Here is a 228,224-nt window from a genome sequence, read left to right on the forward strand (position 1 = left end):
CGAGAACCCCACCACCAAGGACGAGATCAACGAGTACCTGCGCGAGGTGTCCCTGCACTCCACCATGCGCAAGCAGATCGACTACATCGACAGCCCCGAGGTGGTGTCCACCGACTTCGTCGGCTCACGCCGCGCCGGCATCGTCGACGCCCTGGCCACCATCGCCGACGGGCACCACGCCGTCCTCTACGTCTGGTACGACAACGAGTTCGGCTACAGCTGTCAGGTCGTCCGCGTCCTCGAGGAGATGGCCGCCGTCCACCCACCGACCTACCCCGCCGCGGATGCCGGGGCCGAGGTGGCCGCCCGCGTGTGAAGGTCGTCCACCGACGGGAAGGGCCCGACCATACGGTCGGGCCCTTCCCGTCGGTGTGGCCGGTCAGGCCGACTTGTTGCGGCGCTTGGCGACCACTTCGTGCGAGATGAGGGTGGGCTCCGCGCGCCGGCCGACGACGTCGTCGGTGATGACCACGGTGGCGATGTCCTCCCGGCTGGGCAGGTCGAACATGACCGGCAGGAGCACCTCCTCCATGATCGCCCGAAGGCCGCGGGCCCCCGTGCCCCGGTCGAGGGCGAGGTCGGCGATCGCCTCGAGGGCCTTGGGCTCGAAGACGAGATCGACGCCGTCGAGCAGGAACATCTTCTGGTACTGCTTCATGAGGGCGTTCTTGGGCTCGGTGAGGATCTGCATGAGCGCCGGACGGTCCAGGTGCGTGACCGTGGTGATGACCGGCAGGCGGCCGATGAACTCGGGGATCAGCCCGAACTTCAGCAGGTCCTCCGGCATGACGTCCCCGTAGCTGACTTCCTCGTTCTTCAGCGAGCTCAGCGGCGCACCGAAGCCGATCCCCTTGCGGCCGGCCCGCGACCCGATGATCTCCTCGAGGCCGGCGAAGGCGCCCGCGACGATGAACAGCACGTTCGTGGTGTCGATCTGGATGAATTCCTGATGGGGGTGCTTGCGTCCGCCCTGCGGAGGCACGGAGGCGACAGTGCCCTCGAGGATCTTCAGGAGTGCCTGCTGCACGCCCTCACCGGACACGTCGCGGGTGATCGAGGGGTTCTCGCTCTTGCGGGAGATCTTGTCGATCTCGTCGATGTAGATGATGCCCTGCTCGGCCTTCTTGACGTCGTAGTCGGCGGCCTGAATGAGCTTGAGGAGGATGTTCTCGACGTCCTCGCCGACGTAGCCCGCCTCGGTGAGGGCCGTGGCGTCCGCGACGGCGAACGGCACGTTCAGCCGTCGGGCCAGGGTCTGCGCGAGGTAGGTCTTGCCGCACCCCGTAGGGCCGATGAGCAGGATGTTCGACTTCGCGATCTCCACGTCCTCGGCCTCGGCGGCGTCGGCGAGGGTCCCGGCGGCGCGGGGGCCGTTGCCGGACTGGATGCGCTTGTAGTGGTTGTACACGGCGACCGCGAGCGAACGCTTGGCCGGCTCCTGGCCCACCACGTACTCCTGGAGGAAGTCGAAGATCTCGCGGGGCTTGGGCAGCTCGAACGAGCCGAGATCCGCCACCTCGGAGAGCTCCTCCTCGATGATCTCGTTGCACAGGTCGATGCACTCGTCGCAGATGTACACGCCGGGGCCGGCTATGAGCTTCCGGACCTGCTTCTGGCTCTTTCCGCAGAAGGAGCACTTGAGCAGATCGGTGCTCTCACCAATGCGAGCCATGGTTCAATCCCCTTAGGTATTACACGATTGCTATGACCACTCTAGGCCACATGGTCCCGGGAGCCAGTATCAAAATGCCCGTGGTGCCTTGCGGCGCCACGGGCGGTGACCGGGCCGGGCGGCGCATCCGATGGTCGGTGGAACCGCGGATGCGCCTGCCCCGGCTTACGGGGTGTTGATCTTCGGAGGGGTGATCTTGCGGGAGTTCAGGACCTCGTCCACCAGGCCGTACTCGACGGCGTCGGCGGCGGTGAGGATCTTGTCGCGCTCGATGTCGAGGTTGACCTGCTCCGTGGTGCGGCCCGAGTGCAGGGCCAGCGTGTCCTCGAGCCAGGTGCGCATGCGCATGACCTCGTTGGCCTGGATCTCGAGGTCGGACGCCTGTCCGCCCTGTCCGCCGGAGAGGGCCGGCTGGTGGATCAGCACCCGTGCGTTGGGCAGTGCGAGGCGCTTGCCGGGCGCCCCGGCGGCGAGCAGGACGGCGGCGGCACTGGCGGCCTGGCCGAGGCACACGGTCTGCACCTCGGGCCGGATGAACTGCATGGTGTCGTAGATCGCCGTCATGGCGGTGAAGGACCCGCCCGGCGAGTTGATGTACAGCGTGATGTCGCGCTCGGGGTCCGTGGACTCGAGGACGAGCAGCTGGGCCATGACGTCATCCGCGGAGGCGTCGTCGACCTGCGTGCCGAGGAAGATGATGCGGTCCTCGAACAGCTTCGTGTAGGGGTCCTGGCGCTTGAAGCCGTAGGGCGTGCGCTCTTCGAACTGGGGCAGGATGTAGCGGCTGGTCGGAAGGTTCCGCGCCGTGGATCCCGCTGCTGCCTGGAAATCGTGGTTCATGGTATCTCCTGTAGGACGACTGGTGAGGAGTGGACTGCTGCGCGGACTACGCGGTCTGCTCGGTGCCGCCGCCGCCTGCGACGGAACCGGAGTTCGCGGAGATGTGGTCGAAGAACCCGTACTCGAGGGCTTCCTGGGCGGTGAACCACTTGTCGCGGTCGTTGTCCTTCAGGATCGTCTCGACGGACTGGCCCGTCTGCTCCGCCGTCAGTTCGGCCATGACGCGCTTCATGTGGAGGATGAGCTCCGCCTGGATACGGATGTCGGTGGCCGTACCGCCGATGCCGCCCGAGGGCTGGTGCATCAGGATGCGGGCGTGGGGCGTCGCGTAGCGCTTGCCCTTCGTGCCCGAGGACAGCAGGAACTGGCCCATCGACGCGGCGAGGCCCGTGGCCACCGTGACGACGTCATTCGGGATGAACTGCATGGTGTCGTAGATGGCCATGCCCGCGGTCACCGAGCCGCCGGGAGAGTTGATGTAGAGGTAGATGTCGCGCTCGGGGTCCTCGGCCGACAGCAGGAGCAGCTGGGAGCAGATGATGTTCGCGTTGTCGTCGCGGACCTCGGAACCGAGCCAGATGATGCGCTCCTTGAGGAGCCGGTTGTAGATGTACTCGTCACGACCGCCCGCATCGGGGCCTGCCATGCTCGGGGTGCGTGGTTCGGTTGCCATTGACGTTGACCTCTCACTCTGGCGGGTGGATGCCTCTTCGGCCTACCCGTCCTTTTGTCTCTTCTTGGACACTAACCCGCTGGCTCGCCGAATTGCTCCCGCGCGCGGAACTGTTCGCTGACGGCGCACGGTCGCGGGCCAGCCCATCACGGGTCCGTGCGGGCCCCCCGATCGGGGGAGGACACCGCTTAACGCGGCAGCGGTGCCGCCGCCCGAAGGCTGCGGCACCGCTGGTCGCACTGGTGGGGGCTACTCGGCCGCCGGCTTCTTCCGCGGCGCGCGCTTCTTCTTGGGCGCCTCGGCGGCCTCCAGCTCCTCGGGAGCACCGGCCTCCGTCTCGGCGGCCTCGGACTCGGCGGCATCCGCCGTGACCTCGGACTCCGTGGCCTCGCTCTCGGTGGCCTCGGTCTCGGTGGCCTCGATGTCCTGCTCGACCTCGGCGTCGTCGACCTGGAAGGTCTCGCCCTCGTCACCGGCAGGACGGACGAACTCGCTCAGGTCGATCGAGGTGCCCGTGGTGTCGGTGACCGTCGCGTACTCGAGGACCTTGGCGAGGGCCTTGCGGCGGCGCACCTCACCGACGATCATCGGGACCTGGCCGCTCGAATCGAGCATCTGGGCGAACTGGTTCGGCTCCATGCCGTACTGGCCGGCGGTGGAGACGATGTAGTCGATCAGCTCGCTCTGGCTGACGCCCACCTCCTCCTTCTCGGCGACGGCGTCGAGGATGACCTCGTTCTGGAAGGCGCGCTCGGTGTTGGTGCGGATCTCGGCGCGGTGTTCCTCGGTGTCGTGGTCCTCACCGGCACTGTGGGCGTTCTCGCCGTTGAAGTGCTGCTCGAGCTGCTCCTCGATGACGCTCTCGGGGACCGGGACGGCGACGAGCTCGACGAGCTTGTCCAGCACCTTGTCCCGCGCCTCGACGCCCTGATCCATGAGCTTGGACTCGGAGGCCTGCTTCGCGAGATCGGCGCGCAGCTCCTCGGCGGTGTCGAACTCGCTGGCGAGCTGGGCGAACTCGTCGTCGACCTCGGGGAGCTCGCGCTCCTTGACGGCCTTCACGGAGACCTTGACCTGGGCGGCAGCACCGGCGTGCTCGCCGCCGGCCAGCGTGGTCTCGAAGGTGGCGTCCTCATCCGTGGAGAGACCGGTGACTGCCTCGTCCATGCCCTCGAGCATGGTGCCGGAGCCGATCTGGTAGGACAGGTCCTGGGCCGCATCGACCTCTTCACCGTCCACCGACGCGGTGAGGTCGATCGTGAGGAAGTCGCCGTCCTTGGCGGGGCGGTCGACGGTGGTGAGGGTGCCGAAGCGCCCGCGCAGCTCGTCCATGGCCTTCTGGACGTCCTCGTCCGACGCCTCGACGGGCTCGACGGTGACCTCGAGGCCCTTGTAGTCGGGCAGCTCGATCTCGGGACGGATGTCCAGTTCGACGCTGAAGGTGAGCTGGCCGTCCTTCTTCGCGGGGTCGGGGACCTCGGTGATCTCGACCTCGGGGCGGCTGAGGGGACGGATCCCGGTCTCCTGCACGGCGCTCTGGTAGAAACCGTTCAGGCCGTCGTTGATGGCCGTCTCGATCACGTAGCCGCGGCCCACGCGCTGGTCGATGAGCTGCTGGGGAACCTTGCCCTTGCGGAACCCGGGAACCTGCACCTGGGTGGCGATGGTCTTGTAGGCCTCGTCGATGCTGGGCTTCAGTTCCTCGAAGGGGACCTCGACGTTCAGCTTCACCCGGGTGGGGGAAAGGGTTTCAACAGCGCTCTTCACAGCGTAGGACTCCTGAGATGATTGGGATTGGTTCTGCAGCGGAGGCAATTTCCTCATCACACGACAGAGTCGGGGTGACAGGAGTTGAACCTGCGACTTCCTGCTCCCAAAGCAGGCGCTCTACCAAGCTGAGCTACACCCCGTAAGTGCGAGTGTCAGTCTACGCACCTTTGCGCGCACCTCGCACATTTGGCGATCACGCGGCTGCTGTGGTGTAGTTGTAGGCGTTCCACGGGGCCCTAATAGTGTTCCCGCGGGGCTGTAGCTTAGTGGTAAAGCCTCTGTCTTCCAAACAGATGATGCGAGTTCGATTCTCGTCAGCCCCTCTCCTCCCGGCTTCGGCAGGGACCCCACCCGGACCGACGCGTCCGGGTGTTCTGCTTTAAGCGGCCGGGTCAGTCCGCCTGGCACTGCGGGCACCAGTAGACGTTCCGCGCGGCCATCTCCGCGGTCAGGATGGGCGTGCCGCAGCGGCGGCACGGCTCCCCCGTCCGCTTGTACACGTAGTTCGGCGCCGAGCGCTTGGGCCGACCGTTCCGGGCCTCGGGCGTGGTCGTGATGATGCGTCCTTCGCGCACACCGTCCTTCATCAGCCGCACGGTGTCGGCCCAGATGCCGCCGGCCTCGTCGTCACGCAGCTGCTTCCCCGGCCGCCAGGGGTTGATCCCCTGCAGGAACAGCACCTCGGCGCGGTAGATGTTCCCGATCCCGGCGATCACGGCCTGGTTCATGAGCTGGACGCCGACCGGGGTGATGCTGGAGGTCACCTTGCTGACGAAGACGGTGGCGTCGGAGTCCGGCTGCAGCGGATCGGGGCCGAGCCTCGCCCGCGCTGCCTGCTCCTCGGCGGCCGTGATGACCTCGCAGGCCGTCGGTCCCCGCAGGTCGGCCCAGCCGTGGGGTGACACGAGCCGTACCCGGACCGCTCCGACGGGCTCGGGCGGGCCTGCGTAGGTCGAAGCGCCGGCGTCGCCGGTCGGCTGCTCCGACTCCCCCACCCGGCGTGGCGCCCCGATGCTCGAGGCGCCGCGGAACGTGGCGTCGCCCCCGAAGCTCCATGCCCCGTAGAGCCCGAGGTGCACGCGCAGTACACGGTCGCCGTCGAACCGCAGGAACATCTGCTTGCCGTGGGCGAGGGCGCTCAGCAGGGTACCGCCGTCGAGCAGGGCGGCACCCGCCGCGAAGCGGCCCTGGGGGCTGGACACGGCCAGCTGCTCGCCGGCGAAGACGGAGCCGAACTGCTTCGCCAGCCGGTGAACCGAGTGGCCCTCAGGCAAGAGTCCCGGTCTCCTCGAAGCGTGCTATCTGCGCGATGCGGCGGCTGTGCCGCTCGGCGCCGCTGAACGGCTCGGCGAGGAACGCCTCGATCAGGGCCGTGGCCTCCTCCACGGAGTGCTGGCGGCCGCCGACGGCCACCACGTTCGCATCGTTGTGCTGCCGCGCGAGCCGGGCCGTGTCCAGGTTCCAGGCGAGGGCCGCGCGCACCCCCGGCACCTTGTTCGCCGCGATCTGCTCGCCGTTGCCGGACCCGCCGAGCACGATGCCGAGCGCCTCCGTGCCGGCCGCCTGGTCCGCCACGACGGCCTGCGCCGCGTGGATGCAGAAGGAGGGGTAGTCGTCCTCGGGGTCGTACGCCGTCGGACCGTGGTCGACGACGTCGTGCCCGGCCGCCGTGAGGTGCGCGAGCAGGTGGGCGCTCAGCTCCATGCCGGCGTGGTCTGTGGCGAGGTGGACGCGCATGGACATCTGTTCCTTTCAAGGATGCCGGGAGGAGCCGGCGACGACTGGGATGATGCAGGGTTTGTCCGGCCCGGGGCAGGACGGGTTCCAGCCTAGTGCGCCCGACGGCCGGCGGCCGATCGCCCGGCGACGCCGGACGGAGTGAGAGAATACGAAGCGCGCGTAACCCCCATCACACGCGCGGAACCCGATTCCCACCCTGGAGGCGATCCTTGCCCGGTCTGAACCTGACGCGCGATGAAGCACGCACGCGCGCCGATCTGCTCACCGTCCACTCCTACGAGGTCACCCTGGACCTGACGCGGGGTGAGCGCGTCTTCCGGTCCACGACGGTGGTGTCCTTCGACGCCGAGCCGGGTGCCTCCACGTTCATCGACGCCGTGACGGACACCGTCCACCGCGTCGAGCTGAACGGCGTCGGGCTGGACGCCTCCGAGGTCGCCGACGGCGTGCGCATCCAGCTGCCGTCGCTGGCCGCGAGCAACACCCTCGTGGTCGAGGCGGACATGCCCTACATGAACACGGGTGAGGGCCTGCACCGCTTCACCGATCCTGTGGACGGCGAGGTGTACCTCTATACACAGTTCGAGGTCCCCGACTCCCGCCGTGTCTTCGCGGTCTTCGAACAGCCGGACCTGAAGGCCACGTTCCGTTTCCGCGTCACGGCGCCGTCGCACTGGGACGTCATCTCCAACAGCCCCACGCCCGCACCGGTGCCGGCGGACTCCGCCGCCGACGGCGGGGAGAGCTCCACCTGGTACTTCGAGCCGACGCCGGTCATGTCCTCCTACGTCACGGCGCTCATCGCGGGCCCGTACCAGTCCGTGCGCAGCGAGCTCACGAGCTCCGACGGGCGGACCATCCCGCTCGGCGTCTTCGCCCGGAAGTCGCTCATGAAGTACATGGACGCCGAGAACATCTTCGCGCTCACCCGGCAGGGTTTCGCCTTCTACGAGGAGCAGTTCGGCGCGCCCTACCCGTTCGAGAAGTACGACCAGCTGTTCGTTCCCGAGTTCAACGCCGGCGCGATGGAGAACGCCGGCGCGGTCACCTTCGTGGAGACCTACGTCTTCCGCTCCCGCGTGCCCGATGCCACCGTGGAGCGGCGCGCCATCACGATCCTCCACGAACTCGCCCACATGTGGTTCGGCGACCTCGTGACCATGCGCTGGTGGAACGACCTCTGGCTGAACGAGTCCTTCGCCGAGTTCATGTCCACCCTCGCCGCCGCCGAGGCCACGGAGTTCGAGCAGGCCTGGACGACGTTCGCGATCCTGGAGAAGGGCTGGGCCTACCGCCAGGACCAGCTGCCGTCCACGCACCCCATCGTGGCGGAGATCAACGACCTCGAGGACGTCCAGGTCAACTTCGACGGCATCACCTATGCCAAGGGTGCCTCGGTGCTCAAGCAGCTCGTGGCCTGGGTGGGGCAGGACCAGTTCATGGCGGGCGTGCGCCAGTACTTCGCCAAGCACTCCTGGAAGAACACCGAGCTCGTGGACCTCCTGTCCGAACTCGAGGCTGCCAGCGGCCGCGACCTCAAGCAGTGGTCGGCGCTGTGGCTCGAGACGGCCGGCGTCAACACGCTCCGTCCCGAGATCGGCACGGACGATGACGGCACCATCGCCTCCTTCACGATCCTGCAGACGGCGATCGAGGCGTTCCCCACCATCCGCCCGCACCGCCTGGCGGTGGGCTTCTACGACCACGACGACGACGGCGCGCTGGTCCGCGTGCACCGCCTCGAGCTCGACGTCGACGGCGAGCGCACGGACGTACCGGACCTCGTGGGACGGAAGCGGCCCGCGCTGGTGCTGCTCAACGACGACGACCTCGCCTACGCGAAGATCCGCCTCGACCCGGCGTCCCTGCGGACCTCGGTGCGGCACGTCAAGGACTTCCGCGACTCGCTCCCCCGCACGCTCGTCCTCGCCTCCGCGTGGGACGCCGCCCGTGACGGCGAGACGCCCGCCCGCGACTACGTGGAACTCGTGCTGCGGAACATCGGCGCGGAGTCGGACTCGTCGGTGGTGCTGGTCCTGCTCCGGCAGCTCGCCTCCACCCTCGCGTTCTACGTCGATCCCGCGGACCGGGAGACCATGGGCGATGCCGCCGCGGACAGCCTGCTGGAACTCGCCCTCGCCGCGGACCCCGCATCGGACGCCCAGCTCCAGTTCACGAAGGCGTTCTCGGCACACGCGCGCACCGCAGCACAGCTGGACGTCGTCGAGGCGATGCTGACGGGCCGGAACGTCCCCGAGGGCCTCTCGGTGGACCAGGACCTGCGGTGGGAGCTGCTGACCAGCCTCGTGGTGGGCGGCCGTGCCGGCGCCGCCGAGATCGACGCCGAACTGCTGCAGGACTCGACGGCGACGGGCGAGCTCGCCGCAGCCGCCGCGAGGGCGGCACTGCCGACGGCGGACGCGAAGGAAGCGGCCTGGGCGGCGCTCGTGGATGCCACGGACCTCCCCAACGCCACGCAGCGCTCGATGATCGCGGGCTTCACCAGGGTGCACGACCGCGCGCTGCTGGAGCCGTTCGTCGAGCGCTACTTCGCGTCCCTGCGCGAGGTCTGGTCGACCCGCACGCACGAGATCGCCCAGCAGATCGTCGTGGGCCTGTACCCCTCGCTCCTGACGACGCAGGACACCCTGGACCGGACCGATGCGTTCCTCGCCGAACTCGGCGCCGACGCGCCGTCGCTTCGCCGGCTCGTGCTCGAGAGCCGCGACGGGATCGTGCGCGCGCTGAAGGCGCAGGCCGCCGACAGGTAGGCGGAAGCGAGCGGGGAGGACTCCGCGGGTCCTCCCCGCTCCCCGCCCGTACCGCACTAGGGTCGGAGCATGAACCTGCAGGAGCACTCCTACGCGGCGCGGATCCGCTGGACGGGCAATCTCGGCACGGGCACCTCGGGCTACCGGTCCTACAGCCGGGACCACGAGGTGGACGTGGAGGGCCCGGGCCGCCTCCTCGGCACCGCGGACCCCACGTTCCACGGCTCGAAGGACCGGTGGAACCCGGAACAGCTGCTGCTGACAGCCGTCGCGCAGTGCCACATGCTGTCCTACCTGCACGTCGCCGTGAGGGCAGGAGTGGTCGTCACCGGATACAGCGACGCGGCGACCGGAACCCTGCACCTCAACCCTGACGGCAGCGGCGAGTTCACCGGCATGGTGCTGCGCCCCGTCGTCGAGCTGGCCGACGCCGGCCAGTCCGCCCTGGCGGACTCCCTGCACGCGGAGGCCAACCGGCTCTGCTTCATCGCCCGGTCGCTGGCCTTCCCCGTCCGTCATGAACCCACCTCGGCCGGTCCCGCCGACTGAGCAGGAACCCCCGGAGGTCCAGGGGCGTGTACGCCGCTGTAGCCTATTAAGGCATCCCCGCGCGCCCCTGCGCCCTCGTGGGTGGACTCCCCCGGATGCCTGCATGAAAGTGACGACATGGAATTCCTTACCCCTCTCGGCTACGGCGGCCAGGTCATCGCCGCCCTGATCATCCTGATCGGCGCGCTCCTGCTGTGGCTCGTGGTCCGCTACCTGATCGCGCGGTCCGTCACGCGCGTCCAGAACGGCTACAGCGTGTTCAAGAAGCCGCACTTCAAGTGGGCCCAGCCCGCCCTCCGGCCGTTCGACAGCGCACGGCGCGTCCAGCGCGCCGAGACGATCGGGGGCCTGCTCTCCAGCGTCGCCGCCGGGACGATCGCCGTCATCGCGATCCTCATGGTCATCGAGACACTCGGGTTCAACATCGGCCCCATCCTCGCCAGCGTCGGGATCGTCGGGATCGCCATCGGCTTCGGCGCCCGCGAGGTGATCCGCGATGCGTTCCTCGGGTTCTTCATCACCATCGAGGACCAGTACGGCATCGGGGACACGATCGAGATCGGCGAGACCGTGGGGGTGGTGCAGTCGCTGGGCCTGAGGATCACGCGCATGGTCGACGAGCACGGGGCCGTCTGGTACGTCCGCAACGGGGACATCACGAAGGTGGGCAACCGCTCACAGGGCGACTACATCGCCCCTCCCCCCGAGCCCTCCTCCGCCGCTGCGGAGAGCCAGGCATGAGCGAGCAGGATCGCGCCGGCATGGAGCACCCCGGAACCGACCAGGAGCCGGCGGCGGGAGCCCCGACGGCCCGGCCGGACCAATCCTCCACGCAGCTGTCCCCGCCGTCGGCCGGAGCGCGGTCGGCGCTGCCCGTCGAGCGGCTCGTCGCCGCCGGCCAGGGTTTCAGCCAGCCCCAGTACACGGAGAACTTCTACGAAACCGTGGGCGGTCACGAGACGTTCGTGAAGCTCGTGGACGCGTTCTACGACGGCGTCGCGGACGACGACGTCCTGCGCCCCATGTACCCGGAGCAGGACCTCGGGCCCGCCAAGGAGCGCCTGCTCCTCTTCCTCGAGCAGTACTGGGGCGGGCCCAGGACCTACGGCGAACAGCGCGGGCATCCGCGGCTGCGGATGAGGCACATGCCGTTCCGCGTCGGGCCGCAGGCGCGCGACCACTGGCTGCAGCACATGCGCGCCGCCGTGGACACCCTCCAGCTCGCGCCCCTGCACGAGGCGACACTGTGGGACTACCTCGAGCGCGCCGCGCACTCGATGGTCAACGCCGCGGACTAGGCCGGCCGGTCCCGCGCCGGGTCAGAGCAGGGCCGCCGCCCGTACGAGGACATGCCCGCGGCCCGTGCTCACACGGGACCAGCGCCCGTTGACGTGGACGGTCGCCGTACCGTCCGGCACGAGGAACCCCAGACTGTAGGCGCCGAAGGCGGCTCCCGCCGGCACCGGCCCCGCGACGCCGTCGAGGGGCTGGCCCCACACCGCCGCCCGCGTGCTGCTCACGAGCGGCGCGCCGGGACGCTCGGGCAGGATCCGCGCCACCTCCCCGATACCGTCCTTCGCCGCGCGGTCGAGGACGTCGCAGGGCACCTCGCCGGCGCGGGTCCAGCCGGAGCGTGGCGGAAGGATCCCCGCCCAGGTCCCGGTGACCGTCACGGCGGGCACCGGGAAGACCACGGCATCGGAGGGCATGCGCGCGAGTCTGTCGAGGACGGACCCGAGGGAGACCGTGACGTCGACGTGCGCCTCCTCCTCGAGCGCCATCGTCCTGAGTCCGAGCACGGTCGGGAGCGGCTCGCCGAGCACCGTGGGGCCGAGGACGCGGACGTACGCCGCTGCGACGGCGCCGACTGCCACGACCCGCATCCCGCCGTCGTCGTTCGCCCGCGCCCGGGCGGTGAAGGTCCTGAAATCTGCGACCGTCCGCGTGTCCGAGAACCGCAGCTCCGCTGATGACACGGCGCCTACCTGGCCCGGGACCGGCGGAACGGGACGGCCGGACCCTGCCATGACAGGAGGACGGCCCGCTGGCTGTCCGAGAGGCGGACGGGCCGCCCCGTGCTCCGGCTGACCAGGACCATGGTGGTAGCCGCGATCGCCGTCGTGGTGCTTCCCTCGGCCTCCATCCGGTCGCGGACGGCGTAGCCGAGGTCGAAGCTGGACGCGCCGACCGCGGTGACCCAGATCTCGACGGCGGCGGGCCGCGTGCTGAAGTTCAGCGGCGCCCGGTACTCGATCTCCTGCCGTCCCACGAGGGCGTAGTGATCGGGATCGACCAGTTCGAGGAAGGAGCCGCCCGGGTGCGCCTCGCTCATCAGCTGGACGCGAGCGTCCTCGAGGAACTGCAGGAAGCGGACGTTGTTGACGTGGCCGTACGAATCCTCGTCGCCGAAGCGCAGGTGGAGGGGGAAGGTGTTCACGGGGGGCATGGTGCAATCCTCTCAACAATTCGAGCGACCCTTCACCGCGGCTCCTGTCGGCGCGCTGTGGGTCCCCGCGGTGGCCGCGGGGCGGTGGTTTTGAGCAGGACGGACGCGTCCGTCTAGTGTCGGGGGTAGCCGTTTCCGCCCGACGCTCCGCCGACACCACCGCGAGGACCCCATGACCGACCAGCCGCACGCGGCCCCTGCCGCTGCCGCCGAGCCCGCCACCGATCCGACGCAGACGCTCCTCGGACTGCTCGATCTCAGCAGCGCGGAAGGGGCGCAGACGGACGAGGAGATCTTCGTGGGTTCCTCGGCCCGCCAGCCGGGCCGGCGCGTGTTCGGCGGGCAGGTCCTCGCCCAGTCACTGATCGCGGCGATGCGCACCGTCGACTCCTCCCGCGACGTCCACTCGATGCACGCCTACTTCCTGCGCGCCGGTGACGCCGAGCAGCCGATCACCTTCGGTGTGCAGCGGCTGCGGGACGGTCGATCCTTCTCCGCGCGCCGGACGCATGCCTACCAGAACGGCGTCCCCATCCTGTCGATGATCGCGTCCTTCCAGGCACCCGATGAGGGCGTCGTCCACCAGGACAGCATCCCGGAGGGCATGCCGGACCCGGAGAGCCTCCCGACGACCGCGGACCTGCTCGGCTCGCTCGACCACCCGGTTGCCAGGGCATGGGCCTTCGAGCGCCCTTTCGACATCCGCCATGTGGATGCGCCGATCTACCTCACCAACGAGGGCCCGCGCGAACCCCGCAACGCCGTCTGGATGCGCAGCCTCGGACCCCTGCCCGACGACCCCGACCTCCATCGGGCGGCCCTGGCCTACGCGAGCGACTACACCCTCCTCGAATCGATCCTGCGGCCGCACGGGCTCAGCTGGGTCCAGCCGGGCATGAGCGTCGCGAGCCTCGACCACGCCATGTGGTGGCATCGTCCCGTGCGCGTGGACGAGTGGCTCCTGTACGTCCAGAGCTCGCCGAGCGCCTCCGGCGCACGCGGCCTGGCCGCCGGGCGCATCTACAACCGGGCGGGCGAACTCGTGGCCAGCGTCGCGCAGGAGGGCATGATCCGCATCCCGTCGACCTGATCCGCCCGGCACGTTCCCTGCGCTTCCACGCAAGAGTGACGCGGTCGGGCTACGACCGCACTGCGGGGCACGACACAGCAGAGGGACACGGCATCCGCCGTGTCCCTCTGCTGTGTCGCGCGCCGGCCGGGATACCTCCGGGGCCGGTCTCCTGCCGCTAGTCGCGGGTGAGGCGGCGGTGCGTGACGCGGTGCGGTTTGGCGGCGTCGGGGCCCAGGCGCTCCACCTTGTTCTGCTCGTACGCGTCGAAGTTGCCCTCGAACCAGTACCAGTTGTCCGGGTCCTCCTCGGTGCCCTCGTAGGACAGGATGTGCGTGGCCACCCGGTCGAGGAACCACCGGTCGTGCGAGACGACGACGGCGCAGCCCGGGAATTCCAGCAGGGCGTTCTCCAGGCTCGACAGCGTCTCCACGTCGAGGTCGTTGGTCGGTTCGTCGAGGAGCAGCAGGTTGCCGCCCTGCTTCAGGGTCATCGCGAGGTTCAGGCGGTTGCGCTCACCGCCGGAGAGCACCCCCGCCTTCTTCTGCTGGTCCGGTCCCTTGAAGCCGAACGCCGAGACATAGGCGCGCGACGGCATCTCGACCTGGCCCACCTGGATGAAATCGAGGCCGTCGGACACGACCTCCCAGAGGCTCTTGTTGGGGTCGATGCCGCCTCGGGACTGGTCGACGTAGGAGATCTTCACCGAGTCGCCGATGCGCAGCTCTCCCCCGTCGAGGGGCTCGAGGCCCACGATGGTCTTGAACAGCGTGGTCTTGCCGACGCCGTTCGGGCCGATGACGCCCACGATGCCGTTGCGCGGGAGTGAGAAGGACAACCCGTCGATGAGGATGCGCTCGTCGTAGCCCTTGCGCAGGTCGCGGGCCTCGATGACCTGGCTGCCGAGCCTGGGGCCCGGCGGGATCTGGATCTCCTCGAAGTCGAGCTTCCTGGTGCGCTCCGCCTCCGCAGCCATCTCCTCGTAGCGGTTCAGGCGTGCCTTGGACTTCGTCTGGCGTCCCTTGGCGTTGGAGCGGACCCACTCCAGTTCCTCGGTGAGGCGCTTGGAGAGCTTCTGGTCCTTCTTGCCCTGGACCTCGAGGCGCGCGCGCTTCTTCTCCAGGTAGGTGGAGTAGTTGCCCTCGTAGGGGTACAGGTTGCCGCGGTCCACCTCGGCGATCCACTCGGCCACGTGGTCGAGGAAGTAGCGGTCGTGGGTCACGGCGAGGACTGCGCCGGCGTACGACGAGAGATGCTGCTCGAGCCAGAGCACGCTCTCGGCGTCCAGGTGGTTGGTGGGCTCGTCGAGGAGCAGCAGGTCGGGCTTCTGCAGCAGCAGCTTGCAGAGCGCCACCCGGCGTCGCTCTCCACCGGAGAGGACGGTGACATCGGCATCCGGCGGCGGGCATCTCAGGGCGTCCATGGCCTGCTCGAGCTGGGAGTCCAGGTCCCAGGCGTCCGCGGCATCGATCGCTTCCTGCAGCTTGCCCATCTCGTCGAGCAGCGTGTCGAAGTCGGCGTCCGGGCTGGCCATCTCCTCGGAGATCTCGTTGAAGCGCTGGATTTTGGCGTAGATCTCCCCGACGCCCTCCTGGACGTTGCCGAGGACGGTCTTCTCCTCGTTCAGGGGCGGTTCCTGCAGGAGGATACCGACGCTGTAGCCGGCACTCAGACGGGCCTCACCGTTCGAGGGCGTATCCAGGCCCGCCATGATCTTCAGGATGGTGGACTTGCCGGACCCGTTCGGGCCGACGACGCCGATCTTCGCTCCCGGGAAGAACGACATGCTGACATCGTTGAGGATGACTTTGTCGCCGACGGCCTTGCGGGCCTTGGTCATTGTGTAGATAAATTCCGCCATACCCTCAAGGCTAGTGGCTGCCCGCCGCGTTTCCACACTCGGCGGAGCGTCCTCCCCCGAGGGACCAGCTCAGCCGATCGTCACCGGCACGTCACAGCGCTAGCGCTGGTCGCCGACGAAACACCGCCCGGATGCCAGGACCGGCAGCACGGACGCCGAGACCGTCCCCTCGCGTACTTCGACGAACACGCAGCTCCCCTGCAGGAGACCGGCACCCTGGATCGCATCGACGTCCAGGCCTGTCGGGGTGCGGTCGATCGACACCTCGAGCGACTCCGGTACCGCAGCCGCATCGGTGAACCCCTGCGCCACGGCACCCCGGACCTGGTCGCTGGTGACCGACTCCTGGCCGCCTGCGAGCGCCCGTACGGCGGCCTCGACGGAAGCGGCGACCCTCGCGATGTCCGTCCCCGGCGCTGCCGGGTCGGCTGTCGAGGCGGGCGGTGCCGGAACGGCCGTGCCCTGGTCGGGCGGAAGGGACTCCGCGGCCTGGTCAGCCGTCGCGCTCGAGGACGTCCCGCGGCCCGCGTCCGTCGAGGGGGCGGAGCAGGACCCGAGGGCGAGGACGGCCACCGCGGCCGTCGCCAGGATCGAAGCGGTGGCGGCAGGACGCCGGCCGTGGATCCGGCGGTGCGGGGTTGCCGGGGCTGCTGTCATCACGAGCCCATCCTGCCATGCGCCCGAGTGCCCTCCCGGTCATCACGCCGCTCGTCGGTTGCGGCCCGCCGCTCGATCTCCCCGGAAGTGCTGGACGCCCTGAACTCCCCCGGAACTCCTCGGACCCACCGGACTCGAAGGACGTACCGTACGCACCGGAACTACACCCTCGCGGACGCATCAGCAACCAGCCTGCATCCGCTCAGAAGGGAACGGCTTCCGCCTCCGGGACGTGGTCGCGTCCGGTCCCGTGTCCGTTCGAGGCACCGTCCATCGAGGCACCATCGTCCACACCATCGACCTCGCCGTGTACTTCGCCGAGGACCTCGCTGTCGACCGAGCCGAAGTCCGACGCCGTGTCGTAGACCTCGCCCGTTGCGGCGTCCACACCCTCGGGCATGTCGTCGGCCGGGACACCCACCCCGTGCCCGTCGAAGCCGGACACGGGGTGGGCGTCGGATCGGTCGGCTGTCGTCCTTCTGTAGTTCGCCGTACCCCACATCAGGTCGTGGCCCACCGTGTCGGCGTCGATCTCCACGGAGGTGCCGGTCCGGCCGTCCGCAGTGCTCCAGGGTCGGATCTTCAGCCGCCCCGTGACGATCACGCGATCGCCCTTCTTGAGGCTGGCTCCGGCGTTGGTCGCGAGCTGGCGGAACAGCGATACCGAATACCAGTTGGTGTGCCCGTCCACCCACGTGTTGGTCTCCCGGTCGAGGCGACGCTCCGTGGTGCACATGCGGAAGCCGGCGATCGCGAGCCCGCTCTGCGCCGAGGTCAGCCGTACCTCCGTGGCGACGTAGCCCCGCACGGTGATGCTGTCAGTCATGATTCGTCCTTCCCTAGGTCACCAGGACGGCGGTGGGTGCCGGCCTCCAGCCAGTCTCGGCGGAATACGGCGGCGGCATCGCGGGAGGGGACGCTATGTTGACAACCGCTGGGCCGACAGGCGGAGGTGGCCCCGGCTCTGCATGACGGCGGCGGCCCGCAGCTGCAGGGCCGGTTCGAGGCCGCCGCGGACGCCGAAGGGCCGGACGCCCGGCGTCCGGCCCTTCGTGTGGTGCCCCCGGCAGGATTCGAACCTGCGACCAGAGGATTAGAAGGCCCCTGCTCTATCCCCTGAGCTACGGAGGCAGTTCCCCCAGTTTACTATGGGCACCTGCCACCGATCGGTACCGCCCGCCGGCGGCCTACTCCTCGGCGAAGCTCACCCGCAGTTCCAGGCGGTGCTGCCCGTCGGGGTCCTGCGAGTAGACCGCCTTGCCCGAGATGTTGCGCAGTCCCCCGGTGCCGGAGCCGGGGATAATGTGGCCCGAACTCGCGGCCTCGGCTCCCTCGGCGACCCCCCAGTGCTGGACGGTCATCGACCCGGTGCGATCCCCGACCGTCCCGACGAACTGTTCGGACGCCACGTAGCCGGCACCGATGTCGTTGCCGGCCATGAGGAGCTCGGCCGTGCTCGTCCCGCTGATCTCGCCCTCGAAGACCTTCTCGGCGCGCACCCGGGAGAGCTCACCCGTACTCCCGGGCTCGGTGTAGGGTTCGGCGTCCCAGCCGGTGATCTCGAACTCGCCGGTGTACGTCGTCGTTCCTGTTTCAATCATCTGCTCAGTATCGCCGCTCGGCGCCCGTCCCGCATGTCCGGTTTCGCTGACGAGTGCCCCGTTCGCACCCTCGCGGGGCCGGTCAGTGCAGCTGCCCCGGCTCCAGTGGACGGTATCGCCTGCGGAACAGGACCTTGGTCCGCGGGTCCACGAACACGAGATAGAGCGCGAATCCGAGGGCGACGACGGCGGCCACCTGACGCGCCATCATGAGGCTGAAGTCGAAGTACGGGAAGATGTCCAGCTGGTCGGTGATCGCGTAGACCATGAAGAAGGCGACCGTGAAGTAGAGAAACTTCACCTGCCAGTCGTCCCGGATACCGGTGACGGCGAAGAGCGGGATGAGCCACACCACGTACCAGGACTGGATCATGGGCGAGAGCAGCACGATCGCCGCGAAGGCGATCGCGAGCCGGCGCACGAGGCGGCTGTGGTCGCCGCGGAAGACCTGCAGCGCGATGATGGCCAGGGACGCCAGGCGCGCGAGGGTGTGGAAGCCGTTGGCGATGTCCCAGCCGCTCAGCCCGACGGCGTCGCCGAGCGTCGCGATGACGAGGCCGAGGAACCCGACCGGTGCGTACCAGATCCACACGCTGCCCGGCGTGCTGAGTGCCCCCACCCAGCCGAAGCCGAAGGTGTTGATGTACCCCATGACCGCCAGGACCCCGAGGCACAGGGCGGCGGTGAGGAACCAGTACAGGAAGCGCCGCGGCCAGGAGGCGCCCTTGCCCGCCCACATCAGTCCGATGAACGGCAGGAAGATGAGGGTGATCGGCTTGATGCCCACCGACAGGGTGATGAGCAGGATCCCGAGGACGGGTCGCCTGGTCGCGGCGAGGTACAGCCCGGCGAGTGCGAGGCCGATCATCAGGGAGTCGTTGTGGATGGCTGCCACGAAGTTGACGAGGAACAGCGGGTTGGCGACGGACAGCCACAGGGCGCGGTTCGGGTTGATGGAGTGCAGCTCCGCCAGCTTGGGGACGTAGTACACGCACAGGGCCACCCCGATGAGCGCGACGACCCTGAAGAGGATGATCGAGGTGTCGGGGTGCCCGCCCGTGATCCTGACGATGGCCTCCTCGATCCACAGGAACACCGGCCCGTAGGGCGTGGGGCTCTGCGCCCAGAGGTCGTCGGCCCCGATCTGCAGGTAGTTGGAGATCTGCGAGTAGCCGTCGACGTACGGATTGAGCTTGGCGACCATGACCTGGCCCTGCGCGATGTACGCGAAGACATCACGGCTGAACAGCGGCAGCGCGGCAGCGAGCGGGATGGTCCAGGCGATGATCGCCTTCATCAGGTAGGGCCTGGTGTCGTCCGACCACCCGTTCAGTCTCTGGCCCAGGCGGAGCCACGCCCGGATCAGGAGCATGCCGCCCAGCGCCAGGAGCAGCACCGACAGCACGGCCCCGGCAGGCTCGAAGCGGAGCCAGATGATGACGGGATTGCGCCTCAGCTCGGCGGAGGCGAGCGACAGCCAGCCGACGCCGAGGGACCCCATCCACATCAGCAGGGAACCGATGAACCCCTGCACGACCGCGACGTCGGGGCGGTGTGGGCCCGGCTGCGTCTCGACCTTCGTGAGCGGGACCTGGGCGGGCATCGGGGCGATTCCAATCGTCGGCAAGCAGGGGGTCGGCGTCGCACGCCCGTCGTCGCGGGCCGCCGGGGCGGCCTGACGGCGGACTCCGCGGTGCCCGTGCCGGAAGCGGCGGGGTCACCCAGATCTCCCCGCAGCCGTGAGCGAACTGTTCGAATATTAGCACCGGGCCCCTTCGCGGGTAGTGCACGCGCCGGTCCGCGCAGGCGCGCCGACAGGGTGCCGGGCTCACGCAGGGCGCCGTCGGTGACGGACGGTACATTGGTCGAATGCCGATATCGAATGACCCCATCGTCTGGATCGACTGCGAGATGACGGGGCTGGACCTCGTCAACGACGCCCTGATCGAAGTGGCCGTCCTCGTGACGGATTCCGAGCTCAATGTCCTGGGCGACGGCGTGGACGTGGTGATCAAGCCTCCCGCCGACGCGCTCGCGCACATGGGCGACTTCGTGCGGCAGATGCACACCACCTCGGGACTGCTCGAGGAGCTCGACGGCGGTATCACCATGGGCGAGGCGGAGCAGCAGGTCCTGGAGTACATCAGGACCTGGGTCCCGGAGCCGCGGAAGGCGCAGCTGGCGGGCAACTCCGTCGGCACCGACCGGAACTTCCTCGTCCGCGACATGCCGCTCGTCGTCGACCATCTGCACTACCGGGTCATCGACGTGTCCACCATCAAGGAACTCGCACGCCGCTGGTACACCCGCGCCTACTTCCAGTCACCGGCGAAGACGGGCGGGCACCGGGCCCTGGGCGACATCGAGGATTCGATCACGGAGCTGCGCTACTACCGCGCCGCGGTCTTCGTGCCCTCGCCGGGGCCGGACTCCGCCACCAGCAAGGCCATCGCGGGCACCGTCGCGGGTACCGTCGCGACCTGAGGCACGCCCTGTCGGGAGCACACCGAAATGTGTGTAAACTTGTATCCGCTGCCTGTCGCAGGCGGCCCGGATCGAGTTCGACCCGGGTTGTCCGGCCGAGGCACATGGTGGGTATAGCTCAGTTGGCAGAGCGCCTGGTTGTGGTCCAGGAGGTCGCGGGTTCAACCCCCGTTACTCACCCTCAGTTGCCGGGAGACATCCCGGCCGCAGATGCCGTCCCGGAGATCATCCGGGGCGGCATACGCATTTGCGGCCCCATCAAGCCCAGCCCCGGACGCCAGCCCTCGGTCTGCGCCCGCCGGCTGACAGCACCGAAGGACCAGACCATGGAACGCACAGTGTTCGACGAGGATCACGAGCTCTTCCGCGACGTCGCCCGCGAGTTCAACGAGCGCGCCGTCGCCCCCCACTACGCCGGGTGGGACCAACAGCACATGATGGACCGGTCGGTGTGGACCGCCGCCGGCGAACAGGGACTGCTGGGACTGGCGGTCCCCGAGGAGTTCGGTGGAGCCGGGATGCCCGACTACCGCTTCCGCGCCGTCCTGGACGAGGAGTTCGCACGCAGCAACCACCTCGCCGTCGGGCTCGCGTTCCACCTGCACGACGACCTCGTGCTCCCGCACCTGCTGGCCCACGGGTCGGAGGACCTGAAGCAGCGGTGGCTGCCCGGCATGGTCTCCGGCGAGATCGTGACCTCCTGCGCCTGGACCGAGCCCGGAGCCGGCAGCGACCTGCGGGGTATCCGCACCCGCGCCGTGCGCGACGGCGACGACTGGCTGATCACGGGCCAGAAGGTGTTCATCGGCAACGGCATCAGCGGTGACGCCTCGCTGGTGCTCGCCCGCACGGACGGCAGCACGGGCCGCGGGGCCAGTGACTCCTTCTCCCTGTTCATGGTGCGACGCGGCGAGGGCTACACCCCCGGCCGCCAGCTCGACAAGATGGGGCTGCGGGCCTCGGACACGGCCGAGCTGTTCTTCGACAACGTGCGGGTACCCGGGGCCGACCTCGTGGGCGAGGTGGGCCAGGGCCTGCGCTACAGCCTCGAGCAGATCCCCCAGGGCCGCCTCGGCATCGCCGTCGCCGCTGCGGCCCTCGCGCGGGCCACCTACCAGCAGACCCTGCGGTACGTGACCGAGCGCAGCGCCTTCGGGGAGCGCGTGCTCGACTTCCAGACCACCCGGCACGTGCTCGCCGATCTCCTGACCGAGATCGAGGTGACCGAGGCCTTCGTCGATCAGGCGGTCCTCGCCTTCAACGCCGGGACGCTGACCCCTACCGCCGCCGCGCAGGCCAAGTTGTGGGCGAGCGAACGCGCGAAGGCCGTCACGGACCGGTGCCTGCAGCTGCACGGCGGCTACGGCTACATCCTCGAATACCCGGTCTCGCAGGCCTTCCTGGCCGCGCGTCTGCTGACCATCTTCGGCGGGACCAGCGAGATCATGCGCGAATCCATCGGCCGGTCGATCGCCGACAGCCCCACGCAGAACAGGTAGGTCCCATGACAGTGCATCCCATCGTGATCTCGGGGGAACCCGTCCTCCACCGGCGGGCCCTGCCGGTCGAGTCCTTCGACGACGGACTGCGCACGCTCATCGCCGACATGTTCGAGACCATGGACGCCGCGAACGGCGTGGGGCTCGCGGCGCCCCAGATCGGCGTCGGACTGCGGGTCTTCGTGTACGGCATGGAGAACGACGACGACGTGGCGCCGCGTGGCGTGCTCGTCAATCCCACCCTCGTCACCTCCAAGGTCCCCGGATCCGCTCCCGACCCGGACGACGAGTCGGAGGGCTGCCTGTCCGTCCCCGGGGAGGCGTTCCCCCTCAAGCGTGCCGAGTGGGCGAGGATCACGGGCTTCGACGGCGACGGCGCTGCCGTCGAGTTCGAGGCCACGGGGTGGTTCGCCCGCTGCCTTCAGCACGAGTACGACCACCTGGACGGGAAGCTGTACGTCGACCGGCTCGACGCGCGCCAGTCGCGGAAAGCCCGCAAGAGCGTGAAGAACCACGGCTGGGGTGTTCCGGGCCTGACGTGGATGCCCGGCGTCGATCCGGATCCCTTCGGCCACTAGGGCCCGGGAGCACCGGACGCGCCTGGTACGCGCGACCGCGGTACACGTGCGCGACCGCTGCCGCGAAGGCTTCGGCCGGCAGCGATCAGAGGTTCTCGGCGACATCCAGCCGGCCGGGCGCGGGGACCTCGACGAGGTCCTCGAGGCGCCGGATGCCGCGCAGCGGCCCGAGCAGGGCGACGAGCGGCGCCAGGCAGGCGATGACAACGCCGACGAGCACCGCCTCGCGGATGCCGATCGTCTCCGCGAGGACGCCCGCCAGCAGGCTCGCGAGCGCGAGCATGCCCCAGCTCACCATGCGCGACGCCGCTCCGAGGCGCCCCATCATGTCGGGCGGGCACACCCGCTGGCGGAAACTCGTGCCCACCACGATGTTCCACGCGACGCTCGCGCCCATGACGAACAGGCCGATGACTCCCCAGAGCATCCCCCAGCCGGGGGCGAGGACCAGCAGTGAGGCGTAGCCGAAGACCCCGGGCACCATGGACCAGCGCCAGAGCGGCCCGGACCCGAAGTGCTTCCCCATCCAATGCGCCGTCGTGCCGCCGATCGCGCCACCCACCGAGGCTGCCGCCAGCAGCAACCCGAGCCACACCTCCGATTCCCCCAGCGTCCTCAGGACCAGCACCACCAGGAGCGACGCCGCGATGTTGCCGCCCAGGTTCCAGAGTGCCGCATTGAGCAGGATCGCGCGCAGTGGAGCTGTGCTGAAGGTGTAGCGCAGCCCGTCCCGCATCTCGCGGAGGATGTGCGGCCTGCTCTGCGGCTGCACGATCTCCTTCACGTCGAGCCGCTGGAGGGCCAGGAGGGACACCACCGAGGCCACCAGCTGCACGATCAGCGCATTGGATCCGCCCGCAGCTCCCGCGAGCCATCCGGCGACGGAACGGCCGGCGGCGTCCGCCGCGGCCCCGGCTCCGGTGATTAGGCCGTTGCCTTCCATCAACTCGTCGGGCGTCACCGCCTGCTGCACCATTGCGGCATCCGCGAGCTGGAAGAACACGGAGGCCAGCCCCGCGGTGAAGGCCGCCCCGAACAGGAGCGGTGTCGAGAGGAAGCCCAGCCAGAAGCCGAGCGGCAGGAGGGCGAGGGTGGCGATGCGGACGGCCAACGCCCACAGCATCACGGGGCGGCGGGGCAACCGGTCCACCCAGGTGCCGATCACCAGACCGAAGAGGAGCCAGGGCAGGAAGGTCATACCGGCCAGCGTGGCGACCGCGAAGTTGCTCGCCTCGAGTTCCACGGCGGCGATGACGGGAAGCGCCACCGCGGCGACGGCATTCCCCAGGACGCCGACCGTGCTCGAGATCATCAGGGAGCGGAAATTGGAGTTGCGCGCCAGCAGGTGCCCCTCCCCCGTACTCCCAGCGCTCATCCGATCACCCTAGCCGAGCGTGCGGACGAGCCCGGGGCGCCTCGAGGGGAAGACCCGAACGACTTCACTGCGTCTTGACGGACCCGGCGTGCCGTCCGATAATTCGTTGCCTACGGCACCGTCTGTGAAAGTTCCCGCGTTCTCCGTTGGCTTAGAGGCACCCCCGCAGATTGCCGACCCCACCGGAGAAGCGGAGAATGGATATCGGGAGTGGGTCCCGCGATCGTTCCCCCAGCAGTATCGCGGTCGACCGGCTCCCGAGGCGGCTATAGACGCCGGGCGGTCCCCCTACCTCTTGAGACCGGGTACGGGGGACCGCTTAAACCTGCCGGCCGGGCGTGCTTCCTCGCGGCGCGAGGGGAAGGTGAACGGGTCAGCCCCAAGCCCCAGCAGTAGGCCGACCCGTCCGTACCGTCGTGCTCATCGAGGAGACCCACGACGGTGATCACAGACTATTCGGGCGGGCACCGTTCGATGACGAACGACGCGCCGACGGCTTCGGGCCTGGGTCGAGGGATGGGTCGACCGATACGCCGGGTTCTGTCATCGTGCGCCGTTGCCGGCGCGCGAGTGGCGGCCATCCATCTACGAACGCCGTTGCCGACGCCCTCCAGCGGCCTACCCGTGCACTCGGGCGGGCAGCCCTGATGACGCGCACTGTCTGGCCTTGCTCCGGGTGGGGTTTACCGAGCCATGCCGGTCACCCGGCATGCTGGTGGTCTCTTACACCGCCTTTTCACCCTTACTGCCCGTCGCGGGCCGAAGCCTGCAGCGGGAAGCGGTCTCTTTTCTGTGGCACTGGCCTGCGGGTTACCCCGAGTGGGCGTTACCCACCACCCTGCCCTGCGGAGCCCGGACGTTCCTCGGTGGACCGGGTTGCTGCCCCGTCCAACGCGGCCGCCTGGTCGACCCATCCGTCGTCCATTCTAGTCGGGAGAAAGCGCCCGCCCGGACGGCGACGGGAGCGCCGCGCACATTGGGTAGGGTTGATCGGTGCTGATCCTGCTCCCCCCGTCCGAAGGCAAGTCCGTAGCCCGTCGCGGTAGCCCCGTCCACCTCGAGGACCTCCACTTCCCCGCACTCAACCCGGCCCGCAGGGCCGTGCTCGCAGCGCTGAAGGACGCCAGCGGCGCCGACGACGCGCACGCGGTCCTCGGCGTCGGCGCGTCCCTCGTGGAGGACGTGCAGCGGAACCTGGTGCTCGACGTCGCGCCCGCCGCTCCGGCGCACGACGTCTACTCGGGGGTCCTGTACGACGCCCTCGGCTACGCCTCGCTGACGCCCGGACAGAAGCGCCGCGCGCGGGAGCAGTGCGTCGTGGTGTCGGGCCTCTGGGGCGCGATCGCCTTCGGTGACCGGATCCCCGCCTACCGCCTGTCGATGTCGGTGGACCTGCCGGGCACGGGCCGCCTGGCCTCCTACTGGAAGGAACACCTCACCCAGCCCCTCGCGGATCGTGCGGGCGCCGGCCTGGTGGTCGACTGCCGCTCGAGCACCTATGCGGCCGCCTGGACCCCGCCGACGCGGCAGAGCGCCGCCGTCAACGTGTTCCAGGTGCGCGACGGCAGGCGGACGGTGGTGTCCCACTTCGCCAAGCACACGCGCGGGGAGTTCGCGCGCCACCTGCTCACCCGGCGGGGTACGGCCCCGGCGACCCCGGAGGCCCTGCTGGGAGCGGCCCGTGAGAAGTGGTCGGCCGACCTCCGACCTGCGACGGCGAGGAAGCCGGCCCAGCTCGACATCGTGCTCGACTGACGGTCGTCAGTCGGCGACCAACTCCACCTCGAACCCCTCGGCGTTCTCGAGGTATGCGGCGTAGTGCTCCGGTCCCCCCGCGAAGGGATGCCTGTCCGCGAAGAGCAGGGACCAGCCGTGACTCGCGGCGCGCCGCGCCAGCAGGTCCACGGCCGAGCGCGAGCCGGCGCGGAAGGCGAGATGGTTCACGCCGGGACGACGGCGTTCGTGACCCCCGTCCGCAACGTCCGGGCCGCTCTCCAGCACGAGGTAGAACTCGTCGGACCCGTAGCTGACGCCGTCCTTCCAGGACTCCTTGCGCGGGAAGCCGAGCCGCTCGAGCAGCCAGCCCAGGCTCGCCTCCGCCGCCGGGAGGTCCGTGGTCCACACCTCGAGGTGGTGGAGCCTGCCCGCCGGCCGCGGCGCCTCCGCCGGGGATCCGGCGGCCGCACCGGCGGGGGAACCGGCACCTGTCCCGGAACCTTGACCGGGTGCCGGGGCTGCAGGGGTGCGGGGCTTCCACGGGACGCCGGCCATGCCGGCGTCCATCGCCTCGTTGGACAGCCGGTCGGCGTCCTTGTTGCGCTCGCGCGGGATCCACTCGTAGGTGACGCGCCGAGGGTCGAGGACCTTGCGGGCCTTCGCTGCGAGCACCTTCATGTCGGCGTGCTTGATCTGCCACCGGCCCGACATCTGCTCCACGACGAGCTTCGAGTCCATCTTCACGTGGACGGTCGCCCGGGGGTTGATCTCGCGGGCGAGCTCCAGCCCGGACACGAGGCCGGAATACTCGGCCACGTTGTTGGAAGCCTTTCCGATGTACGCGGCCTTCTCGACGAGGATCCGCCCGGTCGAGGGATCGCGGACGAGGGCGCCGTACCCGGCGTGCCCAGGATTGCCGCGGGAGCCGCCGTCGGCCTCGACGACGAGGCGGGACGGCCCGTCCGCCGGATCCTCGTGCTCGGGGGTGTCGTTCTCATGGGGATCGAACAGTTGCTGGTGGTTCACGGCTACGCAGTGCCCCAGTCGCTCGAGCGGACGAGGATGCACCCCGAGTCGGGGCACAGCACGACGTCGTCGGGAGCCGCGTCGGCGATGTCGCGGAGGTCACCCGGGCTCAGCTGCATGCCCGAGCCCTCCGATTTGCCGTGGAAGAGCCGCGCAGCACCGACACCGCGCTTCACGAGGATCCGCTCGTAGAGGGCGAGGAGTCCGGCGTCGAAGGTGGACGCCAGCTCGTTGCGGCGGGCCTGGACGTCGGCGCGCTGCACCTCGATGTCGGCGAGTTCGAGATCGCGTGCCTCCTCGAGTCCGCGGAGTTCGGCCCGGACGGCGTCCGTGCGCTCCTCGACCTCGGCGCGGGCGGCGCGGGCGGCCTCGACGCGTTCCATGACGTCCAGTTCGATGTCCTCGAGGTCGGACCGCCGCTTGGTCAGCGTGCCCACCTCGTGCTGCAGCGCCGTGAGGTCCTTGGACGTCCCGGTCCCGCTGTTAAGGCGCTTCTCGTCACGCTCGAGGCGGGTCACCACGGACTGCACCTCGTCCTCGGCGCGTGTCAGTTCACGCTCGAGGTCCCCCAGCGCGGTGCCGGCCCGCACGAGCTCGGCGTCCACCTCGGCCACGCGCGCGGCGACGGCGGCGAGCGCGGGGTTCCCGCGGGCGGCGACGGCTTGGCGGGAGAGCTTGTTGAGGGTCGAGTCGAGGGCCTGCAGGTCGAGCAGGCGACGTTGTTCCTCGGGTGCAGCCTTGGCCACGGATTAACCTCCAGGGTCGGACGGATGGGGCTCGACGGGCGGGCAGGGGCGTCGTCCAAGCCTAGGCCACCAGGACCACCCGGACGGTCAGCCGCGGCTCGGGGGGCAGGTCAGTGGCCGGGGGTCAGGACGAAGTCCCAGGGGTCCGTATTGACCCCGCTGACGCGGATGTCGGTGGTGAAGCCCCGGTCGGCGAGCACTGTCCCCAGGGCGTCCGCCGCCGGAGTGAGCCACAGCCACTCGCTGCCGAAGTGCGAGACGTCGATCAGGTAGGGCGTTCCTCCGGCCGCCGCCTCCCGCACCTCCGAGGCCGGGTGGTGACGGAGGTCCGCGGTCACGTAGACGTCCGCGTCGCTCGAGCGGACGCGGTCGAACAGGGAGTCACCCGCCCCGCCGCACACGGCGACCCGGCGCACCAGGGCGTCCTTGTCGCCCGCGACGCGCACTCCCCCGGCGACGGCGGGCATGATCGAGAAGACGGCCTCGGCGAAGTCCCCGAGGGCCACCGGCGTCGCCAGGTCGCCGACCCGCCCGATCCCCTCCTCGGGCAGCCCGTTCGCGGCAGGGGCGAGGGGCTTCACGTCCTGCAGACCCAGGGCGTCGGCGAGGACGTCGGACACACCGCCGACGGCGCTGTCACCGTTGGTGTGGACCGTGACGAGGGCGCAGCCCGCCTCGATCAGCCGGTGGACGACGTCACCCTTGAAACCCGACGCCGCGACGGTGGAGACGGGCTTCAGGAGCAGAGGGTGATGGGAGACGATCATCGTCGCACCCCACTCCAGCGCCTCGTCGAGGACGGCACCGGAGGGATCGACCGTGAAGAGGATCTTCCCCACCGGGTTCCCGGACCGGCCCGCGACGAGTCCGACGGCGTCCCAGCCCTCGGCGAGGCTTTCCGGCCACAACTCCTCGATCGCCACCAGGACGTCGCCCACGGTCGGGACCCGGACGGCCTGCCCGGATCCTCCACCCTCCAGGGTGGCCACCGCGAGACCCGACAGGCCGGCAACGGCCCTCTGCTCGTTCTGTTCCATGACACCAGTAATACCCGCCGCCGACCGCCCCTCCAAGCCTCCGAGGTTCGCCCGGGGCGGATTCCGGACGGGAATCATCGGGGCGCACCGTGCATTGACACAGACATGAAGACTTTTGTGCTCGGAGGTGGCTGTTTCTGGTGCCTCGATGCCCTTTACCAGAAGACCCGCGGCGTGACCGAGGTGGTGTCCGGTTACACCGGCGGCCACACGAGGCACCCCGACTACGATTCCGTCTGCTCCGGGATGACCGGGCATGCCGAGGTGGTCGCGGTGACGTTCGAGGAGTCCGTCATCCCCGAGGACGTGATCCTGGACATGTTCTTCGTGTCCCACGACCCCACCACCCTGAACCGGCAGGGCTACGACGTCGGCACGCAGTACCGCAGCGTCATGTACTACCAGGACGCCGAGCAGAAGACACTGTTCGAGGACGCGATCCGCCGCAACCAGGAGAACTGGAAGAACCCGATCGTCACCGAGGTCAGCAGGCTCCCGCTGTTCCACGTCGCGGAGGACTGGCACCAGGACTACTACGCCAAGCACCCCGAGCAGGGCTACTGCCAGGTGATCATCAATCCGAAGCTGTCCAAGGCCCGCAAATATTACGCCCAGTGGCTCGCCGCCTAGGTCGGCAGGTGCCCACCCGTTAAGCTGACCGCCGTCGGTCCGGGGGCGGTCATCCGCCCTGCCACGACCGACCCCGATCCCTCCCACCTCTTGCGAACAGGCAGGCTCCCCATGGCAAAGATCTACGACGACGTCACCCAGCTGGTGGGCAGGACGCCCCTCGTCCGCCTCAACCGCCTCACCGAGGGCCTCGACGCGCAGGTCGCCGTCAAGCTCGAGTTCTACAACCCCGCCAACAGCGTGAAGGACCGCATCGGCGTGGCCATCATCGACGCGGCGGAGAAGGCCGGGGCGCTCCGCCCGGGCGGGACGATCGTCGAGGGCACCTCCGGGAACACCGGGATCGCCCTGGCCATGGTGGGTGCGGCACGCGGGTACCGGGTCCTCCTGACCATGCCGGAGACCATGTCCACCGAACGTCGGGTCATGCTGCGGGCCTACGGCGCCGAGATCGTCCTGACGCCGGGTTCCGAGGGCATGCGCGGCGCCGTCGAGCGTGCCAAGGACATCGTCGCGACGACGGAGAACGCCATCTGGGCGCAGCAATTCGCGAACGCCGCGAACCCGGCCATCCACCGGGCCACCACGGCCGAGGAGGTCTGGGAGGACACGGACGGCGAGGTGGACATCTTCGTGGCCGGCGTCGGCACGGGTGGCACCATCACCGGCGTCGGGCAGGTGCTGAAGGAGCGCAAGCCCGGTGTGCGGATCGTCGCCGTCGAACCGGCCGACTCCCCCATCCTCAACGGCGGCGCACCCGGTCCGCACAAGATCCAGGGACTCGGCGCCAACTTCATCCCCGAGAACCTCGACCGCGACGCCTACGACGAGGTCATCGACGCCACCGTCGAGGACTCCGTGCGCGTGGCCCGCGCCCTCGGCACCCAGGAGGGCATCCTGGGCGGCATCTCGTCGGGTGCCATCGTGTGGGCCGCGCTCGAACTCGCGAAGCGACCCGAGAACGCCGGTAAGCTCATCGTGGCGGTCGTCTGCGACTTCGGCGAGCGCTACATCTCCACGGTGCTCTTCGACGACATCCGCGGCTGACGCCGCCCCGTCCCTGACCCGTCCCTGACCATCCCCCCGAGAGGGTACAGCCGGTGAGCTTCCTAGAACGACTGCGCGAGGACCTCGACACCGCGCGCACCCACGATCCGGCTGCCCGTGGGTCCCTGGAGAACACGCTCGTGTACTCGGGGCTGCACGCCATCTGGGTCCACCGGCTCACCCACCGCATGTGGCGCGACGAGAGGCTGCGTTTCCCCGCGCGGGTCCTGTCGCAGCTGGCCCGGGCGCTGACCGGGATCGAGATCCACCCGGCGGCGACCATCGGGCGCAGGTTCTTCATCGACCACGGCATGGGGATCGTGATCGGCAGCACGGCGGAGATCGGCGACGACGTCATGCTCTACCAGGGGGTGACCCTCGGCGGCAGGTCGCTCGAGAAGGTCAAGCGTCATCCGACGATCGGTGACCGCGTGACCATCGGCGCGGGAGCGAAAGTGCTTGGTCCGATCACCATCGGCGCCGGGAGCGCGGTGGGCGCGAATGCCGTCGTCGTCAAGGACACGCCGCCGGACTCGATCGTGACCGGCATCCCTGCGACCTTCCGTCACCGCGACTCCCGCCGCGAGACGCAGCCGGCCGTGGACCCGGCCGAGTACGTGGATCCCGCCCTCTACATCTAGGACGGGACAGGCGACACACACAGAGAAGCCCCGGACCTCGGTCCGAAGCTTCCTGTGTGTCCGGCGTCCGTCAGTGGGTGTCGACGGCTTCGATCTCGGACTTGTCCTCGCCCCACAGCGTGTGGAACGTGCCGTCGGTGTCGACGCGGTTGTAGGTGTGGGCGCCGAACAGGTCGCGCAGGCCTTGCGTGAGGGCGGCCGGGAGGCGCTTGCGGCGCAGCCCGTCGTAGTAGGCCAGCGAGGCCGAGAAGACCGGGACCGGGATGCCCAGCTGCACGGCTGTGGCCACCACGCGGCGCCACGCCGGGATCGCGCCCGCGATAGCCTCGGTGAACGCCGGGGCCAGCAGGAGATTCGCCGGGCGCTCGTCGGCCACGGCGTAGGCCTTCATGATGTCGTCGAGCAGCTCCGCGCGGATGATGCACCCGGCACGCCAGAGCGATGCGATCTCCTCGAGATTGAGGTCCCAGCCGTACTCCTTCGCCGCCGCCGTGAGCATGTCGATGCCCTGGGCGTAGCTGACGAGCTTGGACGCGTAGAGGGCGAGCCGTACGTCCTCCACGAACGTCTCCGGCACCTCCACGGTGGCCTCGTGGCCCTGCAGGGCGTCCTGCGCCTTCAGGCGCTGCTCGAGCTGCGAGGACAGTGCACGGGCGAAGACCGACTCCGCGATGCCCGAGGTCGGGCTGCCCAACTCCAGCGCGGAGACCACCGTCCAGCGGCCTGTCCCCTTCTGCCCGGCGGCATCGACGACGACGTCGACGAACGGCTTGCCGGTGCGTGCGTCGGTGTGCCCGAGCACCTCCGCGGTGATCTCGATGAGGAACGAGGACAGCGTGCCCGCGTTCCAGTCCGTGAAGATCTTCGCCTGGTCCGCCGGCTCGATCCCCGCACCCGAGCGCAGCAGATCGAAGGCCTCGCCGATGACCTGCATGTCCGCGTACTCGATGCCGTTGTGCACCATCTTCACGAAGTGGCCGGCGCCGTCGGTGCCGATCCAGCGGCAGCACGGCTCGCCGTCGTACTTCGCGGAGATCTTCTCCAGCATCGGACCCAGCGAATCGTAGGACTCCCGGGAACCCCCGGGCATGATCGACGGGCCCAGCAGTGCGCCCTCCTCACCTCCCGAGACGCCCACCCCGACGAAGTGCAGGTCGTGCTCGGACAGGGCCGCCTCACGCCGCCGCGTGTCCTCGTAGTGCGAGTTGCCGCCGTCGATCACGATGTCACCCGGCTCCAGCAGCGGGGTGAGCTGGTCGATCACCGAATCCACGGGCTTGCCGGCCTTCACCATGATCAGGACCCGGCGGGGCTTCTCGAGGGAGTCGACGAGCTCCTGCAGGGTCTCGGTCCGGATGAAGTCGCCGTCCCCGCCGTGCTTGTGCAGCAGTGCGTCGGTCTTCTCCACCGACCTGTTGTGCAGGGCCACCGTGTAGCCGTTACGGGCCAGGTTCCGGGCGAGATTCGCCCCCATCACTGCCAGGCCTGTGACACCGATCTGTGCGCTCAATGTGTTCTCCGTCGTTCGTCAGCGGGTGGGGGTGGCGCTGCAGATGCCGGTGCTCCGGTGGTTCTCTGCGCGGGCCATGCGGTTTCACACTATTACCGTCGCGGCGCCCGCCGCCAGAGAGTGTGCCGCGGCGACCCAATGTGTCACGGGGCGTCGCATGAGACGTGTCGGACGCGACAGCTCTCCGGCTGGGTCGTTGGCACCATCCGTGAAAGAATGATAAGGATGTCCGACGTTACGGTTACCCCCGCCCTCGCCCCCTCCTCGTCGCGCCCGCAGGTGCGTCCCGAAGTGGAGGGCTCGCAGCCGATCGTCTCCAGCGACGGCAGGCCCCTGCTGCAGTTCAAGTCGCCGCGGGTCAGCCAGCCGCCGGTCCACCTGGCCGACCTCACGCTCGCCGAGCGCCAGGAGCGGCTGAAGGAGCTGGGGCACGCGGGCTTCCGCGCCAAGCAGCTGTCCACGCACTACTTCACGCACTACACCACGGATCCGGCCGCCATGAGCGACCTCCCGAAGGCCGGACGCGAGGAGCTGGTCGCGGCGATGTTCCCGCCGCTCCTCACCGAGGTCAAGCGCCTGACCACGGACAACGGTGACACCATCAAGTTCCTGTGGCGCCTCTTCGACGGTGCCCTCGTGGAGTCCGTGCTGATGCGCTACCCCGGCCGGGTGACGCTGTGCGTGTCGTCGCAGGCCGGCTGCGGCATGAACTGCCCGTTCTGCGCCACCGGCCAGGCCGGACTGACCCGCAACATGTCGACGGCGGAGATCGTCGACCAGGTCGTCGCCGCCAACCGCGTCCTCGCCGAGGGAGCGCTGGGCGCTCTCCGCACCGATGGCGGGCACGACGCCGACCGCGTCACCAACATCGTCTTCATGGGGATGGGCGAGCCGCTGGCCAACTACAAGCGCGTGATGGCCGCCCTGCACCGCTTCGTCGACGACTCCCCCGAGGGCCTGGGCATGTCGGCGCGCAACATCACCGTCTCGACGGTGGGCCTGGTGCCCGCGATCAACAAGCTCGCGGCCGAGTCCCTGCCGGTCACCTTCGCGCTCTCGCTCCACGCGCCCGACGACGAGCTCCGCGACGAGCTGATCCCCGTGAACACACGGTGGAAGGTGGACGAGGCCCTCGACGCCGCGTACAACTACTACCGGACCACGGGCCGCCGCGTGAGCATCGAGTACGCGCTCATCAAGGACATGAACGATCACGCCTGGCGTGCGGACCTGCTGGCGAAGAAGCTCAACCAGCGCGGCCGCGGCTGGGTGCATGTCAACCCCATCCCGCTCAACCCGACGCCCGGCTCCATCTGGACCGCGTCGGAGAAGAACGTGACGGCCGAGTTCATCGGCCGCCTCCAGGCCGCCGGCATCCCGACGACGCTGCGGGACACCCGAGGCAAGGAGATCGACGGCGCCTGCGGACAGCTCGCCGCCGGCGAGTAGCACGTCCACCGGATTGGCGGAACTCCGCGCCGAGCCGGTATAGTCGACCCTCGTGATGCAGCCTCCCGGCAGTTGCCGGAACGGAGCGTCACAGGGTGAGGGTCTTTAGCTCAGCTGGTAGAGCGCCACGTTTACACCGTGGATGTCATCGGTTCGATCCCGGTAGGACCCACCACGAAGAACCCCGTCATTCCCCGGCCCGCAGGCCCGGATGGCGGGGTTCTCTGCTGTCCCGGGCGACTCCACCTCCCACAGGCGCGGGGAGGCAGGAGCCAGCCTCACCATGGTGCGCGCAGCGTCCCGATGAACATCCGGGAGCGCGGCGTCCGGTTGAGGACCATTGCGGTGATCCACGAAAGGAACGTCCCACGGTGAGCGGTCACGCCACCTGTGGCGCTCGCGATGACGGACTTCCGACCTCCACTGCCGGCGGTGCGCCTCCCTCGCCGGCGTGGTCGACCGGCGCGGACAGCTCCCCGCCGGACCGGGAGGGTCTAGTCCTGGACCTCCAGGACGCCGACCGGCTTGCCGTCCGCGAAGGTCACCACGTAGTCCTGCCCCATGATCGTGACGGTGCATCGCAGCGCCCCGGCGGTGCGGCAGTCGTCCCCGGCGCCGGGTGCGATCTCCGGCTCCTCGAAGATCGGTTCGAGGAGCTCCGGGTCGATCCCCGGCGGCGTGGGTTCGTGGAAGGGGATGGATCCGGGCGGGATGCAGGTGTAGGGGTCCGCCGGGTCCGTCCACCAGGCGCCGTCCTCGGTGATCGGGCACTGCGGGTAGGGCGGGTCGGGCAGGAGCCCGGGCGGCAGGTCGCCGCCCATCCCGCTGCCGGGCGGTCGGGTGATCGGGGGCGCCGGCTCGGACACGGGGTCCGACACAGGATCCGCGTCCGTCGCCGGTGGGTCGACGACGGGCGACACTGCAGCCTCTACCGCGACGGGCGGGGCCGGGTCCGCTGCGGGAGGCTGGGCGACGGCCGGGGCGTCGGCCGCCTGCCGCGTGGGCTCCATCGCCAGAGGGGTGACGACGAGAGCCGCCGCCGTGCCGAAAGCTAGAAGAAGAGACCTGGTTGAAGAACGCATTTTCACCCCGTGTGAGAGACCGATGGGATGAACGTATGCCGAACCGGGAGGGCGCGTAACCAGTAAGCCCTACTTGCTTTCCGCGTGGACTACCTGCACGCGCGACGGATGAGTACCTACGCCGGCGCCAGATCGGGCAATTGCCGGGCGAGGTAGGTGAGCGCCTCCGAGACGCCGGCCTCGATCTTGAGCGAGGCGAACTCGTCACCACGCGTCCACCCGCGGTTGATGATCACCACCGGCTTGTCCGCCTTGAACGCGTGACGGACGAACCGCAGGCCGCTCATGACGGTGAGGGAGGATCCCGCGACGAGCAGCGCACCGGCGGCGTCCACCATCGCGTAGGCGTCCGCCACCCGGCCCTTGGGGACGTTCTCGCCGAAGTAGACGAAGTCCGGCTTGAGCATCCCGCCGCAGACGGGGCAGGGCGCCGTCACGAAGTCGGCCGTATCGTCGACGTCGGCGTCCGCGTCGGGCGCGACGTCCCCGGCGTCGGACTCCCGCTCCAGGTATCCCGGGTTCAGTTCCTCGAGGATCTCGGCGATGCGGGAGCGCGGGAAGGTCGATGCGCACTGCAGGCACACCACGCGGTCGAACGTACCGTGCAGGTCGATCACGTTCATGCTGCCGGCCGAGGAGTGGAGCTTGTCCACGTTCTGGGTGATCAGGCCGGACAGCAGGTGGCGTTGCTCGAGCAGCGCCACGGCGGCGTGGCCCGCGTTCGGGTCGGCGCGGCGCAGGTGCCGCCAGCCCACATGGTTGCGCGCCCAATAGCGGCGCCGGAGCGCCTCGTCGCCCACGAACTGCTGGTAGGTCATCGGGTTGCGCGGCGCGGAGTCCGGCCCGCGGTAGTCCGGGATACCCGAGTCCGTGCTGAGTCCGGCGCCCGTGAGCACGGCGAGCCGAAGACCGCCGAGCAGTGCGACCGCCTCGTCGAGCAGGCGCCGCTCGTCCTGCTTCAGCGGGGCGAGGCCCTCCGCGGGGGTGGCACTCACGAACCCGGTCAGGCCGAGCCTCGGGTTCGATCCGGGACCGGCCACGTCCGGTGTCCCGGGCGCCGGCCCGTCGCTCACAGGGCCGCTTCGACCGAGCTCAGCGCGCGGGCGTAGCCGGTCATGGGCCGGCCCTGCCCATGGGACGAGGAGACGACGGCGCGTACCGTCCCGGATCCGTCCAGCACGTAGCTGACCCTGTCGGCGTAACCGTGCTCGCTGTCGAAGGCGTCGTACGCGCCGGTCACGGCGCCGTGCGGCCAGAAGTCGGCGAGAAGGTCGAAGGAGATGTCGTTGGCGTCGGCGAACGCGCGCAGCGTGTACTTGTGGTCGACGGACACCGCCACGAGGGTCACTCCCGCGGCGTCGAACAGATCGAGGTTGTCCCGCAGCTGGCCGAGCTCGTCGGTGCACACGCGTGAGAACGCGAACGGGAAGAAGACCACCACGGACCCGCCCACCAGGGATCCGCTCTCGACGGTCTCACCGAACTGGTTGGCCAGGCTGAATCCCGGCGCGACGGACCCTACCTCCAGCGCCACCGGCTACTGCTTCCGGCGGCTGACGAGCCGCGTCGCCGACCATTCCCGGGAGACGCCGGCCGACGACGTCGAGTGGAGACCGGCGGTGGGAGCCGCTTCCTGCACATCGGCCGGGGAGACATAACCCGGACGTCCGGACTTGGGAGTGAGCAGCCAGACCACGCCGGTCGCCCCGAGCGAGGTCAGGGCGTCCACGAGCGCGTCCACGAGGTCACCGTCACCGCTGCGCCACCAGAGGATGACGCCGTCCACCACATCCTGGTCGTCCTCCGTGAGCAGTTCGGATCCGATGCCGTCCTCGAGGTTGTCGCGGAAGTCGAAGTCGACGTCGTCGTCGTAGCCGAGTTCCTGGACAAGGTCGCCATCTTTGAAACCCAACTTGCCTGCCACGTTGACCGCAGTGGCGGCTTCAGCCTCGCTCACTTAACTCCTCCTGGAAACACGGGACTGTCGCGTGACCGGCCCTCGTATGGATGTACATGCCTACCAGCCAACACCCTTATGCGCCAAGCATCAAGCCGGTCGGCCGTTTTCGGTGGTGGAGGCGCCACCCGGCGGTCGGGTCCGGGAACGCGGTGTGGGCAAGCCCTCGGCGTAATCTGCCCCCAGAGCCTGATCCTGCTACGCATGGACCCCGCGGCGGCGATAGAGTGAAGTGATATATGGCCGCGGTGATAGCGCCGGGCCGGCATCTCTGCGCGGGCGCAACGAGCCGTGCGCAGGCACTAAGCGACACAGACAAGATCTGTGGAAGTGGAGAGATATCGCGTGGCTGTAGAACAAGGTACGGCGGATATTCTGAGCGGCCTGACCGTCGGCAAGCCCGACGGCGATCCCGAGGAGACCGCGGAGTGGATCGAATCCCTCGACCAGCTCATCCGCACCCAGGGCACCGAGCGCGCGCAGTACATCATGCGTTCGCTCCTCCAGCGTGCCGGTGCGCAGTCCGTGGGCGTGCCCATGGTCACGACGACGGACTACGTCAACACCATCCCCGCGGACCAGGAACCCGAGTTCCCCGGTGACGAGGAGATCGAGCGGAAGTACCGCGCATGGATGCGCTGGAACGCCGCCGTCATGGTGCACCGCGCACAGCGCCCCGAGATCGGCGTCGGTGGGCACATCTCGACCTACGCCGGTGCGGCGACGCTGTACGAAGTGGGCTTCAACCACTTCTTCAAGGGCAAGGACCACCCCAGCGGTGGTGACCAGGTCTTCTTCCAGGGACACGCCTCCCCCGGCATGTACGCGCGGGCCTACCTCGAAGGGCGCCTCACCGAGGAGGACCTCGACGGGTTCCGCCAGGAGAAGTCGAAGGAGGGCCACGCGCTCTCCTCCTATCCGCACCCCCGCCTGATGCCCGATTTCTGGGAGTTCCCCACGGTCTCCATGGGCATCGGCCCCATGAACGCCATCTACCAGGCGCAGTCCAACCGCTACCTGCACAACCGCGGCTTCAAGGACACGTCGGAGCAGCAGGTCTGGGCCTTCCTCGGCGACGGCGAGATGGACGAACCGGAATCGCGCGGCCTGCTCCAGCTCGCGGCCAACGAGAAGCTGGACAACCTGAACTTCGTCATCAACTGCAACCTGCAGCGGCTCGACGGACCCGTCCGCGGCAACGGCAAGATCATGCAGGAGCTCGAGGCGTTCTTCCGCGGTGCCGGCTGGAACGTCATCAAGGTCGTCTGGGGACGCGAGTGGGACTCGCTGCTCGCCAAGGACACCGACGGTGCGCTGGTCGACATCATGAACCAGACGCCCGACGGCGACTACCAGACCTACAAGGCCGAGTCGGGCGGATTCGTCCGTGACCACTTCTTCGGCAAGTCCCCCGAGACCAAGGCGATGGTCGAGGACCTCTCGGACGACGAGATCTGGAAGCTCAAGCGCGGCGGCCACGACTACCGCAAGGTCTACGCGGCCTACAAGGCGGCCACGGAGTTCAAGGGCAAGCCGACCGTCATCCTCGCGAAGACCGTCAAGGGCTACGGCCTCGGGCCGCACTTCGAGGGGCGCAACGCGACCCACCAGATGAAGAAGCTGACGAACGCCGACCTCAAGGCGTTCCGCGACCACCTGCGCATCCCCGTCACCGACGAGCAGATCGACGACGACCTCTACAACGCGCCGTACTACCACCCCGGCGCCGACGCGCCCGAGATCAAGTACCTCATGGAGCGGCGCCGCGAGCTCGGCGGCTTCGTGCCCGAACGGCGTACCAAGCACACCGATGTCGTCCTGCCGGGCGACAAGGCGTACGAGATGGCCAAGCGCGGGTCCGGCAAGCAGATGGCCGCGACCACCATGGCGTTCGTGCGCATCCTGAAGGACCTCATGCGGGACAAGGAGTTCGGCAAGCGCATCGCGCCGATCATCCCCGACGAGGCGCGCACCTTCGGTATGGACTCGTTCTTCCCCACGGCGAAGATCTACAACCCGAACGGCCAGAACTACCTGTCCGTGGACCGCGACCTGGTCCTCGCCTACAAGGAGTCCATCGAGGGCCAGATCCTGCATGCGGGCATCAACGAGGCCGGATCCATGGCGGCGTTCACCGCCGCCGGTACTGCCTATGCGACGCAGGGCGAGCCCCTGATCCCGATCTACGTGTTCTACTCGATGTTCGGATTCCAGCGCACGGGTGATTCCATCTGGGCCGCAGCGGACCAGATGGCCCGCGGGTTCATCATCGGGGCCACGGCCGGGCGCACCACCCTGACCGGGGAGGGCCTGCAGCACGCCGACGGGCACTCGCCGATCCTCGCGTCGACGAACCCCGCCGTCATCACCTATGACCCCGCCTTCGGGTACGAGATCGGGCACATCATGCGCGACGGTCTCAACCGGATGTACGGGGACATCGGTGACAAGCCGGAGTCCTTCCGCAACGTCATGTACTACGTCACCGTGTACAACGAGCCGTTCGTGCAGCCGGCGGAGCCGGAGGACCTGGACGTCGAGGGCGTGCTCAAGGGCATCTACCTGCTGAAGCCCGCCAAGGTGGACGGCCCCCGCACGCAGCTGCTTGCCTCCGGCGTGGCGGTGCCGTGGGCGCTCGAGGCACAGAAGATCCTGGCGAAGGACTGGGGCGTCTCGGCCGACGTCTGGTCCGTGACCTCGTGGAACGAACTGCGCCGTGACGGCCTCGCCGCCGAGGAGGAGGCCTTCCTCAGCCCCGGCGCCGACGCGCGCAAGCCGTTCATCACACAGCAGCTCGAGGGTGCCACGGGTCCGATCGTGGCGGTCTCGGACTTCATGAAGGCCGTGCCGGACCAGATCCGCCAGTTCCTGCCGAACGAGTTCGCGACGCTCGGTGCGGACGGGTTCGGTTTCTCCGACACCCGTGCGGCGGCGCGCCGGTTCTTCAAGATCGACAGCCACTCCGTGGTGGTGCGTGCGCTGGAGATGCTCGCACGCCGCGGTGAGGTCGACGCCAACGCGCCGAAGGAGGCGATCGAGAAGTACCGCCTGCTCGACGTGAACGCCGGGACCACCGGCAACGCGGGCGGCGACTCCTAGCGGTCCGCGGTCCCTGAGGGCGACGGCGGGAACAGCTTCACGGCTGCTCCCGCCGTCGCCTTTTTTGTAGCTCCTCCACAAATGGAAGCCGGTGGCGCCGAGACCGTATGCTCGGAGGATGCCGCACCCAGAAGCTGCCCCCGGCGGCGCCCCGAGCGCGCCCGGAGCCACGAACGCCGGTGCCGCTCCCCCGGATCCGGCCACCGTCGAGAAACTGCGGGCCACGATCGGTTCCCTCTCGACGGCCACCCTCCGTCAGCTCGATGCGGACCTGCCGTGGTACCGCGGGCTGCGCCCCGATGAGCGTTCCGCCCTCGGCATGGTGGCGCAGAAGGGCATCGCCTCCTTCGTCAACTGGTACCAGAAGCCCGTGTCCCCGGCCTGGGTGCTGAGCGACGTCTTCGGCACCGCGCCCACCGAGCTCACCCGGTCCATCAGTCTCCAGAAGGCCCTGCAGCTCATTCGCGTGGTGGTGCAGGTGGTCGAGGACCACGTGCCGTTCCTGGCTCCGGCGGCCGACCAGGCGCCCCTGCGCGAGGCCGTGCTGCGGTACTCGCGGGAGGTGGCGTTCGCCGCGGCGGACGTGTATGCGCGGGCCGCAGAGACCCGTGGTTCGTGGGACACGCGCCTCGAGGCGCTGGTGGTCGACGCGATCCTGCGAGGTGAGAGCTCCGATGCGCTCCGCTCACGGATCGCCGCCGTCGGCTGGAAGTCCCAGGCCCGCATCACGGTCATGGTCGGCAGCGCGCCGCAGGAGCCCAATGCCGGCTTCCTCAACGAACTGCGTCGGGTCACGGGCCGCCTCGCCGAGGACGTCCTCGTGGGCATCCAGGGCGAGCGGCTCATCCTCGTGCTCGGAGGCGTCCGGGACGCGGCCAAGGCGTATCTGAGGATCAGCGAACTCTTCGGCGACGGCGCCGTGGTGTTCGGCCCGGAGGCGGAGTCGCTGGTGGACGCGAGCACGTCGGCACAGGCGGCGTTCGCCGGGCTGACGGCCGCCCGCGCCTGGCCCGGCGCCCCGCGTCCCGTCTCCTCCGAGGACCTCTGGCCGGAGCGCGTGATGTCCGGCGACGACACCGCACGGCGGGCGCTGGTGCGGAACATCTACCGGCCGCTCCTGGCGGCGTCCAACGGCCTGGAGCAGACGGTGTCCGCCTACCTCGCCCTCGGCCACTCCCTGGAAGCCACGTCGCGGTCACTCTTCGTCCACGCCAACACGGTCCGCTACCGCCTCCGGCGTGTCTGCGACGTGACCGGCTGGGACCCGCTGATAGCCCGCGAGGCGTTCGTGCTCCAGACCGCGTTGGTGGTCGGTCGCCTCTCCGCAACGCCGGGGGCCGGGGCGGCCGCGCATGGAGGAACGGGGCCGGGCACCGGTCGTGCCACCCGGACGAACAGCACCGAGCAGGCGTCGTCGGGGTCTGCCGGGCGGGCCAGAGACTTGTAGAGTTCCTACAAAGAGCTCCAACCAGCTTGGTTCAGCCGAACACCCGATATTGCCTCCCCGATTTGGAAAGCTGGAACAGTGCTTGCAATCGCCTGCCCCGGACAGGGCTCACAGACCCCGGGCTTCCTGACCCCCTGGCTCGACCTGCCCGGCGTACGGGAGCACCTCGAGCAGCTCAGCGACCGCGCGGGCACCGACCTGATCCGGCACGGGACCGTCTCGGACGAGGAGACGATCAAGGACACCGCCGTCGCCCAGCCGCTCATCGTCGCGGCCGGGCTCGTGACCGCGCGACTGCTCCTCGAGGGCACCACGCTCACCGCCGCGACCGTCGTCGCGGGCCATTCGGTGGGCGAGCTGACCGCGTCTGCAATCGCAGGGGCGCTCAGCGAGGACGACGCCGTCGCCTTCGTCCGTGTCCGCGCCGGGGCGATGGCCCAGGCGGCCGCGGCCGAGGCGACCGGCATGAGCGCCGTGCTCGGCGGGGATCCCGACGACGTCGCGGCACGGCTCACGGACCTGGGGCTGACAGCTGCCAACGCGAACGGCGGCGGGCAGGTCGTCGCGGCAGGGACGCTGGAGCAGCTCGCGGCCCTTGCGCAGGATCCGCCGGTGAAGGCCCGTGTGATCGCCCTGAAGGTCGCCGGCGCGTTCCACACACACCACATGTCCCCTGCCGTCACGGCGCTCGAGGCGCTGCGGCCCGCGCTCGCACCCACCGACCCGGTGGCCACGCTGATGTCCAACTACGACGGCCTGCCCGTCGCCACCGGCGACGGCAATCTCGACAGCCTCATCGCGCAAGTGTCACGCCCGGTCCGCTGGGACCTCTGCATGGAGTCGATGCAGTCGATGGGCGTCACCGGGATGATAGAACTCTCCCCTGCCGGTACGCTCACGGGTCTGGCGAAGCGCGGAATGCGCGGTATGGCGACCCTCGCCGTAAAATCACCGGAGGACATGGACGCCGCCCGCACCTTCCTCGAGGAGCACGCGCGCACCACGGACCTCGATCCGTCCCTTACCTCCGAAGGACCCCAGTGAGCATCACCGCCATCAAGCAAGCCCCTCTCCGCGAGCACACACGCATCCTCGGCGTCGGCGCCTACCGCCCCGAGATCATCGTCACCAATGACGACGTCTGCCAGTGGATCGACTCCTCGGACGAGTGGATCCGCCAGCGTACCGGGATCGTCACCCGGCACCGTGCGCCCCGTGAGGTCAGCGTCATCGACATGGCGGAGGCCGCGTCCCGGGAGGCGCTGGCGTCCGCCGGCATCGACGCGTCGCAACTCGGCGCCGTCCTGGTGTCCACCGTGACCCACCCCTACGCGACGCCGTCCGCGGCCGCGCAGCTCGCGGACCGCCTCGGGGCCACCCCTGCGCCCGCCTACGACATCTCTGCGGCCTGTGCCGGATACTGCTACGGGATCGCCCAGGGCGACGCCCTCGTGCACGCCGGCACGGCGGAGTACGTGCTGGTGGTCGGCGTGGAGAAGTTGTCGGACTTCATCGACAACTCCGAGCGCACCATCTCCTTCCTCCTGGGTGACGGCGCCGGCGCTGTCGTCATCGGTCCCGGCGACACGGCGGGCATCGGTCCGTCGGTGTGGGGCTCCGACGGCAGCAAGCACGAGGCCATCCGCATGACGCGGTCCCTGCTCGACGTCCGCGACTACTCGATGGGCGTCGGCCCCGATGCGGAATCGGGAGAATCAACGGACGCCGGCAGTGAGAGCCTGTGGCCGACCATGCGCCAGGACGGACCGACGGTGTTCCGCTGGGCCGTCTGGGAGATGGCGAAGGTCGCCCAGCAGGCGCTCGACGCGGCGGGGATCACCGCCGAGGACCTCGCCGTGTTCCTCCCCCATCAGGCCAACATCCGTATCATCGATGAGATGGTGAAGCAGCTGAAGCTCCCGGACCACGTCCACGTGGCACGGGACATCGTGGACGCCGGCAACACCTCTGCCGCCTCGATCCCCCTGGCCATGCACCGGGTCCTGCAGGAACAGCCCGCGCTCAGCGGAAAGCTCGCCCTGCAGATCGGCTTCGGCGCCGGTCTCGTCTTCGGGGCGCAGGTCGTGGTCCTTCCCTAGTTTTCAAGCCCAGACCGCGACAGCGCGGTTTGACCATCCCCGCCGGCGCACCGGCAAGAACAGAAAAGGAGCCACCATGGCTAGCAACGAAGAGATCCTGACCGGCCTGGCCGAGATCGTCAACGAGGAGACGGGTCTCGCCCCCGAGTCCGTCGAGATGGACAAGTCCTTCACCGACGACCTCGACATCGACTCCATCTCGATGATGACCATCGTGGTCAACGCCGAGGAGAAATTCGGTGTCCGCATCCCCGACGAAGAGGTCAAGAACCTGAAGACCGTCGGCGACGCCGTCAACTTCATCTCGGGCGCGCAGGCGTAGGTTCCTGCACTTCCCGGCGCTACGGCCGCCCCCGGTGTCACCGCCGTGGGCGGCCGTAACAGTCTCCCCTCCCGCTCCGGTGCCTCCGGCGCAGACCTCGCTTCGAAAGAGTGACCATGCCACGCAAAGTCGTCATCACCGGACTCGGTGCAACCACCCCCATCGGCGGGGACGTCCCCACCATGTGGGCCAACTCCCTCAAGGGAGTCTCAGGGGCGCGGACCATCGAGGCCGACTGGGTGGAGAAGTTCGAGCTGCCCGTGACGTTCGCGGCGCAGATCGCCACCCCCGCCTCGGAGGTACTCTCCCGGGTGGAGGCCAAGCGCATGGATCCCTCGACCCAGTTCGCGGTCGTCGCATCCCGTGAGGCATGGCGCGACTCCGGGATCGAGGAGGTGGACAAGGACCGCCTCGCCGTCGCTTTCGCGACCGGGATCGGCGGTGTCTGGACGCTGCTCGATGCCTGGGACACCCTGCGTGACAAGGGGCCTCGAAGGGTCCTGCCCATGACCGTCCCCATGCTCATGCCCAACGGCCCCGCAGCCGCCGTCAGCCTCGACCTCGGTGCCCGGGCCGGTGCCCACACGCCCGTCTCCGCCTGCGCCTCCGGCACCGAGGCACTGCACCAGGGGCTGGAACTCATCCGATCCGGCAAGGCAGACGTCGTCGTGTGCGGCGGCGCCGAGGCCGCCATTCATCCGATGCCCATCGCCGCTTTCGCCTCCATGCAGGCACTGTCCCGGCGCAACGACGCCCCGGAACTCGCCTCGCGGCCGTACGACACGGGCCGTGACGGCTTCGTCATGGGCGAGGGTGCCGGTGCCCTGGTCCTCGAGGCCGAGGAGCACGCCCTCGCGCGTGGCGCCCGGATCTACGCCGAGCTCGGTGGGACCTCGGTCACCGCTGACGCCTACCACATCACTGCGCCCGACCCCGAGGGGCTGGGTGCCACCCGTGCGCTGAAGGCCGCACTGTTCGATGCCCGCGCCCAGGCGTCGGATGTGGTGCACGTCAACGCCCACGCGACGTCCACCCCCGTCGGTGACAAGCCCGAGTACACCGCCCTGAGGGCGGCTTTCGGTGCGCACCTGGACTCCGTCGCGGTCTCGGCGACGAAGTCGCAGACCGGCCACCTCCTCGGAGCATCCGGTGCTGTCGAGGCCGTCATGACGGTGCTGGCGATCCACGACCGGAAGGCCCCCGTCACGATCAACCTCGACAACCAGGACCCCGACATCCCGCTCGATGTCGTCACGGAGGCGCGTGACCTGCCCTCGGGAGACATCGTGGCTCTCAGCAACTCGTTCGGGTTCGGCGGTCACAACGCCGTCATCGTGCTCCGCAGCATCTGACCGCTGACACGAGGAAGGCGCCACCCGCGGGTGGCGCCTTCCTCGTCGTGGCCGACCTTGTGCCCGGTCGGGCCGTTGCCGTCCAGCGGCTCGCCGGCCAGGACGGCAAGCGCGGTGTGGGAGAAGGGACGTTCAGCCGACCTGGTGGAGCCAGCGCACCGGGGCGCCCTCGGCGGCGTGGCGGAACGGTTCGAGCTCCTCGTCCCAGGACTCCCCGAGCGCGAGCGAGAGTTCGTGGTAGACCGCTGCCGGGTCCCCTGCCCCCGCCTCGTACGCGTAGCGGATACGGTCCTCGGTCACCATGATGTTGCCGTGGACGTCCGTCGTGGCGTGGAAGATCCCGAGCTCGGGCGTGTGCGACCACCGGCCGCCGTCGGCTCCGGCGCTCTGCTCCTCGGTGACCTCGTACCGGAGATGGGCCCAGCCGCGGAGGGCCGAGGCGAGCTGCGCCCCCGAGCCCTGCGGACCGACCCAGGACAGCTCGGCCCGGAGCAATCCGGGCGCGGCAGGCTGCGCCGTCCACTCCATGTCGATGCGCTTGTCCAGCACGGACCCGATAGCCCACTCGACATGAGGGCACAACGCAGTAGGGGCTGAGTGCACGTACAGGACACCGCGGGCCATCACAACAGACATTCCATCCTCCATAGCTGTAGGTACGTCTTCCCCAACGACCTTCAACGGATGATGGAACTGCAGATGAGCGGGTACTTCACGAGACCCACCCGCACGTGGTGTGCAGGTTCGATGTAACTCCTGCTCATTGTGCCCGACGAACGTGAATTTCGCCACTAGGACGGCCCGGGTGCCAGGTGCCCGGTCGTGGCGAGTCGACGGGCGGAGAAGGAACGCCCCTGCCGGTCGATCAGGCGCGCGGGTGGGCCTGTTCGTAGCTGCGCCGCAGGCGGTCGACGGACACGTGCGTGTAGAGCTGCGTGGTGGCGAGGCTCGAGTGGCCGAGGAGCTCCTGGACCGCACGGAGATCGGCGCCGCCGTCGAGCAGGTGCGTCGCGGCGCTGTGCCGCAGCGCGTGCGGACCCTGGGCGGCCGTGTCCCCGAGGGCGTCGAGTGCGTCCTTCACCTGGGCGCGCACGGCGCGCTGGTCGATGCGGCTGCCGCGTCGACCGAGGAACAGGGCCGGTCCGCTCTTCTCCGTCGCCCAGCGTGGTCGGCCTCGTCGGAGCCAGTCGTCGATCGCGTGCGCAGCCGGGACGCCGTAGGGGACGGTCCGCTCCTTCGACCCCTTGCCGAGCACCACGAGGGTGCGCCGCTCGGTGTCGAGGTCGTCGATGTCCAGCCCCACGAGTTCTCCGACGCGGACGCCCGTTCCGTACAGCACCTCGATCATCGCTCGCCGCTGGAGTTCGTGCGGTTCCCCCTGCTGCGTCCGTTCGTCGAGGTCCTCGAACAGCGTGCCCGCCTGCGATTGGCTGAGGACGGCCGGCAGCGCACCGGTCCGCTTCGGGGAGCGCAGGCGCAGTGCGGGGTTGACCGGGATCAGTTCCTCACGCACCGCCCAGTCCATGAAGGCCCGGACCGACGCCGCGCGCCGCGCGATCGTGGCGCGGGACAGGCCGGCTGCATCGAGGGCTCCGAGCCATGCCCGGAAGTGCCGCAGTTCGAGCTGTCCCAGCTCCGACACCCCGGACTGCGCGGCATGTCGGAGGAACAGTTCCAGGTCCTTCCGGTAGGCCCGGACCGTGTGCACCGACCGGTTGCGCTGCAGCGTCAGGTAATCCTCGAAGCCGCGTACTGCCATCGCCAGGGCCGGGGTCGTTCCTGCGCTCTCGTTCGTCATCGTGCCTCCGGTACCAGTATCCACGCCAGGTGACGGCTTGGCAGGGAGCCGGGCCGGAGTGCGCCGGTCCGTGCGCCCGGATCGACCCGCTGGCGCGCTGGTTCCCGTGGTGATCGGCCTGGTGGTCGGCCTGGTGGTCGGCCTGCCGATCCCATGATGGGCGGCTTGATGGGCGCTCCGGCCGTCGGCTTCGTCGCCGTGCCCGACGCATCATTGCCGCCCGGACTCGGGGCCGCGCTGTCGACCGGACTCGAGGTCGAGGAGCGCTGTCTTGATCCCGGTGCCCGCGGAGTACCCGAGGACCGCGCCCGCACTGCTGAGCACCCGGTGGCCGGGAACGATGATCGAGACCGGATTGGCCCGCACGGCGGCCCCGACAGCGCGCCCCATGCGCGGGTTGTCGAGTTCCTCCGCAATGTCCCGGTAGCTGCGTCGCTGTCCGTAGGGGATCCGGGTCAACGCCTCCCACACCCCCACCTGGAAGGAGGTCCCCTGCAACCCGACCGGCACCTCGAAGGCCCGGCGGGTACCTGCGAAGTACTCGGCGAGTTCCGCAGCCGCCCTCCGAAGGACGGCCATGGTCCTGTCCGGAGTGACAGGGCCGGCCACCCGCCCGGGTGCCGGCGCCTCCTCCCGTGGAGAAGTATCCGGACCAGTCGCCGGACGCCCCAGTCGACCCTGCGAGGGCGCCGGGCTGTGGTCGCCGTGGTACGGGCCGACGATCATGCCGCCCTCGGCGACGACCCGGAGCGGTCCGACCGGCGAGGAGACCTCGACATACCACCGCTCATCACCGTGCTCTGCAGCGGGGCCTGTGCTGGTACCCGTGCTGGTACCCGTGCTGGAACTGCTGTCCATGGAAGTCCTCCTGACGTTGGGAGCCGGCGGGTCCGGCAGGGCGGTGCGGGAAAGCAGGGTGGATTCCGGTGCCTGTGCTGCGGTCCGGACCAGCCTCAGTCCTTCTGGCGGCGCCACCCGCCGTCGGCACGCACTGCGAGGCCGGCGAGTTCGAGACGTGCCAGTCCGCTGATGACGTCCCGCGTGGAGAGGCCCGCGACGGTGGACAGCTTGTCGACCGTCGTCGAGGCTCGCACGGGCAGTCCGTCGAGCAGCAGCAGGTCCGGGAGCGCCAGGCCGTCCTGCTCCCGTCCCGGGGCAGCGGATGCCCGGGCGCGATCACCCGAGGCGTCACCGCCCAGCGGCCCGGCGAGCTCGACCACGTCGGCGGCATCCGCGACGCACACAGCACTGCCGTCGCGCAGAAGCCTGTGACAGCCCGCGGAGTTGGCGGAGTACACGGAGCCGGGCACGGCACCGACGGAGCGGCCGAGCCCGGCCGCGTGGTGCGCGGTATTGAGGGCACCCGAGCGCCAGCGTGCCTCGATGACCACCGTGACCACGCTCAACGCCGCGATCAGCCTGTTCCGCTGGAGGAACCTCCACCTCGTGGGTGAGCTGCCGGGCGGGACCTCGGAGATCAGGAGTCCCCTCGCCGCCACGGTCCGCAGCAGGTCCTCGTTGCCCGCCGGGTAGTACCGGTCCACGCCGCAGGCCAGCAGGGCGATGGTCGGCGGGCGGTCCCCGTCCCCCGCCGAGGCGAGGGCCGCCCTATGAGCCTGGGCGTCGATACCGTAGGCGCCTCCCGACACCACGGTGTATCCGCGCGTGGCGAGGCCGGTCGCGAGATCCGTCGTCACGGCTGCACCGTAGGCGGTGCTGTCCCTCGACCCGACGAGCGCGGCCGTGCGGGCGAGCTCCGGGATCCTTGCTCCTCCACGTACCCACAGGCAGAGGGGCCTGGCGGATTGCAGGTCATCCAGCGCCTCGGGCCATTCCTCGCTCTCGGGCGTGACGAGCCTTCCTCCGAGCCTCTTCAGGGTTGCGAGGTCCCGCTCGGGAGCGAGGTCGCGAAGCCTCGGAGCCCACCGGGACAGCCCGTCCTTCAAAGGATCGCGGGGGCCATCGGGCACGTCGAGGGCCTCGCGCAGGGAACGCCGCACCTGCGATCCCGCATCGACCTCACGGCGGATGATGCGCAGGGCGTCCACGGGACCGGTCACCGACACCAGAGCCAGGCCGACCGCGTCGGAGGGTTCGAACAACCGCGAGAGGGAGGCCCTCGCCAGGTGGTCGACCTCGATCCCGGTCATGCGGCACGCTCCTGGAGCCGGAACCCCAGCGCCGTGACGACGTCGTCAGCATCCGGCCGCACGCGACCGGCGAGGTCCGAGATGGTCCAGGCGACTCGGAGCACCCTGTCCCAGCCGCGGGCACTGACGAGGTTCCTGTCCAGGGCCTTGTCGAGCGACGCCGTCACGCTCCGCGGCAGGCCGAGGTCACCGCGCAGGATGCGCCCCTGCACCTCGGCGTTCGTCGCGTGGTTCCAGGGGCGCAGTCGCTCCCGCTGGGCTGCCCGCGCCTCCGCGACCCTACCCGCCACCACGTCGGACGTCTCCGCAGGCCGGCCGTCCGCGTAGTCCGCGAGACTCACCCTCTGCACTGCCAGCTGCAGGTCGACCCGGTCCAGGAGCGGACCGGAGAGCCGGTTGAAGTACCGCCGGCGCTGCTGGGCCGTGCAGGTGCAGTCGATGCCCTTGCCGTTGGCGAGTCCGCAGGGGCAGGGGTTGAGCGCGAGGACGAGCTGGAACCGCGCCGGGTAGGAGGCGGTCCCGGATGCGCGGTGCAGTACGAGGCGACCGCTCTCCAGCGGCTCGCGCAGCGCCTCGAGTACCCGGCGCTCGTACTCCGGAGCCTCGTCGAGGAACAGGATGCCCCGGTGCGCCCGGGACGCGGCGCCCGGCCGCGGGATCCCGCTTCCCCCTCCGATGATCGAGGCGGGAGTGGCGGTGTGGTGGGGGCTCTCGAAGGGCGGTGTGCGGACGAGCGCCGTGCAGTGCCTCTCGCCGCTCAGGCTGTGGATCGCCGTGACCTCCATCGCGTGGTCGTCCTCGAGGTCCGGCAGGATCCCCGGGAGTCGTTCCGCAAGCATGGTCTTCCCCGCCCCCGGCGGCCCGGCCATCAGCAGGTGGTGGGACCCTGCAGCCGCGATCTCGAGCGCGAACCTCGCCTCCTGCTGGCCTGCGATGTCCGAGAGGTCCTTCAGCGGTGCGGGTTGGACGGGAGAGGTTCCGGGTTCCTGGTGATGCAGGGGTGCGGGCAGTGTCACCTGCGCCCCGTCGGCGCCGAAGGCCAGAGCCACCTCGGCGAGGGTGCCGAAGGACCGCACCGCGGCCGCCGGCACCAGGGCGGCCTCGGCGGCGTTCTCCTCGGCGACGACGATGTGACAGTGCCCCGCCTGCACTGCGGCCATCACCGCGGGCAACACCCCGCGCACCGGCCGGAGCCGACCGTCCAGGCTCAGCTCGGCGATGAACACGGTGGTGCCACACCCTCGGACGTCCCCGGCTGCGGCCAGCGCGGACATCACGATGGCGAGGTCGAAGCCGGAGCCGCGCTTGGGCAGCGACGCCGGAATGAGATTGACCGTGATCTTGCGTCGGCTCAGGGGAACGCCCGCGTTCCGCGCGGCCGCCCGTATGCGGTCCTTCGCCTCGTTGAGCGATGCGTCGGGCAGGCCCAGCAGCACGAAGGCCGGGAGCGTCTGGCCGATGTCCGCCTCGACCTCGACGACGTGCCCGTTCATGCCCACGAGGGACACCGCGTAGGTCCGCCCGAGCGTCATCAGATCACGCCCTGCAGGTGCTCGATCCGCGGTGCGCCCGTGCCGTCGTCGAGCACGCCCACGGCGTCGATGCGGAAGCCGCTGAACCGCAGGTTGTGCGACCGCGCCCACTTCGATGCCAGCAGGTACAGGCGCTCGAGCTTGGCCGCGGTGATGGCCTCCAGCGGTTGCCCGAAGTCCTCCGAGCTCCGTGTCTTGACCTCGACGATCACGAGCGTCGACCCGTCCACGGCCACGAGGTCGATCTCCCCCGCCGGGCACCGCCAGTTGCGGTCGACGATCGTCAGTCCCGCCTCTTCCAGGTACACAGCGGCTGTCGCTTCACCGCGACGCCCCAGCCGATCCTTCGCCAGCATGGCACTCACCTCCTCCACCAGAGTCCGGGAGGCGGCACGCCGACACCGTGCGGAGGGCGCCTATGTGGACAACCCGACCGACGGGTCGGGCACCGATGTCCGAAAGGGCACGATCGGGAAGATTTCGGTGGCACCGATTCGGCCTCACCTCGTAGCGTGGTGGAGCGACGTCACGGTGACGCCGCCACGAGCCGAAGGAGGACACAGTGTCCGAGACCAGCGATTTCCTGCCCGGCGGCAGTGAGGCCGACCTGCAGGAGCAGGGCATCCCGGACGGGGCGGGCGACACCGCGTCCGGCGGAGGGACCATCCCTGGCGGGAACGGCGGATCCGAGGCCGATCTGCAGGAACAGGGTGCACCGGCGGGGTCCGGCGACGTCGTCAGCGGAGGGATCGCCGGCGAAGGGACCGGCGGATCCGAGGCGGACCGCCTCGAGCAGGCGGCGGACGTGCCGATCGACGGCGAGGATGCCTTCCCCTACGGAGGTACGGACGACGACCCCATGGTGTGACACCGGCGGAGAGTCACCCCCCGGACCCGCCGGGTGTCAGTTGCCCAGCGTGCCGTCCTTGGGCAGTGCGATGTCGTCCGACTTGGAGAGCTCTTCCACGTTCACGTCCTTGAACGTGATCACGCGGACGTTCTTCACGAACCGCGCCGAGCGGTACACGTCCCAGACCCACGCGTCCTGCAGGGTCAGGTCGAAGTACACCTCGCCGTCGGCCGAGCGCGCCTGCAGGTCCACGGTGTTCGCCAGGTAGAAGCGACGCTCCGTCTCGACGACGTAGCTGAAGAGCCCCACGACGTCCCGGTACTCGCGGTAGAGCTGCAACTCCATGTCGGTTTCGTAGTTCTCAAGATCCTCGGCACTCATCAGTTCATCATCCTCCACTTTCCAGGTGCGCCGCACAGGGCCGGTCGGTACTCCCCAGGCGCCAGGTCTTCCGGTGGTACGCACTGGGACCGACGGCGTCGATCGCGGCACGATGACCCTCGGTCGCGTATCCCTTGTTCCCGTCCCAGCCGAAGGCGGGATGGTCGGCGGCGAGCGACACCATCAGGGCGTCGCGCTCCACCTTGGCCAGCACGCTCGCGGCCGCGACGCTCAGGCACTTCAGGTCGGCCTTGATCCGGGTGTGCACCGGGGCCGTGCAGCCTGCCGGCTCGACCGGCGCGGCCTCGCCGTCGCCCGTCGCGAAGAGCAGTCCCTGGGATCGCGCGGACAGCCAGTCGTGGTTGCCGTCCAGGAGCACGGCATCCGGGGTGACGGTCTCCAGCACCGAGGCCCACGCCCTGCTGCCGGCGGCGCGCAGGGCGGCCATGAGCCCGAGCGCGTCGATCTCGGCAGCGGAGGCATGCCCGACGGCGGACGCGACGGACCAGCGGCGGATCCGCGGCACCAGCGCCTCCCTGTCGGCCGGCGGGAGCAGCTTGCTGTCCCGCACTCCCCGGATACCCTTCGCCGCATCGAGGTCGACGACGACGATCCCCACCGAGACAGGCCCTGCCAGCGCTCCCCTGCCGACCTCGTCGCAGCCGGCGATGTACCGGTGTCCGTCGGCGGCGAGGGACTTCTCCACCGTCAGGGTCGGCGCGGCGGATCGCTTCCTGCCCGGGGCCGTCATGGTCCCGAGGGACCAGGTCCTGCCGCGGCTGCGGGCTCGGGCACGCCGTCGAAGACGTCGGGGTGGTTGCCGAGGAAGCCGATGCGGTTCAGGGGCCAGGCGATGACGGCGGCCTTGCCCTCGATGTCGTCGACGCTGACGAACCCCTGGCCATCCTTGTCCTGATTGGCGCGGGAATCCGCCGAGGCGTTGCGGTGGTCGCCCATGACCCACACCTTGCCCGCGGGCACCACGACGTCGAACGGCAGGTCCGACGGCGTGGCTCCGGGGTAGAGGTAGGGCTCGACGAGCGGCTCGCCGTTGACGGTGATCCGGCCCTCGGCGTCGCAGCAGATGACGTGGTCGCCCGGCAGCCCGATGACGCGCTTCACGAGGTGCTGCTGCGACTCGTCGGGGGCGAGCCCGATGAAGATGAGTGCTTCCTTCAGCCAGCTGACCTGCGCTTCGGGCTGGGGCGGCAGCCACTCCTCGGTGTCGCGGAAGACGACGACGTCTCCGCGCTCAAGGTCGAAGGGCTCGGGCACGAGCTGGTTGACGAAGATCCGGTCGTCGATCTCGAGGGTCTCCTCCATCGAGCCCGACGGGATGAAGAATGCCCTGAACAGGAAGGTCTTGATGAGGAAGGACAGCACGAGGGCGATCACGACGATCGTCGCGATCTCCTTCAGCCACGCCCCGAACCCGCGGTCGGCCTCTTTCCTCCCGCGCGGCGAGCCGGTCGGGGCGCCCGCCCGGGTACTGCCGTCGGAGTCCGGATCGAAGGACTGTGCTGCGGGGGCCTCGGTCCCTGTGGGCGACTTCCTGCGGAAGCTCCGTGCCATGTGAAGGTTTCCTCTGTGGTCGTGGCTCCCGGCGGCCGTCCACCGGGTGCGGTCCTGCTGATCCGGCGTGCCGCCGGGGGTGTCGTGTCAGCCGAGGGGCCGGTCGATCGGGGCGAACCGCTCCAGGGGCCAGACTAGCTGAAACGCCCGCCCGATGATCCGATCCTCCGCGACGAGCCCTCCGCCCGGCGCGCCCAGCAGCGAGCGGGAATCCATGGACGCCGAGCGGTGGTCGCCGAGGAGCCACAGGCGGCCCTCGGGGACGACGACGTCGAAGGCGTCCTCGCTCGGCGCGTCCCCCGGGTGGAGGTACGGCTCCTCGAGAGCGTGCCCGTTCACCGTCAGGCGCCCGTCCTCCGAGCAGCACGTCACATGGTCCCCGCCGACGCCGATGACACGCTTCACGTATACGGTGTCGCTGCCGGTCAGCCCCAGCCACTGGCCGGCGGCGGCCACCGTGCGCTGAGGCAGGCTGCGGGGGTCGGTGATGGGGTCGAACGAGCCGCGACCGTCGAAGACCACGACGTCGCCGCGCCGGACATCGCCCCGCGTGTCCTCCGCCTTGGCGACGAGCACCCGGTCACCCTCGGTGAGCAGCGGCTCCATGGAGGCCGAGGGGATGAAGTACACGTCGACGAGGAAACCGCGCACGAGTCCTGTGATGAGGACCGCGACGACGACGGCGGAGAACACGAAACGCCAGCCCACGAAGGACCGGCGTTCCGGGTGCTCTCCGGCCGGTGACCGGGAAGCGGAGGTGAACTGCACCAGAGGGGTTACTTGACCGTCTTGGGGTCGCGCTTCTCCTTGATCTTGGCTGCCTTGCCGCGCAGTTCGCGCATGTAGTACAGCTTGGCGCGGCGGACGTCGCCCTTGGAGACGACCTCGATCTTGTCGAGCACCGGGCTGTGGACGGGGAACGTACGCTCCACGCCGACGCCGAAGCTCACCTTGCGGACCGTGAAGGTCTCGCGGATGCCGTCGCCCTGGCGGCCGACGACGAAGCCCTTGAAGATCTGAACACGGGTGTTCTTGCCTTCGATGATGTTGACGTGGACGTTGACGGTGTCGCCGGCGCGGAAGTCGGGGACGTTGTCGCGGAAGGATCCGGCGTCTACGGAATCGAGGATGTGCATGCTGATTCTCCTGGTGAACGCCACAGGTCATTCACGTTGGTCACGGCGGGCAAGGACGGGACCGAGGGTCCTGACGATGCCGCCGAAGTAGGGTTCCCGGCCGATCCGGAAGGTCGGCGGCCGGTGTGTGCGAACTGTTGGCCGGACGCCCCCTGTGGCAGGGTCCGGCCCAGTGGACACGATCTCCGATTATTCCACAGCAGCGTCGCCAACCGCTAATGCGGGGGGCGCGTGAGCATGCCGTCGACGACGTCGAACCCCGCCGCGCGCAGCGCCGTGAGGTCGGCCTTCGTCAGGGTGGCCGTGTCGACGGCGGCCAGCAGGTCGGGACGCCGGTCGGCGGTGCGGTGGAACTGCTCCAGGCGCCGCCACTGCGCGATCCTCGCATGGTTGCCGCTCAGCAGCACCTCGGGGATGTCCCGGCCGCGCCAGGAGGACGGCTTGGTGTACACCGGGTATTCGAGCAGGCCGTCCGCGTGGGATTCCTCGAGGAGGGACTCGGGGTTGCCGACGACGCCGGGGATGAGCCTGCCGACGGCCTCGACCATGGCGAGGACCGCCACTTCCCCGCCGTTGAGCACGTAGTCGCCGAGGGAGACCGGGCGGACGTCGAACGGCCCGCGCGCCCAGTCGATCGCGCGTTCGTCGATCCCCTCGTAGCGGCCGCAGGCGAAGACGAGGTGGTCGAGCTCGGCGAACTCGTAGGCCATCGCCTGGTCGAAGACCGCTCCGGCGGGCGAGGGCACCACGAGCGTCGGCCGGCGCCGAGCCGAAGGAGTGCCGGCGGACGAAGCGCTGTCCGTCGAGCCGACAGTCGCGGATCCGTCGCCCGGCAGGGCATCGGCCGTCCCGTCGTGGGCCGCAGGAGCACCACCGGCAGCGTCGGCAGCGCCGGCCGGAGACGCGTCGGCGAGGACGGCCTCCAGGGCCAGCGCCCAGGGTTCCGCCTTCATCACCATGCCCGCGCCGCCCCCGTAGGGCGTGTCATCGACGGTCCGGTGCCGGTCCGTGGTGAAGGAGCGCAGGTCGTGGACGCGGACGTCGAGCACGCCGTCCTGCCGCGCCTTGCCGATCAGGGACAGGTCCAGGGCGGCGAGGTACTCCGGGAAGATGGAGACGACGTCGATGCGCACTAGTCTCGCGCCCCACCGGGCGTGTCGCCGGCTGCCTCCGGAGCGTCGGAGCCGTCGGCGGCAACGCCGTCGCCGTCGTCGGGTGCCTGGTTGGAGCCGGGGGTGTTGAGGTCGAAGAGTCCTGCCGGCGGGACGATGGTGACGAAGCCTCCCTCGGGATCCACCTCGGGCACGATCGCCCCGACGAACGGCACGAGCGCCTCGTGCCCGTCGGCGAGCCCGACCACCAGGAGGTCCTGGACCGCCATGGTGCGCAGCCCGGTCACCGTGCCGACGGATTCACCGTCCACGCGGGCATCCAGTCCCACGAGCTCGTGCTCGTACCAGGCGTCGTCCTCGTCGTCGTCCGCGCCCTCGCTGTCGATGAAGAGCTGCGCGCCGCGCAGCGTCTCGGCCTGGTTGCGGTCGGGGACCTGCTCGAAGCCGACGATCAGGATGTCCTTGTTCCATCGCGCCTTCACGACGGTCAGCTCGGCCACGGCGGCCCCTTCGACGCGGAAGGTCTCGCCGGGTTCGAACCGGTCCTCCGGTGCGTCGGTGAAGAGCTGGACCGTCACCTCGCCCTTGATGCCGTGGGGCTTGCCGATCCTCGCTACGAGTACATCCATGGTGGTGCTCCTGCTGTCCGTGCCGATGGTGTGGTGCTGGCCGTGGTGCCAGTGATACATGAAATCGGCCCCACCACCATGTCCTGGTGGTGGGGCCGATCGGGTTCGTGCCTGGCTCTGGAGGTTCAGCCCCGGCGGCGGTCGGTGTCGACGACGTCGACCCGCACGGGCTCGCCGTCCGCGAGGGCGGCCACCACGGTGCGCAGTGCACGGGCGGTCCGGCCCTGGCGGCCGATCACGCGGCCGAGGTCCTCCTGGTGCACGCGCACCTCGAGCGTCTCGCCGCGGCGGTTGTTCTTCGCGGCGACCCGGACGTCGTCAGGGTTGTCGACGATGCCGCGGACGAGGTGCTCCAGAGCTTCGGCCAGCAAGTTACTCTGCCTCGGTTGCTTCCGCGGCGGCGTCGTCGTTCTTCTTCGCCTTCGGCGTGATGGCCTCGGGGACGATCACGGAGCCCTTCTCGGGTGCGACGAACGACTCCTTCGGTGCCTTGGTCCGCAGGGTGCCTTCCTGGCCCTTGAGTCCCTTGAACTTCTGCCAGTCGCCGGTGATCTTCAGCAGGACGGAGACCTGCTCGGTCGGCTGGGCGCCGACTCCCAGCCAGTACTGGGCACGCTCGGAGTTGATCTCGATGAACGAGGGCTCCTCGGTGGGGTTGTACTTACCGATCTCTTCGAGGGCACGGCCATCACGCTTGGAGCGTGCATCCATGACGACGACACGGTAGAAGGGTGCGCGGATCTTGCCCATGCGCTTGAGGCGAATCTTTACGGCCACTTGTGTGGTCACTCCTTGTAGATGAAAAGGGCGAACCCGTCATCCTGCTCCCGTGGGGCGGGCCATCCAGATGGGTTCAGAGGACACAATGCACGCGCAGAGAGAGGGGCTGCACGGATCGAGTACGTGTCCATTGTGCCAGACGGCGGGAAATTAGGCGATTCCGGCCCGTCCGGCGCGGCCTCACGCGGCGCTGCCGGACGGGTCACCGACCGCGACCCTCAGGCGGTTCAGCCACGGGTCCTCGAAGCGCAGCTCCGCCCCGGTGTGGTGGCTTCCGATCCCTGCATGGGTGAGGCGATCGGCGAGGGCCGACACCTCGTCCGCAGCCGGTACGCGGATGAGGACCTCACCGAGGCCGAGGGTGTCCTTGCGCGGGCCGGCGCCCCTGCTGTTCCAGACATTCATGGCCATGTGGTGGTGGTACCCGCCGGCGGAGACGAAGAGGGCCTGGTCGTGCCAGCCGGCGGTGCGCTCGAAGCCGAGCACGTCCACGTAGAAGCGGCGGGCGGTGTCCACGTCACCCACCTGGAGGTGCACGTGGCCCACGGTGGCGCTCCCCGACTCCGGGGATGATGCCGCGGCCTCTGTCAGATACTTCCCGATGTACTCCTGCGCCGGCAGGGGCAGGCTGTCCATGGTCACCTCCCGGTTGCCGCGCCCGTCCTCCGTCCACGCCCAGGTCTCGCGGGGCCGGTCCACGTACAACTCGATGCCGTTGCCCTCGGGGTCGCTGAAGTAGAAGGCCTCGCTGACGAGGTGGTCCGCGCTTCCCACGTAGGCGCTGAGGGGATGGCGGGCGGCGGAGGCCACGGCGGCGGCCAGGTCCGCGCGATCGGCGAAGAGGAGCGCGGTGTGGAACAGGCCGGCCTCCCCGCGGTCGGGGAGGCGCAGGTGACGCGCCTCCTCGAGGCGGAGCACCGCACTCCCCCGCCGGCCGAGGACGACGGCGTCCGCGCCGTCGGCGAGCACCTCGAGGCCGAGCGCGGTCGCGTAGTAGGTGGACATGGACGCCAGGTCTCCGACCTTCAGTGTCAGCGGCCCCATGGCGGTGTCGGCGGGAAGCAGATCGTGGGCGGACATGGAGCTCCTCGGGGTGTGGACGTGCATGTCCTGCACAACTTGTTGAAGCTTCAACTTATTCCCGGACCGTGCGGCGTCCGCTCCGAGCTGTCGATTCGGGATCGGCGGATCCCGCGCGGTGAGAAGCAGCCTGCACTGCGTGAACCACCCTCGCGGTCAGATCCGGGCGCCGAACCGGGTGTCGCCCAGGAACGCGCGGATCAGCGCGGCACCGTCCGGGCTGTCGTGCGGCCGGTGCCCGCCCGGGGCCACGCGGTGCACGGCTCCGGTGGCCGCCAGGTAGTCGGCCACCTCCTCGTACAGCGGCTCCCACCCTCCCGTGAGGACGAGGGTCGGCACGCCGGGCACGATCGACAGCGGCGCCTCCCAGGGAGGACTCTGCAGCCGGAGGCGGGTGGCGGCGCGCCGTTCGTCCTCCGTGGCCGGGGCGGGGGCGTCGGCGGCGAAGGCCCGTCGGACGAACAGCCGCAGGAACTCCTCGTCCGCCATCGTGGAGCGCTCCGCGAACAGCGGTGCCATGAGCGCGATGTGCGCCCTCGTGGCGGGCAGGTCCGCGGTGAGGGACAGGCACGCGGGCTCGACGAGGGTGAGCGAGCGGACGAGGTCCGGCCGTTCGACGGCGAGCATCATCGCGGACACCGCGCCCTGCGAATGCGCGACGACGTGCCCGCCGCCCGCCAGGGCGCCGGCGATGATCTCCTGGTCGCGCACATGGTCGGTGGGCAGCGGATCGGCATCGGTGGCGAAGCCGTGCCGCCGCACGTAGAGGCAGTCGAAGTCGAGCGACAGCCCGTGCTGCCTCGGCCAGGCAGCGGCACCGAAGGAACCGCTGCCGTGCACGAAGACGACACGCTCGAGGGTCAGCACGGCCTCGGCGCCGGACGGGGGTCGGCCACCGCCTGCGCTACTTCCCGAGGAACTTCTCGAAGCCCTTGGGGAGGTTCATCGCCGACGGGTCGAAGTCCTGCTGACCGCCGAAGGCCGCTCCGGTGGGTGCGGCGGTACGGGCAGCGGCCCGCCGGGCCTCCGCCTCCTGCAGCTCCTGCGCGGCCTTCGCCGGGTTGCCCGAGCGGGGCTTCTTCTTGCCCTTCGCCGCGGCCGCCTTCTTGCGCGGACCACCGAACCCGCCGGGTCCGGCCATCCCGGGCATGCCCGGGATGCCGCCGCCCGAGGCCATCTTCCGCATCATCTTCTGGGCCTGGCCGAAGCGTTCCAGCAGACCGTTCACCTCGGACACGTGCACGCCCGAACCGCGGGCGATCCTCGCGCGGCGTGATCCGTTGATGATCTTCGGCGCGAGCCGCTCGTGCGGGGTCATCGAGCGGACGATCGCCTCGACCCGGTCGATCTCCCGCTCGTCGAAGTTCTCCAGCTGCTCCCGCATGTTCGCCGCGCCGGGCATCATCATGAGCATCTTCTTCATGGAGCCCATGTTGCGGATCTGCTGCATCTGCGCGAGGAAGTCGTCGAGTGTGAAGTCCTCCTGGTCGGCGAACTTCTTCGCCATCCGGGCGGCCTCGTCCTTGTCCCAGGACTGCTCCGCCTGCTCGATCAGGGTCAGGATGTCGCCCATGTCGAGGATGCGGGAGGCCATCCGGTCCGGGTGGAACAGCTCGAAGTCGCCGAGCCCCTCGCCCGTGGAGGCGAACATGACCGGCTTGCCGGTGACCGAGGCGACCGAGAGGGCCGCACCGCCGCGGGCGTCGCCGTCGAGCTTGGTCAGGACCACGCCCGTGAAGTCGACGCCCTCGTTGAAGGCGAGTGCGGTGTTGACGGCGTCCTGGCCGATCATCGCGTCGATGACGAACAGGACCTCGTCGGGGCTGATCGCGGCGCGGATGTCCGCGGCCTGCTGCATCAGCTCGGCGTCCACGCCGAGGCGGCCGGCGGTGTCGACGATCACGACGTCGTGCAGGCGCGCCCGCGCCTCGGCGACGCCCTGGCGGGCGACGGCCACCGGGTCGCCGGTGGCGGCCTCGAACTCGGAGCTGACGCCGGGGTGCGGCGCGTAGACCGGGACACCGGCGCGTTCGCCGTTGACCTGGAGCTGCCGCACGGCGTTCGGGCGCTGGAGGTCGCAGGCGACGAGCAGGGGGCTGTGGCCCTGTCCCTTGAGCCACTTCGACAGCTTGCCCGCGAGGGTGGTCTTGCCGGCGCCCTGCAGGCCGGCGAGCATGATGACGGTCGGCGGGGTCTTCGCGAGCCGGATACGGCGGGTCTCCCCGCCGAGGATGCCCACGAGTTCCTCGTTGACGATCTTGACGACCTGCTGGCCGGGGTTCAGCGCCTGGGAGACCTCGAGGCCGAGGGCGCGTTCCTTGACGGCGGCCGTGAAGGCGCGCACCACGGGCACGGCGACGTCGGCGTCGAGCAGGGCGCGCCGGATCTCGCGGACCGTCGCGTCGATGTCCGCCTCGGTGAGGCGGCCCTTGCCGCGGAGGTTCTTGAAGGTTGCAGTCAGCCGGTCGGAGAGTGAATTGAACACGTGCTGTGCACTACTTTCGATGGGAAGTATGGAGACTCAACTCCCTAGGGTACCAACTGGGGGTACCCGGAGGTCGACCCCCGGTAGCCCCGCACGGTGCTCCGGCGGCCGGGCGGCGCGACCGTCGACGCATCACCGCGGAGCGGGACACCCGCGGGGATAAGTGGCAAGGTGAACACGTGGATACTTCCTCGCTCGCAGAACACGACATGATTCCCGCCGACGCCGAGACGCGCGTGAAGACGCTGCTGATCCTGGGGGCCTCCGGCGACCTCACGGGCCGCCTGCTGCTCCCCGGACTCGCCCGGCTGATCCGCCTCGGCCGCGCCGACGGCCTCCACCTCGTGGGCGCGGGGTCCGATCACTGGACCGACGAGCAGTGGCGCGAGCGCCTGGACGGCGCTTTCGCCGACGCGCTGGACAAGGCAGACGACCGCGGGCGCGCCGCGCTGCAGCAGGTACGCGATGCCAGTTCCTACCGCTTCATCGACGTCACGCAGGACGGCCTCGGCGACCTCGTGGCGACGCTCGAGGGTCCGGTGGCCATCTACTTCGCGCTGCCGCCGGCCATCAGCCAGATGGCCTGCAGCGCCCTGGGCCCGGACTCCCTGCCCAAGAGCACCCGCCTCGTGATGGAGAAGCCCTTCGGGACGGACCAGGCCAGTGCGCACACCCTCAACGAGAAACTCTCCGGCCTCGTCCCCGAGCAGAACATCCACCGGGTGGACCACTTCCTCGGCAAGGCGACGGTGTTCAACATCCTCGGCCTGCGCTTCGCGAACCGCATCCTCGAGCCTGTATGGAACAACCTCCACATCGAGAAGGTGGAGGTGATCTTCGACGAGGACCTCGCGCTCGAGAACCGTGCGCGCTACTACGACGGCGCCGGCGCCCTGCGTGACATGATCCAGAGCCACCTGCTCCACGTGATGGCGCTCCTGGCGCTGAACGCGCCGTCGACCCTCCACGAGCGGGACCTGCGCGACCACATCGGCTCCATCCTGAGAGCCAGCTCGGTGGATCTCGACAGTCCGGGCAGCAGCCGCCGCGCCCGCTACACCGCGGGCGCGATCGGCGACCGGGAGATCCCCGACTACATCGCGGAACCCGGCGTCGACGCCGCGAGGGGTACCGAGACCCTCGCCGAGGTCACCGTGTCCATCAACAACGAGCGCTGGTCCGGCGTCCCGTTCGTCCTCCGCTCGGGCAAGGCGCTCGGCGCCAAGCGCAAGGAGGCGGTCATCACGTTCCGCCCCGTCAGCCACCTGCCCGTCGGCTTCACGGGCCAGGACGCGCCGACGAAGCTGCGCATCGGGTTCGGGCCCGACACCCTGCAGCTCGAACTCGACGTCAACGGGCCCGGCGACATCTTCTCGCTGGACCGTGCCACGCTCAGCGCCGATCTCAACGAGACGGACCTGCTCCCCTACGGCGAGGTGCTCGACGGCGTCCTCGCGGGTGATCCGACGCTCTCCGTCCGTGGCGACACGGCAGAGGACTGCTGGCGCATCGTGGAGCCGGTCCTGGCGGCATGGTCGCAGGACCGCGTCCCCCTCGAGGAGTACCGGGCGGGATCGGACGGTCCGGAGTCCTGGCCGTCGTCGCACGGCAGGAAGGCCTGACAGCGCACACGCCCGGCCGGGAGGACCCGGCCGGGCGTGTGCGGAGCAGTACGGGCCGCTACAGGGCGGCTTCGCCCCGCTCGCCCGTGCGGACGCGGACGGCCTCCTCGACGGGGATGACCCATACCTTGCCGTCACCGGCACGGCCGGTGTTCGCGGTGGAGACCAGGACGTCGACGATGTCCGTGACCCATGCGTCCGCGACGAGCACCTCGACGCGGGCCTTCTGCAGCAGGTCCACGGTGTACTCCGCGCCCCGGTAGACCTCGGTGTGGCCGCGCTGGCGCCCGTAGCCGCTGGCCTGGCTGACGGTGAGCCCCTGGACGCCGTAGTTCTCGAGGGCCCCCCGGACGCCGTCGAGCTTGTCGGGACGGACGATGGCTGTGACGAGTTTCATGAATGGACGCCCTCCGTGACGCTCTGCTGGGTGGTCTGTGGCTTGGCTGACTTCTGCTGCCCGAACATCTGCTCGGCAAAGGGGTGGAAGGATCCGCCCACACCCAGTCCGCCGAATTCGTACGCGGTCTCGGCGTGCTCCGACAGGTCGACGCCGGACACCTCGTTGTCCGGGCTGATGCGGAAGCCGACGGTCTTGTGGATGGCCAGGCCGATGATGGCGGTCATGACCGCCGACAGGGCGATGGCGATGGCTGCCGCCACGATCTGGGCGACGAGCTGGCCCGGGCCGGCGCCGTAGAACAGTCCGCCGCCCTCACCCTCGACGGGCATCATGATGAAACCGATGGACAGCGTGCCGATGATGCCGGCGACCAGGTGCACGGCGACGACGTCGAGCGAGTCGTCGAAGCCCAGGCGGTACTTGATGCCGACGGCGAGCGCGCAGAGCGCTCCGGAGACGAGGCCGAGTCCGACGGCGCCCACGGGGCTGACGTTGGCGCAGGCCGGGGTGATGGCCACGAGGCCCGCCACGATGCCCGAAGCGGCTCCGAGGGACGTGGGCCGGCCGTCGCGGATGCGTTCGGTGACGAGCCAGCCGACCATCGCGGCCGCAGGGGCGGCCATGGTGTTGACCCAGATGAGGCCGGCCTCCTCGGCCGAGCCCGCAGCGCCGCCGTTGAAACCGAACCAGCCGAACCACAGGAGTGCGGCGCCGAGCATCACGAACGGGATGTTGTGGGGACGCTGCGCGGGGTCCTTGCCGAAGCCCTGGCGCTTGCCGAGGATCAGGGCGAGGACGAGCGCGGCGACGCCGGCGCTGATGTGCACCACGGTGCCGCCGGCGAAGTCGACGGCCTCGCCGACCGCGGCACCGACAGCACCGTCAGCGCTCAGGAGGCCGCCGCCCCACACCATGAAGGCCAGCGGGCAGTACACGGCGGTCACCCAGATGGGGACGAAGAGCGTCCAGGCGCCGAACTTGGCGCGGTCGGCGATCGCCCCGCTGATGAGGGCCACGGTGATGATGGCGAAGGTGGCGCCGTAGCCGGCCGAGATGAGGTCCTCGGTGCCGATCAGGCTCTGGAGGCCGGAGGAGGCGAACGGGTTCCCGAAGAGCTGCGCGACGCCGTCGCCGCTGGTCATCGAGTAGCCCCAGAGGACCCAGACGATGCCCACGAGTCCGACGGCGACGAAGCTCATCATCATCATGTTCAGGGCGGCCTTGGCGCGGGTCATGCCGCCGTAGAAGAAGGCGAGGCCGGGGGTCATGAGAAGTACGAGGGCCGCTGAGATCATCACCCAGACGTGGCCGGCTGTCAGGTCCATCACACACAGTCCTTCCAAAGGGGCGGGGAAATCCCGCCCCTCCAGAATGGGACGCCTGTGTTTCCGGTTTCTGGGTGGGACGTTGCGCGCAGGTTACATCGATCGGACTGCGGTAAAAGACGCGTGACACCCGTGTTTCCGGGAGGTTTCCCCGCAGCCTGTCCCTTGCCTGACGGGGCGGGCGGGAGTAAGGGGGACCGGCCCTAGTCGAGCAGGGCGTCGACGAAGCCCTCGGCGTCGAACGGGGCGAGGTCGTCCGGGCCCTCCCCCAGCCCGATCAGCTTCACGGGGACGCCGAGGCTTCGCTGGATGGCCACGACGATGCCACCCTTGGCGGTGCCGTCCAGCTTGGTCAGCACGATGCCGCTGATGTTCACGACCTCGGCGAACACACGGGCCTGCGTCAGGCCGTTCTGGCCGGTGGTGGCATCCAGGACCAGGAGGACCTCGTCCACCGTGCCCTGCTTCTCGACGACGCGCTTGACCTTGCCGAGTTCGTCCATGAGGCCCACCTTGTTCTGCAGGCGGCCCGCGGTGTCGATCAGGACGACGTCGACCTCCTGCTCGATGCCTGCCTTGACGGCCTCGAAGGCGACCGACGCGGGGTCCGCGCCGTCGACGTCGGACTTCACGGTGGGGACGCCGACGCGCGCCCCCCAGGTGGCCAGCTGCTCGGCGGCGGCCGCACGGAAGGTGTCCGCCGCTCCGAGGATGACGTCCTTGTCGTCGGCGACCAGCACGCGGGCCAGCTTGCCCACGGTGGTGGTCTTGCCGACCCCGTTCACGCCGACCACCATGACGATGGCCGGCCTGTCGGCGTGGCGCTGCGTGGCGAGCGAGCGGTCCATCGAGGGATCCACGAGCCTGACCAGCTCCTCCCGGAGCATGTCCTTGACCTCGGCGGGGTTGCGGCTGCCGGCCACCTTGACGCGTTCGCGGAGCGCGTCGACGAGTTCCATCGTGGGTTCGGTTCCGAGGTCGGCCAGAAGGAGGGTCTCCTCCACCTCGTCCCAGACGTCCTCGTCGATCCTGTCGCGGGACAGCAGGGCCAGGAGCCCCTTGCCGAGGGCGTTGTTCGAGCGGACCAGGCGGGCGCGCAGCCGGGCGAGCCTGCCCTGCACCGCGTCGACGGTGTCCAGCCCGGGGACCGTGGGGGCCTCGTCGAGTCCGCTGAGGTCGTCCGGGATGAGCTCGGCGGTGGGAACCCCGTCCGGGCGTTCGAGGACGTCCGTCGAGGTGGCCCCGTGGGCGGCATCGACCACCTGGTCGTCGGCATCGCGGGGCGAGGTGTAGAGCCCCGGGGGTGTGCGCCTGCCGCGCACGAGGAGCATGGCGACCGAGCCGATCACGGCGATCGCGAGGATGACGAAGATGACGGGCAGCAGGAGTTCGTTCACTGATCCACCTTCTCATACGGGCCGATTGAGCATCCGGTCGGCCGGGTGACAGAATGCGGGGAATGGCCGGACTTCCTCGCGTGCGCTCCACCCCACCCCGAAGCCTCTTCCGGCGGAAGCACGCGGGAGGGAGCCCGGCATCGGAGCGTGAGCGCATCCCTCGCGAGATCAGGGTGCTCATCGCCGCTGCGTTCGTCATCGCGATCGGGTTCGGGCTCGTGGCCCCGATCCTCCCGCAGTTCGCGCAGAGCTTCGACGTGGGGGTGACGGCGGCCTCGGTGATCGTCAGCGCGTTCGCGCTCACCCGGCTGCTGTTCGCCCCGGCCGGGGGGTGGCTCGTGGAGAAGCTCGGCGAGCGTCCCGTCTACATCGTCGGCCTGCTCATCGTCGCGCTGTCCACCGCCGCCTGCGCGTTCGCCGGGGACTACTGGCAGCTGCTGGTGTTCCGCGGCCTCGGCGGCATCGGGTCCACGATGTTCACCGTCTCGGCCATGGGTCTGATCGTCCGCCTCGCGCCGCCGTCGATCCGCGGTCGCGTGTCCGGCGCCTACGCCACGGCCTTCCTGCTCGGCAGCATCGGCGGCCCCATCATCGGCGGGCTGCTCGCCGGGCTCGGGCTGCGCATACCGTTCCTCGTCTACGCGGCCGCGCTCCTCGTGGCCTCCGCGGTGGTCTTCTTCCAGCTCAAGGGGACCTCCCTCGCCGACCGGCAGGCGGGGCTGGGCGCCGCTCCCCTGACGGTCGGCCAGGCGGTGCGGGACTCCGCCTACCGGGCGGCGCTCGTGTCCAGCTTCGCCAACGGCTGGTCCTCCTTCGGCATCCGCATGGCCCTTGTCCCCCTGTTCGCCACCGCGGTGTTGAGCGCCGGACCGCAGATCGCGGGCATCTCGCTCGCGTTCTTCGCGGCGGGCACGGCCCTCGCCCTCACGGTCTCCGGCCGGCTGGCCGATACCGTCGGCAGGAAGCCGCTGGTGATCACCGGGCTGCTGGTCAACGGCGCCGCCATGGCCGCGCTCGGGTTCTCGGGCGACGTCTACGTGTTCCTCGCGATCTGCGTCGTCGGAGGCATTGGCACGGGTCTGCTCAATCCGGCGCAGCAGGCCGCTGTCGCCGACGTCATCGGCAACGGCCGCAGTGGCGGCAAGGTGCTGGCGGCCTTCCAGATGAGCTCCGACCTCGGGGCGATCTTCGGTCCGATCGTGGCCGGGGTCATCATCGACCGGCTCTTCGTCGGTTCCTACGACCTCGCCTTCGTGGTCACGGGAGCCCTCGCGGTCGTCTCCGCGGCGGTCTGGATCGGCTCGCGGGAGACCCTGCCCCGGCAGGCGCCGGCGGCTCCGCCCGCCTAGCCGAGGACCGGCTCCGCCTCCGGTGCGAGGCGCTGGCTGATCACGGTGGACACACCGTCGCCCTGCATGGTCACGCCGTACAGGGCGTCGGCGACCTCCATCGTGCGCTTCTGGTGCGTGATGATGATCAGCTGGCTCGATGCCCGGAGCTCCTGGAAGATCGTGATGAGCCGGCCCAAGTTCGTGTCGTCCAGGGCGGCCTCCACCTCGTCCATGACGTAGAACGGCGAGGGCCGGGCCTTGAAGATCGCGACCAGCAGCGCCACGGCCGTCAGCGAGCGCTCGCCGCCGGAGAGCAGTGACAGGCGCTTGATCTTCTTGCCCGCGGGACGTGCCTCCACCTCGATCCCGGTGCCCAGCATGTCCGACGGGTCGGTGAGAACGAGCCGGCCCTCGCCGCCGGGGAACAGCGTGGCGAAGACCCGCTCGAACTGCTCGGCGGTGTCGCGGTAGGCGGCCGTGAACACCTGCTCCACGCGCTCGTCGACCTCCCGGATGATGTCCAGGAGATCCTTCCGCGTGGCCTTGAGGTCGGCCAGCTGCGTGCTGAGGAACTGGTGCCGTTCCTCCAGGGCGGCGAACTCCTCGAGCGCGAGCGGGTTCACCTTGCCGAGCGCCGCGAGGTCACGCTCGGCGCGCCTCAGCCGCTTCTCCTGCTGCGCGCGCACGAACGGGACGCCCTGAGGCACCGGGGTGCCGTCCTCGTCGACGGGCGCACGCAGTGCGGCCCACTTGTCCTCCGACGCCGACTCCTCGGGCACGGGGAGGTGGGGGCCGAACTCGTCGACGAGGTGGTCGGGGGTCAGGCCGAGCTCCTCGATGGCCCGGTTCTCCAGCGCCTCGATCCTGAGCGCCTGCTGCGCGCGGGCGAGCTCGTCGCGGTGCACCGAGTCGGTCAGCCGCGCGAGGTCCGCAGCGAGGTCGGCGGTGGCCCTCCGCACCTCCTGCAGTTCCCCCTCCTGCTGCTCGCGCCGTCGTTCGGCGGCGTCACGGTGGTCCGCGGCGGCGGCCACCGACTGCGCTGCCAGGCGCTCCGCGGTACGCGCCGCTCGGGCGACGGCGGTGGCCTTCCGTGCCTGCAGCGCGCGGACCCGCGCCTTCTCGGCCGCCTGCTCGCGGGCCACGCGCTCGGACCGGGCCGCCCGCTCGAGCGACGCAGCCCGGTTCTCCAGCGCCGCGAGCTGCTCCTCCCGGCTGCGCAGCGCCAGCCGCGCCTCGAGTTCGACCTGCCGCGCGCCGGCGGCGGCGCGCTGCAGGGCGTCGCGCTGCTCGGCGGACGGCTCGGGCTCGACGGGCTGGTCCTGCAGGTCCTTCAGGCGCAGGGCCGCCTCCTGCAGCCTGGACTCCTCCCGGGCGAGGTTCGCCTCGGCGGCCCGCACCAGGGCGGCCAGGCGCTCGGCCTCGCCGGACGCCGAGCGGAGGCCGGCGTTCAGCTGGCCCAGCTTCTCGGCGACGGCGGCCATGCGCGCATCGGACTCGTGGAGGCGCTCCAGCGCCTCGTCCACGCGCTGCTGGGCCTCCTGCCGGCGCGCCGTCGTCGCGGACAGGCGGAAGCGCAGGCGTTCGGTCGCGGCGACGGCCGCGGCGAGCTTCCCCTCGGTCTCCTCGACGGCGGCGCGCAGCTCGAGGGAGCCCGCGGCCCCCGGGGTCCCGCCGCGCGCCGTGTGCCGTGACAGGACGTCGCCCTCGCACGTGACGACGACCTCGGCCGTGCCGTCCTGAAGGAGGCCCGCGGCCTGTGCGAGATCGGCTGCCACGACGACGCCGTCCAGGAGGTGGTCCAGGGCGGGCCGGAGCGCGATCGGCACGCTCACCACGGCGAGCGCGGGGACCACCCCTCCCTCGAGGGGCACCTGTGGCGGGGCGTCGGGTCGCGCGGGATGCTCGTCCCCCTGCCCGCCGGGCGCGACGACGAGGGACACCTGCCCGGCGTCGTCGTGCTTCAGCAGCTCCAGCGCCTGCACGGCGGCGGTGACACTGTCGACGGTCACGGCGTCGGCGCACTGCGCGAGCGCGGCGGAGACGGCCTTCTCGAAGCCGGGCGTCACCCGGAGGAGCTGCGCGAGCGGCGAGGACACGCCGCCCAGTCCTGCCGCCAGCAGGGCGCCCGAGCCGTCGCGGTGCTGCAGGCCCTCACGCTGCGCCTCGAGCCGGGCGGCGAGCGCGCCGCGTGCGCGTTCGGCCGCACGCTCCTCCTCCGCGAGCACGGCGCGTTCCTCGGCGACGGCCGCCAGGACGGCGGAGGCTTCCTCGTGCTCGGCGTCGAGCCCTTCCTCCCCCTCCTCGTCCCCGGCGACCCGGCCCTCGAGCGCCGCGAAGTCGCGCTCGGCGATACGGCGGCGTTCCTCCGCCGCGATGACGGACGCGCGGAGCCTGCCCAGTTCGGCGACGGCGGACTCGACACGCGACCGGGCCGCCCCCACCGTCCCCGCGAGGCGGGCGTCCCCCTCGCGCCGGTCCGCGGCGGCCCTGAGGAGGCGCGCGAGGCGGGCGTCCTCCGCCGCCGACGCCTCCTCGGCGGCACGGCGAGCCGCCAGGCTCGCCTCGAGGGCCCGACCGAGCGAGGCGACCTCCTTCCGCAGTCCGGTGACCTCGGCGCGCACGCGCGCGGCCTGCCGGTCCAGATGATCGGGGTCGCGGCCGCTGTCGGGTTCGGGGCCGCCCTGTCCGAGGAGGTGTCCTCGGTCCTCGGCGCGGGCGGCGAGGGCTGCGAGCTTCTCGCGCACGCTGGACAGCGCGTACCAGGACTCGCGGGCGCGGTTCAGCGCCGGGACGGACACCGCGGCCGCCTGCTCGAGGTCCGTCTGACGGGCCTGCGCGGCGGCGAGCGCCGTCCCGACCTCGTCGCGGCGGGCCTGGAGGGCGGCCTCCGCCGCGACGTCGCGCTCGAACCCCGTGCGCAGGGTGACCAGCTCATCGGCGAGCAGGCGGGACCGCGCGTCGCGGACGGTGGACTGCACCTGCTGGGCACGGCGGGCCACCTCGGCCTGCTTGCCGAGGGGCGTGAGCTGGCGGCGCAGCTCGGCGGTGAGGTCGGACAGGCGTGCGAGGTTGGCCTGCATGGCGTCGAGTTTCCGGACGGTCTTCTCGCGCCGGCGCCGGTGCTTGAGGATCCCGGCGGCCTCCTCGATGAAGCCACGCCGTTCCTCGGGTGTGGCGTGCAGCACCTTGTCGAGCTGCCCCTGCCCGACGATCACATGCATCTCGCGTCCCAGCCCGGAGTCGGAGAGCAGTTCCTGGATGTCCAGGAGCCTGCAGTTCCTGCCGTTGATCGCGTACTCCGAGCCGCCGGCCCGGAAGAGCGTGCGGGAGATGGTGACCTCGGTGTATTCGATCGGGAGCGCGCCGTCGGCGTTGTCGATGGTCAGGGACACCTGGGCCCGGCCCAGAGGGGCACGGCCCGAGGTGCCGGCGAAGATGACGTCCTCCATCTTGCCGCCGCGCAGCGTCTTGGCGCCCTGCTCGCCCATCACCCAGGCCAGGGCGTCCACCACGTTGGACTTGCCGGAGCCGTTGGGTCCGACGACGGCGGTGACGCCGGGCTCGAAGTCGAAGGTGGTCGCCGAGGCGAAAGACTTGAACCCTCGCACGGTTAGACTCTTCAGATGCACGGTGTTCGGATCTCCAGGTGATGTGGGACCTCCCCAATCTACTGGAACGCACCGACGGAATCGGCTACCGGTCCGGGGACCGGGGCGGTGCCGGCCCCAGTACCGGGCGGGGCACCGGGCGGGCAAGGCTGCAGGCGCCGGGGAATTTCGAAGTGACCCGCCGTCTTACTACGAAGTAGGCTTGCAAAAGTTTCAGCAGAATTCAGAAGCGTCCAGGCCGATCCATCCGTGGGTACCTTGCGGCCACGCACCGGCGCTGACACATTGACGAGGCAGGAAATTTGACCGGTAACGCGACGTTTCGACATGACAACACGGCTTTGCTCGCCGTCACGAGTGTGGAGGCGCCGGTCGTCGTCAGTTCCGCAGAGTTCGACGAACGGCTCGCCCCCAGCCTGAAGAGGCTCCGCCTCTCCAAGCGACTCCTCGAACGCGTGGCCGGCGTCACCGAGCGGCGCTGGTGGTCCCCCGGGTCCGACTTCGACGACGCCGCCATCGAGGCCGGCGCGAAGGCCATGGCCGAGGCCGGCATCGAGCCGGGTGACGTGGGGCTGCTCATCAACACCTCGGTGACGCGCCGCAACCTGGAACCGTCGGTGGCCGTGAAGATCCACCACACCCTGGGCCTGCCCTCCTCCGCCATGAACTTCGACCTCGCGAATGCGTGCCTCGGCTTCGTCAACGGAATGACCCTCGCGGCGAACATGATCGACTCCGGGCAGATCAAGTACGCCCTGATCGTGGCCGGCGAGGACGCGCAGCGGACGCAGGAGGCCACCTTCCGCCGCCTGAACCGCGAGGACTCGACGCGCGCGGACTTCCTCGCCGAATTCGCGACGCTGACCCTCGGCTCCGGCGCGGCCGCCGCGGTCCTCGGCCGCGCCGATCTCCACCCGGGCTCGCACCGCATCCTCGGCGGCGTGTCCCGCGCCGGGACCCAGCACCACGAACTGTGCGTCGGCGGGATCGACGGCATGTACACCGACACCAAGGGCCTGCTCGACGGCGGCCTGGAGCTCGTGGTCACCGCGTGGCACGAGGCGCAGGCCGACGGCTGGTCGTGGGACGCCATGGACCGCTACGTCACGCACCAGGTGTCCAACTCGTACACGAACGCCATCATCAAGGCCGTGGACCTCGAGCGGGAGCGCGTGCCGATCACCTTCCCGCACTGGGGCAACGTGGGGCCGGCGTCGTTGCCCATGACGCTCGCCCAGGAGTCGCAGTCCCTGTCCCCGGGAGACCGCGTGCTGTGCCTCGGCGTGGGCTCGGGCCTGAACACCTCGATGATGGAGATTGCGTGGTAGCACTCCCCGGCGTCGATCCCTCGTGGTCGGCGTTCATCGACGTGCCCTCGACCAGCGGGGCGGACGCCCCCGGGACCAGTCATCGCTGGCACTACCTCGACAACGGGCGGGACCTCGGGGACGGCTCCGTGAAGGGCACGCTCCTGTGCGTCCACGGCAACCCCACCTGGTCCTACCTGTGGCGGAGCTTCCTCGCGGCGGGGTCCGCCGCCGGCTGGCGCGTGATCGCCGTGGACCAGCTCGACATGGGCTACTCCGCCAGGACCGGGGTCTTCCGCCGCCTCGCCCACCGCATCACCGACCTCGAGGACTTCGTCGCCGCCGTGGGGATCTCCGGTCCCGTGGTGACAGTGGGTCACGACTGGGGAGGCGTCGTCAGTCTCGGCTACGCGCACCGCAACCGCGAGGACCTCGCCGGCGTCGTCCTGACCAACACGGCGATCCACCAGGACCCCGACCGCCGCATCCCCGCCCCGCTCCGCCTCGCGCTGGCCCCCGGCGTCCACGGACTCGGCACCCGCACCACCAGTGCCTTCCTCGACGTCACGCTCGCGCTCGCGCGGCCGGCCCTGGACCCGGCCGTGCGCCGTGCCTTCCGCGATCCCTACCGCTCCGCCGCGGACCGCCAGGGCATCGCGAACTTCGTCTCGGACATCCCCGCCGGGCCGTCGCACCCGAGCTACGCGGCACTGACGGAGACGGCGGAGGGCATCCGCAGCCTGGAGGTGCCCGTGCTGATCATGTGGGGGCCTCACGACCCCGTCTTCTCGGACACCTACCTCGAGGACCTCGCCGGACGCCTCCCGCACGCGGACATCCACCGCTTCGAGCGGGCGAGCCACCTCGTGCAGGAGGACGCCGACACCGCCGCGACCGCCATGGACTGGCTCGCGGAGCGCGGCATCGGCGCGGCCGCGCCGCCCGCCGGCACTGCGCCGCCCCTCGACCCGGGCGACTACGTACCGCTGGGCCGGAGGATCGGTGACCTGGCGTCCGGCCCGGAGGGGCCCTCGACGGCTGTCGCCGAGATGACGCCCGCGGGTCCGCCGCGCACGCTGACCTGGCGCGAGCTCGACGACGACGTCGCCGCCGTCGCGGCCGGGCTGACGGCGCTCGGGTACGGCACCGGGACCCGGGTGAGCCTGCTCGTGCCGCCCGGCGTGGACCTCACCGTGCTGATCTACGCGTGCCTGCGGATCGGCGCGGTGATCGTCGTCGCGGACGCCGGCCTCGGCACCCGTGGCCTCAGCCGTGCCGTGCGGGGCGCGGCCCCCGACGTCGTGATCGGTATCGAGCGGGCCCTGCTGGCGGCCCGTGCCCTCGGCTGGCCCGGGCGCCGCATCAGCGCGGGCTCCCTCTCGCGCGCGAAGCGGACGGCCCTGCGCGTGGAGGCGTCCCTGGGCGACCTCCGCGCCGCCCGGCCCGTGTCCGCACCGCCGGAACCGCCCGCCGATGCCGACGCGGCCATCCTCTTCACCTCCGGCTCCACGGGCCCGGCCAAGGGCGTGGTCTACACCCACCGGCAGCTCTCCGCGATGCGCGACGCCGTCCAGCGAACCCTGGGACTCGGGCCGGGCACCGCGCTCGTCGCGGGGTTCGCGCCCTTCGCCCTGCTCGGACCCGCGCTCGGGGCGACGTCGGTGACCCCGGACATGGACGTGACCGCTCCCCGGACCCTGACCGCGCGGGCACTGGCGGACGCCGCCGACGCCATCGACGCGACGGTCGTGTTCGCCTCGCCCGCGGCGCTGCGGAACGTGCTGGCGACCTCCGGGGACCTCGACCCGGAGGCGAGGACCGCCCTCGGCCGGATCACCCTCCTGCTCTCGGCCGGCGCCCCGATCCCCCTGCCGCTCCTCGAGTCCGTGCAGGATCTCGTGCCCGCGGCTGCACTCCACACGCCCTACGGCATGACGGAGTCGCTCCTCGTCGCCGACATCGACCTCTCCGGGCTCCGGGCTGCGGCCGCCGCGGCGGCCGCGGGCCTCGACGGTGCAGGGAACGGTGTCTGCGTGGGCCTCCCCGTCCGGGGTGCCCACGTGGCGGTCGCACCGCTGGACGGTGACGGGGCGGCCACCGGCGAGCCCACGACGGGCCACGGCGTGACCGGCGAGATCCTCGTCGACGCCCCGCACGTCAAGGACCGCTACTTCCGCCTCTGGAAGACCCAGCAGGACGCCGCCCGCATGCGTCCCTGGCACCGCACGGGCGACGTCGGCCACTTCGACGCCGAAGGACGCCTGTGGGTCGAGGGCAGGCTGGGCCACGTTCTCGTCTCCGCCGCAGGGGTGGTGACGCCCGTCGGCCTCGAGCAGGACCTGGAGACGCTCGACGGCGTCCGCCTCGCCGCCGTCGTGGGGGTGGGGCCCTCGGGTACGCAGGCCGTCGTCGCCGTCGTCGAGGGCGGGACCGCGCGCCGCCGTCCGCACCTCGCCGATGCTCACCTCGCCGCCGCCGCCCGGGCCGCTGCGGCGCGGCGCGGGGTGGACCTCGCGGCCGTCGTCGTCGTGCCCGCCCTCCCCGTGGACATCCGGCACAACGCCAAGATCGACCGTGCCCGCGTGGCCGCCTGGAGCGGCCGGTTCCTGGCCGGCGGGCGGGCCGGAACACTGTGACCGTCCTGGTGACCGGGGCCAGCGGAATGCTGGGCGGCGCGGTCGCCCGGCACCTCGTCGGCGAGGGGCACGAGGTGCGGTGCTTCCAGCGGCGGCCCTCCGGGGTCGCGGGAGCGCAGGACGTCCTCGGGTCGATCGAGGACAGGGACGCCGTCACGGCGGCTGTCCGGGGATGCACGGCCGTCGTCCATCTCGTGGCCAAGGTATCCTTCACCGGTGCGTCCGCCGACTTCGACCGCGTCAACATCGAAGGGACGGGGTTCCTCCTCGACGCGGCGCGGGACGCCGGGACCACCGACGTCGTCCACGTGTCCTCCCCCTCGGTGGCCCACGCCGGGACCTCGCTCGTCGGCGCCGCTGCCTGCCCCGCCGATCCCGGCCGGGCACGTGGCGACTACGCGCGCTCGAAGGCCGCGGCGGAACTGCTGGCCCTGGCGCGATCCACGCCGGCGTTCCGGGTCGCGGCCGTACGGCCGCACATCGTCTGGGGACCGGGCGACACGCAGCTCGTGGAGCGCGTGATCGACCGCGCCCGCCGCGGCCGCCTGCCGCTGCTCGACGGCGGCGTCGCGCTGATCGACACCACCTACGTGGACAACGCCGCGTCGGCGATCGCGGCGTGCCTGCGGCGCATCGACGCGGCGCAGGGCCAGGCCTTCGTGGTCACCAACGGCGAGCCCCGTCCCATCGCCGAACTGATCGCCGGGATCTGCCGGGCCGGCGGCGTGGCACCGCCGTCGTGGTCGGTCCCCGGCGCCCTCGCGCGCGGCGCCGGAGCTGCGATCGAGCGCGCGTGGCTCGCCCTCGGACGCACCGAGGAGCCGCCCATGACGCGCTTCCTCGCCGAGCAGCTCTCTACGGCGCACTGGTTCGACCAGCGGCGCACCCGTACCGTGCTCCAGTGGGAGCCGACCGTAGGCATCGACGAGGGCTTCGAGCGCCTGGCGCGCCACTACCGGCGCTGAGGGCGTACCGCGACCGCGGCACGCCCTGGCGTGCCGGGGCGTGGACCTCAGCGGTAGCGGGGATCGCGCATGAGTCCCGGCACGTTCCCGGACGGATCCACCACGGACGCCGTCATGCACCCGGCGCCGGGCAGAAGGAAGGGCGGGATGCCCGGCATCCCGCCCTTCCGTGTCCTACTGTCCTGCTGCGTCCTGCCGGCACCCGTCCGTGGTGCCGGGCCGGCTAGCGGGTGTAGTACCCGTCGACGCTCATGACGTTGACGGAGTGCACCTGCGTACCCTGCGACGGGTTCAGGGCGCTGACCATCTGGCCGTTACCGAGGTAGATGCCCACGTGGCTGCCGCCGTTCTGGCTCACCAGGTCACCCGGCTGGGGGTTGCCGGTGGGGCGCAGAGCGGCGAACTGGGACCACGTGGTGCGCGGCAGGCTGATGCCGTGCTGGGCGTAGACCCACTGGACGAAGCCGGAGCAGTCCCAGGCGCCGTAGGAGGTGCCGCCGAAGACGTAACCCGAGCCGACGCCGCGCATGGCGGTCGCGGTGATGCCGCCGATTGCCGGGGCGGACTGCGTGCTGAGTCCGGTGGTGTTCCCGGCGGAGAGCGCCGGGGCTGCGACAGGGGCGGGCGCTGCGACAGCGGCGGGCGCCGCGACGATGCTCGCGGCCTGCGCCGAGTACTGCTGGGGGGCAGCGGAGCCGGCGAGAGCGATGGACTGGCCCGGGTAGATGACCGAGCTGTAGCCGAGGCCGTTGGCCGTGAAGAGGGCTTGCAGGCTCACTCCGTGGGCTGCGGCGATGCTGCCGAGGGTGTCGCCGGACCGCACGGTGTAGGTGCCTGCGGCGGCGGGAGCGACGACGGCCTGCTGGGGTGCGGGAGCGACGCTGATCTCACCGGCGGCGCTGGCCGGGAGTGCTGCGCCGAGCATGAGGCCCGAGGCTGCGACGACGACGGCGGCGGGCTTGCCGGCTACCGAGGCACCCGCGGTGACGGCCCGCGATGCGGTGACGAAGGGGTTGATGCGTGTCGGGACTGCTCGGTGGCGCGCGACAGGGCTCTTCTTGGACATGCTGTTGCCTTTCCCAATGCCTACGAAGTTAGCTGTCGGGTTCGGATGGGACATCCGGACACGTACTGGCAGACCACCGCCCCCGTGCTGGTCTACACGTGTCTTTACCCCTAGGACTCGAAGGATCGAGTCCGCTATCGGTTCCCCCGCCCCTGTCGAATGGATTGTGCGAACGGTCCGTCCTCAGCGACAGGGTTAGGCAGAGAGAGGACGGGCGCCAGTCCGTTGTGAACCGGGCGCGGGCACTACGGTACGTGCTGCCGCCCCCATTGTCACGTTTGTATCACGGACCTAAATGTGCTTAGGCCGGACAGGCCCTTCAGAGCCGGGCGTTCCGCGGTCTGGGCTGGCAGTGCGGGCACAGGTAGGAGGACCGGTTCATGAAGGATTCCCTGCGGATGAGCGTCTGCCGGCCCTCGGAGGCACACCGGCGGCAGGGCCTGCCGGCCCTGCCGTAGGCTTCCAGGTCACGCGCGAAGTAGCCGGAGGCGCCGTTGACGTTGACGTACAGCGCGTCGAAGCTCGTGCCCCCGGCGGCCAGGGCACGCGTCATGACCTCGGTGGCGGCCTCGACGATGCGGGTGGTGTCCGGGCGCCGCAGGGTGTCCGTGGGACGCGCGTAGTGGAGCCGGGCCGCCCACAGCGCCTCGTCGGCGTAGATGTTGCCGATGCCCGAGACGAGCCCCTGGTCGAGCAGGGCGCGCTTCAGGCCCGTCCTGCGCTCCCGCAGGCGCCGGTGGAAGGACTCGGCGGAGAAGGCGGGGTCGAGGAGATCGCGTGCGATGTGCGCCGCTTGGTGCGGGACGAGCGGCAGGCTCCCCTGCCCGAGGCCGCCCGGGTGGCCGTCCGCGGTGGGCTCGAGGTCGGCGAGGAACATGCCGCCGAAGATGCGCTGGTCCACGAACCGCAGCTCCGCCGGAAGCGGCATCCCGTCCTGATCGTCCGCCGCGGAGAGCGTCAGGCGCACCTTGAGGTGTTTCTCCGGCGGAGCGGAGGACTCCTCGATGAGAAGCTGCCCGCTCATCCCGAGATGGGCCATCAGCGCCACGTGGAGGATGCCTCCGGGACCGGCGGGGTCCTCGAGGGGCAGCCAGAGGAACTTCCCGCGCCGTACGACGTCGGCGACGCGGGCACCGGCGAGGTTGCCGATGAAGTCCTCGACACCGTTCACGTGACGGCGGAGCGAGCGGGGGTCCAGGACCTCCACGGCCTCGATGCGGCGTCCCGCCACCCAGCGCGCGAGGCCGCGGCGGACCACCTCCACCTCGGGGAGTTCGGGCACTCAGGCCCCGTCTGCCGCGTGCGACCCGGACGCACCGTCGCGGATGGCGGGGACGTCGTCGAGCAGCTTCCAGGATGCGGCGGCCGCTGCCTGCTCGGCCTCCTTCTTGGAGGGCCCGCATCCGGAACCGTATTCGACGCCACCGATCACCAGGCGGGCCGTGAACGTGCGGGCGTGGTCGGGTCCGGTGCCCTCGACCTGGTAGTCGATCATCCCGAGCCGCCGTCCGGCGGCCGCCTCCTGGATGCGGGTCTTCCAGTCGGTCCCCTCGCCGAGGACCGCGGAATCGCGCAGGAGGGGGCCGATGAGCCGCATGACCATGGCGCGCGCGGCCTCGATCCCGTGGGTGAGGTACGCGGCGCCGATGACGGCTTCCATTGTGTCCGCGAGGATGGACGCCTTGTCGCGCCCGTTCGTGAGCTTCTCCCCCTGGCCGAGCAGCACGTAGCTGCCGAGGTCGAGCGTACGGGCCACGCCCGCGAGTGCCTTGGTGCTGACCACGGCCGAGCGCCGCTTGGCTAGCTCACCCTCCGACAGCGTCGGGTTGTCGCGGTACAGGGCATCGGTGACGGAGAGGCCGAGCACCGAGTCGCCGAGGAACTCCAGGCGCTCGTTGGTCGGGATGCCGCCCCGCTCGTAGGCGTAGGACCGGTGCGTCAGGGCAAGACGAAGCGCCTCGGCATCGATATCGACACCGAGACGCCTCGAGAGTTCTTCAGTATTCTTCACAACCGCATCAGCTGATCCAGCATCGGACGGATGCCCGTCGCACTGATGGGTGCGGCGGGCCGGAGTCCGGTGTCAGACGTCAGCGACCTTGCGGCCCTTGTACTCGAGGAACAGCGGAGTACCGGCGGAGTCGGTGACGACCTTGGCCTGGTGGGCGAGGCTGTAGGTGACGCGGCCGTTCTCGAGGGTCTTGACCAGCTTGGGCGCGGTTGCCTTCCACTGGGACCGGCGTGCGCGGGTATTCGCGCGGGACATCTTCCGCTTGGGGACAGCCACGGCTAACTCTTTTCTCTCTCGTCTGACTCTGACTGGGGTGCCGCGTCATTCTCAGCGGCGGTGCCTGCCAGCCCGGCGAGGGCTGACCAGCGAGGATCCAAAACTTCATGGTGGTGGTCCGGATCGTCATTGAGCCGCGCTCCGCATTCGGAGCACAGGCCCTTGCAATCCTCCCGGCACACCGGCTGGAATGGCAGTGACGTGACCACTGCATCCCTCAACACGGGTTCCAGATCGACCGAATCGCTCTCCACCCTGTGCTGTTCTTCTTCCTCTTCCACCGACAGCGACGCGGAGTCGCTGTAGAAGAAGAGTTCCTGGACGTCCACGTCACTGGTGTAGCGCAGTGGTTCCAGGCACCGGCCGCACTCGCCGGTTACTTCGACGCTTGCCGTTCCCGACACCAGGATTCCCTCGTGCACCGATTCGAAGCGCAGGTCGAGGTCCATCTCGGAACCCTCCTGCACGCCGATCAGCGCGACGCCGAAATCCTTCGGTGCCGGTACATGTTCTTCGATTGTCCGCATGCTTCCCGGACTGCGTCCGAGATCCTTGACACTGAAGGTCAGGGGCGAGCTGAGATCGCTGGTGATGGTGACTCCTGTAGAACATATGACCGACGTATCATCCTACCCTGACGGGGAGGGTTGGCCCAAAACGCGGCCGCGCCGTCGCTCAGGAGTGGTCGTCGGGCAGCAGCCGCCGCAGGACGGCGTCGGGGACGAACGGCCGGATGTCACCCCCGAGGGTCGCGACCTCCTTCAGCAGCGTGGAGGAGACGTGCGCGAAGTCGGTGCCCGTGGGCAGGAAGACGGTCTCGACGCCGGTCAAGTGCCGGTTCATGGTCGCCATGGGGATCTCGTAGTCGAAGTCCAGGCTCGAGCGCAGACCCTTCACGAGCGCCGCCGCCCCGTGGTCCCTGCAGAAATCAGCCACGAGCCCGGCCCCCATGGGGCGGACCGTGACGCCCGGGAGGTGCGCCAGGCTCTCCGTGCAGAAGGCCAGGCGCTCGTCGATCCCGAACCGGTACTTCTTCGCGTAGTTCGTCGACACCGCCACGATCACCTCGTCGAAGACGCCCGCGGCCCGGCTGATGACCTCGATGTGTCCGTTGTGGATGGGGTCGAAGGATCCGGGGCAGACGGCGCGGCTCATGCCACCACGGTACCCAGTCCCGCGGCGGGCGGGGCGCATCGCGAGCCGCCGCTCCCGCGCGCCCTCCGGCGCGTCGTCGTCCGCTGCCCGCCCGTGGGTGGGAACCGGCAATACTGGTGTCATGACAGCAGACGCGCGGACCGCACCCCGGGGCAGTGGCACGGCGCCGTGGACGAGGGCCGCGCTCGGCGCGAACCTGCTCGGCAGCGACGGCAGGCTCGGGATCACCATCTTCGAGGAGGTGACGGCCCTCGCGCAGGAGCACGGCGCGATCAACCTCGGCCAGGGCTTCCCCGACGAGGACGGTCCGCAGGAGATCCTGGACGCCGCGCGCTCGGCCATCGCCGACGGCGCCAACCAGTACGCCCCCGGCCAGGGACTCCCGGTCCTGCGCTCCGCGATCGCCGCGCACCAGGAACGGTTCTACGGACTGACGGTGGACCCGCAGACCGAGGTGATCGTCAGCACGGGTGCCACCGAGTCCATCGCCGCCGCCATCCTCGCGTTCGCGGGGCCCGGCGACGAGGTGCTGACCTTCGAGCCCTTCTACGACTCCTACGGCGCCGTGATCGGACTCTCCGGCGCCACCCACACCACGGCACCGCTGCGCGCACCCGACTTCCAGCCGGACGCCGCGAGCCTGGAGGCCGCCTTCAGCGAGCGTACGCGGATCGTCGTCGTCAACAACCCCCACAACCCCACGGGCAGCGTCTTCACCCGGGCGGCGCTGGAGCTGATCGTGAGGCTCGCCGAGCGGCATGGCGCCATCATCGTGACCGACGAGGTGTACGAGCACCTGACCTTCGGGGTCCCGCACATCCCGGTCGCCACCCTTTCGGGGGCTGCGGACCGTACCCTCACGATCTCCTCGGCCGGCAAGACCTTCTCGGTGACCGGATGGAAGGTGGGCTGGCTCAGCGGGCCGGCCGAGCTCGTGGCCCAGGTGCGCACCGTCAAGACCTTCCTGACCTACACCTCGGGGACGCCCTTCCAGGGCGCCGTCGCCCTGGGCCTCGGACTGCCCGACGCATTCTTCACCTCGGCGGCCGCCACCCTCCGGAGGAAGCGGGACCTGCTCGGCGAGGGGCTGCGCGCCGCGGGGTTCGACGTCTTCGAACCCGAGGGCACATTCTTCACCACGGTCGATGCCGCTCCGCTGGGCGTCGAGGACGCCACCGACCTCGCCCGGCGCCTGCCGTCCCTGATAGGTGTCGCCGCCATCCCCGTGGCGATGTTCTGCCACGAGGAGGGCGCCGAACGCACGCGCTCACTGCTCCGCTTCGCCTTCTGCAAGAGGTTCGACGTCATCGAGGAGGGCGCACTCCGCCTCGGCGCCCTGCGGGAGCGCGTGTGACCGAGGCGCCCCGCCCGGCCCGCGGTGCGGAGCACGGCACCCCCGTCGGGCCCGACACGGACGACACGGACGACGCGGACGACGTCGAGGTGCCCACGCGCTGGCTGCCGGTGACGGGGGCCTACGCGGAGCTCGACGAGGACGCCTACATCGAGGGCGCCCTGATCCTCAGCATCGGGGGCGCGCAGCAGTCGCACGTGGACCTGCTCCACCCCGAACGGGTCTTCTACGAGTACCTCCAGCGCATCTGCAACGTGATCGACCTCGTGGCGGAGCCCGGCGCGCCCGTGCGGGTCCTGCACCTCGGGGCGGGGGCGCTCACCCTCGTCCGGTACGTCCAGGCGACCCGGCCCGGATCGTTCCAGATCGCCGTCGACCTCGAACGGGACCTGATCGACTTCGTCCTCGAGGCGATGCCGCTCCCGGACGGCACCATCTGCGAGATCGTCGTCGGCGACGCGTCCGACGCCGTCCTCGAGCAGCCGGACGACGCCTTCGACGTCGTCGTGCTGGACATCTTCGCCGGAGCCGACGCGCCCGCCCACCTCACCTCCCCCGAGTACGCCGCGCACCTGCTGCGGGTCTGCGGGGAGGACGGTGTGGTCCTGGTGAACGTCGGCGACGACCCTCCCCTGGCCTTCGCCCGCGCACAGAGCCGCCAGCTCGCAGCACTGGCCGGCGCGACGGCGGTGCTGACCGAGGCCGGGATGGTGGACGGCGGGCAGGCCGGCAATGTCATCGTCGCCGCGCGGCGCGACCCGTGGCCCGCAGGATGGACGCGTGCGCTGCTCGCAGCGGGACCGCATCCGGCCGCGGTCCTCACGGGCCCGGAGCTCGCGGCATTCCACGGGCTGCCTCCGCTGTAGAGCTCGGAAGCTGCTCCCGTGCACAGGCGACCGGAGCGCGGGCTTGTCGAGCAGGCTCACGGGTCGCGGTGCCCTGCCGCCGTGCAGCACGGCGCCCATCCGGCCGGCCCACCCGTCCGAAGTACTCGACGCCGGCGGTCCACGCTTCGGCGGTACCCTGTGAGGACAGCGCGGGACGATTCGAGGGAGGAGACACGGATGGCTGCGGCCCACCCCTATCTCCGGTCGATCGTCCTCGTCTCGCTGATCCTCTCGGTCTCCTCCGCGTCCCACGTCCTCGCGGCAGGGCATCTTCCGGCCCCGGGCGTGATGCTCCTGCTCGGTGCCCTCCTCCTGATCCCGATGATGCTGCTCACCCGGACCACGGTCTCGTTCCGTACCGGTCTGCTGGCGATGGGAGCAGGACAGCTCCTGCTGCACACCCTGTTCGGGATGACCGCCGTGCCGGCCGTGTGCGAGAGCTCATCGGTGAACCCCGGGCACCACGCCGCCTTCGAACTCGCCTGCTCCCCGGTCCCGGAGCAGCTGGGCGAGGCAGCCGGAGGTCCGCTGATGGCCCTGCTGCACGTGGTGGCCACCGTCGTCCTCGCTCTCGCTGTCACCCGCAGTGACCAGGCCCTCGCCCTCCTCGGCGCCTGGCTCCAGCCTCTCCTTCGCGCTCCGGCCGTGGTTCCCCCCGCGACGCCCCTGCGCCGTACCGTGTCCGCCGGACCGGCGCCTGTCGCGCCGCTGCCCGTCCATGCCTCCGTGCCCACCCTGCGGGGTCCGCCGGCCCTGGAAGCGCTGCCCGCCTGACCCGGACTCCTCGAGGGGATCCCCGGTGGTCGGCAGGCGCTGCCCGGACCACCTCCCACTGCTCCCGTCCCTTCCGCCATCGCGGCACGGAGCACACCCCGAAAGGCACTTCCATGACCAGCTCACCCAAGCGCGCCCTCACCACCGGCGCCGTCGCCCTCACCACTGCCGGACTGATGGCCCTGGGCCTCGGCGCAGCCAGCGCCCACGTCACCGTCGCCCCCGCCTCCACCACCGAGGACGGCTACTCGCAGCTCACCTTCAGCGTGCCCAACGAGTCCGAGACCGCGGCCACGAACAAGCTCGAGGTGACGCTTCCCACCGGGCAGCCGTTCACCTCGGTCCGCGTCAAGCCGGTGGAGGGCTGGACGGCCGAGGTGGTGTCCGGTGCACTGCCGGAACCCGTCACCACGGACGACGGCGCCACCCTCACGGAGGCGCCGCTGTCCGTCGTCTGGACCGCCGAGCCGGGCGCCGAGATCTCCCAGCAGCAGTACCAGACGTTCTCCATCTCCGTCGGACGCCTCCCCGAGGCGGGCTCCACCGTGATGCTTCCCGCCACGCAGTCCTACACCGACGGTGACGTCGTCGCATGGGATCAGGAGACCGTGGAGGGCGGGGAGGAGCCCGACAAGCCGGCGCCGTCCTTCGTGACGACCGCCGCGGCGGAGGGCGAGGATGCGCACGGCGGCCACACGGCTACCGATACCGCCGAGACCGCCGAGGCGATCGACGCCGAGCAGGCCGCGACCAGCACCGACACGGGCTCCTCGTCCGCCGTCGGGTGGGTGGGCCTGGTGGCCGGCCTGCTCGGTCTGGCCGCCGGCGTGACCGCGCTGGCCAGGACGCGTCGGAAGGCATAACCGCCTGGGTCACGGGTGCGGTGCCGGCGTCCGGGCCGGCACCGCACCCGCTCATCGCACCCTCCCCGATCCGCACCGCCCTCCGGCAGCGAGCCGGGCGCGCCTCCGCCGCAGGTGCTGGAGGGCGATGGATGCGCCGGCGGGAAGCACGCCCTGCGGGAGGAACCTGCGGTAGCCGCCCCGCGTCGGTCGGTGATCCTGCCGGGTCAGGCGACCGCCGGCTCCAGGAACCAGAGGCGTGTCTCCCCGTACTTCTTGTCGGAGAAGCGCTCCAGCCAGGCCGGCCACGCCGGCTCCGGCGAGCGCGCGGACCGTTCGACGACGACGACGGCCCCCTCGGCGAGTCTCGACTCGAGGGCTGCCAGCACGGCGAGCACCCCGTCCTCCCCCACGGTGTACGGCGGATCCATGAGGACGAGGTCCCAGGTCAGTTCCGGCGCCACGCGCTCGAGGTACGTCTCCACCTTGGACCGGTGCACGCGCACGGCGGTCCAGCCGAGCACGCGGTTCACGAGGTCGGCGTTGCGCTGGGCGACGGCCGCGGCGCGGTCCGCCGACTCCACGAGGTCAACCGTGGCGGCGCCGCGGCTCGCGCTCTCGACGCCCAGTGAGCCCGAGCCGGCGTAGAGGTCCAGGACGTGCGCCCCCTGCACCACGCCGTAGGACTCGAGACTCGAGAAGAGGGCCTCCTTCACGCGGTCGGTCGTGGGACGTGTGCCGTTCCCGTCGACGCTGGTGAGGGTCGAGCCGCCCGCGGCTCCGGCGATGATGCGCGTCATGCGTCCGACTCTATCGTCCGGCCGCCGCATCCCCGACCGCCGCCCTACAGCGGGTAGATGCTCGCGTCCTCGCGCCGGAAGCCCACGAACAGCCGCGTCCCGGGAGCGATCCCGAGAGCGACGACGGTCGCCGGGGTGACGTCCGCCGCCAGGCCGGCGCCGTGCACGCGCACCACGTCGCCGCGGTGTTCGACGTCGTCGATCTCCACCTCGAGGCCGCTGACCCCCGCGGGGGCCGTGGTGGTCCGCGACACGGACACACTGCCGGGACGGACCGTGAGGGCGAGCCGCCGGCCTGTCGGGAACACCTCGGCCGATGGCGCGACCAGCCCGTTGTCCGCCGTGAATCCCGCCGCCGTGGCGCGTCCGGGCAGGAGGTTCAGGCCGGCCAGGCGGGCCCCGAACGCCGTGACGGGCCGGGTGAGGACCTCGGCGGTGGCGCCGGACTCGACGATCCTGCCGCCGTCGAGGATGAGCACGCGGTCCGCGAGCAGGAAGGCGTCGAGCGGGTCGTGCGTGACGATGATGGCCGAGCGTCCCGCGAGGACGTCCCGGAGCAGGGCACGGACCGCCGGGGCGACCGCGACGTCGAGGGCTGCGAGCGGCTCGTCCAGCAGGAGCAGCGCGGGGTCGGCCGCGAGGGCGCGCGCGATCGCCACCCGCTGGGCCTGTCCCCCCGACAGCTGCGCGGGCCTGCGGCGCGCGAGGTCCTCGGCCCCGACCCGCTCGAGCCAGCGCAGGGCGCTCGTACGTGCGGCGGCCCGGTGGTCACCCCGGCTGCGCGGCCCGAACGCGACATTCTCCAGCGCCGTGAGGTGCGGGAACAGGAGCGCCTCCTGCGCCAGGAGGGCGACGCCCCGGTGGCGCGGCTCCGTGAGCACCCGGCGGCCGGCACCGGCGTCGAACAGGACGGCGCCGTCCAGGTGGGCCCGGCCGGCTGTGGGCGCGAGCAGCCCCGCCACGAGGTTGAGCAGGGTCGACTTCCCGGCCCCGTTGGGTCCGAGGACGGCGAGGGTCTCGCCGGCGGCCAGCTCGAACGAGACGTCGAACCCCCGGTCGGCGAGGGACGCCGCGAAGGTGAGGCCCATCAGCGGGCCCGGTTCTGGACGCGCGGCGGTGCCGGTGTGCCGCTCCCGAGGGGCCGGACGCGGTGCGCGACACCGACGACGGCGACAGCCACCACCACGAGGACGAGCGAGAGCGCCACGGCCGCATCCGGGTCGGTCTCCCGCTGGAGGTACACCTCGAGCGGAAGCGTCCTCGTGGTGCCCTGCAGGCTCCCGGCGAAGGTCAGCGTTGCGCCGAACTCCCCCAGTGCGCGGGCGAAGGACAGCACGGCCCCGGAGACGAGGGCCGGCAGGACCAGGGGCAGCGTGATGCGCCGGAGCACCGTCCACCGTCCGGCGCCCAGCGTGGCGCCCACGGCTTCGTACCGCGTCCCGACCGACCGCAGGGCGCCCTCGAGGCTGAGCACGAGGAACGGCAGCGCGACGAAGGCCTGCGACATCACCACGGCGGTCGTCGAGAACGCGATGTCGACACCTAGGGCGTCCAGGCTGCTGCCGAGGAGCCCGCGCCGCCCGAAGGTGTACAGCAGGGCGATCCCGCCGACCACGGGCGGGAGCACCAGCGGCAGCAGCACGAGCGACCGCACGAGCCGCTGCCCCCGGAACGAGGTCCGCGCGAGGACCAGGGCCATGGGCACACCCACGAGGACGCACAGCGCCGTCGCCGTCAGCGAGGTCCGGAGGCTGAGCAGCAGCGCGGCCTGCGCGCTGTCCGAGGTGACGAGGGGGACGAAGCGCGGCCAGTCGACCCGCAGTGCCATCGCCACGAGGGGCAGCACCACGAACAGGCCGCCGACGACGGCGAGGGCCACCACCCAGCGAGGAAGGACGGCCGTGTTCATGGTCTGGTCCCGCCGGCCGGGGCGCTCGCCGCGGGGACCGGCCACGACGTCGGACCGGGCCCGAGCGCCACGGTTCCTGCCGGGCGTCGAGGGGCGCGGCCGGCGACCTCGGGCGCGTACCCTCCGGGGGCGTCAGGGCGCACCGAAACCCGCCGCCCCGAGCACGGCCCGCGCGGAGGGTCCGGAGGCGAAGTCCACGAAGGCCTGCGCCGTCGCCGGGTCGGCGCTGTCGGCCAGGGCCGCGACGGGGTAGGTGGTGACGGCGGCGGCAGCTTCCGGGACCTCGATGCCGCGGACGGCGTCCCCTGCCGCCCGCACGTCCGTGACGTACACGAGACCGGCGTCGGCCTCGCCCGAGGTGACCTTGCCCAGCACGTCGGTGACGGAGGACTCCTCGCTCACGGGCATCAGGTCCACCCCGGCGGCCTGTTCGACCCTCGCCGCCGCTGCACCGCACGGGACCTGCACGGCGCAGACCACGGTCTTCACGCCGGGTCCTGCCGCGTCCGCGAGCGAGGTGATCCCGGCGGGGTTGTCCGCCGGGACGGCGAGCTGCAGGGTGTTGCTGGCGAAGTCGACGGGTTCGCCTGCCAGCAGGCCGGCATCCCCGGCCTTCCCCATGGTCGCCGCGTCCGCACTGGCGAGGACATCGGCCGGCGCTCCCTCGGTGATCTGCGTGACGAGGTCCGAGGAGCCCGCGAAGTTCAGGGAGACCTCCGTGCCCGGGTAGGCCTGCTCGAATGCGCCGGCCAGCTCGGTGAAGGAGTCCTTCAGCGATGCGGCCGCGAAGACGGTGATGCTGCCGTCGATCGTGTCGCCCCCGGCGTCGTCCGGCGTGCTGGTCCCGCAGGCCGTCGTCGCCAGGACGACGGCGAGCGCCAGGGCGCGGGCGGGAGCCCTGGCGGGGGTGCCGGGCCGGTGCCGGCTCGAACGGCGGTTCGCCATGGTCAGGCCTTCCCGGCAGGGGTCTCGACGATGACGGTGGTGGCCTTGACGACGGCGATCGCGATGGACCCCTTCTCCAGGCCGAGGTCGCGGACGGCCTCGCTGCTCATGAGGGACACCACGCGGTGGGGGCCGCACTGGAGCTCCACCTGCGCCATGACGGTGTCCATGACGATATCGGTGACGATACCCACGAACCGGTTGCGGGCGGACCGGCCGATGTCCGACGGGTCCCCCGGCAGGACGGCGTTGCGCTGTGCGAGCCGGGCGAGTTCGAGGGCATCGACGACGGCCTTGCCCGAGGCGTCCCTGGCGCTCGCGAGAATGCCCCCGTCGATCCAGCGACGGACGGTGTCGTCACTGACGCCGAGGTACCGCGCCGCGTCGGCGATCCGTAACTGCGTCATGGAAAGCATGCTATCTCCTCAGACGCGGCGTCAGAGGCGCTAGCCCTTCTCGAGGAAGGCTTCCTTCTCAGGGTTCAGGTACAGCTCGATGGCGAGCGCGAGCCCGGGGTAGTCGTGCAGGTCCGGGTCCGGGGCCACGGTGTCCTGGGCGTCGGCACGTGCCTTCTCGATGACCTTGCCGTGCTGCGTGATCTTGAGGAACCGCAGTGCCGAGCGGCCGCCGGACTGCGAGGCACCGAGGATGTTCCCCTCGCGCCGGAGCTCGAGGTCCTTCTGCGAGAGCTCGAACCCGTCCGTGGTCGCCGCGACGGCGGACAGACGCTCACGGCTCGGGTGCTCGGGCTCGAGCTTCGTCACCAGGAGACACGTCCCCGCGTGCCCGCCACGGCCGATCCTGCCGCGCAGCTGGTGGAGCTGCGAGATACCGAAGCGGTCGGCGTCCATGATGACCATGAGGGTGGCGTTGGGGACGTCGACACCGACCTCGATCACGGTCGTCGCGATGAGCAGCTGCACGCTGCCGTCGGCGAAGCGCGCCATGACGTCCGCCTTGTCCTGCGGATCCATGCGCCCGTGCAGCATCCCGCTGGTGACCCCCTGCAGCTGCGGCACCGAGCCCAGGGACTCGAGGAGGCCCACGACGCTGGTCAGCTCCTGCTGGCCCCCGGCCTTGCGGTCCGCCGGCGCTTCCCCGTAGAGCACCTCCGGTGCGTCGTCGTCGGCCTTGCCGTCGTCGCCGATCTTGGGGCACACCACGTACACCTGCCGGCCGGCGTCGATCTCCTCGCGCGCCCTGGACCAGATCCGGTCGATCCAGGCCGGGTGCTCGCTGAGACCCACCTCGTGCGTGGCGATCGGCGAGCGCCCGGCGGGCAGCTCGGACAGCGTGGAGGTCTCGAGGTCACCGAACACCGTCATCGCGACGGTCCGCGGGATCGGTGTGGCCGTCATGACCAGCACGTGGGGCGAGGTCCGGGCCTTGGTGCGCAGCGAGTCCCGCTGCTCCACCCCGAAGCGGTGCTGCTCGTCCACGACGATCAGTCCGAGGTCGAAGAACTCCACGTTGTCGGACAGGAGTGCGTGGGTCCCGATGACGATCCCGGCGTCCCCCGACGCCGCGTCCAGCAGCGATCGCTTGCGCTGCGCGGTGGACATGGACCCGGTGAGCAGCACCACCCGCGTCCCGTCCAGGGCACCTCCGAGCATGCCCCCCTCGGCGAGCGGGCCGAGGGTACGGGTGATGGACTGCAGGTGCTGTGCCGCGAGCACCTCGGTGGGAGCGAGCAGGGCCGCCTGCCCGCCGGCGTCGATGACCTGCAGCATGGCACGCAGCGCCACGAGGGTCTTCCCGGACCCCACCTCGCCCTGCAGCAGGCGGTTCATGGGGTGGTCGCGCGCGAGGTCCGCGGCGAGGGTACTGCCGACATCCAGCTGTCCCTGCGTGAGGGTGAACGGCAGCCGTGCGTCGAACTGCGCGAGGAGCCCGTCCTCGCGCGGCGGGCGCGCCGTCGCCTCCTCCCGCGCGGCGAGCGCACGACGGCGGGCGAGGGCCGCCTGCAGCACGAACGCCTCCTGATAGCGCAGGCGGTGCTGCGCACGGTAGGTGTCCTCGATCTGCAGGGGACGGTGCACGAGCTCGTAGGCCGTCGCGAGGCTCATGAGCTTGTCGCGTCGGGCGATGGACGCCGGCACCGGGTCGTCCAGGTCGGTCAGTCGCAGGGTGTCGAGGACGATCCCCACCGCCCTGCCGATGCTGTCGCTGTCGAGCTTGTCGACCGCGGGGTACACCGGGATGGGGCGGTCGACGTCCTCCGGGTCGGTGTCGTCGTCGAGCAGCGAGTACCGAGGGTTGTTCAGGGTCAGCTGACCGCGGTAGACGGTGACCTTGCCGGAGAACATGGCGCGGACCCCCGGCTTGAGCTCGCGTTCGGCCCGGAAGCCGTTGAAGTAGGTCAGGTGCATGCCGCCCAGGCCGCCGTCGTCGTCGTCGGTGATCACGACGTCGAGCAGGCTGCCCTTGCGCGTCTGCATCCTCCGCGACCGGGCGGACTGGACGCGCGCGATCAGGGTGACGTCCTCGTCCACGGGCACGTCGGAGATCGGTGTCAGCTCGCCGCGCTTGAGGTAGGTCCGCGGGAAGTGGTTGAGCAGTTCGCCGACGGTGGTGATGCCGAAGTACTTGGCCAGCGGCTTCGCGACCGGCCCGAGGTGCCTGTCGAGCGATGCGTCGAGCTCCGACGCCACGGCCCGCGCCGTTCCGGGAGTCACCGGCTGACGTCCCCTACCGGTGGGGCGGCGAGCTGCGTCACCGAGATGTTGACGGGGGAACCCGCCTCGTGGATGAGGGCCAGGGCGGGTGCGGCGTCGGGCACGTGCACGTGGACGCGCCAGCGGTAGCCCTCCTCCACCTCGGTCACGGCGCTCATGATCACCGAGTCGCCGATCTCGTCGAGGTGCAGGCGCAGGGTCGCGGCGTCGAGCGGGCTGAGGTTGATGGTGCACATGACCTCGACGCCGTCGGCGTCCCCGCCGTTGTGGATGTGGGGTGCCTGGATGTCGTATCCGTGCAGACCGTCGATGAGCTCGTCCTGCAGTTCCTCGCCGAGCGCGGCGGCACGGAGTGCGTCGAGGATCAGGAGGAAGCCCACGCCTCCGGCATCCACCACCTGCGCGTCGGTGAGCGGTCCGAGTTGGCTCTCGGTGCGCACCACGGCGTGAAGGGCGTGCTGGACGGAGGCCCGCAGCGTGAAGGCGAGCGCGGAGTTGCTGTCGTCGCCCGCATGCTCCGCGGCGGCTTCCGCCGCTGCACGCGCGCTGGCCTCGAGGACGGAGAGCATGGTGCCGGGCACCGGGTCGCTGAGGGCGGACCAGCTGCGGATCTGCGCCCGGTGCAGCGCCGACGCCAGCAGGGTGCTGGTGAGTCGGGTGACCCCGTGGAGCGGCTCGGCGAAGGCGGCCAGGAAGACGGCGAAGAGGGTGCCGGAGTTCCCGCGGGCGTCCTCCATGGCCCCGCGGCCCGCGACGCTGAGCAGGTCGCCGAGGTCCGAGGTGTCGGTGTCCTGGACCGCGCCTGCTGCGGACCGGACGGTCTGGTAGAGGTTGGTACCGGTGTCGCCGTCGGCCACCGGGAAGATGTTGATGGCGTTCAGGCGGTCGCTGTGGTTGCCGAGGGACTCTTCTGCCCTGCCCAGCCAACGCTTCATCGCAACAGCATTGGCGGTGATCTTAGTCTGCAAAGTGATCCCATCCCCTGAGAGCTGTCGCCTGTGACGCCAGTGTCACTCGCGGCGTGCCCAGCCCTACCGAGCCTACCGCAGTGAAGCCGGGTGGGAGCAGGGCGTCCCGGGGGAACGTCGCGAGCAGTCCGTGGTCCTCGCCGCCTCCGAGCACCCAGTCCATCGCGTCCACCCCGAGCAGCCCGGCCGCTGCGCGCAGCGGCTCGGCATAGTGCAGCAGGGCGGCGGGGTCGAGGTCGAGCTGCACTCCGCTCGCCGTGGCGATCCGGCCCGAGTCCCGGACGAGCCCGTCGGAGATGTCGAGCATGGCGCCGGCCCCCGCGGAAGCGGCTGCGGGACCGGCTGCGAGGGGCGGGCGCGGGCGCAGCTGTGCGGCGACGAGCTCCTCCCCCGCCGCGCCGAGGACGGCGAGCGGCCGGCCGTCCTCGAGGAGGGCCAGACCGGCCGCCGCACGGCCGAGGGTTCCCGCCACGGCGACCACGTGACCAGGCTGCGCGCCCGATCGGAGGACGGGCTGCCGGCCCTCCAGGGTCCCGGTCACAGCGGCGGTGACCACGATCTGCGCACCACGGCCGAGGTCGCCACCGACCACCGAGCACACGGCGCCGAGCTCCCGGATCGCCGCTGCGAGTCCCCGAGCGCAGTCCTCCACCCAGGTGACGGGCGTGTGCGGCGGCAGCGTCAGGCTCACGACCAGCGAGGTGGCCGTGCCTCCCATCGCGTTGATATCGCTGAGATTCTGCGCCGCGGATTTCCAGCCGACGTCGTAGCCGGAGGTCGTGAACCCGTTGCTGCGGACAAGACGGAAATCCGCGTCCTCCACGAGTGTGTCCACGGAGAGGACCACTGGCCCGGGCGTCTCGGCGAGCACGGCGGCGTCGTCGCCCGGACCCACCAGCGTGCCCCGGGCGTCGCCGAGCAGCGGGAAGATCCTCGCGAGGAGCTCACCCTCGCTCATCCCGCCCACGGAGGGCCCGCCCGGAGCCGTCGGCTGCGATTCATCGGTCATGGGGGCTACCGTACGATGCGCGACCGACACGCGACCCGGGACGGCCGGGTACCCATCACGCCCTGGTCAGGCCGGCGACGTAGGCGGTGAGGCGGTCCGCGGCGGGCACCGGCACGAAGCCGCTGGCTTTGAGCTTCGCGAGGTCGAGCGTGCTCTGCAGGGGACGCGGGGCCGCGTCCTTGCCGGCGAAGTACTCGGCGGTGCTGACGCCGGTGACGTCCCCGCGATCCCTTCCGCACAGCGCGTAGACCTCGGCTGCGATGTCGGCCCAGCTCTGCGGAGCGCCGTCGTTGGTCACGTTGTAGGTGCCGTACGGCGCGCCCGTACCCAGCAGGTGCACGATGGCGCCGGCGATGTCCTCGGTGAACGTCAGGCGGCCCACCTGGTCGTCGACGACGCTCGGCGAGATGCCGCGCCCGGCCAGGGCCGCCATGGTCCGCACGAAGTTGTTCCCCTCGCCGATCACCCAGCTGGTGCGCAGGATGTAGTGGCGCGGCACCGTCGCCACGATGGCGTCGCCGGCGGCCTTGGTCTGCCCGTAGACACCCAGCGGACTGAGCGGCTCGTCCTCGGGGTGCTCCTCGCGGGACCCGTCGAACACGTAGTCGCTGGAGATATGCACGAGGGTCAGGCGGTGAGCGCTCGCCACCCGGGCGAGGGCCGCGACGCCCGTGACGTTGACGGCCCAGGCGTCCGCCCGGCCCTCGGGCGTCTCGGCGGCGTCGACCGCGGTGTACGCGGCGGCGTTGACGATGGTGCCGTACGCCGACCATGGGCGGGCGCCGTCGAGGTCCCCGCCCAGGAGGTCGAGCTCGGCGCGGGACGCGAACTCCACCGACGGCTGGTCGGCGAGCGCGCTGCGGAGGGCCCTGCCGAGCTGGCCGTCGGCCCCCACGACGAGCGTCTTCCGGGGTGCCAGCGGCCTGACCCCGGCCAGGCGCGGGTGCTTCCTGTCCTTGTCCGACAGTTCCGCGTCGGCCAGCGGGATGGGCCAGGCGATGCCGGCGGTCTCGTCGGCGAGATTCAGGAACACGTACTGGTCCTGGGCGTCGGCCGACCAGTGGTCGTTGACGAGGTAGGTGTACGCCGTCCCGTCCTCGAGGGTCTGGAAGGCATTGCCCACGCCACGCGGGATGAAGATCGCCGTCGACGGGTCGAGCTCTGCGGTGAAGACGGCGCCGAAGGACGGCCCCTCGCGCAGGTCCACCCAGGCGCCGAACACGCGTCCGGTGGCCACGGAGATGAACTTGTCCCAGGGCTCGGCGTGGATACCCCGCGTGGTGCCGGCGGTCTCGTTGAAGGAGATGTTGTTCTGCACGGGCCCGAAGTCCTCCAGCCCGGCGGCGGTCATCTTGGCCCGCTGCCAGTTCTCCTTGAACCAGCCGCGGTTGTCACCGTGCACGGGGAGGTCGAACAGGACGACACCCGGGATGGGCGTCTCGCGGGCAGCGAGGGGCTTCGAGAACACGGGTCCCATGCGCCTACTGCCCCAGCTCGGTGTACTTGGACTCGGTGACGGCCTTCTGCGGACGCCACCAGGCCTCGTTGTCGCGGTACCAGGCGATGGTGTCGCGCAGACCCTGCTCGAAGTGGTGGAATTCGGGCTTCCAGCCGAGCTCGGTGCGCAGCTTCGTCGAATCGATGGCGTAGCGCAGGTCGTGGCCGGCGCGGTCCACCACGTGGTCGTAGGCGTCCGCAGGCCGGCCCATCTCGCTGAGGATCAGCTCCACGACGTCCTTGTTGTTGCGCTCGCCGTCGGCGCCCACCAGGTAGGTCTGCCCGATCTCACCCTTGTTCAGGATGGCCCAGATGGCCGAGGAGTGGTCGTTCGCGTGGATCCAGTCGCGCACGTTCAGGCCCTCGCCGTAGAGCTTGGGGCGTACGCCGTCGATCACGTTCGTGATCTGCCGCGGGATGAACTTCTCGACGTGTTGGTAGGGCCCGTAGTTGTTCGAGCAGTTGCTGATCGTGGCTCGGACGCCGAAGGAGCGCACCCAGGCGCGCACCAGGAGGTCCGAGCCGGCCTTCGTGGACGAATAGGGGCTCGACGGGTTGTACGGCGTGGTCTCGGTGAAGCGCTCAGGGTCGTCGAGCTCGAGGTCGCCGTACACCTCGTCGGTGCTGATGTGGTGGAACCGGGTCCCGTAGCGACGCGCCGCCTCGAGCAGTGTGTAGGTGCCGATGATGTTCGTGTCGAGGAACGGCCGGGGATCGTGCAGGGAGTTGTCGTTGTGCGACTCGGCGGCGAAGTGGACCACGGCGTCGGCGCGCTGGGTGAGGGGATCGACGACGGCGGCGTCCGCGATGTCCCCGACCACCAGCTCGAAGCGCCCGCTCGGCAGCCCCTCGAGCGAGGCGTGGTTGCCGGCGTACGTCATCTTGTCGAGGACGGTGACGGAGGCGTCGGTGTGCTCCATCAGGTAATGGACGAAATTGGATCCGATAAAGCCGGCGCCGCCGGTGACCAAGAGATTCTTCACGTCCTGCACTTTACCGGCAGGGCCCTGCTTCACCCGATTCCGCGACCGGACGGGACCACGCGGCGGCCGTCCGGTCGCGGTCCACGGTCAGGACTGGTGGCTGCCGCGGCGCCGCGCGACCACGACCGCGGTGATGACGAGCGCGGCGGCCAGGAGCCCGGCGCCGATCCACGCGACCGGCGCGAGGGAGGCTGCGCGTTCCTCCTCGACGGCCACCGGGGTGCTGCTCGCGGCCGGCGCAGGGGTCGTCGCCGACCGGCTCGACCGCGGCGTCGTCGTCGTCGACGCGCTCGGGGCGGTCGGGGCGGTCGAGGGGACCACGGGCGCTGCGACGGGCGCCTCCGGGGACGCGGTGGCCGAGGCCTCGGGGGTGGGCGCGGGAGCGGTCGCGGTGGGCTCCGGGGTCGGCGTCGACGTGGGCGTGGGCGTGGGCACCGAGCCGGGGACGACGGTCTCACCCGCGATCGCGACGGCCTCGCCCGAGGCGGCGTCGTACCGGAGGTTGGTGTAGATGAGCGTGTCTGCGAACACGAGGTTCCCGGTGCCCGGCTCGATGAGATGCCCGGTGGCGGGATGCACGAGGAAGCCGGTGCGCGTGTTGATCAGGAAGCCCGTGGCGGGGTCGGTGCCGGAGGTCACCGTGGGATCGGGACCGGCCGGGACGGGCTCGACGAAGGTCTGCCCGTCGGAGTTCTCGCCGGGGACGGACGGCTCCTGCCCGCCCACGACCGCCGGCGCGACGACGGCGGGCGCGACCTGGGCTGACCCGGACCCGGCATGCTCGAGCGCGAGAGCGGGCACCGGTGCGGCGAGAACCGCCCCGGCGAGGAGGGTGGCGGCCGCGCCGGAGAGGATCCGGGTGCTGGCGGTGGTCGGCAGGGTGCGGCGGTGGTGCGGGGTCATTCGTCCTCGGCTCGGGCTCTCGCAGCGGCGGGTCGCGCGGGGCGACGCCGGGTGCGGTGGGGAACCAGCAGCCTGGATTCGGCTGTGGCTCCTGAAGTGTACGGTCGGCCGATCGCCGCTCCCGGCTCATCCCCGGAGGCGCCTGCACCGTGTCGTGCCGCGCCCGCCACGGCAGCCTGCGCGACCTACTAGGGTGGGAGCATGCCTGCTCTCCCCCGGTCCGCGGCCTCCCTCGCGTGCGTCGCGGTCCTCGCGGCCGGGCTCGCGGGGTGCGCGTCCGTCGTCGACGTCGATCCCGCCGAGGATGCGGCGAACGCTCGCTGCGCCGACGTCATGATCGCCCTGCCGCCGCTCGTCGCGGAGAACGAGCAGCGGGACACGAACAGCCAGGCGACCTCCGCGTGGGGCGATCCGTCGAAGGTGGTGCTCCGGTGCGGCGTGGTGGTCCCCAGTCCCACCACCGATCCGTGCGTGACCGTGAACGACGTCGACTGGGTGGTCCGGGAGGGGGACCCGGCGTGGACCGCCACCACCTACGGGCGTGATCCCGCCGTCGAGGTCCTCTTCGACCCCGACGAGGTCGCCTCGAGCACCGTCCTCGTGGAGCTCGGCGCCGCCGTCGCGCGTGTGGATCAGACCCGCGCGTGCGTCGCGCTGTCCGACGCCACCCCCGTACCGTCGGGCGGCTGACGCCGCGTCCCCCTGTTTGCAGCACTCCACAACCGCCGGGAGGCACCGTGAAAGCAGAGCAGATCTCCGATGTCATCACCTTCCACGGGGAGGGTCCCTATTGGGACCCTCGCCGCGGCGAGCTGCTGCTGGTGGACATGACGGAGGGCGACCTCCTGGTCCGCCACGAGGACGGTTCCTTCGACCGGCACGACGTCCACCCGCGCCTGGCCGCCGTCATCCGCGGGCGCGAAGCGGGCGGGTACGTCCTCGGCGTGGAGCGCGGGTTCGTGTTCGCGGACGATTCCTTCACCGTCCTCGAGCAGGGCCCTGCGGCGTTCGGCGACAGCGCGGTCCGCATGAACGACGGCGGCTGCGACACCGCGGGCCGGTTCCTGTGCGGCTCGATGGGCTGGGAGGGCGGGTTCGGAGCGGGGGCCCTCTACTCCCTCGGGAGGGACCACGGCGTCTCGACCCTGCTGTCGGGTATCACCGTCTCGAACGGCCTCCACTTCTCCCCCGACGGCGGCACCGCGTTCTTCAGCGACACCCCCACGGGCCGCATCGATGCCCTCGGCTACGACGTCGACGCCGGAGTCTTCACCGACCGCAGCACGTTCACCGTCGTCGAGCCGGCGCTCGGCATGCCGGACGGCATGGCCATCGACGCCGAGGGTGGCATCTGGACGGCGCTGTACGGCGGCGGAGCCGTGGCGCGGTACGACGCCTCTGGCCGGCTCGCGGAGCACATCCCGCTGCCGGTCACCAACGTCACGGCCTGCGCGTTCGGCGGTCCGGAGCTGCGCACCCTCTTCATCACGACGACGCAGGAGAACATCCCCAAGGGATCGGAGTCCTCCGCCGGCGCACTCTTCGCCGTCGAGGCAGGGGTGGCCGGCGCTCCCCTGCCGATGTTCAGGGGGTAGGCCTGCGCAGGGTGGCCACCCTTCCGCGGACGCTTGCTGTTGAACATCCGCGGAAGGGTCGTGCGGGACGTCAGAGGATCGGCTGGCCACCCGTGACGGCGATGCGCGCGCCCGAGACGTAGCTGGCCTCGTCGGAGGCGAGCATCACGTACACCGGCGCGAGCTCCGCGGGCTGGCCCGCGCGCTGCATCGGTACCTGCTGACCGAACGACTCCACCTGATCCTCCGGCATCGTCGCGGGTATCAGCGGCGTCCAGATGGGGCCGGGAGCCACGGAGTTGGCGCGGATGCCGCGCTCGGCGAGGAGCTGGGCCATGGAGGCCGTCATGTTGGCGATGCCCGACTTCGTGGCCGAGTAGGGCATCAGGGTGGGCACCGGGTTGTCCGAGTTGATCGAGCTCGATCCGATGATCGATCCGCCCGGTCCCATGTGCGGCAGGACGGCCTTCGTGAGGTGGAAGAAGGCGCTGAGGTTCACGGCGAGCGTGTAGTCCCACTCCTCGTCCGGGATCTCCTCGATGGTCTCGTGCGTCATCTGGAAGGCGGCGTTGCTGACGAGGACGTCCACCCTGCCGAACTCCTCGACGGCCTTGTCGATGACCGCGCGGCACGTTGCCGGGTCGGCGAGGTCGCCCGGGAACAGGACGGCCTTCTGCCCGGCGTCCTCGACCCAGCGGGCCGTCTCGCGGGCGTCGTCGTCCTCGTTCAGGTAGCTGATGAGGACGTCCGCTCCCTCGCGTGCGTAGGCGATGGCGACGGCGCGGCCGATACCGCTGTCGGCGCCGGTGATCACCGCCTTCTTGCCTGTGAGCCGGCCGGACCCCCGGTAGGTCTGCTCCCCGTGGTCGGGCGTGGGATCCATCGCGTCGGTGGTGCCGGGCACGTCCTGCTGCTGTGGTGGCTGGGTCACTGTTCCTCCTGGTGTCTGCGGGCGATCGCGTCCGTGGCTTCCCCGTCCCCCTACGGTAAGCACCCTTAGTAATCGAAGGGAAGCGGACGCCCGGTCCGGAAACCCGTTGCACGAGGGGCACCCACGCCCGATGCGGTACACGGCCGAATCCGTCCTGCCCCTGGAACGGACCGATCAGGGGCCCGTGACGGGGCCCATCGGTGCTGATCACGAACCCCGGCGAGGGTGTCGGTGACAGTAAGTACACTGATGACTTCAGCCGGCTACGACGAACAGGAACTCACATGGCAGACACACTGGGAAGCCCGAACTCCGAGCCCGAGGGTGGATTCGAACGGGATCCGTCCGACTGGGTCACGGGTGACGAGCCGATGACCGCCGCACAGCGCAGCTACCTCGACACGCTCGCACGCGAGGCCGGCGAGGAGATCCCGGCGGACATCAACAAGGCCGAGGCGTCCGAGCACATCGACCGTCTCCAGGGCAAGAGCAAGCGACTCAGCGACGATTCCTGATCCTGTGTCGCTCCGGTCCCACTGTCCGGTGGATGTCACCGGGACTGGTCGACGGTTCCGGGTGATCCGCATCGGACAGTGGGATCGGCCTTCGGGGCCGGCGAGCCGGCCGACACCGTCGTAGGCACCGAACCGTCACGGCAGTCCCGTCGACAGGTCCAGGTGGCGTCCCTGCCAGGTGCGCCGGAGCCACCGGTCGTGGGAGGCCACGACGACGGCGCCGGGGTAGTGGGGTATCGCGGCTTCCAATCGTGTCGCCAGGAGCAGGGACAGGTGATTGGTCGGTTCATCGAGCAACAGGAGATCGGGAGGGCCGGCGAGGGCCACGGCAAGGGCGAGGCGGCGTTGCTGACCGACGCTGAGGACCCGGACCGGCCGTCCCTCGTCCCGCGGTGCGAGGAGGCCGAAGGTGTGCAGGGGCACGAGGTCCGCACGCTCGGGTCCCACGAGGTCCTCGTAGGCCTGGCGAGCGGTGCGGTCCGGACCCCGGTGTCCCGGGTCCGCGAGATCGACGTCCTGGGCGAGGAGACCGATGCTGAGCGCGGCTGCCCGTGTGACCGAGCCCGACGTCGCCGCGAGCTCTCCGGCGAGGAGGTGCAGGAGTGTCGACTTCCCGGAGCCGTTGGGCCCGGTGATCAGCCATTTCTCCCCGGGCCCGACGACCAGTGACGTGGGATGCAGTCGGCCGTCGACGGCGGCGTCGGTGACGGTCAGCACCGGGCCCGTGCGATCCCCGCCGATGCCCGAGGGTGCGCCTGCGGCCGTGAGTCCCTGGAAACGCATTTCGCGGGGCGGCGTGCGGATCTGCCGTTCCTCGAGCCGTTCGAGACGGGCTGCGGCGTCGTTGACCCGCCGGGAGACCGTCCTCGCATTGCGGTCGGCGTAGAACTTGGCGGCTCCCCGCACCTCCGAGCGCGGCGTCCAGTGTTCGTGTCCCACGACGTAGTGGTCCGGGGCGGCGGCGCGCAGCCGCCGGCGGCGGGCCTGTTCCTCGCGGTACTGGTGTTCCCAGCGCTCGCGTACCTCCAGCCGGGCGTAGAGGTAGTCCGTGTAGCTGCCCGTGAAGCGTGTGACCCCGATGCCGGCCCCCTCCCCGTCCCCGATCAGGGCGCCGGCGGTCGCCTGCGGTAGAGGGGCCGGGTCCAGGTCCACCAGTGATGTGACCACGTCGTCGAGGAACGCACGATCGTGGCTCGCGATCAGGACCGGACCGGCCCATGCGGAGAGGAGCCCGCGCAGGTATTCGGCCGCGTCGTCGTCGAGGTGGTTCGTCGGCTCGTCCAGCAGGAGAACATCGGGCGCGCTGAGCAGCAGCCAGAGCAGGGACAGGCGGGAGCGCTGCCCGCCGGAGAGGTGCCGTGTTCGTCGCGACCCTGGCAGGTCGGCCAGGCCGAGACCCGACAGTATCGCGGAGATGCGGGCGTCGACGTCCCACGCACCCACGCGCTCGGCGTTCTCGAGGGCGGACGCGAAGCGCACCGACGCCGCTTCCTGCCCGGGGGTGTCCGCCAGGGCCTGGCCGGCGATGGCGACGGCTGCCGCCGCAGCGCGGATCGGGGCGACGGCCGACTCCAGGGCCTCCGTGATCGTCGACCCGGCTCGGAAGGGCGGTTCCTGGTGCAGGAGTCCGACCCGCAGTGGTCCACCCCCGGGGATCGTGGCGGACACTGTTCCACCGTCGGGTTCCAGCAGGCCCGCGATGATGCGCAGCAGGGTGGTCTTGCCGGACCCGTTGTCGCCGATCACGCCGGTGCGGTCCGCCGCGACCGTGAAGGACACGTCGCTCAGGACCCGCCGGGCACCGAAGGCTTTCGAGACGCCGTCGACGCGCAGGTGCGCTGCGGAGCGGGGAGAAGGAGAGGCGGTCATGGGGAACCTCGGGCTCGATCGGACACCTGCCGGGCATCGGCCACCGACGCAGGAGCGGGAGAAGGATCAGCTGAGCACGGGACAACTATAGCCAGAGCGCGCCCGGCGGACACCAGGGCGACGAGGCGATGCGACGTCGCTCCACGGGTGACCCGCGGGTGCAGAGGCACACCTTGGTGGAAACCGCTTCTGCCTACCCGGCGATTGAATGTTCCTGCGGCCTGCTGTCGACTTGAGGAGAGGCCCATCGTGTCAAGCAGCCGGCGGGATGAGTCTCGACGGGGGTTGCAGGGCGGCTCAGGCCGCCCTGCAACCTTCCCCTCCGGTCGGAGACGCGTCGGGCAGGCGCCCTCCCCGGCATGGCGGCGGGACGTGGAATCTGGGCCGTCGTGCGCCGCCGGCCTACGACGGCGGACGCCGCACCTCCGCGGCCGCCCGTCCGAGGACCTCGCGGACGGCCAGGACGGCGGGGCGCTGCGCACCCGCGCGCCGCGCCGACGTGAAGATGGAGCGCCGCGGGACGTCGTCGAGGTCCAGGAGCTGCACGGGGACACTGCGTCCGGTCCAGACGAGGTCCGGCATGAGCGCGACGGCGTTGCCCGACTCGATGAGCCGGATCTGCGCCTGGAGGTCGGCGGTCTCGTAGCGGACGTCCGGCTCGAACCCGGCCCGCCGGCACGCCTGTTCGGCCCAGTGGCGGGATGCCGCTCCCCTGGGTTCCATGACCCACGCTGCGGCAGCGGCCTCCGGGACCGTGGTGATGTCCGCGTGGTCGTGGCCCCGGAGCGGGACGGCGAGCCGGATCGCGTCCTCGGTGAGGGGCACATGGTCCAGTTCCGGGTGGCGGGGAGCGGCGTGTCCGGGGTACTGCTCGGCGATCACCAGGTCGAAGTCACGGGCGAACGTCTCCCACAGTGCCGTCTCCGGTTCCCGCTGCACCATCTCCACGCGGACGTCCGGGTAGTCGCGCGTCATGGCGGTGAGGGCTCCGGGCATGAGCGCCAGCGCGGCCGACTGGAAGACCGCCACGCGGACGGTGCCCGAGACCGTGGTGAGTGACGCCGCGAGGTCCGCCTCCGCGCGGTCGAGCGTCTCGAGCAGTTCCGTGGTGTGGGCGACGAGCACCTCGGCCTGAGCGGTGAGGACCACGCGGCGTCCCGTGCTGCGCAGCAGTTCCACGCCCACCTCCTTCTCCAGCAGGGCGAGCTGCTGCGAGACGGAGGACGGACTGTAGCTCAGTGCGGCAGCGACGTCGGCGAGTGTGCCCCGGATCTTGAGTTCGCGGAGCAGGCGCAGTCTGCGCAGGTCGAGCACGGCGCCTCCCGTTGCAGAGTCAGATCGGTTTTCCTGATGAGTACCGTTCAGTAATCATCGCTTTTCCTAATCGTACGATGGCGCCGATACTGAGCAGGAAACACCTTCCGCTGTGCCCGGCGGAAGACGCCCGACCGAAAGCCGTCGCCATGACAACCCAGCTCCCGCCCTTCGAGGGCATCGCCACCACCCCGGCACCCCGCGATGCGTCAGTGACCACCACCCCGGTCGCCGACGTCGCCTCCCCCCAGTTCTCCGCCGGTCCCGGCGGCACCACGGATATCCCGGCAACGCTGCCGGAGCAGTCAATCGCCCTGGTGCGCCACTGGCTCACCGAGGCGTCGAAGGTACCGGTGGACTCCTCGGCGAAGCAGCTCGCCGGCGTCCTGAAGGATCCGAACGGGCTGGCCTTCACGGTCGGCTTCGTCGACGGCGTCATCCGCCCCGAGGATCTCTCGGTGGCCGCCCGCAACCTCCGCGCCCTCGCCCCGAAGGTGCCCGCCTTCCTCCCCTGGTACATGCGCTCCGCCGTGAAGGTGGGTGCCGCCGTCGCCCCCGTCCTGCCGCAGGTGGTCATCCCCGTCGCCCGTCGCGTGCTGCGCGAGATGGTGGGGCACCTCATCATCGACGCGTCCGACGCCAAGCTAGGACGGTCCATCGGGCGCATCAGGCGCGAAGGGATCCGCCTGAACGTCAACCTCCTCGGTGAGGCGGTCCTCGGCGATTCCGAGGCCGAGCGCCGCCTGGCCGGCACCGTGCGGCTCCTCGAGCGCCCCGACGTCGACTACGTCTCCATCAAGGTGTCCTCCACCGTCGCCCCGCACCCGGCCTGGGCCTTCGAGGAGGCTGTGGAGCACGTCGCCGAGAAGCTCGCCCCCCTGTACGCGCTCGCTGCCCGGTCGGAGAAGCGGAAGTTCATCAACCTGGACATGGAGGAGTACAAGGACCTCGATCTGACCATCGCGGTCTTCATGGAGATCCTGGGCCGGCCCGAGTTCAGGGACCTGGAGGCCGGCATCGTCCTGCAGGCCTACCTCCCCGATTCCCTGGCCGCCATGATCCGGCTGCAGGAGTGGGCTGCGGCCCGCCGCGCCGCCGGCGGCGCAGGCATCAAGGTGCGTGTGGTCAAGGGTGCCAACCTGCCCATGGAGCAGGTCGAGGCCTCGCTCCACGACTGGCCGCTCGCCACCTGGGGCACCAAGCAGGACTCGGACACGCACTACAAGCGCGTGCTCGACTACGCCCTGCAGCCCGGGCGCATCGAGAACGTGCGCGTCGGCGTCGCCGGGCACAACCTGTTCGACCTCGCCTTCGCCTGGCTGCTCGCCGGCGAGCGCGGCGTCCGCCACGGCATTGAGTTCGAGATGCTCCTCGGCATGGCCCAGGGCCAGGCGGAGGCCGTCCGGCGCGATGTCGGATCCCTGCTCCTCTACACGCCGGTGGTGCACCCGAGCGAGTTCGACGTCGCCATCGCGTACCTGATCCGCCGCCTCGAGGAGGGCGCGAGCCAGGACAACTTCATGTCCGCCGTCTTCGAGCTCTCCGACAACGAGGCGCTCTTCGACCGCGAGAAGAACCGCTTCCTCGCCTCCCTGGCGGCTCTGGACACCTCGATCCCGGCACCCAACCGCCGGCAGGACCGCGCGGTCCCCGCCCGGCCGCACCCGGGTACCGGTTTCACGAACACGCCCGACACCGATCCCTCCCTCCCGGCCAACCGGGCGTGGGGCCGTGCGATCCTCGACCGCGTCGCCACCTCCGAGGTGGGCAACGACGTCGTCGCCGCCACGACGCTCACCCGCGCCGAGGACCTCGAGGAGACCATCACCGGCGCCGTCGCCGCTTCCGGCGCCTGGGGCTCCCTCAGCGGAGCCGAGCGCGCCGTGATCCTGCACCGCGCCGGCGACGCCCTGGAGGCGCACAGGGCCGAACTCATGGAGGTCATGGCCGCCGAGACGGGCAAGACGCTGGACCAGGCCGATCCGGAGATCTCCGAGGCCGTGGACTTCGCCCACTACTACGCCGAGCGCGCCCGCGAGCTCGACGACGTCGACGGCGCCGTGTTCTCTCCCGTCCGGCTGACCGTCGTGACGCCGCCGTGGAACTTCCCGGTCGCGATCCCCGCGGGCTCCACCCTGGCAGCCCTCGCGGCCGGATCCTCGGTGATCATCAAGCCCGCCTCGCAGGCGCGCCGGTCCGGCTCCGTCATGATCGAGGCACTGTGGGCCGCGGGCGTGCCGCGCGAGGTCCTGCACCTCGTGCAGGTCGAGGAGGGCGACCTCGGGCGTCAGCTCATCTCCGACCCGCGGGTTGACCGCGTGATCCTCACCGGCGGCTACGAGACGGCCGAGCTGTTCCGGTCCTTCCGCACGGACCTGCCGCTGCTCGCGGAGACCTCCGGCAAGAACGCCATCATCGTGACCCCGAGCGCGGACCTGGACCTGGCCGCACGGGACGTGGCGCAGTCCGCGTTCGGCCATGCCGGCCAGAAGTGCTCGGCGGCGTCCCTGGTGATCCTCGTGGGCAGCGTCGCGACGTCGCAGCGCTTCCGCAACCAGCTCCTCGACGCCGTCGGCTCGCTGTCCGTGGGCTACCCGGCGGACCCCACCACGCAGATGGGGCCCGTGATCGAGCCCGCGGCGGGCAAGCTGCTCGACGGCCTGACCACGCTCGGCGAGGGTGAATCCTGGGCACTGGAGCCGCAGCGGCTCGACGACTCGGGACGCCTGTGGAGCCCGGGGATCCGCACCGGTGTGAAGCGGGGGTCGACCTACCACCTCACGGAGTACTTCGGGCCGATCCTCGGGGTCATGACCGCCGCGACCCTCGAGGAGGCCATCGCGCTGCAGAACGACATCGACTACGGCCTCACCTCCGGCATCCACTCGCTCGACCCGCAGGAGATCGCCACCTGGATCGACGGCGTGCAGGCCGGCAACCTCTACATCAACAGGGGCATCACCGGGGCCATCGTCCAGCGTCAGCCCTTCGGCGGCTGGAAGAAGTCCGCCGTCGGTGCCGGCACGAAGGCAGGCGGCCCCAACTATCTGGTGGGACTCGGGTCGTGGTCCCCCCGGTCGTCGGAGGCGCAGGGCGCTCCCCTGCCCGTCGTCGCGCCCCTGCTGTCCGCGGCCCGCTCCGCTGGCCTGCCCGACGCCGACGTCGCCCGCCTCACCCGCGCGGCCGCTTCGGACGCCGCAGCATGGAGCAGCGAGTTCGGCCAGGTCCGCGACGTGTCGGCTCTCGCCGCCGAGCGCAACCTCTTCCGCTACCTGCCCCACCCCGTGACGGTGCGGCTGGCGGAAGGTGCTCCCGTGGTGGATCTCGTCCGTGTCCTGCTCGCCGCGGCGGCGGCCGGGTCGCCCGTCACCGTCTCGTCCGCCGTCGAGCTGCCAGCGGCGCTGCGGTCCGCCCTGACCGGGCTGGTCGAGAGCCTCACCACCGAGGACGACTCCGCCTGGCTGGCCCGGGCGGCGACCCTTGAGATCCGCCGTGTGCGGCTCATCGGCGAGGGAGCATCAGCCCTCGCCGCCGTGACCGGAGGGCGGCCCGACCTCGCGGTCTACGCTCAGCCCGTCACCGAGTCCGGGCGGATCGAGCTGCTGCCGTTCCTGCAGGAGCAGGCCATCAGCGTCACGGCTCACCGCTTCGGTACGCCCAACGCCCTGACCGACGGCCTGATCTAGCGGCATCTCCCACCCGGGCCGCCCGCCGGCCGTGCAGTGCTCCTCGCTGTCGAGCACGCACAGCCGGCGCGGCGGCCCGCCCCCGTGGCGACACACCGGGCGGCTCGCCGACCGGACGAGGCGGCGGCGCGCTGCAGCTGGAGAGGGAAGCACGTACTGCCCCACCTCCCGTGAAACAATGACCGGAAGCAACCTCCCCTACGCCTGCCCACCCCGGAAGCGATCCACCATGCCCCCAGCACCGTCCGGTCGCACCGCCCAGCCTGGGATGCGCGCCCGGTCACTGGCACCCGGACTGGCCGTGGTCGCCGTCGGGGTGGCCGTCGCCGTCCTCCTCGGATCGGTGCAGTCCGTCCTCGGTCCTCTAGTGATCGCCCTCGTGCTGGGAATCCTCCTCGGCAATTCCGGCCGCTACACACCCGCACTGCGGCCCGGTGTGACGGCCGGTACCAAGAGACTCCTGCGGGCCGGCGTCGTCCTCCTGGGCCTGCAGCTCGCCCTGCCCGACATCGTGGCGCTCGGCCTTCCGGTCCTCGGGCTCATCATCGCGTGCGTGGTGCTGAGCTACGTCGGGACGCTCCACCTGGGCATGCGGCTGGGACTCACGCGTGCCGGTGCAACACTGATGGCCGCCGGCTTCTCGATCTGCGGCGCTTCCGCCGTCGCCGGCCTCCAGGGCGTCGTGGACGCCGACGACGACGAGACCGCGAGCGCCGTCGCCATGGTCACCCTCTACGGCTCCCTCATGATCGTCGTGCTCCCCGTGCTCGGGGGCGTGCTCGGGCTGCCCGAGGACCACTTCGGCATGTGGGCGGGACTGGCGGTCCACGAGGTGGCGCAGGTCGTGGCGGTCGCCGGCACCGCCGGGGCCACCGCGCTCGCCGTCGCGACCGTGGTCAAGCTCGGCCGGGTCCTGATGCTCGCACCGGTCGCGGCCGTGGCATCCCTCGGCGAGCGGCGGCGGGCAGCGGCCTCGCCGGGCCGCTCTCCCTCGACCGCCGCCCCGGGCCTCCCGCGCCCGGTCACCCGCCCTCCCCTGGTGCCGCTGTTCGTCCTGGGGTTCCTCGGCATGGTCGTCATCCGCTCGCTCGGGTTTCTGCCGGCGCCGGTACTCGAGGGAAGCCGTACGGCCACCACCGTCCTCCTGGCCGCCGGCATGTTCGGGCTCGGGGCAGGCATCGACCTACGCCGCCTGGCACGCACGGGCGGACGCTTCGCCGTCGTCGGTGCCGCCTCGACCGCTCTCCTGGCGGGGATGTCGCTCGCCGGCGTACTCCTGCTGGCCTGACAGCGGCTCCTCCGCCGGACCGCCTCCCGCTCCTCAGTCGGCGTCCTCGATCACGCCCGCCGGGTCGCTGCGCCCGGAGGCACGAACGACAGGCCCGGCAGACGCGGGATCAGCGAAGGCCGGTCCCGCGGTCCAGCGCGAGGCCGATCAGCTCGTCGATCAGCTCGGTGTAGCCGAGGCCGGACTTGGCCCACATCTGCGGGTACATGCTGATGGGTGTGAAGCCGGGCATGGTGTTGATCTCGTTGATCACGAGCGCCCCCGACGGCGTGTAGAAGAAGTCGACGCGCGAGAGTCCCTCGGCCCCGATCGCCTCGAAGGCCTCGCCCGCGAGCACCTGCACGCGGTCGAGCACGTCCGGTGGCAGGTCCGCGGGGCAGGAGAGCTCGGCGGCAGCGCCATCCACGTACTTGGCCTCGAAGTCGTAGAAGGCGTGCTCGCCGGGTTGCACGGCGATCTCCCCCGGCAGCGACGTGCGCGGTGCCTGGAGGCCGCGTCCCTGCAGGACCGCCACCTCGATCTCGCGGCCCTCGATGCCCGCCTCGATGACCACCTTCGGGTCGAAGACCCGGGCGGCCTCCACTGCGGCACGGAGTCCGGAGGCGTCCGCGACGCGGCTGATGCCCATGGAGGACCCGGCACGGGCCGGCTTGACGAACAGGGGGAATCCGAGACGCCCGGCGCGCGCCAGGCAGGCCTCGTCGTCGGTGCGCCACTGGCGGTCGGTGACCACCTCGTACGGACCCACCTCGAGCCCGGCGGCGGCGAAGACCACCTTCATGTAGTGCTTGTCCATGCCGACGGCGGATGCCAGGACGCCGGCGCCCACGTAGCGCGTGTCGGCCATCTCCAGCATTCCCTGGAGCGTGCCGTCCTCACCGAACGGCCCGTGAAGGAGCGGCAGGACGACGTCGACGCCGCCGAGGCTCTCGGGCACGGACCCGGGCGCGGCGACGAGCAGTTCCTGGCCGGACCCGTTCCCGGCGGCCGAGCCCATGACCACGGCCTGCTCCGTCGCGGTGACCTCGGGCAGGACGTCGGAGCGCAGCGACCACGCGGACGGGTCTGCCGAGACGAGCGACCACCGGCCGGACTTCGTGATCCCCACGGGCACCACGTCGTACCGGGTCCTGTCGATGGCCTCGAGGACGCCTGCCGCGGTCACACAGCTGACGGCGTGCTCGCTCGAGCGGCCCCCGAAGAGCACGAGGACACGCGGCTTGCGGGAGGAGACGGGGGTGTCGGTGGTCACGGAGCGGAATCGCCTTCCGGCTTGAGGTGGCGGGCCAGCAGGCGCGGCCCGAGGTCGTTGACGGACAGGCGTCCCTGCAGGACGGCCACCACACTCTCGGTGATCGGCATGTCGACGCCGAGTTTCGTGGCGGAATCGAGGACGGCCTGCGCGGACTTGATGCCCTCCGCGGTCTGATTCATGCGCACCGTGACCTGGTCGAGGGTGAGGCCCTGGCCCAGGAGGTGGCCCGCGGTGTGGTTGCGCGAGAGCGCCGAGGAGCACGTGGCGATGAGGTCGCCCATGCCCGCGAGTCCGGCCAGCGTCTCGGCTCTGCCTCCGAGCGCCACGGCCAGGCGCGTCGTCTCTGCGAGCCCGCGCGTGATGACGGATGCCTTGGTGTTGTCGCCCATGCGGCGTCCCTCGCAGATGCCGACGGCGAGGGCGATCACGTTCTTGACGATCCCGCCGATCTCCACACCGATCACGTCGGTAGAGGTGTACGGCCGGAAGTAGGAGGCCGTGCATGCCGCAGCGATCCACGCGGCGGTGTCATGGTCGGGGCACGCGACCACCGATGCCGTGGGCTCCTCGCGGGCGATCTCCATGGCCAGGTTGGGCCCGGACAGCACGGCGATCCGCTCCGCCGGCAGTGCGAGCTCCTCCGCGATCACCTCGCTCATGCGTGCGTCGGTGCCGACCTCGAGGCCCTTCATGAGGGACACGACAACGGCGGACGGCGGGATGAGCGGGCGCCAGGCGGGCAGCTGCGCCCGGAGGGTCTGGGCGGGCACGGCGAGGATCACGAGCTCGCTCCCCCTGAGGACCGCTCCGACGTCGGCGGAGGCGGAGACATTGGGCGGCAGCTGCGTATCCCCGAGGTAGCGCGAGTTCCGGTGGTCCGTGGTGATCTCCTCGGCCACTTCGGGGCGGCGCGACCAGAGCATGACGGTCGTGCCGTCCGCGGCATCGGCGAGGACCTTCGCGAACGTCGTCCCCCAGCTGCCGGAGCCGAGCACGGCGATCTTTCCCGGGGGCGCGCTCCGGGTCCCCGTGACGGTCACGAGGGAACCCCGTCCGACGGACCGTCCGGGTTCCCGTCGTCAGCCTGGAAGTTCCGGCCGGTCCGCTTCTGCTGCTTCTGCGCCGGGTCCCACCGCTCCGTGGGGGGCTCCTCGCCCCTCAGCTCCGCCAGCAGGGCGGTGATGGCATCGATGATGCGGTCGGTCGCGGCGTCGAGCGTGGTCCTGGTCAGGGGGGCGTCCCGGAAGTCCGACAGGTCCACGGGATCGCCGACGAGCACGCGGGAGCGCTTGCGCGGGAAGAGGTGGAAGCGCTTGGCGTAGCGCGGGAAGACCTCATGGGCGCCCCAGTGCGCTATCGGCACCACCGGCGCCCCCGTCTGGAGCGCCAGGCGGGCGGCTCCCGTCCGGCCCTTCATGGGCCACATGTCCGGGTCCCTCGTGAGCGTGCCCTCGGGGTAGATGATGATCCCGCCGCCGTCGGCGAGGGCCTCGCGTGCCGCTTCGAGCGAGCGGTTCGCCCCGGCCGAGCTGCGCTCCACGGGGACCTGCTTGATGACGCGCAGGATGGACCCGATCACCGGCACCTCGAACAGGGACGCCTTGGCGAGGAAGTGCGGCATCACGCCCTGGTTGTACAGGAAGTGCGCCACCACGACGGGGTCGATCTCCGTGACGTGGTTCGGGCACACGATCATGCCCGTCCCGCGCGGCAGTTTCTCCTGCCCGTGCCATTCCTTGGCCATGAGCGCGTTCATGAGCGGCCTCACCCAGGAGGCGAGGAACGTGAACATGGCCCGTGAGCCCCGTGACTCCCCCATGTGCCCGGACCGCCTAGGAGAAGACCACGGCAGGAACCGGGGCGTCCTCCGTGATGTCGAAGTCGGCGCCGAGACCCTCGAGCTTCTCCTGGAAACGCTCGTAGCCGCGGTTGATGAGCTCGATCCCCGTGACGCGGGAGACGCCGTCGGCGGCGAGGGCCGCGATGAGGTGGCTGAACCCGCCGCGCAGGTCGGGGATGTCGATGTCCGCGCCGCGGAGCTGCGTGGGCCCGGAGATGACGGCCGAGTGCTGGAAGTTGCGCTGGCCGAAGCGGCACGGGACGCTGCCGAGGCATTCGCGGTGCAGCTGGATGTTGGCGCCCATGCGGATGAGGGCCTCGGTGAAGCCGAAGCGGTTCTCGTAGACGGTCTCGTGCACGATCGACACGCCGGAGGCCTGCGTCAGGGCGACGACGAGCGGCTGCTGCCAGTCGGTCATGAATCCGGGGTGGACGTCCGTCTCGAGCACGAGCGGCTTCAGGGGGCCGCCGGGGTGGTAGAAGCGGATGCCCTCGTCGTCGACGTCGAAGGCACCGCCGATCTTCCGGTAGGTGTTGAGGAAGGCGGTGAGGTCGAGCTGACGGGCGCCCTCGACGTAGATGTTCCCCTGGGTGACCAGCGCGGCGGACGCCCACGACGCCGTCTCGTTGCGGTCGGAGATGGCCTTGTGGTTGTAGCCGGTGAGTTCGCTGACGCCCTCGATGCGGATGACGCGGTCCGTCTGCACCGTGATGATGGCGCCCATCTTCTGCAGCACGGCGATGAGATCCATGATCTCGGGCTCGACGGCGGCTCCGGAGAGCTCCGTGATGCCCTCGGCGCGGATGGCGGTCAGGAGCACCTGTTCGGTGGCGCCCACGCTGGGGTACGGCAGGGTGAGCTTCGCACCGTGGAGGCCCTTGGGGGCGGAGATGGAGATGCCGCCCGGTCGCTTGTCGACGACGGCGCCGAAGTTCCGGAGCACCTCGAGGTGGTAGTCGATCGGGCGGTCGCCGATCTTGCAGCCGCCGAGGTCTGGGATGAAGGCTTCGCCGATGCTGTGCATGAGGGGGCCGCAGAAGAGGATCGGGATACGGGAGTCCCCGGCGTGCGCGTCGATGTCCTTCGAGCGGGCCATCTTGGCGTTGACCGGGTCCATCGTGAGGTCGCCGGTGACCGGGTCCTTCGTCACCGTGACGCCGTGCAGCTGCAGGAGGCTCGTGACCACCTCGACGTCCTTGATCTCGGGGACGTTGCGCAGGACCGACGGCGTGTTGCCCAGCAGGGAGGCGACCATAGCCTTGGGGACCAGGTTCTTCGCACCGCGGACGGATACTTTGCCGGTCAGCGGGATGCCGCCGCGGATGGTCAGAACGCTACCCATGAATACCTATTTTCCTCGTACGTTGAACCCCCACGGACTCGCAATTGCTCGTACCAAGCATAGGAGCACCGCGGTGCAGACAGAAATACAAGGGTACGTGGTGTACTCCCTGTTCTCAGGAGAACCTGCACGGGTGCGTCGTCATTCCTCCCGGGCACCCGAACGGCATGTGACGCGCGCGACAGTCCGCCGCGCCCTCTCCTGCCTGCTCAGGTGCGCGCCGGGAGCGTGGTCGGCTTCCAGGAGGGCCGGCGGGCCTCGAAGGCGGTGACGTGCTCCTCCTGGCGGAGGGTCAGGCCGATGTCGTCCAGGCCCTCTAGCAGGCGCCAGCGTGTGTAGTCGTCGAGCTGGAACGGCGCGCTCACCGGACCGCACTGCACGCTGCGCGAGACGAGGTCCACGGTCACGGTGGCGCCCGGCTCGTTCTCGAGGATCTTCCAGATGAGCTCGATGTCGTCCTGGGCGACCTGCGCGGCGACCAGTCCCTGCTTGCCGGAGTTCCCGCGGAAGATGTCCGCGAAGCGGGAGGACAGCACGGCCTTGAAACCGTAGTCGTTCAGTGCCCACACCGCGTGCTCACGGGACGAGCCGGTGCCGAAGTCGGGCCCGGCGACGAGCACCGTGCCGCGGGAGAAGGGCTCGCGGTTGAGGATGAAGTCCTGCTCCTTGCGCCAGCCGGCGAAGAGCGCGTCCTCGAAGCCCGTCCGCGTGATGCGCTTGAGGTAGACGGCGGGGATGATCTGGTCCGTGTCGATGTTGCTCTGACGCAGCGGCACCCCGATGCCGGTGTGCGTGGTGATCTTCTCCATGGCGGGCTCCTAGGCTGCAGGGACGGTGGACGCGGCGTGGGCGCCGGTCGCCGGCAGCGGCGACAGGTCCGACGGCGAACTGAGGGTACCGCGCACCGCGGTGGCAGCCGCGACGACGGGCGAGACGAGGTGCGTCCGCCCGCCCTTGCCCTGGCGACCCTCGAAGTTCCGGTTGGACGTCGACGCGCACCGCTCCCCCGGCGCCAGCTGGTCCGGATTCATGCCCAGGCACATGGAGCAGCCGGCGAAGCGCCACTCGGCGCCGAAGTCCTTGAAGATCCGGTCCAGGCCCTCCGCCTCGGCCTGCAGGCGGACGCGCGCGGAGCCGGGGACCACCATCATGCGCACGGCCGGGTCCTTCTGGCGGCCCCTGATGATGCCGGCGGCGATCCGGAGGTCCTCGATGCGGCTGTTGGTGCAGGAGCCTAGGAAGACGGTGTCCACCCTGATCTCCTTCATCGGGGTGCCCGGCGCCAGGTCCATGTAGTCCAGCGCCCGGTTGCAGGCGGCCTTGTCGTTCTCGTCGGCGAAGTCGTCGGGCGACGGGACGGACTGCGACAGGGAGACACCCTGGCCGGGGTTGGTGCCCCAGGTGACGAAGGGTTCGAGCTCGTTCGCGTCGAGGAAGACCTCGGCGTCGAAGACGGCGTCGTCGTCGGTGCGCAGTTCCCGCCAGTCGGCGACGGCGGCGTCCCAGTCCGCACCCTCCGGTGCGTGCGGGCGGCCTTTGAGGTAGTCGAAGGTCGTCTCGTCCGGGGCCACCATGCCTGCGCGCGCTCCGGCCTCGATGGACATGTTGCAGATGGTCATGCGGGCTTCCATCGACAGCGCCCGGATGGCGGACCCGCGGTACTCGAGCACGTAGCCCTGGCCGCCGCCCGTGCCGATCTTGGCGATGACGGCGAGGATGATGTCCTTCGAGGTGACGCCGGGCTTCAGGGTGCCCTCGACGGTGATGCCCATGGTGCGGAACGGCTTCAGCGAGAGCGTCTGGGTGGCCATGACGTGCTCCACCTCCGAGGTGCCGATCCCGATGGCGAGTGCTCCGAACGCCCCGTGTGTGGAGGTGTGGGAGTCGCCGCACACGACGGTCAGGCCTGGCTGGGTGAGCCCGAGCTGGGGTCCGACGACGTGGACGATGCCCTGCTCGGCGTCACCGAGCGAGTGCAGGCGGACGCCGAACTCCCGGCAGTTCGCGCGCAGGGTCTCGATCTGCGTGCGGCTGGTGAGGTCGGCGATCGGCTTGTCGATGTCCAGCGTCGGCGTGTTGTGGTCCTCGGTGGCGATCGTCAGGTCGGGGCGGCGCAGCGGCCGGCCTGCGAGGCGGAGGCCTTCGAACGCCTGCGGCGAGGTGACCTCGTGGATCAGGTGCAGATCGATGTAGAGGAGGTCCGGCTGGGCTTCCGCGCCCACCACGTCGCCCTTGCGGACCACGTGCGCATCCCAGACCTTCTCTGCCAGTGTCTTGCCCATGTCGACCGTCCTTCTCTTCTCCGACGAACCGGACCCGGTAGGGCGGCCCGACCAATGGTTCCACTCAACCAGCGCCGGGCGGCGAGGGCCAGCCCGGGAGGTTGCGTCTCAGATGGTGAGACGGCAATATCATCCTATGGACAATTTTAGCGGCGTCGGAGTCATCGACAAGGCCGCACTCGTGCTCGACGCCCTCGAGGCCGGCCCCACCACGCTCGCCCAGCTGGTGGCCTCGACGGGCCTTGCGCGCCCCACGGTCCATCGTCTTGCCCTCGCCCTCGCGCACCACCGCCTGGTAGGGCGGGACATCCAGGGGCGGTTCGTCCTCGGCAGCCGGCTCGTGGAGCTCGCCTCGGCGGCCGGCGAGGACCGCCTCATCGCCGCTGCGGGGCCCGTGCTGCTCGGCCTGCGTGATGCGACCGGTGAGAGCGCCCAGCTGTTCCGGCGGCAGGGTGACTGGCGCGTCTGCGTCGCGTCGGCCGAACGGCCCGTCGGGCTGCGGGACACCATCCCGGTGGGAACGCAGCTGTCCATGAAGGCCGGATCGGCCGCGCAGTGCCTGCTCGCGTGGGAGGACCACGACCGGCTGCTCAAGGGACTGCAGCAGGCCCGGTTCACGCCGACCGTGCTCGCGGGCGTGCGACGACGCGGGTGGGCCCAGAGCCTCGGCGAGCGCGAGGCCGGCGTGGCGTCCGTCTCCGCTCCCGTGCGGGGTCCGTCCGGGCGGGTGATCGCCGCCGTGTCGATCTCCGGTCCCATGGAACGCCTCACGCGGCAGCCGGGGCGCATCCACGCAGAGGTCGTCGCAGACGCGGCGCGCCAGCTCACGCTCGCCGTCAGTGCGTCCTCGGACTGACATGGCCTCCACCCGGTACGCCGTCTTCCTGCGCGGGATCAACGTCGGCGGCGTGACGGTCCGCATGGCCGAGCTCCGCGCCCTGCTCGCGGACCTCCCCGTGAGCGGCGTCGCGACGGTCCTCGCCAGCGGCAACGCGGTCTGCTCGTCCGCCCTCGACGCCCCCGGGCTCCGGAGCCGCGTCGAGGAGGCCCTGACGGCGCGCTTCGGCTACGCGGCTCGGGTGATCGTCGTCGACCATGCCGGCCTCGCCGCGATCGCCGCTTCGGTCCCGACGCCGGACGACGCGGGGGCCGACGGGCAGGCCGTCCACACCTACGTCACGTTCTTCACGGGCACCGACGAGCTCGCGGCGTTCCTCGCGGAGGCTCACGGGCTGCACCCCACGGTGCTGGCCGGCGGCACCGCGATCGGGTGGTTCTCCCCCAAGGGGCGGTCCACCGACGTCCCGCTCGCCCGGCTGCTCGCCCGGGCGCGCTACGCGGCGACGTCGACCACACGGAACGTCAACACCGTGGACAGGGTGCTGCGCCTCCTGGGGTGAGCGACGCCCTCCGGCCGCTGCACCCTGCTTGGTAGTGTTCGGGCTAGCCCTCACGACCAGCCGAAGGACACCATGCGCCTCATCGCCCAGGATTGCCACCAGCTCGAGCACCAGAGGGGCTCGCACGGGTTCGTGGTGGCGGGCGCCGGTCACGCGGCAGTCGTGGACCCGGGCATGTCCTCCGGGTTCGACGGCGTGATCGCCGAGCTCCGGGCGAACGAGGACACCACGGGTCCGATCACGGACATCGTCCTCACCCACTACGACGTCGACCACGCGCAGGCGGCCCGGCGCCTCCAGGAGGCCCTGGGCGCCACGGTGTGGCTCGGGGCCGCCGACGCCGACACGCTGCGCGGCGTCCTCGAGCCGCGGACCCTGTTCCGGAAGATGCTGCGCCGGGTGGCGCGTGTGCAGCTCCCCGCCGGCACACGGGAACTCAGCGGCTCGGGCGAGATCTTCCCGGGTCTCGCGTACTTCCCCACGCCGGGCCACACGCCGGGCCACTACGCCTACCAGTGGCGCGGCGTGCTGTTCACGGGCGATGCGGTCAGGGTGGGCGCCGACGGCAGGGTGAGCCATTTCCCGCGGATCCTGATCGACGACGGACCTACGGCGGCGAGCACCGTCCGGCTGCTGGACGAGCGCATCCGCACGCACTCGGTGGAGTGGATCTGCTCCGGCCACAGCCCGGTGGCCCGGGTTCCGGCGCAGGCCGGCTGACCAGCCGCCCGCTGCGGACCCTCCGCGTCGGCCCGCGGGGACGCCCGAACGTCCCGCGATCTGCGACCCCCGGTCTAGGGCGTAGTCGACCCATGTCTCCTGCCTGCCGGGCGCGACGTCCGCGAGCAGGCCGTACGCCCGGACCCGGTTCCTGGGCGCGGGGCTCCGAGCCCCGCACCCGCGCGCCGGCGCAGGTCCGCCGACGCAGCGCGCTCAGGCCCGCCCTGCCGCCCGGAGGACCGCGGTGCGGAACCGGTTGCACCGATCCACCTCGTCCGTCACCGGACCCAGCACCACGGTCTCTGCCACCTGCGAGCAGGCGGCGACGAGGCGGCGGCGTACGCGTGCCGCCCGCCGGGCTGCTCCCCAGCGGGCGAGGAGCGCCGCCACGACGCCGAGCAGGATCCCGGCGGCCACTCCCATGAGGATGAGCAGGGTCGGCACGGGGAAGCCCTCGACCCGCGGGACGTCGATCGCGGGCAGTTGGAGGAAACCGAGGACCGCGAGGACCGCGAGCCAGGCCAGTCCTGCGACGAGCGCCGCGAAGGCGATCCACTGGAGGAGGCCGAAGACCCCCCACCATGCACGACGGCCGGTCTCCAGATCGGTGCCCGTCACGGCGGAGTCGAGCGCGTCCGTCAGCTCTCCGGCGGTGCCGCGGGCGGCATCACGGATGGAGGTGTGCCAGGGCTCCGTGACCCCGACGGCTGCCGCGTCCCCGAAGACGCGCAGCGCCTGGTCCACCTTGAACCGGTGCGCGGGCTGGCTGAGGGGCAGCGACGAGCGGCGCACCTCGGGCATCACGTCCTGCCGCCGCAGGTTCAGCCGCCGCAGCGGGTCCGGACGGAACCTCCCGAGCCACCGTGTGACGGGCCAGCCCGTGACGGCATGTGCGTCGCGGCGGTAGGAGGTGCGGACGGCGTCGACCACCACCCGCACACCCGCCGCCGATCCGAGCCCCTCGGCCAGGGCCGTCCGGGCCTCCTCCGACGGGCCGGCGGAGGGGTTCTCCGCCGTGAACGGGAGAAGGTCGCTCGCCGCCCGGGCGGCATCCGCTGCCATCCTCCGGGTGGCAGCGGCCCGGCTCTCGGCGAGGTCCCTGATCGCCGCCGCCAGGGCGTCCACGCCCTGGCCCGTCCGTGCGGAGACCGGGACGACGGCGACGCCCTGCAGTCCTTCGTCCGCGAGGATGCCGCCGAGCGAGGCCGTGACCGCGCCCAGGTCCTGCGGGTCCAGGCGGTCCGCCTGATTGAGGGCCACCAGTGTCACGGCCTCGTGCGTGCCGAGGTTGCGCAGGAAGCCATGGTGGAGGGCGGCGTCGGCGTACTTCTGGGGATCGACCACCCAGAGCAGGACGTCGACCTGCCCCGCCATCCGCTCCACGACCTCACGGTGCGCCAGGGCCGTCGAATCGAAGTCCGGCAGATCGAGGAGGATCAGTCCCGCTGCATCAGGGCCTGCGGACTCGGAGCCGGTGGCATCGGCCCCGGCGGTGGAGGACCGGCCGGGACGCGGCGTCATCGTGGGGTCGGAACGCACCGACGACGCGCCGCGGCGCCACCAGCGCAGCAGACCACGCCGTCGCGCGGGCGGGTCGGCACGGACCTCCGCGGAGGGTGCGTCGTCCGGCGCCCCGCCGGCGCCATCGCCGAGGGCAGCGCGTCCGATACCTCCACCCGCTCCGGCGTGTCGATCAGGGTGGACACCTGCGACACCTCCGACTGGCCGCGCGAGAACCGCGCCGTCGGGCAGTTCCACCCGCTGGCGCACGCCGAGCCATTCGAGCAGCTCACCGCTCCCCTGACGGCCCCAGACGAGCGCGAGGGGCTCGGAGGTCGTGGGACGCCTCGCAGCCACGCGGGCGGCGTCCGTACCGCTGAGGGCGTTCACGAGGGAGGACTTCCCGCTGCCGGTGGGCCCGAAGACCCCGACCACCGTGTGGTCGGCGGACAGCGACCGGCGGCTGCCCGCGCGGTCCAGCATGGCGTGCAGCCGCGCGATCTCGTCCTGGGGTAGGCGGTCCGTCCCGAGCTCGTGCGCCTTCTGCAGGTGCCCGAGGGCGTCGGTGAGGGATTCGGCGAGCGGGAGCTCCGCCGTCGCTCCGCGGTGTCCGCTCACGCGTCGTCCCCGTGGACGTCCGCCGCGGCGTGTCCCGCGGGCAGTGCGGTGCGGAGCCGGCTGGCCAGCACGCGCAGGGTCTCCGCCGGCGTCTGCCGGGCCAACGGGTCGAGGAGGCGTTCGAAGGGTGCCCGCTGCCGCTGCAGGAGGGCCTCCACGCGCTTTGCGAGGTCGGAGCGGGCGATGGCGGTGAGGCGCCGGACGGCGTCGTCGCCGAAGACCGCCTCGAGCAGTTTCTGCCCTGCGATGGCGGAGGCACCGGCGATGCCGATCTCACCGCCGGTCAGTCCACCGGTGGAGGCGAAGACCACCACCATCAGCGCGACGGCGATGCCGTTGACACCGAAGGAGAGCATGCGGGCCGTGAACCGCTTGTCGGCGCCCTCGGCCTGGACGAGCCGCAGGAGGTCCTCCTGCCAGGCACGGACCTCCCGCGCCACCTCGGCGGACACCTCGTCGGCGCGCCACGGATCGAGCCCCTGCAGCAGCACGCTTCCTGCCGTGTCGCCACGCCACCGGCGCCGCGTCGACTCGTCCGCGCGGGCGGCCTGTTCCACGATGACGGTCTGCAGGCCGCTGCCAATTGCATCGGCCACGGTGGCAGCGGGCGCCGGCTTCCCCGTGAAGAAGGCGCTGACGCGGTCCCGTGCCCGGCCGATCCTCGATTCGAGCCCCCGCATGAACTCCCCCGTCCCCACGAAGTCCTGCCAGCGTGCGAGGACCTCGCCCCGCAGCAGCGTGCCGTCCTCCGTCGACGCCATGACGGTGGCCAGCGCTTCGCGATAGGCATTGTCCGCTGCTGCACGCAACCCGTCCCCGACCGCCTGCTCGCGGCTCGCGGCCTCGGCGATCCCGTCGACGCGGTCCGCGAGTGCCCGCATCGCCCCCTGCACCGTACGCCGCGCGATGTCGCGCCGCCCGTCGGCGTCCGCGGCGAGGGCCTGCAGCCACCGCGTGATGGGCTCGACGGCATCCGGGGGCAGCATCCGCGCGGCGCCCAGCGGCAGTTCGGGAATGACGAAGATGGGAGCGTGCCCGAGGTTCTCCGCTGACAGCAGCGTCAGCAGGTCTCCCCTGATCTCCTCCTCGATGCCGGGCGGTACCCGGTCGAGCACGATCGCCACGAGGACGTCGCGTCGCCCTGCCTCGGCCAGCAGCTTCCAGGGCACGGCGTCGGCGTAGCGGTTGGCCGTGGTCACGAAGAGCCAGAGGTCGGCGGCCGCCAGGAGCTGCCCGGCGAGCCGTCGGTTCTCGTCCGCGATCGAGTCGACGTCGGGGGCGTCCAGCAGTGCCAGCCCGGACGGCAGCGACGCCGTCGGACGCAGGAGCAGCGTGCCCGCTTCCCCACCCGATTCCTGCTGCTGCGCCGGCAGCCCGTCGGACGATCCCACGCCCGCCGCTGTCCCGCCGTCGTCCACGGGCCCGTCCTTCGGCTCGCCGTCGCCCGCGAGCCGGACGCGACCGAGGGAGGGCAGCACGCGGGTGTCGTCGAACCAGGGCGCATCGTCCGGGTGGTGGAGCAGGAGCGGCTGGCGCGTGGTGGGCCGGACGGCGCCCGTGACGGAGACGGGCCTGCCCACGAGGGCATTGACGAGAGTGGATTTGCCCGCACCTGTCGACCCGCCGACGACGGCGACGAGGGGCGCGTCGAGGCTGGCAAGCCGCGGCAGGATGTAGTCGCTCAGCTGCTCGCGGGCCGCCTGCTTCGATGCACGGGCATCGACCGAGCCTGGGAGCTGCAGCGGGAAGGCGAGGTTCTCGAGAGCGCTGTTGACTTCCCGCAGCAGCGGCGGAAGCCCGCGGGCGTCGCCGGCGGAGGAGGATGGGCTCATGGTCCCATCATGCCAGTGCTTCCCGACGCATCAGAGATCTGCCTCGGGAGGCAGACGCCGTACCAGGCCTTAAAGCAGGAAGCCCCGGACATCGTGGTGATGTCCGGGACTTCCCGATGGTGACCCCAGCGGGATTCGAACCCGCGTTACCGCCGTGAGAGGGCAGCGTACTAGGCCGCTATACGATGGGGCCAGTACTTTCCATCCTACTACTGTTCTTCTACTGCTTTTGCCATCCCGCCCGTGAGGGCGGAAGTGCGCTGGGGTACCAGGACTCGAACCTAGAATGTTGGTACCAGAAACCAGTGTGTTGCCAATTACACCATACCCCAAGGGCGCTTTTCGGAGACCCGGTGGTGCTGGGTTCCGGCCGCATAACTGCTCCGCGCCGAGAAACAACTTTACCGGACAGGAGGCAGGAACTGCAAAACGGCCGGTAGTCCCGCTATGCGCGGCACCTCCGACGCGCCCTCGGCGAGGACGCCCGTCGTCGTTCCTGAGTCCGTTCCGCGCTCTTCCCCGCGTCCGGCGCGGTCGAGCCAGACACCCACCAGCCCGGCCGAGCAGGCCCCTTCGGCGTCCACCAGCCTGTTGTCCCCGACGTACAGCGTGCGTTCCGGCGCCGTGCCGATCAGGCGGGCACCCTCCCGGTAGATCGCGGGGTCCGGCTTGGCCACCCCTACGGTATCGATGCCGACGAGGACGGCGATGCGCTGGAGTCCCGCCCTGTCGAGCTTGGCCCGCTGATAGTCGTGCACGTTGTTGCTCACCGCACCGTAGGGGACGCCACGGGCATCGAGCGCGTCGAGCAGCGGGACGACGTCCTCGTAGGCCCGGAAGTGCTGTGGGAGCATCTGCTCGTAGGACCGCACCCACGCCTCGGCCACCCGCCCGAGGAACGGCTCCGGGGTGAACCCGGCCCGCGCGTGCCGCACGCGGTGCACGCGCTGCTCCTCGAACGTGAGCTCACCGGCGAGGAAGCGGTCGTAGTGCCGCTGCGGGTCGGTCGTGTACAGCGCCTTGTAGCGCACCCAGTCGTCGTCGCCCAGATGGCTGAGGGCCGGATCGGGGATGGCCTGCAGGGTGTGCCCCATCGCCTGCTCGAGGTCCACGAGCGTGTCGTCGATGTCGAACAGGACGCCGTCCACGGTCCCGTCCCGCGGCGCAGGCGGTCCGGCCGGAGCGGGCACGGGTCAGCCCGCCGTCTCGCGCAGGGCCCGGAGGCGCGCCAGCGAGGATTCGCGGCCCAGGATCACCATCGACTCGAAGAGCGGCGGGGAGATCCTGCGTCCCGAGACGGCGGTGCGGGCGGGCCCGAACGCCAGGCGCGGCTTCAGTCCGAGCGTGTCCACGAGTGCGCTCCGGAGAACGGCCTGCAGCGACTCCGCGTCCCAGGCCTCCACGCCCTCGAGGGCGTCCACCGTCGCGTCGAGCACGTCCCCGAGATTCTCCGGCAGGCCCTTGCGGGCGTCGTCGGCGATGTCCACGGCGTCGTCTGCCTTGAACAGGAAACCGAGCATCTCGGGCGCCTCGCCGAGCAGGGTGATGCGTTCCTGGATGAGCGGGGCCGCCTCGGCCACGATGCGCAGCTCCTCCTCCGTGGGCTCTCCCCCGATGATGCCGGCAGCGGCGAGGTACGGCAGCAGGCGGCTGCGGAACTCGGCGGGATCCAGGAGCCGCACATGCGTCCCGTTGATCGCCTCCGCCTTCTTGAGGTCGAACCGTGCGGGATTCGCGAGGACGTCGCGCACGTCGAACTTCTCGACGAGCTGCTCGACGGAGAAGATGTCCTCGTCCGCGGACAGGCTCCAGCCCAGCAGGGACAGGTAGTTGAGGAGCCCCTCGCGGATGAAGCCGCGCTCCCGGTGCAGGAAGAGGTTGGACTCCGGGTCCCGCTTGGAGAGCTTCTTGTTTCCCTGGCCCATCACGTAGGGAAGGTGGCCGAACAGGGGCATGTACTTCGCCACGCCGATCTCGATCAGCGCGCGGTAGAGGGCCACCTGCCGGGGTGTCGAGGACAGCAGGTCCTCGCCGCGCAGCACGTGCGTGATGCCCATCAGGGCATCGTCCACGGGGTTCACGAGCGTGTAGAGGGGCGCGCCGTTGGCCCGCACGACGGCGAAGTCCGGGACGCTGCCGGCGCGGAAGGTGATCTCGCCGCGCACGAGGTCCGTGAAGGTGATGTCCTCGTCCGGCATGCGCAGCCGCAGGACGGCGGGACGGCCCGTGGAGCGGAAGGCGTCCTTCTGCTCCTCCGTCAGCGTGCGGTCGTGGTTGTCGTAGCCCAGCTTGGGGTCGCGGCCCGCGGCACGGTGCCGTTCCTCCACCTCCTCGGGCGTGGAGAAGGACTCGTAGAGGTGGCCGGCCTCCACGAGCCGCGCGATCACGTCCTGGTAGAGCTCGCCGCGCTGCGACTGGCGGTACGGCGCGTGGGGGCCACCCACCTCGACGCCCTCGTCCCAGTCGATGCCGAGCCACCGCATGGCCTCCAGCAGCTGCTGGTAGCTCTCCTCGCTGTCACGGGCGGCGTCGGTGTCCTCGATGCGGAAGACGAGCTTCCCGCCGGTGTGGCGTGCGTAGGCCCAGTTGAACAGGGCGGTCCGGATCAGCCCGACGTGGGGCGTACCCGTCGGGGACGGGCAGAAACGGACCCTGACGGGCGTGGCATCGGTGACGGTGGGGATCTCAGCGGCAGTAGTCATGATGCTCCCAGTCTAGGTGGGACCACCCGGCCCGACCGCGCGCCGTCGGGCCCCGGAGGGGGCACGACGGCGCGCACCGGTCAGCGGCGTGCCGGGTTGGACAGGCGGCCGATGCCCTCGATGTCGACCTCGTAGCGCTGGCCGTCGGTGATCATCCCGACGCCGGCGGGCGTACCGGTGAGGATGATGTCCCCCGGCAGGAGGGTGAACGCCTGGGAGACGTAGGCCACGAGCTCGCGGGCACCCCAGATCATGTCGCTCGTGGAGCCGTCCTGGCGGAGGTCGCCGTCGAGCGTCCCGCGGATGGTGAGGTTCTCGGGGTCGAGGTCCGTCTCGATCCACGGGCCGATGGGGCAGGACGTGTCGAAGCCCTTCGCGCGGGCCCACTGGTCGTCGGTCTTCTGCACATCGCGTGCCGTGAGGTCGTTGGCGCAGGTGTAACCGAAGACCACGTCGTCGACGCGCTCGAGCGGGACGTCCTTGCAGATGCGGCCGATGACCACGGCCAGCTCCGCCTCGTAGGAGATCTGGTCCGAGAAGGACGGCAGCATGATCGGATCGCCGGGGCCGATGACCGACGTGTTCGGCTTGAGGAACATCAGTGGCGCGGCCGGCGTCTCGCTGCCCATCTCCTGGATGTGGTCGGCGTAGTTCCGGCCCACACCCACTACTTTGCTACGCGGGATGACGGGCGCGAGCAGCCGGACATCCTCGAGGGCGTGGCGGACGCCGGTCAGCTGGACGCCTCCGTAGAAGGGGTCGCCCTGGATGACGGCGACCTCCTCGCTCCCGGGAGCGCCCTCCACGACACCGAACAATGGGTCATCATTTACGACAAAGCGTGCGATTCGCATGGCGCCAAGCCTAGCCTGCGCCGATCCCGAGGCACGGGGCCCCGCCGCCTCGCCCGCGGACGGGCTTAACGCGATACCGCGGGCACCCTCTCCCCAGAGAAGGTGCCCGCGGTACCGGCACTGCGTCAAAACCTTCGGCCCGGCCGCGTTCCTAACGGATCGCCGTGCCCGACCGAGAGGCTCAGTAGGGCCAGTTGTTGACGCGGTCAGTCGAGGACACGGAGGTCTTTGTATCGGCCTTCGCGGGAGCGGCGTTGGCGGCAGCAGCCCCGCCAGTGACGAGGAGAGATGCGAGGAGGAGTGCGGAGGTGAAGCGCTTCATGGTGTTGGTCCTTTGGGCTCGGTTAGACAGTGATGGAGTCCCGCCCTACTACCACGAGCGGCTCTGGAATCATCGTAAGCCACACCAGCCACTTTGGTAACACTTCTGGCGAGATATGTTCGACAATTTTCCGTCCTCTGGCTCCGGCGGCACTTGAACCAATACTGTGAGGAGGCATTGTTCTGGGATTTCGACGAAAGGCGATCATGGCACTGCAGGAATCCCGTGGTGAGCAGCTCATGATCGAACTGCAGGCTCGCGATGCCTGGAACCAGCGTGATTACGTGAGCGCTCAGCAGTTGGCAGAACGAGCCGCAAGCGTCGCTGCAGCCTCCGATGATGAGGCCGGTTGGTGGAATGCCACGTTCCTTGTATCGGAAGCTCTGCGGAAGCAGGGGCGTATGCAACAGTCCAAGGAAATCGCCGAGCAACTCGAGATCCACCCGCTGACGCGTGAGTCACCAGCGTTGAGCGCCAGAGCCGCAACCCTGATGTCCTTCGCACTGCAGGGCACTGGCAATCTCGCCCAAGCAGTCACCGCTGCGCGTGCAGGCGTAAGGTCCGCCCAGGAGGCACCCGGGCAGAAAAGTATCCAGATAGAAGCGCAGAACGCTCTGATCGCCGCCCTCGCCGACAGTGATCGACTCGAGGAAGCCTGGAACGAGTGTCAAATCTTGGCCGAGCTCCTGTCGATGGAACCGCCTACCCAGACCACTGGACTTGGTCATTGGGCAATCGGCAATGTCGCATTCCTCCTCGGGCACATCGGCGAAGGTGTCTCCTATCATCAACTCGCTGCGAAACACCTGTCACCTACGAACGATCTGGACCTGTGGGCGCGATTCAACCGTGCATCGGCGTCGCTGCGGCTGACGGCGAACGTAATCGAACCCGAGACGCTCGAGTGCATTGAGCGTGCAGAACTCGCAAGCTCCATCGTGGGTGGCACCGAGCGTGACCGCCTCGAGTTGAGGCTGACACGGGCGCAATGGCTGGTTCTGACGGGGCAGTTCGAGGCGGCGATCGAGCAGTTCGGAGATGTCATCGCGCACAAGCACCTGCTCGCGACACATACCGCGGCTGAAGCGCACTTCTTCCTTGGACGCGCCCTCTCAGGACAGGGGCGGGACAGCGAGGCACGGGACAACCTCGAAGCGAGCGAGGATCTCTTCCTGCAGTCCGGGGCCCAGGAGAGGGCTGCGGTGGCAAGGTCACTGATGGACGGTATCGGTACCTGAGCGCCGACCCGTTGGGCTCTGTTGTCAAGCGGAATTCCTCGGGTTCCGTACCGCATCCCCGCTCCGCCGATCCGGCGTAGCTTCTTGCGTAGGCCCCGATCGGCTTGGGCGTTTTCCCCCATTACTCCCACCCCGGTCGGGGCTCCTTCATGCCTGCCGCTCCCATCAGCGCATGCCCTGCCGGCCGCCCCCTCGCGCCGCCACGGAAGTGGCCGGGCGCAGTGCTAATCTTTCCCCGTCGGCGGTAGCAGGGTCCGTGCAGAACGATCCACCGCTCGACCACGTGATGGTCGACCCGTCGACGCGTCCTCAACCACTTCTTCGACGGCGGCAGCCTGGGGGTAGCGCCATGACAACGGCTTCCGACCGTACAGCGGACCGAGGGGCACCGGCACTCCCCCGGCATCCGTTTGTCGCCGCACCGCTCGGCGCGCAGGCGGCAGCGGCCCGGAATGTACGCTGGGACCGATGAGCGCCCACAAGGACCCGCGGCTCGCGATGCTCGTCGAGAGCATCGTCCGGTTGTCGCGCGGCGAACTCAGCAGTCGGATCGAACCCTCGAGCGCGAGGGATGAGGTCGACGCCGTCATCACCGGTGTGAATCTCCTCGCCGAGGAGCTCGAGCAGGTGTACGAGCAGTTCGAGAAACGCGTCGAAAGTCGCACCGCCATGCTCCGCCAGGCGCACCTGGACATGATGAAGATGGCGATGTCCGACGCCCTCACGGGCCTCGCGAACCGCGTAGCGCTGATGGACGCCATCGAGGAGGCCCTCAACCAGGCCTCGGCCGGATCGCCGCCTCCCGCCCTCCTGTTGCTCGATCTCGACAGCTTCAAGAACGTCAACGACCGCTTCGGCCACGACGCCGGTGACCGCGTCCTGCAGGAGGTGGCGTCCCGGCTCAACAGCGTCGTCCGCGAGAGCGACCTCGTGGCCCGGCTCGGCGGTGACGAGTTCGCGATCCTGCTGCCCGGCGCGAGCATGGACAGCGCGATGCACGTGGCACGTCGGGCCCTGGAGGCACTCGACGCGCACATCCGCCTGGACTCGCTCTACGTCCACGCGCGCGCCAGCATCGGCGTCCGCCTCGGTACCACCGGCCAGTCCGCCGAGGAACTCCTGCTCGACGCCGATACCGCCATGTATGCGGCCAAGCGCGAGGGTCGCAGCATCATCAAGGTCTTCGAGCCCGTGATGCTTTACTCGCGGCAGCTGCGCAGCCAGATGGCCACCGAGCTGCGCGGCGCCATCAGTTCGGACGAACTCGTGCTGCACTACCAGCCGGTGGTGGAGCTCGCCACCAACCGGATCCTCGGTGTGGAGGTCCTGGTGCGGTGGCAGCATCCCCTGCGCGGGCTGATCCCGCCGGACACCTTCATCCCCCTCGCCGAGGAGATCGGCGTCATCCATGACCTGGACCGCTGGGTGATGTCCCGCTCGCTGCGTCAGCTGGCCCAGTGGCGCCGGGACATCGCGCTCGACGAGGACTTCCAGTTGAGAGTCAACCTCTCCGCGGTCGAGCTCAAGCAGCTCGACCTGGTGGACCACATCCGCGGCCTGCTACGCGAACTCGACCTCCCGGCGCGCGCCCTCGTGGTGGAGATCACCGAGACGGCGATCGTGACGCGCGGCGAGGTGGAGATGTACTCGCTCCTGAGCCTGAAGCAGCTCGGCGTGGGGATCGAGATCGACGACTTCGGGACGGGATACTCCTCCATCAGCTACCTGCGGGAGCTGCCCGTCAGCATGGTCAAGGTGGACCGCTCGCTGCTCGTGGAGCTCAACTCGAGGGCCGGGCAGCTGGAGTTCGTCGCCGCGATCCTGCAGCTCATCCGGGCCGCCGGGCTCGAGGCAGTGTTCGAGGGCATCGAGACGGCCGAACAGGCGAGTCAGTTGAGGGACCTCGGTTGCGCCAGCGGCCAGGGGTACTACTTCAGCCGCCCCCTGCCGGCCGACGAGACGGCGGCGCTCCTGACCGCGACCCGCTTCCTGCAGGTCGGTGACGGCGTCGAGGGCGCGCAGCGGGCGTCCTCCCGCTGACCCGGCCCGGGAACGGCGACGGCGCCCGTTCCCACCCCTGCAGGGGCGGTGGCGGGCGCCGTCGGGGGACGGAACTCAGACCAGGCGCGTCAGCCAGCCGTGCGTGTCCTCCTCGACGCCGGTCTGGATACCCAGCAGCTGGCTCCGGATCGACATGGTGACCTCCCCCGCCGCGGAGTCGGCGGCTCCGATGTACTCGTCGCCGTCGCGCAAGCGGCCGATCGGGGTGATGACGGCAGCCGTGCCGCACGCGAACACCTCCGTGATGTCGCCGGAGGCGACGCCGTCTCGCCATTCGTCGAGCGTGATCTTGCGCTCCACGACGTCCAGGCCGCGGTCGCGTCCGAGCTGGATGACCGAGGACCGCGTCACGCCCTCGAGGATCGTGCCCGAGAGGGCGGGGGTCACGAGGGAGCCGTCACGGAAGACGAAGAACACGTTCATGCCGCCGAGCTCCTCGACGGCATTGTCGTTGAACTGGTCGAGGAAGAGCACCTGCTTGCAGCCGTGGGCCTCGGCCTCCAGCTGGGCGGCGAGCGACGAGGCGTAGTTGCCGCCGGCCTTGGCGGCCCCTGTGCCGCCACGTCCTGCCCTCGCGTAGTTGCGGGACACCCAGATGTCCACGGGCTTCACCTCACCGCCGAAGTAGTTGCCCGCAGGGGACGCGATGACGCGGTAGGACACCTCGCGGGCAGGCCGCACGCCGAGGAACGCCTCGGTGGCGATCATGAAGGGCCGCAGGTAGAGGCTCTCGCCGTCACCGGACGGGATCCAGTCCTGATCCGCGGCGACGAGCTGGCGCAGCGACTCGAGGAACAGTTCCTCGGGCAGCTGGGGCAGGGCGAGGCGGACGGCGGACCGGTTGAGGCGGGCAGCGTTGGCATCGGCGCGGAACGTCCACACCGAGCCGTCGGCGTGGCGGTAGGCCTTCATGCCCTCGAAGATCTCCTGGCCGTAGTGCAGGACGGCGGCCGCGGGATCGAGGGCGATGGGCCCGTAGGGCTCGAGGCGGGCGCTGTGCCAGCCCCCGACCCCGGACTCGTCCACGCGGAAGTCGACGATCGCGGTGTGGTCGGTGAAGAAGTTGCCGAAGCCGGGATCCGCCAGGACCGCCTCCCGCTCCTCGACCGGCATGCGCCGCTCCGACAGGTGCTGGGCGAACTGGGTTTCGGTGGCTGTCATGGTTCCTCCGCGCTGGAACGGACTGCACGCGCGGCGCGGCCGCCGTCGTCCGTCGGTGGTCAGTGCTCCGGCACTGGGTTAATGATGTGTAACCACCTTAGGACACGGCAGCGGCAATGGCATCGCCGACGGCGGCCGTGCTGCGGGCTCCCGTCCTGGACGCGATGTCCGCCTCGACGGCCTGCTCGATCCGAACCGCGGGCGCGTCGAGACCGAGATGGTGGAGCAGGAGCGCCGCCGAGAGGATCGCGGCCGTGGGGTCGGCGATCTGCCGGCCCGCGATGTCCGGCGCCGAGCCGTGGACGGGCTCGAACATGGACGGGGCGGTGCGGTCCATGTTGAGGTTCGCGGACGCGGCGAGCCCGATGCCCCCCGAGACCGCTGCGGCGAGATCGGTCACGATGTCGCCGAACAGGTTGTCGGTGACGATCACGTCGAAGCGCGCCGGATCGGTGACGAGGAAGATCATCGCCGCGTCCACGTGCAGGTAGTCGTGCTCCACCTCGGGGAACTCGACGGCGACGGCCTCGACGATGCGCTTCCACAGGTGGCCGGCATGGACGAGGACGTTGTGCTTGTGCACGAGGGTCAGCTTCCTGCGGCGTCCCGCAGCTCGTGCGAAGGCGTCGCGCACCACGCGCTCCACGCCGTGCGCCGTGTTCAGCGAAACCTCGGTGGCCACCTCGTGCACCGTCCCGCCGCGAAGCGTCCCGCCGTTGCCCGTGTACGGACCCTCGGTCCCTTCACGGACGACGACGAAGTCGACGGCGCCCGGGTCGGCGAGCGGACTGGTGACGCCGGGGAACAGCCGGGTGGGACGCAGGTTCACGTAATGGTCCAGCGAGAAGCGGAGCTTGAGCAGGAACTCCCGCTCGATCAGGCCCGACGGGACGAGGGTGTCCCCCGGCGCGGCGCCCACCGCGCCGAAGAGGATGGCGTCGTGGCTCCGCAGGCGCTCCAGGGTCGCATCGGGCAGGGTCTCCCCCGTGGCGAGCCAGTGCTCGGCGCCGAGTTCGTACTCCGTCAGCGCGACGTCGACGTCGGTGCCCACGGCCGCCAACAGCACCTTCACCGCCTCTGCTGTCACTTCCGGGCCGATCCCGTCTCCGGGGATGACGGCCAGATCGATGCGGTGCGGTGCGTCAGTCATGGTCCCAGCGTAGGAAGGCACCTTCTCCCGCGACAATCGGTCCGCAGGCTGAGACAGCTCCACCCGCGGTCGGATGTGCGGCGGCAGCGGCCCACCTAGAGTTGGTTGCCATGGACATCCACCTGCGACTCGCGCGCTGGGTACGCGCACACCCGGGGACACTGGACACCTGCCTCGCGCTGGCGATCTTCGTGTTCCTGGTCCTGCCCTTCGCCGGCGCCAGCGGGTACGGCGTCGTCGTCGCGGTGTCCGTGGCCCTGCTGGTGCCCCTCGCGTGGCGCCGCTCGCACGTGCTCCTCTCGGCCGGGATCATCGCCGGCATCTCCGTCCTGCAGCTCGTCCTCGGCGTGGACCCGGTCCCGGCGCAGTTCGTCGTGCTCATCACGCTCTACACGCTCGCCGCCTACGCCCCGCGGTGGGCCAGCATCGGTGGCCTGGGGCTCACGGTCCTCGCCGCCGCCGTCGGCCCCGCGCGCTACGGAGACCTGCTCGGCCTCGGCGGGGACCAGTTCGTGCTGAGCACCATCCCGCTGTTCCTGGTCCTGGTCTTCTTCATCGAGGCCCTCGTGCTCCTCGCCTGGACGATGGGTGACCTCGCCCGGTCCCGGCGCCGCACCTATCAGGCACTGGAGGACAGGACGCGGCGGCTGGAGGTGGAGCGGCAACAGGAGCGCGACCTCGCGGCCGCGGACGAACGCAGCCACATAGCCCGGGAGATGCACGACATCGTGGCGCACTCCCTCTCGGTCATCATCACGCAGGCCGACGGCGCACGGTACGCGAGCGCCCAGGCGCCCGAGCTCGCGGTGCAGACACTCGGCACCATCGCCGACACGGGACGGGGATCGCTGCGCGAGATGCGGCGGCTGCTCGGTGTCCTGCGCGGCGACGAGACCGCTTCCACGCGGCCGCTGCCCACGCTGGACGACGTCGACTCCCTCATCCAGTCGGTCCGGCGATCCGGCGTCCGGGTGGCGTGCCGCCGCAACGGTAAGCCCCGGAGGCCGCTCCCGCTCGGCGCCGAGCTGACCGCCTACCGGGTGGTGCAGGAGTCGCTCACCAACGTGCTCAAGCATGCGGGGGCGAACACGAGCGCCGAGGTGGAGCTCGGGTACGGCCCCCGCGGGCTGACCGTCACGGTCGACGACGACGGCCGCGGGGCCGCGCCCGATCCCTCCACGGCGGGCGCCGGCCAGGGGATCACCGGGATGACCGAGCGGGTGCGCCTGTACGACGGCACCGTGTCCGCGGGGCCGCGCACGGGCGGCGGCTATCGTGTGGAGGCATTCATCCCCTACACGCAGGCCTAGGCTTGTGGCGGCACCCGGGAGACGCGTGAGCGGCGCAGCGCGAGGATGACAGGTATGCACCAGCACCAGGCGAGACCAGGAGAACAGGACCCCGTGGAGAGCACCAGCAGTACCACCAGCAGCACCGCGCCGGCCGACACGGGCAGCGAGCCGGCACGCGGCGGGGACACCGGGCCGATCCGCGTCGCGATCGTCGACGACCAGCACCTCGTGCGCAGCGGATTCGCGATGCTCATCAACTCCCAGGCCGACCTCACGGTGGTCAGCGAGGCGGCCAACGGCGAGCAGGCGGTCCGGGCGCTCGCCGCCACGCGCGCCGACGTCGTGCTGATGGACGTGCGCATGCCGGGTATGGACGGCATCGAGGCGACCCGCCGTATCCTCGCCGGCCAGGCGGCAGCAGGCGGTGCGGCGGCCGGGCCACGGATCGTGGTGCTGACGACCTTCGACCTCGACGAGTACGCGCTGTCCGCGATCCACGCCGGGGCGAGCGGATTCCTGCTGAAGGATGCGCCGCCGGAGGAGCTGCTGGAGGCCATCCGCACGGTGCATCGCGGTGACGCCGTGATCGCGCCCTCCACCACGCGGCGCCTGCTGGACCATGTGGCCCCGATGCTGCGCCAGGCATCGCCCGCTCAGGACGCCCAGGCCGCCGCGGTGGCCCGCCTGACCGCCCGCGAGCGCGAGGTGTTCGAACTCATCGCCCAGGGGCTGTCCAACCCGGAGATCGCGTCGAAGCTGTTCCTGTCCGAGGCGACCGTGAAGACACACGTGGGGCACATCCTCGCGAAGCTCGGGGCGCGCGACCGCGTACAGGCCGTCGTCCTCGCCTACGCGACGGGCATCGTGCGGCCCTGACGACAGGCCGGCCCGTACCCGGGACCAGCCGGTCGTAGGCTGCGGTGCTCCTGCTCATCCCCCGGGATGAGAGATGCGGCGGGAAACCCCGGCCCGCGCGCCGATCCGGACGCCCGCTTCCCTCCATAGCGTGGGAGCATGACAACGTCCACGAATCGTCCTGCCGGCATGCCCGGCGCCCTCCCCGTGTCCTCCACCCCGGACGGCGCCGTCAGCGCCCGGGGCGTGTCCAAGAGCTACGGCCGCGGTGAGACCGCCGTCCACGCGCTCCGCGGCGTCTCCCTCGACTTCGAGCGGCAGCGCTTCACGGCGATCATGGGCCCGTCCGGGTCCGGCAAATCGACCCTCATGCACTGCCTCGCGGGGCTCGACAGCATCGACGCCGGCCGGCTCTGGATCGGCGCGACCGAGATCACCGCACTGCCCGACGCCGACCTCACCCGCCTCCGCCGCGACCGCGTGGGCTTCGTCTTCCAGGCCTTCAACCTCGTTCCCACCCTCACCGCCGAGCAGAACATCACCCTGCCGGTCGCGCTCGCCGGCGGCACCGTGGACACCGCCTGGCTGCAGCAGATCTCGTCCTCCCTCGGGCTGACCGACAGGCTGACCCACCGCCCGCACGAGCTCTCCGGCGGCCAGCAGCAGCGCGTCGCCGTCGCCCGCGCCCTGCTCACCCGGCCCGACGTCATCTTCGGGGACGAACCCACCGGCAACCTCGACTCCGCGACGGGCGCCGAAGTGCTCTCCCTGCTCCGGCGCAGCTGCCGCGAGATGGGCCAGAGCATCATCATGGTGACGCACGATCCCGTGGCGGCGTCCTATGCCGACCGCGTGGTCCTCATGAACGACGGCGTGCTGGTCGGCGAGCTCGAGCAGTCCACGCCGGACGCCATCTCGAGCGCCCTCGCGCAGCTGGGAGCCTGACGTGCTGCAGCTGGCCCTCGCCCAGGTGCGGGTGCATTCCCGCCGCTTCATCGCCGTCGGGCTCGCCGTGATGCTCGGCGTCGCCTTCCTCTCCGCGACCCTCATGGTCGGCGCGACCACCAACGCCAGTCTCGGCCGGAGCATCGGGGCCACCTACGCCAAGGCCGACCTCGTGGTGACCGGTCAGGACGGCGCGGACATCCCTGCCGACGTCGTCGAGCGGCTCGCAGCCGTCCCTGGTGTGCACACCGCACACGGTCTCGAGCGGGCGTACGGTCAGCTCGCCACGGGCTCGCAGACCTCCCTCGCCGCCTTCACCACCACCGCTCCGCCGGACCTGGAGAACGCGGAGGTGACCCGCGGCTCCTACCCGAGCGCCCCCGGTGAGGTGGCGCTCGACGAGAAGTCGGCCGGGCGGCTGGGCATCACACCCGGTGACACCGTGGCCCTCGGTGACAGGACCGAGGTGACCCCTGCCGCGCTGGGCGGCGCCCTCAAGGTCACCGCGCTCATGGCGCCCAGCGCCGACCCGTCCCTGTCCGGGGTGGTGCAGGTCCTCGCGTCCCCGTCGGTGGTCCGCGAGCTCTCCGACGGCGGCCCCGCGTTCCGCAACGTCCAGCTGGCCCTGGACCCCGGCACGGACACCGCCGCCCTCGCCGCGGCCGTCGCCGCGGCCCTCGAACCCGCCCGGGAGTCCGGCACCTTCACCGTCCGCACGGCCCCCGAACAGACACTCGCCGACGTGGCCCAGCTCTCCAACGGCAACGACGCGCTCACGGGGATCCTCCTCGCCTTCGCCGCCGTGGCCGTGCTCGTCGCCGGGCTGGTCATCGCGAACACCTTCTCGGTCCTCGTGGCGCAGCGGACCCGGGAACTGGCCCTGCTGCGCTGCATCGGGGCCGGACGGCGGCAGATCCGGTCCTCGGTGCTCGTCGAAGCCGCCCTCGTGGGACTGGTGGCGTCCCTGCTCGGGGTGCTGCTGGCCGTCGGTGTCATGGCTGCACTCGTCGGGCTGGCCCGCGGAACCGGCTTCGGCTCCTTCGCCGTCCTGGCCGTCCCACCCTCGGCCGTGCTCATCGGTATCGCGGTGGGCGTGCTGATGACACTCCTCGCCGCCCTGGTCCCGGCGCGGGCTGCGACGCGCGTGGCACCGCTGGCCGCGCTCCGTCCCGCCGAGCCGGTGCTCGCCGGGACCAGGAGCGGGCGGGTCCGGCTCATCGCGGGCCTCGCCGCCCTGCTCGTCGGCGCCGCGCTGCTGCTCCTCGGCGCCGTCTCCGTCGCGATCGGCCAGGCCGTGGTCGGCGGTGCCATCTCCTTCCTCGGCATCGTGCTCCTCGCACCACTCTTCATCCCGGCCTGCGTGGCGGCTGTCGGGCGGATTGCCCGCCCCCTGGGCGTGCCCGGCGCCCTCGCGGCGGTCAACGCCGTCCGGAACCCCGCCCGCACCACGGCGTCGGCGGCCGCCCTGATGGTCGGCGTGACGCTCGTGACCATGATGATGGTCGGGGCGCAGACCGCCCGGATGTCCTTCGACCGCGAGCTCGACCAGAACTACGCCGTCGACCTCGAGGTGAGGGTGGCCGGGTCCCTCTCCGCGGCGGCCGGCGAGCAGCCGTCCCGCGTGGATGCCGCCACACTCCTGCAGGTGGACGGGGTGCAGGCCGCCGTCCAGCTCACCCCGGTGCTGCTGACCAGCGCCGCGGACGGCGCCCGGCTCGTGTACACGGCGGACGCGGACGAGATCGCCGGCGTGCTCCGCTCCGACGGGGTGCTGCAGGACGGCATGGTCCTGGCACCCCAGACCTGGGAGCAGGCCGAGGTGACCCTCGACGCCGGCGGCGGCCCCGCCACCCTGCCCGTCACCGCGACGGACGCGGTGTTCTTCCAGCCCCTCATCACCCGGGCCACTGCGGAGCAGCTCGGCGGCACCCCGCCGGGGGCCCTCGAGGCCTACCTGGGCGAACCGGCGGACACCGATCCGGCACCCCGGACGGCGGCGGACACTGATGCCTTCACGGCCGCCGTGGGCTCCATGTACTGGCTCCGCGTCGACGACGGACTGGATGCGGACGGCATCGCCGAGGTGCAGTCGCGGATCGTCGCGGCCACGGGTGTGTCGGAGTACGACGTCACCGGCCCGGCGATCGAGCGGCTGGCCTACGACCAGATCATCGACGTCATGCTGCTCATCGTGACCGCCCTGCTCGCCGTCGCCGTGCTCATCGCGCTCATCGGGGTGGCCAACACGCTCTCGCTCTCGGTCCTGGAACGACGCCGCGAGAACTCCCTGCTGCGGGCCCTCGGGCTCACCAGGGGGCAGCTGCGCGGGATGCTCGCGGTCGAGGCCGTGCTCGTCGCCGGGGTCGCGGCCCTGCTGGGAACCGTACTCGGCGTGCTCTACGGATGGCTCGGCGCGCAGTCGGCCCTGGGCGGGTTGACTCCGGTGATCCTCTCGGTGCCCGTCGGTCAGCTCGGAGCGGTCCTCCTGGTGGCCGTCGCCGCAGGACTCCTGGCCTCCGTGCTCCCGGCCCGGCGGGCGGCCCGTCTCTCGCCGGTCGCCGGACTCGCCACCGACTGAGTCCCGGTCCGGCGTCCCTCGGGCCGGCACGCCCGGGCGGACGCCGGGCACCGGCGCGGCTCTCGCCGTGCCGCTACCGATGCCGCGCCGCGCTGCCGTAGGGTGATGTGCTGGACAATCCGATGGAAGGACAGCCCATGACGCGCGTCGAGGACGGCATTCCCCTGCACCAGCTGGACCTGGACACCCTCCTGCCCTACCTGGACCTGCACCTGGTGGGCGCCACGAACGGGGTGCGGCTGTTCAAGGCCGCACGCGTCTCGTGGGCCGGGACGCCCTACGAGAAGGACTTCGCGCGACTGCGCGAGGAGATCAGCGAGGAACGCGCCTTCCTCGAACGGTTGATCAGATCCCTGGGGCACCGCCCCGGCGTGGTCAAGATGGCGGCTGCCCGGGCCATGTCACTGGTGGCGGATCTCGACCCGCTCAATCCGCTGCGCCGCAAGGCGACGGCGGGCGCGCAGCTGGAGCTCGAGGCCCTGCAGTCGCTTCTCCGGGGCAAGGAGTCGCTGTGGTCCACGCTCCTCGCGCTGGTGCCCGAGGCGTCGGCGAGTGCGGGCGATGCCGTGCTCAACCGGACCGCCCTCGAGCACCTGCTCGATGCGTCCAAGCGCCAGCAGGACACCGTGGCACGCGTCATGACGGAGACCGCCCCCGCACGTTTCCTGCGGCGCTGACGGCGGACCCGGCATCTGTCCGGCGCCGGGCCTGGTCCCGGAGGGACCCGGCGCCGGGCCGAGGGCGCGCCCCGAGCCGCGACCACGGCCCGGACGGGCGGCTCATGCCCCGGCGGGCTCCTCGTACTTCGGGAACACCGGTGACGGCGCGGGCAGTGCGGTGCCGGGTTCGATGCGCCCGCCCAGTGCGCTGAACAGGCGCCGCGCGTCGTCGTCCGCCGTCCCCTGGCCGAGGGCGGAGAGGATCCGCCCCGCGCCGTCCGGCATGACGGGCTGGGTGAGGATCGCCACCACCCGCAGCACCTCCAGCGTCACGTACAGCACGGTGTCCATGCGTCCGGGGTCCGTCTTCCGCAGGACCCACGGCTGCTGGTCCGCGAAGTAGGCGTTCGTGTCACCGAGCACCGCCCAGACGGCCTCGAGCGCCCGGGAGAACTCCTGCTTCTCGTAGGCGGCGCGGCTGGCCTCGAGCAGGGCGTGCGCCCGGTCGAGGATCTCCGTGTCGGCCGGGGCGAACTCCCCCGGCTGCGGGACGGCGCCGTCGCAGTTCTTGGCCACCATCGAGAGCGAGCGCTGCGCCAGGTTGCCGAAGTTGTTCGCGAGGTCGGCGTTCATGCGCCCCACGACGGCCTCGTGGCTGTAGGAGCCGTCCGCACCGAAGGGGACCTCCCGCAGGAGGAAGAAGCGCACCTGGTCCAGGCCGTACTGGTCCACCCAGTCGGCCGGCGCGACGGTGTTGCCGAGGGATTTGGACATCTTCACGCCCCTGTTGTGCAGGAACCCGTGGATCATGACGCGCCGAGGGACCTCCAGCCCCGCGGACAGGAGGAACGCGGGCCAGTAGATGGCGTGGAAGCGCGAGATGTCCTTGCCGATCACGTGCACGTCCGCCGGCCAGAACCTGCGGAACCGCTCCGACCCGGTGTCGGGGAAGCCGACGCCGGTGAGGTAGTTGGTCAGCGCGTCCACCCAGACGTACATGACGTGTCGGGGGTTGCCGGGCACCGGGACGCCCCAGTCGAACGTGGTGCGGCTGATGGAGAGGTCCTCGAGGCCGCGACGCACGAAGGAGATGACCTCGTTGAAGCGGGGCTGCGGCGCACCGAACTCCGGCTGCGCCTCGTAGAGGTCCAGCAGTTTCTGCTGGTAGGCCGAGAGCCGGAAGAAGTAGCTCTCCTCCTCCGTCCAGGTGACCTCGGTATCGGTCTCCTTCGCGTACCGCGCGCCGTCCTCGCGGACCTCGGTCTCCTCCTCGGCCCAGAACGCCTCGTCCCGCACCGAGTACCAGCCGGCGTACTTGTCGAGGTAGATGTCCCCGTTCGCCTCCATGCGCTTCCAGATCTCGGTCGCCGCGGCGTAGTGGTCCTCGTCGGTGGTCCTGATGAAGCGGTCGTAGGAGGTCCCGACGACGTCGTTCATGTCCTGGAACGCCCGCGCGTTGCGCGTGGCGAGGTCCCGCACCGGGATGCCCTCGCGGTCCGCCGCCTGCTGCATCTTCAGGCCGTGCTCGTCCGTGCCCGTCAGGTACATGACGTCGAAGCCGTCGAGGCGCTTGAAGCGCGCCATGGCATCGACGGCGATCGTCTCGTAGGCGTGCCCGATGTGCGGCACGCCGTTCGGGTAGGAGATGGCGGTGGTGATGTAGAACGGGGGCTTCGGGTCTGCGGAGGTCACCCTATGAAATTACCCCGGTGCACACGGATTCGCCCAAGTGCGACGGCGCACCCGAGCCCGGGTACGGGTTCCGGCGTCCGCTCAGGCCCGCCCGACGGCGTCGAGTCCCAGCACGGCGTGGACGCCCCAGGTCCGGTTCGCGATCTGCGTCACCCGGAGGTCGACGACGGAACTGGCCAGGGCCAGCGCGGCCTTCCGTTCGAGTCCGTACAGCTGCTGGAGCCACGTGAGCATCGCACCGAGGGCCTCCGCCGTCGCCCGGTTCAGATCCGCGTCGAACCCGAACGTGATGCGCGCGGTCGGCGTCAGCGCGTGGATGCTCCGCAGCGGCGCGTCCCGGACGACGTCGACGGTGACCGTGGTGGTCATGCCGCACTCGATGGCGGTGCCACCCACCTCGCCGTCGCCCTGCGCCGCATGGCCGTCGCCGAGGTGCAGCAGCGCGCCGGGCACGGTGACCGGGAGGAACAGGGTGGATCCGGCCGTCAGCTCCCGGCAGTCGATGTTCCCGCCCCCGGCCGCGCGCGGCGGCGTCGTGGAGTGCTCCCCCGGCTCGGCCGGCGGCAGCCCCACCACGCCGAGGAACGGGGACAGGCGGATGGTGTGCCCGTACTGGTTCGTGCCCGTCCCTGCCGCCGCGTCGAGGTCCCACAGCAGCCAGGCGGGGTCCGTGCCCTCCAGGCCGAGCGCGCGTGAGAAGTCGTCCTCCCGCCGGCCGGCCGCCGTCCAGCCCCAGGCGGCGGGCTCGAACGACTCGAACCGGACGGCCAGCACGTCACCCGGCACGGTTCCGGTGACCGCGATCGGACCCGTCAGGGCATGGCCCCGCCGGTCCGGGAACCGGTACTGCGTTCCCGCCCCGGGCGTGGCCTGGCGTTCGAGGTGTCCCGACGCGTCGAGGGACACGACGACGACCCGGTCCCCCGGCTGCACGGTCAGCACGGGTGGGGTGTCCCGCGAGAGGACCTGGGTGGCGGTCGCCTGTTCGGCCGGGAGGTGGTGGGTGGTCATCAGTCCTGCAGGTCCACTTCCCGGGCCACGGTGGCCCCGATCTCGGCGCGGATGGCGTCGAGGACGTCCTGCGGCACGGAGCTGTCCACGGTGAGCAGGGACAGCGCCTGGCCGCCCTCCTTGTTCCGCGACACCTGCATGCCGGCGATGTTGATGTCCCGCTCGCCGAGGAGCCGGCCGAGGGCACCGATCACGCCGGGGCGGTCGGTGTAGAGCAGCACCAGGAGGTGGTCGCTGATGGGGATCTCCAGCTCGTAGCCGTTCACGCCCACGAGCTTCTCCACCTGCTTCGGACCGGTGAGTGTCCCGGCGACGGAGATCTGCGTGCCGTCGGAGAGCGCCCCGCGGAGGCGGAGCACGTTGCGGTACTCCTCGGACTCGGACGTGGTGATCAGTCGGGAGGTGACGCCGCGCTGCTCCGCGAGGATCGGCGCGTTCACGTAGGAGACCTGCTCGGAGACGACGTCGGTGAAGACGCCCTTCAGGGCCGCCAGCTCGAGGGCCTTGACGTCGAGGGCCGCGATCTCGCCGGCCACCTCGATGTCGATCTGCGTGAGCGAGGCGTGGGTCAGGGCCGTGAAGATACGGCCGAGCTTCTCCATGAGCGGGATGCCGGGGCGGACGGCCGGGTCGATCACGCCGCCGGCCACGTTCACGGCGTCGGGCACGAGTTCGCCGGCCAGTGCCAGCCGCACGGACTTCGCCACCGAGATCCCGGCCTTCTCCTGGGCCTCGGCCGTGGACGCCCCGAGGTGCGGGGTCACCACCACGCCGTCGTGGGCGAAGAACGGGAGGTCGGTGCTCGGCTCCGTCACGAAGACGTCCACGCCGGCTCCGGCGATCCGCCCCTCCGCGAGTGCCGCGTGCAGGGCCTCCTCGTCCACGAGGCCGCCGCGGGCCACGTTGACCACGTACGCGGTGTCCTTCATGAGCGCGAAGGCCTCGGCGCCGAGCATCCCGACGGTCTCCGGCGTCTTCGGCATGTGGATCGTCACGAAGTCCGACTCCCGCAGCAGCTCCTCGAGGGGGACGAGCCGGACGTTCAGCTGCGCCGCGCGCGCGGAGGTGACGTAGGGGTCGTAGGCGAGGATCTGCGTGCCGAACCCCTGCAGCCGCGCCGCGACGAGGGCACCGATCCGCCCGATTCCGATGATGCCGATGGTCTTCTCGTACAGCTCCGTGCCCGAGTACTTCGAGCGCTTCCACTCCCCCGCCTTCAGGGCGGCGCTGGCCTGCGGGATGTTCCGCGCCAGGCTCAGGATGTGACCCACCGTGAGTTCGGCGGCGGAGATGACGTTTGACGTCGGGGCGTTCACCACCATGACGCCCGCCCGGGTGGCGGCCTTGATGTCCACGTTGTCCAGGCCCACGCCGGCACGCGCGATCACCTTCAGCCGCGGGGCCGCCTGGATGGCCTCCGCGTCCATGTGGGTCGCGGAGCGCACCAGGACGGCGTCGACGTCGGCGAGTGCAGCGAGGAGCTGGGCGCGGTCGGCGCCGTCGGTGCTGCGGATCTCGAAATCGGGTCCGAGGGCCTCGACGGTGGCGGGTGAGAGTTCTTCGGCGAGGAGGACGACGGGCTTGGGGGTCACGGGAATTCCTTCGGGGCTGGGGAGGCGGATCAGGGGCGGCGCGCGGGGCCGGGCAGGACCGGAGGCGGCCGGACACACGTCCGGCAGGGCACCCGCTCGTCGTCGAGCGCCAGGCGGGTGCCCTGCCGGGAGGAGACGGCGCTAGCGCGCCACGGAACCCTCGGTGTAGTCGTCGCTCGTCTTGATCCACGAGAAGAGCTTGCGCAGCTCGCGGCCCGTGCTCTCGATCGGGTGGTCCTCGCCCTTCTTGCGCAGCGCGGCGAACTCGGGCGCTCCGGCGTCCTGGTCGTCGATGAAGCGCTTGGCGAAGGCACCGTTCTGGATGTCCGCGAGGACGGCCTTCATGTTCTCCTTCACCTCGGGGGTGATGACGCGGGGGCCGGAGACGTAGTCGCCGTACTCCGCTGTGTCGGAGACGCTCCAGCGCTGCTTGGCGATGCCGCCCTCGACCATGAGGTCCACGATGAGCTTGAGCTCGTGGAGCACCTCGAAGTAGGCGACCTCGGGCTTGTAGCCTGCCTCGGTCAGCGTCTCGAAGCCGTACTGGACCAGCTGCGAGGCACCGCCGCACAGCACGGCCTGCTCGCCGAAGAGGTCCGTCTCGGTCTCCTCGGTGAAGGTGGTCTCGATGACGCCCGCCCGGGTGCCGCCGATCGCCTTGGCGTAGGACAGGGCGAGGTCGCGCGCCGTACCGGACGCGTCCTGCTCGACGGCGATGAGGTCGGGGACGCCGCGGCCGGCCTCGAACTCGCGGCGGACGATGTGCCCGGGACCCTTGGGAGCCACGAGCGCGACGTCGACGTCGGAGGGCGGCTGGATGTAGCCGAAGCGGATGTTGAAGCCGTGGCCGAAGAACAGGGCGTCGCCGGCCTGCAGGTTCGGGGCGATGTCCTCCTTGTACACGTGGCGCTGCACCTGGTCGGGGGTGAGCACCATGATGAGGTCCGCCTCGGCGGTGGCCTCGGCCACCGATACCACCCGCAGTCCCTCGGCCTCGGCCTTGGCGCGCGACGCCGATCCTTCCTTCAGCCCGACGCGCACGTCGACGCCGGAGTCACGGAGGCTCAGCGCGTGGGCGTGGCCCTGGCTGCCGTATCCGATGACGGCCACGGTGCGGCCCTGGATGATGGACAGATCGGCGTCGTCGTCATAGAACATCTCGGTCACGGGTGGTTCTCCTTCAGATGGTGGTGCTGGAAAAATCTGCTGGTGGTGCTGGTGTGCTCAGGCGCTGCGCAGGGCCTGGCTCGAGCCGCTCATCGACTTCGCGCCGCGCCCGATCGCGAGCGTGCCGGACTGCACGATCTCGCGGATCCCGAACGGCTCGAGGACGGACAGGAGCGCCGAGAGCTTCTCGGGTGTGCCCGTCGCCTCGATGATGAGCGAGTCGATCGCGACGTCGACCACCGACGCACGGAACAGGTCCGCGGCCTGGGTGACCTGCAGCCTCGTGGCGGCGTCGGCCCGGACCTTGATCAGGACGTGGTCGCGCTGCACCGACTGCTCGGTGGTCAGTTCGACGATCTTCAGCACGTTGATGAGCTTGTTGAGCTGCTTGGTGACCTGCTCGAGCAGGTCACCCTCGGCCTCGACCACCACGGTGATGCGGGACATGCCGACGATCTCGGTGGGGCCGACGGCGAGGGAGTTGATGTTGAAGGCGCGGCGGGCGAAGAGGCTGGCCACCCGGGTCAGGACGCCGGGTACGTCCTCGACGAGTACGGAGAGTGTGTGGCGTGCCATGGTCAGTCCTCCTGCTCCCAGGTCGGGGTCATGTTCCGGGCGATCTGGATGAGGTCGTTGCTGACACCGGAGGGCACCATCGGCCACACCATCGAGTCCCGGCTCACGACGAAGTCGATCACCACGGGGCGGTCGTTGATGGCCAGCGCCTGCTCGATGGTCGCGTCGATGTCCTCGTCCCGCTCGCAGCGCAGGCCCACGCAGCCGTACGCGTCGGCGAGCTTCACGAAGTCCGGCACGCGGACGGTGTCGTGGCCGGTGTTGAGATCGGTGTTCGAGTAGCGGCCCTCGTAGAACAGGGTCTGCCACTGCCGCACCATGCCGAGCGAGGAGTTGTTGATCACCGCGACCTTGATGGGGATGTTGTTGATGACGCAGGTCGCGAGCTCCTGGTTGGTCATCTGGAAGCAGCCGTCACCGTCGATGGCCCACACCACGCGGTCCGGGTTGCCCACCTTGGCGCCCATCGCGGCGGGGACGGAATAGCCCATGGTCCCGAGGCCGCCGGAGTTCAGCCAGGCGTGCGGGCGCTCGTACCGGATGAACTGCGCGGCCCACATCTGGTGCTGCCCCACGCCGGAGACGAAGACGCCCTCGGGGCCGGTGAGCTCGCCGATGCGCTTGATGACCTGCTGCGGTGCCGACAGGCCGTCGTCGGGCTGCGTGAAGCCCACCGGGTAGGTCTCGCGGAGGTGGTCGATGGTCCTCCACCAGGTCGAGATGTCGGGGCGGTCCTGCGCGGAGAAGGCGTCGGTGACCGCCGCGGTCAGCTCCGGGATGATCTCCTTCACCGATCCGACGATCGGCACGTCCGCGGCGCGGTTCTTCGAGATCTCCGCGGGGTCGATGTCCGCGTGGATGACCTTCGCGTTCGGCGCGAAGCTGGACAGCACGCCCGTGACGCGGTCGTCGAACCGCGCGCCGAGGGTGATGAGGAGGTCCGCCTGCTGCAGTGCGGTCACGGCGGAGACGGAGCCGTGCATACCGGGCATGCCCACGTGCTGCCGGTGCGAGTCGGGGAAGACACCGCGGGCCATGAGGGTGGTCACCACCGGCGCGCCGACGAGCTCCGCGAGCTCCTTCAGCTCCGCCGAGGCGTGTCCCTTCACGACGCCGCCGCCCACGTAGAAGACGGGGCGCTGCGAGGCGCCGATGAGGCGTGCGGCCTCGCGGACCTGCTTCGCGTGGCCGCGCACCACGGGCCGGTAGCCGGGGATGTCGACCTTCGGCGGCCAGGAGAACGTCATGGTGGACTGCTGCGCGTCCTTGGCGACGTCCACGAGCACGGGGCCCGGGCGTCCCGTGGTGGCGATGTGGAACGCCTCGGCGAGGACGCGCGGGATGTCCTGCGCATCGGTGACGAGGTAGGAGTGCTTGGTGATCGGCATCGTGATACCCACGATGTCAGCCTCCTGGAAGGCGTCCGAGCCGATGAACGCGCTGGAGACCTGGCCCGTGATGGCGACCATGGGCACCGAGTCCATGTGCGCGTCCGCGATGGCGGTCACCAGGTTGGTGGCCCCTGGTCCCGAGGTCGCGATGCAGACACCGGGCCGGCCGGTCACCATCGCGTAGCCCTGGGCGGCATGGCCGGCGCCCTGCTCGTGCCGCACGAGGATGTGCCGGAGACGCGAGGACGCCATGAGGGGGTCGTAGGTGGGGAGGATGGCTCCGCCGGGCAGTCCGAAGACGTCGTCGACGCCGAGTTCCTCGAGCGACCTGACGATCGCCGCGGATCCGAGCATCGGGGTGGGCGCGACCACGTTGTTGGGGCCCCGGACGGGGCTCGCCGGAGCCGCGGGTGCGGTCTCCCGAGCGGGTGCTGCGGGCGGTGCCGGCCTTGCTGCCAGCAGCGCCGGGCTGATGGGCGATCCCTTGGACATCGATGACTTCCTTCGGAGCATTCGCTGCACTGCTGCAGGCTGAACTGCGGATTTCCTGCGCTTCTTCGCTGCCGGTGGGTGGTCCGACAAAAAAACCCCTCGGCCTTGTCGGGCTCTGCGAGGGGTTGCGCGTGACTGCAGTCGTCTACCGGACGGGCTTCAGGCCACGCGCTGTATAAGAATGACGACTACGGGTTCGGGCTGCATACCTGTAGTCTCCCCGCCCCCGCGAAAGGGTGTCAACCGGCCCCCTGCCTGTCTCACATCATGGACATCTCGTCCGGTCGTTGGACAGTCCCCTGCTCGCCGCCGCCCGCTGGGTGCTCCCGGGCGGGCGGTACGGGCCTAGCCCGTGTACGCGCCCTGGGAGGCGGAGTGCACGAGTTTCGCGTATTTCGCCAGCACGCCCTTGGTGTAGCGGGCCGGGAGCGGCTCCCACCCCACCCTGCGCTGCTCGAGCTCCGCTTCGTCGACGAGGAGGTCGAAACTCTTTGCCGCGATGTCCACGCGGATGCGGTCGCCGTTGCGCACGAAGGCGATGGGGCCGCCGTCGACCGCCTCCGGTGCGACGTGCCCGATGCACAGACCCGTGGTGCCGCCGGAGAACCGGCCGTCCGTCAGCAGGAGCACGTCCCTGCCGAGCCCGGCTCCCTTGATGGCGCCTGTGATGGCGAGCATCTCCCGCATGCCGGGGCCGCCCTTGGGCCCCTCGTAGCGGATGACGATGACGTCCCCGGCCCGGATCTCGCCGGCATCGAGCGCATCGAGGGCGCCCTGCTCACGCTCGAACACGCGGGCGGTGCCCTCGAAGACGTCGGCATCGAAGCCTGCGCTCTTCACGACGGCGCCCTCGGGGGCCAGGGATCCGTGCAGGATGGTGATGCCACCGGTCTTGTGCAGCGGGTTGTCGAGCGCGCGAAGGATCTTGCCGTCGAGGTCCGGGGGGTCGATCTCGGCCAGGTTCTCGGCCAGCGTCTTGCCGGTGACCGTCAGGCAGTCGCCGTGCAGCAGGCCGGCATCGAGCAGCGCCTTCATGATGACGGGAACGCCGCCCACCTTGTCGACGTCGAACATGACGTAGCGGCCGAAGGGCTTGAGGTCACCCAGGTGCGGGATGCGGTCACCGATGCGCGTGAAGTCATCGAGTGTCAGCTCCACCTCGGCCTCGCGGGCGATGGCGAGCAGGTGCAGGACGGCGTTCGTCGAGCCGCCGAACGCCATGGTGACCGCGATGGCGTTCTCGAACGCCTTCTTCGTCATGATGTCGCGGGCCGTGATGCCGAGGCGCAGCAGGTTCACGACCGCCTCGCCGGACTTCCGCGCGTACATGTCGCGACGGCGGTCGACCGAGGGCGGCGCTGCCGAACCGGGCAGGGACATCCCGAGGGCCTCGCCGATGCAGGCCATCGTGTTCGCCGTGTACATGCCGCCGCATGCGCCCTCGCCGGGGCAGACCGCGCGTTCGATGCTGTCGAGGTCCTTGTGGCTCATCTTGCCGGCGGCGCAGGCGCCGACCGCCTCGAAGGCGTCGATCAGGGTGACCTCCTTCTCGGTGCCGTCCTCGAGCTTCGCGAAGCCGGGCATGATGGTACCCGCATAGAGGAAGACGGAGGCGAGGTCGAGTCGCGCTGCCGCCATGAGCATGCCCGGCAGGGACTTGTCGCAGCCGGCGAGGAGCACGGAGCCGTCGATACGTTCGGCCTGCATCACCGTCTCCACCGAATCCGCGATGACCTCACGGGAGACGAGGGAGAAATGCATGCCCTCGTGGCCCATGGAGATGCCGTCGGACACGGAGATGGTGCCGAACTGCATGGGGAATCCTCCCCCGTCGTGCACACCCTCCTTGGCTCCCTCGGCCAGGCGGTTGAGGGACAGGTTGCAGGGGGTAATCTCGTTCCAGGAGCTGGCGACGCCGACCTGGGGCTTGGCGAAGTCCTCGTCACCCATGCCGACGGCGCGCAGCATTCCGCGGGACGGTGCCGCATGGATGCCGTCCGTGACGACGCGGCTCCTGGGCTTGATGTCTGGGGTCTTCTCCGGGGTTGTCTCCACGCTCATGCAAGCAGTCTAGGCCGGAGGGACACCACGCCTTCGCCATGTGACCCGCGCGTTACAGGCCCCCCGGGGAGCCCGCCGGAGGAATCCGTGACGCCCGGCACCCCTCGTGCGCCGCGCGCGTGCTCCGCTACAGTGTGGGTCACGCGGGCGATTCTCCTCCGCCTGCCGGCCGGGCCCGGTGCGACTCCGTCTCGGGGCTCCGGACCGACACCCCCTACCGCGATGGCGTGATATGACCCCCGACGAGCCGCACGATCCCAGCACACCGCTCGACGGCGGACAGGGGCTGAAGCACGCCCTGCGCCGTGTCTTCGACGGGCAGATCCCCAACTACGGCGACTACAACCTGGTCTTCGCGGCCCGGTCCGCGCAGGCGGACAGCGGGGCGGCGGCCACCGCGTACGTGGTCGGCTACCGCTGGAAGCCCGCCGAACTGATGATCGCACCCGTGGATCTCACCGCGATCACCAGCGCGGGCGTGCCCGTCGAGATCAACATGACGAACCTCGCGCATGCGCTGCAGTGGGACCGGGACGGCAGCTACGAGGTGGGCACGAGCACCGGCCGGGTCTTCCGCTTCGGCATCTCCCCCGACCCCGTGCTGGACATCGGCCCGGGCACTCCCCTGCGCCTGGAGCAGGAGGAGGACGTCATCGATTTCACGTCCTTCATGGACGCCTTCATCGCCATGTCCTAGGCCTCGATGACCCGACCCCCCCCCCCCNCCCCCCCCCGATGGTCTGGACCCACCGCCTAGCCCCACGGCCCCCGCCGCACGAGGTTCTCCGGCTCCCGGTCCTCGCCGAGCCGCTCGACCTGGCGCTTGAGCAGCGCGAGGATCCTCGGCGGGAAGGCCTCCGTGTTGCCGCCCACGTGGGGCGTGATGATGACGCCGGGAGCACTCCAGAGCGGGTGGTCCGCCGGCAGGGGCTCCGGGTCCACGACGTCGAGCGCCGCCCTGAGCCGCCCTGCCCCGACCTCGCGGGTCAGGGCGTCGGTGTCCACGACGGCGCCGCGGGCCACGTTCACGACCAGCGCACCGTCCGGCAGCGCCGCGAGCACCTCCGCACCGATGAGACCCCGCGTGGCGTCGGTGAGGGGGGTGATCACGACGACGACGTCGTGGTGCGGGGCGAGGGCGACGAGCTCGTCGCTGCCGTGCACGTGGCCCTGTTCGTCGTCGCGCGCGGAGCTGCCCACGCGCGTCACCTCCGCCTCGAAGGTGACCAGGCGGCGCCGGATCTCCTCGCCGATCCCGCCGACACCCACGAGCAGCACGCGGCGGTCCGCCAGGCCCGGGTACCGGGCGCCGTGCCACCGGCCCTCGGCCTGCTGCCGCACGGCGTCGTCGAGTCCCCGCAGCGAGGCCAGGGCCAGCCCGACGGCGAGCTCGGCGGTCGCCGCCGCATGGACGCCCGCCGCCGTCGCGATGGCCACGTCCGGTCCCACCAGGTCGGCGACGCCGTCGTACCCCGTGGACTGCGTCTGCACGAGCCTGAGGTTCGGGGCGGCCTCGAGCGCGCCGTCGAGGTGGGCCCGGCCGGTGTAGGGCAGGACGGCGGCATCGAGCGTGGCCAGGTCCAGGCCGGCGGGCGGGGTCGCGAAGTCCCAGAGGACGACGTCGACCGCCGGGGACGCGTCGGCGAGCGCGTCGCGGAGGTCGGCGGACGGGACGCTGAGGATCCGGACGGTCTGGTGGGCGGCTGCGGCGGAGGTCGTCATGCCGCCAGCCTAGAGGCACCCTGCGCCCGTCGGCGCGGTGGTGCGTCCGCGGTCCCGGTGGATGGACACCCCTCCGGCCCCGGGCCTAGGGTCGGAGCATGCCAGCCGCACGACGGCCACCTGCGCTCCTCCTCGCCCGGACCCTGCCCGCCGCAGCCCTGCTGCTGGCCGGGACCGGCTGCACGGCCGGGTCGTCGGGACCGGAGCCCGTGTACGCGGGCGCATCCGCCACTGCCCCCACGGCCCCTGCCGGTGCGGACGCCCCTCCCGCGGGGCTTCCGGATCTCACCCATGCCGGTGAGGCCGCCACGGGGCTCGGTCTCCCGTGGTCCGTGGTGGTCCTGGGCGACGGCGACCTGGTGGTCTCGGACCGCGGGTCCGGCCGGATCACGCGGGTCGGCGGTGGGACCTCCGAGGTCATCGGCAGCATCCCCGAGGCGGCATCCGCGACCGGCGAGGGAGGCCTGCTCGGACTGGCGGTGAGCGCCCCGGGCTCCGGGGCCGGTACGCCGGACGCGCCGCCCGACGCGCTGTACGCCTACTACACCTCGCCCTCGGACAACCGGGTGGTACGGATCCCCTGGACCGGTGGGCGGCTCGGGACCCCTGAGCCGATCCTGACCGGCATCCCGAAGGCGGAGATCCACAACGGCGGGCGGCTCGCCTTCGGTCCGGACGGCCACCTCTACGTCGGCACCGGGGACGCGGGGGTCCGTGCCGCGGCGCAGGACCCGGCGACCCTCGGGGGGAAGATCCTGCGGATCACGGCCGACGGCGGCATCCCGGCCGACAACCCGACGCCCGGCTCACCGGTGTACAGTCTGGGCCACCGCAACGTGCAGGGGCTCGGCTGGGACTCCGCGGGCAGGCTCTGGGCCTCGGAGTTCGGCCCGGAGGTCGACGACGAGCTGAACCTCGTGACGCCCGGCGGGAACTACGGCTGGCCGGAGGTCACGGGCGCACCGGGCGATGCCCGGTACACCGACGCCCAGGTGGTCTGGCCGTCCACCGCGACGTCGTCACCGAGCGGCATGGCGATCCTCGACGACGTCGCCTACATCGGGGGCCTGCGGGGCCAGCGCCTCTGGCAGGTCCCGCTCCGTGACGGCATCGCCGGGATGCCGGTCAGCCACTTCGACGGGCAGTACGGGCGGCTGCGGGACGTGGCGGCCGGAGTGGACGGCGGACTGCTCGTGGCCACCAACGAGTCCGGTGGCGGGCGGATCCTCCGGGTGGCCCGGCAGTGATGCGGCACCCGGTTTCATGTTTCGGCCGAAGTGCTGGTAGAGTTTCATGCTGTTGCGGATGACCGAACCGGGTGAAACCGGGAGGAAAAACGCCACGCACCTCTAGCTCAATTGGCAGAGCAATTGACTCTTAATCAATGGGTTTCGGGTTCAAGTCCCGAGGGGTGCACATCGGATCCCCGTCCTCCAGGTCTCGCCGCCTGGGAGGCGGGGATTCGTTCATGTCCGGGCCCTTCTCCCGGTCGTACCGCCGTGCGACGGCCCGGATCAGCGACAACCGGGCCCCACCGTCGCACCGCCGCGCAGGCTCCACGGCCCGCGCTCCGGTCCGCCCCGTGGAGCCCGGGCCTACGATGGACGCGTGAACGAAATCCTGTCCTTCGCCGGCAGCTACTGGTGGCTCGTCTTCCCGCTGTCGGGCGTGTTCGCGATCTGGGGCAGGTCGTGGTCCGAGGCCACGGAGCGGCGGCACCGGCGCAAGGTGGAGATGTACCGCCTGAAGCACCCCGGGGAGCTGCACGGCGCGCACGCCCAGCCCGACGCCGTCCCCGGCCGGCCGGGTGGTCGCGAACGCGATGTCCGGCATGTGGAGCGCATGCACGACGAGGTCGACCGCAAGTGGTTGGCCTACGAGCTCGACGCGGCGAAGCTGATCGACTACCCGACCATGACGGACGTGCGGGAACCGCTCACGGTCGCGTTCCTCCGGGCCAAGCGCGTGGCCGACTCGCTGCGCCCGCAGGACCCCTCCACGATGTCCTCCGAGGACCTCGACGCCTACCGGTCCGCGGTCACCTCGTACGACGTCGCGTTCCAGATCGCCGAGACCGAGGCCCGGCGCGTGAGGGCCAGCGGCTTCAGCCCCGAGGAACGGCAGCGCCTGGAGACGGCACGCAAGCTCGTCACCGTCGCGATCGACGGCGCCGCCACCGCCGCCGAGCGCCAGACGGCCTACCGACGCGCGCGGCGCGAGCTGGACGGCCTGATCGTCCTGCCCGACGCCACCATCAGCAATCTCGAGGAGAGGATCGCCGGCGCGATCGACCAGCGCCGATCCTGATCACCGGGACCATCGGGAGCAACCCGCCCGACGCTGCGCCTCCGGTGACCCTCGAGTGACCCTTCGGTCGGTCATCGGCGGGCCTTCCCTGCAGGTCCTGCCTGGACCATAATCGCTCGTGTCACCACGAAGGCATGGCGCAGGCCCCCGGCAGAGAGCGGACATCATGGCAGCGACGATCAACACGTACCTGAACTTCAAGGACACCGCCCGGGAGGCGATGGACTTCTACCAGTCCGTGTTCGGTGGCGAGCTGCAGCGCAGCACGTTCGCCGACTTCCAGCTCAGCGAGGATCCTGCGGAGCAGCACAAGATCATGCACTCGATGCTCACCACGCCGTCGGGACAGGTGCTCATGGCCGCGGACACACCCGACAGCATGGAGTACACGCCGCCGGCCGGTCACTCCGTGTCGATCAGCGGCGACGACGAGACGGAGCTCCGCGGGTACTGGGACGCACTCGCCGGCAGCGGCACCGAGATCCTGCCCCTCGCCCTCGCGCCGTGGGGCGACAGCTTCGGCATGTGCGTCGATCGTTTCGGTGTGAGCTGGATGGTCAGCATCGCCGCGGCACCCGCCGGGGACGCGGCGACCGCTCGGCCGGCCGACGTCGCCGGGGTCTGAACCCACGACCCGAGGGTCAGGCCCGCGGGTCGGCGCCGAAGCCGGGTGTCGGCTCGTCCGGCGTGGAGAGGGTCACCATGGCCTCCTCGATGCGCTCGTGGTCTTCGGTGTCGTGTTCGAGGCGTGCGTCGCGTCGTTCCTCACCGCTGTCCCCCCGGTAGTGCCGACGACGGCGGCGCGCCGGATGGAGCGCCACCGTCGTCCATGGCCTACTTGGACGCTTCCTTGTTCACGTCCGTGGGCGAGTCGAACTCGCGGTCGGGCAGGTTGCCCAGCGTCTCGAGGACCGACTCGTCGGCGCCCTTGTCCTGGGCGTGCTTGACGAGGTCCTCCTTGGAGGCCGGGTACTCCATGCCGCCCAGTGCCTTCTGGATGTCGATCGGACTCGGATCTGCCATGTCGTGCTCCTTCGTGTCGGTTCGATTCCTGTGGTGCCCCCGTGGCGGGCGCACCGTCACTGGCCCAGGATCACCCGGGCAGCGTCTGTGGCACGGTCGGTCACCGTGGTGGGCGCCTCGAGGTGGACGGCGCCGGACGGGATGATGCCCGCCCCGCCGTAGCGTTCCATGACGCGCCACTGGGCGGCGACGTCCTCCCCGGCGTGCGCGGGCGGCAGGCGGTCCCAGAAGTCGAAGCCGCCGCAGTCCACGAGGGCCTCCCGGTCGAACAGGACGCACCCTCCCACCCACGCGACGCGGTACAGCCTCCACCCGCCGGGCGGGATGCCGAGGTCGGCGGCGGCGTGCGCCAGGTTGGCGGCGTTGTGCAGCGGCCAGCGGGCGAAGCCCTCGGTGCCCGGGCGGACGCGTTCGGGCACCACCTCGTTCTCCGGCCACAGCGCCAGTGCGGTCCGCTCGTGGGGCCTGCGGTCGCCGAGGTAGGACAGGCCCTGGACCGCGGAGCCCACGAAGCCGCAGCCGGCCTCCCGCAGCGCCCTGCACATGCGGTCCAGCGAGCCGGGTTCGAGCCAGACGTCGTCGTCGAGGAAGAGGACCAGTGGCGCGCGTGCCAGCCCCAGCAGGTAGTGCCGGTGCTCGGCGAGTCCCTTCCGCGGCAGGTGCCGTTCGAGCCGCACCTGGCGTCCCTGGGCCTCGAGGACGCGCACCATGGCCCGGACGGCGGGCTGGATGAAAGAGGCGGCATCGCCGTCGGTCTGGTCGCTGACGATCACCCGGAAGGCGACCCCCTCCTGCGCCGCGAGGCCCGCGAGCGTCACGGCCAGCTCCGCCGGGCGCCCGAAGGACGGGATCAGCACGTCCACCGCGGGCTCGTCCGCGGTGGCGTCCAGTGCCCACTCCCCCGACCAGCGCGGGCTCACGTCACGTCACCGCCGAGCGGCATGGACCGGATCCTGCGGACCACCGCCGCCGTGGAACGCTCAGGGACGTAGTCGAGGATGCTGACCCTGCCCCCGCAGGCCTCGACGGCGGGTGTCTCCTCGAGCATCTGCGCGGTGTAGTCGCCGCCCTTCGCGTACACGTCCGGTTTCAGCAGGTCGATCAGCGGCACCAGGGTGTCCGTGGCGAAGACGGTGACGTAGTCCACGCAGCTCAGGGACGCGATGATGCCCGCCCGGTCCGCGATCGGGTTGATGGGACGGTCGGGGCCCTTGAGCCTGCGCACGCCGGCGTCGTCGTTCAGCGCGACCACCAGCACGTCGCCGAGCTGCTTGGCCTGGTTGAGCGAGCGGGTGTGTCCGCGGTGCAGCACGTCGAAGCAGCCGTTCGTCAGGACGATCCGCTTCCCCGCGGCGCGGTCCTCCGCCACCCTGCGCAGGAGCTCGTCCGTGTCCAGCGCCGTGTCCGCGGCCTGCTGCAGGTGGCCCGTGAGGTCTGCCGTCGTGCACACGGAGGTCCCCGGGCGGTGGACGACGACGTCCGCGGCGGCCTGGGCGAGGTCGAGGCTCGTTGTCAGCGGCAGCCCGGCGGCCCTCGCGGCGGTGAGGCTCGCGACGAAGGTGTCCCCCGCCCCCGAGGCCTGCCGTTCCGTGGCCGGCCGGGCCCAGGTCCGGTGTTCCTCGCCGTCCTGCCCCAGCAGCACGGTCCCGTCCCGGTCCAGGGTCACGACGACGGCGCCGGCATTCGTGGCCGCGAGCAGCTCGCCGCTGCGGGCGGTGACGGCCGCGGCCCTGTCCATACGGGCGTCGAGGCGCGCACCGAGCACCTGGGCGGCCTCCTGCGCGTTCGGCGTCACGATGTCCGGGCCCAGCGCGGACCACGCCGCGGTGTCGTGCGCGTCCACGACGACGAGCGTCCCGGGGTCGAGGGTGGACGCCTGCGCGAGCGTCGCGCGGACCTCCCCGCCGAGCGCGCCGGAGCCGTAGTCGCACACCATGACGGCGCCCGCGCCCGCGACGGCGTCGGGGATGGTGGCAGCGAGCGCGGCGGCGGCCGCTGCGGGGATCTCCTCGGGCGTGTCGTCGAGGCGGAGCATGACCTGGTCGCCGCCGAGGATCCGGTACTTGGTGGTGGTGCCGACGCGCGGGTCCTGCAGCAGGTGCGTGGTGTCCACGCCGGCGTCCTCGAGGATGCCGCGCAGCCGCCTCCCGGCGTCGTCGGTGCCGATCAGGCCGCACATGCGGACGCGGGCACCGAGCGCGGCGAGGTTCATCGCCGTGTTCGCCGCGCCCCCGGCGGCGTACTCGCGCCGGGTGATGTCCACCACCGGGGCCGGCGCCTCGCGACAGAACCGTTCGATGGTGCCGCTCCACCAGCCGTCCAGCATGGCGTCACCGATCACGGTGACGAGCGGGGCCCGGTCGGCGATGGCGGCCGGGACCCACGCCGCGAGGCCGCGGACCTCCGAGAGGTCGAGCGCCACCTCGTCGCCACCGGCGGCAGCGGCACCCGGGTGGTCCTGCACCGCGTCGTCCGTCATGCGCCCGCCTGCGGGGGCGCGCTGAGGTGGACCACCTTGACGAGGGCGAACTCGTCGAGCAGTTCGGGCCCGTAGCCGAAGCCCGCGCCGCTGATGCCGCGGGGCTGGGCGGCGCCGCCGGGCGCACCGCCGAAGACGGCGTTGACCTTGACCGTGCCGACGGCCAGACCGGCGATGGCCCGCTGCGCGTGGGCGATGCCGGCCGTGAGCACCGAGGCGGCAAGACCGTAGGGCCCGCTCGCGGCCAGGCGCAGTCCCTCGTCGAAGCTGTCCACGACGGTCACGGGCGCCACCGGGCCGAAGGTCTCCTCCGTCATGACCGTCATGGCGTCGGTGCAGGAGGCGAGGACCGTTGCGGGATAGTGGGCACCGGGGCCCTCCGGCACGGCACCACCCTCGAGGCAGGTCGCCCCGAGGCCGATCGCCTCCGCGACCTGCCCGTCGACGAGGTCGCGCATCGCGCGGTCCACGAGCGGCTGCCGGTCGTCCTCCGCGTTGCGCTTCCGTGCCTCCTCGACGAGGGCGGCGAGGAAGGGCTCGGCGATGGCCCGGTGCACGTAGATGCGTTCCACGGACGTGCAGATCTGGCCGCTGTTGGCGAAGGCACCGAGTGCTGCCTGGCCGGCCGCCCACACCGGGTCCACGTCGGCGTCGACGATCAGGGGGTCGTTGCCGCCGTTCTCCCGGATGACGTGCGCGCCGGTGAGCGCCGCGGCGCGGGCGATGCGCGCCCCGGTGGCACTGGAGCCCACGTGGGCGAAGACGTCCACGCCGGTCTCCATGGTGATCATCTGCCCCACGCCGGCTCCGCCGGTCAGGGTGGTGAGGACACCGTCGGGGAAAGCGGGCTGCAGCAGGCGCCCGAGCAGCTCGCCCACGTGGGGGCACCGTTCGCTGGGCTTGTGGATGACGGCATTGCCCGTGACGAGCGCGGCTCCGATGAGTCCGGCGGCCACGGCCACGGGGTCGTTCCAGGGCGTCAGGAGCACGGCGACCCCGCGCGGCTCGGCGACGGTGTAGTCGGTGGCGGTGACGGCTCCGCGCAGGCTCAGCCCGCGGTGCACCGGACCGAGTTCGGCGTACTGCTCGAGCGTGGAGATCCCGGCCTCGATGCCGCCGAGCGCGTCCGCGAGCGGCTTGCCGGTCTCCCGCACGTTCAGTTCCGCGAGTTCGCGGGCTCCGTCCCGGAGGGCTGCGGCGGCGCGCCGCAGGGCCGCGCCGCGGTCGGCGGGACTCGTGGCAGCCCATTCGGGCTGCACGGTCCGTGCCAGGGTGACGGCCAGGGCCACCTGCTCACGGGCGGCGCAGGGCAGCGTGCCCACCTCGCTGCCGTCCCGGGGGTCGGTGATGGTGATGGTGTCGTCGTCCTGCACATCAAGCAGGGTGGGTGCCTGGGAGTTGATGGACATTGCGCTCCTTGATGTCGTCTGCTCGTTCACCGCGGCACGTCCTGGCGCCGGCTACTGGTCCCGTACCCGCCTCCCGCGCTTTCACACAGGGCGCCCGCCGTTTTCTGCACTCCGTCCGCACGGTCGTCAGCACGCTTAGCATATGGTGGCAGGAGGAGGAGGAGCAGCGGGTCTCCTGCGCCCGGCGAAGGCATTGACAGCGCCGCCGGCGGCACGGCCCGCGGCATCCGCGACGACACGGACGGGGAGCGATTCATGCGGCAGGGAGACACCACGACGGCGGATTTCGGCGGGCGGCAGGACACCGCGAGATCGGTGGGGCCCGTGCTCGCGCCGTTCGAGGGCGTCCGCAGGATCGCCGTGCTGCGCGGAGGCGGCCTGGGTGACCTCATGTTCGCGATGCCCGCCCTCGCGGCCCTGAAGGACCGCTACCCGGACGCCTCCATCACCCTCCTGGGCATGCCGGGGCACGCGGCGTTGCTGGGCGGCCGGCCCGGTCCGGTGTCCGAGGTCCTGGAGCTGCCCGTCTCCCCCGGTGTCCGCCCCGGCGAGGAGGATCCCGACGCCGTGGACCGGTTCTTCGCCGGCCTCCACGGGACCTTCGACCTCGCGGTGCAGCTGCACGGCGGAGGTCGCAACTCCAACCCCTTCCTGCTGCGCCTCGGGGCCCGCCACACCATCGGGACCCGGACGCCCGACGCCGTGGCGCTCGAGCGGACCATCCCGTACGTCTACTACCAGCACGAGGTGTTCCGCGCCCTGGAGGTGGTGGGCCTGGCAGGCGCCGTGCCGCGGGATCTCGAGCCGCGCGTGGAGGTGCTGCCCGGCGAGGTGGAGCGCGCTGCGCAGCTGACCGGCGCCCGCCCGGTGGTCGCGCTGCACCCCGGCGCCACGGATCCGCGCCGGCGGTGGCCGTCGTCGTCGTTCGCGGAGGTCGCCGTGCGCGCCGCGGCGGACGGGTGCGAGGTCGTGGTGGTCGGGGATGCCACGGACGTGCCGATGGCTGAGGAGATCGTCCGGCTGGCGCACGAGGCGGCTCCTGCGGCGGACGTCCGGTCGCTCGCGGGACGACTGACGCTCGGAGAACTGAGCGGTGTGCTGGACCGCAGCGCGGTGATGGTCGGCAACGACAGCGGGCCCCGGCACCTGGCCCAGGCGGTCGGCACGCCGACGGTCGGCGTCTACTGGATCGGCAACGTCATCAACGCCGGGGCGATGGGGCGCAGCCTCCACCGCGTGCACTTCTCGTGGGTGGCGCAGTGCCCGGTGTGCGGCGTGGACGTCAGGCAGGTGGGCTGGACGGCCGAACGCTGCGAGCACGATGACTCGTTCGTCGCGGCCGTCCAGCCCGATGCCGTCTACGCGGACGTGGCCGAACTCAGGGCCACGAGCCTTCTTCTGCGTGGGCGATGACCATCTCGCGGATCTCACAGCTCTTGGGCTGTGAGAGCGCGAAGAGGATCGCCTCGGCCACGCGCTCGGGATCGTTGAGGCGGGAATCGTCTTGCGGCTTGTACTGCTCGTCGCGGTCGTCGAAGAACCGGGTCTTCATGCCGCCGGGGATGATCGTGGTGACGCCGATCTGGCCGGCGGTCTCCGCGGCGAGGGCCTGCGTGAAGCCCATGACCCCGAACTTCGAGGCGCAGTAGGCCGTCGCGTCGCCCACGGCCTTGATGCCGAGCGTCGAGGCGATGGTGACCACGCGGCCGTGCGTCTGCTTCAGGTAGGGCAGGGCGGCACGCGCGGTGGACGCGGTGCCCATGAGGTTCACGCCGATCACCATCTCCCACTGGTCCGCGGGCACGGTGTCGAGCGCCCCGCACCGGTCGATCCCGGCCGCGGTCACGACGGCGTCCAGGCCGCCCAGGGTCTCCGCGGCCTCACGGACCGCCGCCTCCACGGCCCCGCGGTCGGCGACGTCCACCTCGAAGGCCTTGACGCCGCTCACGCGGCTGATGTCGCGGTCCAGGACCACGGGGGTGCCACCGGCCTTGATGACGCCCTGAACGATGGCCGCGCCGAGGCCCGAGCCCCCGCCCGTCACCAGGACACGTCCCGGGTTGTACCCGGCGCCTGCCGGGGCTGCTGCCGGTTGTGCTGTGTTCTCGGTCATGCTGTTCCTTTCGTGGTGTCGCTCCCGGCCGTTCTGCAGGGCCGGGCGCTGGTCTGCAGAACGTCAGCCCACGCGGGCGAGCGCTGCTGCAAGCTTCGTGGTGGAGCGGGCCGGGATGTACGGGACGGTGACGGTCCTGCCACCCCAGCTGCTCACGAGGGCGGCCTCGGGCAGGTCCTCGGCGGCGTAGTCCCCGCCCTTGACCCAGATGTCGGGCTGGAGGCGGGAGATGGCGTTCTCGGGCGTCGACTCGCCGAACACGAGGACGGCGTCCACGCACTCGAGGGCGGAGAGCAGTTCGGCGCGGTCCTCCTGCTTGATGATGGGCCGGCTCTCGCCCTTCAGTCCCCGCACCGACTCGTCCGAGTTGAGGAGGACGATCAGGCAGTCGCCGAGCTGCCGTGCGGCCGCGAGCGTGCGGGCGTGGCCGGCGTGGAGGAGGTCGAAGCATCCGCCCGTCGCGACCACGGTGCCCCCGGCCTCCCGGGTGCGGCGTGCGACCTCGAGGGCGTCGATACCGTCGACGGGCAGCTGCTGCGGAGCCTCCAGGCGCCGGCCCATCGCGCCCACGCCGCCGGAGGCGAGGAAGCGCGCCGCGGCGTCGGTGGCCTGCTGGGCGGCCGCGTCGATCGGGTCCCCGGCGGCCAGGCCGAGGGCGAGCGCCGAGGCGAAGCGGTCCCCCGCACCGCACGGATCGCCGGCGCTGACGCGGGGTGCCGGGACCACCTGGGGCAGGAGTCCGGCTGCGGCCACGAGGGCGCCGTGTTCGCCCATCGTGACGAGGACGGCCCGGCTGCGCCAGGCGGCCAGCAGGACGTCGGCGGCGGCCGCGGCGGCGCGCGTGCCCGAGCCCTGCACGTCGGCGAACCGGAGGGCCTCGCCGAGGTTGGGGGTCACGGCGGCGACGCCGGGCACGGGCTGCGCGCCGGACGGGTGGGGGTCCCAGACCACGGGGACGGAGGCGGCGAGGTCCTCGAGGCGTGCCCGCAGCGACTCCTCGGCGAGCAGCCCCCGGCCGTAGTCCGCGGCGATGATCGCATCCGCGCCGTCGAGCGCCGCCAGCATCTCCGCGGTGCAGCCGGGGGCGGGGGGCGGGGCGCATCCCTCGTCGAAGCGCACCACGGGCTGGCCGGAAGCCCGCACCCGCGTCTTGACGGGGGTCGGGGCGCCGGAGGGACCGGCGACGACGTCGATGCCGTCGAGCTCGGCGCGGAGCAGCCCCGCGGCGTCGTCGTCCCCGAGGACCGTCACGAGGACGGCCTCGTGGCCGTCGGCCTCGAGCATGCGGGCCACCAGGCCCGCTCCACCGGCGCGGCGCCGGACGGTGTCGACGTCCACGACGGGCACGGGCGCGTCGGGCGACAGGCGCCCTGCCCCGCCCGAGAGATCGGTGTCGAGCAGGACGTCGCCCACCACCACGATCCTCATCGCTGCTCCTCCTGCCGGCGGCGCAGCACTTCGGCGTCGAAGGCCCGGCAGATGGCGTGGAGGGCGATCAGGTGGCCCTCCTGGGCGTTGGCGGACTGCGCGTCGACCGCGACGAAGTCGTCCACCCGCTCCGTCAGCGGATTCGGGCCCGCCCCCGTGAGCGCCCACGTGGTGATCCCCGCGGCGCGGGCGGCGTCGGCGGCGTGCAGCAGGTTGGGGCTCTTGCCGCTCGTGCTCAGGAGCACGAGGATGTCGCCCTCGCGTCCATGGGCGCTCACCTGCCGGGCGAACACGCGGTCGAACCCGTAGTCGTTGGCGATGGCCGTGACCGCCGAGCTCTCGGCGTGGAGCGAGATGGCCGAGAACGGCTCGCGCTCGCCGTCGAACCGGCCCACGAGCTCCGCAGTGAGGTGCTGCGCCTCGGCGGCGGACCCGCCGTTGCCGGCGGCGAGCAGGCGCTGGCCGGCCATGAGCCGGTCCGCCATCTCCACACCCCAGCCGGCGAGTGTGCCGACGTTCTGCAGCAAGGACTCGACGGCCGGGGCGACCGAGCGCAGGTGGTCCGTCACGATGCGCCGCGAGTCCGCCTCCGGGTTCGCCGGGCTCCCGGCCGCGCCGGGTGCCTGGGGGTGCCTACTGCGCACGTGCGCCGCGGTGCCGGCGGCGGTGGTCCTGTCCGCGGATACCTCGGTGATGTCGGTGGTCTCAGTGGTCACAGTGCCCTGCCTCCCGTGCTCTCGAGTCGACGCGCGGCGCTCCGCCGCGCTGTGGCCGGTTCTGCGGGCGCTGCCGCGCCCAGGGCCGTCTGGTATGCCTTCTCCGTGTCGGCGGCGATGCGGCTCCACGAGTAGCGGGCCTTCACGCGCCGGTAGCCGTTGTCGCCGAGCTCCGCGGCCCACTCCGGGTCCGAGACCACCTCGGCGATGGCGGCCGCGATGGCGGCCGGGTCCTGGGGCGGCACGTGGAGGCCGGTCTTGCCGTCCACCACGGTGTCCACGAGTCCGCCGACGGCGGCGGCGATCACGGGGACGCCGCACCCCATCGCCTCGAGCGGCACGATGCCGAACGGCTCGTACCACGGCGCGCACACGACGGCGTCGGCGCTGCGCAGGACGGCCGGCATCTCAGCGCGGGACACCTGGCCCCGCAGCACCACGCGGTCCTCCACCCCGAGCTCGGCGGCGAGCGCACGCAGGCGCCGGGCCTCCGGGTCGCCGTCAAGCCCCGCAGTGGTGCCCGGGCCGCCCACGATGACGAGTTCGACGTCGTCACGGCCGGTGGCGGCGAGCTCGCGCATCGCGCGGATGACGAGGTCCATGCCCTTGCGGGGCACGAGCCTCCCGACGCTCACGATGCGGTGGGCCCTGCCGCGCTCCTCGACGGGTCCCTGCGGGGTGAACAGCCCGAGGTCCACGCCGCAGGGGGCGATCGAGACGCGGCTGCCGGGGATGCCCATGGCCTTGAGCTCGAAGACCTCGTCGGAGCAGGTCGCGACCACGCGGTCGGCGCTGCGGCCCACCATGGCCTCGAGCATGAGGCGCTCGGACGGGCTGGTGTCCTCCCCGCCCTGGTGGCGGCGCTTGACCGTCCCCAGGGCGTGGAAGGTCTGGACGACCTGCACGGGCCGGCCGGCACTGCGGGACTGGCGGGCGGCGTCGAGGGCGGCGATGCCGGACATCCAGAAGTGCCCGTGCACGATGTCGGGGGCGTCCTCGCCCCAGTCCCCGACGATGCCCTCTGCGAACTCGCTCATGTAGGGCAGCAGCATGTCCTTCGGGACGCTCTGCACGGGGCCCGCGGTGATGTGCACCACCTCGAGCCGGGGGTCGGTGCGGACACGGTCCGGCAGGGCGGGATCGTCGCGGCGCGTGTACACCGTGACGTCGTGTCCCCGGCGCGCGAGGGCGAGGGACAGCTCGGCCACGTGGACGTTCTGCCCGCCGGCATCGACGCCCCCGAGGGCCGCGAGCGGGCTGGCATGCTCAGACACCATCGATATCCTCACTGCGCTTTCCTTTCTGTTGCCGCCGGGACCCGGTGCCGCAGGGGCTCGCGCGTCAGGACGTCGTCCCAGTCGGCGAGGAAACGGGCCAGTCCGTAGCGTGCGAGTGCTGCTTCCCGTGCGGCCAGTCCCCGCGTCCTGGCCTCGTCGGGATCGTCGATGAGGCGGGACGCCATCCGGACGAGGTCCTCGATGCTGGTCGAGATCGCCCCGGCCTCCGGCGGTACCGCGCGTGCGGCCTCCGTGGTCGCGAGCGCCAGCACGGGGAGCCCCACGTGCATGGCCTCCAGGAGCGAGAGCCCGAGCGAGGTCCACCGCAGCGGGTGCACGTAGGCACGCGACCGGCCCAGGCGGGCGTGCAGTTCCCTCATGGGCAGGTCGCCGCCGATGCGCAGCTCGCCGGGACCGAGGTCCAGCGTGTCCGCGAGACGGTCCGTGCCCATGCCGAAGACCTCCAGGGGTGCGACGCCGGCGAAGCGCGGCAGCAGGTCGGTGCCGGTGATGCGCCCGCGCCGCACGGGCTCGTTGACGACGGCGGCCAGCTGCTCGAGCTCCCCCGTGTAGAGGTAGCCGGGGTCGACGATGCCGTGCTCGATCACCGTGGTCCTCGCGACGCCGCTGTCCCAGAACAGCTCGTTGAAGTGGGTCACGTGCACCACGGGGATGTCCGTCTGTTCCGCGAGGGGATGCACCGTGCCCACGATGTCGCGGCGTGGCGTGTTGTGCTCGAGGAAAACGGCCGGCAGGTCCCGGCCGGGCGTGCGTCCGAGGAGCCGCTCGCACTCGGCGATCTCCTCGACGCGCTGCAGGACGACGACGTCGATGTCGGCGTCCGCCAGGTCCTGCGGCGCCACCTCCACGACGGACGCCGGCCAGTCCCGCCCGGCCCGGCCCAGTCCCCACGGACCGCCCTCGGGCGTGGTGGGCAGCACGTAGGTGTGGGACCCTCGCACGAAGGCGTCGGTCCACCCTCCGTGGACGTGCCATAACAGGATCCTCATCGGTTTCCCCTCGTTGTTCTGCGGCCGTCGGTGCGGCCGATGCTACGGCGTGAGCCCAGTGACGATACTCCGGAACCGAGCCGGAGGACGGCGTCCACCACGTCCTCCGGGGAGACGGTGGACAGGCAGGGGTGGCCCTGGACGGGGCAGATCCTGGCCCTGCTGAGGGCGCACGCCGCGCTCTGGTCCCCGAGGAGCTCCACGGGGACGCGGTACGGCGCCCAGCGGATTGCGGGGACCACGGGCGAGAAGAGGCAGACCACGGGGGTGCCCACGGCCGCCGCCAGGTGCGCCGGGCCGGTGTTCCCCGTGATGACCACGGATGCTCCCGCGATGACCGATCCCAGGGTCGCCAGGTCCGTCCGGCCCCCGAGATCGAGCGCCTCCGGCCCGGCGACGGTGGAGGTGAGATCCGTCTCGCTCGGTCCGCCGGTGACGACCACGCGGAACCCTGCAGCGGTGAGGAGTTCCACGGCGGCCGCGTGGTGGAGCGGCGGCCAGGCGCGGGCCGGGACCGACGCCCCGGGATGGACGACGACGTACGGACCCTTCCCCACGAGGTCGGAGGAATCGGCGAGGCCGGTGACCTGCAGCCGGCCGTCGTCGCCCGGCGGGAGGGCATACCCCGCGGCCTCCGCGATGCCGAGGGCGCGCTCGGCCTCGGGCTGGTCCTCGGGGAAGTCCTCGCCGGGCTTGAGCCGCACGTCGAGGAGGGATCCGGCGTAGTCGACGGACGCGCCGGCGATCCGGCGCACCCCGGCGAGCCGGAGCAGCAGGGCGAGCGGCAGCGGCGACTGGTGGAACGAGGTCAGCAGGACCGCCTCGTCCACGTCCAGGTCGACCACCGTCTCGTGCAGCGCTCCGACCAGCTCGGGCGTGGGCTCGGGCGGCGGGTCGACGATCCAGGGGGCCGACCACACGGCGACGTCGACGACGCCCGGGAGCAGCCGTGCGGCGGCGGCTCCCTGCGGCCCGCACAGCATGACGACGTCGTTCGGGGAGTCGCCGTGGTCGCCGGCGGCGACGGCGCGGACGGCCGGTCCGGCGAGCAGGACGTCGCCGGCACTGTCGAGGCGCGCGACGAGGACGCGCCGCCTCACGGTGTCTCCGCCCACAGCGTCGCGACGGCCTCGGCGAGGTCCCCTGCGACGGCCGGAGCAGCGCGGATCTCGTCCTCGAGCGTGATGTCCGTCGGCACGAGCACGCCGCGCGCGCCGGCGGCCGCCGCGGCGCCCATGTCCGCCCCGATGTCACCGATCACCGCGACGTCGGAGGGGTCGAGGTCCAGCCGGGCGCTCGCGGCGAGGACCATGCCGGGACCGGGCTTGCGGCACGCGCAGCCGTCGTCGGCTCCGTGGGGGCACACCTCCCAGACCGCGAAGGGACCGAGCAGCTCCTCCACCCGGGCGTTGACGGCGTCGACCTGCTCCCGCGTGACGAAGCCGCGGGCGATCCCCGACTGGTTGGTGACGACGCCCACCGGGATGCCGCGCAGGCGCAGTCCGTCGAGGACCTCCCGTGCGCCCGGCATGGGCTGCACGAGCGAGGGGTTCCCGTTGTACGGGACGTCCACGACGATGGTCCCGTCGCGGTCGAACAGGACCGCCCTGGGAGCTGTCCGTGGACGATCGGCCGAAGTGTGCATAGTGGCTTAGTTCCCGGGAAGAAGCAGTACTAAACACTTTCCGCCGAACTTCTTCTCCTGCTGCTCCTCCGGTTCCTTCCCGCCGCCCCGCCCCCGGACGCCCGTACCGGGACGCGGAGGAACCTCTGGCAGGATGATCGGCATGACTTCCGAGGGCTCCACCGCCGCGATCGACCAGCCCGCCCCCACCGCTTCCGTGCGCATCCCGGCGTCCACTCCCGCCCCCGACGGCCGCCCGGAGATCCTCGCGCTGCGCGCGCTGAAGCTCGGCGACCTCCTCGTCGCGGTGCCTGCGCTCAAGGGCCTGCGCCGCGCCTTCCCCGAGCACCGGATCCTCTACGCGGCCCAGGAATGGCTGCGGCCCATCGTGGGCCTCACCGACGCCATCGACGACCTCCTGCCGACGCACGGCCTCGACGACCCGCTGCCCATCGAGCACGGACGGATCGACCTCGCCGTGAACCTGCACGGCAGCGGCGGCGAGAGCAGGGCACGCCTCGAGGAGATCGGCGCGAAGCGGCGCATGGGCCACCGCTCACCCGGCTGGGACGGACCCGAGTGGCGTGACGGCATCCTCGAACGCGAGCGCTGGGCCTCCCTGGTCAGCTGGCACGGCGTCCCCGCGGACCCGCTGGACTGCCGCCTGCGGGTGCCCGAGGGAAGCAGCCCGGCACCGGACGCCGTCGTCGTCCACGTCGGCGCGGCCTACGGCAGCCGCCTCTGGCCCGTGGACCGCTTCGCCGAGGTGGCGCGCACCCTGGCCGCCGCAGGGCACCGGGTCCTGTTCACGGGCAGCGGCAAGGAGCGCCCCCGGGCACTCGCCGTCGCCGATGCCGCGGACCTGCCCGAGGACACGGTGGCGGCGGGAGAGCTGCCGCTGGACCGCTTCGCCGCGCTGATCGCCGGCGCGTCCCTCGTGATCTCCGCCGACACCGGAGCCGCGCACCTGGCCTCGGCCTACACCCGCCCGTCGGTGATCCTGTTCGGCCCGGCGCCCGCCTCGGAGTGGGGACCGCCGCCCGGACCGCACACGGTGCTGACCGACGAGTCGCTGCGCCTCGGGGAGACCTTCTCGCCCACCCCGGACCCGGCCCTGATGGCGGTCACGGTGGAGCAGGTGCTCGCCGCCGCGGCCGACCACGGCATCTCCTAGGACGCAGGCCGGACGTCACAGGGCCTCGGGCCAGGGTTTTCAGGCCAGGGTTTTCAGGCCATTCGCGGCCGCGCCACCTGGACCGGCGCGGACGGGACGCCGAGCAGCCTCTTCTGCAGCTTCACCAGGATCCGCGCCAGGCTCCGCGACACCTGCATCTGCGACATCCCGAGCTCGTCGCCGATGCCCTGCTGGGTCTGCTCCATGAAGTACCGGCGGTAGAGGAGCTCCTTCTCGCCGGCGTCGAGCTCGTTCACGGCGCTGCGCAGCGAGATCATGTCGTCGCTGCGCTCGATGCCGTTGGAGTCGCTCGCGAGCGTGTCGGCCCAGGTGCGGCCCTCGAACGGTGCGTCGAGCGAGTCGGGGCGCAGGCTCGAGTGGGAGGCCTGCGCTTCGAGGATCTTCCTCTCGGGCCACCCCAGTTCCAGTCCCAGTTCCCGCGCGGTGGGTTCGCGTCGGAGGCGCTGCGCCATCGCGGGAGCCGCGCGGGCGATCTCCGTGCGGAGGTCCTGGACGTCCCGTGGCGGGCGGACCACCCAGCAGGAGTCCCTGAGGTAACGCTTGATCTCACCGTTGATCGTGGGTACGGCGAAGGAGGCGAACGGAACGCCGAGGGTGGCATCGAAACGCTGGACCGCCTTGATGAGTCCGAGGTAGGCGACCTGCCGGATGTCGGAGGCCTCCGGCCCCGAGGACGCGAAGGAGCGGGCCACGGACTCGGCGATCTCCATGTGCCGCAGGGCGATGTCGTCCTGCAGCGCAGCCTTCAGGGGACGACCGGGGCCTGTGCCACCCGTCGGATGACCGACGGGTTCGACCGAGGCGGCATGCGCCGGCAGGGCGTCCCGGATCGGCTCGGGGGCGGCGGTGCTCTGCATGCTGTTCTCCGTCAGGCGTTGGACACTCACGCTTCCCAACAAAACATCAGCGTGCTTAGCACGCAAGTGCCATCGCCGTCCTGACCGATTTCAGCAGGGGTCTTTCCTTTTCCTGCCGGCACAGGTAGTGGTATCCGGCGGGCGGAGGTGCCCCGGGCACGGAAAAGCCCCTTGCCGGAGGCAAGGGGCCCGGGGGACGCGGCGCGGGGCGTCAGTTCAGAAGGGTGGCCGCGGGTCCGGACCCGCCAGGACCCTCGAGGGCCACACCCTCCTGCGCGCCGGCGCCCGACGCCGTCCAGTTCCAGCGCGGCGCGCCCAGTTCGCGGATGACGGTCTGGAGGTGCTTGCGCAGTTCCTCCGACACGAGTCCCCCGCCGGCGACGAGCGTGCGTTCGATGTCCTCGGCGGCGTCGAGGACCCGACGGCCCGCGGGTGAGATCGACACCATGTGCGAGCGCCGGTCGAGGTCGTTCCGCACCCGCGTCACGTGCCCCCTGGTCTCGAGCCGTGAGAGGGTCTTGCCCATCGTCTGCGCCTGCACGCGGACGATCTGCGCGAGGCTCGCCTGGGTCATCGCACCCTGGTCCGCGAGGACGCCGAGGGCGATCACGCCGGCGTGCGTGACGCCGATGTCGACCAGCCGCTCGTTCCACGCGTGCTCGACGAGGCGGGCCGCCGTCGTCAGCAGGCGACCCGTGGGCCATTGCTCCAGATCGGGCATAGAACCGTGCACTTCCTCTCGCTCGCAGACCCGGTGGCGGTCCTCGCCCCACGGGTCCTCCACCTATGATAGCTAGGCCGGCCGGTCAGGTCCTCCCCGTCGCGTCCACGGACCCTGCGAGGAGGCGGAGCCGCCGCCCGAACCGTCAGAACCCCAGGAGTATGCATGTCGCAACGACTAGCCGCCGGTGATCGTGCCCCCGACTTCACGCTGATGGACGCCGAGGGCAACAGTGTCGCCCTGTCCTCGCTCAGGGGCAGCCGGGTGGTGGTGTACTTCTATCCGGCCGCCGCGACGCCGGGGTGCACCACCGAGGCCTGCGACTTCCGGGACAATCTGGCCTCGCTCGCGGGGGCCGGCTACCGGGTGCTGGGGATCTCCCCCGACCCGGTCGGCAAGCTCGCGGCGTTCGCCGAGCAGGAGTCCCTGAACTTCCCGCTGCTCTCCGACGAGGACCACGCCGTCGCCGAGGCCTACGGCGCCTGGGGCGAGAAGAAGAACTACGGCAGGACCTACGAGGGACTCATCCGCTCGACGGTGGTCGTGGACGGCGAGGGGAATGTCGCCGTGGCACAGTACAACGTCCGGGCCACAGGCCACGTCGCCAAGCTGCGACGCGACCTCGGCATCGACCAGTAGCCGGCGCCGGGGCCGTCACGGCGTTGGCGATACAGTAGGAACGGATGTCCCATCGGGACATCCGGGCGTGAGTGGCGGAATTGGCAGACGCGCTGGATTTAGGTTCCAGTGTCTTCGGACGTAGGGGTTCAAGTCCCCTCTCGCGCACCATCAGCACCTCCGGCACCCATGGCCGGACGGGTGCCCAGAGCCCCGCCGGGCCGTGACGCCCGGCGGGGCTCTTCCGTGCCCGCCAATAGTCGGGATTCCATCCTCGCGGGTCGGACGCCGTCGCCGAGGCCGGTGGGAGCGCAGCACATGGTCGGATGTGCTCCGGAGAAGTCCCTGCAGAAAACGAACCCATCCACCCCCACGGGTCGTCCGAAGTATCTCCGAGACATCGACACGATGTGTTTCACCGCCACTCACCCACCACGGGCGCCCGCTGGGACGCCTTCTACGGAGGACAACTCATGGAAATCACCAAGCGCAGGAATCTCTCGATCCTCGGCATCGCAGCCATCTCGATGATGGGCCTCGCGGCCTGTGGCGGCGGCGACGAAGCGGCCTCGGAGTCCACCCCGAGCAGCTCCGCCAGCAGCATGGCGAGCGAGAGCAGCATGGCGAGCGAGAGCGGCATGGCGAGCGAGAGCGGCATGGCGAGCGAGTCGGCGTCGGCCGACGCCACTCCGAGCGCCTCGGCCTCCGCCGACGCCGCGATGGACCCAGCAGCCAACCTCGTGGGCCCCGGCTGCGCCGGGTACGCCGAGCAGGTCCCCTCCGGCGCCGGCTCCGTGGAGGGCATGGCCCTCGATCCCGTGACGACCGCGGCATCGAACAACCCGATCCTGACCCAGCTGACCGCTGCGGTCACGGGCGGCATCAACCCCGACGTCGACCTCGTGGACACCCTCAACAGCGGCGAGTTCACCGTCTTCGCCCCCGTCGACACCGCCTTCGAGGCCCTGCCCGCCGAGGCCGTCGAGGGCCTGAAGACCGACACCGAGGGCCTCACCAGCATCCTCACCTACCACGTGGTCCCCGGCAAGATCCAGCCCTCCGAGCTCATGGGCACCACGCAGACCACGGCGCAGGGCGCGACCCTCGAGGTCACCGGCTCCGGGGACGCGCTCATGGTCAACGACGCCAACGTGATCTGCGGCGGCGTCCAGACCCAGAACGCCGTCGTCTACCTGGTGGACACCGTCCTCATGCCCCCCGCTGCCGGCTAGGGACTGCTGACCACCCCGGCCCACCCCTCTGACGTGGCCCGGGGCACCGGACGGACCCCCTCACCCTCGCGGTGAGGGGGTCCGTCCGTTCGTCAGGGGGTGGCCGTCGGCCCCGATTCCTGCACGGCACGGACAGGGTCATCACCTAGACTTGGGCTTCCAGACACCCGGGTCCCGCTGGACCGGGCCCCCCTGCCATCGGAGACCGAAGCTCGTGAAGACCCCTGCCGCGCGCCGCATCCGCCACGGACGGGGCGCCCGCGGCATGGTCCCGCTGGCGACGGCACTGGTCACCGCGGTCTCCCTCGTGGCCTGTACGGCCGGGGAGGTCACCCCGCCCCAGCCCACCCCCACCATGACCACCGCGGCCACCGGCACGTCCACCTTCACCTTCGGGACCGCGGCCGACCCCCGGACCCTCGATCCCGCACTGGCCAACGACACCGAGTCCTACCGCGTGACGCAGCAGATCCTCGAGGGACTGGTCGGCGTGGACCCGCTCACCTCCGAGCCCACGGCACTGCTGGCGGAGTCCTGGGAGGAACAGGACTCCGGCCGGGCCTACGAGTTCACGCTCCGGCAGGGCGTCGTCTTCCACGACGGCCGGCCGTTCGACGCCCAGGCGGTCTGCGCCAACTTCGACCGCTGGTACACCATGCCCGCCGCCGCACGGACCGGCGCCCCCCACCTGCCCTTCGAGAACGTGTTCAAGGCCTTCTCCGACAATCCGGAGCTCAGCCTCTACGAGGGCTGTTCCGCGACCGGCGCCTACACCGCCACCCTGCGCCTGGCCGGCAGGATCACCGGCCTCATCCCGGCGCTCGCCGCCCCGGCCTTCGCCATGTCCTCCCCCGTCGCGCTGCAGGCCGGAGCGGCCGACACCCTCAGCGAGTCCCGGGAGGGCAACGCCGTCTCCCGCTACGGCCTGGCGCCGGTGGGGACGGGACCCTTCCGGTTCACCTCGTGGGAGCCGGGCGCCGTCGCACTCGCCTCCTCCCCGGACTACTGGGGCGACCGCGGCGAGGTCGAGGAAGTGCTCTTCACCACCATCCCGAACCCCGACTCCCGGGCCCGCGCCCTCACGTCGGGGCGGATCGACGGCTACGACTTCGTCAGTGTCGACAGCGCCGTCGACCTCGCCCGCAACGGGCTCCAGTTCCTCCAGCGGGACCCCTACTCGGTGCTGTACCTCGGCATGAACGAGGCCTTCCCGGGCGTCGACGACCTCCTCTTCCGCCGCGCCGTCGCCCACGCCATCGACAAGGACGCCCTGATCGACGGCCGCTTCCTGAACGGCACGAAGCCTGCCCGCCAGTTCATCCCGGAGAAGCTCGGTGTGAGCAACGAGACGGTGCAGGACTACGGGCACGATCTCGACCTCGCGAGGGAACTGCTGGAGGAATCCGGCTACGACGGGCGCGAACTGCCCTTCTACTACCCGCGCAACGTCTCCCGTGCGTACCTGCCGGCACCCGAGAAGGCCTACGCCGAGCTCAGCCGGCAGCTGACCGAGGCCGGTTTCAACATCCGGCCCGTACCGGTCGACTGGAGCGACGACTACGTGGCGACGGTCCAGGGATCCGGCGAGCGGGCCTTCCACCTCCTCGGCTGGAGCGGGAGCTACCAGGATCCCGACAACTTCGTCGGCGCGCTCTTCGGCGGCCGCAACCAGGAGTTCGCCTACGACGATCCGCAGCTGTTCAGCAAGATCAACCGGGCACGCGGACTGCCCGGCGGCGAGGACCGTACGGAGGCCTACGCCGACATCAGTGCACAGATCGCCAACAGGATCCCCGCCGTCCCGCTCGCCTTCCCCATCTCCGCCCTGGCGATGAGCGCGCGCGTGAGGACGTACCCCGTCAGCCCGGTGATGCACGAGGTCTTCAACCGCATCGACCTCGCGGACGCCGAGCCTCTTCCCGAGCCCTCCGGCCAGGGCGACGGGGACCCCGCTGATTTAGGGAGTGTCACTCCCAGCGGCTAGGCTTTCCCTGCTACGACCTCGCGACTGGAGACAACGTTGACCACTAGTAATCTGGGCACCCCTGCCAGGACCACCGACGTCGTGCTGATCGGCGGTGGGATCATGAGCGCCACACTCGGCGCCTTCCTCCGGCAGCTCCAGCCCGAATGGGACATCTCGCTCTTCGAGCGGCTCGACGTCGCCGGCCTCGAGAGCTCCGACCCCTGGAACAACGCCGGCACGGGCCACTCCGCCCTCTGCGAGCTGAACTACTCCCCCGCGGGCAAGGACGGCTCCGTGGACCCGGCCAAGGCCGTCGCCATCAACGAGCAGTTCCAGGTGTCACGGCAGTTCTGGTCGCACCTGGTGTCCGAGGGGCACATCGGCGACCCGCGCAGCTTCATCAACCCCGTGCCGCACATGAGCTTCGTCTGGGGCCAGGCGAACGCCCAGTACCTGCGCAGGCGCTACGAGGCACTGAGCCCGCAGCCGCTGTTCAACACCATGGAGCACAGCGAGGACCACGACACCATCGCCGGCTGGACGCCACTGGTCATGAAGGGCCGCAACCCGTCCCAGCCCGTCGCGGCGTCCCGGGTCGAGGGCGGCACCGACGTTGACTTCGGTGCCCTGACCCGCCAGCTCACCGGTTACCTCGAGGGCACCGGCGTCGACCTCCACTACGGCTTCGACGTGCTCGACGTCGCCCGCGCCACCGACGGCCGCTGGGACGTCAAGATTAAGAACAGGGCCACCGGGGCGTCCAGCACCGTGACCACGAGATTCGTCTTCATCGGCGCCGGTGGCGGCGCCCTGCACCTGCTGCAGCGCAGCGGCATCCCCGAGGGCCGCGGCTTCGCGGGCTTCCCCGTCTCCGGCCAGTTCCTGCGGTGCACCGACGCGGAGCTTGTCAGCCAGCACAACGCCAAGGTCTACGGCCAGGCGTCCGTGGGCGCCCCGCCCATGTCCGTGCCGCACCTCGACACGCGCTTCGTCCAGGGCGAGCGCTCCCTGCTCTTCGGGCCCTACGCCGGGTTCTCGACGAAATTCCTCAAGCGGGGCTCCTACCTGGACCTGCCCTCGTCCATCAGGCCCTCCAACCTCGTGCCGATGCTGGCGGTCGGCAAGGACAACATGTCCCTGACGAAGTACCTCATCACCGAGGTGCTGAAGAACCGCGACGCCAAGAACGAGTCGCTCAACGAGTTCCTCCCGAGCGCGGACGGCAGCAGCTGGGAACTGATCTCGGCGGGTCAGCGTGTGCAGGTCATCAAGAAGGCCCCGAAGAAAGGCGGCGTACTGCAGTTCGGCACCGAGGTCATCACCTCCTCGGACGGCTCGGTGGGAGCCCTGTTGGGAGCATCCCCCGGCGCCTCCACGGCCGCCCCGATCATGGTCGAACTGCTCAAGCGCTGTTTCCCGGCCAAGATCGCCGACTGGGAGCCGAAGCTCAAGGAGATGCTGCCCGGCTACGGAGTCAAGCTCAACGAGAACCCGTCCCTGGCCTCCGAGGTGCAGTCGCTCACCGACCGGGTCCTCAAACTCAAGTAACGACGGCGGTCCCGGCCCGCGGGGCGCCCGCCAGCATCGAAGGCAGGTCCCTTGTTCCGTCTGGCCCAGCTCTCCCTCGGCAACCGTGCCCTGATCGCGCTCATCACCGTCTTCGCGTCGGTCTTCGGCGTGATCACGCTCGGGTCCCTCAAGCAGGAACTGATCCCCTCGCTCGAGTTCCCGCAGATCACGGTGCTGTCCGCCGTGCCGGGTGCCTCCCCGACGTACCTCGACCAGCAGGTCAGCGAACCGCTCGAGGCGGCGCTCAGCGGCGTCGAGGGGCTGGAGTCATCGTCGTCCACCTCGCGCACGGGCGTCTCTACCGTGAGCCTCGTCTTCGTGTACGGCACCGACCTCGACCGCGCGAGGGCACAGGTGGACCGGGCCATCTCGACGGTCCGCCCCACGCTTCCCGAGGACGTGGAACCGCAGGCACTCGCCGGCAGCATCAGCGATCTGCCCATCGTGTTCATGGCGGTCTCGTCCGACCAGACCCTCAGTGAGCTCAACGGCGACCTCGCGCGGCTGACCGTCCCCCGGCTGCAGAAGATCGACGGCGTGCGGACCGCGGACGTCTCCGGCGGCACCACGCAGCACGTGGCGATCCTGCCGCGGGCCGGAGCGCTGGAGGGGGCCGGACTGACCGTCAGCGACCTCACCAGCACGCTCGAGGACAACGGCGCGCTCTTCCCGGTCGGCACCCTCGAGGAGGATCCCCGCTCGCTGACCATCCAGGCGGGCAGCCAGATCGGGTCGCTCGAGGACATCGAGGCCCTGCCGGTGCTCCCCTCGTCGTCGTCCTCCGGCGACACCGGTGGATCCGGCTCGGCGCAGCCCGGAGCCGCGACCGGCGGAGGGACGGCGCCCGGCGGCAGCGCACCGGGCGCCTCCCCGGATGCGCCGGCCGGTACGTCAGCGCCCGCTTCGCCCGCGCCCGCGCGGGGCCCGGTCGCCACCATCGGCGGGATCGCCGACGTCCGCCTGGCCGACGACGAGGCCACCTCCGTCACGCGGACCAACGGGGTGGAGACGCTCGCCCTCTCGGTGACCAAGGTGCCCGACGGCGACACGGTGGAGATCTCCCAGCAGATCGTGGCCCTCGTCCCCGAGCTCGAGGCGGAGCTCGGCAACGCCGCGGACATCACGGTGGTGTTCGACCAGGCGCCGTTCATCGAGAGCAGCATCGACGACCTCACCACCGAGGGGATCCTGGGCCTCGGGTTCGCCGTGCTGATCATCCTCGTCTTCCTCCTCTCGGTCCGCTCCACGCTGGTGACCGCCATCTCCATCCCGCTGTCCCTGCTCATCACGTTCATCGGGCTTTACGCGGCGGGCTACTCCCTCAACCTGCTGACCCTCGGAGCACTGACGATCGCCATCGGGCGCGTGGTCGACGATTCCATCGTCGTGATCGAGAACATCAAGCGGCACCTCGGCTACGGCGAGGAGAAGCGCGAGGCCATCCTGACCGCGGTCCGGGAGGTCGCCGGGGCCATCACCGCCTCGACCCTCACCACCGTCGCCGTCTTCGCGCCGATCGGCTTCGTCGGCGGCCTCGCGGGCGAGCTCTTCCGCCCCTTCGCCGTCACGACGGGCATCGCGCTCCTGGCGTCCCTGGCCGTGTCGCTGACGATCATCCCGGTACTGGCCTACTGGTTCCTCCCCCGCACCGCGCCCTCCCGCCGGGGAGCACGCCACGCGGCGCCCGTGCCGGATGACGGCGCCCGGGAGGCCCCCGTACCCGAACGCCCGTCACTGCTCCAGCGTGGTTACCTGCCGATCCTGACCGGGACACAGCGCCATCCCGTCGTCACGCTCGTCAGCGGGCTGATCGTGCTGGGCGCGACGGCGGCGATGGTCCCGTTCCTGCCCACGAACCTCCTCGGCGGTTCCGGGCAGAACAGCTTCTCCCTCACGCAGACCCTCCCGCCGGGCTCCAGCCTCGCGACCACCGCGGAGGCGGCCGGCCGCACCGAGGAGATCTTGGCCGACAACCCCGAGATCAGGGACGTCCAGCTGACCGTCGGCAACGCGGAGGGGGGTTTCGCCGCCCAGTTCTCCGGCGGGGCCTCCGTGGCGACCTTCACCGTCATCACCGACGAGGAGGCGGACCAGGAGACACTCCAGGAGTCGGTCCGCAAGGACCTCGAGGGACTGTCGGACGCCGGAAGCTTCTCCCTGTCGAGCCAGCAGGGCGGCTTCGGGACGTCCAGCACCATCGACGTGGACATCACCGCTCCCGCCGGCGAGGACCTCGAATCCGCGAACGCCGCCGTCCTCGACGGCATGCAGGGGCTCGAAGGTGCGGGCGAGGTCTCGAGCAACCTCTCCGCGGCATCGCCGCAGGTCCAGATCGACGTGGACCGGGCCGCCGCCGTCGCCGCGGGCCTCAGCGAGGGCCAGATCGCCGCGCTGCTGGGCGGCAGCATCAGCCCCGTCCCGGCCGGCTCCGTGCGGTTCGACGCCGACGACTTCCCGGTGCTGATCGGCGAGGGCACACGCATCACGAGCCTCGAGCAGCTCCGCACCCTCCAGGTCCCGGCGGCACGCGGGCCCGTCCCCCTGACCGACGTCGCCTCGGTGGAGGAGGTGCAGGTGCCGCTCTCCGTCACGAGCACGAACGGGGAGCGGACCGCCCGTGTCTCGATCACGCCGGCCGGGGACGACCTCGGCAGCCTGACCACCGCCGTCACCGAACGGCTCGAGGACATCGACCTGCCCGCGGGTGCGACCGCCACGGTGGGCGGTGCCTCGACCCAGCAGGTGGAGTCCTTCGACCAGCTGTTCCTGGCGCTCTGGGCGGCCGTCGCGATCGTCTACGTCATCATGGTGGCCACGTTCAAGAGCCTCGTACAGCCCCTGATCCTGCTCGTGTCGATCCCCTTCGCGGCCACGGGCGCCATCGCCCTGCTGCTGATCACCCGGATCCCGCTCGGGCTGCCCTCGCTCATCGGCATGCTGATGCTCGTGGGCATCGTGGTGACGAACGCGATCGTGCTGATCGACCTCATCAACCAGTACCGCCTGCCGCGGAACGGGTCGCCGGGCCTGCCGGTCGCCGAGGCGATCCGCGAGGGTGCCCGCCAGCGGCTCCGGCCCATCCTCATGACGGCGCTGGCCACGATCTTCGCGCTCACCCCGATGGCCCTGGGCCTCACCGGCGAGGGCGGGTTCATCTCGCAGCCGCTGGCCGTCGTCGTGATCGGCGGGCTCGTCTCCTCGACGGCGCTCACGCTCGTCCTCGTCCCGGTCCTGTACCGGCTCGTCGAGGGGCGTCGCGAGGAACGGGCCCAGCGTCGGGCTGCCGCCTGAGGCCTCGCATCCGGCAGCGGCGCCGCGGAGGGGCGCCGCGTATACTTGATGCAAACACATCGATTGCCGGGCCGACCGGCGGGAGGCCGGGCAGCAGCCATGGGCGAGGAGTCGAACACCGCCGTCGGGCAGCCCGGGCGGGCTCACGACGGCGAGGGCACGGGTGCGTCGGTCCGGCAGGCGTCGGAGACCTGGGAGGCCCTCTTCCGTGCGCAGGTGGGCGTGATGCGCCGCATCCGGCAGGATCCCGCGTTCCGGGAACTGCCCATCGGCGAGTACGACGTCCTGTTCAACCTCAGCCGGTGTCCCGGTGGCTGGACCCGCCTGAACGAACTCAACAACCACCTGCTGATCAGCCAGCCCAGCCTCAGCCGCATGGTGGACCGTCTCGAGGCGAGGAACCTCGTGCGCAGGCGCCCCGCCGAGAAGGACCACCGCGGCGTGGAGCTGGGGCTGACCGACGAGGGCAGGGCGCTGCAGCGACGGATCGGCTCGGCGCACGTCCACCGCATCCATGACGTGCTGGCTCCGGTCCTGGACCCCGCGGAGATGGACCAGCTGAAGGCCCTGACGGACAAGATCAACGCCGCCCTGGAGCGGTAGCCCCGCCCCGGGAAGCGGCTGCAGGGCCGGCGGTCAGCGGAGGGCCAGGCGTTCGGCCGCATGATCGACAGGCAGCTCGTCGACCGTCGCGGTCACCGTCAGGCCCGAGAGCTGCAGGGAACCGCCCACCGTGGAGACGAGCGCGGTGTCGGTCGCGTCCCTTCCCGTCGCGATGCGCAGCATCGAGGCACGTGGGGCGAGCCCCGTGGCATCCAGCAGGTGCCACGTGCCGTCCACCCACGCCTCGACGACGGCGTGGAAGTCCATCGGGCTGAGACCCGGCGCGTACACGGAGGCGAGGCGGGCAGGGATGTCCCGGGCCCGCAGGAGCGCGATCACGAGGTGGGCGTAGTCGCGGCAGACGCCCCGGCGGGCGAGGAGGGTGTCCACCGCGCCGTCGGTGAACCCGGAGGAGCCCGGGACGTAGGAGAGCTCGGCCGCGACCCAGTCCCGCACGCCCTGCATCAGGTCCACACCGCGGAGGTCGGGGAACTGCGCGTAGGCGGTGGGCAGGATCCTGTCCGACTCGCAGTAGCGGCTCGGCCGCACGTAGCGCACGAGGTCGACGTCGTCCAGCGGCGCCGGGGCGGCGTTCCCCGTGACCTGCGCGCGGTAGCGCACGCGGATGGACGAGGCCCGCGGCGTGCGGAACACGTGCAGCCGCGTGCCGTCCCTGTCCTCGAGCGGGCGGAGCTCGGCCGGTTCACCGTCGATCAGCACGGCCAGCTCCTCCTCGACGGCCGTGTAGCTCCCCGGGGCGGCCAGGGCGATGGACAGGACGACCTCTGTACCCGCGATGGTCGTGGCATCGAGGTCGGCGGAGACGGTGCGCTGCATGGTTCGTTGCTCCCGGTAGGTGGCAGGTCCGCCCCCAACTCTATGCTGGGGCGAGGGCGCACCATCAACGCCGGACGGGCACCACCGGACCCGGGCAGGAGCCCCGGGCAGGAGAGGAACACATGAGCGACTTCACAGCGGACTCGATCGGCGATCTGGGGGGACGGCGCGCGGTCATCACCGGTGCCAACAGCGGGCTGGGCCTGCAGACCGCCGTCGGACTCGCCCGGAAGGGCGCGCACGTGGTGCTGGCCTGCCGCAACGAGGAGCGCGGGCGGGGCGCCGAGGCGCGGGTGCGGTCCCTGAGCGGGAGCGGGGAGGTCGAGATGCGCGTGCTCGACCTCGCGAGCCTCTCATCGGTCCGCGCGTTCGCCGCAGCCCTGGACGGGCCAGTGCACCTGCTCGTGAACAACGCGGGCGTCATGGCCACGCCGAGGTCCACCACGGCGGACGGGTTCGAACTGCAGTTCGGCACCAATCACCTCGGTCATTTCGCGCTGACGGGCCTGCTGCTGCCGAACCTGCGCGCGGCAGGGTCCCCGCGCGTCGTCACTCTCTCGAGCATCGCCCACAGGCGGGGGCGCATCGACTTCGGGGACCTGCAGTCGGAGCGCCGGTACAGCCGGTGGGGTGCCTACGGCCAGAGCAAGATCGCGAACCTGTACTTCATGGTGGAGCTCGACCGCCGGGCGCGCGCCGCGGGCTGGGACCTCACCTCCGTGGCGGCGCACCCGGGGCTCGCCAACACGAACCTGACCGCCGGCATGCAGGCCCCGGTGCTCGACGCCTTCGGGGGCTTCCTCAAGCTCATGGGCCAGTCCGATGCCGCCGGCGCCCTGCCCACGCTGTACGCGGCGACGGCGCCCGATGTACGGGGCGGCGATTACTACGGCCCGTCCGGGCCCGGGGAGACCCGCGGCGCTCCCCGCCTCGTGGCCCCCGTGCCCCGCGTGCTCGACCAGGACATCGCGGTGCGGTTGTGGAACCGCAGCGCCGAACTGACCGGGGTGGACTACACGGCCCTGCGGCCCGCCGCCTGACGCCCTGCCTGGTCTCCCGTCCGGCGTCCCGTCAGCCGGCCGGAGCGGGCTCCACGCGGACTGAACGGACCATCTCGCGGATGGTGGCGAACTCCGGGGTGTCGTAGTACGCCTCGGCTTCCCCGATCGTGCCGAAGGAGACCGTCCCCGGTCCGGTGTTCGCCGGAGCCTTCGGAGCCAGCACCTCGAGGTCGCCGAAGCTGAACCGCCCGAGGGCCTCGCCGCCCTGGACCGTGTTGGGAAGGGAACACGCGAGACCGTCAGCCCCGCCCACCTGGTCCGTGATGCCGTAGGAACCGAAGAAGCGGAATCCGGTGATGATCCGGACCACGAAGCGCGGTTCGATACCGGCGGCCGGCGCACCGCCGGTCGTGTCGAGGGGTTCGCTGCCGAGGACGTAGTACGGAGTGCGCTGCGCGTCGGGGCAGGGGTCCTCGGGCGCCAGGATGCCGGAGTGCAGCTCTGCGGCCGTGGTCCCCTCCGGCGTGCGGACGGCGTAGTGCAGCGAGTCCGGCGCATAGGCACCGGGCTCCGGCTCGAGCGGTTGCACGACCCACGCCTGCGGCAGCTCGAAGCTGATGAGCCGTCCGGGATCGGTGAACACCTTCCAGCCCTCGCGCGCCTGTCGCAGCGGCGCGGCGGCCGGCTCGGACGTCGGTGACGCGGTCGCCGACGCCGACGGGACTCCGCCGTCGTCGCCCTGCAGCGTGGAACACGACGGCAGCAGGAGGCCCACGAGCGCGGCGGCGAGGACGCCCTGCAGGACGCGACGGGTATCCCGCCCGCTGGTCGGTATCTGGTTCATCTGCGCTCCCCTCCGGGCGGCTCGGTGCGGCCAGTCTAGGGTCCGGTCGCGCCGACGCAGGGGTATGCCGCGCCGAGCGACCGGACTGCGCGGACGGAGGCGACGACGGCCGCGGCCGCGCTCGCGAGCTCGTCGGAGCCTGTGTCGGAGGTCCATGAGAGACGCACGGCGGTGGAGGCGGTCTCCTCGTCCAGGCCGAGTGCCAGCAGCACCGGCGAGGGCTCCGTGGACCCGGCCGCGCAGGCGGACCCGCTCGAGCACACGATCCCCCGGCGCTCGAGTTCCAGCAGGACCGCCTCGCCGCTCACGCCGGGGAAGCAGAACGAGGCGAGGTTGGGCAGCCTCCGATCGGCGTCGCCCGTCAGGATCGCTCCGGGCACTCCGTCCAGGACGGTGGAGATGAAGGCGGCCCGTGCCCCGGCGGCCGTGACCGCGGTCCCCGGCAGGGCGCCCTGCGCGAGCTCCAGCGCCCGCGCGAGGCCCACGGCACCGGCCACGTTCTCCGTGCCGGAGCGGCGTCCGCGCTCCTGCCCGCCGCCGTGCAGCACGGGTTCGCAGGGCGTCCCCGCCCGGAGGTACAGCACTCCCGTGCCCTTCGGCGTCCCGAGCTTGTGCCCCGAGACGCTGAGGGCCGTGACGCCCAGGCCGTCCACCCCGAGGGGAAGCCAGCCCGCGGCCTGCACGGCGTCGGAGTGGAAGGGGACGCCGGCGGCCCGGCACACCCCGGCCAGCGCGGCGAGGTCCTGCACGGTGCCCACCTCGTTGTTCGCGTACATCACGGTGCACAGGGTCGTGCTCTCCTCGAGCGCGGCGGCCAGCGCCGACGGGGAGACGACGCCGGTGGAGGACACGGGCAGCGTGGTGATGCGGAAGCCGTGGAAGCTGCGGAGGTAGTCGAGCACCTCCAGCACCGACGGGTGCTCGATGGCACTCGCCACGATGTGCCGCCCCCGCGGCGCGGCCAGGGCGAGCCCCTTGAGCGCGAGGTTGTTGGCCTCGGTGCCGCCCGAGGTGAAGACGATCTCCCCGGCCCGGCAGCCCAGCAGAGCGGCGATGCGTGCACGGGCGCGGGCCAACTCGGTCGCCGCGGCCTCGCCGTAGGTGTGGTGGCTCGAGGGGTTGCCGAACGTGGAGGTCAGCAGGGGCCACATCTCCTCGAGGACCTCACGCTTCGCGGGGGCCGTCGCGGCGGCGTCAAGGTAGATCATGGCCGCCGGTCCTGGAGCCGGGGCCGAAGTCCAGTCCGAGGTCGAGCGACCGGACGCTGTGGGTGAGGGCACCGGCGGAGATGAGGTCCACGCCGGTCGCCGCGATGGCCGGGACCGTGTCCAGCCGGACGTTGCCGCTGGCCTCGACCAGTGCCCGGCCGCCGATGCGGCGCACTCCCTCCATCAGGTCGTCGAGGCCGAAGTTGTCGAGCATGACCGTGTCCACCCCGGCGGCGAGGACCGGCTCGAGCTGGTCCAGCCGGTCCACCTCGACCTCCACGTGCACGGTGTGCGGCACACGGGACCGCATGGCCAGCAGGGACTGCGTGAGGGCTGCCGGCCCGTCGACCGCGAGCAGGGCCAGGTGGTTGTCCTTGACCATCACGGCGTCGGACAGGCTGGAGCGGTGGTTGGAGCCGCCGCCGCACCGGACCGCCCAGCGCTCGAGCAGCCGGAGGCCGGGTGTCGTCTTGCGGGTGTCGGTGATGCGCGCCCCCGTGCCGGCCGCGGCGTCGACGAAGGCGCGCGTCATCGTGGCGATCCCGCTGAGCCGCTGGGCGATGTTGAGGGCCGTCCGTTCCGCGGTGAGGATCCCGGCCGCCGGTCCGCTGATCTCCGCGAGGACGGCACCGGCGTCGAACCGGGTACCGTCCACCTGCGGGAAGACCACGCGGATGCGCGCGTCCGTGAGGCGCAGGGCGGCCTCGATGGCGGCGGTCCCGCAGAGGACGCCCGGCTCCCGTGCGGTGATGGTCGCCGTCGCCTCCAGGTCGGGGTCGATGAGTGCCTGGCAGGTGATGTCACCCCAGGGCGCATCCTCGGCGAGCGCGGCGGCGACGACCGCGTCGATCAGGTGCTGCGGTGGCACGGACGTGGACGCCGACGGGGACGACGGGCGGGGAACGGCGGGGGGTGTCGGGCTGATGACGGTCTCTGTCATGGCGTTCTCCCTCGGGGGGCTCGGACGTAGGACCGGCTCGGGTCGGGCCGGTCGGGCGGGCTGGCGGGCTGGTCCGAGCGGAAGTGCGCTCCGCAGGACCTGACCCGGTTCGCGGCGGCATGAACGAGGAGGCGCGCGCACAGCAGCAGGTTGGCGTTCTCGGGATCCGCATCCACGCGGAAGGAGGCGAGGTGCTTGCGGGCGAGGTCCAGGCCCTCGCCCGTGCGCAGTAAGCCCGCGTGATCGGACATCAGCGCCTGCAGGTCCCGGCGCGTGAAGGCTTGCGTCGGGGCCGCCTCCGCTTCCAGATCCACCGGTTCGGCGTCGAAGACCGGCGCCGCTCCCCGGCCGGCGGCGATCGCCGCTGCACACCGTGCCCCGAAGACCACCCCCTCGAGCAGGCTGTTCGAGGCGAGCCGGTTGGCGCCGTGCACGCCCGTGCACGCCGCTTCACCAACGGCGAAGAGCCCGGGGACCGAGGTGCGGCCGTCCGTATCCGTCCTGACGCCGCCCATCCAGTAGTGCGCCGCAGGGACCACGGGCACGGGGGCCGAGGACCAGTCGAGACCGTGCTGTGCGGTGAGCGCCGTGAGGGACGGGAAGCGCCCGGCCAGGAACGCACCACCGAGCGCCGTCGCGTCCAGGAAGACCTGCGGCGCCCGGTCCGTCGCCGCGCGTGAACGGTCGCGGGCGAGCCGGTCCGCGAGACCCCGCGCCACGACGTCGCGTGGGGCGAGGTCCCCGTCGGGGTGGTAGTCCGTCATGAACGCGCGCCCTGCGCCGTCGACGAGTCGGGCCCCCTCGCCACGCACCGCCTCCGAGAGGAGCGGGTTCCCCGGCACGTCGAGCGATGTCGGGTGGAACTGGAAGAACTCGAGGTCGGCGACCACGGCGCCGGCCCGCCAGGCCAGTGCCACGCCGTCACCCGTGGCGACCGCGGGATTCGTGGTGTGCTCGAAGAGCTGCCCCGCGCCGCCCGTCGCCAGCACGACGGCGTCCGCGGTGATCCGCCCGGTTCCGTCGGCCGCGACCACCTCGACGCCCGTGGCGTGCGACGAGCCGTCGGGTGCGGCGTCGAGCAGCACCCGCGTCACGACGGTGTGCTCCAGCACGCGGAGATCGCCGTCGGCCCGGACCGCGCCGAGGAGCGCGTCCACGAGCCCGGCTCCGGTCGTGTCGCCGCCGATGTGCAGGATCCTCGCCGCGAAGTGCGCCGACTCCCGGCCGAGGGCAGGCAGCGCGGTGGCACCGGCGGTGTCGAAGACCGCCCCCGAGTGCTCCAGCGCGGCGATCCCCTCCGCGGCTCCCTCACACAGGACGGCGACCGCGTCCGCATCGGCCAGGCCGGCCCCGGCACGGAGCGTGTCGGCGATATGGGCCTGGACCGAATCGAGGACACTTGCCGGGCCTGCACCGCCGTCGGGCATCCCCGCACCTGCCGGACGCGGCACGACGGCGGCGATACCGCCCTGGGCGTACTCGGTGTTGCTCTCGCCGAGCGGCCCCTTCGACACCAGGACCACCTCGGCCGTCGGGTCGAGGCGACGGAGCACCAGGGCTGTCTGCAGCCCTGCGATCCCCGCGCCGACGACCACGGTCCGCAGGCCCGGCGAACCGTTCCTCCCGCCCGAGGCAGGGACTGTCCTCATGGCCGGACCGCGAGCATCCGGTTCAACGCCACCCGGGCGGGTTCCGCGACGGAGTCGGGCACCGTGATGCGGTTGAGCACGTGCCCGTCGACGAGCCCCTCGAGCACCCACGCGAGGTAGCCGGGGTGAATGCGGTACATGGTGGAGCAGGGGCAGATGACAGGGTCGAGACAGAAGATGGTGTGCTCCGGATGCTGCGCGGCGAGCCGGTTCACCATGTTGATCTCCGTGCCGATCGCGAAGGTGCTGCCAGGCTCCGCCGCGGCGATGGCCTTCCGGATGTAGTCGGTGGAGCCGGACTCGTCGGCGGCATCGACCACGGGCATCGGGCACTCGGGATGCACGATCACCCGCACGCCGGGGAAGTCGGCGCGGGCTTTCTCGATCTGCGCCACGGTGAAGCGCTTGTGCACCGAGCAGAAACCGTGCCAGAGGATCACGCGGGAGTCGTGCAGCGTCTGTTCGTCCGTGCCGCCCCAGGGCTTGCGAGGATTCCACATCGGCATCTGCCCGAGCGGCACGCCCATCGCCTTCGCCGTGTTGCGGCCGAGGTGCTGGTCGGGGAAGAAGAGCACGCGCCGGCCCCGCTCGAAGGCCCACTCGAGGACGGCAGCCGCGTTCGACGACGTGCACACGATCCCCCCGTTCTCCCCGCAGAAGCCCTTCAGGGCGGCCGAGGAGTTCATGTACGTCACGGGGATCACGGGCAGCCGGCCGTCGGCGTCCGGCTCCGACCCGAACAGAGCGGTCAACTGGTCCCAGCACTCCGACACGGAGTCGATATCCGCCATGTCCGCCATCGAGCAGCCCGCCGCGAGGTTCGGCAGGACCACGGCCTGCTGCGGTGTGGACAGCATGTCGGCCGTCTCCGCCATGAAGTGGACGCCGCAGAAGATGATGGCCTCGGCGGCCGTCCGCTCGGTGGCGGCCCGCGCGAGCTGGTAACTGTCCCCCACGAAGTCGGCGTATCTCACCACCTCGTCACGCTGGTAGAAGTGCCCGAGGATCACGACGGACTCGCCCAGTGTGTTCTTCGCGGCGAGGATCCGGCGGTCGAGCTCCTCGGCCGGGGCGTTCCTGTACTCCTCCGGCAGGTCGCCCTGCCGCGGGGTCGTCGCCGGGGCCGGGTCCTGCACGGACGCCCCCGGCCCGTAACCGGGCAGCGGGAGGGCGTCGAACGCCCACGGCTCACGCACGAGGTCCGGCGAGCAGGTCCCCGGAGCTGCGCCGGTCCCGGCGGGGCCTCGCGCGAGGTCATGGATGGCGGTGGTGACGGACATGGCGTTCTCCCTGGGGGTGGGCTGTCGGGCTGTCGGGCTGCGGGGCCGGTCGTGGGGGTGACGGCGTCGATGAGGCAGCGTCGGGTGATCGTCGGGACGTATTCGGCACACCGCCCGTCACGAGGTCGGTCGGTCGTCCGCCGGTGTGCGGGCGGGCGGCGGTGCCTGCGCGTTCTGCCCGGTGTAGCGGTAGAGGCGGGGCGGCCGGTTGCGCCCGCCCTGGAGTACCTCGTCCGTCGCGGCGATGTCCCGTGCCGACCGGAGCTGGCGGCGGAAGTTGGCCGGATCGAGCGGCCGGCCGAGCACGGCCTCGAAGACCCCTCGCAGCTGGGTGAGCGTGAACCGATCGCCCAGGAAGTGGTAGGCGACGGAGCCGTGCTCGATCCTGCCGTGCAGCCGCTCGAGGGCGTAGGCCACGATCTCGTCGTGGTCGAAGGCGAGGCCTGCCGCCTCGGACGCGCGGAACCAGCGGACGTTCTCCGATTCCCGCGCCAGGTCGGCCTGGTCGGGGCGGACGAGTGCCCAGTAGACGATGGACACGAGCCGCTGCGTGGCCGCCCGGTCGAGTCCACCGAAGGCGTAGAGCTGCTCGAGGTAGGTCGGCTCGAGGTCCGTCGTCTCCCTCAGGTTCCGCGCTGCTGCATCCTGCAGCGACTCGCTCCCACCGAGGGGTCCGCCGGGCAGCGCCCACTTCCCGAGGTGCGGTTGCCGGATCCTGCGGACGAGGGGTAGCCAGATCTCGGACCGGCCTGACCCGGGATCCGTGCGGAGCGCGAAGATGACCGTCGAGATCGCGAGGGCGGGTGCCTGGGCCTGCCGTTCCGTGACGTTGGCCGAGCCGTACATACCCGATCCTTCCGTCCGAGGGGCGCGCCCTGTTCGGGTCAAGATGACTATAACTTATGGGAGCGGCGGTCGACAGCCGGTCGTGATGCAGTGTCCGTACCGCCCGTCCCCGTCGCCGGGACCGCGTAACGTGCAGCCGAGGGGTTGCCCGATCCGGTCGGAGTGTCTAAAGTCACTGGCGTCGGCCCCCGGGCCGCGCGGCGGGGATGTGTTCAACGGTGCACATGTCTCTGCCGCCCTTACGATGGGACGCATGGATCACCACGCTGTTCACGCCGTCGAGGGGACCGATCCCCGCCTGTCCATCACCCGCAGCCTCCCGGACTCCCCCGCGCCCCTGCCGCCGGTCCTCCTGCTGCACGGCTTCGGCTCGTCCTCCCGGCAGAACTGGATCGAGACGGGCTGGGTCCGTCTCCTGAATGATGCGGGCCGCGGCGTCGTCATGGTGGACCTCCCCGCACACGGCGAAAGTGCGACGCCCGACGACGCCGGCGCCTACGCTCCCAGCCGCATCCGTGCCGACATCCTGCAGGCCCTGTTCGATGAGCGTGTCCTCCCTCTGCGCGGCGACGACCCGACCTCCGGCGTCGACATCATCGGCTACTCGCTGGGTTCCAGGCTGGCGTGGGAGTTCGGCGCCACCCAGCCCGAGACGGTGCGGAGGATGGTGCTGGGCGGACCGGGCACGGCGGACCCCCTCGCGGCCTTCGACCTCGAGGGCGCCGAGCGTTTCCTCGCCGGCGGAGCCCCTTCCCAGGACCCGACGACCGCCGACCTCCTGCGGATGGCTCAGGCCGGCCCGCACGCCGACCTGCCCGCGCTTCTGGCGCTGGTCTCGGCCATCAAGACGGAACCGTTCGACCCGCAGGGCGCCGTCCCGAAGATGCCGCTGCTCCTCGTCGCGGGGGACCAGGACGACTACGCCGTCGGCCTCGAGGACCTCACACGGTGGGCGCCGGATGCGGTGGTCACCACACTGCCGGGCAGGAACCACACGAACGCGATCACCTCCCGGGTGTTCAAGGAGGCGGCACTCGCCTTCCTCGCATGACGGGACGCGGTGACGTGCGGTGAAGGTTCGGTAACGCGTGTCCGGCACACGCCGGGGCCGCACCGGTCGAGGCTATACTCGGAATTGATCAGCAGCCTTATGGCTGTGTGACGGTCGACCATCACAACCTGGCGCGGGAGGACACGCATGCACGTGCTCCTTGCCGACCGTTATGAGACCACGGGTCTCCTCGGTGTCGGCGGCACCGCGTCGGTGTACCGCGCCGTCGATCGCACTCTGGGCCGCGACGTGGCGATCAAGATCTTCAACCCCACGACGTCCGACGACGACGACTACCGTCGCCAGCACACGGAGACGATGCTGCTGTCGACGCTGAACCATCCCGGTCTCGTGACGCTGCACGACGCCGGCATGCACGAGGACGAGGAGGGCCGTACCACGGGATTCCTCGTCATGGAACTCGTGGACGGCGAGGATCTGCGACACCTGCTCCGACGCGGGGCGCTTCCCGCGGAGGACGTCGCGCAGCTCGGAGCGGACCTGGCGGACGCTCTCGCCTACATCCACTCCGAGGGTGTGGTGCACCGCGACGTGAAGCCCGCCAACATCCTGATGTTCCTCAGCACGGACAGCGGCACGCGCCTGTATGCCAAACTCACGGACTTCGGGATCGCCCGCCTGGTGGAGGCCACCATGGCCACGGCGGTCGGCGCGACGATCGGCACCGCGAGCTACCTCAGCCCCGAGCAGGCAAGGAGTGATCCGCTCGACGAGCGCAGCGACATCTACTCCCTCGGCCTCGTACTCCTCGAGTGCCTGACCGGTGAGAAGGCGTTCCCGGGACCTGTGGTCGAGGCCGCACTGGCCCGTCTCCTGCGGGATCCCGAGGTGCCGGATTCGCTCGGTCCCGAGTGGGCGGACCTGCTGCGGCGCATGACGTCGAGGGACCCTGCCGCGAGGCCCTTCGCGCATGATGTCGCGCTCCAGCTGCGCAGCCGCGACGACGATCACGCGCCGGCGCCCGTGGCCGCACCCTCCACCCGGGGGGCCAGCGGCTCCGAGTTCGTCCCGGCCGGCATGATCACCGGCGGTATCGTCGGGGGCAACGTGCGTCTCCCGGACCCGCCCCGCTACGCGCCCAGCATCAGCTGAGCGCGGCAGGGCCGCTTCCGCCTACGAGGCGCCGCCGTCGTCCTCCTCGGGCTCGAAGTTGCTCGGCTCGTCGGTGGATCCCGCCGCGATGCCGTCGTCGCTCGCCGGGATCGTGCCCTCGGGACCCGCGCCCTGCGCGTCGTCGGTGCCCTCGTGGCCAGTACCGTCCTGGGTCGTGCCGTCGTGCTCGGTGCCTTCGGTGCTCATGGGTCCTCCTGCAGCTGGGATGTCCTCCGATCCTATGCGCGGCAGCGCCGCGAGGACCAGCGCCGCCGGCTGGTAGCGCCCGTGCCTCGATCGAGCTGCCGGCGCGGAGGGCGACGGTGCTACCTCCCGGGCACCGGAGCCCGGGTGGAGCCGCGGCCGCGCAGGGCGACGGCGGATGCGACGCCGAGGAGGAGCAGCACGCCGGCAGCGCAGGCGGGGACGCCCGCCGCTGCGGCCGGCCCCGCCGCTTCGGCGAGTGTTCCGGCCAGCGCCGAGCCGATCGCGGTACCGGCGACGATGCCGCTCGCCAGGAGCGTCATGACGGTGCCGAGGCGGTGCGCGGGGGCGACCGCCGACCCGATCGAGAAGATGGTCACCATGGTCGGCCCGACGAAGAGTCCGAGGACGAGCAGCACCACGAGCATGGTGGGGATCGAACCCGGGAGGGCGAGGACCGCGGCGGCCGCCGCCATCGCGGCCGCGGAGGCGATCCAGCGGCGGACATGGCTGAAGCGTGGGGACCAGTACGCCACGGACAGGGCGGCCACCGCCGAGCTCAGCCCCATCACCGCATACAGCAGGCCCGAGGACTCGGTGGCGCCGAAGCGCCCGGCGAAGGCGGTGAGGAACGTCTGCGTCGAGCCGAAGAAGGTACCCATGGCGATCATCCCCACCACCGGGAGCAGGACGGGCCACGCCCGGGACGGGCGGGCGGCGCCGCCGTCGGGCGCGTCTCCTCCGGACTCCGGGCGCGCGTCGCTGAAGGCCACCGTCCGGTGCACGGCGAAGGCGCTGACGAGCGTGATGGTGAGGGCGGCCGCAAGCGCCAACGGGAGCCACGGCGCGATCAGGCTGGCGAGCACACCGACCAGGGCGGGACCGAGGACGAACGTCAGCTCGTCGGCCGTGCCCTCGTAGGACAGGGCCGTGTCCAGGTCGGAGCGGGGGCCGCGCCGCGTCATCGCCATCCAGCGGACCCTCGCCAGGGGACCAATCTGCGGGCAGGTGAACCCCGTGGCGAATGCTGCGGCGAGGACGACGGCGAGCGGGCCGCCCGTGAAGCCGGTGCTGGTGAGGGTCGCGACCAGCAGCCCCGCGATGGCCAGGGTGTTGAGGATCGCCGAGACGAGCAGCACGATCCGCTGGCCGTGCTTGTCGGCGAGGACACCGAGGACGGGCGCCCCGAGGGCCGAGCCGATACCCACGGCCCCGGCGGCGAACCCTCCGGCGGCGTAGGAGCCGCTGGCGGTGGTGACGAGTGTCAGGGCACCGACTGTGAGCATGGCCAGAGGGAGCCGGGCGAAGAGGCCCACGACGAGGAAGGAGGTGCCGGCCAGACGCGGGAGGACCTCGAACCTGCCGAGGCGGGAGCGCCCGGTAGTGCTCGGGCGCGGCGCGGCGGATGATCCTGCGGACGGGAGGGAATCCGGCGATGCCGGTTCCGGGTTCTTGTACATGGCGCTTTCCGGGTGCGTCGAACGCGCATCGTCCCCCCTCCCGATGCGCCCGACCCGGTAACGCCCACGAGTTTACACGCTGATGGGCTGTTCCACGAAGCGCAGGACCGATCCCTGCCGTCCCTTCACCACCTGCAGCTGCGCGCCCACGCGCTGCTTGAGTTCGGGTACGTGACTCACGAGCCCGACCACGCGGCCCCCGCTCCGCAGGCCTTCGAGGGCGTCCATCACCTGTTCGAGCGCCTGGTCGTCGAGCGAGCCGAACCCCTCGTCGACGAAGAGGGTCTCGATGTCGAGTCCGCCCGCTTCCTGCTGGACGACGTCGGCCAGTCCGAGTGCCAGGGCCAGGGAGGCCATGAAGGACTCGCCCCCCGACAGCGTCGAGGTGTCCCGGCGGTTGCCGGTCCAGCCGTCGATCACGTTCAGCCCCAATCCGGAGCGCCTGTTCCCCGCCGTGGCGTCGCTGTGGACCAGCTGGTACCGGCCGTCCGACATCTGCAGGAGCCGCTCCGTCGCCGCGGCGGCCACCTGCTCGAGCCGCGACGCGAGCACGTACGTCGCCAGCGACATCTTGTACAGGTTCTCCCCCGCGCCGCGCGCGGTGTCCGCCACGGCCTGGACCAGGTGCGCCCTCTCGCGCAGGGGCGCCGCGATCCGCTCGAGGTCCGCGAACTCCCGGGCGTAGGCGTCGAGCTGCGCGACCGACTGGCCGAGCACCTCCGCGGTGATCCCGGCACGGTGCGCCCGGGTCCGGAGCTCCTCGGCGAGAACGCCGGCCTGCTGCTCGTCGTCCTCCGAGGGCGGCTCGACGCCGTCCTGCTCGTCACGGAGACCCGCCCGGATGGCGTCGTCGTCCCACGCCGCATCGAGGCGGTGTCCGCGCACCTCGTGCTCCCGGATCGCGTGCGCGATGGGGCCGTAGTGGTCCTCCGGCAGCAGGGCCGCGCGCGCCTCCTGCGCGTCAGCGAAGGGCGTGGCCCGCAGCGCCTCGTCCAGGCGCCGGGCGATGTCCGTCCGGCGGTCCACAGCGCGCGCCAGGTCGTCGGTGGCGTCGCGGAGACCCTGGAGCTCGTCGTGTGCCCGCTGCACCTGGGCGATGCGGTCCGCGAGCGATCGCGCCCCCGACCGGAGGCCTGCGAGCCGCTGCTCGAGGTCCTCCTCCTGCTCGAGGAGCGAGGACCTGCGCGATTCCGCCGCGGAACGCTCCTCCCTCAGCAGGTCCCGCGTCCTGCAGGCCTGGTCCTCCTCCTCGACGGCCTTCCGCACGCGCTCCTCGACGGCCGAGTATTCGGCGGAGGCCGCCTCGGCCGCCTCCACCTTCGCCCGGGCGGTGCGGATGGTGGCCGCAGCGTCCTCCGGCGAGGAGTCGCCGCCCCTGGCTGCGAGGTCGGCGACCTCCAGCCGCACCCCGTCCAGCGCCTCCCGGGCATCGTGCAGGCTCCTCTCGGCCTGGGCCTGCAGGCGACGGGCGGCCTGCTCCTCCTCGAGAGTGACGCGGTTCCCGCCGGGCGATGCCACGGGTGACGGGTGGTCGCTGCTGCCGCACACCGGGCACGGCTGCCCGTCCTCGAGCTGCTCGGCGAGTTCCTCCGCGGCCTGCTCGAGGCGGAGCTGCAGCTTCTCGAGCCACTCCGCCTTCAGCCGAAGGAACCGCTCGGAAGCCTCGGCGTTGGCCGTGTCCGCCGCGGCCCGGCGGTCCGAGGCCGCCCGGTACTGCCGCACGACGTCCTCGGCGGTCACGGCTGCCGCGAGATCGGCCCGCAGGTGCGCCACCCCGTCGGCGGCGCGGCGGAGCGGTTCGAGGCTCTCGGTGTCGGTGGCGCGTCGGCGCTGAAGCCGTGCGATGCGCCCGACCGTGTCCTCGAGGCGCGCGTCGAGGCTGCCGGCCTCCGTGACCAGTGCCCGCAGGGCCGATCGCACGTCCAGCAGCCGCTGCTCGTCCGGGAGGGCGGCACGGAGGATCCCGAGCGCGGACGAGGCCGCAGCGCACGCGTCGGTGAGCGCCTCGCGCCGGAACCCACCGTCGGCGGACGGGTCCCACTCGAGGTGGTCCGCCGCGGTGTCGTTCCGCAGCAGGCGCTGGAGAGCCTCCCGGTGCAGGGACCCCGCCCGGTCCACCGTCACCGCTGCCTCGTCGTCGAGCCCCAGCAGGGCCGCCAGTCCCTGTGCCTGGTCGGACCGGCGCACCGACTCGGACAGGCGCCCGATCTCCTCGGCCCGCCCCTCATGATCAGCTCGCTGCACCCTCAGCTGTGCGAGGGCCTCGAAGCGACTGCGCCGTCGCCGCACCTCCGCCAGTGCGCCGTCCGCGAGGGAGCTCCGCTCCGCGAGCTCGGTGACGTCGAGGGCCGCCTCGTCCCGGCGCACGGAGAGGGCGTCGATCATGGCCTGGATCGACGCTGCCCGGTCGACGGCGGACCCCGTCTCGGCATCGGTGTCCGGTGCGGCGAGGTCATGGCGCTCGGCCTCGTCGACGGCGCGGAGGTAGAGGTGCCGCTGCTTCCCCTCCTGGTCCGCGAGCTCCCGGGCGGTCCGGTGGCTCTCCGCCGTGAACAGTGTCTCGAGGGTCTCGAAGCGCGTGGTCGAGAAGAGTCTCTGCAGCAGGTCCCGCCGTGATGCGGCGTCAGCCCGGAGGAAGGCCGCGAACTCTCCCTGCGGCAGCATCACCACCTTGGTGAACTGTTCCTTGTCCATGCCGAGCAGGGTGCGCAGCTCCAGGCCCGCCTCGTCGTTGCGGGCCGACTTCTGCACCCAGTCGGCGCCGATGTGCTCGCTGAGGAGCGTGTTCGCCTGTTCCGTCGTGGTGCCGGTGCCGCGCCGTGACGGCCGTTCCCATGCCGGAGACCGCTCGACCCGGAAACGCCGGCCACCCACGGAGAACTCGAGGATGACCTGCGGGGCCACCGACTCGGCCGCGTGGTCGCTGCGGAGTCTCTTCGCCGCCTGGCGTGCGCCGGGCACCGAGCCGTAGAGCGCGAAGCACACGGCATCGAGCACGCTCGACTTGCCGGCGCCGGTGGGTCCGTTGAGGAGGAACAGGCCCTGGGCCGACAGGGCGTCGAAGTCCACGCTCTGCCGGTCGGCGAACGGCCCGAACGCCTGGATCTCGAGGCGGTGCAGTCTCATGTGCGCGTCCTAACGTTCGTGGGCGAGGCTCAGGGCGGCGTCCACCGTGAACCGGACGAGCGCCTGCTCCTCCGGTGAGGGCGTCCGGCCGCGCACATGGTCGAGGAAGCCGCAGCAGATGTCGGCGTCGTCCTTGGCTCCGGCGATCCGCTCGCTGTACGTCCGGACGTCGTCGCGCTGCCCCCCCTCGGGGGCGAAGGCGAGGACGAGGGTGTCCGGGAACCGCGTCCTCAGCCGCTCCATGGCGCGCGCAGGGCGTTCGCGGTCGGTGAGCGTGATGTGGCAGTACGCGTCCTCGGCCCACTCGAGGTCCGTGCGCGCCAGGAGGTCGTCGATGGTCCCGGAGAGGACCGCGAGGTTCCGCGGGGCGGGCCACTCGACGGCCCGTACGTCGCGTACGCCGTCGGCGTCGACCTCCAGGAGCCACCCGCCCTTGTTCTGGTCCACCTCCGAGAAGGAGTAGGCGATCGGTGAGCCCGAGTACCGCACGTTCTCGGAGAGCTTCTGCCGGCCGTGCAGGTGGCCGAGCGCGCTGTAGTCGAACCCGTCGAACAGCGAGAGCGGGACGGCCCCGAGCCCGCCGATGGCGAGGTCGCGTTCGCTGTCCGAGGGGGCTCCCCCGGCGGCGAAGGTGTGCGCCATGACGATGGACACGACGCGCCGGCCCGCCGTCCGCCGTGCGAGGTCCTCGCGGACGCGCTCCAGGGCGGCACCGGTCACGGCCGTGTGGGTGCCGGCCTCAGCCTGCAGTCCCCCGGCGACGACGCGCGGTTCCAGGTAGGGGATGCCGTAGACGGCGAGTTCGGCGTCGTCCCCGAGAAGCCAGGTCACCGGGACCGCGATGTCCTCGATACGCGTGCGCAGATGCACTCCCCCACGGGCGAGGAGACGCCCACCGAAGCCGAGCCGCGTCGCGGAGTCATGGTTCCCGCTGGTGATGACCACCTGCGCGCCGGCCACCGCGAGCCGGTCCAGTGCGTCGTCGAGCAGTGACACGACGTCGACGGCGGGGAGCGCGCGGTCGTAGACGTCGCCCGCCACGAGGACGACGTCCACGGCCTCCTCGCGCACGGTCTTCTCGAGGCTGTCGATGAAGATGCGCTGGGCGTCCAGCGTCCCGGTGCCGTGGAAGGAGCGGCCCAGGTGCCAGTCGGATGTGTGGAGGATCCTCATGATTTTCACGCTACCGCCGCACGCCGACATTCGCCGGATCAGCGCGGCGGCCTCGGGAACGGTGCTAGCGCACCGGCCCGGAGGTCCCGGTTGCGTCACCCGACGACGGCGGCACATCGGTGCCCGGCCTGTCGAAGAACGACGCCGCATCGCCTGCCGACGCGCTGCCGCGCGGTGCCGGCTGGCCGTCGACGGGCGCGGCGTACTGCGCATCCAGGGCGGTGTCCTGCCCGGCGGTGCGGGTGTCGTGGCCGTCGATGTCGGCCGCCGGCACGGCGGCGGTCCCGACGGACTCGACGGACTCGACGGACTCGACGGACGAGTCCCGGGCCTGCGCCGGCGCATCGATGCTGCGGAAGAGCAGCCCCGCGATCAGGCCGCCGACCAGGGGCGCCGCCCAGAACAGCCACAGCTGCTCGAGGGCCCACGACTCGGCGAAGACGGCCGACGCGGTGGCGCGGACGGGGTTGATGCCGCCGTTGGTCACGGGCAGCAGGAACGAGAGCAGGCCCGCATAGATCAGGCCGACGGCGAACGGCGCGATGTCGCGCCGGACGCGCCGCGACGTCGCGCCGAGGAAGACCGCCACCACGAGGGCCGCGGCGACCACCTCGAGCAGGAAGGCGCTGGTCAGGGGGAACTGCGCCGCGGAGTGCTCACCGAAGCCGTTGGCGGAGGAGCTGAAGAAGCCACGGATGCCGGTCAGCTGCGCGTTGGCGCTGAGCGTCAGCCAGATGAGCCCGGACGCGGCGAGGGCGCCCAGCACCTGGGCCACTACGTAGGGCACCACGGACTTCCATCCGGTCCGGCCGGCCACCGCCGAGCCGATGGTGATGGCCGGGTTGAAGTGGCCGCCGGAGATGTAGCCGAAGGCGATCATCGCTGCGATGACGGCGAAGCCGAACACGAGGGTGGGCTGCAGCGCGGTCTCCGTGGCCAGCATGGTGGCACCGAGACCCGCGAGGATCACGAGGAACGAACCGGCACCCTCGGCGATGGAACGGGCCAGGAGGCCGGGGGTCCGCACGTCGTCGGACGTGCCGACGCGGACGGCGCCGGCCGTAGCTCCGGTGTGTGGCGTGGAAGAGGTCATGGAGGCGCAATCCTTCGGTCGTGCGGGAGTCGGTCCGGCGGTGCACCGCACCGCCGACAAGCCTTCCATCCTAGTCTGCACGGCGGCTGGGAGGACAGGCACGGTTCGTCCGGTACGGGCTTCCCTAGACTGGAGGGGTGACGACCGACAGCACCGAGAGCAGCACGACGGAGAATCCCACCCCGGCGGACACCACGCCCGCGGACTACGAGGACCGGGTGCTGGGATGCCTGCTCGGGGTGATGGCGGGTGACGCCTACGGCGTCCTGGTCGTCGCCGGGGACGATCCCTCCGCCGCCCTGACGGACCCTGCGGCGCTCGCCGTCTCGGACGCGACCCAGCTGACGCTGTACACCGTGGACGGCCTCACCGAGGCACTGGAGTGGGCCAACGACGGCGTCGCGGCGGACGAGACGGCCTGCCTGTGGCTCGCCTACCTGCGCTGGCTGAACCGGCAGGGTGAGCACCTCCCCGCGAGCGCGCCCGCACCGCCCCCGCGGTGGCTGGACCGGCAGGAGGACCTGCTGCCGGTCCACGACGCAGACCCCGAGACCGTGACCGCACTGCTCACCGGCGCGATGGGGACACGGTCCCGGCCGCTCAACCCCCTGGCGTCGGGCCCCGGGGCCCTGATGCGCTCCGCCCCCTTCGGTCTGGTACCCCGCATCCCCGCGAGCATGGTCGAACGGCTGACCGTCGACACCGCGGCCCTCACCCACGGCTCCGCCGCCGCACGGAACACCGCGGCCCTCTTCAGCGGCGTCGTGCGCGCACTCGCGATCGAGGGCGTCGACCTCGCCGGAGCCGTCGATGCCGCACGCGGGGAGGAACACCGCCTCGCCGTGGGCGCCCACGTGGGCGGGAGCACCGACGGCAGTGCCGTGGCCGGCGGACCTCCGGACGGCGGACCGACGGCGGCGGGAACCTTCGAGGCGGCGCTGCAGGCCGTGCTGGAGGGGGCATCGGCGGGCTCGCCCCGCGAGCACCTGGCGGCGGCCCTCGCCCACGCGGCGGCAGCCGGCCGGCCCGACGCCTCGCCCGTGATCGCCGCCTCCGTGGCGGGCGCGATCGTCGGCGCCCTCCACGGCACGCAGGCCCTCCCGCCGGCCCTCCTCGATGCCCCCGGGGTCCCCGGCGTCGTCCGGACTCTGGCGCGGACCCTGCTCGCCGCGACCACGGGCGCCTGAGGGATGCGTTCCACGTCCCACTCCCCCGGTGCCCATCCCGGGTCCGTGTCCGGCTGGGACCCGACGAACCTCCCCCCGCTCACCGGGCGGCGCGTCCTCGTGACCGGCGGCAACGCGGGCCTCGGCTATTTCGCCTGCGAGCAGCTCGCGGCGGCGGGCGCGAGCGTGGTCATGGCCTCGCGCAACAGCGAGAAGGCCGGGCGTGCCATCGGTGCCATCCGCGCCCGGCATCCCCGCGCGGACGTGACCTTCCAGCCGCTGGACCTGGCCGACCTGTCCTCGGTGCGGACCGCCGCCGCGGCGATCGCCGAGGGGCCGCCCCTGAGCGGGCTGCTCGCGAACGCCGGCGTGGTGGGTTCTGCGGAGCGGCGGAGCACGTCGGACGGCTTCGAGCTGCAGTTCGGCACCAACCACCTCGGCCACTACGCCCTGATCGCCCTGCTCCTGCCGACCCTCGCAGCCTCCGGGACGCGGATCGTTCACCTCGGCAGCATCAGCCATAGATGGGCGCGGCTGACGCCGTCAGCCCTGCAGCCGTCGACGTACCGCAACGGGCGCGCCTATGCCACGTCGAAGCTCGCGGTGATGGCGTTCGGCTTCGAGCTGGCGCGGCGCCTGGCCCTGACCACCAGTGCGGCGACGAGCGTCGTCGCCCACCCCGGGTTCGCCCTGGGCATGTTCACCCCGGAGCGGCCGGGGATCGACGCGCACCGGCCGGCTGCCTCGTGGAAGCGTCGCGTCATGGAGCCGGTGGCGCAGGGCAAGGATCACGGCGCCTGGCCGCTCGTGCGGGCCGCGGTCGACGCCGGCGTCCCGAACGGCGCCTACTGCGGCCCCGACGGCTGGTTCCAGCTCAAGGGGCGGCCGGGCCTGGTGCCGGCGAAGCCCGCCGCGCGCGAGAGCAACGCCGCGTCGAGGCTCATCGAGCTGTCGGCCTCCCTGACGGATGTCCCACTGCGCTTCTGAGCGGTGCTGCGCGGGTTACTGGCTGTCCGCGGGCCACCGTCCGCCGGTCATCTGCAGGAACTCGGCCTCCGAGAGGACCTCGATCGCCTGACCCCGCTCGTGCAGTTCCAGCACACGCCGGGCCTTGCCCGTCACACGTCCGTTGCGCAGGTCCGAGGCGACGAATCCGTCGCCGACCACGAGGACGGTGGTCCTGCGTGTGACGGAACTGGCGGGCTGGGCGCCGAGCCGCGCCGCGCGCTCCTTGGCCTGCGGGCGCGGGATGCCGAGATTCCCGGTGAAGACCACGGTCTGTCCGTAGAGCGGGTGGCGCGGATCGGCCTGGGCGTTGGCGTGCGGGTTCTCGCCCTCCTCGGGCCAGCCGGCCCAGCCCGTCGGGGACGTTCCGCGGCCCAGCGCCGTCCGGGTGGCCTTCGAGAGCTCATCCACCCCCGGCGCGTACGGCTCGGCCCGGGACAGCAGGAGGTCGTGGTGTCCGAGCACCTCCTCCACACTCGGGGCGTCGTGCCGGCGGGCGATGTCGAGCATGATGCCCGCGCAGGCGCGGGCGTCCTCGACGGCGTCGTGGTGATTGACCAGCGGGACACCGGCGGCCTCCGCGACGAAGGGCAGGGAGTAGGAGGGCAGTGAGTAGCTCCTGCGCGAGAGCAGGACGGTGCAGGCGTAGTCCCATGCCGGCCCGGCGAGCGCGGAGACCTCGAGGGCCGAGCGGATGACGCCGAGGTCGAAGGCGGCATTGTGCGCCACGAGGACGTCGGACCCGATGAAGCCGCCGATCTCGGGGAACAGCTCCCCGAACCGCGGGGCGTCCTCGACCATGCCGGCCGTGATGCCGTGGATCGCGATGTTGCGGGAATCGAAGTGATCGTGCCCGGCTGGTGGACGCATCAGCCAGAAGGCCTCCTCCACGACCCGGCCGTCCCGGACCTTCGTGAGCCCGACGGCGCAGGGGGATCCGCGGAAGCCGTTCGCTGTCTCGAAGTCGATGGCCGTGAACGCGATTCCCACCCGATGAGTTTACCGCCGCCCGCCCGTGCACCGGGCCCGCGTTCATGTAACGTTCACCGCGGCCCCGATGCGTCCCCCGGGGAACGGTCCTATCCTGAACCATGGTTCCAATCAGCAGCTCCCCACGGTGGTATCTCATCGACTACGGGAACGTCGTCTCCACCGCGCCCACGCCCCAGGACTGGGAGTTGCTTGCGGAGGCCACAGGCGTGCAGAACCTGCAGGACCCGGCCTCCACCTACTGGCGGCACCGCTTCGCGTACGACGCCGGGACTCTTCCGCCGGAGGAGTACTGGTCGCTGGTGTGCGGCGAGCGCGTGGAGCACGTGAGGGCAGCCTGGCTCGACGTCCTCGACGGCAACCAGTGGTCGCACCCGAACCTCGAGACGCTGGACGTCCTGGAGGACCTGGAGGCGCGGGGCGGACACCTGGCGCTGCTCTCGAACATGCCGGCGCCCATGGTCGCCCAGTTGTCCCATGCTCCGTGGACGAGGCTCTTCTCCCGCCTCTTCTTCAGTTCGTCGCTCGGGCTCGTCAAGCCCTCGTCCGCCATCTTCGAGCACGTCCTGGCGGAGCTCGGCGTCGACCCGGCCGCGGTGACCCTCGTCGACGACGCCCCGGCGAACATCGCCGCTGCACGCGCCCTCGGGATCGACGCCCGCCTCTTCGATGCGTCGTCGGACCTGTCCCGCGTCCTGTTGCAGCCGGCGGGCGTCCCGGCGGATCCCATGCCGTCGGCGGTCGTCGCGGGTCCTGCCGTCAGCCGGCCGGTGCCGGAGCCCGCCCGGGAGTGAGGAAGGCCAGCACCTCGGGCGCTCCGTCGACATGCGCGCTCCAGTCCGGCCGCGCGAAGTCCTCGCGCGCGAGCAGCAGGTTCTGCTGCGTCTGCACCTCACCCGGGCGGGCCTCGACGAGCGCAGTCCCGTTGGGCACGTAGCCCAGGCGCCGCGAGACCCCGAGCGAGGCGGCGTTCCAGTCGGCGGCGCTCGACACCGCCGACGTCGCCCCGAGGTGGTCGAAGGCGAACTGCAGCACCGCGGCCCTCATCTCGGTGCCGAGGCCGCGCCCGTGCACCGGACGTGTCAGCCACGACCCCGATTCGACGCGTCGCAGCAGCGGGAAGCGCCGCGCCATCAGGTCCTGGACACCGACGACACGGCCCTCGTGCAGCACGGCGAAGTTGATCGTCCAGTCCTCGGGCGAGACACCGACGCGGGTCCTCCACTGGTGCCGCACCGTCTCCGTGACGAGGACGTCGCGGGGTGCGTCCGTCCAGGGGACGCTGAACGGCATCTCGGCCGGATCGTGGACCCCCGCGAGCACGGCGTCCACCAGCTCCGGCAGGTGCCCGTCGCGGACGGGCGTGAGGACGAGGCGGGGCGTGGTGATGACGAGCCCGAACAGCGGCCATACACGGACCAGCGGGTCGGTGGTCCCTCCCGCTGCCTGTGCGGGACCGGTCACCGGACCCGTTTCTGGGCGCGGTACTTGCGTACCTTGGTCACGACGAAATAGACCGCGAACAGCACGACGGCGATGATCACGATCTTCTGGAAGGTGTCCGCGTACTGCTCGACGATGTGCCAGCTCTCGCCCAGGTAGAACCCCGCCATCACGAAGATGGTGTTCCAGATCAGGCTGCCGGCCGTGGTGAGCAGCAGGAACTTGCCCAGGGGCATGCGCTCGATCCCGGCGGGGATCGAGACCAGACTCCGGAAGAGCGGGATCATCCGCCCGAAGAAGACCGCACGGTAGCCGTGCCGGTCGAACCAGGCCTCCACCTTGTCCACGTCCTCGAGGTCGATGAGCGGGACCCTGGCCACGAGCCGCCTCATGCGGTCGCGTCCGAGCCACGCACCGAGCGCGTACAGCACATAGGCGCCGACGACCGAGCCCAGCGTGGTCCACAGGATCGCCTCGAACAGCGAGAAGTTGCCGCGGCTCGCGGTGAACCCTGCCAGCGGCAGGATCACTTCGCTCGGCAGCGGCGGGAAGAGGTTCTCCAGCGCGATGGCCAGGCCGGCGCCGGGCGCGCCGATGGTCTCCATCAGGTTCACGGCCCAGTCGGTGACGGCGCCGAGGGCAGAACCGTCCGACGTCGTGGTCGCCGTCGCGACGTTGACCGCCTGCGCGGCCTGGACTGTCTGGATGATGCTCACGGTGGTATCCGTCCCTGGTCTGGGCCGCCCCGGTGGGCGGCTCGCGTGCTGTGCTTGTTCGTCTGGTGCTTGTACGTCTGGTGCTTGTTCGTCTGCTGCGTGCTACCGCAGTGCGTCGATGAGGTGCGGCAGCAGTGCCCGGAAGGCGATGCCCCGGTGGCTGATGGCGTTCTTCTCCTCCGGGGCGAGCTCCGCGCAGCTCCTGTCGAGGCCCTCCGGCACGAGGACGGGGTCGTAGCCGAAACCTCCCGCACCGCGTGGGGCCGTCAGCAGTGTGCCGCGCAGTTCGCCGCGCTCGGTGCGGCCGGCGCCGGGAGCGCCGACGGTTCCACGCGGATGCGCGAGGGCTGCGGCGCAGACGAAGGCCGCGCCCCGCCGTTCGTGCGGGATGTCGGCGAGCTGGGCCAGGAGGAGTGCGAGGTTCGCGGCGTCGTCGCCGTGCCGTCCGCACCAGCGCGCCGAGAAGATGCCGGGCGCCCCGCCGAGCACGTCCACGGCGAGTCCGGAGTCGTCGGCGACGGCGAGCAGCCCGGTGGAGTCCGCCACCTGCTCCGCCTTCAGCAGCGCGTTCTCCTCGAAGGTCACGCCGCTCTCCACCACGTCCGGGGCACCCGCGGCGGCCGCGTCGATGACCTGCGTGTCGACGTCGAGCCCCGGCACCTGTCCGCGCAGCAGCTCGCGCAGCTCGCGCAGCTTGCCGGGATTGCGCGTGGCGAGGACGAGCCGTGGCGCGTCAGCCACCCTGGGAGTCCCGGAGCGTGTCGACCTGGATCTGCGCGAGCTGCGCGGTGCCGAGCAGCGCGAGGTCCAGCAGGGCGTCGAGTTCCGCACGGTCGAACGGCGCGCCCTCGGCCGTGCCCTGGACCTCGACGAACGTGCCGGATCCGGTGACGACGACGTTCATGTCCGTCTCGGCGCGCACGTCCTCCACGTAGGGCAGGTCGAGCATGGGGACGCCGTCGATGATGCCCACGCTGATGGCGGCCACGGTGTCGGTGAGCGGGTTCGCCGATGCGGGGATGAGCTTCTTGTCCTTCGCGTAGCGGATGGCGTCGGCGAGGGCCACATAGGCGCCGGTGATCGCGGCGGTCCGTGTGCCGCCGTCGGCCTGCAGGACGTCGCAGTCGAGGACGATGGTGTTCTCCCCGAGCGCCTTCATGTCGATGATCGATCGCAGCGAACGGCCGATCAGGCGTGAGATCTCGTGGGTCCTGCCGCCGATCCGGCCCTTGACCGACTCGCGGTCGGAGCGCGTGTTCGTGGCGCGCGGGAGCATGGCGTACTCGGCGGTCACCCAGCCCTTGCCCTCGCCCTTGAGCCAGCGCGGCACACCGCTGGTCAGGCTCGCCGTGCAGAGCACGCGGGTGTTCCCGAACTCGATGAGGGCCGACCCCTCGGCCTGCTTGGACCAGCCGCGCGTGATGCTGATGTTGCGCAGCTGGTCGGGCGTCCTGCCGTCGGCACGCAGCACGGGGGTGGTGTTGCCGGCGGTGGGTGCGGGCGTGGGATTCGCGGAGGTCATGATTTCCAGTCTAGACGGGAGCACCTGGGAGGACGCCCGGGGATCCGGGACCACGCACCGGCCCCGGATGCGTCAGACCGTGTAGGAGACGCCCGCGACGGCGACGGCGAGGTGCCCGTCGTAGCTCTCCCTGGCCTCGCCGACGGCCACGTTCGCGTCGTTCCACACCGGCAGGTGCGTCAGCAGCAGCCGCTTGGCCGATGCCCGGGTCGCCACGTCCCCCGCCCGCTTGCCGGTGAGGTGCACCCCGGTGATGGCGTCGTCGCGGCCCTCGTGGAAGGCCGCCTCGCACAGGAAGACGTCGGCGTCCTTGGCCGCGTCCACCAGCCCGTCGCACGCGTCGGTGTCGCCCGAGTAGGTCAGGATGTGGGGCCGGGTCTCGCCCCCGGCATCGGCCTCGGTCACCTCGACCCGCAGCGCGTACGCCTCCTCGATGGGGTGCAGGACCCGGTAGGGCGTGATCGTGAAGGGCCCCAGGGACACCGCCGACCGGTCCTCCCACGACCGGAAGTCGAAGTCCTCGTGCATCCCCGGATCCGGATCGAGGCCGTACGCGCTCGCCATCCGGTCCGCTGTCGCGGCCGGTCCCCAGACGGGGATGCGGGGCAGCCCCCAGCCGGACGGGTCCCAGTGGACTGCCACGTGCAGGCCGCAGAGGTCCATGCAGTGGTCGGGATGCAGGTGGGAGAGGAACACGGCGTCGATCTCGCGCAGGTCCATGTACCGCTGGAGGGCACCGAGCGATCCGTTGCCCAGGTCGAGGAGGATCCGCCACGTGCGGCCCTCCCACTCGGCGCTGAGGAGGTAGCAGGAGGCCGGGGACTGCGGGCCGGGGAAGGATCCGCTGCAGCCGACGATGGTGAGCTTCATGCGGGCGGGAACCCGGCGGCGATCATCTCGGGCGTGATCCGCGCGAGGCTGCCGGTCGGATACTGCGCGGCCACATGGTCCACGTGCTGGACGCTGAGCACCTCGGGCCCCAGGAACCGGCGTGCCAGCACCTCGAAGCCGGCGGCGTCGCCCGTCGCGATGAAACGGTGCGCCCCGGGTGCCGTGCCGTCCCGCTCGAGGTCGTGGGAGACGAGCGCGCGGTACACGTCCTTGGCGGTCTCCTCGGCGCTCGACACCAGGGTCACGGCATCACCCATGACGTAGGAGATGACGCCGGTCAGCAGCGGATAGTGGGTGCAGCCGAGCACGAGCGTGTCCACACCCGCGTCCTTCAGCGGCGCGAGGTACTCCTCGGCCGTCCTCAGGAGGGCAGGGCCGCCGGTGATCCCGGCCTCCACGAACTCGACGAAGGCCGGGCAGGCCACGGAGGTGACCTCGAGGTGCGGGGCGGCGGCGAAGGTGTCGTCGTAGGCCCGGGACCCCACGGTGGCGCTCGTGCCGATGACCCCGATCCGGCCCGAGCGGGTGGAGGCGACGGCCCGGCGGACGGCCGGCTGGATGACCTCGATCACGGGGATGCCGTACCGGGCGGTGTAGCGTTCCCGCGCATCGCGGAGCACCGCGGCCGACGCCGAGTTGCACGCGATGACGAGGAGCTTCACGCCAGAGTCGACCAGCTCGTCCATGACGCCGAGCGCATGGGCTCGGACACGCGCGATCGGCAGGGGTCCGTAGGGCCCGTTCGCCGTGTCACCGACGTACATGATCGATTCGTGGGGCAGCTGGTCGATGACGGCTCGCGCGACGGTCAGTCCCCCGACGCCGGAGTCGAAGATGCCGATGGGCGCTTCGCTGCGGTCGGTGTTCGCTGGCTCTGGGCTCATGATCCTCTGAGACTAGAACGTGCCGCCCGCGAAAACTATTCATCGGCCCGTGGGGTGTGTCACAGCCCTCCACCGGTGCGCGTCAGCGCTCCAGCCGAGCCGCTTTCAGCATGGCTTGCACGAGGGACTCCTGGAGCCAGGTGATGAAGTTGTAGACGAGCGCGAGGTAGGACTCCACGTCGTCGACGTCCTCGGAGTCCGCGATGTCGTGCAGCCGTTCGGCGTCCTCCTCCGTCTCGATGCTGAGCCGGTCGGCGAGGACGAGGCGGACGTCGTTGAGCGCCTGTGCGAGGAGCCGTGCCTGCTCGGAACCGAGGGTGATGGGATTCGTCTCGATCACCAGGGCGCTGCTGCGCAGGGCGCCGATCTTCTGCTCGCGCAGCGACCGCTCGGTCAGGCGGCGGAAGGCGAGCGCCTCGTCGTCGTCGCCGCGGACGGCATCGGGCAGGAGGCGGCGGACGGCTGAGTCGTCGGGCGCCGTCGCCTCGGCGTCCGCACCGGACATGCCCACGAGCGCCGCCAGCGGGTCGTCGCCGGGCTCCGTCTCGGGCTCGAGCATGGAGATGACGTCCTCGAGCAGCGCGCCGAGCAGGCGCGCCTCACCGGGTTCCAGCGCGCCGGTGATGCCGCGGCGCGTCGATTTGAACGGTTTTGCCATGGGGTGGGCTTACTCGCTTCCGATTTTCTCGAAGGTGGCCCACAGCCCGTACGAGTGCAGCGCCACGGTGTCCTGTTCCACTTTCTCGCGGCTGCCGGAGACGACGGCGGAGCGGCCCTGTTCGTGGACCTCGAGCATCAGCGTGCGGGCCTTCGCCTCGCTGTAGCCGAAGTAGGACTGGAAGACGTAGCTCACGTAGCTCATGAGGTTCACGGGATCGTTCCAGACGACGACCACCCAGGGCTGGTCCAGGTCGGTCTTCTCGGTCGTCCGCACCTCTTCCAGGGTGTCGGTGCCGGTTGCAAAGCCTACGGTCATCCCCTCATTCTAGGTCGCATCCCCACTGCCCGCTGTCCGGGTACTCACACCCCGGGCGCCCCGCTATCGTTTCAAGGGTGATCAATGCCCCCACCGAACCGCCCGCCGCCGGTGCGGCGCCTCCCGCCACGACCATGCCGAACAGTGCGCTCTTCACCGACCAGTACGAGCTCACGATGCTGCAGGCCTCCCTGCACTCGGGGGCGGCACATCGCCGCTCCGTGTTCGAGGCCTTCGCCCGCCGGCTCCCGGCCGGGCGGCGGTACGGCGTCGTCGCCGGGACGGGGCGCCTGCTCGAGGCGCTGGCGACCTTCCGGTTCGACGACGCGCAGCTGGCGTTCCTCAGCGACCACCGCATCGTCGACGACACCACCCTCTCCTGGCTGGCGGACTTCCGGTTCACGGGTTCCATCTCGGGCTACGCGGAGGGCGAGGCGTACTTCCCAAACTCGCCGATCCTGACGGTGGAGTCCACCTTCGCCGAGGCCTGCATCCTCGAGACGCTCGTGCTGTCGATCCTCAACCACGACAGCGCCATAGCCTCCGCGGCCTCGCGTATGACCGGTGCGGCCGCCGGGCGCCCGTGCATCGAGATGGGTTCGCGCCGCACGCACGAGGAGGCCGCCGTCGCCTGCGCGCGTGCCGCGATCATCGGTGGCTTCGCGAGCACCTCCAACCTCGAGGCCGGCCGCCGGTACGGCCTGCCGACCGTCGGCACCGCCGCGCACTCCTTCACGCTCCTCCACGACTCCGAACGCGCCGCGTTCGAGGCGCAGGTCGCAGCCCTGGGACGGGGCACCTCGCTCCTCGTGGACACCTACGACGTCGAGCAGGGCGTCCGCACGGCCGTGGAGGTGGCCGGCCCCGAGCTCGGCGCCGTCCGCCTGGACTCCGGCGACCTCGTGGCGCAGGCCCGCTGGGTGCGGCAGCTCCTCGACGACCTCGGCAACCACACCACCAGGATCGTGGTGACGTCCGACCTCGACGAGTTCGCCATCGGCCTCCTCGCCTCGGCCCCGGTCGATTCCTACGGTATCGGCACGTCGCTGGTCACCGGCTCCGGTGCGCCGACGGCGGGCATGGTCTACAAGCTCGTGAGCCGGCAGGACGACTCCGGCGCGTTCGTCCCCGTGGCGAAGGCCGCGAAGAACAAGGCGTCCGTCGGCGGACTCAAGCACGCCCTGCGCCGCCGCGACGAGCACGGGGTGGCCCAGGCGGAGATCGTGGGCATCGGGATCACGCCCGGCGACGACGGCGACGACCGCCCGCTGATGCAGCAGTTCGTGCGCGACGGCGTCGTCCTGCCCGGCTGGACCGGGCCCGAGGCGGTCCTGCGGGCCGCCGGGCAGCACGCCCGTTCCATCGCCGAGCTGCCCGGAGCCGTCCGGCGCCTGCAGCGCGGCGAACCCGTCATACCCACCGAGTACGAGGAGGCAGCACCGTGACGCGAGCACTGATCATCGTGGATGTGCAGAACGATTTCTGCGAGGGCGGGTCCCTCGCCGTGCAGGGTGGCGCGCAGGTCGCAGCCGCGATCAGCGACCACATCGATGAGCAGGCCGGCTCCTACGACTACGTCGTCGCGACGCAGGACTGGCACATCGATCCGGGGGCGCATTTCTCCGAGGACCCCGACTTCGTGGACTCCTGGCCTGTCCACTGCGTCGCCGACACCAAGGGATCCGACTTCCACCGGGACCTCGACACCGAGAGCATCGACGCCGTGTTCCGCAAGGGGCAGTTCGAGGCCGCGTACTCGGGCTTCGAGGGTGTCAAGGCGCCCGACGACGAAGTGCCCACGGGTGAGCAGAAACTCGGCGGCGGGGCGGTCGACCCCGACGAGGACCCGATGACCCTCGACGACTGGCTGCAGGACCACGAGGTGGACGACGTCGTGATCGCCGGGCTCGCCACCGACTACTGCGTGCGGGCCACCGCGCTCGACGCACTCCAGGCGGGGTACGCGGTGTCCGTGCTCACCGACCTCACGCGGGGCGTGCACGAGGACAGGTCGGAGCAGACCCTGGACGAACTCGAGGCCGCAGGCATCGAACTGGTGCGCTAGAACCGGATGCACGAGGGCCGGGCTGGTACGTCCAGCCCGGCCCTCGTTCTGTGTCCGCGCAGCGCTACTTCTTGCCGATGAACCAGTCCTGCAGCTTCTGCAGGCGGCGCTGGAGCTGGTCCTCGTCGGCCTGGGCCACGGCCGGGCCGCCGCACTGCCGGCGCAGCTCTGTGTGCACCTGGCCGTGGGGCATGCCCGTCCGGGCGGCCCACGCCGAGACGTTCTTCGCGAGTTGCCCACGCAGTTCGGTGAGCTGCCGGTGGTCCACCACGAGCGGCTCGGCGGCCGCGGCCGCCGTCGGGCGTGTCTTGCGGCGTGACTGCTGCTCCTGCTGGCGCTGGCGCAGGAGCTGGCCCACCTGGTCGGCGTCGAGCAGCCCGGGGATGCCGAGGAAGTCGAGTTCTTCGTCGCTACCCATCTCACCACCGGTCCCGAACTCGCCGCCGTCGAACAGGACGCGGTCGAAGGACGCCTGTGACTCGAGCGCCTCGAACTTCTGCTTGGTCAGCGAATCCGACGCCTTGTCCTCGCGGTTCGCAGCCTCCATCAGCGCGTCCTCGAGGCCGAACCCCTCGTCGTCCTTCTCCGGGCGGTCGAGGGCGTGGTCGCGTTCGAGTTCGAGCTGGTTCGCCAGGGCCATGAGGTTCGGCACGGACGGCAGGAAGATCGACGCCGTCTCGCCACGCCGTCGGGCACGAACGTAGCGTCCGACGGCCTGGGCGAAGAACAGCGGGGTCGCGGTGGACGTCGCGTAGACGCCGACGGCGAGGCGCGGGACGTCCACGCCCTCGGACACCATGCGCACCGCCACCATCCAGCGCTTGTCCCCTGCGGAGAACTCCTCGATCTTCGAGGAGGCCTTCGCGTCGTCGGACAGGATCACCGTCGGGGACTCCCCCGTGATGCGCTTGAGCTGGCCCGCATAGGCGCGGGCGTCGTCGTGGTCCGTCGCGATGACGAGGCCCCCGGCGTCGTGCACGGTGCGGCGCACCTCGGTGAGGCGCTTGTCGGCGGCGGCGAGGACCGCGGGGATCCACTCGCCGGCCGGGTTGAGTGCCGTCCGCCAGGCCTGGGCCGTGATGTCCTTCGTCACCGCGGCCTCACCCAGCGATGCCGCCATCTCCTCCCCACCGCTGGTGCGCCAGCGCATCTGGCCGGAGTACGCCATGAACATGACGGGCCGGACCACGTGGTCGCGGAGGGCCTGGCCGTAGCCGTAGGTGTAGTCGGCGCGTGAACGGCGGATCCCGTCGCGGTCCTCGGCGTACTCGACGAAGGGGATGGCCGCGGTGTCCGAGCGGAAGGGCGTCCCTGTGAGCGCGAGGCGGCGTGCCGCGGGTTCGAAGGCCTCGCGGATGCCGTCGCCCCACGAGAGAGCGTCGCCGCCGTGGTGGATCTCGTCGAGGATCACGAGGGTGCGGGCGGCCTCCGTCTTCGCGCGGTGCAGCATCGGCTTGCTGGCCACCTGGGCGTAGGTCACGGCCACGCCGATGAACGCACCGCCGTGGCGACCGTCGGCGTTCTTGAAGTTGGGGTCGATCGCAAGGCCCACCTTCGCGGCCGCGTCCGCCCACTGGCGCTTGAGGTGGTCGGTGGGCGCGACGATCGTGATGCGGTTGATGACGCCGCGATCGACGAGCTCGGTCGCCACCCGGAGGGCGAAGGTCGTCTTGCCGGCACCCGGGGTGGCCACCGCGAGGAAATCGCTCGGGGACTCCCGGAAATACTTCTCCAGCGCTTCGCTCTGCCACTGGCGCAGCTTGGGGGCGGTCCCCCAGGCTGCGCGCTCCGGATATGCGGGGGGCAGGGCTGCGCCGGCACCGAACAGGGTGTCACTACTCACGCCGGGACAGTACCTTCCATTGACTTGCTGGGGGTGAGGCCGGGGCCTTCATCGGATGACCTGGCCCCTCTCAGACCCGAAACTATACCTGCTGCCGTGAACACCCACAGAGCGAGCCAGATCGCAACGAACGTGGGCACGTGTCCCGGATCGGCGGGATCGCGCAGGAGCGCGAACAGGGCACCGGCACCGGCCGTTCCGGCGACCCCGCCCAGCTGGTCGGAGATCTGCAGGGCGGCCGAGTTGCGCCCCTGCTCGGTGGTCGGCGACAGTTTCAGCACCAGCACCGACGTGCTCGACAGCGTCATCCCCATGGCGAAACCCGAGAGTCCCCACACCACGGCGAGCACCCACAGTGGCGCTTCGACCGCCGTCGCAAGGGCGAAGCCGCCGAGCGAGAGCGAGAGGATCGAGGAGCCGGCGACGAGCAGCCACTGCCGCTTGAACGTCACACGCGCCTGGACGTAGGACCCGGCGCTCCAGCCGAGTGCGCCGGCACTCAGGGTGAGGCCGGCGGTCCCGGGGTCGATCTCCCGCGAACTCGCCAGCATGAGCGGGATGAAGGCCTCGGTACCGAAGAAGGCCACATTCACAAGGCCGCGTGTCGCGATGATGCTCGGTAGCCCGCGGCCGAGGACCAGGGTGCCCTTGGGCAGGAGTGCCGGCAGGACGAACAGGGCGACCACGACGCCGGCCGCGGCCAGGAGGGCGAGCCCGGTGACGGTCCCGGCGTCGGGATCCTGCGTGTCGGCGAGCCGGACCACCGCCCATTGGGCCACGAAGACGCCACCGGCCAGGGCGAGGCCGCGCAGGACCCGCGCTCTCGCCGAACCGGCCTCGTTCGAATCCAGCGGCCCGAGCTCCCTCGTCTTGGGCCATACGATCACGACGGCGGCGAGGACCACGGGCGCGGCACCGAGGAACACCCAGCGCCATCCGAACTGCTGCGTGACGAAACCCGCGACCACCGGTCCGATCAGGGCCGGCAGCACCCATGCGGCGGCGAGCCAGCCGAACACCACCGGCTGGGCCCGCTGCGGGAAGGAGCGCCCGATGACGACGTACACCGCCACGATCATGGCGCCACCGCCCAGTCCGGACACCGCACGGCCCACCGTGACGAGCCAGAAGTCGGACGCCACTCCCGCCACCAGCAGGCCGAGGATCATGAGGGTCATCCCGACGGCGAGCGCGGGCCGGGGACCCTTGCGGTCGCACCACGAGCCGGCGACGACGGTGCCCAGCAGGGATGCCGTCAGGTACATGGAGAACGCGAGGCCGTAGCTCGCTTCGCCGGAGAGCTCACGGGCCACGGAGGGCATTGCGGTGATGACGGCCATCGCCTCGAAGGCCGCGCAGGTGATGATCGCGAGGATGCCGATGGTGAGGGGGCGCAGCTCGGGCGTCATCACGCCGGCTGACTTCTTCGTGGCCGTTCTGGCGGTCTTGCTCATGGCACCTGGTGTTCTACTGGGGTCTGCTCATGCGTGGCCGGCGTGGCCGTGGCTCGCCGGTGTTCCTCGGTCAGCGGCGCACCGAGCCACCCCGAGGGGTGCGACTGTGCCGACGTGTCGGATGGCCATGTGCCTCGCGCAGATCGGCATGACATGAACCAGCCCTTCACCCTGTGGAGCTCCAGGACCTGCAACGGACCCCTGGGGCGCATGCTCCCGCGGTCGGGCGTGCTACTGCCCGGTTGTCAGCTCTTGGGGTCGTCGTTGCCCGGACGCAGGCCGTTGTAGATCTCTTTGCATTCGGGGCACACGGGGAATTTCTCCGGGTCGCGGCCCGGTGTCCACACCTTGCCGCAGAGGGCGATCACGGGCTCGCCGGTGAAGGCCGACTCCATGATCTTCTCCTTGCGCACGTAGTGCGCGAAGCGCTCGGCGTCACCGGGCTCGACCTCCTGACGCACTTCCTCCCGTTCGATGGTTGCCGTGGAGCCGCCGGTGCCGGGGTCGAGGGGATCGTTGGCGAAGGGATCTGCAGGCATAGTCATGACCCCAGTCTATCGCCCGTCCGCGCAGGGCCCCCGGCGGAAGTTCTGAGTATCCAATTCCTTTCTCCGGAATATCCCGCATCGACTCAACGAATTACTTCAACTCGCCTCCTGGATTGCATTCGTAAGGCCCCCGATAGTGTCGGTGGCGGGGTCGATGATGGAGGCATGAGAACGGGTGCCGAGTATCGGACGGAATGCGAGCGGATCGACGCACGCATACTGTCCCTCAACGCCGAGAAAGCCCGCATCGACGCCGATATGGCAGCCGCCACCGAGGAACTGCGTGTACTTCTCGAAGACCAGTTCTTCGATTACCAGTCCGGCGCGCAATCCGGTGGGGAATCCGGTCGACAATCCGATCAGCACGGCACCAGGCGACGCCGCACGAATCTGGCGGATACGACCGCCGCAACCGAGCTGGCATGTCTGCTGCGGATCTCCGAACGAGCCGCTCATCGCCTCGTGCAATACTCCGCGGTCCTGGTCAACTACCAGCCGAGAACCCTCCAGGCCCTCCGCGAGGGAACCATCTCCTGGGCACATGCGACCACCGTCGTGCACGAATGCGAGGGGCTGCCCGCAGGCGCGGCCGCCCTGCTCGAGGATCAACTCCTCCCACTGGCCGCGGACACCACCCCCAGCCGCCTGTCCGCCAGGGCACGCTCACTACGCACGCGGCTGGACCCCGAGCCCCTCCTCGACCGGGCTGCCACCGCCGCATCCCGTCGCCGCGTGGACATCGAACCCGATCACGACGCGATGGCCTGGCTGCACGTGTACCTGTCCGCCACCGATGCCACCGCCATCGACACCCGCCTGAACCTGACCGCCCGTACGCTGCAGACTCCCACCGAGCACCGCACCCTGCCCCAGCTACGCGCCGATGTCCTCACCGACCTGCTGATCTCCGGAGACGGCCGCCCCGGCACCACCGCCTGCCAGGGCGCTGGTGCCGGGACCGGGTCGGACACGGGGGCTGGTGCGGATGCGGGTAGTGCGAGTACGGGCGCCAGCTCCGGGGCCTGTGCTGGGGTGGCAGCCGGGGCTGGAAGGATCAGGGCCCACGTCAATGTCACCGTCCCGGTGCTGACGCTGCTCGGCGTGGACGACGCCCCGGCCGATCTCGAAGGCTACGGACCCATTCCCGCCGATATCGCCCGGCGGCTGGCAGCCCACGCGCCCTCGTTCACACGCCTGCTCACCCATCCCGAAACCGGGGCCGTGCTCAGCGTCGGCCGCACCACCTACAGCGTCCCTGCGGACTTGAAGGCCTGGCTCCGGGTCCGCGATCAAACCTGCCGCCACCCCGGCTGCACCATCCCGGCCTCCCGCTGCGAACTCGACCACACCGTGCCCTGGTCCCATGGCGGACCCACCAGCTATGACAATCTTGCGCACCTGTGCCGCAAGCACCACAAGCTCAAGAGCGAAGGCATCTGGCGCTACACCCAGGATCCCCGGGATGCGCTGGACACCGGGAACACTCCTGCCGGTCAGAACGCCCTCGGCACACAGGACACCCGAGACCGACAACCATCCGGTCGACTCACCGCCATCTCACCCACCGGCCGCGTCTACACCAGCGACCCCGTACCCCCGCCGTTCTGATCCCTGCCGGCAACCACCTGTAGCCGTCGGCCAGCGGTCATCACCGGCAACCACTCAGCGGGTAGGCGGCTGGCAGCCGATCCCGGTGGGGTTCTCCAGGCAGTCCTGGCTCACCTGATGTCCCTGCGTGCGCCAGATACTCATGAGATGCGGCGCCGAGACCACGGCGGCCTCTCCGGCGACCGGCTGGAAAGGCCCGCCGTCGACCGAATAATCCCCGGCGAAGAACGTGGTCACTGTTACCTGGAAGTCCCCCGTCTTGGCGTACCGGTGACTCGTCGGCGTCTGCGTATCGAACCCATTGCCCGGCACCGGACCGCCAGGGCTGGTGGTGCGTACGGTCGTGCCATCGCCGTACTCCCACAGATACGCGACCGGACGGGCCATGAGCACGACATCGGCGTCCTGGAACTCGAACGCGAACTCCTGCTCCGCAGCCTGAGCCCACAAGTTCGAGTGCGCGTTGCGCAGCCCGAAATTCGCGGGCTGCGACAGGACCGTCGCCGCAAGCACCGGCTGCTTCTGGAACTCCTCCACCGTGATCACCACCGGCACTTCCGCGGGCACGAATCCGGCCTCCACGGGCGCGACCGGCGGCTCGCCGGGATACATGCAGGAAGTCCTACCCGTGGGCGTCCGGGTTGCCGGTTGCACCCGCGTATCGATGGCGATCCAGTTCACCAGGGTGCCACCCTCCTGGGCGGCACACACGGCATCGACCCGTGGACACGTCGCAGGATCCAGGGCCTCACCAGCACCTGCGGTACACGCTCGCTCGTAGGTGTACTCAATGCCGTCATCCACCGGCAAAGCCGCCGGTGCAGTCGGCGGTGGCTCCACCTCTCGATCAGGTCGTACCCCAGAAGCACCTGATTTGACTACTTTCCTGACGGTGTTAGCCGCGTTCACCCAGCCGTTCTCTGAAATCCCAGCGGAGGGCTCATTCTCGGCTGCTACGGCTGAAGCATTGCCCGTTACATCGATGGCAAATAGCAAAATTAGCAGCAGCACTAGCGGTTGGGGTGAATGTTTCATCTCACGATCCTTCGGGCGAACCGAAGTCAAGCATGATCCAATGATCGTCCTCCCAGAGCGCGATTGTTACGCCGACCATCGTTGCAGTGGGGGGAGTGCGCTTTACCTCTAATCCTTTCGAGTCAAAGTAGACGATCTCTGATTGCGCGATGTCAATGAATGAGTTGATCGAACCAGCAGTGTTTTTCTCGAATGTAATTTGCGAGGAGTTGAGCGTAATTGCTCCCCCTTCAATCCAACCGCCTTGCTCAAAGTGGTCTTTGACTTGGGTTGTCAGATTCACACAAGTGCGGCAACCAGGGTCAGTTAAAGGCGTAAATAGCGCCCAGTCGTTGGTCTCGTATCCGTACGAGAACAGTTCGAACCAGTACTCGGTGAACGCCTCCAGCCCCTCGGCCGAGTTCTCGTCGGCCAACGGTGGCTTCACCGGTACCGGGATGTTCGCAGCGGGCCCCGCCGAAGACGCGGGCGACGGCGCGGGGCTGGACGAAGCGGGCGCGGATGCCGACGCGGAGGCTGCAGACACCGACGGCTCAGGAGTAGGGGACGCCGAGGGATCGGCACCGCCCTGGCATCCGGTCAGCACCATTGCCGCGACGACTGGACCTGCCAGAGCCGGCACGAGACGTCGGCCTTGAAGTGTACGCACAGGAAACACGTGATTCCCCCATCGTCCTCGCCCGCCAAGCCGGAATGGGTGCCAGCATAACGGCAAGCACTCCGACTGCCACCGGTTATGCACAGGTGGAATCGGCGACTGCCCACAAACCTGCTCCGGTCTTGCCAGGTCCTCGGACTCGACCTACGGTTCGCCGCGCGCCTTCGACGGGCAGGGGCAACGCCGCGACGAGCCCGGCAACGGGCAGGAACAGCGCCGCGACAAGCCTTCCACCGAAGCGCTCCTCGGGAGACGGACCGGTCAGCGGTTGGCGGATACGGCCAGCAGCAGTTCCGGCGCCCTGCTGTCGTACCACCGGCCACCGACCCGGATGCCCGCCACGAGCAGGACCGCTCCGAGTACCAGTCCGACCAGCAGTGTCAGCCACCCGAATAGCGCATCCCCGGTCACGAAGTAGACGATCGTCAGGACGAGCTCGGGCAGGGCCAGCAGCACCATCACGATCCAGCCGATGAACTGCACGGTGAACATTGTGAAGTTGGTGCCCGGCGGCGTCTTGAAGGCGCTCTCGCCGGGAAGCGGCACGTTGTACGTGTACCGCGCCGATACGAGGCTCGACAGCCCTGCACCGGTCAGCAGCAGGCCGAGCGCCAGTCCCAGCATCACCGGTAGGTCCTCGGGCCGGCCCGTGATCAGCAACGGCACCACCGTGAACACCAGGGTGATGGGCAGGGAGAAGACCAGCAACGCCGCGGCCCGGCCCAGACGGTCGTCGAGACCGCGGACCCCGGTCGACAGGTGGAGGCTGAAGGCCGTGTTGTCGTAGGAGATGTCGGCCGAGATGGACCATGCCAGGAGGAATGCCGTGAGGGGACCGAGGAAGGCGAAGGCCGTACCGGACGCTCCCCCCGAGAAGTACAGCAGCACCGCGACGAAGGGGATCACCACGAGTGAGGCGGAGTAGCGCGGATCGCGGAGCCAGTAGGTCAGGGCCCTCGCAGCTACCGCCCCCGCGGGGGTCGCGGGGAACCGGCCGAACCAGCCGAGGTTGCCACCGGCCCGCTTCGCCACCGCATTGTAGGGAGGTGTGACCAGCGCGTGGGCGAGGGTGCGGCTCCACAGCACGAGGAACAGCACCAGGGTGGCCGCCCCGATCAGGAACCGCAGCAACGCCGCCCCGGGATCACCCATGGCGACGTCCGCCGGCACCGCCCAGAGGGCGCCGAGTGGCGTCCAGGCGAGGACGTCGGCCAGGGATCGCGCGAAGCCTGGCGAGCCCTGGAATCCGGCGGTCACTCCCCCGATGATCGGCCCCAGGAAGATCAGCGGGATGAACGCCACGATGCCGTTGATGTCCTTGAAGCGGCGCGAGCCCGTCAGTGAGGACACCGCCGTCGTGACGAGGCGCGATGCGACGACGCACAGGAGGACGGCGACCAGGGCGCAGACCAGGGCGGCCAGGGCGGCCGCGGGATAACGCATCCATGTGAGCACCTGCGTCAGCGCGGCGATGAGCGTCACGATCCCGGGGATGCCCACGAGGCCTCCCAGCACCAGCCCCGCGAGCAGTTCGTGTCGCGGGATCGCGAAGGTCACGAAGCGTGCGGGGTCGAGCGTCATGTCGATGCCGGCGGCCGCGATGGGGATCACGATCCATCCGAGCACCGTGGCCGAGCCGCCGATCACGAGGACGGTCCGGATCAGCTCGGGGTCCTGGCTGCCGAGCAGCACGAGGCCCACCACGATCAGTCCCAGGACGCCCAGTCCGTACAGCCCGCCGAGGATCACCCCGATGAGCTGCCCGGTGCTCCGCCCGAGCGAATTGCGCAGCAGGAGGATCTTGAGTCTCAGGAGGTGCGCAACCACGTCAGCCCTTCCGAGGTGTTCCGGCCGCCGACGAGCTCGACGAAACGATCCTCGAGCGTGGCGTCGCCCCGGACCTCGTCGACGGTCCCGGCAGCGAGGACGGTGCCCGCCGCGATCACGGCGACGTGGTCGCACATGCGCTGCACGAGGTCCATGACATGGCTGGAGACGATCACCGATCCCCCGGACTGCACGTATCCGGTCAGGATGTCCCGGATGTTCGCCGCCGAGACGGGATCGACGGACTCGAACGGTTCGTCGAGCACCAGCAGCTTGGGGGCGTGGATCAAGGCGGACGCGAGGGCGATCTTCTTCGTCATGCCTGCCGAGTAGTCGACCACGAGCGTGCCGGCGTCATTCGTGAGATCGAGGGCGCGCAGCAGGTCACCCGTGCGCTGGACCACGGTCTCGCGGTCCATGCCGCGCAACAGCCCCGCGTAGGTGACCAGCTGCTCACCCGTGAGGCGGTCGAAGAGCCGGACGCCGTCGGGCAGGATCCCCATCAGCTTCTTGGCCTGCAGTGGCTGCACCCACACGTCCACCCCGTGGACGAGTGCCTGCCCGAAGTCGGGACGCAGCAGGCCCGTGGCCATGGACAGCGTGGTGGTCTTGCCGGCGCCGTTCGGACCGACGAGCCCGTAGAACGAACCCGGCGGGACCTCGAGGCTGACGCCGTCGACGGCGATCTTCTCGCCGAAACGCTTGGCGAGTCCACGGATGCTCAGGGCGGCCGTGCCGGTCCTGGCCTGCGGATTGTCCTCATCGGTCGGCGGTGGCACGAGTGAACTCATGGTGCCACGCTAGCAACGCACGCTTCCGCCACTCGTCATCCCAAAGGAGGAGAAGGAGTGGGCCGTCAGAAACCGCCCGCCCGTTCGTACTGGGGTGCCGGGACGAGGTCGTGGCCGAGCTCGTGGGCGGCCCGCCTCCACCAGTGGGGATCGCGCAGCGCGGCCCGCGCGATGAGGACGACGTCGGCCCGCTCCTCGCGGATCACGGCGTCGGCCTGACCCGGGTCGCTGATGAGCCCGACGGCGCCGGTCGGCACCCCGGAGGAGCGCACCTCCTCGGCCAGCGCCACCTGGTAGCCCGGACCCACGGGGATGGATGCGGCGGGAACGGCACCGCCGGAGGACACATCGATGAAGTCGACGCCCTCCTCCGTCGCGCGCTTGGCGAGTCGCGCGGAGACACTGCCGTCGATGCCGCCCTCGGTCCAGTCGGATGCCGAGATGCGCAGCAGCAGCGGCATGGTGGCCGGGATGACGCGACGGATCTCGCGGATCACCTCGAGCGTCAGGCGGAAGCGGGCCTCCTCCGAACCGCCCCAGCCGTCCGTGCGCGTGTTGACGAGCGGCGACAGGAACTGGTGCAGCAGGTACCCGTGCGCGGCGTGGATCTCCATGGTGTCGAAGCCGGCTTCCACGGCGAGCGCGGCGGCCGCACCGAAGTCGCCGATGACCTTGGCGATGTCCGCCTCCGTCATGGCGCGGGGCGCGGCGTACCGGCCGAAGGCCTCGTCGGTGGGGCCGAGGGTCTGCCAACCGCCCTCCGACCCGGGGACGGAGTCGTGCCTGCCGCTGAACGGCCAGTACGTCGACGCCTTCCGTCCGGCATGTGCCAGCTGCACCGCAGTCTTCGTGCCGACGGCGCTGTGCTCATGGATGAAGTCGTTGATGCGGCGCCAGGCCGCGGCCTGCTCCCGCGTGTAGATGCCGGCGTCGCGCGGGCTGATCATGCCCTCGCGGCTCACGGCGGCGGCCTCGGTGATGATGAGTGCCGCGCCCCCGGTGGCGAACTGGCCGAGGTGCACGAGGTGCCAGTCGGTGGGAACGCCGGCCGCACCGGCAGGATCGCAGGAGTACTGGCACATGGCGGCCACCCATCCCCGGTGCGGCAGGTCCAGGGATCGGAGCGTGATCGGGTCGAAGAGGCCGGGGGTGCCCGACGGGGAGACAGGGGAGGTCATGGGGTCCTTCGGATCGGACGGGCTGGGCGGGTTCCTAGAACAGTGCGCGGGCGAGGGCGCCGCGGGCCTTGGTCACCCGCGGATCGGTGACGCCGACGACGTCGAACAGCTCCAGCAGGCGTTTGCGCGCCGCTTCCCTGTCGTCCCCTGCGGTGCGTGCGATGAACGCGACGATGCGGTTGAACGCGTCCTCCACATGGCCACCCATCAGGTCGAGGTCGGCGACTGCGAGCTGTGCCTCGACGGCGTCGGGTTCGTCGGCGCCCCGCCGGCGGACCTCTGCGGGGTCGGCGTCCTGCACGCGCTCCATGAGTTCCACCTGCGCCAGCCCGGCTTTCGCATCCGCGTCGGCGGGCTGCTCCGCGAGGGCGCGCCGATACGCCGCGACGGCCGTAGCGTAGTCCCCCGCCTCGATGGCGTCGAAGGCCTCCTGGTGCAGCGGCGGCAGAGGTGGCTCCTCCGCGGCGGCCGGGCCGGGCTCCGAGCCGTCGTTGAGCGTGCCTGTCACGCCGTTGGCCTCGGCGACCTTCATGAGCTCGTCCAGGTACGCGCGGATCTGGGGGTCGGGCAGGACGCCCTCGAACAGGGGCACCGGCTGGCCCTTGACGACGGCGACGACGGTCGGCACGCCCTGCGCCTGGAACGCCTGGGCGATCTGCGGCTGGGCCTCGAGGTCCACGTTGGCGAGCAGGATCCGCCCGTCGAACTCCACGGCCGCACCCTCGAGGACGGCGGTGACCTGGTTGGACTGCTCGCTCCACGCGGCCCGGAGGTTCACGATCACGGGCACCTGGGCCGAGAGCTGCACGAGCTGCGGGAACGTCTGCTCCGTCACCTCGACGATGTAGGGACTCGGTGCCGCCGCGGCCTGTCGCGCCGGGGCCGAGCGGGATGCAGCGTCTGCGCGCGCCTTGAGCGCGGACAGGTCCACCGCTCCCCGCAGGTTCATGCTCGACGGCGGCATCCCGCCCCGCTGTGCTGGTGTGGACAATGCTCTGCCTTTCTCTTGCTGCCTGGCTGTCGGAGGCAGGAGTGCGGGGGCCGGGTCAGCGGAGTGCGGCCGCCAGCAACTGCTGCGCGGCGCCGATGACCCGGATCTTATCGTCGCTCCCGGCGGCGGGAACGTACATCATGACGGCCTCGCCGTAGTTGACGTCGATGCCCTTCTCGCTGGAATCCTTCCCCGTCAGCGACTGGTAGACCGTCCCCTTGAGGTCGATGCTGTCTCCGGCGCCCTTCGGGACGCTGGAATAGGTGTGGGTGAGATAGCCGAACACCATCGCGCCACCGTCAGCGGTCGGCAGCGCCTGCGTCCGGGTGCCGTCGGCCGTGTGCGTGAAGGTGATGTCGGCGGCGTTGTTGCCGGGATCGGCGACCACGCCGGCCTGGAAATCGGTGATGGCCTTGGAGAAGGAGTTCTCCTCGAAGATCCCGGACGTGGCGTCGGTCGGCTTCGTCAGGAGGTCGGCGATGGAGGCGACGGCAGCCTGCGGCGCCGTCGTGAGCGCTCCGGCTTCGTCCAGCGGCACAACGCCTCCGGCCCCGGGTGGCGGCGCCGAGGGGAAGGTGCTGCCCGGCAGCATCTGGACCGCCGAGGTGAGCTTGTAGTTCTCGCGCGGGGTCGCCTGCACGAGCAGGAGGGCCTGCGGCACCGGGTTGTCGTCGCCCTGGGTCAGGGCGACGATCGTGCGGGGCCATCCGGCGCCCGCGGGGATCATGTCCAGGAGGACGGGGTCGGCGGCGATCGGAGCGGGCGCCGCGGCCTGGGCGTCCTTGGCCCGCACGGCGTAGGAACCCGTGCGCAGGTCCAGTGCCGCACCGCCGACCCGCTGGGCCAGGCTCTCGGCGTCGGATGCGGCATCGGCCTCGGCGATGGTCGTTGCGACGGAGCCGAGGATGCGCTCGAGCTGGCTTGCGAGGACGACGGGAGGACCACCGGCTTCGCTCCCTGCCGAGGAGGAGGAGGCCGACGCCGTGGCGGAGGGGGACGCGGTGGCAGAAGCCGACGGCGTCGCGGACGAACTGGATGCGGCGGCGGACGGAGATGCGGTGGCAGAGGCCGACGGGGCTGCAGACGGGGACGCGGTGGCAGTGGCCGACGGCGACGTCGTCGCCATCCCCGGAGTGATACCGACGAGTGAACCGGCGCCGATCAGGCCCGCGACGAGCAGGACCGGCCCGGGCGCCGCGATCGAGGACGCTCCGCCCGGCCTCCCGGCGTCGGCGTGGATACGCGCATGGGCCCTGGTGCCTCCGACTGCGTCGGAGTCCCGCTTCGCGCCGCGGCGCGGCGGGACGAGGAGGAGCGCGATGCCGAGGACGACGACGAGCGCTCCACCGATGATGAGCGGCAGGGCGAACGGCGTGGAGGTGTCATTGGGGCGCGTGATGGAGACGTCAGCCGGGGCGGCCGATTCGCCGTCGCCGGCGAGCAGGATGGACAGGTCGCCGTCCGCGGGTTCTTCCCAGCGGTACGTCAGCGCGCCGTCGCCGGGCTCCTCGCTGATCCACAGATCGCTGCCGCGCGGGTCGGGGACGGTGTCCTCGCCGTCGGCGTACTCCGAGGACAGCGTGTCCTCGCTGGCGCCCGTGACGCTCAGGTGGGCGGCGTCTCCCACCCAGGCCTCGACGTCGGAGGACCTCCCGACCGCGAGGACGAAGGGGTCCTCGGCCTCGACCGTCACCTCGACGGGACCGTCGACGGTTCCCAGTGCGCCGGCCTCGATGACCGTGACAGGGGCCGACCGGGACCCCTCGGCGAGGCCGACGGTTACCGTCTCGGCCGGGGCCCAGATGGTCCGCTGGCCGATGCCGAGGAGCATCAGCAGGAGCCCTGCCACGATGATCGTTACTGCTGTCTTTCCTCGCACCGCTCGCCTATCGTCGTCCGTTCCGGCGGACCGCCTGGCCCCGTCCGCTCTGATGGCCCGGCGCATGTCGCGGCGGGCCATCAGGAATAGTCACCCAATGGTAACGAAGTTCCCCCGCCCGGTCGGGCCGGGCGCGGGTGACGCCTCCCGGGAAGAGTGATCAGCCGTGCCTCGGGCACCTCCGGTGGCGCCGTTCGTCAACTCCGTCCTGCGCCCGCCCCCGGCTGTTAGGGTTTCGCTAGTCGCCCCACCCGCCTACCCGCACCGCCCTCTCCGAAAGCAGAGCTCTTCGTTGACAGACCACCAGGAAGTCCCGCTCGACCAGCCGCTCCCGCGGCCCGAGCCACCCGGGACAGGCGAGGAACTGCGACCTCCGGCCGACCCGCCGATCGGCGCCACGGCGCCGTCGACCCTGCGGTCCCTGTTCTCGCTCGCCCGGAAGTCCCTGCCCGCGGCTCAACCGCGGCCGCGGTTCGAGTTCCCGCCCGAGCGCGAACCCGAGCCGGTGACCGTCGACCCGGACGTCTCGCTCGCCGACGAGCGCCTGAAGTTCAGCGGTGCCCACCCGCGGGAATTCAGCGGTACCCACCCGCGGGACGTGAGGGCCCATCCCATCCACTTCGGCTTCATGATGAGCGTGGGCGTGGGCCTCGCCCTGCTGGCCTTCTTCATCATCACCAACGTGGGCCAACTGCTCGTGTGGATCGGGGCGGCCCTGTTCATCGCCCTCGGCCTCGATCCGATCGTCCGGTGGCTCGAGACCAAGGGGGTGCCGCGGCCGGCGGGGATCGCGGTGGCCCTGTCCATCCTCGTGGGCATCGTGGCCGGGTTCTTCGCGCTGCTGATCCCGACCATCGTGAACCAGACGTCGCAGATCGTGGAGCGCGCCCCCGGCTACGCCGCCGATTTCCTGAACTCCGAGTTCTTCACCACGCTCGACCAGCAGTTCCAGGTGCGTGACCGCGTCACCTCGGAGATCGACAAGTTCTTCGCGAACAGCGCCGCGGTCGGTGGCATCTTCGGCGGCGTGCTCGGCGTCGGGACGGTGATCGTCAACGGCCTGTTCGGTTCGCTCGTGATCCTGGTGCTCGCGCTCTACTTCCTCGCGTCGCTGCCGTCGATCAAGAAGTGGGCGTACCGGCTTGCCCCCCGCTCGCGCAGGCCCCGCGTCGAGGTCCTCTCCGAGGAGATCACGCGCAGCGTGGGCATGTACGTCATCGGGCAGGCCTGCGTGGCGCTGCTCAACGGCACCTTCGCGTTCATCGTGATGTCCATCGCCGACGTCCCGTTCTCCGTGCTGCTCGCCTTCGTCGTCGCACTGCTGGCGTTCATCCCGCTCGTGGGAGGCACCATCGCCGCGGTGCTCGTGAGCCTGATCGCCATGACGGTGGGCTGGCACACCGCACTGCTGTTCGCCATCCCCTACGTGGCCTACCTGCAGTTCGAGGCGTACTTCATCTCGCCGCGCATCATGCAGCGTGCCGTCGCGGTCCCCGGTGCGGTCGCGGTGATCGCGGTCATCGCCGGCGGCAGCCTCCTCGGCGTCCTCGGGGCCCTGATCGCCATCCCGACGGCGGCCGCCGTGATGCTGCTCCTCAAGGAGGTCTTCATCGCACGCCAGGACAGCCAGTGACGCTCTCCGGTCTGCGGCCCGGCGGCGGGCCCGTCCTGTCTCCGCTCAGCCGGCGGCGGTAGCGGAGGGCGCGACGGCCGCGGGTCCGGTCCACTGGGAGGGCAGCGGGAGGTCCACCTCTGGACGCACGACGCCGACGATCTCGTTGAGCGCGCGGGCCGCGTACTTCTCCCCCACCCACAGGTGCTTGGCGCCGTCGACCCCGGTCACGTCCGCCTGCGGCACGCGTGCGAACCGCTGCTCGGCGTCCTCGGGCACCAGGTAGTCGTCGAACTCGGGGACGAGCACCTTCAGGGGGAGCCCGCTCGCGCCCCATGCATCGAGGTCGGCGTCGACCGCGCGGTGCAGTGGGGGCGAGAGCAGGATGGCCCCTTCGATGAGCTCGGCCACCGGGTCCTGGGCGCCGTACTTCAGGCAGAGTTCGGTCCCGAAGGACCATCCCACCAGCCAGATGTTCCGGAGCCCCTGGTCCACGGCCCACTGCACGGCCGCCTGCAGGTCCAGGCGCTCCCCGTCGCCGCCGTCGAACACGCCCTCGCTGCAGCCGCGCGGCGAGCACGTGCCGCGCGTGTTGAACCGCAGCACGGCGATGTCCGCCAGGGCCGGCAGCCGGAAGGACGCCTTCCGGTACACGTGCGAGTCCATGAAGCCGCCGTGCGTGGGCAGCGGGTGCAGCGTGACGAGCGTCGCCTCGGGGGTCCGGCCCTCGGGCGCCGCGAACTCCCCTACGAGGGTCAGCCCGTCGGCGGTGTGCAGCTCGATGTCGCGTCGTTCGGCGGGAAGGACCGTCGAGGCGCGGATCTCGATCGCCTCGTCGTTGGGCGTGAACGTGTACTCGGGCGACTCGGTGGGCATGCCACCAGTCTAGGACGGGCGCCCCGCGCCGTGCGGTGCGGGGTGTCCAGGGCGCCTCAGTAGCGGAAGCTCCGGGTCTGCCAGCACCGCACGTGCCAGTGCCGACGGTCGGCGAGGGCCGTCTCGGGACCGAACAGCGAGTCCTCCCGCCACACCACGAGGTGGGCGATGCCGGGCAGGATCGGGGAGTTGCACCCCGGGCAGGTGTAGGTCTTGGCGGCGTTCCGCTCGGTGATGCGCCGCACGGACCACTCGCCGTCGGGCGCCGACTCCCGCAGCGGCAGGCCCACCCGCGTCCTCTCCAGGTCCTGCTCCGGCGACGCGGACCACTTGGTGGGACGCGAGGACCCGCGGGGGCGGTTCGGGCGATTGGATCGGGGCACCCCTCCAGTCTGCCCGATCCCGCGGACCGCCGTGCGGGCGCGTGACCTGCCCGGCGCCGGGTAGAGTTTCCGTCGTGCGTCTTGTCATTGCCCGCTGCTCCGTCGACTACATCGGCCGCCTCCGGGCTCATCTGCCCCTGGCCACCCGGCTCCTCATGGTGAAGTCGGACGGCTCGGTCCTGGTGCACTCCGACGGCGGGTCCTACAAGCCCCTCAACTGGATGAGCCCGCCCGCGACCCTGCGCGTGAGCGAGCCCGACGACGCCGACCGCGCCGAGGGCGTCACCGAGGTGTGGACCGTCCAGCACGGCAAGAGCGACGACAGGCTCGTGATCAGCATCCGGGAGCACCTGCACGAGTCCTCCCACGACCTCGGCGTGGACCCGGGCCTCGTGAAGGACGGCGTGGAGGCCGACCTGCAGCGTCTCCTGGCCGAGCAGATCGAACTCCTCGGAGCCGGTTTCACCCTGATCCGCCGGGAGTACATGACGGCGATCGGCCCGGTCGACATCCTCGCGCGGGACGCCCAGGGCCGCACGGTGGCGATCGAGCTGAAACGCCGCGGGGACATCGACGGCGTGGAGCAGCTCACGCGCTATCTCGAGCTGCTCAACCGCGACCCGATCATGGCCCCGGTGCGCGGCGTCTTCGCCGCCCAGCAGATCAAGCCCCAGGCCCGCGTGCTGGCCACCGACCGCGGGATCGACTGCCTGACGCTCGACTACGACGCCATGCGCGGCGTCGACGACAGCGCCTCGCGCCTCTTCTAGCCGCCCGTCCGGTCTGACATCGTCCGCGACCGGCACCCGATCACCGCCGAATCGCCCCGGCACCGCTCGCCCGGAAGCGGACCGCCTAGAATCGGTCCATGGCCCACTCCAGCGGAACGCCCACTGCCCTGTCGGGACGCCTGGTGACCGACGCCGGCATCATCGAGGACGGCGTGCTCCGCTGGGACGGCACGCGCATCCTCGAGGTCGGGACGGTCGAGGGCGACGCCGCCGCCGAGCGGCTGCCCGAGGGGTACTTCATCCTCCCCGGACTCATCGACCTCCACTGCCACGGCGCGGGCGGGGGCGACTTCACCTCGGGTTCCGCCGCGGACATCGAGGCCGCGGCCCTCCACCTCCACCGCAGCGGTTCGACGACGCTGCTCGCCAGCACGTGTTCGGCGCCCATGGAGGACCTCGAGGCCGCGTTCGGCCGGCTCGCCATGGCGGCCGAAGCAGGGCTGGTCGCAGGCATTCACGCCGAGGGGCCGTTCCTTTCCAAGGAGCGCAGCGGCGCGCACGATCCGGCCTTCCTGCTCCTGCCGACACAGGAGGACGTGGCCCGCCTGGTCGCTGCGGGCCAGGGACACCTGGTATCGATGACGTACGCCCCGGAACTGCCGGGCAGCGACGTCCTGGTCTACGAACTGGTGACGCACGGCGTCATCCCCTCGATCGGGCACACGGACAGCTCCACCGAGGAGGCCACCGCAGCGCTGGACCTCATCAACGAGGAGCTGGCATCCACCGGGTTCGAGGGCTTCAGCGGCAGGCCCACGGCCACGCACCTGTTCAACGCGATGCCGGTCATCCACCACCGCTCCCCCGGTCCCGTCCCCCTGCTCCTGCAACGCGCCCGCGCGGGCGAGATCGCGGTCGAGCTCATCGCCGACGACGTGCACCTGCATCCGGAGACGGTCCGGATGGCCTTCACGATCGCGGGAGCCGAGAACATCTGCCTGGTCAGCGACTCGACGGCAGCGGCGGGACGTCCCTCCGGCACGTACCGGCTAGGGCACCACGAGGTCACCCTGGTGGACGACGCCGCCGTCCTCATCGCCACAGGAGCCCTCGCCGGGGGCGCCGGCAGCCTGCTCGACGTCGTGCGGCGCACGGTGCAGGCCGGTGTCGGCGTGGTCGACGCCGTGCGCGCCGCCACCGCCGTCCCGGCCGGGGTGCTCGGGCTCGCCGACGAGGTGGGCAGCCTCCGCGGCGGGCTCCGTGCCGACGCGCTGGTGCTCTCACCGGATCTCGAGCTGAAGGGCGTCCTCCGCTCCGGGACGTGGATCAGGCCGCTCGAGGTCGGCTAGGGACCGGCAGCACCGCCGGACGCGGGGTCAGCGCCAGGTGCCGATCCCGATGACCGGGCCGGCCTCGATCCAGGAGGAGAGGCCCGCGTAGACGTCGTACTTCATCGCCAGGTCGAAGGGCTCGCCCTCATACGCGAGCTGCACGACGATCGCGCCGGGCTGGATACGCACGCGCTCCGCCTCGGTGGGCGCCCGCCAGCCGGCGACCTCGAGGGAACTGCGGAGGAAACGGAAGCGGGGCACAGGGCTCAGGGAGAGGAGGTCGAGCCACTCGAGGTGCTTGTCCGTGTAACGACAGACCCCCACCCGCCAGCCCTGGGGAGGGAGGCGGATGGAGGCGTCGAAGGTGCCCAGGGCACGGTTGAGCTGGTAGCGGCGCAGGAGGAACGCGATGATCACGAGCACGAGCAGGCCGAAGACGACCGCAAGGCAGATGACCGTCACACCGAGTGCCTCCATGCGGAGAATCCTAGACGGATTCCGGCGTCACCGAACCGCCGACCTTGGCGTTGTCCGCCACGATCACCACGCGGTTGGAGTCGACCGAGAAGAAACCGCCGTCCACGCCCACCACCAGGCGTTCACCGCTGACCGGCTCCACGGAGAGCTCCCCTGCTTCGAGGATGGCCAGGATGGGGGCGTGACCGGGAAGGATCCCGATCTGCCCGTTGGCGGTACGTGCGTTGACCGTGCGCGCCGCGCCCGACCACACGAAGTGGTCGGCCGCGACGATTTCGACCTCGAGTTCGCCGTTCGATGCCATCGGCGTTACTTACCGGTCTGCTGCTGGATCTTGGCCCACTGGCGCTCGACGTCGTCGAGGCCGCCGACGTTGAAGAAGGCCTGCTCCGCTATGTGGTCGAGGTCGCCGTTGCAGATCGCCGCGAAGCCCTCGATGGTGTCCCGGATGGAGACGGTCGAACCTTCGACGCCGGTGAACTGCTTGGCCGTGTACGTGTTCTGCGAGAGGAACTGCTGGATGCGGCGCGCACGGGCGACGACCACCTTGTCCTCCTCGCTGAGCTCGTCGATGCCAAGGATCGCGATGATGTCCTGCAGTTCCTTGTTCTTCTGCAGGATCTGCTTCACCCGCACGGCCGTGTTGTAGTGGTCGTGGCCGATGTACTGGGGATCCAGGATGCGCGAGGTCGACGCGAGCGGGTCCACGGCCGGGTACAGGCCGCGGGACGCGATCTCGCGGGAGAGCTCGGTGGTCGCATCGAGGTGGGCGAAGGTCGTCGCCGGAGCCGGGTCGGTGTAGTCGTCGGCGGGCACGTAGATCGCCTGCATGGACGTGATCGAGTGGCCCTTGGTCGAGGTGATGCGCTCCTGCAGGAGGCCCATCTCGTCGGCGAGGTTCGGCTGGTAGCCCACCGCGGACGGCATGCGGCCGAGGAGGGTCGAGACCTCCGAGCCGGCCTGCGTGAACCGGAAGATGTTGTCGATGAACAGCAGCACGTCCTGGTTCTGCACATCGCGGAAGTACTCCGCCATGGTCAGGGCCGAGAGGGCCACGCGCAGGCGCGTTCCCGGCGGCTCGTCCATCTGGCCGAACACGAGGGCGGTGTCCTTGAGGACGCCGGCCTCCTCCATCTCGACCCAGAGGTCGTTGCCCTCACGGGTACGCTCGCCCACACCGGCGAACACCGAGGTGCCACCGAAGTTGCGGGCGACACGCGTGATCATCTCCTGGATGAGGACGGTCTTGCCGACACCGGCGCCGCCGAACAGGCCGATCTTGCCACCCTTGATGTACGGGGTGAGCAGGTCGATGACCTTGATGCCGGTCTCGAGCATCTCCGTGGAGCCCTCGAGCGAGGCGAAGTTCGGAGCTGCACGGTGGATCGGCCAGCGCTCGGTGATCTCCAGTGCGGACTCCTCGACGTCGAGGGGCTTGCCGAGGACGTTGAAGATGTGACCCTTCACGCCATCGCCGACGGGCACGGTGATCGGGGACCCGGTGTCCTGCACCACGGTTCCGCGGACGAGTCCGTCGGTCGCCTGCAGCGAGATGGCCCGGACGAGGTTGTCGCCGAGGTGCTGCGAGGTCTCGAAGGTGATCAGGCGCGTCACACCGTTGAGAGTGATCTCGGTGGTGAGGGCGCTGTACATTGCGGGGATTGCGTCGGCCGGGAACTCGACGTCGACAACCGGGCCGATGACACGTGCAATACGGCCGGTGGCGCCGGGGGCAACTGAGTCCGTACCGTGTTCAACAGTCTGGGCAGTCATCTCTCTCACTTCATTTACGTAGATGGCGTGGAACTAGGTCTAGCTGACCGGCGTCCTCGGGGACCCGGACTGGAGTGCGTCAGGAGGCGTTCAGCGCATCCGCGCCGGCCACGATCTCGGAGAGCTCCTGGGTGATCTCCGCCTGGCGGGCGGTGTTGCGGAGGCGCGTGTACTTCTTGATGAGTTCCGTCGCGTTGTCACCGGCGGACTTCATGGCCCGCTGCCGGGCGGCGAGCTCGCTGGCGGACGCCTGCAGCATGGCCGCGAAGATCCGGGACTCGATGTACCGCGGGAGGAGCGCGTCCAGAACCTGCTCGGGCTCCGGCTCGTACTCGTAGAGCGGCAGCAGCTCGCCGTCCTGCGGCACCTGCTCGTCCACGACCTCGAGCGGCAGCAGGCGCATGACGGACGGCTCCTGCACCACCATGGAGCGGAACTTCGTGTAGACCACGTGGATCTCGTCCACGCCGCCGTCGTCGTAGCCCTTCAGGAAGGTGGCCAGGAGCGCCTCACCGACCTCGCGCGCCGTCCCGAACTCGGGGGCGTCGGTGTTGCCCGTCCAGACCCGCTCGTAGTCGCGGCCGCGGAAGTCGAAGTACGACTGCGCCTTGCGCCCGATCAGGTAGGACTGGATCTCCTTGCCCTCGGACCGGAGCACCTCGAAGAGGCCCTCCGCCTGCTTGAGCGCGCTGGCCGAGTACGATCCGGCGAGGCCGCGATCGGAGGTCAGCACCAGCACGGCGGCGCGCCGCACCTCGCCGTGCTCGGTGGTCAGCGGGTGGTCGATCTCCGTCTGCGACGACACGGCCGAGACGGCCCGGGTGATCGCGTTGGCGTACGGCAGGGCCGCAGCGACACGCGTACGTGCCTTGCCGATGCGAGACGTCGCGATCAGCTCCATCGCCTTGAAGATCTTCCGCGTCGACGTGGTCGAGGCGATCTTCTGGCGGTAGACCCGGATCTGGGCTCCCATTCTTGTCCTTTCCTTCGCCTCCGCAGCGGGAGGCGATCAGGCCAGGGTCCTGCTGCCGGGAGGGCTTCATCCCTCCCGGCAGCAGATCCTCTAGCGCTTCTGTCGAACGATCTTTTCCTGCTCGACCGAGTCGGCGTCGATCGCCTGGTGCTCCTCGTGACCGGCGGCGAGGCCGTCGCGCCCGACCCCGAAGAAGCCCTGCTTGAAGCCCGTGATCTGGGTCTTCAGCTCCTCCGCGGTGGAGTCCTCGAGCTTGCCGGTCTGGGCGAGCGTGGTGAGGACCTGCGACTTGTGGCCCAGGTGCTCCAGGAACTCGGACTCGAAGCGGCGGATGTCCTCGACGGGTACGTCGTCGAGGTAGCCGTTCGTCCCGGCCCAGATGGACACGACCTGCTGCTCCACCGGCATCGGCGAGTACTGGCCCTGCTTCAGCAGTTCCATGAGGCGCGCCCCGCGGGTCAGCTGCTGGCGGGATGCCGCATCCAGGTCGGAGGCGAACATCGCGAAGGCCTGCATGTCGCGGTACTGCGCGAGGTCCAGCTTCAACGTGCCGGAGACCTTCTTCATCGACTTCACCTGCGCGGCGCCGCCGACGCGGGAGACCGACACGCCGACGTCCACGGCGGGACGCTGGTTGGCGTTGAAGAGGTCCGACTGCAGGAAGATCTGGCCGTCGGTGATGGAGATGACGTTGGTCGGGATGTAGGCCGACACGTCGTTCGCCTTCGTCTCGATGAGGGGCAGGCCCGTCATCGACCCGGCACCGAGCTCGTCCGAGAGCTTCGCACAACGCTCGAGCAGTCGGGAGTGCAGGTAGAACACGTCGCCCGGGTAGGCCTCACGTCCCGGCGGACGGCGCAGCAAGAGGGACACCGCACGGTAAGCCTCGGCCTGCTTCGACAGGTCGTCGAACACGATGAGGACGTGCTTGCCGCCGTACATCCAGTGCTGGCCGATGGCCGAACCGGCGTAGGGGGCGAGGTACTTGAAGCCCGCGGGGTCGGAGGCGGGAGACGCGACGATGGTCGTGTACTCCAGCGCACCCTTGTCCTCGAGGGTCTGGCGGACCGCCGCGATGGTCGACGCCTTCTGGCCGATCGCCACGTAGATGCAGCGGACCTGCTTGTTCACGTCACCCGAGGCCCAGTTGTCCCTCTGGTTGATGATGGTGTCCACCGCGATCGCGGTCTTGCCGGTCTGCCGGTCACCGATGATCAGCTGACGCTGGCCGCGGCCGATGGGGATCATGGCGTCGATGGCCTTCAGGCCGGTCTGCATCGGCTCGTGCACCGACTTGCGCTGCGTGACGCCGGGGGCCTGGGTCTCCAGTGCCCGGCGCCCCTCGGAGACGATCTCGCCGAGGTCGTCGATGGGCTGACCCAGGGGGTCGACCACGCGGCCGAGGAAGGCGTCGCCGACGGGGACCGAGAGGATCTCGCCCGTGCGGTGCACTTCCTGGCCTTCTTCGATCCCGGTGTAGTCACCGAGGACGACGACGCCGATCTCACGCGTGTCGAGGTTCTGGGCGAGTCCGAGCGTGCCGTCCTCGAAGCGCAGCAGTTCGTTGGCCATGACGGAGGGAAGACCCTCGACACGGGCAATGCCGTCGCTGGCGGTGGTCACGCGGCCTACTTCGACGCGCTCCGCGTTTCCGGGCTCGTAGGACGCCGCAAAGTCGTTCAACGCACTGCGTACGTCTTCGGCGTTGATGGTCAATTCGGCCATCTCAGTCCCTGCTCTCCTGTGTTGTTGGTCTCCATGGGATGCGTGGCGACCGGTGTGTGATTCAGTGGGTGGATCTCGGATGGGGACGGGCGCGGACGCCTATCCCACCAACGTGCGGCGGAGTGCTGACAGCCGCGTGAGAACGGTGGAGTCGACCATCTCGTCGCCGACGCTGACCCGGACTCCCCCGATGAGTGTCGGGTCGACCTTCACGTTGACCTTGAGCTCGCGGCCGTACATGGCATTGAGCCCCGACTCCAGGCGTGCGAGCTGGCTCGCCGTCAGCGGACGGGTGACGCTGACGTCGGCGATCCAGCGCTGCTGGCGTGCGGCCACGAGTTCCAGGAACCGCTGCACGAGCGCCGCGGGCTTCAGGCCGCGCGGGGACCGCACGGCCTGCGTTATCAGGAGCCGACCCGCAGGACCTGCCTGGGGAACGAGCTTCAGACCGAGTGCGACCTTCGACTCCGGCGTGGCCTGCGCTTCCGAGAGCGCCCTCTGCAGGGCGTGGTTCGAGGCGACCACCTGGATGAAGGAGTACAGCTCGCTCTCGAGCTGCTCCAAGCCCTCCACACCGCTGCCCTGCTCGGCCACCGAGATGACGACGGTCGCGGCGAGGGTCTCCAGGGCGTCCCCGATGTCGCGGGCGTTGGCCCAGCGCTCGTTGACGAGATCCCGGACCACGCCGGCTGCTTCCGCCGACACCCGACCGCTGATGAGCTGGTCCACCAGCACGGCCTTGTCGCTGCCGGTACGCGATGGATCCGTCAGCGCACGGCGGAGGCCGGCATTGCTGTCGAGGATCGCGAGCACGCCGAACAGGTCCTCGGCCAGGGCCAGTGTCGCGCCCGGCAGGCGGGGCTCCAGTCCTTCACGGACCGTCGCCAGGGAGACGCTCGATACTCCTGCCATTACTTAGCTGCACCTGCCCGGTGTGAGCCTGCACCGTTCGACGAGGTCTCGAGGTCGGCCAGGAAGCGGTCGATGACGCGCGACGAGCGGGCGTCGTCGGCGAGGGACTCCCCGACGATACGGCTCGCGAGGTCGGTCGCGAGCGTGCCCACCTCGGCACGGAGCGAGACCACGGCGGCCTGCCGCTCGGCCTCGATCTGCACATGCGCCTGCTCGGTGATGCGCGCCGACTCGGCCGCTGCCTTCTCCTTGAGGTCCGCGAGGATCTGTGCGCCTTCAGCGCGCGCTTCCTCACGGATGCGGTTGGCCTCGGTGC

The 228,224-nt window shown here is 70.8% G+C and carries 209 protein-coding genes, 9 tRNA genes, 1 other RNA gene, 1 pseudogene and 1 riboswitch (1 of these 221 running past the window's edge); of the genes and pseudogenes, 74 read left to right on the forward strand and 146 right to left on the reverse strand.

The genetic code is table 11. The annotated features are described in order from the left end of the window. Positions 1-316: pseudogene (locus tag CI785_RS03910) on the forward strand (glyceraldehyde-3-phosphate dehydrogenase); the annotation flags it as partial. A gap of 63 nt (positions 317-379) precedes the next feature. On the opposite strand, the gene clpX reads toward CI785_RS03910, so the two are convergent. The 5 genes from clpX to CI785_RS03935 form a co-directional block, all read right to left on the reverse strand. Further along, on the reverse strand, positions 380-1,672 hold the full coding sequence (gene clpX / locus CI785_RS03915; protein ID WP_105030803.1) for an ATP-dependent Clp protease ATP-binding subunit ClpX: 1,293 nt from the start codon (positions 1,670-1,672) through the stop codon (positions 380-382). 165 nt (positions 1,673-1,837) lie between these two features. Further along, a complete protein-coding gene (locus CI785_RS03920; protein WP_105030804.1) occupies positions 1,838-2,512 on the reverse strand; it encodes an ATP-dependent Clp protease proteolytic subunit in 675 nt (224 codons plus the stop codon). A 46-nt stretch (positions 2,513-2,558) separates the two neighbouring features. After that, positions 2,559-3,185, reverse strand: a complete 627-nt coding sequence (locus CI785_RS03925) for an ATP-dependent Clp protease proteolytic subunit (RefSeq protein WP_276308002.1) — start codon at positions 3,183-3,185, stop codon at positions 2,559-2,561. Between the two features lie 249 nt (positions 3,186-3,434). Next, entirely contained in the window at positions 3,435-4,952 is a 1,518-nt protein-coding gene (tig, locus tag CI785_RS03930; protein ID WP_105030805.1) for a trigger factor, read from the reverse strand. A 69-nt stretch (positions 4,953-5,021) separates the two neighbouring features. Beyond that, a tRNA-Pro gene (locus CI785_RS03935) sits at positions 5,022-5,095 on the reverse strand. A gap of 112 nt (positions 5,096-5,207) precedes the next feature. Between CI785_RS03935 and CI785_RS03940 the strand changes: the two genes are divergently transcribed. Beyond that, positions 5,208-5,278 (forward strand) — tRNA-Gly (locus CI785_RS03940). 69 nt (positions 5,279-5,347) lie between these two features. Here the strand turns inward: CI785_RS03940 and CI785_RS03945 are convergent. Both CI785_RS03945 and CI785_RS03950 read right to left on the reverse strand, forming a co-directional pair. After that, positions 5,348-6,229 (reverse strand): Fpg/Nei family DNA glycosylase, encoded by an 882-nt coding sequence (locus CI785_RS03945; protein ID WP_105030806.1) that lies wholly within the window; start codon positions 6,227-6,229, stop codon positions 5,348-5,350. After that, complete coding sequence (locus CI785_RS03950) at positions 6,222-6,692, reverse strand: ribose-5-phosphate isomerase (RefSeq protein WP_105031002.1); 471 nt, start codon at positions 6,690-6,692, stop codon at positions 6,222-6,224. Before CI785_RS03950 ends, CI785_RS03945 begins: the two co-directional genes overlap by 8 nt. A 221-nt stretch (positions 6,693-6,913) precedes the next feature. Between CI785_RS03950 and pepN the strand changes: the two genes are divergently transcribed. The 4 genes from pepN to CI785_RS03970 all read left to right on the forward strand — a co-directional run bounded on the left by pepN (position 6,914) and on the right by CI785_RS03970 (position 11,313). Further along, positions 6,914-9,466, forward strand: a complete 2,553-nt coding sequence (gene pepN, locus CI785_RS03955) for an aminopeptidase N (protein WP_105031003.1) — start codon at positions 6,914-6,916, stop codon at positions 9,464-9,466. 69 nt (positions 9,467-9,535) lie between these two features. Continuing rightward, entirely contained in the window at positions 9,536-10,015 is a 480-nt protein-coding gene (locus tag CI785_RS03960) for an OsmC family protein (protein ID WP_105030807.1), read from the forward strand. A gap of 117 nt (positions 10,016-10,132) precedes the next feature. Continuing rightward, positions 10,133-10,756 (forward strand): mechanosensitive ion channel family protein, encoded by a 624-nt coding sequence (locus tag CI785_RS03965; RefSeq protein WP_105030808.1) that lies wholly within the window; start codon positions 10,133-10,135, stop codon positions 10,754-10,756. 128 nt (positions 10,757-10,884) lie between these two features. Next, positions 10,885-11,313: a globin gene (locus tag CI785_RS03970; protein WP_240615009.1), complete on the forward strand. Its 429-nt coding sequence runs from the start codon at positions 10,885-10,887 to the stop codon at positions 11,311-11,313. A 21-nt stretch (positions 11,314-11,334) separates the two neighbouring features. On the opposite strand, the gene CI785_RS03975 is transcribed toward CI785_RS03970, so the two are convergent. After that, positions 11,335-12,042, reverse strand: a complete 708-nt coding sequence (locus CI785_RS03975; RefSeq protein ID WP_105030809.1) for a DUF8185 domain-containing protein — start codon at positions 12,040-12,042, stop codon at positions 11,335-11,337. Beyond that, positions 11,997-12,461: an acyl-CoA thioesterase gene (locus CI785_RS03980; protein ID WP_105030810.1), complete on the reverse strand. Its 465-nt coding sequence runs from the start codon at positions 12,459-12,461 to the stop codon at positions 11,997-11,999. Before CI785_RS03980 ends, CI785_RS03975 begins: the two co-directional genes overlap by 46 nt. Before the next feature lie 172 nt (positions 12,462-12,633). On the opposite strand from CI785_RS03980, the gene CI785_RS03985 reads away from it, so the two are divergent. After that, positions 12,634-13,551, forward strand: coding sequence for an acyl-CoA thioesterase (locus CI785_RS03985; protein ID WP_105030811.1), 918 nt, complete (start codon positions 12,634-12,636; stop codon positions 13,549-13,551). Positions 13,552-13,708: 157 nt separating this feature from the next. Here CI785_RS03985 and ettA read toward each other — a convergent pair whose 3' ends face one another. The 6 genes from ettA to mptB form a co-directional block, all read right to left on the reverse strand. Then, entirely contained in the window at positions 13,709-15,391 is a 1,683-nt protein-coding gene (ettA, locus tag CI785_RS03990; RefSeq protein WP_105030812.1) for an energy-dependent translational throttle protein EttA, read from the reverse strand. 99 nt (positions 15,392-15,490) lie between these two features. Then, complete coding sequence (locus tag CI785_RS03995) at positions 15,491-16,048, reverse strand: DUF6993 domain-containing protein (protein WP_105030813.1); 558 nt, start codon at positions 16,046-16,048, stop codon at positions 15,491-15,493. Positions 16,049-16,250: 202 nt separating this feature from the next. Then, complete coding sequence (gene ssb, locus CI785_RS04000) at positions 16,251-16,874, reverse strand: single-stranded DNA-binding protein (protein ID WP_105030814.1); 624 nt, start codon at positions 16,872-16,874, stop codon at positions 16,251-16,253. A gap of 229 nt (positions 16,875-17,103) precedes the next feature. Beyond that, a tRNA-Arg gene (locus tag CI785_RS04005) sits at positions 17,104-17,179 on the reverse strand. A 56-nt stretch (positions 17,180-17,235) separates the two neighbouring features. Continuing rightward, a complete protein-coding gene (locus tag CI785_RS04010; RefSeq protein ID WP_105030815.1) occupies positions 17,236-17,649 on the reverse strand; it encodes a DUF3224 domain-containing protein in 414 nt (137 codons plus the stop codon). An 82-nt stretch (positions 17,650-17,731) separates the two neighbouring features. Then, a complete protein-coding gene (mptB, locus tag CI785_RS04015; RefSeq protein WP_105030816.1) occupies positions 17,732-19,252 on the reverse strand; it encodes a polyprenol phosphomannose-dependent alpha 1,6 mannosyltransferase MptB in 1,521 nt (506 codons plus the stop codon). Positions 19,253-19,518: 266 nt separating this feature from the next. Here mptB and orn point away from each other — a divergent pair, with 266 nt between their 5' ends. From orn to def, 4 genes are all read left to right on the forward strand, one after another. After that, the gene (orn, locus tag CI785_RS04020; RefSeq protein ID WP_105030817.1) at positions 19,519-20,133 is read left to right on the forward strand and encodes an oligoribonuclease; all 615 of its coding nucleotides are present in this window, start codon (positions 19,519-19,521) and stop codon (positions 20,131-20,133) included. 107 nt (positions 20,134-20,240) lie between these two features. Then, positions 20,241-20,313 (forward strand) — tRNA-His (locus tag CI785_RS04025). A gap of 146 nt (positions 20,314-20,459) precedes the next feature. Further along, complete coding sequence (locus tag CI785_RS04030) at positions 20,460-21,632, forward strand: acyl-CoA dehydrogenase family protein (protein ID WP_105030818.1); 1,173 nt, start codon at positions 20,460-20,462, stop codon at positions 21,630-21,632. Between the two features lie 5 nt (positions 21,633-21,637). Next, positions 21,638-22,210 (forward strand): peptide deformylase, encoded by a 573-nt coding sequence (def, locus tag CI785_RS04035; RefSeq protein ID WP_105030819.1) that lies wholly within the window; start codon positions 21,638-21,640, stop codon positions 22,208-22,210. 85 nt (positions 22,211-22,295) lie between these two features. Here def and CI785_RS04040 read toward each other — a convergent pair whose 3' ends face one another. Both CI785_RS04040 and rnpB read right to left on the reverse strand, forming a co-directional pair. Continuing rightward, complete coding sequence (locus CI785_RS04040; RefSeq protein ID WP_105030820.1) at positions 22,296-23,585, reverse strand: MFS transporter; 1,290 nt, start codon at positions 23,583-23,585, stop codon at positions 22,296-22,298. A 513-nt stretch (positions 23,586-24,098) separates the two neighbouring features. Beyond that, positions 24,099-24,498, reverse strand: an RNA gene (gene rnpB / locus CI785_RS04045) — RNase P RNA component class A. Positions 24,499-24,578: 80 nt separating this feature from the next. On the opposite strand from rnpB, the gene CI785_RS04050 reads away from it, so the two are divergent. After that, on the forward strand, positions 24,579-25,340 hold the full coding sequence (locus CI785_RS04050; RefSeq protein WP_105030821.1) for a YaaA family protein: 762 nt from the start codon (positions 24,579-24,581) through the stop codon (positions 25,338-25,340). A 6-nt stretch (positions 25,341-25,346) separates the two neighbouring features. Here the strand turns inward: CI785_RS04050 and CI785_RS04055 are convergent, their stop codons facing one another. The 3 genes from CI785_RS04055 to CI785_RS04065 form a co-directional block, all read right to left on the reverse strand. Beyond that, positions 25,347-26,327, reverse strand: coding sequence for a reverse transcriptase-like protein (locus CI785_RS04055; RefSeq protein ID WP_240614994.1), 981 nt, complete (start codon positions 26,325-26,327; stop codon positions 25,347-25,349). A 2-nt stretch (positions 26,328-26,329) separates the two neighbouring features. After that, positions 26,330-27,073 carry a zinc ribbon domain-containing protein gene (locus CI785_RS04060; protein ID WP_105030822.1) on the reverse strand — a complete coding sequence of 248 codons (744 nt, stop codon included), beginning with the start codon at positions 27,071-27,073 and terminating at the stop codon, positions 26,330-26,332. A 110-nt stretch (positions 27,074-27,183) separates the two neighbouring features. Then, positions 27,184-28,110, reverse strand: a complete 927-nt coding sequence (locus CI785_RS04065) for a Nif3-like dinuclear metal center hexameric protein (protein WP_105030823.1) — start codon at positions 28,108-28,110, stop codon at positions 27,184-27,186. A 105-nt stretch (positions 28,111-28,215) separates the two neighbouring features. Here CI785_RS04065 and msrA point away from each other — a divergent pair, with 105 nt between their 5' ends. From msrA to epsC, 3 genes are all read left to right on the forward strand, one after another. Then, positions 28,216-28,740: a peptide-methionine (S)-S-oxide reductase MsrA gene (msrA, locus tag CI785_RS04070; RefSeq protein WP_105030824.1), complete on the forward strand. Its 525-nt coding sequence runs from the start codon at positions 28,216-28,218 to the stop codon at positions 28,738-28,740. A gap of 111 nt (positions 28,741-28,851) precedes the next feature. Further along, on the forward strand, positions 28,852-29,787 hold the full coding sequence (cysK, locus tag CI785_RS04075) for a cysteine synthase A (RefSeq protein ID WP_105030825.1): 936 nt from the start codon (positions 28,852-28,854) through the stop codon (positions 29,785-29,787). A gap of 53 nt (positions 29,788-29,840) precedes the next feature. Then, complete coding sequence (epsC, locus tag CI785_RS04080) at positions 29,841-30,428, forward strand: serine O-acetyltransferase EpsC (protein WP_105030826.1); 588 nt, start codon at positions 29,841-29,843, stop codon at positions 30,426-30,428. A gap of 70 nt (positions 30,429-30,498) precedes the next feature. Here epsC and gndA read toward each other — a convergent pair whose 3' ends face one another. Continuing rightward, on the reverse strand, positions 30,499-31,938 hold the full coding sequence (gene gndA, locus CI785_RS04085) for an NADP-dependent phosphogluconate dehydrogenase (protein WP_105030827.1): 1,440 nt from the start codon (positions 31,936-31,938) through the stop codon (positions 30,499-30,501). A gap of 225 nt (positions 31,939-32,163) precedes the next feature. On the opposite strand from gndA, the gene rlmN reads away from it, so the two are divergent. Both rlmN and CI785_RS04095 read left to right on the forward strand, forming a co-directional pair. Continuing rightward, positions 32,164-33,387 (forward strand): dual-specificity RNA methyltransferase RlmN, encoded by a 1,224-nt coding sequence (gene rlmN / locus CI785_RS04090; protein WP_105030828.1) that lies wholly within the window; start codon positions 32,164-32,166, stop codon positions 33,385-33,387. A 99-nt stretch (positions 33,388-33,486) separates the two neighbouring features. Further along, positions 33,487-33,562 (forward strand) — tRNA-Val (locus tag CI785_RS04095). 319 nt (positions 33,563-33,881) lie between these two features. Here CI785_RS04095 and CI785_RS04100 read toward each other — a convergent pair. From CI785_RS04100 to CI785_RS04115, 4 genes are all read right to left on the reverse strand, one after another. Beyond that, entirely contained in the window at positions 33,882-34,469 is a 588-nt protein-coding gene (locus CI785_RS04100) for a hypothetical protein (RefSeq protein WP_157940159.1), read from the reverse strand. Between the two features lie 116 nt (positions 34,470-34,585). After that, on the reverse strand, positions 34,586-35,542 hold the full coding sequence (locus CI785_RS04105; RefSeq protein WP_240614995.1) for an NAD-dependent protein deacetylase: 957 nt from the start codon (positions 35,540-35,542) through the stop codon (positions 34,586-34,588). Beyond that, positions 35,539-36,003 (reverse strand): redoxin domain-containing protein, encoded by a 465-nt coding sequence (locus CI785_RS04110; RefSeq protein ID WP_105030830.1) that lies wholly within the window; start codon positions 36,001-36,003, stop codon positions 35,539-35,541. The genes CI785_RS04105 and CI785_RS04110 overlap by 4 nt, the downstream gene beginning before the upstream one ends. 3 nt (positions 36,004-36,006) lie before the next feature. Beyond that, positions 36,007-36,426: a DUF3052 domain-containing protein gene (locus CI785_RS04115; RefSeq protein WP_105030831.1), complete on the reverse strand. Its 420-nt coding sequence runs from the start codon at positions 36,424-36,426 to the stop codon at positions 36,007-36,009. 345 nt (positions 36,427-36,771) lie between these two features. Here CI785_RS04115 and aceE point away from each other — a divergent pair, with 345 nt between their 5' ends. From aceE to fabF, 6 genes are all read left to right on the forward strand, one after another. Continuing rightward, complete coding sequence (aceE, locus tag CI785_RS04120) at positions 36,772-39,525, forward strand: pyruvate dehydrogenase (acetyl-transferring), homodimeric type (RefSeq protein WP_105030832.1); 2,754 nt, start codon at positions 36,772-36,774, stop codon at positions 39,523-39,525. 118 nt (positions 39,526-39,643) lie between these two features. Beyond that, entirely contained in the window at positions 39,644-40,972 is a 1,329-nt protein-coding gene (locus CI785_RS04125; protein WP_105030833.1) for a PucR family transcriptional regulator, read from the forward strand. 78 nt (positions 40,973-41,050) lie between these two features. Beyond that, on the forward strand, positions 41,051-42,016 hold the full coding sequence (locus CI785_RS04130) for an ACP S-malonyltransferase (protein WP_105030834.1): 966 nt from the start codon (positions 41,051-41,053) through the stop codon (positions 42,014-42,016). Beyond that, complete coding sequence (locus CI785_RS04135; RefSeq protein WP_105030835.1) at positions 42,013-43,071, forward strand: beta-ketoacyl-ACP synthase III; 1,059 nt, start codon at positions 42,013-42,015, stop codon at positions 43,069-43,071. Before CI785_RS04130 ends, CI785_RS04135 begins: the two co-directional genes overlap by 4 nt. A 76-nt stretch (positions 43,072-43,147) precedes the next feature. Further along, a complete protein-coding gene (locus CI785_RS04140; protein ID WP_043445747.1) occupies positions 43,148-43,393 on the forward strand; it encodes an acyl carrier protein in 246 nt (81 codons plus the stop codon). 116 nt (positions 43,394-43,509) lie between these two features. Next, positions 43,510-44,745: a beta-ketoacyl-ACP synthase II gene (gene fabF / locus CI785_RS04145; RefSeq protein WP_105030836.1), complete on the forward strand. Its 1,236-nt coding sequence runs from the start codon at positions 43,510-43,512 to the stop codon at positions 44,743-44,745. A 132-nt stretch (positions 44,746-44,877) separates the two neighbouring features. Here fabF and CI785_RS04150 read toward each other — a convergent pair whose 3' ends face one another. The 6 genes from CI785_RS04150 to CI785_RS04175 all read right to left on the reverse strand — a co-directional run bounded on the left by CI785_RS04150 (position 44,878) and on the right by CI785_RS04175 (position 50,581). Then, the gene (locus CI785_RS04150; protein WP_105030837.1) at positions 44,878-45,381 is read right to left on the reverse strand and encodes a DUF3145 domain-containing protein; all 504 of its coding nucleotides are present in this window, start codon (positions 45,379-45,381) and stop codon (positions 44,878-44,880) included. A gap of 229 nt (positions 45,382-45,610) precedes the next feature. Beyond that, a complete protein-coding gene (locus tag CI785_RS04155; RefSeq protein ID WP_105030838.1) occupies positions 45,611-46,543 on the reverse strand; it encodes a tyrosine recombinase XerC in 933 nt (310 codons plus the stop codon). Positions 46,544-46,753: 210 nt separating this feature from the next. After that, positions 46,754-47,401 (reverse strand): methylated-DNA--[protein]-cysteine S-methyltransferase, encoded by a 648-nt coding sequence (locus CI785_RS04160; protein ID WP_105030839.1) that lies wholly within the window; start codon positions 47,399-47,401, stop codon positions 46,754-46,756. A 95-nt stretch (positions 47,402-47,496) separates the two neighbouring features. Next, the gene (gene dprA, locus CI785_RS04165) at positions 47,497-48,693 is read right to left on the reverse strand and encodes a DNA-processing protein DprA (RefSeq protein WP_105030840.1); all 1,197 of its coding nucleotides are present in this window, start codon (positions 48,691-48,693) and stop codon (positions 47,497-47,499) included. Continuing rightward, positions 48,690-50,225 carry a YifB family Mg chelatase-like AAA ATPase gene (locus CI785_RS04170; protein WP_105030841.1) on the reverse strand — a complete coding sequence of 512 codons (1,536 nt, stop codon included), beginning with the start codon at positions 50,223-50,225 and terminating at the stop codon, positions 48,690-48,692. The genes dprA and CI785_RS04170 overlap by 4 nt, the downstream gene beginning before the upstream one ends. Next, positions 50,225-50,581, reverse strand: coding sequence for a YraN family protein (locus CI785_RS04175; protein WP_105030842.1), 357 nt, complete (start codon positions 50,579-50,581; stop codon positions 50,225-50,227). Before CI785_RS04175 ends, CI785_RS04170 begins: the two co-directional genes overlap by 1 nt. Before the next feature lie 206 nt (positions 50,582-50,787). Between CI785_RS04175 and CI785_RS04180 the strand changes: the two genes are divergently transcribed. Further along, positions 50,788-51,093: a hypothetical protein gene (locus CI785_RS04180; protein ID WP_105030843.1), complete on the forward strand. Its 306-nt coding sequence runs from the start codon at positions 50,788-50,790 to the stop codon at positions 51,091-51,093. A 36-nt stretch (positions 51,094-51,129) separates the two neighbouring features. Here CI785_RS04180 and CI785_RS04185 read toward each other — a convergent pair whose 3' ends face one another. The 12 genes from CI785_RS04185 to ffh all read right to left on the reverse strand — a co-directional run bounded on the left by CI785_RS04185 (position 51,130) and on the right by ffh (position 60,250). Beyond that, positions 51,130-51,456, reverse strand: coding sequence for a DUF2469 domain-containing protein (locus tag CI785_RS04185; protein WP_105031007.1), 327 nt, complete (start codon positions 51,454-51,456; stop codon positions 51,130-51,132). A gap of 7 nt (positions 51,457-51,463) precedes the next feature. Next, positions 51,464-52,207, reverse strand: a complete 744-nt coding sequence (locus CI785_RS04190) for a ribonuclease HII (protein ID WP_105030844.1) — start codon at positions 52,205-52,207, stop codon at positions 51,464-51,466. Further along, positions 52,204-53,028, reverse strand: a complete 825-nt coding sequence (gene lepB, locus CI785_RS04195) for a signal peptidase I (protein ID WP_105030845.1) — start codon at positions 53,026-53,028, stop codon at positions 52,204-52,206. The genes CI785_RS04190 and lepB (CI785_RS04195) overlap by 4 nt, the downstream gene beginning before the upstream one ends. Positions 53,029-53,115: 87 nt before the next feature. Beyond that, a complete protein-coding gene (lepB, locus tag CI785_RS04200; RefSeq protein WP_240615010.1) occupies positions 53,116-53,736 on the reverse strand; it encodes a signal peptidase I in 621 nt (206 codons plus the stop codon). Between the two features lie 68 nt (positions 53,737-53,804). Next, entirely contained in the window at positions 53,805-54,164 is a 360-nt protein-coding gene (gene rplS, locus CI785_RS04205; RefSeq protein ID WP_087075993.1) for a 50S ribosomal protein L19, read from the reverse strand. 215 nt (positions 54,165-54,379) lie between these two features. Next, entirely contained in the window at positions 54,380-55,297 is a 918-nt protein-coding gene (gene trmD, locus CI785_RS04210; protein ID WP_105030846.1) for a tRNA (guanosine(37)-N1)-methyltransferase TrmD, read from the reverse strand. Continuing rightward, on the reverse strand, positions 55,297-55,905 hold the full coding sequence (gene rimM, locus CI785_RS04215; RefSeq protein ID WP_105031009.1) for a ribosome maturation factor RimM: 609 nt from the start codon (positions 55,903-55,905) through the stop codon (positions 55,297-55,299). Before rimM ends, trmD begins: the two co-directional genes overlap by 1 nt. 125 nt (positions 55,906-56,030) lie before the next feature. Continuing rightward, complete coding sequence (locus CI785_RS04220; protein WP_105030847.1) at positions 56,031-56,276, reverse strand: RNA-binding protein; 246 nt, start codon at positions 56,274-56,276, stop codon at positions 56,031-56,033. Between the two features lies 1 nt (position 56,277). Next, the gene (rpsP, locus tag CI785_RS04225; protein ID WP_105030848.1) at positions 56,278-56,682 is read right to left on the reverse strand and encodes a 30S ribosomal protein S16; all 405 of its coding nucleotides are present in this window, start codon (positions 56,680-56,682) and stop codon (positions 56,278-56,280) included. Between the two features lie 183 nt (positions 56,683-56,865). After that, complete coding sequence (locus tag CI785_RS04230; RefSeq protein ID WP_105030849.1) at positions 56,866-57,765, reverse strand: VOC family protein; 900 nt, start codon at positions 57,763-57,765, stop codon at positions 56,866-56,868. A gap of 156 nt (positions 57,766-57,921) precedes the next feature. Further along, positions 57,922-58,629 (reverse strand): alpha/beta fold hydrolase, encoded by a 708-nt coding sequence (locus CI785_RS04235; RefSeq protein ID WP_105031010.1) that lies wholly within the window; start codon positions 58,627-58,629, stop codon positions 57,922-57,924. Positions 58,630-58,669: 40 nt separating this feature from the next. Then, positions 58,670-60,250 (reverse strand): signal recognition particle protein, encoded by a 1,581-nt coding sequence (ffh, locus tag CI785_RS04240; protein ID WP_105030850.1) that lies wholly within the window; start codon positions 60,248-60,250, stop codon positions 58,670-58,672. Positions 60,251-60,459: 209 nt separating this feature from the next. Here ffh and CI785_RS04245 point away from each other — a divergent pair, with 209 nt between their 5' ends. Then, positions 60,460-61,872, forward strand: coding sequence for a glucose-6-phosphate dehydrogenase (locus CI785_RS04245; RefSeq protein WP_105030851.1), 1,413 nt, complete (start codon positions 60,460-60,462; stop codon positions 61,870-61,872). Between the two features lie 58 nt (positions 61,873-61,930). Here the strand turns inward: CI785_RS04245 and CI785_RS04250 are convergent, their stop codons facing one another. From CI785_RS04250 to ftsY, 3 genes are all read right to left on the reverse strand, one after another. Next, complete coding sequence (locus CI785_RS04250; RefSeq protein WP_043445797.1) at positions 61,931-62,269, reverse strand: P-II family nitrogen regulator; 339 nt, start codon at positions 62,267-62,269, stop codon at positions 61,931-61,933. After that, positions 62,266-63,597, reverse strand: a complete 1,332-nt coding sequence (locus CI785_RS04255) for an ammonium transporter (RefSeq protein ID WP_105030852.1) — start codon at positions 63,595-63,597, stop codon at positions 62,266-62,268. The genes CI785_RS04250 and CI785_RS04255 overlap by 4 nt, the downstream gene beginning before the upstream one ends. 203 nt (positions 63,598-63,800) lie before the next feature. Then, positions 63,801-64,994 (reverse strand): signal recognition particle-docking protein FtsY, encoded by a 1,194-nt coding sequence (ftsY, locus tag CI785_RS04260; protein ID WP_105030853.1) that lies wholly within the window; start codon positions 64,992-64,994, stop codon positions 63,801-63,803. 62 nt (positions 64,995-65,056) lie between these two features. On the opposite strand from ftsY, the gene CI785_RS04265 reads away from it, so the two are divergent. Further along, positions 65,057-66,343 (forward strand): MFS transporter, encoded by a 1,287-nt coding sequence (locus tag CI785_RS04265; RefSeq protein ID WP_105030854.1) that lies wholly within the window; start codon positions 65,057-65,059, stop codon positions 66,341-66,343. Here the strand turns inward: CI785_RS04265 and smc are convergent. Next, positions 66,340-69,954, reverse strand: a complete 3,615-nt coding sequence (smc, locus tag CI785_RS04270) for a chromosome segregation protein SMC (RefSeq protein ID WP_105030855.1) — start codon at positions 69,952-69,954, stop codon at positions 66,340-66,342. The two genes, CI785_RS04265 and smc, sit on opposite strands and share 4 nt — an antisense overlap. Positions 69,955-70,235: 281 nt before the next feature. Between smc and CI785_RS04275 the strand changes: the two genes are divergently transcribed. Genes CI785_RS04275 through CI785_RS04285 form a run of 3 tightly spaced genes read left to right on the forward strand, consistent with a single transcriptional unit; the run spans position 70,236 to position 74,841 of the window. Then, positions 70,236-71,261 carry a 3-oxoacyl-ACP synthase III gene (locus CI785_RS04275; protein ID WP_105030856.1) on the forward strand — a complete coding sequence of 342 codons (1,026 nt, stop codon included), beginning with the start codon at positions 70,236-70,238 and terminating at the stop codon, positions 71,259-71,261. Beyond that, positions 71,255-73,876, forward strand: coding sequence for an alpha/beta fold hydrolase (locus CI785_RS04280; RefSeq protein ID WP_105030857.1), 2,622 nt, complete (start codon positions 71,255-71,257; stop codon positions 73,874-73,876). The genes CI785_RS04275 and CI785_RS04280 overlap by 7 nt, the downstream gene beginning before the upstream one ends. Beyond that, positions 73,873-74,841 (forward strand): NAD-dependent epimerase/dehydratase family protein, encoded by a 969-nt coding sequence (locus CI785_RS04285; protein ID WP_105030858.1) that lies wholly within the window; start codon positions 73,873-73,875, stop codon positions 74,839-74,841. The genes CI785_RS04280 and CI785_RS04285 overlap by 4 nt, the downstream gene beginning before the upstream one ends. A gap of 223 nt (positions 74,842-75,064) precedes the next feature. Here CI785_RS04285 and CI785_RS04290 read toward each other — a convergent pair whose 3' ends face one another. From CI785_RS04290 to coaD, 6 genes are all read right to left on the reverse strand, one after another. Next, positions 75,065-75,907, reverse strand: coding sequence for an NlpC/P60 family protein (locus CI785_RS04290; RefSeq protein ID WP_105030859.1), 843 nt, complete (start codon positions 75,905-75,907; stop codon positions 75,065-75,067). A 2-nt stretch (positions 75,908-75,909) separates the two neighbouring features. Then, positions 75,910-76,088: riboswitch (cyclic di-AMP (ydaO/yuaA leader) on the reverse strand. A 138-nt stretch (positions 76,089-76,226) separates the two neighbouring features. Further along, positions 76,227-77,189 carry a bifunctional DNA-formamidopyrimidine glycosylase/DNA-(apurinic or apyrimidinic site) lyase gene (mutM, locus tag CI785_RS04295; RefSeq protein WP_105030860.1) on the reverse strand — a complete coding sequence of 321 codons (963 nt, stop codon included), beginning with the start codon at positions 77,187-77,189 and terminating at the stop codon, positions 76,227-76,229. Continuing rightward, positions 77,190-77,918, reverse strand: coding sequence for a ribonuclease III (gene rnc, locus CI785_RS04300; protein ID WP_105030861.1), 729 nt, complete (start codon positions 77,916-77,918; stop codon positions 77,190-77,192). A 72-nt stretch (positions 77,919-77,990) separates the two neighbouring features. Then, positions 77,991-78,194 (reverse strand): 50S ribosomal protein L32, encoded by a 204-nt coding sequence (rpmF, locus tag CI785_RS04305; protein ID WP_043445822.1) that lies wholly within the window; start codon positions 78,192-78,194, stop codon positions 77,991-77,993. A gap of 2 nt (positions 78,195-78,196) precedes the next feature. Next, on the reverse strand, positions 78,197-78,763 hold the full coding sequence (locus CI785_RS04310; protein WP_105030862.1) for a YceD family protein: 567 nt from the start codon (positions 78,761-78,763) through the stop codon (positions 78,197-78,199). Positions 78,764-78,869: 106 nt separating this feature from the next. Then, on the reverse strand, positions 78,870-79,349 hold the full coding sequence (coaD, locus tag CI785_RS04315) for a pantetheine-phosphate adenylyltransferase (protein ID WP_105030863.1): 480 nt from the start codon (positions 79,347-79,349) through the stop codon (positions 78,870-78,872). Between the two features lie 121 nt (positions 79,350-79,470). Here coaD and CI785_RS04320 point away from each other — a divergent pair, with 121 nt between their 5' ends. The 4 genes from CI785_RS04320 (at position 79,471) to CI785_RS04335 (ending at position 83,227) form a co-directional block, all read left to right on the forward strand. Then, positions 79,471-80,703: an aminotransferase class I/II-fold pyridoxal phosphate-dependent enzyme gene (locus CI785_RS04320; protein ID WP_105030864.1), complete on the forward strand. Its 1,233-nt coding sequence runs from the start codon at positions 79,471-79,473 to the stop codon at positions 80,701-80,703. Next, positions 80,700-81,569 (forward strand): spermidine synthase, encoded by an 870-nt coding sequence (locus CI785_RS04325; RefSeq protein ID WP_240614996.1) that lies wholly within the window; start codon positions 80,700-80,702, stop codon positions 81,567-81,569. Before CI785_RS04320 ends, CI785_RS04325 begins: the two co-directional genes overlap by 4 nt. A gap of 198 nt (positions 81,570-81,767) precedes the next feature. Next, positions 81,768-82,364: a hypothetical protein gene (locus tag CI785_RS04330; RefSeq protein WP_105030865.1), complete on the forward strand. Its 597-nt coding sequence runs from the start codon at positions 81,768-81,770 to the stop codon at positions 82,362-82,364. Positions 82,365-82,477: 113 nt separating this feature from the next. Next, positions 82,478-83,227, forward strand: coding sequence for a YcnI family copper-binding membrane protein (locus CI785_RS04335; RefSeq protein WP_105030866.1), 750 nt, complete (start codon positions 82,478-82,480; stop codon positions 83,225-83,227). Positions 83,228-83,433: 206 nt separating this feature from the next. Here CI785_RS04335 and rsmD read toward each other — a convergent pair whose 3' ends face one another. From rsmD to CI785_RS04390, 11 genes are all read right to left on the reverse strand, one after another. After that, positions 83,434-84,036, reverse strand: coding sequence for a 16S rRNA (guanine(966)-N(2))-methyltransferase RsmD (gene rsmD, locus CI785_RS04340; protein ID WP_105030867.1), 603 nt, complete (start codon positions 84,034-84,036; stop codon positions 83,434-83,436). A gap of 14 nt (positions 84,037-84,050) precedes the next feature. Next, positions 84,051-85,094, reverse strand: coding sequence for a sulfate/molybdate ABC transporter ATP-binding protein (locus tag CI785_RS04345; protein WP_105030868.1), 1,044 nt, complete (start codon positions 85,092-85,094; stop codon positions 84,051-84,053). Then, a complete protein-coding gene (locus CI785_RS04350) occupies positions 85,094-85,915 on the reverse strand; it encodes an ABC transporter permease (protein ID WP_105031012.1) in 822 nt (273 codons plus the stop codon). The genes CI785_RS04345 and CI785_RS04350 overlap by 1 nt, the downstream gene beginning before the upstream one ends. Before the next feature lie 132 nt (positions 85,916-86,047). Beyond that, positions 86,048-86,860, reverse strand: a complete 813-nt coding sequence (gene modA, locus CI785_RS04355) for a molybdate ABC transporter substrate-binding protein (RefSeq protein ID WP_105030869.1) — start codon at positions 86,858-86,860, stop codon at positions 86,048-86,050. A gap of 2 nt (positions 86,861-86,862) precedes the next feature. Beyond that, on the reverse strand, positions 86,863-87,267 hold the full coding sequence (locus tag CI785_RS04360) for a TOBE domain-containing protein (RefSeq protein ID WP_105031013.1): 405 nt from the start codon (positions 87,265-87,267) through the stop codon (positions 86,863-86,865). A gap of 39 nt (positions 87,268-87,306) precedes the next feature. Beyond that, positions 87,307-89,511 (reverse strand): ATP-dependent DNA helicase RecG, encoded by a 2,205-nt coding sequence (locus CI785_RS04365; protein WP_105030870.1) that lies wholly within the window; start codon positions 89,509-89,511, stop codon positions 87,307-87,309. Positions 89,512-89,531: 20 nt separating this feature from the next. Then, entirely contained in the window at positions 89,532-90,470 is a 939-nt protein-coding gene (locus tag CI785_RS04370; RefSeq protein WP_105030871.1) for a DAK2 domain-containing protein, read from the reverse strand. Between the two features lie 22 nt (positions 90,471-90,492). Next, positions 90,493-91,512 carry a thiamine-phosphate kinase gene (thiL, locus tag CI785_RS04375; protein WP_105030872.1) on the reverse strand — a complete coding sequence of 340 codons (1,020 nt, stop codon included), beginning with the start codon at positions 91,510-91,512 and terminating at the stop codon, positions 90,493-90,495. A 55-nt stretch (positions 91,513-91,567) separates the two neighbouring features. Beyond that, the gene (locus CI785_RS04380) at positions 91,568-92,989 is read right to left on the reverse strand and encodes a sugar nucleotide-binding protein (protein WP_105030873.1); all 1,422 of its coding nucleotides are present in this window, start codon (positions 92,987-92,989) and stop codon (positions 91,568-91,570) included. A 4-nt stretch (positions 92,990-92,993) separates the two neighbouring features. Next, positions 92,994-93,992, reverse strand: a complete 999-nt coding sequence (gene rfbB, locus CI785_RS04385) for a dTDP-glucose 4,6-dehydratase (protein ID WP_105031014.1) — start codon at positions 93,990-93,992, stop codon at positions 92,994-92,996. 87 nt (positions 93,993-94,079) lie between these two features. Continuing rightward, positions 94,080-94,895 (reverse strand): hypothetical protein, encoded by an 816-nt coding sequence (locus CI785_RS04390; protein ID WP_105030874.1) that lies wholly within the window; start codon positions 94,893-94,895, stop codon positions 94,080-94,082. A 201-nt stretch (positions 94,896-95,096) separates the two neighbouring features. On the opposite strand from CI785_RS04390, the gene CI785_RS04395 reads away from it, so the two are divergent. Both CI785_RS04395 and CI785_RS04400 read left to right on the forward strand, forming a co-directional pair. Then, positions 95,097-95,585 carry a DUF3515 family protein gene (locus tag CI785_RS04395; RefSeq protein WP_105030875.1) on the forward strand — a complete coding sequence of 163 codons (489 nt, stop codon included), beginning with the start codon at positions 95,097-95,099 and terminating at the stop codon, positions 95,583-95,585. A gap of 47 nt (positions 95,586-95,632) precedes the next feature. Then, complete coding sequence (locus CI785_RS04400; RefSeq protein WP_105030876.1) at positions 95,633-96,490, forward strand: SMP-30/gluconolactonase/LRE family protein; 858 nt, start codon at positions 95,633-95,635, stop codon at positions 96,488-96,490. A 70-nt stretch (positions 96,491-96,560) separates the two neighbouring features. Here the strand turns inward: CI785_RS04400 and CI785_RS04405 are convergent, their stop codons facing one another. Further along, the gene (locus tag CI785_RS04405) at positions 96,561-97,400 is read right to left on the reverse strand and encodes an SDR family oxidoreductase (protein ID WP_240614998.1); all 840 of its coding nucleotides are present in this window, start codon (positions 97,398-97,400) and stop codon (positions 96,561-96,563) included. 284 nt (positions 97,401-97,684) lie between these two features. On the opposite strand from CI785_RS04405, the gene CI785_RS04410 reads away from it, so the two are divergent. Further along, on the forward strand, positions 97,685-97,915 hold the full coding sequence (locus tag CI785_RS04410; RefSeq protein ID WP_105030877.1) for a DUF3072 domain-containing protein: 231 nt from the start codon (positions 97,685-97,687) through the stop codon (positions 97,913-97,915). Between the two features lie 135 nt (positions 97,916-98,050). Here CI785_RS04410 and CI785_RS04415 read toward each other — a convergent pair whose 3' ends face one another. Both CI785_RS04415 and CI785_RS04420 read right to left on the reverse strand, forming a co-directional pair. Further along, positions 98,051-99,784: an ABC-F family ATP-binding cassette domain-containing protein gene (locus CI785_RS04415; RefSeq protein ID WP_105030878.1), complete on the reverse strand. Its 1,734-nt coding sequence runs from the start codon at positions 99,782-99,784 to the stop codon at positions 98,051-98,053. A gap of 402 nt (positions 99,785-100,186) precedes the next feature. Beyond that, positions 100,187-101,098: a LysR substrate-binding domain-containing protein gene (locus CI785_RS04420; protein WP_105030879.1), complete on the reverse strand. Its 912-nt coding sequence runs from the start codon at positions 101,096-101,098 to the stop codon at positions 100,187-100,189. Positions 101,099-101,247: 149 nt separating this feature from the next. Between CI785_RS04420 and CI785_RS04425 the strand changes: the two genes are divergently transcribed. After that, positions 101,248-104,784, forward strand: a complete 3,537-nt coding sequence (locus tag CI785_RS04425; protein WP_105030880.1) for a bifunctional proline dehydrogenase/L-glutamate gamma-semialdehyde dehydrogenase — start codon at positions 101,248-101,250, stop codon at positions 104,782-104,784. A gap of 229 nt (positions 104,785-105,013) precedes the next feature. Next, a complete protein-coding gene (locus CI785_RS04430) occupies positions 105,014-106,072 on the forward strand; it encodes a YeiH family protein (protein ID WP_240614999.1) in 1,059 nt (352 codons plus the stop codon). A gap of 109 nt (positions 106,073-106,181) precedes the next feature. On the opposite strand, the gene CI785_RS04435 is transcribed toward CI785_RS04430, so the two are convergent. The 6 genes from CI785_RS04435 to leuC form a co-directional block, all read right to left on the reverse strand. Continuing rightward, positions 106,182-107,324: a D-alanine--D-alanine ligase family protein gene (locus CI785_RS04435; protein WP_105030882.1), complete on the reverse strand. Its 1,143-nt coding sequence runs from the start codon at positions 107,322-107,324 to the stop codon at positions 106,182-106,184. Further along, positions 107,321-108,367: an NAD(P)H-dependent glycerol-3-phosphate dehydrogenase gene (locus CI785_RS04440; RefSeq protein WP_105030883.1), complete on the reverse strand. Its 1,047-nt coding sequence runs from the start codon at positions 108,365-108,367 to the stop codon at positions 107,321-107,323. The genes CI785_RS04435 and CI785_RS04440 overlap by 4 nt, the downstream gene beginning before the upstream one ends. Beyond that, complete coding sequence (locus tag CI785_RS04445) at positions 108,364-109,146, reverse strand: lysophospholipid acyltransferase family protein (RefSeq protein WP_105030884.1); 783 nt, start codon at positions 109,144-109,146, stop codon at positions 108,364-108,366. Before CI785_RS04445 ends, CI785_RS04440 begins: the two co-directional genes overlap by 4 nt. Before the next feature lie 13 nt (positions 109,147-109,159). Next, entirely contained in the window at positions 109,160-110,509 is a 1,350-nt protein-coding gene (murA, locus tag CI785_RS04450) for a UDP-N-acetylglucosamine 1-carboxyvinyltransferase (RefSeq protein ID WP_105030885.1), read from the reverse strand. 209 nt (positions 110,510-110,718) lie between these two features. Continuing rightward, positions 110,719-111,318 carry a 3-isopropylmalate dehydratase small subunit gene (gene leuD, locus CI785_RS04455; protein ID WP_105030886.1) on the reverse strand — a complete coding sequence of 200 codons (600 nt, stop codon included), beginning with the start codon at positions 111,316-111,318 and terminating at the stop codon, positions 110,719-110,721. A gap of 9 nt (positions 111,319-111,327) precedes the next feature. Continuing rightward, positions 111,328-112,791 carry a 3-isopropylmalate dehydratase large subunit gene (gene leuC / locus CI785_RS04460; RefSeq protein WP_105030887.1) on the reverse strand — a complete coding sequence of 488 codons (1,464 nt, stop codon included), beginning with the start codon at positions 112,789-112,791 and terminating at the stop codon, positions 111,328-111,330. Between the two features lie 136 nt (positions 112,792-112,927). On the opposite strand from leuC, the gene CI785_RS04465 reads away from it, so the two are divergent. From CI785_RS04465 to CI785_RS04475, 3 genes are all read left to right on the forward strand, one after another. Continuing rightward, positions 112,928-113,647, forward strand: coding sequence for an IclR family transcriptional regulator (locus CI785_RS04465; protein WP_105030888.1), 720 nt, complete (start codon positions 112,928-112,930; stop codon positions 113,645-113,647). A 1-nt stretch (position 113,648) separates the two neighbouring features. Then, positions 113,649-114,191, forward strand: coding sequence for a DUF1697 domain-containing protein (locus CI785_RS04470; RefSeq protein WP_105030889.1), 543 nt, complete (start codon positions 113,649-113,651; stop codon positions 114,189-114,191). A 72-nt stretch (positions 114,192-114,263) separates the two neighbouring features. After that, the gene (locus CI785_RS04475) at positions 114,264-114,911 is read left to right on the forward strand and encodes an MBL fold metallo-hydrolase (RefSeq protein ID WP_105030890.1); all 648 of its coding nucleotides are present in this window, start codon (positions 114,264-114,266) and stop codon (positions 114,909-114,911) included. A gap of 213 nt (positions 114,912-115,124) precedes the next feature. Here the strand turns inward: CI785_RS04475 and CI785_RS17450 are convergent, their stop codons facing one another. The 8 genes from CI785_RS17450 to CI785_RS16985 all read right to left on the reverse strand — a co-directional run bounded on the left by CI785_RS17450 (position 115,125) and on the right by CI785_RS16985 (position 122,739). After that, on the reverse strand, positions 115,125-117,029 hold the full coding sequence (locus tag CI785_RS17450; protein WP_240615000.1) for a GTPase: 1,905 nt from the start codon (positions 117,027-117,029) through the stop codon (positions 115,125-115,127). Then, the gene (locus CI785_RS04485; protein ID WP_105030891.1) at positions 117,026-118,861 is read right to left on the reverse strand and encodes a dynamin family protein; all 1,836 of its coding nucleotides are present in this window, start codon (positions 118,859-118,861) and stop codon (positions 117,026-117,028) included. The genes CI785_RS17450 and CI785_RS04485 overlap by 4 nt, the downstream gene beginning before the upstream one ends. A gap of 117 nt (positions 118,862-118,978) precedes the next feature. Beyond that, positions 118,979-119,054 (reverse strand) — tRNA-Glu (locus CI785_RS04490). 67 nt (positions 119,055-119,121) lie between these two features. Beyond that, positions 119,122-119,193, reverse strand: a tRNA-Gln gene (locus tag CI785_RS04495). Positions 119,194-119,262: 69 nt separating this feature from the next. Continuing rightward, complete coding sequence (locus CI785_RS04500; RefSeq protein ID WP_240615001.1) at positions 119,263-120,009, reverse strand: HAD family hydrolase; 747 nt, start codon at positions 120,007-120,009, stop codon at positions 119,263-119,265. A gap of 45 nt (positions 120,010-120,054) precedes the next feature. After that, complete coding sequence (gene gltX, locus CI785_RS04505; protein WP_105030893.1) at positions 120,055-121,563, reverse strand: glutamate--tRNA ligase; 1,509 nt, start codon at positions 121,561-121,563, stop codon at positions 120,055-120,057. An 80-nt stretch (positions 121,564-121,643) separates the two neighbouring features. Continuing rightward, complete coding sequence (locus CI785_RS04510) at positions 121,644-122,417, reverse strand: fumarylacetoacetate hydrolase family protein (protein WP_105030894.1); 774 nt, start codon at positions 122,415-122,417, stop codon at positions 121,644-121,646. A gap of 181 nt (positions 122,418-122,598) precedes the next feature. Then, complete coding sequence (locus CI785_RS16985; RefSeq protein WP_157940160.1) at positions 122,599-122,739, reverse strand: hypothetical protein; 141 nt, start codon at positions 122,737-122,739, stop codon at positions 122,599-122,601. Between the two features lie 206 nt (positions 122,740-122,945). Here CI785_RS16985 and CI785_RS04515 point away from each other — a divergent pair, with 206 nt between their 5' ends. Beyond that, the gene (locus CI785_RS04515; RefSeq protein WP_105030895.1) at positions 122,946-123,977 is read left to right on the forward strand and encodes a hypothetical protein; all 1,032 of its coding nucleotides are present in this window, start codon (positions 122,946-122,948) and stop codon (positions 123,975-123,977) included. 468 nt (positions 123,978-124,445) lie between these two features. Then, complete coding sequence (locus tag CI785_RS04520; protein WP_105030896.1) at positions 124,446-126,017, forward strand: putative bifunctional diguanylate cyclase/phosphodiesterase; 1,572 nt, start codon at positions 124,446-124,448, stop codon at positions 126,015-126,017. Positions 126,018-126,092: 75 nt separating this feature from the next. Here CI785_RS04520 and CI785_RS04525 read toward each other — a convergent pair whose 3' ends face one another. Beyond that, on the reverse strand, positions 126,093-127,199 hold the full coding sequence (locus CI785_RS04525) for a branched-chain amino acid aminotransferase (protein WP_105030897.1): 1,107 nt from the start codon (positions 127,197-127,199) through the stop codon (positions 126,093-126,095). Positions 127,200-127,296: 97 nt separating this feature from the next. Then, the gene (locus tag CI785_RS04530; RefSeq protein ID WP_105030898.1) at positions 127,297-128,349 is read right to left on the reverse strand and encodes a 3-isopropylmalate dehydrogenase; all 1,053 of its coding nucleotides are present in this window, start codon (positions 128,347-128,349) and stop codon (positions 127,297-127,299) included. A 110-nt stretch (positions 128,350-128,459) separates the two neighbouring features. On the opposite strand from CI785_RS04530, the gene CI785_RS04535 reads away from it, so the two are divergent. From CI785_RS04535 to CI785_RS04555, 5 genes are all read left to right on the forward strand, one after another. Further along, entirely contained in the window at positions 128,460-129,659 is a 1,200-nt protein-coding gene (locus tag CI785_RS04535) for a sensor histidine kinase (RefSeq protein ID WP_105030899.1), read from the forward strand. Positions 129,660-129,713: 54 nt separating this feature from the next. Next, positions 129,714-130,517 (forward strand): response regulator, encoded by an 804-nt coding sequence (locus CI785_RS04540; RefSeq protein WP_105030900.1) that lies wholly within the window; start codon positions 129,714-129,716, stop codon positions 130,515-130,517. Between the two features lie 138 nt (positions 130,518-130,655). Then, positions 130,656-131,441 (forward strand): ABC transporter ATP-binding protein, encoded by a 786-nt coding sequence (locus tag CI785_RS04545; protein ID WP_105030901.1) that lies wholly within the window; start codon positions 130,656-130,658, stop codon positions 131,439-131,441. 1 nt (position 131,442) lies between these two features. Continuing rightward, positions 131,443-134,019, forward strand: a complete 2,577-nt coding sequence (locus CI785_RS04550) for an ABC transporter permease (RefSeq protein WP_105030902.1) — start codon at positions 131,443-131,445, stop codon at positions 134,017-134,019. 137 nt (positions 134,020-134,156) lie between these two features. Further along, on the forward strand, positions 134,157-134,696 hold the full coding sequence (locus CI785_RS04555; protein WP_105030903.1) for a hypothetical protein: 540 nt from the start codon (positions 134,157-134,159) through the stop codon (positions 134,694-134,696). A gap of 102 nt (positions 134,697-134,798) precedes the next feature. On the opposite strand, the gene metG is transcribed toward CI785_RS04555, so the two are convergent. The 7 genes from metG to ilvD all read right to left on the reverse strand — a co-directional run bounded on the left by metG (position 134,799) and on the right by ilvD (position 144,660). Beyond that, positions 134,799-136,370: a methionine--tRNA ligase gene (gene metG, locus CI785_RS04560; protein ID WP_105030904.1), complete on the reverse strand. Its 1,572-nt coding sequence runs from the start codon at positions 136,368-136,370 to the stop codon at positions 134,799-134,801. 81 nt (positions 136,371-136,451) lie between these two features. Then, on the reverse strand, positions 136,452-137,381 hold the full coding sequence (locus tag CI785_RS04565) for an acetamidase/formamidase family protein (protein ID WP_105030905.1): 930 nt from the start codon (positions 137,379-137,381) through the stop codon (positions 136,452-136,454). Further along, positions 137,381-138,973 (reverse strand): phosphoglycerate dehydrogenase, encoded by a 1,593-nt coding sequence (gene serA / locus CI785_RS04570; protein ID WP_105030906.1) that lies wholly within the window; start codon positions 138,971-138,973, stop codon positions 137,381-137,383. The genes CI785_RS04565 and serA overlap by 1 nt, the downstream gene beginning before the upstream one ends. 141 nt (positions 138,974-139,114) lie before the next feature. Next, positions 139,115-140,140 carry a ketol-acid reductoisomerase gene (ilvC, locus tag CI785_RS04575; protein WP_105030907.1) on the reverse strand — a complete coding sequence of 342 codons (1,026 nt, stop codon included), beginning with the start codon at positions 140,138-140,140 and terminating at the stop codon, positions 139,115-139,117. Positions 140,141-140,197: 57 nt separating this feature from the next. Then, a complete protein-coding gene (gene ilvN, locus CI785_RS04580) occupies positions 140,198-140,716 on the reverse strand; it encodes an acetolactate synthase small subunit (protein WP_105030908.1) in 519 nt (172 codons plus the stop codon). Positions 140,717-140,718: 2 nt separating this feature from the next. Beyond that, positions 140,719-142,599 (reverse strand): acetolactate synthase large subunit, encoded by a 1,881-nt coding sequence (locus CI785_RS04585; RefSeq protein ID WP_105030909.1) that lies wholly within the window; start codon positions 142,597-142,599, stop codon positions 140,719-140,721. 345 nt (positions 142,600-142,944) lie between these two features. Then, positions 142,945-144,660: a dihydroxy-acid dehydratase gene (gene ilvD / locus CI785_RS04590; protein WP_105030910.1), complete on the reverse strand. Its 1,716-nt coding sequence runs from the start codon at positions 144,658-144,660 to the stop codon at positions 142,945-142,947. Positions 144,661-144,892: 232 nt separating this feature from the next. Between ilvD and CI785_RS04595 the strand changes: the two genes are divergently transcribed. Further along, positions 144,893-145,357: a hypothetical protein gene (locus CI785_RS04595; protein ID WP_105030911.1), complete on the forward strand. Its 465-nt coding sequence runs from the start codon at positions 144,893-144,895 to the stop codon at positions 145,355-145,357. 56 nt (positions 145,358-145,413) lie between these two features. Here the strand turns inward: CI785_RS04595 and CI785_RS04600 are convergent, their stop codons facing one another. Further along, a complete protein-coding gene (locus CI785_RS04600; protein ID WP_105030912.1) occupies positions 145,414-146,382 on the reverse strand; it encodes a 2-hydroxyacid dehydrogenase in 969 nt (322 codons plus the stop codon). Between the two features lie 98 nt (positions 146,383-146,480). Here CI785_RS04600 and CI785_RS04605 point away from each other — a divergent pair, with 98 nt between their 5' ends. The 4 genes from CI785_RS04605 to CI785_RS04620 all read left to right on the forward strand — a co-directional run bounded on the left by CI785_RS04605 (position 146,481) and on the right by CI785_RS04620 (position 149,314). Further along, positions 146,481-147,629, forward strand: a complete 1,149-nt coding sequence (locus tag CI785_RS04605) for a PQQ-dependent sugar dehydrogenase (RefSeq protein WP_105030913.1) — start codon at positions 146,481-146,483, stop codon at positions 147,627-147,629. Positions 147,630-147,725: 96 nt separating this feature from the next. Next, a tRNA-Lys gene (locus CI785_RS04610) sits at positions 147,726-147,798 on the forward strand. Between the two features lie 192 nt (positions 147,799-147,990). Next, the gene (locus CI785_RS04615; protein WP_105030914.1) at positions 147,991-148,689 is read left to right on the forward strand and encodes a hypothetical protein; all 699 of its coding nucleotides are present in this window, start codon (positions 147,991-147,993) and stop codon (positions 148,687-148,689) included. 166 nt (positions 148,690-148,855) lie between these two features. Next, a complete protein-coding gene (locus tag CI785_RS04620) occupies positions 148,856-149,314 on the forward strand; it encodes a VOC family protein (protein ID WP_105030915.1) in 459 nt (152 codons plus the stop codon). A 16-nt stretch (positions 149,315-149,330) separates the two neighbouring features. Here the strand turns inward: CI785_RS04620 and CI785_RS04625 are convergent, their stop codons facing one another. The 5 genes from CI785_RS04625 to CI785_RS04645 are packed head-to-tail and all read right to left on the reverse strand — an operon-like array spanning position 149,331 to position 153,600. Beyond that, the gene (locus CI785_RS04625) at positions 149,331-149,510 is read right to left on the reverse strand and encodes a hypothetical protein (RefSeq protein ID WP_105030916.1); all 180 of its coding nucleotides are present in this window, start codon (positions 149,508-149,510) and stop codon (positions 149,331-149,333) included. A gap of 13 nt (positions 149,511-149,523) precedes the next feature. Then, entirely contained in the window at positions 149,524-149,712 is a 189-nt protein-coding gene (locus tag CI785_RS04630; RefSeq protein ID WP_105030917.1) for a DUF2795 domain-containing protein, read from the reverse strand. 56 nt (positions 149,713-149,768) lie between these two features. Continuing rightward, positions 149,769-150,632, reverse strand: a complete 864-nt coding sequence (locus CI785_RS04635) for a glycosyltransferase family 2 protein (RefSeq protein WP_105030918.1) — start codon at positions 150,630-150,632, stop codon at positions 149,769-149,771. Further along, on the reverse strand, positions 150,629-152,191 hold the full coding sequence (locus tag CI785_RS04640; protein ID WP_105030919.1) for a PfkB family carbohydrate kinase: 1,563 nt from the start codon (positions 152,189-152,191) through the stop codon (positions 150,629-150,631). The genes CI785_RS04635 and CI785_RS04640 overlap by 4 nt, the downstream gene beginning before the upstream one ends. Next, entirely contained in the window at positions 152,188-153,600 is a 1,413-nt protein-coding gene (locus CI785_RS04645) for an aldehyde dehydrogenase family protein (RefSeq protein ID WP_105030920.1), read from the reverse strand. Before CI785_RS04645 ends, CI785_RS04640 begins: the two co-directional genes overlap by 4 nt. Before the next feature lie 255 nt (positions 153,601-153,855). Between CI785_RS04645 and CI785_RS04650 the strand changes: the two genes are divergently transcribed. Next, positions 153,856-155,013 (forward strand): glycosyltransferase family 9 protein, encoded by a 1,158-nt coding sequence (locus CI785_RS04650; RefSeq protein ID WP_105030921.1) that lies wholly within the window; start codon positions 153,856-153,858, stop codon positions 155,011-155,013. Here the strand turns inward: CI785_RS04650 and CI785_RS04655 are convergent. From CI785_RS04655 to CI785_RS04685, 7 genes are all read right to left on the reverse strand, one after another. Further along, positions 154,979-155,713: an SDR family oxidoreductase gene (locus CI785_RS04655; protein WP_105030922.1), complete on the reverse strand. Its 735-nt coding sequence runs from the start codon at positions 155,711-155,713 to the stop codon at positions 154,979-154,981. The genes CI785_RS04650 and CI785_RS04655 overlap by 35 nt on opposite strands. A 63-nt stretch (positions 155,714-155,776) precedes the next feature. After that, positions 155,777-157,141: a PfkB family carbohydrate kinase gene (locus CI785_RS04660; protein ID WP_105030923.1), complete on the reverse strand. Its 1,365-nt coding sequence runs from the start codon at positions 157,139-157,141 to the stop codon at positions 155,777-155,779. Continuing rightward, positions 157,138-157,713, reverse strand: a complete 576-nt coding sequence (locus tag CI785_RS04665; RefSeq protein WP_240615013.1) for a D-sedoheptulose-7-phosphate isomerase — start codon at positions 157,711-157,713, stop codon at positions 157,138-157,140. Before CI785_RS04665 ends, CI785_RS04660 begins: the two co-directional genes overlap by 4 nt. Before the next feature lie 140 nt (positions 157,714-157,853). Further along, positions 157,854-159,146 (reverse strand): glycosyltransferase, encoded by a 1,293-nt coding sequence (locus CI785_RS04670; protein ID WP_105030924.1) that lies wholly within the window; start codon positions 159,144-159,146, stop codon positions 157,854-157,856. Further along, positions 159,143-160,144: a glycosyltransferase gene (locus tag CI785_RS04675; protein ID WP_105030925.1), complete on the reverse strand. Its 1,002-nt coding sequence runs from the start codon at positions 160,142-160,144 to the stop codon at positions 159,143-159,145. The genes CI785_RS04670 and CI785_RS04675 overlap by 4 nt, the downstream gene beginning before the upstream one ends. Then, positions 160,141-161,244, reverse strand: a complete 1,104-nt coding sequence (locus CI785_RS04680; protein ID WP_105030926.1) for a glycosyltransferase family 9 protein — start codon at positions 161,242-161,244, stop codon at positions 160,141-160,143. Before CI785_RS04680 ends, CI785_RS04675 begins: the two co-directional genes overlap by 4 nt. Beyond that, positions 161,241-161,789 carry a D-glycero-alpha-D-manno-heptose-1,7-bisphosphate 7-phosphatase gene (locus tag CI785_RS04685; protein ID WP_105030927.1) on the reverse strand — a complete coding sequence of 183 codons (549 nt, stop codon included), beginning with the start codon at positions 161,787-161,789 and terminating at the stop codon, positions 161,241-161,243. Before CI785_RS04685 ends, CI785_RS04680 begins: the two co-directional genes overlap by 4 nt. Before the next feature lie 142 nt (positions 161,790-161,931). On the opposite strand from CI785_RS04685, the gene CI785_RS04690 reads away from it, so the two are divergent. Then, positions 161,932-162,942, forward strand: a complete 1,011-nt coding sequence (locus CI785_RS04690) for a glycosyltransferase family 9 protein (protein WP_105031017.1) — start codon at positions 161,932-161,934, stop codon at positions 162,940-162,942. A gap of 53 nt (positions 162,943-162,995) precedes the next feature. On the opposite strand, the gene CI785_RS04695 is transcribed toward CI785_RS04690, so the two are convergent. Beyond that, the gene (locus CI785_RS04695) at positions 162,996-163,820 is read right to left on the reverse strand and encodes a sigma-70 family RNA polymerase sigma factor (protein ID WP_105030928.1); all 825 of its coding nucleotides are present in this window, start codon (positions 163,818-163,820) and stop codon (positions 162,996-162,998) included. Positions 163,821-164,031: 211 nt separating this feature from the next. Then, a complete protein-coding gene (locus tag CI785_RS04700; protein WP_105030929.1) occupies positions 164,032-164,541 on the reverse strand; it encodes a MarR family winged helix-turn-helix transcriptional regulator in 510 nt (169 codons plus the stop codon). 165 nt (positions 164,542-164,706) lie between these two features. Between CI785_RS04700 and bcp the strand changes: the two genes are divergently transcribed. From bcp to CI785_RS04735, 7 genes are all read left to right on the forward strand, one after another. Continuing rightward, positions 164,707-165,180, forward strand: a complete 474-nt coding sequence (bcp, locus tag CI785_RS04705; protein ID WP_105030930.1) for a thioredoxin-dependent thiol peroxidase — start codon at positions 164,707-164,709, stop codon at positions 165,178-165,180. 65 nt (positions 165,181-165,245) lie between these two features. After that, positions 165,246-165,330 (forward strand) — tRNA-Leu (locus CI785_RS04710). Between the two features lie 302 nt (positions 165,331-165,632). After that, positions 165,633-166,391, forward strand: a complete 759-nt coding sequence (locus CI785_RS04715; RefSeq protein WP_105030931.1) for a fasciclin domain-containing protein — start codon at positions 165,633-165,635, stop codon at positions 166,389-166,391. A gap of 214 nt (positions 166,392-166,605) precedes the next feature. After that, positions 166,606-168,375 carry an ABC transporter substrate-binding protein gene (locus tag CI785_RS04720; RefSeq protein ID WP_240615002.1) on the forward strand — a complete coding sequence of 590 codons (1,770 nt, stop codon included), beginning with the start codon at positions 166,606-166,608 and terminating at the stop codon, positions 168,373-168,375. Positions 168,376-168,411: 36 nt separating this feature from the next. Beyond that, positions 168,412-169,905: a malate:quinone oxidoreductase gene (locus CI785_RS04725; protein WP_276308004.1), complete on the forward strand. Its 1,494-nt coding sequence runs from the start codon at positions 168,412-168,414 to the stop codon at positions 169,903-169,905. 51 nt (positions 169,906-169,956) lie between these two features. Beyond that, complete coding sequence (locus tag CI785_RS04730) at positions 169,957-173,217, forward strand: efflux RND transporter permease subunit (RefSeq protein WP_105030932.1); 3,261 nt, start codon at positions 169,957-169,959, stop codon at positions 173,215-173,217. 99 nt (positions 173,218-173,316) lie between these two features. Next, positions 173,317-173,820 carry a MarR family winged helix-turn-helix transcriptional regulator gene (locus CI785_RS04735; RefSeq protein WP_105030933.1) on the forward strand — a complete coding sequence of 168 codons (504 nt, stop codon included), beginning with the start codon at positions 173,317-173,319 and terminating at the stop codon, positions 173,818-173,820. Between the two features lie 33 nt (positions 173,821-173,853). Here the strand turns inward: CI785_RS04735 and CI785_RS04740 are convergent, their stop codons facing one another. Then, positions 173,854-174,657: a transglutaminase-like domain-containing protein gene (locus CI785_RS04740; protein ID WP_105030934.1), complete on the reverse strand. Its 804-nt coding sequence runs from the start codon at positions 174,655-174,657 to the stop codon at positions 173,854-173,856. Positions 174,658-174,779: 122 nt separating this feature from the next. On the opposite strand from CI785_RS04740, the gene CI785_RS04745 reads away from it, so the two are divergent. Continuing rightward, positions 174,780-175,697 (forward strand): oxidoreductase, encoded by a 918-nt coding sequence (locus tag CI785_RS04745; RefSeq protein WP_105030935.1) that lies wholly within the window; start codon positions 174,780-174,782, stop codon positions 175,695-175,697. A gap of 31 nt (positions 175,698-175,728) precedes the next feature. Here the strand turns inward: CI785_RS04745 and CI785_RS04750 are convergent, their stop codons facing one another. From CI785_RS04750 to CI785_RS04775, 6 genes are all read right to left on the reverse strand, one after another. Next, entirely contained in the window at positions 175,729-176,502 is a 774-nt protein-coding gene (locus tag CI785_RS04750; RefSeq protein WP_105030936.1) for a hypothetical protein, read from the reverse strand. Between the two features lie 35 nt (positions 176,503-176,537). Continuing rightward, complete coding sequence (locus CI785_RS04755) at positions 176,538-177,710, reverse strand: cysteine desulfurase family protein (RefSeq protein ID WP_105030937.1); 1,173 nt, start codon at positions 177,708-177,710, stop codon at positions 176,538-176,540. Next, positions 177,697-178,650 carry a carboxylating nicotinate-nucleotide diphosphorylase gene (gene nadC, locus CI785_RS04760; protein ID WP_105030938.1) on the reverse strand — a complete coding sequence of 318 codons (954 nt, stop codon included), beginning with the start codon at positions 178,648-178,650 and terminating at the stop codon, positions 177,697-177,699. The genes CI785_RS04755 and nadC overlap by 14 nt, the downstream gene beginning before the upstream one ends. After that, complete coding sequence (gene nadB / locus CI785_RS04765; RefSeq protein ID WP_105030939.1) at positions 178,647-180,299, reverse strand: L-aspartate oxidase; 1,653 nt, start codon at positions 180,297-180,299, stop codon at positions 178,647-178,649. Before nadB ends, nadC begins: the two co-directional genes overlap by 4 nt. Then, complete coding sequence (gene nadA / locus CI785_RS04770) at positions 180,296-181,579, reverse strand: quinolinate synthase NadA (RefSeq protein ID WP_105030940.1); 1,284 nt, start codon at positions 181,577-181,579, stop codon at positions 180,296-180,298. The genes nadB and nadA overlap by 4 nt, the downstream gene beginning before the upstream one ends. 117 nt (positions 181,580-181,696) lie before the next feature. Continuing rightward, positions 181,697-182,425, reverse strand: coding sequence for an NUDIX hydrolase (locus CI785_RS04775; protein ID WP_105030941.1), 729 nt, complete (start codon positions 182,423-182,425; stop codon positions 181,697-181,699). A gap of 253 nt (positions 182,426-182,678) precedes the next feature. On the opposite strand from CI785_RS04775, the gene CI785_RS04780 reads away from it, so the two are divergent. Together CI785_RS04780 and CI785_RS04785 are read left to right on the forward strand one after the other, a co-directional pair. After that, positions 182,679-183,476, forward strand: a complete 798-nt coding sequence (locus CI785_RS04780) for an alpha/beta fold hydrolase (RefSeq protein WP_105030942.1) — start codon at positions 182,679-182,681, stop codon at positions 183,474-183,476. Between the two features lie 147 nt (positions 183,477-183,623). Further along, positions 183,624-184,589, forward strand: coding sequence for a serine/threonine-protein kinase (locus CI785_RS04785; protein WP_105030943.1), 966 nt, complete (start codon positions 183,624-183,626; stop codon positions 184,587-184,589). 21 nt (positions 184,590-184,610) lie between these two features. On the opposite strand, the gene CI785_RS04790 is transcribed toward CI785_RS04785, so the two are convergent. The 5 genes from CI785_RS04790 to CI785_RS04810 all read right to left on the reverse strand — a co-directional run bounded on the left by CI785_RS04790 (position 184,611) and on the right by CI785_RS04810 (position 191,645). Beyond that, on the reverse strand, positions 184,611-184,796 hold the full coding sequence (locus tag CI785_RS04790) for a hypothetical protein (protein ID WP_105030944.1): 186 nt from the start codon (positions 184,794-184,796) through the stop codon (positions 184,611-184,613). 119 nt (positions 184,797-184,915) lie between these two features. Beyond that, complete coding sequence (locus tag CI785_RS04795) at positions 184,916-186,253, reverse strand: MFS transporter (protein WP_105030945.1); 1,338 nt, start codon at positions 186,251-186,253, stop codon at positions 184,916-184,918. Positions 186,254-186,325: 72 nt separating this feature from the next. Further along, positions 186,326-189,379 (reverse strand): AAA family ATPase, encoded by a 3,054-nt coding sequence (locus tag CI785_RS04800; RefSeq protein ID WP_105030946.1) that lies wholly within the window; start codon positions 189,377-189,379, stop codon positions 186,326-186,328. 9 nt (positions 189,380-189,388) lie between these two features. Next, on the reverse strand, positions 189,389-190,552 hold the full coding sequence (locus tag CI785_RS04805; RefSeq protein WP_105030947.1) for an exonuclease SbcCD subunit D: 1,164 nt from the start codon (positions 190,550-190,552) through the stop codon (positions 189,389-189,391). Positions 190,553-190,616: 64 nt separating this feature from the next. Next, a complete protein-coding gene (locus CI785_RS04810; RefSeq protein ID WP_157940161.1) occupies positions 190,617-191,645 on the reverse strand; it encodes an aquaporin in 1,029 nt (342 codons plus the stop codon). Between the two features lie 137 nt (positions 191,646-191,782). Between CI785_RS04810 and CI785_RS04815 the strand changes: the two genes are divergently transcribed. Together CI785_RS04815 and CI785_RS04820 are read left to right on the forward strand one after the other, a co-directional pair. Then, positions 191,783-192,832, forward strand: a complete 1,050-nt coding sequence (locus CI785_RS04815; RefSeq protein ID WP_105030949.1) for an ADP-ribosylglycohydrolase family protein — start codon at positions 191,783-191,785, stop codon at positions 192,830-192,832. Positions 192,833-192,835: 3 nt separating this feature from the next. Beyond that, positions 192,836-193,798 carry an SDR family NAD(P)-dependent oxidoreductase gene (locus CI785_RS04820; protein WP_105030950.1) on the forward strand — a complete coding sequence of 321 codons (963 nt, stop codon included), beginning with the start codon at positions 192,836-192,838 and terminating at the stop codon, positions 193,796-193,798. 15 nt (positions 193,799-193,813) lie between these two features. Here the strand turns inward: CI785_RS04820 and CI785_RS04825 are convergent, their stop codons facing one another. Further along, positions 193,814-194,806 carry an exonuclease domain-containing protein gene (locus CI785_RS04825; protein WP_105030951.1) on the reverse strand — a complete coding sequence of 331 codons (993 nt, stop codon included), beginning with the start codon at positions 194,804-194,806 and terminating at the stop codon, positions 193,814-193,816. 101 nt (positions 194,807-194,907) lie between these two features. Here CI785_RS04825 and CI785_RS04830 point away from each other — a divergent pair, with 101 nt between their 5' ends. Beyond that, positions 194,908-195,600, forward strand: coding sequence for an HAD-IA family hydrolase (locus CI785_RS04830; protein WP_105030952.1), 693 nt, complete (start codon positions 194,908-194,910; stop codon positions 195,598-195,600). Here the strand turns inward: CI785_RS04830 and CI785_RS04835 are convergent. The 8 genes from CI785_RS04835 to clpS all read right to left on the reverse strand — a co-directional run bounded on the left by CI785_RS04835 (position 195,566) and on the right by clpS (position 201,238). Then, positions 195,566-196,270: a GNAT family N-acetyltransferase gene (locus tag CI785_RS04835; protein WP_240615003.1), complete on the reverse strand. Its 705-nt coding sequence runs from the start codon at positions 196,268-196,270 to the stop codon at positions 195,566-195,568. The genes CI785_RS04830 and CI785_RS04835 overlap by 35 nt on opposite strands. Beyond that, on the reverse strand, positions 196,267-196,854 hold the full coding sequence (locus CI785_RS04840) for a DedA family protein (protein WP_105031021.1): 588 nt from the start codon (positions 196,852-196,854) through the stop codon (positions 196,267-196,269). The genes CI785_RS04835 and CI785_RS04840 overlap by 4 nt, the downstream gene beginning before the upstream one ends. Before the next feature lie 213 nt (positions 196,855-197,067). Beyond that, entirely contained in the window at positions 197,068-197,706 is a 639-nt protein-coding gene (rdgB, locus tag CI785_RS04845; protein WP_105030953.1) for an RdgB/HAM1 family non-canonical purine NTP pyrophosphatase, read from the reverse strand. Then, the gene (gene rph / locus CI785_RS04850; protein WP_105030954.1) at positions 197,699-198,487 is read right to left on the reverse strand and encodes a ribonuclease PH; all 789 of its coding nucleotides are present in this window, start codon (positions 198,485-198,487) and stop codon (positions 197,699-197,701) included. The genes rdgB and rph overlap by 8 nt, the downstream gene beginning before the upstream one ends. A gap of 72 nt (positions 198,488-198,559) precedes the next feature. After that, positions 198,560-199,357 (reverse strand): MBL fold metallo-hydrolase, encoded by a 798-nt coding sequence (locus tag CI785_RS04855; protein WP_105030955.1) that lies wholly within the window; start codon positions 199,355-199,357, stop codon positions 198,560-198,562. Further along, positions 199,354-200,262 (reverse strand): glutamate racemase, encoded by a 909-nt coding sequence (murI, locus tag CI785_RS04860; protein ID WP_105030956.1) that lies wholly within the window; start codon positions 200,260-200,262, stop codon positions 199,354-199,356. The genes CI785_RS04855 and murI overlap by 4 nt, the downstream gene beginning before the upstream one ends. 82 nt (positions 200,263-200,344) lie before the next feature. Then, positions 200,345-200,920, reverse strand: coding sequence for a DUF2017 domain-containing protein (locus CI785_RS04865; protein ID WP_105030957.1), 576 nt, complete (start codon positions 200,918-200,920; stop codon positions 200,345-200,347). Positions 200,921-200,929: 9 nt separating this feature from the next. Beyond that, complete coding sequence (gene clpS, locus CI785_RS04870; protein ID WP_105030958.1) at positions 200,930-201,238, reverse strand: ATP-dependent Clp protease adapter ClpS; 309 nt, start codon at positions 201,236-201,238, stop codon at positions 200,930-200,932. Between the two features lie 134 nt (positions 201,239-201,372). On the opposite strand from clpS, the gene CI785_RS04875 reads away from it, so the two are divergent. Together CI785_RS04875 and CI785_RS04880 are read left to right on the forward strand one after the other, a co-directional pair. Next, complete coding sequence (locus tag CI785_RS04875; protein ID WP_105031022.1) at positions 201,373-202,683, forward strand: nicotinate phosphoribosyltransferase; 1,311 nt, start codon at positions 201,373-201,375, stop codon at positions 202,681-202,683. Further along, the gene (locus CI785_RS04880) at positions 202,680-203,303 is read left to right on the forward strand and encodes an isochorismatase family protein (protein ID WP_105030959.1); all 624 of its coding nucleotides are present in this window, start codon (positions 202,680-202,682) and stop codon (positions 203,301-203,303) included. Before CI785_RS04875 ends, CI785_RS04880 begins: the two co-directional genes overlap by 4 nt. A gap of 64 nt (positions 203,304-203,367) precedes the next feature. Here CI785_RS04880 and CI785_RS04885 read toward each other — a convergent pair whose 3' ends face one another. The 4 genes from CI785_RS04885 to CI785_RS17455 form a co-directional block, all read right to left on the reverse strand. Beyond that, positions 203,368-205,146, reverse strand: coding sequence for a DEAD/DEAH box helicase (locus CI785_RS04885; RefSeq protein ID WP_105030960.1), 1,779 nt, complete (start codon positions 205,144-205,146; stop codon positions 203,368-203,370). Continuing rightward, positions 205,143-206,600, reverse strand: a complete 1,458-nt coding sequence (locus CI785_RS04890) for an MFS transporter (protein ID WP_105030961.1) — start codon at positions 206,598-206,600, stop codon at positions 205,143-205,145. Before CI785_RS04890 ends, CI785_RS04885 begins: the two co-directional genes overlap by 4 nt. A gap of 245 nt (positions 206,601-206,845) precedes the next feature. Next, complete coding sequence (locus CI785_RS04895; protein ID WP_105030962.1) at positions 206,846-207,145, reverse strand: DUF3039 domain-containing protein; 300 nt, start codon at positions 207,143-207,145, stop codon at positions 206,846-206,848. A gap of 99 nt (positions 207,146-207,244) precedes the next feature. Further along, entirely contained in the window at positions 207,245-207,604 is a 360-nt protein-coding gene (locus tag CI785_RS17455) for a hypothetical protein (protein WP_240615020.1), read from the reverse strand. On the opposite strand from CI785_RS17455, the gene CI785_RS04900 reads away from it, so the two are divergent. Beyond that, positions 207,584-208,756, forward strand: a complete 1,173-nt coding sequence (locus tag CI785_RS04900; protein ID WP_240615018.1) for an HNH endonuclease — start codon at positions 207,584-207,586, stop codon at positions 208,754-208,756. The two genes, CI785_RS17455 and CI785_RS04900, sit on opposite strands and share 21 nt — an antisense overlap. Before the next feature lie 54 nt (positions 208,757-208,810). Here the strand turns inward: CI785_RS04900 and CI785_RS04905 are convergent, their stop codons facing one another. The 7 genes from CI785_RS04905 to CI785_RS04930 form a co-directional block, all read right to left on the reverse strand. Next, positions 208,811-209,368 carry a PKD domain-containing protein gene (locus CI785_RS04905; RefSeq protein ID WP_105030964.1) on the reverse strand — a complete coding sequence of 186 codons (558 nt, stop codon included), beginning with the start codon at positions 209,366-209,368 and terminating at the stop codon, positions 208,811-208,813. A gap of 424 nt (positions 209,369-209,792) precedes the next feature. Then, positions 209,793-210,380: a DUF6318 family protein gene (locus tag CI785_RS16990; RefSeq protein WP_276308006.1), complete on the reverse strand. Its 588-nt coding sequence runs from the start codon at positions 210,378-210,380 to the stop codon at positions 209,793-209,795. Between the two features lie 330 nt (positions 210,381-210,710). Then, on the reverse strand, positions 210,711-212,276 hold the full coding sequence (locus CI785_RS04910) for a transporter (RefSeq protein WP_105030965.1): 1,566 nt from the start codon (positions 212,274-212,276) through the stop codon (positions 210,711-210,713). Next, positions 212,258-213,067 carry an ABC transporter ATP-binding protein gene (locus CI785_RS04915; RefSeq protein ID WP_240615004.1) on the reverse strand — a complete coding sequence of 270 codons (810 nt, stop codon included), beginning with the start codon at positions 213,065-213,067 and terminating at the stop codon, positions 212,258-212,260. The genes CI785_RS04910 and CI785_RS04915 overlap by 19 nt, the downstream gene beginning before the upstream one ends. A 65-nt stretch (positions 213,068-213,132) precedes the next feature. Next, positions 213,133-214,245 (reverse strand): NADH:flavin oxidoreductase/NADH oxidase, encoded by a 1,113-nt coding sequence (locus tag CI785_RS04920; protein ID WP_105030967.1) that lies wholly within the window; start codon positions 214,243-214,245, stop codon positions 213,133-213,135. Between the two features lie 34 nt (positions 214,246-214,279). Then, positions 214,280-215,236, reverse strand: a complete 957-nt coding sequence (locus tag CI785_RS04925) for a tetratricopeptide repeat protein (RefSeq protein WP_105030968.1) — start codon at positions 215,234-215,236, stop codon at positions 214,280-214,282. Between the two features lie 55 nt (positions 215,237-215,291). After that, on the reverse strand, positions 215,292-217,115 hold the full coding sequence (locus CI785_RS04930) for a DUF8094 domain-containing protein (protein WP_157940163.1): 1,824 nt from the start codon (positions 217,113-217,115) through the stop codon (positions 215,292-215,294). A gap of 292 nt (positions 217,116-217,407) precedes the next feature. Here CI785_RS04930 and CI785_RS04935 point away from each other — a divergent pair, with 292 nt between their 5' ends. Continuing rightward, entirely contained in the window at positions 217,408-218,748 is a 1,341-nt protein-coding gene (locus tag CI785_RS04935; protein ID WP_420808209.1) for an AI-2E family transporter, read from the forward strand. 45 nt (positions 218,749-218,793) lie between these two features. Here CI785_RS04935 and CI785_RS04940 read toward each other — a convergent pair whose 3' ends face one another. Both CI785_RS04940 and CI785_RS04945 read right to left on the reverse strand, forming a co-directional pair. After that, a complete protein-coding gene (locus CI785_RS04940) occupies positions 218,794-219,603 on the reverse strand; it encodes an alpha/beta hydrolase (protein ID WP_105030970.1) in 810 nt (269 codons plus the stop codon). A gap of 56 nt (positions 219,604-219,659) precedes the next feature. Next, entirely contained in the window at positions 219,660-219,986 is a 327-nt protein-coding gene (locus CI785_RS04945) for a hypothetical protein (protein ID WP_105030971.1), read from the reverse strand. Between the two features lie 74 nt (positions 219,987-220,060). On the opposite strand from CI785_RS04945, the gene nucS reads away from it, so the two are divergent. Together nucS and CI785_RS04955 are read left to right on the forward strand one after the other, a co-directional pair. After that, positions 220,061-220,756, forward strand: coding sequence for an endonuclease NucS (nucS, locus tag CI785_RS04950; RefSeq protein WP_105030972.1), 696 nt, complete (start codon positions 220,061-220,063; stop codon positions 220,754-220,756). Positions 220,757-220,854: 98 nt separating this feature from the next. Then, the gene (locus CI785_RS04955) at positions 220,855-222,066 is read left to right on the forward strand and encodes an N-acetylglucosamine-6-phosphate deacetylase (RefSeq protein ID WP_105030973.1); all 1,212 of its coding nucleotides are present in this window, start codon (positions 220,855-220,857) and stop codon (positions 222,064-222,066) included. A gap of 27 nt (positions 222,067-222,093) precedes the next feature. Here the strand turns inward: CI785_RS04955 and CI785_RS04960 are convergent, their stop codons facing one another. From CI785_RS04960 to CI785_RS04990, 7 genes are all read right to left on the reverse strand, one after another. Further along, positions 222,094-222,525, reverse strand: a complete 432-nt coding sequence (locus CI785_RS04960; protein WP_105030974.1) for a DUF2550 domain-containing protein — start codon at positions 222,523-222,525, stop codon at positions 222,094-222,096. 10 nt (positions 222,526-222,535) lie between these two features. Continuing rightward, on the reverse strand, positions 222,536-222,829 hold the full coding sequence (locus tag CI785_RS04965; RefSeq protein WP_105030975.1) for a F0F1 ATP synthase subunit epsilon: 294 nt from the start codon (positions 222,827-222,829) through the stop codon (positions 222,536-222,538). A 5-nt stretch (positions 222,830-222,834) separates the two neighbouring features. Next, positions 222,835-224,298 (reverse strand): F0F1 ATP synthase subunit beta, encoded by a 1,464-nt coding sequence (gene atpD, locus CI785_RS04970; RefSeq protein WP_105030976.1) that lies wholly within the window; start codon positions 224,296-224,298, stop codon positions 222,835-222,837. Between the two features lie 79 nt (positions 224,299-224,377). After that, the gene (locus tag CI785_RS04975) at positions 224,378-225,271 is read right to left on the reverse strand and encodes a F0F1 ATP synthase subunit gamma (protein WP_105030977.1); all 894 of its coding nucleotides are present in this window, start codon (positions 225,269-225,271) and stop codon (positions 224,378-224,380) included. Between the two features lie 90 nt (positions 225,272-225,361). Continuing rightward, positions 225,362-226,996 carry a F0F1 ATP synthase subunit alpha gene (gene atpA, locus CI785_RS04980; RefSeq protein WP_105030978.1) on the reverse strand — a complete coding sequence of 545 codons (1,635 nt, stop codon included), beginning with the start codon at positions 226,994-226,996 and terminating at the stop codon, positions 225,362-225,364. Positions 226,997-227,095: 99 nt separating this feature from the next. Beyond that, positions 227,096-227,908, reverse strand: coding sequence for a F0F1 ATP synthase subunit delta (locus tag CI785_RS04985; protein ID WP_105030979.1), 813 nt, complete (start codon positions 227,906-227,908; stop codon positions 227,096-227,098). After that, positions 227,908-228,224 carry the 3' portion of a F0F1 ATP synthase subunit B gene (locus CI785_RS04990; RefSeq protein ID WP_105030980.1) on the reverse strand. 253 nt of this gene lie beyond the right edge of the window, so the window shows 317 of its 570 coding nt (coding positions 254-570); its start codon lies off the right edge, out of view — the gene reads right to left on this strand; it ends in the stop codon at positions 227,908-227,910. The genes CI785_RS04985 and CI785_RS04990 overlap by 1 nt, the downstream gene beginning before the upstream one ends.

The sequence above is a fragment of the Arthrobacter ruber genome (genome assembly GCF_002954225.1).
GTDB classification, from domain to species: Bacteria; Actinomycetota; Actinomycetes; order Actinomycetales; family Micrococcaceae; genus Arthrobacter_D; species Arthrobacter_D ruber.

Bases quoted from the DNA above. Each gene is read 5' to 3' on its own strand.
- clpX (WP_105030803.1), bottom strand. From the start codon at position 1,672: ATGGCTCGCATTGGTGAGAGCACCGATCTGCTCAAGTGCTCCTTCTGC.
- CI785_RS03920 (WP_105030804.1), bottom strand. From the start codon at position 2,512: ATGAACCACGATTTCCAGGCAGCAGCGGGATCCACGGCGCGGAACCTT.
- CI785_RS03925 (WP_276308002.1), bottom strand. From the start codon at position 3,185: ATGGCAACCGAACCACGCACCCCGAGCATGGCAGGCCCCGATGCGGGC.
- CI785_RS03950 (WP_105031002.1), bottom strand. From the start codon at position 6,692: ATGCGCGTCCACCTCGCCACAGACCACGCCGGCATGGAGCTGAGCGCC.
- CI785_RS03960 (WP_105030807.1), top strand. From the start codon at position 9,536: ATGAACCTGCAGGAGCACTCCTACGCGGCGCGGATCCGCTGGACGGGC.
- CI785_RS03965 (WP_105030808.1), top strand. From the start codon at position 10,133: ATGGAATTCCTTACCCCTCTCGGCTACGGCGGCCAGGTCATCGCCGCC.
- CI785_RS03975 (WP_105030809.1), bottom strand. From the start codon at position 12,042: ATGGCAGGGTCCGGCCGTCCCGTTCCGCCGGTCCCGGGCCAGGTAGGC.
- CI785_RS03980 (WP_105030810.1), bottom strand. From the start codon at position 12,461: ATGCCCCCCGTGAACACCTTCCCCCTCCACCTGCGCTTCGGCGACGAG.
- CI785_RS03985 (WP_105030811.1), top strand. From the start codon at position 12,634: ATGACCGACCAGCCGCACGCGGCCCCTGCCGCTGCCGCCGAGCCCGCC.
- ettA (WP_105030812.1), bottom strand. From the start codon at position 15,391: ATGGCGGAATTTATCTACACAATGACCAAGGCCCGCAAGGCCGTCGGC.
- CI785_RS03995 (WP_105030813.1), bottom strand. From the start codon at position 16,048: ATGACAGCAGCCCCGGCAACCCCGCACCGCCGGATCCACGGCCGGCGT.
- ssb (WP_105030814.1), bottom strand. From the start codon at position 16,874: ATGACTGACAGCATCACCGTGCGGGGCTACGTCGCCACGGAGGTACGG.
- CI785_RS04010 (WP_105030815.1), bottom strand. From the start codon at position 17,649: ATGATTGAAACAGGAACGACGACGTACACCGGCGAGTTCGAGATCACC.
- mptB (WP_105030816.1), bottom strand. From the start codon at position 19,252: ATGCCCGCCCAGGTCCCGCTCACGAAGGTCGAGACGCAGCCGGGCCCA.
- orn (WP_105030817.1), top strand. From the start codon at position 19,519: ATGCCGATATCGAATGACCCCATCGTCTGGATCGACTGCGAGATGACG.
- CI785_RS04030 (WP_105030818.1), top strand. From the start codon at position 20,460: ATGGAACGCACAGTGTTCGACGAGGATCACGAGCTCTTCCGCGACGTC.
- def (WP_105030819.1), top strand. From the start codon at position 21,638: ATGACAGTGCATCCCATCGTGATCTCGGGGGAACCCGTCCTCCACCGG.
- CI785_RS04040 (WP_105030820.1), bottom strand. From the start codon at position 23,585: ATGAGCGCTGGGAGTACGGGGGAGGGGCACCTGCTGGCGCGCAACTCC.
- CI785_RS04065 (WP_105030823.1), bottom strand. From the start codon at position 28,110: ATGGAACAGAACGAGCAGAGGGCCGTTGCCGGCCTGTCGGGTCTCGCG.
- msrA (WP_105030824.1), top strand. From the start codon at position 28,216: ATGAAGACTTTTGTGCTCGGAGGTGGCTGTTTCTGGTGCCTCGATGCC.
- cysK (WP_105030825.1), top strand. From the start codon at position 28,852: ATGGCAAAGATCTACGACGACGTCACCCAGCTGGTGGGCAGGACGCCC.
- rlmN (WP_105030828.1), top strand. From the start codon at position 32,164: ATGTCCGACGTTACGGTTACCCCCGCCCTCGCCCCCTCCTCGTCGCGC.
- CI785_RS04100 (WP_157940159.1), bottom strand. From the start codon at position 34,469: ATGCGTTCTTCAACCAGGTCTCTTCTTCTAGCTTTCGGCACGGCGGCG.
- CI785_RS04125 (WP_105030833.1), top strand. From the start codon at position 39,644: ATGCCGCACCCAGAAGCTGCCCCCGGCGGCGCCCCGAGCGCGCCCGGA.
- CI785_RS04140 (WP_043445747.1), top strand. From the start codon at position 43,148: ATGGCTAGCAACGAAGAGATCCTGACCGGCCTGGCCGAGATCGTCAAC.
- fabF (WP_105030836.1), top strand. From the start codon at position 43,510: ATGCCACGCAAAGTCGTCATCACCGGACTCGGTGCAACCACCCCCATC.
- CI785_RS04150 (WP_105030837.1), bottom strand. From the start codon at position 45,381: ATGTCTGTTGTGATGGCCCGCGGTGTCCTGTACGTGCACTCAGCCCCT.
- CI785_RS04155 (WP_105030838.1), bottom strand. From the start codon at position 46,543: ATGACGAACGAGAGCGCAGGAACGACCCCGGCCCTGGCGATGGCAGTA.
- CI785_RS04160 (WP_105030839.1), bottom strand. From the start codon at position 47,401: ATGGACAGCAGTTCCAGCACGGGTACCAGCACGGGTACCAGCACAGGC.
- dprA (WP_105030840.1), bottom strand. From the start codon at position 48,693: ATGACCGGGATCGAGGTCGACCACCTGGCGAGGGCCTCCCTCTCGCGG.
- CI785_RS04170 (WP_105030841.1), bottom strand. From the start codon at position 50,225: ATGACGCTCGGGCGGACCTACGCGGTGTCCCTCGTGGGCATGAACGGG.
- CI785_RS04175 (WP_105030842.1), bottom strand. From the start codon at position 50,581: ATGCTGGCGAAGGATCGGCTGGGGCGTCGCGGTGAAGCGACAGCCGCT.
- CI785_RS04185 (WP_105031007.1), bottom strand. From the start codon at position 51,456: ATGAGTGCCGAGGATCTTGAGAACTACGAAACCGACATGGAGTTGCAG.
- CI785_RS04190 (WP_105030844.1), bottom strand. From the start codon at position 52,207: ATGACGGCCCCGGGCAGGAAGCGATCCGCCGCGCCGACCCTGACGGTG.
- lepB (WP_105030845.1), bottom strand. From the start codon at position 53,028: ATGGCACGGAGCTTCCGCAGGAAGTCGCCCACAGGGACCGAGGCCCCC.
- rplS (WP_087075993.1), bottom strand. From the start codon at position 54,164: ATGCACATCCTCGATTCCGTAGACGCCGGATCCTTCCGCGACAACGTC.
- rimM (WP_105031009.1), bottom strand. From the start codon at position 55,905: ATGGATGTACTCGTAGCGAGGATCGGCAAGCCCCACGGCATCAAGGGC.
- CI785_RS04230 (WP_105030849.1), bottom strand. From the start codon at position 57,765: ATGTCCGCCCACGATCTGCTTCCCGCCGACACCGCCATGGGGCCGCTG.
- CI785_RS04245 (WP_105030851.1), top strand. From the start codon at position 60,460: ATGATTCCCGCCGACGCCGAGACGCGCGTGAAGACGCTGCTGATCCTG.
- CI785_RS04250 (WP_043445797.1), bottom strand. From the start codon at position 62,269: ATGAAACTCGTCACAGCCATCGTCCGTCCCGACAAGCTCGACGGCGTC.
- CI785_RS04255 (WP_105030852.1), bottom strand. From the start codon at position 63,597: ATGGACCTGACAGCCGGCCACGTCTGGGTGATGATCTCAGCGGCCCTC.
- CI785_RS04265 (WP_105030854.1), top strand. From the start codon at position 65,057: ATGGCCGGACTTCCTCGCGTGCGCTCCACCCCACCCCGAAGCCTCTTC.
- CI785_RS04290 (WP_105030859.1), bottom strand. From the start codon at position 75,907: ATGTCCAAGAAGAGCCCTGTCGCGCGCCACCGAGCAGTCCCGACACGC.
- coaD (WP_105030863.1), bottom strand. From the start codon at position 79,349: ATGAGCCGCGCCGTCTGCCCCGGATCCTTCGACCCCATCCACAACGGA.
- CI785_RS04320 (WP_105030864.1), top strand. From the start codon at position 79,471: ATGACAGCAGACGCGCGGACCGCACCCCGGGGCAGTGGCACGGCGCCG.
- CI785_RS04330 (WP_105030865.1), top strand. From the start codon at position 81,768: ATGGCTGCGGCCCACCCCTATCTCCGGTCGATCGTCCTCGTCTCGCTG.
- CI785_RS04335 (WP_105030866.1), top strand. From the start codon at position 82,478: ATGACCAGCTCACCCAAGCGCGCCCTCACCACCGGCGCCGTCGCCCTC.
- rsmD (WP_105030867.1), bottom strand. From the start codon at position 84,036: ATGCGGCGGCCGGACGATAGAGTCGGACGCATGACGCGCATCATCGCC.
- CI785_RS04345 (WP_105030868.1), bottom strand. From the start codon at position 85,094: ATGGGCCTCACCTTCGCGGCGTCCCTCGCCGACCGGGGGTTCGACGTC.
- CI785_RS04350 (WP_105031012.1), bottom strand. From the start codon at position 85,915: ATGAACACGGCCGTCCTTCCTCGCTGGGTGGTGGCCCTCGCCGTCGTC.
- modA (WP_105030869.1), bottom strand. From the start codon at position 86,860: ATGGCGAACCGCCGTTCGAGCCGGCACCGGCCCGGCACCCCCGCCAGG.
- CI785_RS04360 (WP_105031013.1), bottom strand. From the start codon at position 87,267: ATGACGCAGTTACGGATCGCCGACGCGGCGCGGTACCTCGGCGTCAGT.
- CI785_RS04370 (WP_105030871.1), bottom strand. From the start codon at position 90,470: ATGAAGCGTTGGCTGGGCAGGGCAGAAGAGTCCCTCGGCAACCACAGC.
- thiL (WP_105030872.1), bottom strand. From the start codon at position 91,512: ATGACCGATGAATCGCAGCCGACGGCTCCGGGCGGGCCCTCCGTGGGC.
- CI785_RS04380 (WP_105030873.1), bottom strand. From the start codon at position 92,989: ATGGGACCCGTGTTCTCGAAGCCCCTCGCTGCCCGCGAGACGCCCATC.
- CI785_RS04390 (WP_105030874.1), bottom strand. From the start codon at position 94,895: ATGACCCCGCACCACCGCCGCACCCTGCCGACCACCGCCAGCACCCGG.
- CI785_RS04395 (WP_105030875.1), top strand. From the start codon at position 95,097: ATGCCTGCTCTCCCCCGGTCCGCGGCCTCCCTCGCGTGCGTCGCGGTC.
- CI785_RS04410 (WP_105030877.1), top strand. From the start codon at position 97,685: ATGGCAGACACACTGGGAAGCCCGAACTCCGAGCCCGAGGGTGGATTC.
- CI785_RS04415 (WP_105030878.1), bottom strand. From the start codon at position 99,784: ATGACCGCCTCTCCTTCTCCCCGCTCCGCAGCGCACCTGCGCGTCGAC.
- CI785_RS04425 (WP_105030880.1), top strand. From the start codon at position 101,248: ATGACAACCCAGCTCCCGCCCTTCGAGGGCATCGCCACCACCCCGGCA.
- CI785_RS04430 (WP_240614999.1), top strand. From the start codon at position 105,014: ATGCCCCCAGCACCGTCCGGTCGCACCGCCCAGCCTGGGATGCGCGCC.
- CI785_RS04445 (WP_105030884.1), bottom strand. From the start codon at position 109,146: ATGGGGGAGTCACGGGGCTCACGGGCCATGTTCACGTTCCTCGCCTCC.
- murA (WP_105030885.1), bottom strand. From the start codon at position 110,509: ATGGGTAGCGTTCTGACCATCCGCGGCGGCATCCCGCTGACCGGCAAA.
- leuD (WP_105030886.1), bottom strand. From the start codon at position 111,318: ATGGAGAAGATCACCACGCACACCGGCATCGGGGTGCCGCTGCGTCAG.
- leuC (WP_105030887.1), bottom strand. From the start codon at position 112,791: ATGGGCAAGACACTGGCAGAGAAGGTCTGGGATGCGCACGTGGTCCGC.
- CI785_RS04465 (WP_105030888.1), top strand. From the start codon at position 112,928: ATGGACAATTTTAGCGGCGTCGGAGTCATCGACAAGGCCGCACTCGTG.
- CI785_RS04470 (WP_105030889.1), top strand. From the start codon at position 113,649: ATGGCCTCCACCCGGTACGCCGTCTTCCTGCGCGGGATCAACGTCGGC.
- CI785_RS04475 (WP_105030890.1), top strand. From the start codon at position 114,264: ATGCGCCTCATCGCCCAGGATTGCCACCAGCTCGAGCACCAGAGGGGC.
- CI785_RS04485 (WP_105030891.1), bottom strand. From the start codon at position 118,861: ATGAGCCCATCCTCCTCCGCCGGCGACGCCCGCGGGCTTCCGCCGCTG.
- gltX (WP_105030893.1), bottom strand. From the start codon at position 121,563: ATGACTACTGCCGCTGAGATCCCCACCGTCACCGATGCCACGCCCGTC.
- CI785_RS04510 (WP_105030894.1), bottom strand. From the start codon at position 122,417: ATGCGAATCGCACGCTTTGTCGTAAATGATGACCCATTGTTCGGTGTC.
- CI785_RS16985 (WP_157940160.1), bottom strand. From the start codon at position 122,739: ATGAAGCGCTTCACCTCCGCACTCCTCCTCGCATCTCTCCTCGTCACT.
- CI785_RS04515 (WP_105030895.1), top strand. From the start codon at position 122,946: ATGGCACTGCAGGAATCCCGTGGTGAGCAGCTCATGATCGAACTGCAG.
- CI785_RS04520 (WP_105030896.1), top strand. From the start codon at position 124,446: ATGAGCGCCCACAAGGACCCGCGGCTCGCGATGCTCGTCGAGAGCATC.
- CI785_RS04525 (WP_105030897.1), bottom strand. From the start codon at position 127,199: ATGACAGCCACCGAAACCCAGTTCGCCCAGCACCTGTCGGAGCGGCGC.
- CI785_RS04530 (WP_105030898.1), bottom strand. From the start codon at position 128,349: ATGACTGACGCACCGCACCGCATCGATCTGGCCGTCATCCCCGGAGAC.
- CI785_RS04535 (WP_105030899.1), top strand. From the start codon at position 128,460: ATGGACATCCACCTGCGACTCGCGCGCTGGGTACGCGCACACCCGGGG.
- CI785_RS04540 (WP_105030900.1), top strand. From the start codon at position 129,714: ATGCACCAGCACCAGGCGAGACCAGGAGAACAGGACCCCGTGGAGAGC.
- CI785_RS04545 (WP_105030901.1), top strand. From the start codon at position 130,656: ATGACAACGTCCACGAATCGTCCTGCCGGCATGCCCGGCGCCCTCCCC.
- CI785_RS04555 (WP_105030903.1), top strand. From the start codon at position 134,157: ATGACGCGCGTCGAGGACGGCATTCCCCTGCACCAGCTGGACCTGGAC.
- CI785_RS04565 (WP_105030905.1), bottom strand. From the start codon at position 137,381: ATGACCACCCACCACCTCCCGGCCGAACAGGCGACCGCCACCCAGGTC.
- ilvN (WP_105030908.1), bottom strand. From the start codon at position 140,716: ATGGCACGCCACACACTCTCCGTACTCGTCGAGGACGTACCCGGCGTC.
- CI785_RS04585 (WP_105030909.1), bottom strand. From the start codon at position 142,599: ATGTCCAAGGGATCGCCCATCAGCCCGGCGCTGCTGGCAGCAAGGCCG.
- ilvD (WP_105030910.1), bottom strand. From the start codon at position 144,660: ATGAGCGTGGAGACAACCCCGGAGAAGACCCCAGACATCAAGCCCAGG.
- CI785_RS04595 (WP_105030911.1), top strand. From the start codon at position 144,893: ATGACCCCCGACGAGCCGCACGATCCCAGCACACCGCTCGACGGCGGA.
- CI785_RS04600 (WP_105030912.1), bottom strand. From the start codon at position 146,382: ATGACGACCTCCGCCGCAGCCGCCCACCAGACCGTCCGGATCCTCAGC.
- CI785_RS04605 (WP_105030913.1), top strand. From the start codon at position 146,481: ATGCCAGCCGCACGACGGCCACCTGCGCTCCTCCTCGCCCGGACCCTG.
- CI785_RS04620 (WP_105030915.1), top strand. From the start codon at position 148,856: ATGGCAGCGACGATCAACACGTACCTGAACTTCAAGGACACCGCCCGG.
- CI785_RS04630 (WP_105030917.1), bottom strand. From the start codon at position 149,712: ATGGCAGATCCGAGTCCGATCGACATCCAGAAGGCACTGGGCGGCATG.
- CI785_RS04640 (WP_105030919.1), bottom strand. From the start codon at position 152,191: ATGACGGACGACGCGGTGCAGGACCACCCGGGTGCCGCTGCCGCCGGT.
- CI785_RS04645 (WP_105030920.1), bottom strand. From the start codon at position 153,600: ATGTCCATCAACTCCCAGGCACCCACCCTGCTTGATGTGCAGGACGAC.
- CI785_RS04650 (WP_105030921.1), top strand. From the start codon at position 153,856: ATGCGGCAGGGAGACACCACGACGGCGGATTTCGGCGGGCGGCAGGAC.
- CI785_RS04655 (WP_105030922.1), bottom strand. From the start codon at position 155,713: ATGACCGAGAACACAGCACAACCGGCAGCAGCCCCGGCAGGCGCCGGG.
- CI785_RS04660 (WP_105030923.1), bottom strand. From the start codon at position 157,141: ATGAGGATCGTGGTGGTGGGCGACGTCCTGCTCGACACCGATCTCTCG.
- CI785_RS04675 (WP_105030925.1), bottom strand. From the start codon at position 160,144: ATGAGGATCCTGTTATGGCACGTCCACGGAGGGTGGACCGACGCCTTC.
- CI785_RS04685 (WP_105030927.1), bottom strand. From the start codon at position 161,789: ATGCACACTTCGGCCGATCGTCCACGGACAGCTCCCAGGGCGGTCCTG.
- CI785_RS04690 (WP_105031017.1), top strand. From the start codon at position 161,932: ATGACTTCCGAGGGCTCCACCGCCGCGATCGACCAGCCCGCCCCCACC.
- CI785_RS04695 (WP_105030928.1), bottom strand. From the start codon at position 163,820: ATGCAGAGCACCGCCGCCCCCGAGCCGATCCGGGACGCCCTGCCGGCG.
- CI785_RS04700 (WP_105030929.1), bottom strand. From the start codon at position 164,541: ATGCCCGATCTGGAGCAATGGCCCACGGGTCGCCTGCTGACGACGGCG.
- bcp (WP_105030930.1), top strand. From the start codon at position 164,707: ATGTCGCAACGACTAGCCGCCGGTGATCGTGCCCCCGACTTCACGCTG.
- CI785_RS04715 (WP_105030931.1), top strand. From the start codon at position 165,633: ATGGAAATCACCAAGCGCAGGAATCTCTCGATCCTCGGCATCGCAGCC.
- CI785_RS04735 (WP_105030933.1), top strand. From the start codon at position 173,317: ATGGGCGAGGAGTCGAACACCGCCGTCGGGCAGCCCGGGCGGGCTCAC.
- CI785_RS04740 (WP_105030934.1), bottom strand. From the start codon at position 174,657: ATGCAGCGCACCGTCTCCGCCGACCTCGATGCCACGACCATCGCGGGT.
- CI785_RS04745 (WP_105030935.1), top strand. From the start codon at position 174,780: ATGAGCGACTTCACAGCGGACTCGATCGGCGATCTGGGGGGACGGCGC.
- CI785_RS04750 (WP_105030936.1), bottom strand. From the start codon at position 176,502: ATGAACCAGATACCGACCAGCGGGCGGGATACCCGTCGCGTCCTGCAG.
- CI785_RS04755 (WP_105030937.1), bottom strand. From the start codon at position 177,710: ATGATCTACCTTGACGCCGCCGCGACGGCCCCCGCGAAGCGTGAGGTC.
- nadC (WP_105030938.1), bottom strand. From the start codon at position 178,650: ATGACAGAGACCGTCATCAGCCCGACACCCCCCGCCGTTCCCCGCCCG.
- nadB (WP_105030939.1), bottom strand. From the start codon at position 180,299: ATGAGGACAGTCCCTGCCTCGGGCGGGAGGAACGGTTCGCCGGGCCTG.
- nadA (WP_105030940.1), bottom strand. From the start codon at position 181,579: ATGTCCGTCACCACCGCCATCCATGACCTCGCGCGAGGCCCCGCCGGG.
- CI785_RS04775 (WP_105030941.1), bottom strand. From the start codon at position 182,425: ATGTACGGCTCGGCCAACGTCACGGAACGGCAGGCCCAGGCACCCGCC.
- CI785_RS04780 (WP_105030942.1), top strand. From the start codon at position 182,679: ATGGATCACCACGCTGTTCACGCCGTCGAGGGGACCGATCCCCGCCTG.
- CI785_RS04785 (WP_105030943.1), top strand. From the start codon at position 183,624: ATGCACGTGCTCCTTGCCGACCGTTATGAGACCACGGGTCTCCTCGGT.
- CI785_RS04790 (WP_105030944.1), bottom strand. From the start codon at position 184,796: ATGAGCACCGAAGGCACCGAGCACGACGGCACGACCCAGGACGGTACT.
- CI785_RS04795 (WP_105030945.1), bottom strand. From the start codon at position 186,253: ATGTACAAGAACCCGGAACCGGCATCGCCGGATTCCCTCCCGTCCGCA.
- CI785_RS04800 (WP_105030946.1), bottom strand. From the start codon at position 189,379: ATGAGACTGCACCGCCTCGAGATCCAGGCGTTCGGGCCGTTCGCCGAC.
- CI785_RS04805 (WP_105030947.1), bottom strand. From the start codon at position 190,552: ATGAGGATCCTCCACACATCCGACTGGCACCTGGGCCGCTCCTTCCAC.
- CI785_RS04810 (WP_157940161.1), bottom strand. From the start codon at position 191,645: ATGACCTCTTCCACGCCACACACCGGAGCTACGGCCGGCGCCGTCCGC.
- CI785_RS04820 (WP_105030950.1), top strand. From the start codon at position 192,836: ATGCGTTCCACGTCCCACTCCCCCGGTGCCCATCCCGGGTCCGTGTCC.
- CI785_RS04830 (WP_105030952.1), top strand. From the start codon at position 194,908: ATGGTTCCAATCAGCAGCTCCCCACGGTGGTATCTCATCGACTACGGG.
- CI785_RS04840 (WP_105031021.1), bottom strand. From the start codon at position 196,854: ATGGAGACCATCGGCGCGCCCGGCGCCGGCCTGGCCATCGCGCTGGAG.
- rph (WP_105030954.1), bottom strand. From the start codon at position 198,487: ATGACCTCCGCGAATCCCACGCCCGCACCCACCGCCGGCAACACCACC.
- CI785_RS04855 (WP_105030955.1), bottom strand. From the start codon at position 199,357: ATGAAGCTCACCATCGTCGGCTGCAGCGGATCCTTCCCCGGCCCGCAG.
- murI (WP_105030956.1), bottom strand. From the start codon at position 200,262: ATGAGCCCAGAGCCAGCGAACACCGACCGCAGCGAAGCGCCCATCGGC.
- CI785_RS04865 (WP_105030957.1), bottom strand. From the start codon at position 200,920: ATGGCAAAACCGTTCAAATCGACGCGCCGCGGCATCACCGGCGCGCTG.
- clpS (WP_105030958.1), bottom strand. From the start codon at position 201,238: ATGACCGTAGGCTTTGCAACCGGCACCGACACCCTGGAAGAGGTGCGG.
- CI785_RS04875 (WP_105031022.1), top strand. From the start codon at position 201,373: ATGCCGAACAGTGCGCTCTTCACCGACCAGTACGAGCTCACGATGCTG.
- CI785_RS04890 (WP_105030961.1), bottom strand. From the start codon at position 206,600: ATGAGCAAGACCGCCAGAACGGCCACGAAGAAGTCAGCCGGCGTGATG.
- CI785_RS04895 (WP_105030962.1), bottom strand. From the start codon at position 207,145: ATGACTATGCCTGCAGATCCCTTCGCCAACGATCCCCTCGACCCCGGC.
- CI785_RS17455 (WP_240615020.1), bottom strand. From the start codon at position 207,604: ATGAGCGGCTCGTTCGGAGATCCGCAGCAGACATGCCAGCTCGGTTGC.
- CI785_RS04905 (WP_105030964.1), bottom strand. From the start codon at position 209,368: ATGTATCCCGGCGAGCCGCCGGTCGCGCCCGTGGAGGCCGGATTCGTG.
- CI785_RS16990 (WP_276308006.1), bottom strand. From the start codon at position 210,380: ATGGTGCTGACCGGATGCCAGGGCGGTGCCGATCCCTCGGCGTCCCCT.
- CI785_RS04915 (WP_240615004.1), bottom strand. From the start codon at position 213,067: ATGAGTTCACTCGTGCCACCGCCGACCGATGAGGACAATCCGCAGGCC.
- CI785_RS04920 (WP_105030967.1), bottom strand. From the start codon at position 214,245: ATGACCTCCCCTGTCTCCCCGTCGGGCACCCCCGGCCTCTTCGACCCG.
- CI785_RS04940 (WP_105030970.1), bottom strand. From the start codon at position 219,603: ATGCCCACCGAGTCGCCCGAGTACACGTTCACGCCCAACGACGAGGCG.
- CI785_RS04955 (WP_105030973.1), top strand. From the start codon at position 220,855: ATGGCCCACTCCAGCGGAACGCCCACTGCCCTGTCGGGACGCCTGGTG.
- CI785_RS04960 (WP_105030974.1), bottom strand. From the start codon at position 222,525: ATGGAGGCACTCGGTGTGACGGTCATCTGCCTTGCGGTCGTCTTCGGC.
- CI785_RS04965 (WP_105030975.1), bottom strand. From the start codon at position 222,829: ATGGCATCGAACGGCGAACTCGAGGTCGAAATCGTCGCGGCCGACCAC.
- atpD (WP_105030976.1), bottom strand. From the start codon at position 224,298: ATGACTGCCCAGACTGTTGAACACGGTACGGACTCAGTTGCCCCCGGC.
- CI785_RS04975 (WP_105030977.1), bottom strand. From the start codon at position 225,271: ATGGGAGCCCAGATCCGGGTCTACCGCCAGAAGATCGCCTCGACCACG.
- atpA (WP_105030978.1), bottom strand. From the start codon at position 226,996: ATGGCCGAATTGACCATCAACGCCGAAGACGTACGCAGTGCGTTGAAC.
- CI785_RS04985 (WP_105030979.1), bottom strand. From the start codon at position 227,908: ATGGCAGGAGTATCGAGCGTCTCCCTGGCGACGGTCCGTGAAGGACTG.